Raw genomic sequence first — 224621 nt, 5'->3', positions numbered from 1 at the left:
GGCGAGGCGATCGCGGCGCGCGAGCCCGCCTCCCGCCCCGACGCGATCTTCGCCGTCAACGACCTGCTGGCCATCGGCCTCGAGCAGGTGCTGGTCCGCCGCGGGATCCGCGTGCCCGACGACATCGCCCTGATCGGCTACGACGACATCGAGTACGCGCAGGCCTCCCTGGTGCCGCTGAGCTCGATCCGCGCCCCGAAGGAGTCGTTCGGCGCCTCCGCCGTCGACCTGCTGCAGTCGGTGATCGGCGCGCCCGACGACGCCGTCGACCGCCGCCGCGTCTTCGCGCCGGAGCTCGTCGCGCGCGCGTCGACGCAGCCCCGCTGACCGCCGAGCCGCACCTCCGGCCGAGCACCTCTGGCCGAGCACCTCCGGCCGAGCACCTCCGGCCGAGCACCTCCGGCCGAGCACCTCCGGCTCGTGGAATCCGGTTCGGCTCGCTGAATCGGCGCTTTCTTGCGAGCCGAACGCGTTCCTGCGAGCCGGAGGTGGTCCGCACCGTCGCCCGCGCATCGACTCGGCACTCCGTCACCGACGGGCGTCAGCGCAGGCGCGGCTCCCGCGCGCGGGCGCTGGTCACCGTCCACACCACGAGCCCGGCCAGCGCCGAGAAGAGCAGCACGTGCAGCACCGTGATCGGCGAGCCCGCGGGCCGGTCGACGACCTCCCACTCGGCCACGAGGTCGCGCGCCACGTCGGCGCTGCCCAGCGCGGCGCCGGTCAGCGGGTCGGCGGGGTAGGAGGAGAAGGCGTCCAGCTCGCCGGTCTCGACGTCGAGCCACGCGAATCCGGAGTCGTTGCTGTCGTCGGCCGACGAGAGGTGCAGCAGAGCGGTCCGGTCGTCGCGCCAGCCGAGCATGCTGCTCCAGCGATCGGCCGGGAGCGGCAGGACGCGCTCCTCGACCCCCTCGCCGACGACGTCGATCACGCGGAGCGCCGCCGTGCCGACCGCCGCGAGGCGCGTGCCGTCGGGCGACCACGCGTCGCCGTCCAGGATCCCGGCCAGCGGCGCGAGCTCGTGGGTCGCCGAGCCGTCGACCGCATCGAGGATCAGGAGGGCGTCACCGGTCTGGGCGGCGATGCGGCGTCCGTCGGGCGAGACCGCTCCCGACTGCACGGCTGTCGGGCGGAACCCGGGTCGCGTCTCGAGCGGAAGGGTCCGCAGCTCGCCCGAGGCGAGGTCGAGGGTGGCGAGAGTGCCGTACAGCCGGAACTCCGCGTCGGTGTACCGGCTCATGTCGTCGTCGCTGGTGAGGAGCAGCACGGTCTCGCCCGCGGAGTCGATGCTGAGGGCGACCGCGCTGGCGGCACCGGTGATCGGCACGATGCGGCTCGAGAGAGTGCTCAGGTCGAGCAGCTCGACGCCCGCCTGCCGCCCGGGCGCGCTGATCACCACGAAGGTCCCGTCGGCCGAGAGGACGCTGTCGGCGGGGTCGCCCTGGTCGGCTGCGACCGAGCGCTCCTCCGCCGCCCCGAGCCGACGGTAGGTGGCTCCGTCGGCGCCGAGCACCACGGCCTGCGGGACGTCGAGGAACTCGACGCCGACGCCGTTCTGGTAGGTCATCGCCGCCGCCTCGATCTGCGCGGCGCCGAGCATCGGCGTCCACCACGAGTAGGTGCTGAGCTGCCGGGGGAAGGAGGGGGATCCTGCCGGAGCCCCGATCAGGGTGAGCGGCCACAGCAGCACTGCCACCGCGAGGGCCGCGATGACCGCGGGGAGGCGGCTCGGCCGCTCTGCTCTGCTGCTGCCCATGCGCGCTCCCCCCCGGCTCGGCACCGCCAGCATACGGAGGCGTCAGCGCCCCCTCCGAGGGTCGCCGCGAGTGTTCACCGGGTCGTCACCCGGTCGGGAGGGAGCACCTCCTCACCACTCCCGGCCGGCGTCGTGCGCTCGGCTCAGCGCTCGCCGCTCCTCGCCCGCGGAGCGAAGAGCCCCGCACCGTACGCGACCAGGATCACGGCCATCACGACTCCCGAGGCGACCGCAGCCCCTCGGGCCGCGCTCCCCGTCCCGATCAGCAGCCCCGCTCCGCCCAGCACGACGAGCGCGCCGCCGAGCACGACGAACATGCGCTCGGCGAACGCCCATGCGAACGGCAGGAAGTGCAGCCCGACGACCGCCGCGATCAGAGCGGGCCGCAGATCCGACCGCCCCTCCGCCTCGAGGAGCCTGCTCCCGACCGCGATGAGCGCGAACGCGACGGCGACGCAGCAGACGTAGACCACGATCCGCGACCGCCGCGGCGCCACGAACTCGCCCAGGAACCGCGGCCGAGCGAACAGCAGCCACAGCGCCGCGCCGATCGCCGCGACCGTGACGAGCCGCACCTCGATCGACAGCGGATCGGCGAACCCCGGCGTGTACGAGAACACGAAGACCGCTGCGCCGACCAGCCCGATGGCGGCGCCGATCCGCCGCGGATCGACGAACGGGGGAGGCGAACCTGTGCGAGCGCGATCGTCGGTCATGGTGGCAGCCTCGCAGACGGGCGGCCGGGGATCGGCGCTCGGACGTCGACCGATCGGAGCCGACGCGCTACCGGCCCGGGGGCCGAGGCGACAGCTCCCCTTCCGGTGCCAGGTGAAATCCCTGCGCAAGGGGGTGAAGTCCGTCCTCCCGAGCGTCGGCGACCGCCACCCTGAGCGAGCCGAGTCACCCGAGGGCGCGGCGCAACAGGTCGGGAGTCGTCGTGGCATTCATCGCACCCGGTGCGCGACCGCCGTTCGTGCGCAGCGCCGCACGGCACGACCAGGCCGCGTCCACCTGGCTCGGCGAGCTCGGGGTTCTGAGTCGACCCTCCGCCCCGCTGCGCATCGCGGCAGACGTTCTGCGACACGACGGGATCGAGACGCTGCGGATCCGGCACACCCCCGGACGCTTCTCGCGGCGTCCGGGGGCGGGCGACGGCATCCGGATGCTGATCCCCCTGGAGGGCGGCCTGTCGGTGCTGCCCGACCAGCCGGGGGCGCGCGAGGTCGGGATCGGGGAGGGCGACCTCGCGGTACTCCGCCGCGACACACCCTTCACTCTCGTCTCGGACGCGCCGACCACCCGCCTCGAGATCGAGCTGGAGCGCCCCCTGATCGGCACCTCGATCGACCGAGGAGCCCTGGCGACGACCGCCGACGCCGCGACCCGCCGCATCCTGGTGTCGACGATCAACGCGGTGTTCGCGGCCCGCCTGGACGCCCGCTCGCCGGCGCTGCCGCTCGTGGGGGCGGCGCTGGAGCAGCTGGCGGGGGCCGTCATCCTGGCGTCGCTGCCGCGGGACGAGAGCGCGGGCACCTACGCCGAGGCGCTCGCGCTCATCTCGGCGACGGCGGCTGACCCGGGTCTGTCGGTGCAGGCGCTCAGCGCGCGGACGGGGGTGCCCAGGCGCACCCTGCAGAGGGTCTTCGCGCGGCACGGGACGACGGTGTTCGGCGAGATCCGGCGTGCGCGGCTGGCGGCGGCGAGGGCGCTGCTCGGTGGAGAGGAGTCGGAGCCGCCTCCGGATCACGCACTCCTCGACTACGTGCGCTCGCGGCGGCTCCAGCGCGATCGCGCGCACCTCGAGGCACCGGGCGCCGACGGCTGAAGGCCGGCCGGTGGCGGCGGGGCGTGGATGGTCCGCGGTGTTCATGTCGGGGGCATTGCGTCGCGGTCGGTCGCGGCGCAGTCTGGGGGCATGCAGGGGATGCTGGAGAGCAAGGGTGAGATCGTCGGCGCGATCGTCGTGCTCGTGTCCGCGATCTGGCTGGTCATCGCAGCCTTCGCGGTCGGCGCGGGCGACATCTTCGCCTTCCTGGGGCTGATCACGGCGTTCGCGCTCGGGACGACGGGCGTCGGCATCCACGCCGCCAGCCGCGAGGCCCGCTTCCGCCGCGACAAGCGCTGACCGCGCCCGTTCCGCGCGCGGATCTCGCGATCCATCCGCCACAGACGCACCGTGCGGGTCAGGACGGATCGTCTTCGACGGACCGCTCGGCGACGGCGCGAGGGAGGCGCTCGTCGGCGCGCTACTACGACACCACACTGGGTCGCTTCACGCAGATGGACCCGAGCGGTCGCGAGGAGAAAATAAAAGCTATCCCAGAACACCGTCCCGCCTGACGCGTGCGATTTAGACTTCCGGTACGGTCTCGTCATGGAGCTGGGCTACGCACGGGTGTCGACCACGAAACAGGACCTCGATCGGCAGATCATCGCCCTCGAGGCGGCCGGGATCCCGTCCGGACGGATCTACGTCGACAAGAAGTCCGGCGCCACCACCAACCGGCCCGGGCTGCAGGCCGCGATCGAGTACGCCCGCGACGGCGACGTGATCGTCGTGCACACCCTCGACAGGCTCGGTCGCACCGTCCGCGACACCCTCAACCTCATCCACGACCTCGCCGAACAAGGCATCGGGATCCGCAACCTCGCCGACCCCATCAAGATCGACTCCTCCAACCCTGCCGACCCGATGGCGCAGCTCGCCGTCGTCCTGCTGGCGCTGTTCGGGCAGATGGAGCGCACCTACAGCCTGGAACGCGCCGCCGGCGCCCGCGCCGCCGCCGAAGCGAAAGGCCGGCGCACCGGCCGCCCCACTGTCGTCGATCCCGACAAGCTCGCCTACGCCGCACACCTGCGCAACACCGACCACACCATCGCCGAGATCGTCGCGAAGACCGGGATCACCAGGACGACCCTGTATCGCCACCTGCCCAAAGCGCCTGTCGAAGCCCACCTAGCCGATGCGCCAGACACCCTCTCGCGGGCGAACGCATCCACCGACCGACGCTAGGCGCCACGCAGGTGCCGAACACTGCCCTCGCCGAGGCGGGGAACCGGGCGACCGCTAGCGTGGCCCGCGTAATGGATCTGGGGGATCATGAGCCGCTGGGACAAAGGAAGTGCTTCTACCCGAGTTTTTCGATGGGTGTTCACACTTATTGCAATATTCTTTCTAGTCGCAACCATTCCTGTAATCGGTCCGAAAACGACACCGGAAAGCCAATGCAACGCTCGGCCTCACTCTGAGGTGTCGGCAGGCGAGACAATGGGTATCCGTGCAGAGTTCAGCGCATTCCCTCTCGGATTGCGCTGCTTCTACGAGCGCGATGACGATTCGGGGTGGATCGCCGTTGATCCTCCGTGGGTCTACACCGTCACGTTGTTTTCGAGCCTGGCCGCAGTGGCAGTGGGCATTACGTTCCCCCTCATCTTTCGCAACATTGAGATGAGGAAGAATGATGAGAAGAACACGAGCAATGTGGGCCACAGTTCTGGTCCTGGGGGTGGGGGCGTCTCTTTCGATAGCTCAACCGGCAACCGCTCAAGACGCGACATCGGCGGTGAAGACGCCTGAGGTCACTCGCGTCACGGTCCCCTTCAGCGGAGGGGTGGAACTGTCCTCTGCAGTGGAGATCGCGCAGTCAGCCGGGGTAACTCCGGTGGCGTTCCGATTCGAGAGCGACCAGATCGTCGGGGAGTACTCCACGGTTGTGGGCGACCCGGTTGACGAATTCATCGTGGAGTTCTCCAATCGCTTCGGCACGGTTCCTCGGGTAGTTGGAGCCGTGATCGAGACGCCGACGCCGTCGGCACCTGAGCGACGCTCAGTGAGCGCGCCTTCCCCGATCGACACCAAGCTGCCAGACTTCGTGCCCCCGGCAGTCCCGGCCGACAAGGCCGCGACGCTCGTCTCGAGCGACGGTTCTGGCGCTCGAGCAGCGTCGGCGACGTCGGCTCAGGCGGTTGCTGCCGCGGCCGGGTGGAGGCCTGAACACGTCCGGGTGACGGTGCAACGATCTGGGAGCTCGCAGTACATCACCAACAAGATCAATTGGGGCGGCGGTAACCCCCGAGCAATCCCCGGCCCCTGGGGCCTCGAAGTCGGCACGGATCTCTACAACAACGCAACCGGAACCCGCGGAAGCGTCATTCCCGGCCAGATCTGTGGACCCAACTTCCGCGATCAGTTCATCGCGAAAAACTACAGCTTCAAGTCCTGGACCACGTTCAATCCCGACGGCGGCATGGCCGCCACCCATCCATACGCCGACTACAACGACCTTCTGGACTCGTGTGGTCGGAACTCGATGACTATCGGCTTCCAAGATCCGCAGAAGATGGTGGGCCTGGAACTCACCACACAGATCGAGGCGAGACTAGGAGTCACCTCGTCCAGCAGACTCGGCGGAGGGCTTCAACTCGTGAACGGCTCAAGCTGCCCAAGCGACGGCTCTATCGCATTGACTGACTGCATGAAAATCCCCAACACTACAGCGCCGGGGATTCCCAACTCACGACTTACCCTCAGCACTTCGAAGAACTGGGTCGCGAATCCGAATAAATGTTGGCAATCCTCCGGATACGGCGACATCAGCGCCGTAGCGACGACTTGCATCCCCTAACCGGCCAATAGACCATCGGCTATCGGACACAGCGGGAAGGGCCGGCGAACTTGCGGTGCGTCGGCCCTTCCCGCTGTGTTCAGCGTCGCAAGGATCACTCCGTCGGCCGGCCTGGGGCTGCGTAGTCGGCAGGCCCATCATCGGTGCGGCGGGCGACGATTTCGGCTTCGGCTGGCTCGTCTTCAAGGAGTTCACCGAGCGAGAGCACCTTGAACGGCTTCTGCTGTGTGCTGTGCAAATCGTTGTCAATCGCTGCAAGCATTCGGGTGTCAGCGCGGTCGGATGCGGCGGCGCCGTCGCGGAGGATCAGAACCGTCGTCTCGCGTGCCTCGCACCAGGTGTTATTGCAGTACACGTCGACGCGGCCCGTGTCTGCCTCGACATCCGACTCGGAGAGCTTCGCGGTCATCTGCCCGCAGAAGTAGCACTGGGCGTATCCCGGGCTGTTCGCCGCCGGCCCGACGAGAGCGCTGCGCACCCAAGGGGTCTCTCCAACCTGCCAGCCGTGGTGTGCGTTGGTAGTGCTCATGCCTGCTCCTTCGCAGTAGAGGTGGTCTTCCGTCAGCAGTATGGCTGCACCGGGTGCGGACCCCTCGTGCTTCAGTCGTCATCAGAAGTAGGTCCCTCAGTTCGGGGGCCCCGAAGTGACGCGCGTACGACGTGCGGTCCTCCCGCGAGCCCATCAGTGCTCGGAAACGGTCGTTTCCGGAGACAACCAGACGTCGCAGCGGGGTCCGAGCAGCACGGGTCGTCTCCGACGGATCGACTGCGAGCGCTGCTCGCCGGGAGCGATCCGCAACCCCCTACGGGCAGGGGGTCCCGCCTCCGTAGGCTCGCCGGCATGCTGCTCATCTTCGGGACCCGCTCGGTCGAGGACCTCCTGCGCGTCGTCGTCCTCGTCTGCGGCTTCTGCGGGGTGCGCGACGAGCAGCGCGTCCTGCGCAGCCGCACGCGCCTCGCCCTCTTCTTCGTGCCGCTCCTCACGATCTCGACCCGCTACCTCCTCGAGTGCGCGAACTGCGGGACCGTGTCGAGCCTGAGCAAGGAGGAGGCGGAGGGTGGCCTCGCCGAGCAGTCCGCCCCTCCGTCGCAGCCGGCGCGCCCGCAGGACGCCCGGCCGGACGACGGCCGACCGCGCGACGCCTGAACGGCGACCATCAGTGCTCGGCGCGCCCCGAGTCCTCGATCAGGCGCACCTTCACGTTGACGGCGAACGGGCCCGAGAGCTCGGCCTCGAGCATCCCGCGCATCAGCTCGCCGACCGTCCGGAGCGTGTCGGGTGCCGGCAGCGCCGCGAGCGCCGAGATGTGCGCGCTGACGGTCGTGAATCCGGCGGAGCGGTGGATGTCGACAAGCACGTCGGGCTGCCGCAGTTCGAGCTTCACGGCGATGGCCTCGGCCGCCGCCTCGAGGATCGGCTGCGCCGGGTAGACCCCGGCCACTCCCTCGGTGTCGCGGATCGCGGCGGTCAGGCGCTGCGAGAGTTCGGTGTCGTCGGTCACGGTCGGTCCTCCCTGCGGGGGTAGACATCGTCGACGGTGACGTCGATGGCGCCCACGACGAGCTCGGTGTGGCGCTCGAGGGCGTAGCGGATGCGCTCGCGCAGGCGGTCGGTGACCTCCGCGATCGCCAGCCCGAACTCGAGGGCGAAGGTCACGTCCACGCGGATGACCGCACCCGGAGTCGCCACGTCGCCGTCGAGCGTGCAGCGCCCCATGATCACGCCGCCCATCGTGTCGCCGGCGCGGCGGATCATGCCGCGCACCGCCGCCTCCGTCAGCGCGAGACGGAGGCTGGGGTCGGGGTGGCGCACGGGAACGTCGCGGCCCGAGCGCACCTCGGTGCGGATCGCGTCGAGCAGCCCGGCGATCCAGACCTCGTCGCGGGCGGGCTCCCGCTCGGACTCGCGCCGCAGCGCCCGCGCCGACAGCTCGGTGAGCCGGGTGAGGTTGGCCAGGGCGAGGCGGCAGGCGGCCGAGTCCTCGATCGAGGGGTCGTAGGGCTGCCGTCCGCGGTCGAGGTAGTCGCTCAGCTCGTCGAGGGTGTGGCCGTCGAGGTCGTCGTCGGGCACGGAGTCGATCACGGAGTCACCGGGCAGGGAGTCGTCCAGCCCGCCGTCACCGGCCACGTCGTCCCGCGCGTCCTCGCGCGCCGAGTCGCCCACGGGCTCGCGCTCCCGGTGCACCGGGCCGCCCTCGGGCACAGCGTCGTCATCGAGTGTCATCGCCATGCCTCCAATTCGTGGAGCAGGAATCGCCGGGCCCGCGCGAGGAGTCCGCGGACCGTCGAGACGGGGATGTCGAGAGCGTCGGCGATCTCCTGGTAGCTGTAGCCGGCGGTCTCGCGGAGTAGCCAACAGCGTCGCTGATCGGCGGGCAATCGGTCCAGCGCCTCCCAGACGGCGTCCAGCTGGAGCCGGGCTTCGACGATCCGCTCGGGGGAGTACTCGGCGGGTGCCGGCGGGTCCCAGTCGTCGATGTCGTCGTGGCGGCGGCGGACGCGGATCCGGTCGATCGCCTTGTGCGACACGATGCGCATCAGCCAGTTGCGGATGTTCGCCGGGCTGTCGAGGTCCGAGAGTCGTCGCCAGCCGGTGAGGAACGCCTCCTGCACGACGTCGTCCGACTCGGCCGACGAGCCCAGCAGCTTGGCCGCGTAGACGCGCATCAGCGAGCCGTGCCGGCGCGCGAGCAGTTCGAAGGCCTGCACGTCGCCGTCCACCGCGCGGGCGGCGAGGGTCGCGTCGGAGGCCCCGTGGAGGGGATCACCGAGGAGGGGGTCGTCGTCGATGGTCACCTCCTCTCGCCCGCGGTCCGTCGATCCGCGTCGGTGGCGCACCGACGGCCACGTCCGCTCCGAATGCCTATCAGCCTGAGGAGGCGACCACCGGAGGCGATGGCCGCCGGGCGAGAAAGTCGCCCCTTCGAGGCACACGCTGTCACCCGAGTGAGGGTCGATTGGAAGGCGAATTCGTGACGAATCACTCTCTGGACTCGTCTGATCTGTAACCGCCCTCTTCAGAGGGCCACCCGGCCCCGAACGAAAGGGCCTTGACACGAGAGAAGACCGGTCATGAACTCCTTCCTCCTCCGACGGCTCGAGCGCCTGGCATGAGCGGGTCGACCTTCACGATGGGCAGCCCCTTCGCCTCCGCCGACGCGGTGCACGAGGGAGCCGAGCGGCGCTTCGAGGCCTCCGGTGAGAACCCCGACCAGGCCTCCGCCGTCTACGCCGACGCCTACGGCGGCGGCACGTTCCGCGTGGCCCCCGCGTCGCGCGACTTCTCGTTCCGCTACGCCTACCGCGGCAGCGAGCGCGTGACGCTGCGCACCTCCGACTGCGCGGGCGGGCTGATCGGCGAGGTCCCGCACCTGCGCGAGTACGTCGTCGGCTGGTTCCGCGCCGGCGGCGGAGTCCTGAACCTCCGCCCGTTCACCCGCACAGAGGCCTCCTCGGCGCCGTTCCTCTTCCCCGCCGAGCGGCAGTTCGGGCTCGACTTCCGGCCGCACCGCCAGAACCTGATCCACTTCGCGCCGGGCTTCCTCGAGGACGTCGCGACCGAGTCGCACGCCGGACCCCGGCAGCCCGTGTCGTTCGACCACGAGGCCGACCCCGATCCGACCGTGCTCGCCCGGTGGCGGGCCGCGGTGTCGGAGGCGAGCGCCGCGCTCGCGACGGCCGCCATCGCGCCGCTCGTCCGCTTCACCGCCGAGCTCAACCTCGCCCGCGCGCTGCTGCTGCTCTTCTCGTGGCGGGCGTGGGACGTGCCCGCGGTGCTCCGCCGCCCGTCCGCGTCGCGGACCCGGGTCGCCCTCGACTTCCTCCAGCACCACGCCCACGAGCCGATCACCCCCGCCGACGCCGCGCGCGCCGCAGGCCTGCACACCCGCACCCTGCAGCAGGCGACGCAGCGCCACCTCGGAGTCTCGCCCTCGGTCTACCTGCGCGACATCCGGCTCGACCGCGCGCGCAACGACCTCGTCGCGGGCGACCCGTGCTCGACCACCGTCGCCGCCGTCGCGCGCGAGTGGGGCTTCGGCAACCTCGGCCGCTTCGCCAGCTCGTACCAGGCGCGCTTCGCCGAGAAGCCGAGCCAGACGCTGCGCTCCTGACGGAGGCGCGGCGGCGGCCCGGCCGGGGCGAGCGGACGCCTGACGCTCGCAGGGAGGCGGGTCTCGATACGCCCCCTGCGGCGGCTACTCGACCAGCGGGCTTCCTGCGCGTGACCCCACTTTTGCTGATCGAGTAGCCCGCGCAGCGGGCGTATCGAGATCCACGTCCTTCAGAAGGCGCGATCTGCACCGCGATCTGCTGACGCCGGTGGGTCTCGATACGTCCCTGCGGGGCTGCGGGCCCGAGCAGCAGGGGGCGGCGGCGCCACGACGTGCTCGCCTTGGTGCTGTTCGCGCGTGCGACGTGACGGTCGCGGCGAGTGCGCGATCACGTCGACGCGGGGTCGGGCGTCACTCCGGGCGGGGGAGGACGACGGCGACCTGACGCCGGAGGTGGTCGAGCACCTCCGGCAGGGCATCGTGCAGGTGCAGGGTCGCCGTGGTGGTCACGTGGAGGACCGAGCTGATCACGCGTGCCAGCGTCGCGGCGTCGACGGGCGAGCGGTCTCGGGAGAGGGCGCGGGTCACGCCGTCCTCGAGCCGCAGCGACAGCGCGAGCCCCTCGGCGCGGTGGGGCTCGGCGGGGTCGCCGAAGACCAGCTCGTGCAGGTAGGTGCGGCCGTTCTCGGGCTGCTCGCGGAGGCACGTGACCGCGGGTGTCAGCAGGGCCAGCACCTCGCCGAGCACGGTCGACCGGGCGCCGAGGTCGGCCGCGGCGGCCAGGCCCTCGTCGAGGGCGGTCTCGAACTTCTCGTTCTGCACCATGATCAGCAGCTCCGCCTTCGTCGCGGCGTAGAGGAACAGGGTGCCGATCGCGACGTCGGCCCGATCGGCGATCTGCTGAGTGGTGACGCCGCCGACACCGTGCTCGGCGAACAGCGCCGTCGCCGCTGCGGTGATGCGGCGCCGCTTCTCCTCCTTGGCGCGCTCGCGTCGACCCGGTGGGCCCTGCTGTGTCGTCATCGACGCCTCCTTGACAAAGTAACTGAGTCTGCTCATGATTGAGTCTACTCGGGTAAGCGACCCGGGAGCGAGCGGGAGAGGCACTCATGGCGCCGAGATCGGATGACGCGAAGGCCGCCTCCGCCGTCGATGCACCGACGCGACGGGTGAGCGCCGCGGGGGCCGAGTTCGTCTACCGCGAGGTGGGCCGCGGCGACCTGCCGCCCCTCGTCGCGCTGACGCACCTCGGCGCGAACCTCGACGGCTGGGATCCGGAGGTCATCGATCCGCTCGCCGCCGAGCGTCGTGTGATCCTGCTCGGCTACCGCGGCGTCGGCGGCTCCACCGGGGTGGTGCGGCGGTCCTTCGACGAGGCGGCCGGCGATGCGATCGCCGTGCTGCGGGTGCTCGGTCTCGAGCGGGTCGACCTGTTCGGGCTGTCGATGGGAGGCATGGTCGCCCAGGCGATCCTCGAGCGCGCTCCGGAGCTGGTCGATCGGGTGATCCTCGCCGGCACCGGCCCCGAGAGCGGTGCCGGGCTCACGACGATGGCCGGAGTGATGCTGCGATCGATCCTGCGCGGCGGGCTCACGGGGACGGACCCGACTTCGCTGCTCTTCTTCACGCGATCCGACCTGGGCAGGAGGTCGGCGAAGGAGTACGCCGCGAGGCTGCAGCGGCGTCGGGCGGGCCGCGACGCCTCCGTCGGGCTCGGCGTCTTCCGCCCGCAGCTGCAGGCCGTCGCGGAGTGGGGGAGGCGGCCGGTGCCGGCCGGCCCGTTCGCGGCCCCCGCGCTGATCCTGCACGGCGACAGCGACCGGATGGTCCCGCCCGCGAACGTCGACCCGCTGCGGGCCCGGTTCGCCGACGCGCAGGTCCGGATCCTCCACGACTCCGGCCACGGGGTCGTGTCCCAGAACCGGCGCGCGGTCACCGAGGCCGCGCGCGACTTCCTCCGCCGCTGACCGCGGCACCCGAGACCACCAGGAGACGTCCCATGCGAGCCTTCGTGTTCGACGAGTACAAGCAGCCCCTCCACGAGGCCGACGTGCCCGAGCCCACCGTGGGCCCGCGCGACGTGCTCGTGAAGGTCGAGGCCGCGGGCCTCAACCAGCTCGACGAGAAGATCCGCGCGGGCGAGTTCAGGCCGATCCTGCCCTACCGGACTCCGCTGACCCTCGGCCATGACGTCGCCGGCACGGTCATCCGCACCGGCGCCGAGGTGCGCGGCGTGAAGCCGGGCGATCAGGTCTACGCCCGGCCCCGTGACTTCCGGATCGGCACGTTCGCCGAGCGAATCGCGATCGACGAGGCCGACGTGGCCCTCGCGCCGAGGTCGATCAGCGCGGCGGAGGCGGCGTCCCTGCCCCTCGTGGCGCTGACCGCCTGGCAGGCGCTCGTGGTGAGGGGGAACGTCCGGCCGGGCCAGAAGGTCCTCATCCACGCCGGCTCCGGAGGAGTCGGCACGATCGCGATCCAGCTCGCGAAGCACCTCGGTGCGGTCGTCGCCACCACGGCGTCCGCGGCGAACGCCGACTTCGTCCGAGAGCTCGGTGCGGACATCGTGATCGACTACACGGCGCAGGACTTCGAGGAGGAGCTCTCGGGCTACGACTTCGTGCTCGACTCGCTCGGCGGCGAGACCCTCGAGAAGTCGATGCGCGTCCTGAAGCGCGGCGGCACGGTCGTCGGCATCAACGGCGTCCCCGACCCGGCCTTCGCGGTGCAGGCAGGGCTGAACCCGGTGCTGCGCCTCGCGATCGCGGCGCTCAGCCGGAAGACCCGCGCCCGCGCGAAGAAGCTCGGTGTGAGCTACCGCTTCCTCTTCATGCAGGCCAGCGGATCGCAGCTGCGCGAGATCGCCGCTCTCGTCGACTCCGGAGTCCTCCGGGCCGTCGTCGGAGCGACGTTCCCCTTCCACGAGACACCGGAGGCGCTCGCCTCCCTCACGACGAGTCGCATCCGCGGCAGAGCCGTCGTCCTCGGTCTCTGACCGCCACCGATCCCCGAAGAAGGAATCAGCATCATGAGCGCACCCGTCATCACCTCCTACGCGAACGCACCGGCGAAGACGGTCACCACCGCCGGGAAGACCTTCGCCTACCGCGAGCTCGGCCCCGCGGAGGAGATCCCCGTCGTCTTCTTCGCCCACCTCGCGGCGACCCTCGACAACTGGGACCCGCGGATCGTCGACGCGATCGCCGCGAACCGGCACGTGATCACCTTCGATCAGCAGGGCGTCGGCGCCTCGGGCGGCACCTTCCCCCCGACTCTCGAGGAGGCCGCCGACGACGCCTACGACTTCATCCGCGGCCTCGGCCACACGAGGATCGACGTCTTCTCGTTCTCGATGGGCGGCATGATCGCGCAGGACCTCGTCGTGAAGCACCCGGCGCTCGTCCGCAGGCTCGTGCTCACCGGCACCGGCCCCCGCGGCGGGAAGGACATGGACAAGGTGGTCGGAGTCACCTACTACGACCTCGTGCGCTCGATCCTCACCCGCTTCGACATCAAGGAGTTCCTCTTCTTCAACCGCGACGCCGCCGGGAAGAAGGCCGCGAAGCAGTTCGTCGGCCGCCTGAAGGAGCGCACCGTCGACCGCGACGTGAAGATCGGCAACAAGGCGTTCACGACCCAGCTCAAGGCGATCCAGCGCTACGGCCGCTCCGCCCCGTCGGACCTCTCCGTCATCACCCAGCCGACCCTCATCGCGAACGGCGACCACGACCGGATGGTCCCCTCCGTCCTCTCCGAGGACCTGCACCGCCGCATCGAGGGCTCCGAGCTGATCATCTACCCGAACTCGGGCCACGGCGGGATCTTCCAGTACTGGGAGCAGTTCGCCCCCGTCGCCGCGGAGTTCCTCGCGGCCTGAGCTCGTCGCGTCGGCGTCAGCGGGGGAGGATCGCCGCGACCTGAGCGCGGACGGCGGCGACGATCTCGGCGACGCTCGTCCGCGGGTCGGCGCTGGTAGCCAGGGCGAGGAACATCGCGGCCGAGACGATGCCCGCCAGGGTGGCGGCCCGCGCGGCGTCGAGCTCCGCCCTCTGCACGAGGATCTCGGCGATGGTGCGGTCGGTCTCGGCCGCGATGGCCCGTGCCGCGGCGTGGTGGGGTTCGCTCGGGTCGCCGAAGGCCATCTCGCGGAGGTACGTGCGGCCGTTCTCGACCTGCACGCGGTTGCACTCCACGATCGGCTCGAGGGCCGCGAGCACGGCGTCGAGCGCGGTCGCGGCGGTCCCCGCCTCCCGCCGGCCGCGCTCGAGCGCCTCCTCGTAGTGCGCGTTCTGCACGAGCAGGAGGAGCTCGCCCTTGGTCTTCGCGTAGAGGAACAGCGTGCCGGTGCCGATGTCGGCGCGCTCGGCGATCTGCTGCGTGGTGACCTCGTCGATGCCGTGCTCGGCGAACAGCTCGCTCGCGGCCGCGGTGATGCGCTCGAGCTTCTGCTGCTTGTTGCGCTCGCGACGGCCGAGGGGAGTGGCGGCTGACGTGGTCATCGGGCCCTCCCGGGTCGGCGGATCGGATGCGCTCCGTCTCGAACCCCTCCATCCTCCCACCGGGAAGGGCGAGCGAGCCGCCGCTGAGTCCGTGCTCGCCCGCCGCTCCGGAGCGATGCTCCCCACCGGTCCGCCCCACCCTGTGGACACCGCTGGCCGCAGGACGAAGAGCCCCGCTATGCCCTCGGGAGGCGGTTGGCCGCCAAGCGCGTCGCCCCTCGATGTTCTCTGGATTTCGGCTGAGCCGGCAGGACGACGGCGGCCCTGGACACGTCTGATCCATGTGCCGCAACTGATCGGCACCGCGGAACCCGCGCCTCTCTCACGACATCGGAGAAGACCATGACCAACGTCACCCCGACCACTCCCGCCACCGGCTCCTCGGCCAAGCACGGCACCTCCACCTCGACCGGCAAGAACACGATCGCCGACGGCGTCGTCGAGAAGGTCGCCGGCATCGCCGCCCGCGAGGTCCCCGGCGTGCACGACCTCGGTGGCGGAGCCGCCCGTGCCATCGGCGCGATCCGCAACGCGATCAACGCGCAGGACCGCGGCCAGGGCATCTCGGTCGAGGTCGGCGAGAAGCAGGTCGCCGCCGACATCACCGTCGTCGCCGAGTACCCCGTCGCGCTGCAGAAGCTCGCCGACAGCATCCGCTCCGCCGTCTCCGAGGCCATCTCCTCGGTCGTCGGCATGGAGGTCACCGAGGTCAACGTGACCGTCGCCGACGTCTACATCCCCTCGGACGACAAGGACGAGGACACCGAGAGCCGCGTCAAGTGACTCCGTCCCGCAACGGACTGGTCCTCGGCGCCGTCCTCGCGTTCGCGGCCCTCGCCTTCGGCTTCTGGGCGATGATCTTCGTCGCCCTCGCCATGGCGATCGGCTTCGGTGTCGGCCGGGTCATCGAGGGCAAGCTCGATCTGCACTCGCTGGCCGACACCCTCCGCGGGCGGCGGACCTCGTGACCGCGGCGGTGATGGCCGACCAGGCCCGCCACGGCCGCACGACGATCACCTCGCGCGCCGTGCGCCGGATCGTGTCGGCCGTCACCGCGGAGGCGCTGAACGTCACAGCGTCCGACGTCTCCGTCGAGCTCGATGACGACGGAGGACAGCTCCACGTCACCGCGCGCGCTCCCATCCACGTCACGCCCCTCGGCGAGTCGGATCGGCGCTCCTCCGGGACGCTGCTCTCCCGCCTGAGCACGGCGCAGACCACCATCCGCTCCCAGTGCCTGGAGCTCACCGGCTCCACCATCGGCCGGGTCGACCTCCGCATCACGGGCGCCGACCTCCGAGAACGAAGGAGGGTGTCGTGACGACCCCCAGTTCCACCGCGCTCTATCCGCGCCTCGTGCGCCGCGAGACCCACTCGTCGCGCTCGGGCTCGGCGATCGTCCTCGCCGTCGTGCTGATCCTGCTCTTCGCCTGGCTCGGCACGGAGGCGGTGCTCGCCGCCCTCGGGCAGCCCGCGCTGCTCGTGGCCCCGCAGGACGGCGCGAGCGCTCTCCTCGGTGCGGCCGGCGCCCCCATCGCGCTGACCGCCGCGGCAGGAGCCGTCGCCGCCGTGATCGGGCTCGTCCTGCTCGTCGTGTCGTTCGCCCCCGGGCGTCGCGGACGCCGCAGCGCCGGCTCCGACCGCACCGCGGCCGTGGTCGACGACCGCGTGATCGCGCAGAGCATCGCGCGGACCGCCGCCTACGCCAGCGACGTCGACCCCGACCAGGTGTCGGTGTCGATCGGCAAGCGCACCGTCGGCGTCACCGTCGCCCGCACCTCGGGGCGCAGCACCGACGTCGGCAGCATCCGCGAGGCCGTCGACGCCGAGCTGGCCACCTACGACTACAGCCCCCGTCTGCGCGCTCGCGTGCGCCTGTCCGAGAAGGGGACGGTCCGCTGATGACCACCACGAATCGATTCCTCAACCGCGCTCTGCTGTTCGTCGTCGGGCTCGTGCTCTTCGTCGCCGGCGGAGCCGTCGCTGCCGGGTCGCTCCTGCCGGACGTCCAGCAGACCGTCTCGACGGCCGCCGAGGACGCGACCCAGCCGACCGCGGACGCCCTGTCGGCGCAGCCCTGGATCCTCTGGGTGACCGCCGCCGTCGCGCTCGTCCTGATCCTCCTGCTGGTGCGCTTCATCGTGCGCCAGGGCCGCGGCCGCACTTCGACGCTGCTGCGCGTCGGGTCCGGCGCCGCGAGCGCCGGGTCGGTGACCATCGAGGCCAAGGTCGCCGAGCAGGTCCTCGAGGAGGCGCTGTCGCACGACTCCGCCATCGTCTCCGTCGACGTCACCGCCTTCGAGATCCGTCGGCAGAACGTCCTCCGGGTCACCGCGCACACCCGCCGCGGTGTCTCGCCCGTGCAGGTGCGTCGCAGCATCGACACGGCGGTCCGCCGCTGGGACGCGCTCCTCGGAGAGGAGACCCCCGTCGTCATCCAGATCGTCGGCGGACTCCGCACCCGCGTCAGCGGCGCCGCCCGCGTGAGCTGACCGCACCACCGTCCGGCCCTCCTGTTCGGGAGGGCCGGAGAGCGCCTGCCACCGCGGGTCGAACTTTCTAGGAGCACTCCATGACCGATTCCGTCGTCGATCACTCGATCGACCTGAGCGGTGCAGACCGCAGCCATCCCGAGGGGGAGTCGACCGAGCGCCTCGTGGCGACCGCCGCGGCCGAGACCGCCGCCGGCGTCACCGGGGTCCACCACCTCGGCGGTACCGCCGCCCGCACTCTCGACCGCGCCGCGCGCGCCGTGCTGGGCACCAGCACGAGCCCCGGAGTCACGGTCAGCCGCGCCGACGGAGTCGTCACCGTCGACCTCGACCTCGTCGTCGAGTACCCGCACAAGGTCCGCGAGGTGATCGAAGCCACCCGCGAGCAGGTGTCGCGCGCCGCCGCGCAGGTCGCCGCCGGCCCCGTCGTCGTGAACGTCACCGTCACCGATGTGCACGGGCCGTTCGACCCGATCGAGGTCCCGGACGACGAGCGCGAGGACGGCGAGCCCCTCGTCGACAAGGCCCGCGACGCGGCCTCGAACGCCGCGGCCGCCGCCGGCGACGCGCTCGACTCGGCGCGCGGATCCGCCGGGGACGCGCTCGACTCCGCACGCGAGTCGGCCGGGAACGCGCTCGACGCGGCCCGCGACGCGGTCGACACCGCGCGCGCATCCACGGCGGACGCGCTCGACTCCGCGGCGGACGCCGTGGAGGAGGACCGCGAGGCCGCAGAGACCCGGGACGTCTCCGCCGAGCGCACTGTCGAGGTCGAGGCGCCCGTCGCCGCCGAGTTCGTCGTGCGCGTCGAGGTCGAGCCGGTCGACCCAGGCGCGGACGCCGCGCCGGCGCCGGTCTCGGTCGAGGTCGAGCCGGTCGAGAGCGAGTCCGTCGAGGCGGACTCGTCCGACACCCGCGCCTCGCACCGCGCCGGGCAGGAGTAGTCCGATGAGGACCCGCTCCTTCGGCGGTACGCGCCGCAAGCCGCGTGCCGCCTGGATCGCCTTCGCGACCGGCGTCGTCGTGAGCGCCCTCGTCGTCTTCGCCGTGCTGCTGCCCGTGCTCGGGCTGATCGGCGCGGCCGACGCCACGACCGTCGGCGTCCTCGACGTCCCGGTCGGCGCCATCACGCTCTCGATCGTGATCAGCTACCTGATCGGCCTCGCGGCCCTCGCCCTGGCCTTCGTCTCGCGCAACGCGGCCCTCGCCTGGGTGGCGGCCGTCGCCGCCGTCGTCGCCACCCTGATCGGCTCGGTCTGGCCCCTCGTCGCGACCGCCTTCGCCAGCGTCGACCAGGCCCAGGACGTCGTCCCCTTCATCCAGGACCTCATCGGCCAGGTCACCGGCGGCTGACCAGGCCGCTCGCCCCTCGGTCGATCCGTCACGAACGGCCCGTGTCCTCCGACTCGGCCGGGCCCTCCGTGACGGATCGATCGCGTCGGCTCCGTCGACTCGAGCGCGATAGGGCGAACCGCCTGTTGACCCCGCAGCGACAGCTGTGTATCTTCCAGTTATACGAATGACCGATCGTCACGAGGAGGTGGACATGGTTCGACGCACGGCCACGATGTGGCAGGTGGCGGAGCGTGCAGGCGTCTCGCAGGCGACCGTGTCCCTCGTGCTCAACAACGCTCCCGGCAACCGGGTGACCGAGGCGACGCGCGCCCGTGTCATGGAGGCCGTCGAGGCCCTCGGCTACCGCACCAACGCCTTCGCGAAATCGCTCCGCAGCGGTCAGTCGGGCATCATCGGCTTCGTCTCGGACGAGGTCGCCAGCGCTCCGTTCGCCGGCCGCCTCCTCCAGGGGGCGCAGAAGCAGGCGTGGGAGAGCGGGCACGTCATCCTCAGCGTCGACACCTTCGGCGAGAGGGCGCTCGAGTCCTCGGCGATCGACATGATGCTGTCCTACCGGGTGCTCGGCGTGATCTACGCCTCGATGTACCACCGAGTCGTCGAGGTTCCGGAGGCGCTCCACGACGTCCCGACGGTCGTCGCCAACGCGCAGGCCGCCGGCGGCCGCTTCTCGAGCGTCTTCCCCGACGAGGAGCGCGGCGGCTACATCGCGACCCGTCAGCTGACCGACGCCGGTCACGAGCGGATCGCCTACATCGACATCCAGCCGGACGGGAACGATCTCCCGGCCGGCGTCGGTCGCCTGGCGGGCTACCGCCGCGCGCTCGAGGAGGCCGGACTCGACGTCGATCCCCGCCTGCTGCGTCACGGCGAGGGCGGCACCGTCGAGGACGGCCTGGCCCTCACGGCCGAGCTCCTCGACGAGTCCGACCCTCCGACGGCGATCTTCTGCGGCAACGACCGCACGGCCTGGGGCGCTTACCGCACGCTCGAGTCGCGCGGCCTGAAGGTGCCCGACGACTGCTCGGTCGTCGGCTTCGACGACCAGGAGACCCTCGCCGCCTATCTCGACCCCGGTCTGACGACCATGGCGCTGCCCTACGAGCGGATGGCCCGCCAGGCCGTCTCGATCCTCCTCGCCGATCCGCGCGAGGACCCCCGACCCCATCCCATCGAATGCTCACCGGTCCTCCGAGGATCTGTGGCGAGTGCAAAGGTGCGCGCATGACGGCAACACACTCCACCACCGGGGTCGCGAGACCCCGGCGGATCCTGACACCGAGGCAGAGGCTCGGCGCGAACGTCAAGCGCGCCGCGCGGTCCTGGCAGTTATACGTACTACTGGCTCCCGCCGTCGTCTTCGTCGTCCTGTTCAAGTATTGGCCGATGTACGGCGCGCAGATCGCGTTCCGCGACTACAACCCGTCCGAGGGATTCTCGGGCAGCCCGTGGGTCGGCCTGGACAACTTCACGAGATTCGTCTCGTCGTTCCAGTTCGGTCGCCTGATCGAGAACACGCTGACGGTGAACGCTCTCGGGCTGCTGATCGCCTTCCCGGTGCCGATCGTCCTGGCGCTGATCGTGAACCAGCTCCAGAGCGAGCGCTTCAAGAAGTTCACGCAGACGGTGCTCTACTCGCCGTCGTTCATCTCGGTCGTCGTCGTGGTCGGCATGATCCACCTGCTCTTCTCGCCGCGCTCCGGGATCGTGAACAGCGCGATCGTGGCTCTCGGAGGCGAGCCGGTCTTCTTCATGGGGTCACCGGAGTGGTTCCGCCCCCTCTACATCGGCTCCGACATCTGGCAGAACGCCGGCTTCTCGATGATCGTCTACCTCGCGGCGCTCACCGCGATCGACCCCGCTCTCCACGAGGCGGCCAGGGTCGACGGCGCGAGCAAGTGGCAGCGGATCCGTCACATCGACATCCCCGGGATCATGCCGGTGATCACCATCCTGTTCATCCTCGCGATCGGCAACCTCTTCAACCTCGGATTCGAGAAGGTCCTGCTCATGCAGACCGACCTCAACCTGCCGACCTCCGAGGTGATCCAGACCTACGTCTACAAAGCGGGCCTGCAGCAAGCGCAGTTCAGCTACTCGGCCGCGATCGGCCTGTTCAACTCCCTGATCAACCTCGTCCTCCTGGCGACCTTCAACTGGGTCGCACGCCGGGCGGGCCAATCGAGCCTTTGGTGATGACGCCATGACCCAGACCATCCACCCCGAGTCCGCAGTCCGCCCGCGGCCCGCATCGTCCTCGCCCCGGCGCCCCGCCCCGCCGACCCGCGGACGGTTCGCCGACCCCGTCTTCAACACCGTCGCGATCACCGTGCTGGTCCTGGCGATCGTCGCGATCGTCTATCCGATGTACTTCATCGTGATCGCGTCGTTCAGCGAGCCGTCCCAGATCCTCAACGGGAACGTCTGGCTCTGGCCCGAGGGCTTCACGCTCGAGGGCTACGCCCGGATCTTCTCGGACGGCGCGATCTGGCAGGGCTTCGGCAACTCGGTGCTCTACACGGTCGTCGGCACCGCGATCAGCGTCGCCACCATCCTCTGCGCCGCCTACGCCCTGTCGCGGAAGGACCTCTACGGGAGGACCTTCTTCCTCCTCCTGTTCATCGTCACGATGTTCATCGACGGAGGCCTGATCGCCCGCTACCTCGTGGTGCGCGATCTCGGACTGCTCGACAGCATCTGGGCCGTGGTCCTGCCGGGAGCGGTCGGCGTCTGGAACCTGATCATCGCCCGCGCCTTCTTCGAGAACAACGTTCCCGGAGAGCTGCGCGACGCGGCCCAGATGGACGGCGCGAGCGACTTCCGCTTCTTCTTCAGCATCGTCCTGCCGCTGTCGAAGCCGCTGATCTTCCTGATGATCATGATCCACCTCGTGGCCAACTGGAACGCCTTCTTCGACGCGCTCATCTACCTCGACGACGAGAGCAAGTACCCGCTCCAGCTGGTGCTCCGCAACGTGCTCATCCAGTCCGAGGTCACCGCGGCCGGAGGCTCGGGAGCGATGGACTCCTACGCCGCCGCCCAGCGCCTGGGCGAGCTGATCAAGTACGGAATGATCGTCATCTCGACGATCCCCCTCCTGATCGTGCTGCCCTTCATGCAGAAGCACTTCACCAAGGGCGCCCTTCTCGGCGCCGTGAAGAGCTGACCGCTCCTCCCACTCCGCCAGGCGATCCCGCCACCCTTCCGGCTGCCCTGCAGCACCGTCCGGCGATCCCGCCGCACCATCACAGAGGAATCAGAACGATGAGACACCGCAGTTTCTTCACCACCACCGCGATCGGACTCTCCGGCGCGCTCCTGCTCGCCGGCTGCACCGGCGGCGGCTCGGACCCCGTCGAGGACCGCTCCTCCGAGGTCGGCTTCAACGAGACCGGCCTCCCGATCGTCGACGACACCCTGTCGCTCACCTTCGGCGGCACGAAGTCGGCGCTCGCGCCCGACTACTCCACGATGCAGCTCGTGCAGCAGTGGGAGCAGGACACCAACATCGCCATCGAGTGGAAGAACCTGCCCGAGCAGGTCTACGCCGAGAAGAAGAACCTCCTCCTCGCCAGCGACGACGTGCCGAACGTGCTCTTCAACTCCGGCCTCACCGACGCCGAGATCGTGCAGTACGGCGAGAACGGGACCCTCCTGCCCCTCGAAGACTTGATCGAGGAGCACGCGCCGACCCTCTCGGGCATCCTCGAGGAGCGGCCCGACATCCGCGCCGCGATGACCGCCTCGGACGGGCACATCTACACGCTGCCCTCGGTCGAGGAGCTCGGGATCCTGCAGTACCCCAACTTCCTCTTCATCAACACGGCCTGGCTCCAGAAGCTCGGCATCCCGATGCCGACGACCATCGAGGAGTACCGCGCAGCCCTCGAGGCGTTCAAGACCCAGGATCCGAACGGCAACGGCGAGGCCGACGAGATCCCGCTGTCGTTCCGCACCGACTCCTTCTGCGCGAACCCGAACGACCTGATCGCGGCCCTCGGCGGACAGCCCGAGAACAACGACCACCGCATCGTCGTCGACGGTGAGGTGCGGTTCACCGCGGACACCGACGGCTACAAGCAGGGCGTCGAGGCCCTCTCCGACTGGTACTCCGACGGTCTGATCGACCCGGAGTCGTTCTCGCAGGACGACGTCGCCTACCTCTCCAAGGGCAAGGCCGACACCGAGATCCTCGGCTCCTTCTTCTGGTGGGAGGCGAAGGAGATGATCGGCGAGGACCGCCTCGGCGACTACGCCGTGCTGGGTGTGCTCGAGGGCGTCGACGGTGAGAAGCGCGCCAGCGTCGCCAACAACCAGGAGATCAGCCGCGGCGCGATGGCCATCACGCGCTCGAACGAGTACCCGGCCGCCACGATGCGCTGGGCCGACCGCCTCTTCGACCCCGAGATGAGCGCCCAGACCAGCTGGGGGCCCCTCGGTGTGACGCTCGAGAAGGACGCCTCCGGGATGCTCGTGCAGATCCCCGCCGCAGCGGGCGAGGCGGAGGGTGAGCGCCGCCAGAAGGTCGCCCCCGGCGGCCCGAAGATCACCACGAAGGAGGACTTCGAGACGGTCGTCGCGCCCGAGCCCCGCGCCCAGGAGCGCCAGGACCTCGTGAACGAGTACTACCTCCCGTTCAAGGCGAACGACGCCTACCCGCCGGTGCTGCTCTCGAACGACGAGCTCGACCGCGTGTCGTACGCGCTCACCGACATCAACACGCTGGTCAAGGAGAAGTTCGCGACCTGGATCGTCGACGGCACGGTCGACGACGAGTGGGACTCCTACGTCTCGCAGCTCGAGTCGATGGGCGCGTCCGACGTCACCGCCACCTACCAGCAGGCCTACGACCGCTTCCAGAGCGGCGGCGAGTAGTTCCCGGGGGGCGCGGGCCGTCCCGCCCGCGCCCCCCGTCCGGCCGCACCGATCCCCTCACTCAGGAGCCCCTGTGACCACCATCACGACGACCGACGCCTGGCGTCCGGCCGCGCACTTCACCGCCGGATCGACCTGGCTGAACGACCCCAACGGGCTGCTCTTCCACAACGGTACGTACCATCTGTTCTTCCAGAACAACCCGAGCGGGAGCACCTGGGGCAACATGTCCTGGGGTCACGCGACCTCGACCGATCTCGTGTCGTGGACGGAGCAGCCGGTCGCGATCCCCGTCCTCGACGGGGAGATGGCCTTCTCGGGCAGCGCCGTGGCCGACGTCCGCAACACAGCCGGCTTCGCGGGCCCCGGAGAGACGGCCCTCGTCGCCGTCTACACCGCCGCCCGAGCGCCGCTCGCCGACGGCACCGGCGCCTCCCAGGCACAGGCCCTCGCGTTCAGTCTCGACGACGGCGCGACCTGGACCCGCTACGCGGGCAATCCCGTTCTCGACATCGGATCGGCGGAGTTCCGCGACCCGAAGGTCTTCTGGTTCGGCGGTGACGACGGCCACTGGGTGATGGTCGCCGTCGAGGCCGTCGAGCGCCGCGTCGTCGTCTACACCTCGGACGACCTGAAGACGTGGACCCGCCGCTCCGACTTCGGCCCGGCGCACGCCGTCGGCGGCGTCTGGGAGTGCCCCGATCTCTTCCCGCTGCGCATCCGGGGGAAGGAGGAGACCAAGTGGCTCCTCATCGTCAGCCTGAACCCGGGCGGCGTCGCCGGGGGATCCGGCAGCCAGTACTTCGTCGGGGACTTCGACGGCACGACCTTCACCGCCGATCGGATCAGCGACTCCACCGACCTCGCCGACTACGACTGGCTCGACTACGGCCGCGACTACTACGCCGCCGTCTCGTTCAACGACGCCCCCGACGAGCGCCGGCTCACGATCGCCTGGGCCAGCAACTGGGACTACGCCGACGCGACACCCACCGGGCCGTGGCGGTCGACGATGTCGCTCGTTCGCGAGCTCGACCTCGTCGCCGGAGTCGACGGGCGGCTCGCGCTCGCGCAGCGGCCCGTCCTCCCTGCGGGCGCGGCGGCGCGCGCCTGCACCGTCTTCGACGTCAGTGTGTCGTGCCTCCCCGGCGACCGGAGCGAGCTCCGCCTCCTCACCGACGAGACCGACGACGAGGTGGTCATCACCGTCGACGCGGGCGAGGGCGTCCTGACCTGCGACCGCACCCGCAGCGGCTCCGTCGACTTCGCTCCGTCGTTCCCCTCGGTGGACTGGGCGCCCCTGCCCGCGCCGGACGAGTCCGGCCGAGTGGCGATCCGCATCGTCATCGACGCCTCGGTCGTCGAGATCTTCCTCGGGGGAGGGCTCAGCACGCTGACGCAGCTGGTGTTCCCGACCGCTCCGTTCACCACCCTCCGCGTCCGGGAGGCGGCCGAGTGACGACGGGTGGCGTCCTCGTCGTCGGCGAGACCGTGATCGACGTCGTCGAGCAGGACGGGCACCGGCGGGAGCACGTCGGCGGCTCTCCCGCGATCGTCGCGCTGACGCTCGCCCGGCTCGGGCGACCGGTGGGCTTCGCGACCGACCTCGGCGACGACGCCCGCGGGGAGCGGGCGCGCGCGCACCTCGGCGCCTCCGGCGTGCGTGTCCGCGCGACGGGGCGGGGGAGCACCTCGAGCGCCGTCGCGCGCATCGGCGCCGACGGATCCGCTCGCTACGACTTCGACCTGTCGTGGGATCCGGATCCGGTGGATCCGGCCGGGGCCTCGCACGTCCACACAGGGTCGGCCGCCGTCTTCCTCGCTCCGGGGGCCGGCCGGGTGGCCGACCTGATCGGCCGCCTGCCCGAGGGGACGACGCTGAGTCTCGACCCCAACATCCGCGCCGATCTGCTGCCGTCCCGCCGCGACGTGCTCGGGATCGTCGAGCAGCTCCTCCCGCGGTGCGACACGGTGAAGCTCAGCGACGAGGACGCCCGGTGGCTGCACCCCGGGCGGTCGGTCGACGCCGTCCTCGACGCCCTCCTCGCCTCCGGAACCTCCCTCGCGGTCGTCACCCTCGGAGGCGACGGCCTGGTCCTCGCGTCGAAGGCCGGGCGCGTCCACGTTCCCGCCGAACGGGTCGAGGTCGTCGACACGGTCGGCGCCGGCGACTCCGCGATGGGTGCGCTGATCGACGCCCGCCTCGACGCTCCCGCGGCCGTGCTCGACGAGGACGAGCTCGCGCGGATCGGCCGGTGGGCGGCCCGTGTCGCGGCCGTCACCGCGTCTCGCGCCGGCGGCGACCCACCGCTGCGCAGCCACCTGGGCTGAGCGCTCGGGCGCGGTCAGTCGCGCAGCGGCGACCCGACGACGTCGAAGCGGAAGCCGCCGTACTCGCCGCTCAGCAGCGGGCGGGCGGCGGCGATCGCCGCCTGCACCTCGGGCAGCTCGAGCGACGCGCGGTGCGCCTCGGCGCTCGTCCACAGCTCGACGACGAACACCGTGTCGGGCGCCTCCTCCGAGACGCCCACCTCGTAGGCGAGGCAGCCGACGCGCTCGAGCGCGTCGTTGCGGGCGGTGAGCAGGGCGACGAGGTCGCCGCGGCGCCCGGGCAGGGCACCGAGGGTGCCGACATTCGCGAAGGTCATGCCCAGACCGTAGCGACGGGCACCGACATCGCGGTACCTCCCGTAGCGTGGGCGCGATGATCAGCGACTACCTCCGGGTCTACGACGACCAGCTCCGCACCGACGCCGAGACCCCGAGCGCCGTCTCGGTGACGCGAGTCGGCCCCCTCCGCCTGGTGACCTTCGCCGGCGGGCGCGGCTTCGTGACCTACCGCGATCTCGGCGGTGCGGAGGCGGAGGCGATCCGCGAGCTGGTCGCCGCTGCCCGCGCGCACTTCGAGGCCGACCCCGGCATCCGCAAGGTCGAGTGGAAGACCCGCGGTCACGACCGCGCTCCCGGGCTCCACGAGGCCCTGATCGAGCACGGCTTCGCCCCGGAGGAGACGGAGTCGATCATGATCGGCCCGCTCGAGGCGCTCACCCGCGACGCCCCCGTGCCGGACGGGGTGACCCTCCGCCGGGTCGTCGACGAGCCCGACGTGCGCGCCTTCAGCGCCATGATCGACGCCGCGTTCGGCGAGGAGGTCGACACCGGCATCGCCGACTCGCTGGTCGTCCGGCTCGCCCGTGCCGACGGCATGGAGCTCTGGGTCGCCGAGGTCGACGGCCGCATGGTCAGCGGCGGGCGCCTCGAGCCCGTGCCCTGCAGCGACGTCGTCGGCATCTGGGGCGGTGCGACGCTCGAGGAGTACCGAGGGCGCGGGATCTACCGCGCCCTCACCGCCTCTCGGGCCGGCTCGGCCCTGGACCTCGGCCGGACGCTCGTGCACAGCGACTCGACCGAGTACTCGCGCCCGATCCTCGAGCGCTCGGGCCTCGTGAAGGTGTCGACGACGACTCCGTACCTCTGGCGCCGCTGATCGCACGCCGCACAACGTCAGCTGAGAGGCCGTCGCAGCCACGATGGTGCGCGACGTCCCCTCTCAGCTGACGTTGTGCGATGAGAACCGAGTCGCTCAGCTCGCCGCGGAGATCTCGAGCGCGATGTTGTCGGGGTCGCGGAACTCGAGGATGCTCTGGCCGCCGGCGTCCTTGATCGGCTCGTGCGCGATGCCGAGCTCGTCGAGGACGGCCGCGGCCGCCTTCAGCTCGTCGGCGCTGCCCACCGCGAAGCTCAGGTGGTCGAGCCCGACGCGGTCCTCGTCGAAGCTGTCGCCGGCCTCGGCGACCGGGCGCAGGCCGAGGAGGCCGCCGGGGAACTGGTAGATCACGCCGCCGAACAGGAAGGCGAGCTTCTCCTTCTCCTCCGCGGGCGCGTCGGCGGGCGGCGCCTCGTAGGCGACGTCGAAGCCGAAGACGGAGTCGTAGAACGCGCGCGAGACGGCGATGTCCCGGACGGTCAGGCGGATGTGGGCGTAGTCGACGGCGGAGATCGGCACGGGGGTTCCTCTCAGGGCGGCGGGCGGAGTGCCCGCTCCCCATCATTCGGAGGCGCCACCCCGCTCCGATGGGGCTGGCGCCTCTCGCGAAGATCGGCTAGTCGAGCTCGGTCGGCCGCGCCGGCTCGGCGAGCAGCGCCCGCGCCGCCATCCCGATCACGGCGCTGTAGGTCGGGTACGCGAACCGCACGTTGGCGAGAGTCGCCACGTCGACTCCGGCCGCCATCGCCGTCGTGACCGACTGCACCACCTCGATCGCGTTCTCGCCGACGGCGTGCGCGCCGAGCAGCAGCTCGCGGCGGCGGTCGGCGATCAGAGTGAGGAACCCGCTCTCGCGATCGTCGATCACGGCGCGGTCCAGGCCCGAGAACGGCACCGACGCGACGACGCACTGCGCGTCGCGCTCGCGGGCCTGCTCGATCGTGAAGCCGACGCCCGCGTAGTCGGGATCCGTGAATCCGCCCGCCGGGAGCAGGTGCTGGGGGCTGCGGCGGTTGGCGCCGAGCACCGCGTTCTCGGCCGCCGCCTCCGCCTCGAACTGCGCCGCCTGCACGAGCATGTCGCGCCCGTTCGCGTCGCCGACCGCGAAGACGTGCGGCACGACGGTGCGGAAGTACTGATCGGCCGGGATCGCCGAGCGGACGACCTCGATGCCCGCGTTCTCGAGCCCGAGATCCTCGACGTCGGCGGGCCAGCCGGTCGCCATGATCACCGCGTCCATGCGCTCGGTGCGGGTCTCGCCGCCCTCGCGCCAGCGGATGTCGATCGCCCCGTCCTCGGCGCGGTCGAGCCGCTCGACGGTCTCGATGCCGGTGTGCACGTGCACGCCCTGGCGGACGAAGGCCGCGGCGACGTACTCCGAGATGCTCGCGTCGGAGGTGGTCAGGATGCGCGGCGCGAGATCGAGCAGCGTCACCTCCGAGCCGAAGGCGTTGAAGACCGTGACGAGCTGGGCGCCGGTGTTGCCACCGCCGATGACCGCGACCCGGCGGGGGAGCGAGGGCAGCGCCAGCACGTCCTCGGGGACCGTGGCCAGCTCGGCGCCGGGGATCGGGAGGCGGCGCGAGTGGCCGCCGACGCAGATCAGGATCGAGCGCGCGGTGAGGCGGCGGCCGCTGTCGAGCACGAGGGTGCTCTCGTCGACGAACCGCGCGCGGCCCTCGTGCACCAGCTCGACGCCCGCGTCGGCGAAGCGCTCGGCCTCGCGCTTGATCGAGCGCACCTTGTCGACGCGCTCGTGCACGTGCCGCACGGTCGCGGGCCAGTCGATCGCCGGGGTGCCGACGTCGACGCCGTAGTCGGAGGCGGTGCGCGCCTCGCGGATGATCCGCGCCGTCTTCGCGAGCACCCGGGTCGGCACGCAGCCGGTGTTGACGCAGGTGCCGCCGACGCGGGCGGCCTCGAGGACGACGACGCTCGCGCCGAGCTCGGCGGCGCGCAGGGCGGCGGCGGTGCCGGCGGGTCCGGCTCCGATCACGGCGACGTCGTAGTCGTGGGTCTGGGTGCTGGCGGGCACGGGGCCTCCCGGTCGAGTGGTGGTGGTGCCTGCATCCTGGCCCGCGCGCCCCGGCATCCGCTGTGCGCGCGCGTCGGAGGATGCCCGGTGCCCCCCGTCCGCCCCGCACCGGGCGTTTCGCATCCGAGCCTGGGAGACTGGAGGGCGGCGTCGGATCCTCCTGCGCGCAGAACGGCCGGCCGGCCGGAGGACGGAGCATCCCGTGGGAATGCTGAACTACCCCGGAGGCATCGAGGCCCCGTTCGAGGACCGCGTCCTCGCCCATCTCGAGATCGTCATCACCGCCAAGCTGCGGCGCGACGAGTCGTTCGCCTTCTCGTGGTCGCAGGGCCAGGAGCTGGGCGGCGGCCGGATGAAGATCTGGCTGCACCCGTCGGTGCCGATCTCGTACCGGTTCCACGGCGGCCGTCAGCCGGCGATCAACCGCGACTGGATCGAGGCGATGATGATCGCCGCCAGCTCGCAGAGCGGTCTCCAGCTCGTCCCGGAGCCGGCCGCCCCGCGCCAGGCCTGAGCGGGCGCCGGGCCCGAGGCCTCTAGCCCTCGGTCCCCGGCTCGGGCAGCACGCGCAGCCCGGCGGGGGTGGCCGCGGCGCGCAGCAGCAGGTCGATCCAGGCGCGGTTCAGCGGCTCGTTCGAGTACTCGTCGTAGCTGAAGTAGAGCGACGAGCTCTTCGAGACCCAGATGCTGCCGTGCTTACCGCGGTTCTCGATGGCGACGTCCTCGCCCACGTGCGGCTCGCCGTCCCAGTGGAACGAGAAGCTCTCGTTGCGGCGCAGCTTCGAGATGATGACCGCCTCAGCGTGGCGCAGTGCCCGGTCGTCGATCATGATCGCGGGAGCTATCCCGTAGATCAGCTGGCCCATCGGACATCCCTTTCGCCGTCGTCTGTCGATCATCTCACGCCAGCAGTGGGTGGCAGGGCGTCCCGGTCACGCTCGTTCGTTATGATCCGCGGATGTCCTCGCAGCACGAGCACGCCGCCGAGAGCACGCTGCTCGCCCGGATCCGCGCAGGGGCCAGTCAGCTGGGGCCGAGCGAGCGGCGCGTCGCGGCCGTGGTGCTCGCGTCTCCGCACGAGGTCGTCGAGTGGTCGACCTCCGAGCTCGCGACGGCCGCGCAGGCGTCGGCGGCCACCGTCATCCGCGCCTGCCAGAAGCTCGGCTTCCGGGGCTTCCAGCATCTGCGCCTCGAGCTCGCCCGCGCGACGCCCGCCGCCCAGCCCCAGGGCCGCGACGAGATCGGCTCCGTCTTCGAGGCAGCGGTGACGGCGCTGCGGATCGGGCAGGAGAGCCTCGATCGCGAGGCGGTCGATCGTGCGGTCGGCCTGATCGCCGGGGCGCGGAGGCTCGTGCTCGTCGGCAACGGCTTCTCGGGCCCGCCGCTCCAGGACGCGGCGATGCGGCTGAGCACCCTCGGCCGCTCGGTCGAGGCGCCGGGCGACGTGCTCGCGCAGCAGTTCGCCGCGCACTCCCTGCGGCCGGGCGACGTCTGCCTCGCGGTGAGCTACTCCGGAGCGAACGCGCACACCCTCACCGCCTGCCGCGCGGCCGCTGATCGGGGCGCCGACGTCGTCGCGGTGACCGGCTTCGGGCGCTCGCCGATCGTGCGCCTGTGCACCGTCGCGCTGGTCGCGGCGCCCGCGGGAGGGGAGGAGGGGGTCGATCCCTTCCTGAGCCGCCTGAACCAGTCGGTCGTCCTGCACGTGCTGCACGCCCTCCTCGCCCGGCGGATCGGCTCGGCCGGCGCAGAGATGCAGCAGGTCGTCGCGGGCGCCCTCGCCGACGAGCTCTGAGGGTTCGCGCCCCGTCCTCGTCCCCGTCACCCGTCGTTCACCAGCGACGCTCACCCTGGATCCGTAACGGGATTCCGCGGCGCGCGGAACGGCAGGAACGAAGAGGGGGCGGCATGGCGGGCATCGACGCGGCCCCGGGGGTGGGCGCGAGCACCGGAGCGGACGCGTGAGCACCGCGACCGGCCGCACCACCCTCGTGCACCTCAGCGACGTCCACGCGACCGACGGCGAGCTGCTCTACGGCACCGTCGACGGTCTCGAGCGGCTCGAGCGCGTCGGCGCCTACGTCGTCGACGCGGGCATCACTCCCGAGGCGATCGTCATCACCGGCGACCTCGTCCAGCGCGGCCACCGCGGCGCGTACCCCGCCCTCGCGCGGGCGCTCGGCCGGCTGCAGGAGGCGGTCGGCGTGCCGGTGCTCACCACGCTCGGCAACCACGACGATCCGGAGGCGGCGCGCGTGCTCCCGGGTCACGGGTCGGGCCACGACCGCGTCGTCGAGCTCGGCGGGCTCCGCCTCGTGCTGCTCGACTCGCACGACGGCGCGCTCGGCCCCTCGCGGCTCGCATGGCTCGCCGACAGCCTGGCGACTCCGGCTCGCCTCGGCAGCGTCGTCGCCCTGCACCATCCGCCGCTCCCGTCGCCCCTGCCGACGCTCGCCCAGCAGGGTCTGCGCGATGCGGAGGCGCTCCTCGACGTCCTGGCCGGGACCGACGTCCGCGTCCTCCTCGCCGGGCACTTCCACCACCCGCTCGGCGCGGTGGTGCGCTCGATCCCCGTCTCGGTCGGCCCCTCGCTCGCCTACCACCAGGTGATGAACGCCGGACCCGACCGCGTGAGCGGCCACGACTCGGCGATGTTCTCGCTCGTGCAGCTCGGCGACGACTCCGTGACCGGCACGACGATGAGCCTTCGCAGCCCCGAGCCCCTCTTCACCTCGGACGCGCGACGCGCGGCCGTCTGCGCCTGACCCGACAAGCGCCTGACCCGACAAGCGCCCGACCCGACCACAACCCGAAGGAACCCCCATGCCCCGCCTCCTCCGCACGGCCGCCGTCTCGGCGTTCGCCCTCTCGACCGCGCTCCTCGCCGGCTGCAGCGGCACCGCCTCCTCCGCCCCCGCCGCCGAGAGCGCCGACGCGCTCGAGCCCGCCACGATCACCCTCTACACCTCCGAGCCGCAGGAGAAGGCCGACGCCCTCGTCGCGGCCTTCAACGAGGTGCACCCCGAGGTCACCGTCGAGGTCTTCCGCGCCGGCACCGGCGACCTGACCGCCCGCATCGAGTCCGAGCGGACGGCCGGCGCCGTCCAGGCCGACGTGCTCCTCGCCGCCGACTCCGGCACCTTCGAGGACTACGCCGCCGAGGACCTGCTGCTGCAGTACAGCCCCGCCGACGTCGACGCGCTGAACCCCGACGTCGTCGACCCCGAGGGCTACTACACCGGCACCCGCATCATCCCGACGGTGATCGCCTACAACACGGGCATGATCGACGAGGCCGACGCCCCCACCTCGTGGCAGGACCTCACCGACTCCCAGTACGCCGACAAGCTCGTGATGCCCAACCCCGACGTCTCGGGTGCCGCCGCCTACAACGCGGCCGTCTGGCTCGACGAGCCGGCCCTGGGCGAGGAGTGGCTGACCGCCCTCGCCGCCAATCGCCCCGTGATCGCCGACAGCAACGGCCCCGTCTCGCAGGCCGTCGCCTCGGGGACCCAGCCGGTCGGCGTCGTCGTCGACTACCTGGTGCGCGAGCTCGCGGCGCAGGGCTCGCCGATCGCCGTCTCGTACCCGACCGAGGGCGTGCCCTACGTCTCGCAGCCGGCCGGCATCTTCGCCGACACCGACGCCCAGGAGGCGTCCGAGGCGTTCGTCGACTTCCTCGTGAGCGAGGCCGGGCAGACCCTCGCGGTCGAGCAGTCCTACCTCCCCGTCCGCTCCGACGTCGGCACCCCCGAGGGCGCGCCCTCGATGGACGAGATCACCGTGCTCTCGCCCGACCTGCAGACGATCCGCGACAGCCAGGACGCGGCCGTCGCGACCTTCACCGAGCTCTTCCAGTAGTGAGCGCGACCCCTCTGCCGACCCTCGCCGTCTCCCGACGGCGGGGGTCGCTGGGCGCGGTGCGGGTCGTCCTCTGGGCGCTCTGCGCCGCGCTCGTCCTCGTCCCGCTGGGCACCGTGCTCGTCCTGGCGGCCGGGGGCGACCACCTCGGGGTGCTGCTCGAGGGCGACGTGGTCGAGGCCGGAGTCAACAGCCTCGTCTCCTCCGCCGTGTCCGCGGTCCTCGCGGTCGCGGTCGGCACCCTGTTCGCGGTGCTGCTCGACCGCACAGATCTGCCGGGCCGCCGAGTCCTGCGGATGGTCGCCCTCAGCCCCCTTCTCGTGCCGCCGTTCGTCGGCGCCATCGCCTGGGTCGGGATCGCCGGCCCGACGAGTGCCGTCAACCTCTGGTGGCGCGGCCTCACCGGCGGCCCGCTCTGGAGCATCTACGGCGGTGACGGAGTGGTGTTCCTCCTCACCGTGCACAGCTATCCGATCGCGATGCTCATCGTCTCGGCCGCCCTGCGCCGGATCCCCGGAGACCTCGAGCTCGCGGCGCGGATCGGCGGCGCCTCGGCGCTCCGGGCGGTCGCGACGATCACCCTCCCGCTGCTGCGGCCGGCGATCGCGTCGGCGCTGCTGCTGATCGGCGTCTCGAACCTCGCCGACTTCGGCATCCCCTCGATCATCGGCCTGCCCGAGCGCTACGTCACCCTCTCGACGCTCGTCTACCGCTACATCCAGTCGGGCACGGTCGAGAACCCGCTCGAGGTCGTCGCCACCATCGGCGCGGTGCTGCTCGTGATCGCCGTCGCGGCCCTGGTCGTCGACGCGCTGCTCGCCCGGCGCCGGGTCGAGCTCGACTCCGCCGCGACGCCTCCGCAGCTGCTCGCCCTCGGCCCCGCCCGCGATGTCGCGGCGGCGGCCACCTGGACGATCGTGCTAGGGCTCACCCTCCTGCCGCTGCTCGCCCTGCTGTCGCAGGCGCTCCTGCCCGCGCCCGGCGTCCCGCTGACCCTCGAGAACCTGACCCTCGACAACATCACCCGCGCCGTGACCGCGAAGAACACGGCGACCGGCGCCCTCACCTCGGTGCTGCTGGCGCTCGGCGCGGGCGTGGTCTGCGGCGTCATCGGCCTGGCCGTCGGCACCGTGACCACCCGCACCAGGTCCCGCGACAACGCGGCACTCCGGGCCGTGGCCCTCCTCCCGCAGGCGATCCCCGGGCTCGTCATCGCCGTCGCCTGGCTGGTCCTCGCGCCGCGGATCGGGCTGTTCAACACGCCCTGGCTCATCCTCTGCGCCTACATCACCTCGTTCGTCGCGCTCGTGGTGCAGTCGGTGGCGGCCCCGCTCGCGGCGACTCCCCTCACCGCGGAGGAGGCGGCCCGCATCTCGGGCGCGAGCCGGCTCCGCGCCCTGGTCGACATCTCATGCCGGATGGCCGTGCCCGCGGCGATCGCCGGCTCCGTCCTCGTGGTGCTCACCGCGGTCCGCGAGCTGACGCTCTCGGTGCTGCTGCTCTCGCCCGGTGCGCAGACGCTCGGCGTCGCCATCTTCAACCTGCAGCAGGCCGGCTCGTACAACACCGCCGCTGCGCTCTCCCTCCTCGTCACCGTCGTCGGACTCGCGGGCCTCGGCCTCGCCGCCCGCTCGCCCCGCTGAAAGGTCACCGTGGCCTCCGTCACCCTCGACTCCCTCTCCCTCCGCTACCCCTCGGGGGCCATCGGCCTCGCCGACATCGACCTCCGGATCGCCGACGGCGAGTTCGTCGCGCTCGTGGGCCCGTCGGGCTCGGGCAAGACGACGCTGCTGCGCGCGGTCGCGGGCTTCCTCGCGCCGACCGCGGGCACCGTCCGCCTGGACGACACGGTGGTCTCGGGAGGCGGTGCGTTCGTGCCGCCGGAGGGTCGCGGGCTCGGCATGGTCTTCCAGCAGCACGCCGTCTGGCCGCACTGGTCGGTCGGGCGCAACGTCGACTACCCGCTGCGCCGCGGAGGCGTCCCGCGGCGCGAGCGCGACCGCCGCGTCGCCGAGATGCTCGAGCTCGTGGGCCTCGACGGCGCCGCGCGTCGCGACCCGGCCACGCTCTCGGGAGGGCAGCGCCAGCGCGTGGCCATCGCCAGGGCCCTGATCGCGGAGCCCCGCGTGCTGCTGCTCGACGAGGCGCTCTCGGCGCTCGACGAGCCGCTGCGCGACCACCTCCGGATCGAGCTGCAGTCGCTGACCCGGCGGATGGGGCTCACGGTGCTGCACGTGACGCACGACCGCGACGAGGCGCTCGCCCTGGCCGACCGCGTGGTCGTGCTCGACGGCGGCCGGATCCAGCAGGTCGCCCCGCCGGCCGAGGTCGTGGCCCGCCCCGCCTCCGCTCTCGTCGCCCGCTTCCTCTCGGACGCCACGACCGTGCGGGGCACCCTCGGCGTCGACGGCTTCACCGCGCACGAGCATCCGCTGCGCCTGGAGCGGTCGCGGATCGACGACGCGGTGCCCGGCGGGTGCGAGCTCGCGATCCTGCCCGACGACGTCGCGCTCGGCCCGGGGGAGGATGCGACGGTCGTCTCGTCCCTCTTCGGGCGCGCGGGCAACGACGTGGTCCTCGACTGGGCGGGGCTCCCGGTGCGCTGCCACAGCGAGTCACGGCCCGCGGTCGGGGCGCGGGTCGGCGTCACGGTCCGGCGGGCCCTCGCGTTCCCGGTCGCCGCGTGAGAGCCGCGTTCGTCCGCCACGGCCGGACGACCTGGAACGCCGAGCGGCGCCTGCAGGGCCGCAGCGACCTCCCGCTCGACGCCCGCGGCGTGCTGCAGGCCGAGGCCGCGGCCCGGGTGCTCGGCGGCTCGCGGCCCTGGAGCGGTGTCGTGAGCTCGCCGCTGCTGCGGGCACGGCAGACGGCGGCGGTGATCGCCCGCGCGCTCGAGCTGCCGGACGCAGCGGTCGACGACGGGCTCGTCGAGCGCGACTACGGCCTCGCCGAGGGGGTCGCTCTCGACGAGGCGCACCGGCGGTGGCCCGGCGGCGACTACCCGGAGGCGGAGTCGACCGAGGCGCTCGCCGCGCGCTCCGCCGCCGCCGTCCGCCGCCTCCTCGACGGCGACGGCGACGTGATCGTGGTCGGTCACGGTGCGTTCCTGCGCGCCGGGATCCGCGCGGTGACGGGGCGGGAGTTCCCACGCCTCCTGAACGGCGACGTCGTGCTGGCGAGCGGCTCGCCGCCGCGGTTCCAGGTGCACGCTCGATGACCGGGTGGCTGCTTAGGTAAGGCTCAACGGGCGGAATCGCCGAATTCTCGGCGGACAGTGGCGCTCAGCCTTCGTTGTGCGGGCGCACCTGCGGTCACGGACGCCTCAGCCCCCGGCTGCCGCCTCGCCGACCAGCTGGAATCCGCCCTCGATCGTCCCGTCGGGATTCAGCTGCACCCGCGTGAACACGGGCGAGTCCTCACCCCGCGCCGAGCCCGCCAGCCGCAGAGCGTTCCCGTCGAAGAAGTCGGCGAGCCCCGTGCACCCGACCGAGAAGGTGCCGTCGGGCCGCTGCAGCCCGAGGCACAGCATCGTTCCGTTGGGCGCGCTGAGCAGCAGCCGGTCGTCCTGCACGGTCTCGAAACCCGGGGTGTAGACGGTCGCACCGGTGGCGACCAGGTCGAAGCCGTCGGGCAGATCCGTCGTCGGCTCCCAGCCCTCGACGAGGTCCTCGAAGCGGTCGATCGGCCGCGCGGTCGGGGTGGGCGTCGCGGTGGCCTCGGCGCTCGGCCTGTCGAGGGCGACGGAGGCGGCGGCCGCGCCCAGAGCGAGTCCGGCCGCGAGGGCTCCCGCGGTGATCAGGGCCGCTCGGCGTCGAGGCCGGCGGGGTTCCTCGGGCGGGGGAGTGTCCGGGGGGATCGGCGCGACGGGGCGCTCGGACAGGAGTTCGGGAGCGCTCCCGGTCTGCGGGTCGGCAGCCGCGATCTCCGACTCGCTCCGGAGGCGCCGTGCGGCCTCGCGCCGGCGGGTCTCGGTCTCGGCGCTCCCGTCGGGCCGCGCGTAGAGCGCTCGTTCGAGATCCCGGCGCTCGTCCCGGCGCTCGCCACCGCGCTCGTCGTCGTGGCGCTCGTCGTCCTCGGCCTGCACGTCGCCAGTATGACGGGCGCCTCCCGCACCCGCCTCCGGAGGCTGTGCTCGCTCACAGTCCATCGCACAGAAAATGACGCAGGTTGACTCCGTTCCGAAGTATTGACGTCTTCTGAGCGTCTCCGCAGACTGGGAGCGCACACAGTTCAAAGGAGAACTCGCCACACCTCACCGGGGTGCGCCGCTCGCCGGCCCCCGCTCCGCGAGCGCCTCACGGCCTCGCCTCCGCCCCACCCGGGACCTCCTCCGCCGCACCCCCGTGCGCCGCGGCCGAGGCGGATCCGCTCCACGAAAGGACACCCATGTCTGCACGCACTCGGAGGAGAGGCGGCCTCGCGGCCGTCGCCGCCGTCTCGACGCTCCTCGGCTCGTTCGCCGGGGCGGCGACCGCCTCCGCCGCCTCCGGCGCTCCCCTCGACGGGCCGGTCGACGCCGGGATCTTCGTCGACCGCGTCGAGGGCCTCTCGCCCGACTTCATCAAGGGCGCCGACGTCTCGAGCCTCCTCTCGATCGAGGAGAGCGGAGTCGTCTTCCGCGACGCCGACGGACAGGTCGCCGACCTCTTCGACGTCCTCGCCGACGAGGGCGTCACCACGGTGCGCGTGCGGGTCTGGAACGACCCGTTCGACGCCGAGGGCGACGGCTACGGAGGCGGCGACGTCGACGTCGACCGCGCCGTCGAGATCGGCGAGCGCGCGACGGCCGCCGGGCTCGGCCTGCTCGTCGACTTCCACTACTCCGACTTCTGGGCCGATCCCGCCCGCCAGCTCTCGCCCAAGGCGTGGATCGGCCTGAGCGACGCCGACCGCACCACGGCCGTCCACGACTACACGGCCGAGTCGCTGCAGCGCTTCGAGGACGCCGGAGTCGACGTCGACATGGTGCAGATCGGCAACGAGACCAACAACGGCATGGCCGGCTACGCCCGCGCCGCGACCGACATGGACGCGACGCTCGCCGGGCTGTTCTCGGCCGGCAGCAGCGCCGTGCGCGAGGTGCTGCCCGACGCCCAGGTGGCGGTGCACTTCACCAACCCCGAGACTCCCGGCCGCTACGCCGCGATCGCAGCCGGCCTCGACGCGTTCGACGTCGACTACGACGTGTTCGCGAGCTCGTACTACCCGTACTGGCACGGCACCGTCGAGAACCTCACCGGCGCCCTGTCGCAGATCGCCGGGACCTACGGCAAGAAGGTCATGGTCGCCGAGACCTCCTGGGCGCACACCCTCGAGGACGGCGACGGCTACCCCAACGTGATCGACGCCACGACGGCGACCGACGAGTACCCGATCAGCGTGCAGGGTCAGGCCACGGCGCTCCGCGACGTCATCGCGGCGGTGCACGCGGTCGGCGACGCCGGCATCGGCGTCTTCTACTGGGAGCCGGCGTGGCTCCCCGTCGGCCCGCCGAGCGCACTCGAGCAGAACCGCCTGCTCTGGGAGCGCGACGGCTCCGGCTGGGCCAGCAGCGCCGCCGGCGACTACGACCCGGTGCACGTCGGCGAGGCCTACGGAGGCTCCGCCTGGGACAACCAGGCGCTCTTCGCCGCCGACGGGTCGCCGCTCGAGTCGCTCAGCACGTTCCGCTACGTCGACACCGGAGCCGTCGCTCCGCGCGCCGTCACGGGCGTCGACGCCGTCGAGCTCACCGTCGTCGACGGGGGAGCCGTGGAGCTGCCCGAGACCGTCGCCGTGAACTTCAACGACGGCTCCGTCGAGGACCGCCCCGTCACCTGGAGCGGCGCCGCCTCGTGGATCCGCGGCCCCGGCGAGTACACGGTCCCCGGCCGCACCGACTCGGGTCTCGAGGTGTCGGCGACGGTGACCGTGGTCGCGCCGAACCTCGTCGCGAACCCGGGCTTCGAGCTCGAGGACATGTCGGCCTGGACCCTCACGGGACCGGCCGCGCGGACCGAGACCGGTGACGCGTCCGAGGGCGGCTTCGCCGTCACCTTCTGGGGAGCCGACGCCTACTCGACCTCGGCGAGCCAGACCCTCACGGGGGTCGCGCCCGGCGCGTACACGCTCCAGGCGACGACGCAGGGCACCGGCGGCACCGCCTCCGACGTGCGCACTCTGAGTGCGACGACCTCCGCCGGCACGACCGCCGCGCCGCTCGAGATGACCACCTGGAGCTCGTTCTCGACCACGACCGTTCCCGTCGTGGTCGGCGCTGACGGAGTCGTCGAGATCGCGGCCGAGTTCGCGCTGGCCGGAGGCGCCTGGGGCGTCCTCGACGACGTGCGCCTCGTCGCCGACGCGGCCGAGTCGACCGTCGACACCGCAGCGCTCGAGTCGGCCCTCGCTGAGGCCGATGCGGTCGATCGCTCGACCGGCAGTACCGAGTCGCTCGCGCGCCTCGACGAGAGCCGCGCGATCGCCGCGGTCGTGCTCGCCGGGTCGACCGCGACGCAGGAGGAGGTGGACGCCGCCGAGCGCGGCCTCCGCGAGTCGATCGCCGGAGTCGCGAGCGACCTCGGCGTGACCCTCTCTGCGACCGTGAGCTGCGTGAGCGGAAAAGCCGTCCTCGCGGTGAAGGCCGCTAACGCGGGGACCGAGCGGGTCGCCCTCTCGGTCCGCACGCCGTACGGCAGTGTGACGCTGCCGGCGCTCGCCGCGGGCGCCTCGACGTCGCTGAAGGTCCCGACCCCGCTGAGCTCGGTGCCGGCGGTCTCGGTCACGGTGGACGCTCGCGGGGCCGGTGGCGCCTCCACGGAGCTGCCTGCGGTGACGAGCCCGGCCACGCGCTGCCGCTGACGCAGCCCGTGATCGAAGGGGGTCGGTTCGCGCGCGGAACCGACCCCCTCCCCCCGTCGGAGGGACCCGCCGTGACGCGGATCGTCGGGTAATGCGAGAGCGCGGCGCATCCTTAAGCCGAATAGCGAGTGGTTCTACTCAGTTCTGTCGCAGATCGACGGATGCGTGACCAGTTTGGGGTACTTTTCAGATCCACCCACCGTGGGTGTCCTGAGCCCGCGCATCCGTGGGCGGAAGCTGCGTCACCATGCTGCACAGCCCGACCTCCACTGCCCGATCCCGACGCTCGCGACGAAGGCGATTGGGGATCGGCGCCTCCGCCGGCGTCCTGATCCTCTCGGCGAGCTTCCTCTTCGCGAACTCCGCCCAGGCGGCGTCAGCGCCCGACCTCGGGCGCGCCGGCTCCTACTCGGTCCTCGGCGGCTCGACCGTCACCAACACCGGCGACACGATCCTGCCGGACGACCTCGGCGTCAGCCCCGGCACCGCGATCACCGGCTTCCCCCCGGGAGAGGTCCTCGGCACGATCCACGCCGCGGACGCCGAGGCGAACGGCGCCCAGTCCGACCTCGTGACGGCGTACGACCAGCTCGCGTCGCAGGCCGCGACGGCCACGGTCTCCGGCGACCTCGTCGGCCAGACCTTCCAGCCCGGCGTGTACAACTCCGCCGGCCCGATCGGCCTCACCGGCACGGTCACGCTCGACGCAGCGAACGACCCGGCGGCCGTCTTCGTCTTCCAGGCCGGCTCGACCCTGATCACCGGTTCGTCGAGCCGCGTCGACCTGATCAACGGCGCCCAGGCGTGCAACGTCTACTGGCAGGTCGGCAGCTCGGCCACGCTGGGCACCGACTCCTCCTTCGTCGGATCGATCCTCGCGCTCGCGTCGGTCACCGTCACGACCGACGTCGTCGTCGAGGGCCGTGCCCTCGCCCGCAACGGGGCCGTCACGCTCGACAGCAACCTCTTCACCACCCCGGACTGCACGCCGGTCCCGACCGAGGTGCCGACGGTGACTCCGACTGTGGAGCCCACGGTCGAGCCGACCGTCGAGCCGACTGTGGAGCCCACGGTGGAGCCGACCGTCGAGCCCACGGTGGAGCCGACCGTCGAGCCGACCGTCGAGCCGACCGTCGAGCCCACGGTGGAGCCGACCGTCGAGCCGACGGTCGAGCCCACGGTGGAGCCCACTGTCGAGCCCACGGTGGAGCCGACCGTGGAGCCCACTGTCGAGCCCACGGTGGAGCCCACGGTGGAGCCCACTGTCGAGCCGACCGTGGAGCCCACTGTCGAGCCGACCACGCCTCCGGTGATCCCGCCGGTGACTCCTCCGACCACGCCTCCGGTGATCCCGCCGGTCACGCCCCCGGTCATCCCGCCCGTGACGCCGCCCGTGATCCCGCCGGTCATTCCTCCGGTGATCCCGCCCGTGGTCCCGCCGGTCATTCCTCCGGTGATCCCGCCTGTCACGCCCCCCGTGATCCCGCCCGTGATCCCGCCGGTCATTCCTCCGGTGATCCCGCCGGTGACGCCTCCGGTGATCCCGCCCGTGATCCCGCCGGTCACGCCCCCGGTGACCCCGCCCGTGATCCCGCCGGTCACGCCCCCGGTGACCCCGCCCGTGACGCCTCCTGTCACTCCTCCCGTGATCCCGCCGGTCACGCCGACCATGACGCCGACGCCGACGGTCACCCCGACGCCGACGGTCACCCCGACCATGACGCCGACGCCCACGGTCACCCCGACCATGACGCCGACGCCGACCGTGACTCCCACGGTCACGCCGACGCCGACCGTGACGCCCACGCCCACGGTGAAGCCGACCGTGACGCCGACGCCGACCGTGAAGCCGACCGTGACGCCGACGCCGACCGTGAAGCCGACCGTGACGCCGACGCCCACGGTGAAGCCGACCGTGACGCCGACGCCGACCGTGAAGCCGACCGTGACGCCGACGCCGACCGTGAAGCCGACCGTGACGCCGACGCCCACGGTGAAGCCGACCGTGACGCCGACGCCGACCGTGAAGCCGACCGTGACGCCGACGCCGACCGTGACTCCGACGGTCACGCCGACGCCGACCGTGAAGCCGACCGTGACGCCGACGCCGACCGTGAAGCCGACCGTGACGCCCACGCCGACCGTGACTCCCACGGTCACGCCGACGCCGACCGTGAAGCCGACCGTGACGCCCGCGCCCACGGTGAAGCCGACCGTCACCCCGACGCCGACCGTGACGCCCACGGTCACGCCGACGCCCACCGTCACCCCGACGCCGACCGTGACGCCCACGCCGACCGCACCCGCAATCGTCCCCACCACCAGCCCCTCGCCCTCGTCCACCGCCCCCGCGGTGCTGCCGGGATCGAACGGGCCCAGTAGCGGAGGCCTCGCCTCCACCGGAGTCGACGGCATCGCCGTGGCCCTCGCCGGAGCCTTCGCGCTCCTCGGCGGCGGACTGCTGATGCTGCTCCACCGTCGCACCAGGCGACTGCGGAGCTGACCCACCCGGGGCGAGTGACGCGTCGACCCCCGCGTCACTCGCCCCCCCCACCTCCTCCACTCCCCCCGGTGGAGGAGCCGCTCCACCCCTCACCGAGACCCCGCGAGGAACTGCGCTCCTGCGCAGCCGACGTCCGCTCCGCGCATCATCGCGGCAGTGGGCGCCCTTCCCGCCCCCCGCTCCCGTCATCGCTCCCCGCGCCGACACCTCGACGACCGGTTCCCGACTCGGCCGCACCGCCCTCCTCCGAGGGCCCGCGCTCGACGGGTTCCCGCGTCACCGCGTCGACCTCGTCGACGACACCCCCTCGGTCAGGACAGCGGATGAGCCACCAGCACGCCGGAGCACAGAGCGGCACCCCCACCACCCACGACAACGCCCTGCGGCAGGCGGCCAGGAAGCTCTGGTCCCAGCTCCTCGACCCGCGGCCCCGCTCGGGCGCGACGCAGGACCCCGAGGGCCGGGCCTCCGTCCGCGGCATCCTGTTCGCCGTCGCCTTCTCGGCGCTCTTCTACGTCGTCGCGGCCGTGCTCCTCGTCCTCCTCCTCTGGCTGGGACCCCTCGCGCCGTGCCCCGTCGACGTGCAGACGTCCGACGGGGGAGTCGCGACGCAGCAGTGCCCCTGAGTGTCCGCCCCGCGCCCCGAGCGCGTGCGGAACCGAGGCTCAGGCCCCGATCTCCGCGGCCTGAGCGCCGACGGAGCCTCTCGTCCTCGGTTGTGCACCGAGTCCAGCCGAGAGGGTCCGCACCTGCGTCCGGCACTTCTCGCCCGCACCGGAGGCGCCGAGCGGCGGATCCCGTCGAACGGAGAAGCCGCACCGGAACCCCGGCCGGCCCGGACCCGGCGCGCCTCAGCCCGAGTGCGTCGTCACCAGCAGGTACCGCGCCGCCCCCGGAGCCTCCGCCGGCACCGACCAGCGGTGCGGCCGCCGCGTGTCGATCGTGATCGACTCCCCGGCCGTCACCGTGCGCTGCTGCCCGTCGGCGTAGCTCAGCACCGCCGTCCCCTCGATCATGAAGACGAACTCCTCGCCCGGGTGCGCGAAGTCGACGTCGTCGGAGTCGCCGGGCCACGAGGTGAAGAGGTACGCCTCGGTCGTCCGGCCGGGCCCGCCGACGACGAGCCGCGCGCGCGGAGCGTTCGGCGCGTCGCTGGCGCGCAGGTGCGCCTCCGGTGTCGTGTCGTCGGAGGAGGCGACGGTCGGGACCAGCTCGGCCGGCGGCACCTCGAGCGCGGCCGCGAGGGCGTAGAGGGTCGACAGGCTGGGCAGCAGCTTGCCGTTCTCGAGCTTCGACAGGAACGGCTGCGACACCCCGGCGGTTCCGGCGAGTGCGCGCATCGAGAGTCCGCGCGCCGTCCGCAGCCCGTGCACGAGAGCGCCGATGTCGGCGGCGAGGGCCGGGGGCTCGTCGTCGTGCGTCATCGCGCCTCCCGTGCCGCTTGCGGTCGCTGATTCCTGCTGGTTATCATCGTCGTGTTGATAACTCGAGGTTATCAGCCCTCCGATCGGGAGCGACCGATCGCTCAGTGCAGCGAAGGGCACCACCGTGACCAAGCAGATCTTCCTCGGCGCGTTCGAGGAGTTCACGCCGAACTTCATCAGCAACGCCTGGCACCACCCGCGCGGCGACACGAGTGGCTTCGCCACGCTCGAGTACTGGCAGGACCTCTCGCGCAGGCTCGAGGACGCCGGCTTCGACTTCCTCTTCCTCGCCGAGGCGCTCGGCTACCCGATGAGCGGCGACGACGTCCCCGAGGTCGTGATCCGCGAGGCCGTCCAGGTGCCCGTGCACGACCCGATGGCGCTCGTCAGCGGACTCGCCGCCACCGTCGACCGCCTCGGATTCGTCGTGACCGCCTCGACCACCGCGCAGCAGCCCTACCTCAATGCGCGCACCTTCACGACGCTCGACCACCTCACCAAGGGCCGCATCGCCTGGAACATCGTCACCTCCGACAACCAGGTCGCGCTCACCAAGCTGCTCGGACACGACGGAGTGACGCCCCACGACGAGCGCTACCGCCGCGCCGCCGAGTTCGTCGAGCTGTGCCTCACCCTCTGGGAGGGCGCGTGGGAGGACGACGCCGTCGTCTACGACAAGGCCACCCGCACCTTCGCGGACCCGGCGAAAGTGCACCGCATCACCCACCGCGGCGAGTACTTCTCGTACGACGGCTACTTCCCGGCCGTCCCCTCGGTGCAGCGCACGCCGCTCCTGCTGCAGGCGGGCGCCTCCTCGGCCGGCCGCGCCTTCGCCGGCCGCTACGCCGAGTGCGTCTTCATCCAGGACCGCGACCTCGACAAGGCGGCCGCCACCGTCGCCGATCTGCGCTCGAGAGCGGAGGCGAACGGCCGCGATCCCCGCGACATCACGGTGATCCCCTCCGTCGCGATCATCGTCGGCGAGACCGAGGAGGAGGCGCTGCGACTGCGCGCAGAGCTCGACGCGACTCCGTCCCGCGAGGCCGCAGCGGCCCTCTTCATGGGCTGGAGCGGTGTCGACCTGATGTCGTTCCCGCTCGACGCGACCCTCGCCGAGGTGACGACCGAGGTCGGCCAGACCATGCTCGCGATGTTCCAGCGGCCCGAGGGGAGCCCGACCGTCGCCGAGATCCTCGATGTGATCACCTCCTCCATCGGAGGCATGCGCGTCACCGGCACCGCCGAGTCGGTCGCCGACCAGCTGCAGGAGATCGTCGACCGCACCGACGTCGACGGCTTCCTGATCGAGTACACCTACGGCGGTTACGAGACCTATCGCGACTTCGTCGAGCAGGTGATGCCGCTCCTGCGCGAGCGCGGGATGCTGCCCGCCGAGCCGCGCACCGGCAGCATGCGCGAGCGGATCCTCGGCCACGACGTGCCGACCCTGCCAGCCACGCACCCCGGCTCGGCGCACCGCGTCGGCACCCCGCGCTGACGGCGGCCGGGGGACGACCGAGGGAACCGGCTCCCGTCCAGACGTCCCGCTGATTCGGGAGGTCTCGACGATAGCCGGTTCCCTCGGTGCCGTGCGACGAGCTCGAGGCTCAGCCGGACGGGTTCTCCACGGGGTCGCCCTCGGGGTCGGTGGCGGTCTCGGGGTCGACGGTCTCGGGATCGACGGGCTGCGGATCGACGGTCTCGGGAGTGCTCTTCTCGGCCATGTGATCCTCCTTCTCTGTCGTAGTGGATCGTGCGGTCGCCTGCCACGGTACGGGCCGCCGCCTCCCGTCCGCGCCCCGGTTGACGGGAGCGGGCGGAGGGTGGCAGCGCATCCCTGTGCCAGTCCCGGGCGGTGACCGCAAGGCCTGGGGCGGGTGTTGCCCGCTCCGTAGTCTGGACACTTCGACCCGAGGAGTAGGCACCGCATGATCCGCACCACTGTGACCATCGACGGAAAGACCTACGGGCTGTCGCAGGGGGAGGACATCGACGCGCTCAAGGAGTCGAGCTCCCACGCGGCGCAGGCCGGAGGAGGTCTCGTCGAGTTCGTCGTCGTCGGCAACCGCAGCGTCAGCGCCCTGGTCTCGCCCGGTGTCCCGGTGATCTTCGAGGAGATCGAGGTGCCCGACGACGATCGCGACACCGGCGACGTCCACGAGCCGTGGGACGATATCGAGTACCTCGACTGATCTTCCCGCGGGAGTCCTCCCGCGGGTACTGGACGCCTGAGGGGTGCCGCCGGCTCGACCCGGCGCCTCTCGGGCTCTTCTCAGTGCACCGGCCTACTCGGCCCCCTCCGCCTCCGTCAGCTCGCCCTCGACGAGGGTCGCGGCGGCGGAGGCGAGTGCCTCCCGCACCTGCTCCGGCTCGATCCGGAGGAGCGCGGCGATCGCATCGACGTCGTGGCGGCCCGTGTACCGGAGCAGCCAGCACTGGCGCTCGAGCGTCGGCAGCGCGTGCAGGCGCCGGTGGAAGCCGGTGCGGAGGAGGTCCTCCTCGCGCAGAGCCGAGGGGTCCGTCGTCACCGCCGGCTCCTGCCGCTCGACGCTGCGGCGTCCGATCTCGGTGCGGGCGACCTCGAGCGCCGACTGCTCGTCGAGCACGCGCGGCGCCCCGCTCCGGAGGGTGACGGCCGCGTGGCGCAGGGCTGCCGTGGCGGCGGCGTCCGACAGCGTGAGCCGGTAGGCGTAGGCGTACAGCCCGGCGCCGCGCGTCGAGAGCACGCGACCGGCGAGCAGCTCGCCCTGCTGCTGCGCCTGCGTCATTCCGACGGCCGCCACGGGCCCCTGGTACGCGTTCACGGTCACTCCTCGCTCCGGGCGATCCCGGCGGGCTCGCGTCGCAGCCGATCGTAGGGGTGCGAGAACGATCGTTCTACCCTTGACTTCTCAGCTTTCTCTTCGATACGTGCGCATCGACATCGCGGGTCAGTCGCGCGCCGAGAGGATGCAGAACTCGTTCCCCTCGGGGTCGGCGAGCACCACCCACGACTGCTCGCCCTGCCCGACGTCGATGCGGGAGGCGCCCAGCTCGACGAGGCGCGAGACTTCCGCGTCCTGATCGTCGGGCACGAAGTCGAGATGGAGGCGGTTCTTCAGGGTCTTCCGCTCCGGCACGTCGAGGAACAGCAGGCTCGGCCCGCGCCCCGACGGTGCCAGCAGCTCGATCCCGTCGTCGTCCTCGTCGACGACGTCCCAGCCCAGCGCCTCCTGCCACCAGTGGCCGAGGGCGCGGAAGTCGGTGCAGTCGACGATGATCTCTTCGAGTCGGAGTGCCATGCCCCCGACGCTAATCGGCGCGCCCCGTGTCGCGGAAGGCCCTGCGACAGGCGCTCCCCTGTCGCAGCCCGTGCCGCCCCCCTCGACTCCGCATGCTGTTCCAGCACGACCGCTGGCGCCCGCCCGCCGCCGCCCGCCATCCTCGATCAGACCCGTTCGGAGGACGCACCATGTCGACAGCACGTGAGCACTGGGAGGAGCGCTACGGCGACTCCGCCATCTGGTCGGGCCGCCCCAACGCGACCCTCGTCGACCTCGTCGGCGGCCTGCCGCCGGCCCGCGCGCTCGACCTCGGCGCGGGCGAGGGCGGCGACGCCCTCTGGCTCGCCTCCCTGGGCTGGAGTGTCACCGGCCTCGACCTCTCGGAGACCGCGCTCTCCCGCGCCCGCGCCGCGGCCGCCGAGCGCGGCCTCACCGTCGACCTCCGGCGGGCCGACCTCGCCGAGGAGTGGCCGGTCACCGGCCCCTTCGAGCTCGTGACCGCGTCGTTCCTGCACTCGATGGTCGAGTTCCCGCGGATCGAGGTTCTGCGCCGCGCCGCCGCACTCGTCACCGTCGGCGGACGCCTCGCCGTCGTCTCGCACGCCGCGCCGCCGCCGTGGTCGGGGCACCGCGGTCACCTCGCCGACGAGCTGCCCACCGCCGAGCAGGAGCTCGCCGAGCTCGCCCTCGACCCCGACGCATGGTCGCCGCTCGTCGTCGGCACCCGCGAGCACCTCGCGACAGGCCCCGACGGCCACGAGGCCCCGCTCATCGACAGTGTGCTCCTGCTGCAGCGCCGCTGACCGGAGGCGTCTCGCGCCCCCTCAGAGCGATGAGGGAGAAGTCGGCACCCGCTGCCCCCCATGCTGGTCGAGTAGCCGCCGCAGGCGGCGTATCGAGACCCACCAGCGTCAGCAGATCGGGCTTGAGCCCTGCGCTTCTGACGGACGTGGATCTCGATACGCCCGCTCCGCGGGCTGCGGACTCGATCAGCGAGGAAAAGGACCGCGCACAGGAGGTCATCCCTCCGAACAGACCCCCCCGGTCGCCAGGTCTCCTCGCCACCCCGCCGGTAGCGTGGTCGCCGTCCCCACCCCGCCAGGAGGCGCCGATGCCGCTCGACCCGTACCTCGCCGCCAGGCTCCCGCACCTCGACGGACTCGCCCACCCGCTCGACGCCGAGCAGGCAGCGCACCTGGCCGCCTTCGAGCAGGACCCGGCCCCCTGGTCGCTCCCCGCCGGCGTCCGCGTCTCCGACTCCTCGGCCGACGGCCCGCACGGCCCGATCCCCCTCCGCGTCTACGAATCCGCCCAGCAGACCGGACCCGCACTGCTCTGGGTGCACGGCGGCGGGTTCCAGGCCGGCGACCTCGACATGCGGGAGTCGCACGTCGTCTCTGCCGAGCTCGCCGCCCGGGCGGGCGCCCGCGTCGTCTCGGTCGGCTACCGCCTGGCGAGCGGGACCGTGCGCTACCCCGTCCCGATCGACGACGTCCACGCCGTCTGGCTGCAGCTGCGCGCCGAGACCCCGGAGGCGACTCCGGTCGCGATCGGCGGTGCCAGCGCGGGCGCCGCGCTCGCCCTCGCCGCGGCCCTCCGCCTGCGCGACACGGGTGCGCGGACGCCCGAGCACGTGCTGCTCGCCTACCCGTTCGCGCACTTCCCCAACCCGGCCGTCGGCGACGACGTGCTGCGCGAGCTGATGACCCTGCCCGCGATGCTCCGCTTCCCGCCCGCGAGCATCGAGGGGATGGTGCGCACCTACGTCGGCCGCCTCTCCGATCTGCCCGTCGACGCCCTCCCCGGCGCCGCGCCGCTCGCGGGGCTCCCTCCGGTCACCGTGATGGTGAACGAGTTCGACGAGCTGCGCGGGTCGGCCGAGCTCCTGCTGCGTCAGCTGGCGGAGGCGGGCGTCGCCGCGACCGGGTACCTCGCCGCAGGCATGCCCCACGGCCACCTCAACCGCACGCCCTCGCTGCCCGAGGTCGACCGCTCACTGGAGTTCTTCGCGGCGCAGCTGCGTGCGCTCGCTCAGGCGATGCCGCGCCGCTCCGGCGAGCGGAGCGGGAGGTCGATCGTCGACTGATCGTCGTCGTCCGATCACGACAGGGCGAGCCTGAACGGGCTCGCCGTTCGGCGCGCTCTGCCGCGGTGAGGTCCCCGAACCCGCCCTCGGCGATCCGGCCAGCACGTGGTGATGAGGTGTCCTGTCTGCGCGATCACCGGTCGTCGGTGCTGGGCTGTGAGTGAGGGCCGAAGCCGGTACGCTGCCCGCCGCGTGACAGAGGGCCGGATTGACCGCCGGCCCGACGGTGTGTGCTCGCTCCGAGTCGCCTACCGACTCACCGCTCCCGTCGTCAGCCCTGCAGATCGACCTCCCAGTTGGTGCGCTGGATCGAGGAGTCGAGCTCGCGGAGCTCGCGCGCCACCGCGTCGGCCTGCTCGCGCAGCTCCGTCACGGGCAGCGCCGAGAGGCGGCGCAGCTCGCTCCGCAGCTGGCGGTAGCCCCGCTCGCCCGAGGCGGCGTCGGCCGCGCGCACGAGGATGCTGTGCCGTCCGCGCAGCGACTCGCGCCGGGCGAGCGCCGCGGTCAGGGGGACGCCCTCGGGCGTCGTCGCCGTCGTGTTCGTCAGGTTCACGGCGGTGACGAGGCGCTCGAGCGTCTCGTGCGCGCGGAGGCACTCGCGCAGCAGCTCGGCCGGGTCCTCCGCGGGCTCCTCGCCCTCCTGGTAGGAGGCGTTCGCGACGATCCGGGACTGGAGGGCCTCGATCCGCTTCTGCAGATCGGCCCGCTCGAGCAGTGCTTCAGCGAGTCTCATGGAGACATCCGAGCACAGACGGCCGACAATCTCCTCCGGCGGGGCGTCGGGCCCCGTCTAGGCTGCGAGCGTGCCGCTGCAGAATCACCCCGGAGACGTCGAGTTCCCCGTGCGTCCCCGTCTGCGCTACGCGCGGATCGCCGACGCCCGGCGTCGCGGCCCCGGCGGGAGGATCGCGCGGCGGGCACTCCTGGTCACCGCGGTCGCCGCTCCGTTCGGGCTGGCAGGCTTCGCGATCGGGCTGAGCCGGGGGTCCGGCGTCATCGGTCTGCCGTTCTTCTATGCCGCGTTCGGCCTGGCGCTCGGGCTCCTCGTCGCCTCGATCGTCTTCCAGCAGTGGGATGCGCGGGCACCCCGCCGCGAGCAGCTGGCCTACCTCGCGGCCGCGGCGACGCCTCCGACGACACTGCGTCAGCAGCAGATGCTCGCGCTCGACGCCGTGAGCGACTTCTCGTTCGGCGGCTGGAACTCGTCGCTCGCGTTCCAGCCCACCTGGGCCGAGCTGCCGGAGTCGCTGCGCATCCGGTTCGCCGACGGCGCGAAGGGCTCGCCCTGGGAGCAGCTGCCGCTGTCGATGCTGAGCGAGCACCGGGTGGCGCTCGACCGCGACTTCAGGATCGCGGCGCGCGACGACGTCGAACTGCTGGTCGCCGACGCCCTCGCGCAGGGGCCGCTGTCGGCCCGGTTCGCCGAGGTGTCCGCGTCGGAGGAGGCGGAGCGGATGCGCGCCCGCGTCGCGGCGCTGACCGGCGGCAGCGAGTTCCACCTCCTCGAGCTCGCGCAGGCCCTCGACGGCCGGCCCCCGATCCTGCTGCTCGCGGGAGACGCCGAGCGCACGATCGGTGCGATCCGCTACTCGTACGTCGCGGGCTACCTGCCGGCGGAGCGGGCCTGGGAGCTGATCGCGGCCGTCGGCGACCGGGTCTTCGCCCGCTACTCCGGGTGGGACGCCTACTGGGCCGATGCCGCGACGGCGATCGCCTTCCGCACCGACTCCCTCGGCGCGGTGCAGCACCATCACCGCCTGCGCGCCGAGCTCGCCGCCTCGGGCTGGCCGGCCGCCTCCGTGGCGTATCCCGCCTCCTGAATCGCACCCGGGGCTGCGCCGCCGCCGCGTCGCGTCAGGCGCTGCGGCTGCGCTCGTCCGACCCCGTCCGCGACGAGTCGAGGTGCCGCAGGTCGCGCTGCAGCCGCTGCGAGCGGACGTAGCCGCTCAGCGCGTGGTCGGGGGCGGGCGGCGTGTCGGTGCTGCCGAGCAGGGCGCGGGCCGTCGTGAGCCGGGCGCGCCGGATCTCGTTGAACACCGTCGTCCCGTTCGTCGCGAAGACCCGCTGCAGCGTCCGCTTGGGCACGCCCAGCCGGAGGCAGATCTCGTGCACCGAGAGCTTCGGGTCGGCCGCCATTCCCGCGATCAGCGCGATCGCGCGCGTGAAGACGGTCTCGTTCGACTCGCGGGGGAGCGAGGCCGCGAGAAGTGCGTTGGCCAGCTGCTCGACGGCCGACCTGACCAGGGGGAAGGCCGCGGAGTCGGCGTCGAGCGACGCCCCGAAGAAGGCGTTGACCGTCGAGAGGAGGATTCCGCGGCTCGCCGCGTCGGCGGGGGTGACGAGGGGGCCCGTCTCCTGCGCGCCGGCCAGGCCCAGGAGGGGCCGCCCGAGCATGATCTCGAGCCTCGCGGACGGGGCGTCGGTGACGATCGTCGCTCCCCCCGAGCAGCGGAGGAAGGCCACGTCGCCCGGGCCCAGGGTCACCTCGTCGTCGGCGGGGTCGTCGGGCTGCACGACCAGCACGCCCTCGAGCGGCACCAGCAGGCGGAGACCCGCGCCCGGCCGACCGCTCCGCCGCAGCCGGGCGGCGGTGTGCCAGAGGCGGATCACCTCGAAGTCGTCGCCGCGGAACGCGTCCGCGACGACCCGGAACGCACCGCTGGGCCTCGCGTCGACGCCCACCCCGGCGAGCCAGGCGGCGGCGCCGGCCTCCCGCCGCGACACTCCGCGCTCGATCGTCGGACTCATTCCTGCTGCTGTGCTCACCACGAACTCCACATCCCCTCGGAACCCCTGCCCCGCCCTTCGGGAGGCGCGACAGCACAAGAGTGACGGATTCTCGGGTTACCGAGGGCGCTTTCACCCGAACTGGGCGCAGAAATCACCCCTCACCGAGGTGGGGAGGAGACCTGTGCGTCTCAGAGGGCCTGCGGGGCTCCGTCCTCGACGCGATCGGCAGCGGCGGAGGCGGCGCGCCTCCGCGGTCGAGTCGCTCCGAGCTGCAGGAGGCTGCAGACCGCGAGCACGCCGACGAGGGCGGCGGCCCAGCTGAGGTCGCGCAGCTCGAAGCGGGCCAGGTGCTCCGCGATGCCGCCGACTCCGAGCAGACCCTCGATCGCGGTGACGACGGCGACGGCGAGGAGGGCGGCGGCGCCCGCGAGGCGAGCGGCTCCGAGGTCGGAGTCGCGACCGAACGCGTCGAGCGCCGCCACGAGAGCCGCGACGCACAGGGCCACGGCGCCGAGCGCGGCGATCGTGAAGACCGCTCCGCTCGACACGAGCAGGACGACGCCCGTCGCGACCCGCAGCCACGGCAGCGCGGCGGCGGTCGCGCGGCCGTGCGCTCCGAGCGAGGCGGCACCACCGATGGTCAGCACCAGGCCGACCAGGAGCGGGAGGACGAGGGCGGTGACCGGGACGATCGTCTCTGTCGCGGCAGGGGACACGGCGATGCTCCTCTCGTCGGCACTCCGCTTCGGGCGGGCTCGGGCCACGTCGATGATCGCCTCCGGAGAGGGCGGCCGGGCGGCTGGGCGCGAATGTCGGGGCGGCGGGCGCGACCGGATCGTCGCGCGCCAGGCGGCGGCGGATTCCGTGCCAGCCCTCGCGCCGATCGGCGGGTGTCTCCAAAATGACAGAACCTCAGCTCATCGCTCGTCCTGCCGTACCCGAAACGGCGAGACCGTCGGAGCGCTCCTGGGGTCGACACCTTCGCGCCGACCCGACCGGCGGTGACCCTGGAATCGAAGGCGAGCGACACCATGAGGACCCGTGTGCCCACGTCCCCTGGGCCCCTGAACGCCGAACCCTGGAGAGATCGCGTGGCCACGACGAGCTCCGCTCTGATGACGACGAGCCCCCGATCGTGCGATCTCGGCGACCGGATCGACCACTCGCTCCGGCACCTGCACACGCTCCCCGGGCTGAACGCCCGCGTGATCGGGCGGGCCATCGGCGTCCCGCCCGCCCGCGTCGCGGTGACGCACTGGCTGCTCCGGCACACCACCGTGCGGGCCTCGGTCGCGCGCCTCCGGCTCGAGGCGGCGGAGCGGATCCTCCGGGAGCAGTCGCCGACGCTCCCGAAGGTCGTGATGCTCGAGCGCGCCGCCGAGTCGGCGGGCTTCCGCTCGACCGATGAGATGAACCGCGCCTTCCTCCGCTACCGCCACCGCTCGGGGATCGAGGTGCTGCTCTCGGGGCGCGTCGGCACCTCGCGAACCGCGGCCCGGCGCCTCCACTCCTACGCTCGAGGTCATGACCGATGAGCGGGTGGCGGAGGCGTACGGCGCCCGGGCGGCCGAGTACGCGGCACTGCTCGGCTCGGTCGAGGAGTTGGACGGCCGCGATCGCGCGCTGATCGCCTCCTGGGCCGCCTCGCTCGACGGCCCGGTCGTCGACGCCGGCTGCGGCCCCGGGCACTGGACGGCACTCCTGCACGAACTCGGCGTCGATGTGGTCGGTGTCGACCTCGTACCCGAGTTCCTCGAGCACGCGCGCGCGGCGTTCCCGGGGGTGCCGTTCCGACGAGGGTCCCTGCGTGATCCGGAGGCGCGCGACGCGTCGCTCGGCGGGATCCTGGCCTGGTACTCGCTGATCCACCTGCCCCCGGAGGAGCTGCCCGCGGTGCTCGAGGGCTTCGCCGCCCGCCTCGCTCCCGGAGGACGGCTGCTGGTCGGCTTCTTCGAGGGGCCGACCGTCGAGGCGTTCGACCACGCCGTGACGACGGCCTGGTTCCACCCGCTCGACGAGCTGGCGACGGCGGTCGAGGCCGCCGGCCTCGACGTCGTGCACCGCGCCCGCCGCAGCACGCCAGGGCTCCGCGATCACGGCGAGCTGCTCGCCGTGCGGCGCTGACCCGGCGGGCTACTCCCGGGCGCGCGCGCGGCGGCGAAGGAGGCGCGCGACGGCGACGCTCGCCAGCATCACGACCACGATCACGATGCCCCAGCGCGGGAGCATCGGCAGCCCGAGCACCCGGTCGAGGACCAGGTTAAGGGTGATCGCGAGCACCGCGAACGCGACCGACAGGCCGATGCCCGTCGCGCCGCTCCTCATGCCGGGTCTCCCGTCGGGACACGATCGCTGCGCCACTCCGTCGCGATCTCCTCGCCGCGGGCGAACGCCGCCTCCTCGCGCTCGCGCAGCTCGACGCGGCGGATCTTGCCCGAGATCGTCTTGGGCAGCGGGTGGAACTCGAGTCGCCGCACCCGCTCGAAGGCCGACAGCAGGGTGCGGGTGTGCGCGAAGATCGCGGCCGCGGTCTCCTCGGTGGGCTCCCAGCCCTCCGCGAGCTCGACGTAGGCCTTGACGACGCTGTGCCGGGTCGCGTCGGGGGCCGGCACGACGGCCGACTCGGCGACGGCGGGGTGCTGGAGCAGCACGCTCTCGACCTCGAACGGCGAGATCTTGAAGTCGGACGACTTGAAGATGTCGTCGGTGCGGCCGACGAAGGTGATGGTGCCGTCGACGGCCCGCACGGCGACGTCTCCGGTGTGGAAGTAGCCGTCGGCGCGGGCGCGATCGGTGCGCTCGTCGTCGCCGAGGTAGCCCGACATCAGGTTGACGGGCTCGACCGACAGGTCGAGGCAGATCTCGCCGGTCGAGGCCTGCTCGCCGGTGACGGGGTCGACCAGCGCGATCGCGACGCCGGGAAGCGGGCGCCCCATCGCTCCGGGCACGATCTCGGCGCCGGGCGGGTTCGCGATGATCGCCGTGGTCTCGGTCTGGCCGTAGCCGTCGCGGATGGTGAGGCCCCACTCGCGCTCGATGGTGGCGATCACCTCGGGGTTCAGCGGCTCGCCCGCCGAGAGGATCTCGGTGAGGCCGCGCGGCTTCGTTCCGAGCTCCGACTGGATGAGCATCCGCCAGACCGTCGGCGGCGCGCAGAACGTGGTGACGCCGGCCCGGTCGAGCTGGTGACGGAGCGCCGCGGGAGCGAACCGGCTGTAGTTGTAGACGAAGACCGTCGCCTCGGCGTTCCACGGCGCGAAGAAGCAGCTCCAGGCGTGCTTGCCCCAGCCGGGCGAGCTGATCGCCATGTGCACGTCGTCGGGGCGCACGCCGAGCCAGTACATGGTGCTGAGGTGGCCGACCGGGTACGACTCCTGGGTGTGCACGACCATCTTGGGCTTCGAGGTGGTGCCCGAGGTGAAGTAGATGAGGCAGGGGTCGTCGGTGTCGACGACGACGGTCGGGCTGATCCCGACGGCCTCGACCGAGTCGGCCCAGTCGAGCCAGCCGTCGACCGCCCCGCCGACCGCGATGCGGCCGAAGTCGCCGGTCAGTCCGTCGAACTTGGCGGTCTCGGAGGCGTCAGCGATCACGTGCGCGACCTCGCCGCGCTCGAGGCGATCGGCCAGGTCGGCGCTCGAGAGGAGCGTGGTGGTGGGCAGGATGACCGCACCCAGCTTCATGATCGCGAGCATCGCCTCCCACAGCTCGAGCCGGTTGCCGAGCATGAGCATCACGTGATCGCCCTGCTGGACTCCCGTGGAGTGCAGCCAGGCGGCGACCTCGTCGGAGCGCCAGCGCATCCGGTCGAACGAGACCTTCTGCTCCGAGCCGTCCTCCTCGACGATCCAGAGCGCCGTCTTCTCGTTGCCGATGGCGATCTCGTCGAACCAGTCGACGGCCCAGTTGAAGTGCGCGCCGACGTCGGGCCACTCGAAGGCGGCGGTGGCGGCCGTCGCGTCGTCGCGGTGCTGGAGCAGGGTGTCGCGGGCGGCGCGGAAGCTGCCGGTGGGGTTCATGTCCCCCATTCTCCCGCCCTTCCGCGCCGAGACGCCCCGCGGCTCAGTACTGGATCGACTGGCCGCCGTCGATCGGGAGGACGACCGCGTTGATGTAGGACGCGTCGTCGGACAGCAGGAACGCGACGACCGAGGCGATCTCGGCGGCCTCTCCGTAGCGCTTGGTCGGGTTGACCTGGATGAACTCCTCCGCCGCCCTGCGCGGGTTCTCGGCGTCGAGCTGCTTCATCGAGTTCTCGACCATCGGCGTCCAGATCGCCCCGGGAGCGATGGCGTTGATGCGGATGCCGTACCGGCCGTACTCGATTCCGGAGTTGCGGGTCAGGCCGACGACGCCGTGCTTCGCGGCCGCGTAGCCCGACTGGTTGCCGATGCCGGTGATGCCGCCGACGCTCGCGGTGTTGACGACCATGCCCGAGCCCTGCTCGCGCATCACCTCGAGCACCTTCTCGAGGCCGAGGAACACTCCGCGCAGGTTGATGGCGACGACCTTGTCGAACTCCTCGGCGGTGAAGTCCTCGGTGCGGTTCTGGCGGCCCTCGATGCCGGCGTTGTTGAAGAAGCCGTCGATGCGGCCGAAGCGCTCGAGGGTCTGCGCGACGTAGGAGTCGACGTCGGCCTCCTTCGAGACGTCGGCGATCACCGTGATCGCCTCGGTGCCCTCGGGCAGGGCCTCCACGGTCGCGGCGAGTCCCGTCTCCGAGACGTCGACGAGGGCGAGCCTGGCGCCCTCCTCGGCGAGGCGGACGGCGCTGGCGCGGCCGAGTCCGGAGCCGCCTCCGGTGATGAGGACGACGCGGTCGTCGAAGCGACTGTTCGTTCGGGTGCTGGTGCTCATGGTGAACCTCCTGCTCGTGACGGAAGGGCTCGGGGGCCGTGTGCTCGGCGAGTCCGCGTCCATGTGATCGCATGAACTCCGTCCACCGTATACCTAGTGATAGTCGGTTTTCTGGGTGCGCGGTCAGGGTGTCGCCGACCCTGGCAACCGCCGCAGAGTGCACGTCGCGGCGCCCGCGGGTCGGGTAGACCGGAGGGACCGAAGCGAAACGGGGGACCCGGGATGCGCACGAGACGACTGCTGACGACCGGCGCTGCGGCGCTGCTGGCGGGACTGGCCCTGAGCGGGTGCACGGCGCCGCAGGAGGGCGCGGCGGAGGCGACTCCGACTGCTCTGCCGACGACGACTCCGACCGCCTCGCCGACTCCGGCCGAGCGACCGCTCGGACCCGTCACGGTGCCCGAGGGCGCCACCGCGGCTGTGCGATGGACCGACCAGATCGGCGCGCCGGAGCCGCAGACCGTGCGGCTGACCGGCGAGCCGCTGACCCTCACGATCTCGGTCGCGTGCGACACGGCCGACGCCGCGGTCACGGTCGAGATCGACGGACTGATGACCAGCGGATCGACGTGCTACTACAGCCCGAGCACGACGCGGGGCAGTGGTGGAGGCGGCAACGGAGCCAGCATGGACGTCGCCGTCGATCAGGACGCGCTGATCACGGTGACGACCGAGCCGGCGGACGCCCGCTGGTCGGGCGCGGTGTCGACCGGTCCGGCGGCGGCGGGCTGAGCTCGGAGCGTCAGCCCAGCGGCACCCCGAGCGCCTCCATGAACGGCACGGCGTCGACCGCCTCGCCGTCGACGCGGGTCTCGAAGTGCAGGTGGCAGCCGGTGGAGGCGCCGGTCGAGCCGCGGGTCGCGATCTGCTGGCCCGCGGCCACGTAGTCGCCCACGTCGACGAGCAGGTCGGTGTTGTGCGCGTAGCCGGTCTCGATGCCGCCGCCGTTGTCGAGCAGGATCCAGTTGCCGTAGCTGCCGGAGTACATCGACTCCTCGACCGTGCCGCTCGCCGCGGCGAGCACGGGAGTGCCGCACGCGCCGGCGAGGTCGGTGCCCTTGTGGAAGAGGTTCACGCCGGCGACGGGAGCGTCGGGTCGTGGGCCGTAGCCGCTGCTGATGTGCCCCGAGATCGGGAGGACCCAGGTGCCCGAGACGCCCGCGGCGGCGTCGGTCGACTCGCCGGCGGTCGCGGTGATCGAGTCGAGGGACGCGGTGGGCACGAGGACCTCGGGCTTCGCCTCCGCCGCGAAGGCGTCGCGGGTGACGCTCTGCTGCACGACTCCGGCGGCGACGAAGCTCTGCGGGCGGGCGGCGGCCACGGCGTTCGCGGAGTCGCGCTCGAGCGCGGAGTCGGCCGTGCCGCCCACCGCGAAGGCAGGCGTCGAGGTGATCGCGAGGCCGACCACGAGGCCCATCGCGGCGATGGCGGAGGCGCGGGGACGCGACGGTCGTCTGGCGGCGGCGGTGCGCTGGGCGCGCAGGGACCGGCGGGTCGGGAGGGCGGTCTGCTCGATTCCCTCGGGGGCGGGAGTCGACGCGCGAACGGCATGGTGCATGGGGTGAGGCGTTTTCCGGATCGTCCGCCGCCCGTGGGGGCGGGTGGCGGGGTGGGGCTGTGGGGCGGGGGTCTCGTCCTCGGGCGGACTCGACCCTCCAACCTACCCGCGATCCTCGGAATCGCACCTGAGAAGATGCTCCGCAGTCAAGGGGGTGACGGTCACGGATCCGCGACGATCCGGGTCGGCGGCCCTTCACCTGCTGGTCGAGCCTGCAGCCCCGCAGGGGCGTATCGAGGGGCGAAGGCGCTTCGCGTCTCGATGGTGGGGGAAAAAGGGAGCCCGGCCCCAGCCTGCTGGTCGAGTAGCCCCGCAGGGGCGTATCGAGACCCACCAGCTTCAGCGGAGCGGGCTACGGACCGGGCCTTCCGACGGACGTGGATCTCGATACGCCCGTTGCGCGGGCCACTCGATCAACGAGGGGCGGGGCCACATGCGTGAGGCGACTTCCCCTGAGAGGCACCGCACCGTGGGAGCGGCCTTCGAGTCAGCGGTTCGCGGTGAAGACCAGGAGGGCGACGAGGCCCGCGACGGTCGCCGCGACTCCGGAGCCGAGTCGCCACCACATCCAGCGGTCGCGCCGAGGGCCGCGCATCGGCCGGCGCTGCGCGGCCTTGCCGAGGAAGCCGTTGGTCGGGGGGATCAGGGCCATGCCTTCCAGCGTGCCGAGGATCCGACCGCGGCGCGACCTCTCGCCCACGATTCCCAGACCGGCGCGCGGTCGCGGAGGGGGCTCAGGCGCTCCACTCGCTGTCGTCGCGCCAGGGCGCCAGGTCGAGCTCGTTGCCCTCGGGGTCGGCGATCGTCCACCACTCCGGCGCGTTGTCGTCGTTCACGAGGCGTCCGCCGGCGGCCAGTGCGGCGTCGAGGCGGGCCTCGACCTGATCACGGGGGAGGTAGAGGTCGAGGTGGATGGTGTTGCGCTCGGTCCTCGACTCGTCGATCCGCTGGATCCAGATGTTCGGGCCGAGGCCGCGGGGGTCGGCCAGATCGGCGTCCTCGACGGGGGAGCAGTCGAGCGCCGCCTGCCAGAAGCGGCGGACGGCGGCGACATCGACGGCGTCGATCGCGATCTGCAGGCTCTGCACGCGCGAGGGATCAGCGGCGATCCCGAGCGCGCGGGCCGCGGCCGAGATGCGCAGGGCGAGTGCCACGTCGCGCTCGCTGATGTCGCCGACGTCGTGGCTGATCAGGCGGACACCGACCCCGCCGTAGCGGAGGTCGACGTCGGGATGGTGGCCCGCCTTCTCGGCGACGGAGGCGATGGCCGCCACGAGCGCGGCGCCGACGTCGAACGAGCCGGTCGCGAACCAGGCGCGGGCGCCGTCGCCGACGACCCGCCAGTCCTCGGTACCGGCGATCGCGCGGAAGGCGCGGGGGGAGATCGAATCGGTCATGACGCAGTTCTACGCCCCTGGGCGCGCCCCCACCACCCAGGCCGTTATCGGTGGCCGTCGATACGGTGGGGGCGGCCGACCAGGCCGACGAGCGGAGGATCCCCATGGCATCGAAGAACGACGGCAAGGCAGCGCAGAAGCGCGCGAAGAAGGCGCTCGCGAAGGCCGAGAAGTCGGTCCGCGCGGCGCACGAGGCCGTGCGCGACTCGAGCAAGAAGCTGCGCAAGAAGGCCAGGAAGCTCGCCGAGCGCACCGAGAAGCTGAAGGCGAAGCAGGCGAAGGCCGCTCGCCGTCTCGGAGTCGCCGAGGCGACCGCGAGCGTCGGCCGTCACGTGACGCCCGATCTCACCCCGCCGCTGCCCGGCGTCGCGCCGACTCCCGAGCCCGTGGTCGACGCCGACCCGGAGCACGTGCCCGACCTGACGCCCCCGCTGCCGCACGCCGAGCGCTGAGACGGCCGCTCGCCTGAGAAACCCCACAGGGTAGTCGAGGGCGAGCGAGGGCAAGATGAATAGTCGGTGAATGCGTCTCGCGACCGTCCCACGGAGCGGCTCGAGGGCGGAGTATCTCCTCCGTGGATCCCTTCATCCTTCTCGTCCTCGTGATCGTCACCGCTCTGGCGTTCGACTTCACCAACGGCTTCCATGACACGGCCAACGCCATGGCGACCTCGATCGCGACCGGGGCCCTCAAGCCCAAGGTCGCCGTCGCACTGTCCGCGTCACTCAACCTCGTGGGTGCGTTCCTCAGCATCGAGGTCGCCCTGACCGTGACCAACGCGGTCGTCAAGATCCAGGACTCGTCCGGCGCACCCGATCCGGCGCTGCTCGAGGGCGGGGGATCCGCTCTGCTGCTGATCGTGCTCGCCGGCCTCATCGGCGGCATCATCTGGAACCTGCTCACCTGGCTGCTCGGCCTGCCCTCGAGCTCGTCGCACGCGCTCTTCGGCGGCCTGATCGGGTCGGCGCTCGCCGGACTCGGTGTCAACGGCGTCAACTGGGCGGGCGACGGATCCAAGCTCGACGGCGTGGTCGGCAAGGTGATCCTGCCGGCGCTGATGTCGCCGGTGCTCGCCGGCGCCGTCGCCGCGATCGGCACCTGGCTCGTCTTCCGCGTGATCGGCAACATCGCCGAGAAGAAGCTGCACCACGGGTTCCGGATCGGCCAGATCGGCAGCGCCTCCCTGGTCTCGCTCGCCCACGGCACCAACGACGCGCAGAAGACGATGGGCGTCATCACGCTCGCCCTGATCGCCGCGGGCGGCTGGGACGACACCGAGTCGGTGCCGTTCTGGGTCAAGCTCGCCTGCGCGCTCGCCATCTCGCTCGGCACCTACATCGGCGGCTGGCGGATCATCCGCACCGTCGGCAAGGGCCTCGTCGAGATCAACACGCCCCAGGGCATGGCGGCCGAGAGCTCGTCCGCCGCCGTGATCCTCGCCTCCAGCCACCTCGGCTTCGCCCTCTCGACCACCCACGTCGCGACCGGCTCGATCCTCGGCTCGGGCGTCGGACGCCCCGGCGCCCAGGTGCGCTGGCGTGTCGCCCTGCGGATGGTGATCGCCTGGGTCATCACCCTCCCGGCCGCCGCGCTCGTCGGCGCCGTCATGTGGTGGCTCGGCAACCTCGTCGGGGGCGCCGGGGGCGGCCTGCTCATGGCCGCGATCCTCGTCGCGGTCGCCGTGTACATCTACCTCCGCTCGCGCCGCGACAGCATCGGCGCCCACAACGTCAACGACGAGTGGGAGGACGCGAAGGCGCCCGCCCGCTCGACCGCCGACTCCCGCACCTCGTAGACAGGATCGCCGCCGTGTTCTCACTCTTCCTCGCCGCAGCCGGTCAGGTGGCGCTCGTCGCCGTGATCCTCGGAGCCGGCCTGCCCGCGCTCTTCGCCGTCGGCGTCCGCTCGTTCGCCGTCGCCGGCGACTCCGCCCTCGCAGAACGCTCGCTCCCGGCGCCGCTGCTGCGCGTCATCGGAGTCGTCTGCTTCGTCCTCGTGATCGCGGCGGTCGCCATCGGCCTCAGCATCATCATCGCCACCGGGCTCGGGCAGACCGTCAGCTTCGAGAACGTCTTCCCGACCTTCCAGCCCAAGGACTGAGCGTGGCCGCCCTCGAGCCCGGCACGACCGACGGACTGGTCGCGCGCGTGGTCGCCTGGCTCCGCGCCGGCTACCCGATGGGAGTGCCTGAGCAGGACTACGTGCCGCTGCTCGGCATCCTGCGGCGCAGTCTCACCGCCGACGAGCTGGAGCAGGTCGTCGGGCAGCTGCTCTCCGAGGCCGCTCGGGCGGACGCGGCGGGGCAGGAGCTCGACCCCGAGCGGCTGCGCGAGCGCGTCGAGCAGATGCTGCTCGGGCCCGCGATGCCGGACGACCTCCTGCGCGTCTCGGCGCGTCTGGCCAGCGCGGGCTGGCCGCTCGGCGACCCGAAGGAGCTCGCCGAGCCGGCTTCCGAGGAGCGCGACGGCCTCGTGACCCGCGTGGTCCGCTGGCTGCGCGCCGGCTACCCGACCGGGCTCCCCGAGCAGGACTTCGTCCCGCTCGTCGCGCTGCTCCGCCGCCGCCTGACCGACGCGGAGGTGACGGAGGTGGGATCGCGCCTCTCGACGGACGCGAGCCGCGTCGACGTGGGCGCCGCGATCGCCCGCGTGACCTCGGAGCTCCCCTCCGACGAGGACATCGAGCGCGTGCGCCGCTACCTCGCCGCGCACGGCTGGCCGGAGGACTTCGCGGTCTGACGCTCCGGCGAGCCATCACCTGCTGGTCGAGTAGCCCCGCAGGGGCGTATCGAGACCGACCCGCTTCAACAGATCAGGCATCTGCCCTGGCCTTCTGACGGACGTGGATCTCGATACGCCCGCTCCGCGTGCTACTCGATCAGCATGCTCTGCGGCGACTGCAGGCAGCGGCTGTGAGGGGTGTGAGCGGGGCCGCGGGCCATCCCCTGCTGGTCGAGTAGCCCCGCAGGGGCGTATCGAGACCGACCCGCTTCAACAGATCAGGCATCTGCCCTGGCTTTCTGACGGACGTGGATCTCGATACGCCCGCTCCGCGTGCTACTCGATCAGCATGCTCTGCGGCGACTGCAGGCAGCGTCAGCATGCTCTGCGCCGACCGCGGGCGGCGGCAGCATGCTCGGGCTCGACTGCAGGCGGTGGCTGTGAGGCGAGCAGACGGGGCTGCAGGCAATTGCATGCTGGTCGAGTAGCCCCGCAGGGGCGTATCGAGACCGACCGGCTTCAGCAGACGAGGCTTCTGCCCTCGGCTTCTGGCGGACGTGGATCTCGATACGCCCGCTGCGCGGGCTGCTCGATCAGCAGGGGGCGGCGGCGACTGCGGGCGTGGGCAGCATGCTCGGGCTCGACTGCAGGCGGCGGCAGCGTGCTCGGCGCGGCCCGCGGCCCTCAGGGCAGCAGCACGCGCGACGGGTAGACGTCGTGGCTAAAGCAGAGGGTGAGGCCGGCGGCCTCGAGGCGCTCGAGCGACGCGGCGGTGGCGTGGTGCGCCTCCGGGTCGTCGCTGATCAGGCGGGGCAGGGGGCGGAGGCGGTCGGACCACGTCAGCACGTCGCGACCCCAGGCGGCGTCGCCGGCGAGCAGCAGGCGGCCCTCGACGAGCGCGCCGAGGTGCCCGAGAGCGTGGCCGGGGAGGGGCGTGACCACGAAGCGGCCGTCGCCGAAGACGTCGAAGCCCGTCACTCCCGCCACCGTCACCGACGGCTGCTCGTCGACCACCAGCGTCGGCGCCGACGCGACCCACGGCGGGAGGAGCGCGTCGAAGATCCCGTCGGTGATGCCGTGGCGACGCATCCGTCTCTGCTGCCCCGCCGAGAGCACCAGGGTCGCGTCGGGGAAGTAGCGCAGCCCGCCGATGTGGTCGGGGTGCAGGTGCGACAGCACGACGAGGTCGATGTCGCCCGGCGTGAGGCCCTCGCGCCGCAGCTGGGCGTCGATCGTCTCGCCGGCAGTGATGCGCGGGGGCAGGATGCGGCGGTACAGCGCCCCGATCGGTCCCGCGCCGCGCAGGGTCGGCGGGTAGCCCGTGTCGAAGAGCACGCGTCGCCCGCTCGGGTGCGTGTAGAGGAACACGTTCGAGGGGAACGTGCGGCTCGGCAGCCGGTCGCCGCGGAACACCTGCGACAGCGGGAAGGTCGTGTCGCCGCACGCGAAGACCAGCAGCGAGCCCGCCCGCTCAGCCACGGGTGTCCCGGTAGTGCTCGCCGACGCGGCGGATCCCCTCGGCCAGCGGCACCGTCGGCTCGTAGCCGAGCTCGGCGCGCGCCCGCGAGATGTCGAGGGTCTGGGCGTAGGCGAGGGTCGCGACGGTGTACCGCGTGAACGGAGGCTCGGTGCCGCGCGGCAGCAGCGCGTAGACCTTCTCGAGCACCACGGCGAGGGCGCTCAGGATGCGGAGGTCGACGGTGAGGTAGCGCGGCGTCTCGCCCATCGCGTCGAAGAACCGGTCGAGCAGGACGCCGAAGGGCTGCGGCTCGCCGTTGGTGATGTTGTAGACGCTCCCGGGGGCGACCGGCGCGGAGGCGGCCAGCAGCAGGGCGTGCGCCGCGTTCTCGACGCAGGTGACGTCGACGATGTTGCGTCCGCCGTCGAAGAGCGGGATGCCGCGTCGCCGCGAGGCCGCGACGAAGCGCGGGATGAGGCTCGGGTCGCCCACTCCGATCAGCCCGCGCGGGCGGAGGATCACCAGCTCCTCGAGGCGGCCCGACGCGAGCGCCGCCTGCAGCAGGCGCTCGGCCTCGATCTTGCTGCGGATGTAGAGGCTCATCCGGCTGTCGGGGTCGAAGTCGTCCTCCCGCACCGCGAACTGGTGCCGCCGGGCCGAGTAGATGCTGGGCGACGAGACGAACACCAGGCGGCGGATCCGCGAGCTCTGCGCGAGGTCGATCATCGCCTCCGTGCCCGCCACGTTGGCCTCGTGGAACTCGCTCCAGCGGCCCCACGGGCTCGAGAGGGCTGCGGAGTGGACCAGCACGTCGGCGCGCACCGGCATCGCGGCGAGCTGCGCGAGGTCGGCCTCGATCGTCTCGGCGCCCTCGGAGCGGAGCCTCTCGAGGGCGGCGGGGTTGCGGCCGGCCGCGATCACCTCGTCGCCCGCCGCCAGGAACTCCCGGACCGCGTAGCCGCCGAGGAACCCGGTCGCGCCGGTGATCAGCACGCGCCGTCGCTCAGCGGACATCGACGACCGCCGTGGTCTTCTTGCGGTCCCAGTACCAGAGCAGGATCCCCAGGTAGCCGAGCGCCTTGCCCTTGCGGATCGACATGCGGACCACGGCGTGACGGTCCAGCCGCGCCTGCTCCCGCGGGATCACCTGGCACACCTTGAGGTGCAGCTCGAGATCCTCGTCGGTGTCGTCGATGCTCGAGCGGGGGAACCCGTCGACCTCGAGGTACAGCGCGGCGTCGATCGCCATGTTCGAGCCGGCGGCCATGAAGAGCGGGTAGCGCTGCCCCGGTCGCCGGTAGAAGACGGCGGGCGCCCGCTCCAGCAGCCGGATCATCGCGGTGCCGATGACGCCGTCGTACCAGCGGTAGATCGGCTCGTCGGTGCGCGGATTCAGGCGCCCGCCGACGAATCGCGCTCCGCTCGCGACGTCGGCCTTCAGCCGCGCGACCCACTCGGCTCCGGGGAGACAGTCGGCGTCCGTCCGCGCGATGACCGCGGCACCGTGCTCGATCGCGTAGCGGAACCCGGTGTCGGAGGCGGCTCCCGTGCCCTTCTGCCCCTCGGTGATCGTCATCACCTGCCGCCCCGGATGCCGGGCCGCGAAGGCGTCGATCACCGCGCGGGAGCCGTCGGTGCTCGCGTTGTCGACGAGGAGGAGGGTGAAGTCGGGATCGGTCTGGGCGGCGAGCGCCTCGAGGGCCCCGTCGAGCAGCTTCTCCTCGTTGTACAGCGGCACCACGACCCAGAAGGGGGTGGTGGCGCCCGAGGGCGTGCTGGGACCGGAGTGCTGCTCGCTCATCCGCTCCCCCTCCGCCGCTCGACCCGGCGACCCGCACCGGGTCACCGCCGCCGAACGCGGGGAGGCCCCGTCCATAGTGTCCGCGGAGCAGGGGGCCGTCAATCCGCGCCCGGCCTCGCCGCGCCGACATCGAGCTCGCATCGGCGGTATACAGAGAACGCTCGGATCGACCGTCGATCCGGAGCAGGAGGAACGCCACAGTGCCCGACACTCTGCCCATCCGCATCCTCGGCACCGGGGAGGCGCTTCCGGAGCGGGTCGTCGGCACCGCCGAGGTCGCCGCGCTCTGCGGCATCGACCCCGAGGAGGCGGCGCGGCGCAGCGGAGTGCTCACGCGGCACTGGCTCGCCGATGACGAAGACCCGCTCGAGCTCGGGCTGACGGCGGCGCGGCGCGCCCTGGACGCGGCCGGGATCGACGCGAGCGACGTGGACGTCGTGCTGAACGCCTCCGGGACGCAGCTGCAGGCCATCCCGGACGGCGGAGCCCTGCTGGCCGCCGGCCTCGGCCTCGACGACGTCTCGGCCTACAGCCTCAACGCGACCTGCCTGTCGTTCCTCTTCGCGCTGCAGGAGGCGGGGTTCCTGATCGCGACGGGCCGCGCCGAGCGGGTGCTCATCGTCTCGACCGAGGGCGGCAGCCGCGGCATCGACCTCGCCCAGCCCGAGAGCGCCCTCCTCTTCGGCGACGCCGCGGCGGCCGTCGTGGTCGGGCGCGCGGTGACTCCGGAGCAGGGCATCGTGGCCTCGAAGTTCCTGACCCGGCCCAGCGGAGTGCGGCACGCCGAGATCCGCGGGTTCGGCTCGCGGATCCGCATCGAGGAGGCGGCCGACCGGCTCTCCGACTTCCGCTTCGACATGCACGGAGGCGCGCTGCTGGTCGACGCGCTGCGGCACTTCCCGGCGTTCCTCGACACCGTCCGGCTCGGGCTCTCGAGCGGCACGCCCGGCATCGACCGCATCGTCCCGCACCAGACGAGCAAAGCCGGGCTCGAGGGCATGGCGCGTCTCTGGGGCCGGCAGAAGATGGTCGTGACGCTGGCCGACGTGGGCAACACGATCGGCGCGGCGATCCCGCTGGCCCTGCACCGGGCGCGGATCGAGCCGGGGGAGTCGGTGCTGCTCGTCGGGACGGGCGCGGGGACGCACTACGGGGCAGTGATCCTGCAGGCGTGAGGGCCGCTCCGCCTGGCAACGCAGAACGGGCCGGCACCTCCGGAGTGGAGGGCCGGCCCGTCGGCGGAGGGAGGCGCTACCTCAGCGTCACCGACACGGGCGAGCTCACGCGGATGTTCCCCGCTGCATCGGTCGCTCGGGCGGTGAGCGGGAAGGTCCCGCGCATGCCCGTCGTGCTCGTGGTCAGCGACCACGTGGACGCGCCGGTCTGGGTCGCGTCGCCGACCTTGAGGCTGCCGAGGTAGAAGACGACGCCGGTCACAGCGGTGTCGTCAGTGGCCGTGACGGTGGCGGTCGTCGTGCCGCTGAGCACGGCACCGGGGAGCGGCGAGGTGATCGCGACCGACGGGGCGGTGGTGTCGGTGACCGGCACCTGGGGCTCGTTCGGCGCCTCGGAGTCCGGCGCGGTCGGCGGCGCGGTCGGCGTCGAGGTCGGGGTGGCGGTCGGCGTCGAGGTCGGGGTCGGAGTGGCGGTGGGGGTCGCGGTCGGCGTCGGCGTCGCGGTGGGCGTCGCCGTCGGAGTGGCCGTGGCGGTCGGGGTGGGCGTCGGCGTGGGTTCCGGCGTGCTCGGGATGGTCACCTCGTCCCAGCTGGCGACGAGGTGGGCGGTGGTCGGCCGCGTGCTCATCTCGTCGAGGTCGGCGGACGTCATCGAGGTCAGCGTGTTGTCGACCGTGAAGCCGCCGGTCCTCGCCGTCCGGTTGGTGAGGTTGGTGCGGGTGTTGTAGACGGCGTCCCAGGTCGGCTGGAGGGAGCCGATGAGGATCGAGTCGGACGCGTCGATGTTGCCGCCTCCGTTGCCCTGGATGGCGCTGAGGCTGCCCGCGCCGTTGATGGCTCCGGGGTAGCCGGCGCCGCCGGCGAGGAACGGGTAGCGCTTGGCGGTGACGGTGCCGCCCACGATCAGCGACTGCTCGAACGCGACGTTCTTGACGCCTCCGACGATGACGGCGCTGTTGTTCGAGCCGAACACGACGGTGTCCCTGACGGTGATCTGGCCGGTGACTCCCGAGCCCTCGATCTGGAGGCTGTCGGTGTGCGGCCGTGCCGGGTTGGAGCCGCCGTAGACCGCGTCGAGGTAGTACGACGGGGCGATGTAGCCGCCCTCGACCAGCACGTCGCTCATCACGTTCGGCGCGAACGCCTTGATCTGAGCCGAGTCGGCGCTCCTCAGGCGCGAGTCGGGCTCGACGACCTCGATGAGCTCCACGTCGCGCACCGGGGCGCCGGCCGAGGCGGCGAGGCCGACCCAGTTCTCGTTGACCCGGAGCCAGGCGAACGACGAGTGCGTCGCGCCCTTCACGTCGATCGAGTCGATGTCGAAGCGCATCAGGGTGATGCCCGTCACCGACTTCAGCGCCCAGTCGCCGCCGGTCACCGACCGGAAGCCGTCGCGCGCCGTGATCAGCACCTTGGTGCTTCCCGCGTTCTTGTAGCCGTTGAGGGCCGACAGGTCGGCGATGTAGCCGGGTGCCACCGCGATGACGGCCCCCGCCGCGATCTGGGCCTTCGTCAGGGCGTCGAGCGCCTTGCGGATCGCCGAGCCCGACGCCGCGACCTCCACGACCGTGTAGTCGGAGCCGGCGGAGCGGATGTCGGGGGTGTCCGACGGGTAGTGCGTGCCGTCGGGTCCGTAGGTCGACTCGGCGGCCGAGGCGGTCGGCGCGTCCAGGATCGAGACCGTCGACACGGCGATCCCCACCGCGGCCGTGATCGCGAGGATCCGGAGGAGGTCCTTCCTCGGTCGCCGGACCGCTCCGCCCAGTCCCTGTAGCTGCCGCGGACGCGACTCGGCTGCGGCGCCCGCAGGCAGGGGCGGTGAGGTGGGGGAGGGGGTGGCTCGTGCCATGGGGTGTCTTCCGATCGTCTCGTGCTGGGGGAGGGTAACGACCGGAACACGTCGTGGCGGAAGCCTCGAGGCGCTCGTAGGGCCGGGACTCCTCCGACGGGGGAGGAGCCGGCTGCACGCGTCACTGCGTTCCGGGCGGATGGTGCGGGGAAGGGCCGCCGAACGGTGCCTGGTGCGCTGCTGCGTGGTGGAGCGGCAGTGCGGCGGGCGGTCGGGCGGTCGGCTCGTGACGGTCAGGGGGAGCTGGGGCGCCGATTCCGGCGCACCGGAGGGGTGGAACGGTCTGCGCCGTTCTTCAGAGTAGGCACAGCTACAGGTCGTTAATGTGCCTCGCACGGGGGCCAGTGCGAGGAGAAAGACTCAGGTCACGAAGGATTGACAGCACGAGGCCGAGGGAACTCCTGTGCGTAGGTAGAAACGCTCAGTCCGGCCGTCCGCGGAAGGTGGCGAGGGGGGAGACCTCCGACCAGCCGAGGCTGTCGTAGAGTCTCCGACCGCTGACGCTGGCCATCAGGATCCCCGTCGTCGCACCGTGGTCCGCAGCCCAGGCGCTGAGACCCGTCACGACGAGGCGTCCGAGGCCGCGGCGACAGAACTCGGTAGTCGTCTCGACGCGGTCGAACACGCAATCCCCGGCGCGCACCGCCGCCTGTCCGCGGGCCGCGAGCTCGCCGTCCACCTCGATGCGGGCGTGGGCGACCGGGCCGTCCGCCTCGAGGAGCACCCGCTCCGGTGCGGGGGTGGGCAGGAGGGCCGCCGTCATCATGCTCTCGTCGCTGGTGACGCGGTCGAGCGGAGCCAGCGCCTCGAGGCTCCGCGCATCGAGGTCTCCGACGAGTGTCAGCCACGCGTCCGGCCCGCTCGTCGCGGCCACGAGTCGGTCGAGCTCGGCGAGCGACGGCGTCGCGCTGATGCGCTCCCGCGCCCGGGTGTCGGCGTCGACCTCGACGAGCCAGCCCTCGCCGTCGGGCCGGCCGACCATCCGGCGGGAGAGCATCCACCCCTGGACCCAGTGGTCGAGGAGGGCGCTGATCTCGGTCATCGGCACACGGTAGCCGGACGCGCCCGTCGTGGATGGAGGCTGGCCCTGGGACCGGTCCCTCGCGGAGGGTCCTACTGCGAGAGCTCCAGGTCGAGCCGGTCCAGGAGTGCTTCCAGAGAGATCTCGAACTCCTCGTCACTCCGGTCCTCGCTGAGCAGGTCGCGCAGGCGCAGGACCTCCGGCGCGACGTCGAGCGACATCGTGCCGTCGCCCTGCGGCAGAGCAGCGTCTCCCTCGTCGAGCGGCTCTTCGACGGGTGACGTCTCGGCTCCGTGGATCGTGGCCTGCAGCAGCAGCTGACCGAGCAGGAAGCTGCTGAACGCGCGGTAGGCGCCGACGGCCCGCTCGTCCGAGAACCCGTGCGACGTCAGCGCACTGAGGAACGTGTTGACGACCTCGACGCTCCGCAGCGGCGGTCGCAGCCAGGGGGCGGCGGGGTGTCGCGTCGCGACCAGGGGGAATGCTCGTGGGTGGTCTGTCGCGATTCGACGGACCTCGTGGGCCACGACCTGCAGGAATCCCTGCCAGTGCTCCGCCTCCGACTCGTCGAGATGGGAGTTGAGATCTCGCATCAGCATCGAGATGACGCCCTCGAGCAGGTCCTCCTTGCCATGCACGTACCGGTAGAGCGACATCGCCTCGACGCCCAGTTCCTGCGCGAGGGAGCGCATCGACAGGCTCTGGCTCCCCGATCTGTCGATCTGCGTCAGGGCGGTCGTGACGATCAGCTCCCTGCTGAGCCTCGGCGCAGTCGATCCGCCCCTGTTCGTCTTCGTGTTCCCAGTGATGGCGGGCCTCCCGTAGCGATCCTCACACCCCGCTACCAGCGTCGCGCGTGAAAAACAACCGGGTGGAGCTCCCCACCCTAATCAGACTTACTTTGTAAGCTCCACTTTGGCTTACACCGTAAGTGTCCCGCTTCCTGTGCGAGGACCACCGCGATGCGAGCAGTGGCTGCTCCCCCCCCCCGAGACCACCCATCACCGAGCTCCGGAGCCATCGCTCCGGAGGAAGAGAGTGCACTGTGATCGACAGCACCACCATCGACAACCTCATCGGCGCCGACGTGCGCGGCAGCGACGACGCCAAGATCGGCACCGTCGGCCAGGTCTACGTCGCCGACGACTCGCAGACCCCCACCTGGGTCACCATCCGCACCGGACTGTTCGGCTCCTCCGAGTCGTTCGCACCCCTGCAGGACGCGACCTACGAGGGCGGCGTCCTGCGCGTGCCCTACGAGAAGTCCTTCGTCAAGGACGCCCCGCGCGTCGACGACGACGGCGCCCTCAACGCCGACGAGGAGCAGACGCTCTACTCCTACTACGGCCGGGGCGACAGCTACTCCGCACCGACCGAGGCGCCCCTCTACGACCAGGACGCCGACCGCACCGCCGGCAACACTGCCGGCACCGAGGGCTACGACACCTCCGGCCCCACGACCGATGACGCGATGACCCGCTCCGAGGAGCGCCTCCGCGTCGGCACCGAGAAGGTCGAGGCGGGCCGCGCGCGCCTCCGCAAGCACGTGGTCACCGAGCAGGTCACGAAGACCGTCCCCGTCAGCCACGAGGAGGTCCGCGTCACCCGCGAGCCGATCACTGACGCGAACGCCGACAACGCCCTCTCCGGTCCGGAGCTCAGCGAGGAGGAGCACGAAGTGATCCTCACCGGCGAGCGTGTCGTCACCGCGAAGGAGACGGTCCCCGTCGAGCGTGTGTCGCTCGGCACCGAGACCGTCACCGAGCAGCAGACGGTGACCGAGGACGTCGCCCACGAGGAGATCGAGGTCCTCGAGCCCACCACCCGCTCCACCGCGACCGACGACACCGTCGTCGACCGCGGCAACCGCTCCTAAGCGGCACCGGCGGCGGCCGCCCCGGCACCCTCCGGTCGGCCGCCGCCACCCGGCACCACCTCCCGCACCACCCGAAACCGTCCCCCCGGGGACCCATGCCTGGAAGGCACACCCCATGGATTTCCCCGCCGCACTTCAGAACGGACTCGCCGCGGTCATCGCGTTCGTCCCGCTCGCACTGCTGTTCCTGCTCATCCTCATCGTCGGCCTCATCGTCGCGAAGCTCATCGAGAAGGGCCTCTCCCGGCTCCTCACGAAGGTCGGCTTCGACCGCGCCGTCGAGCGCGGCGGTATCAAGAAGGCCCTCGCGAACTCGAAGCTCGACGCCTCCGACATCGTGTCGAAGATCATCTACTACACGCTGGTGCTGTTCGTTCTCCAGTTCGCCTTCGGTGTCTTCGGGCAGAACCCGGTCAGCGACCTGCTCCAGGGCATCATCGGGTTCCTCCCGAAGATCATCGTGGCGATCATCATCATCGTCATCGCCGCGGCGATCGCCGCCGGCGCCAAGGGGCTCATTCAGAACACGCTCGGCGGTCTCTCCTACGGCAAGGTCCTCGGGAACATCGTCGCCGTCTTCATCCTGTTCCTCGGAGCGACCGCTGCGCTGAACCAGATCGAGGTCGCCACGACCGTCACCACGCCGATCCTCATCGCGGTCCTCGCCATCATCGCCGGCGTCATCATCGTGGGTGCGGGCGGCGGGCTCATCAAGCCGATGCAGCAGCGCTGGGAGACGATCCTCACCAAGGCCGAGGACGAGGCTCCGAAGATCCAGCAGCACGCTCAGAACGCGCCGAGCGTGAAGGAGCAGGCCGAGCAGGCCGCGCGCAAGGCGCAGCAGGCCGCGCCGACGACGACCACTCGCCGTTCGAGCTGACGCGCCCGACAGGACCGGCCCCGCTCCTCTCTGAGCGGGGCCGGTCCTGTTCCCACCCCCCGCACCAGCGTTCGCGCTCGCCTGATCGGAGATCCCATGACTGCTCGACCCACCTCTCGGATCTCGACACCGGACGACCCGGCCGTCGAGATGATCCGGCACGAGGAGCAGCTGAGCGTCACCACGCGGCGATACGCGACCGAGCGAGTCCGGCTCGAGCGCGTCATCGTCACCGAGCAGCGCACCCTCACCGTCGACGTCCGGCGCGAGGAGATCCGCCTCACCCGCGAATCCCTTCCCGAAGGAGGCCCGCTTCCTCGCGACCTCGACGCGCGCACTCCTCAGCCTGTCGTCGTCATCCTGCACGAGGAGCGGATCGGCATCGTCAAGACCGTCGTCCCCACCGAGCGCGTCACCCTGAGCACGCACTCCGTCACCGAGGAGCGACTGCTCTCCGAGGCGCTCGGTCGAGAAGTACTCGACGTGAGCTGAGCAGAGCCGCAGAGGAGTCGCCGTCGGGAGCGGAGACCGCGGGCGTCTTCGGCAGCGAGGGCGAGTCGGGCGGAACGCCGCTGCCCTGTCGTCTCGACGGCACTTCGCGGTCGGGCGCGACTCAGCTGTGCGTCGTGTTCTCCCGGATCTCCTCGAGGCTGATCTCCGGCGCGCCGCCGGCCGCCGCCTCGGGGTCCATCCAGACGAAGTCCCAGTGGTGGCCGTCGAGGTCGTCGAAGCTCTTCGAGTACATGAAGCCGTGGTCCTGGGTGCCGGCGTCCGCCGCGCCCGCTGCGAGTGCCTTCTCGTGGACGGTGTCGACCTCCTCCTTGCTCTCGGCGCTGAGGGCGAGCTGCACCTCGGTCGAGGTGGTGGCGTCGATGATCGGCTTGCTGGTGAACTCGGCGAAGAACTCCCGCGTGAGCAGCATCGCGGTGATCGTGTCGCTGATCACCACGCTGACGGCGTGCTCGTCGCTGAAGCCCTCGTTGATGGAGTAGCCGAGCGACTCGAAGAACGCACGGGATCGTGCGAGATCGCTGACGGCCAGGTTGACGAAGATCGTGGTGGGCATCGGTGCGCCGTTCCTTCCGAGGTGCCGGTGGCCCGCCGCCTCCGGTCGTCACTGCCGATGATGGTGAGCGCTCGGTGACGGTGTCAAGCGATCGGGAGCGGGCCGGCGGTTGTGCTCGTCCGCCGCTCGCTTGCACACTGTCGGCATGAGCAGCGACAGCGACGTGCGCCGCCTCGCCCTCGAACTGCCAGGGGTCGAGGAGCGCTCCGCCTACGGCACCCCGGCCTTCTACGCCGGGTCGAGGATGTTCGCCCGATTGCACGAGCAGCCCGGAGTGCTCGTCTGCTGGCGAGCGGATCTCGGCGAGCGGGAGGCGCTGCTGCAGGACGACCCCGACACGTACTTCACCTCCGATCACTACGACGGCCACCCGAGCGTGCTCGTGCGTCTCGCGAGAGTCCCGCCCGCCCGCCTCGGCGAGCTGCTGCGCGAGGCGTGGGAGGCGCGGGCCCCGAAGCGGCTGCGCGACGCCGCGCCTCCGGAGTGAGCGCCGGCACTCCGGTCGCGCGCGCCCGCCTCCTCGCCGCCTGCGGAGGGGCACTGTCGTGACGAGCGGGGCGGTCCGTCCGACGGGACGAGGTCAGCGCTGACCGCCGGAGGCGACCCTGTCGATGATCAGGTCGATCCGATGCCGCCGGTCGTCGGCATCGCGCACGGGCCAGGCGGGAGAGTCGCCCTCGGTGACGCCCCAGGGCACGAGCACGTCGAAGTCGAGGTCTCGGATCAGCCTCAGGCTGTCGAGATAGTCGGCGCGGAGCGCGGGGTCGAGGACGACGGCCTTCCACTCGCCGTTCTCGATCCAGAGGAAGTCGCCGGTGAAGAGGAAGCGGTTCGTGCCGTTGTCCCACAGGTATGAGCAGGTTCCGGGCGTGTGGCCGGGCGTCGGGATGACCTCGAGGTCGTGGTCGATCCACTCGCGCCGATCGAAGGTTCCCGCGATCTCGAGCGAGGCGCCGACCTCGGAGCGATCGGCGTGATGCATCCAGACCGCGACGTCCAGCTCGGGCTGCCCGTACATCGCCTCGTGCGCGTGGTTCACGAGCAGCCGCGAGGGCGGACCGAGCTGCCGGATCGCCGTCGCCGCTTCGCTCACACCGGGGGAGTTGTAGACGACGACGGTGCCTTCGGGGCGTTGCAGCACGAAGGAGCGGAGCTGGACGTCGTGCTGGTACGGGAGGCGCGAGGAGGGCGTCGCGAGGAGGCCCTCGAAGGGCGAGTGGAGGAGATCGTTCGTGCTCGGTGCCATGGTCAGGACCTTTCGCGATGCGGATCGCGGTCGATGTTCCGTGAGGTGGCGATCACCCGGCGTCGGTCGAGGGCGACCGGCGGGCGGGCAGCGCGACCGGGGAGCACGGGTCGCACCGTCGTGACGACGCTATCGGGGTGGCCTCTCTGCGGGGTGTGAGTCGATGGGCCCGATCAGCCGGGGAGTGGGCGAGCGCGCGATCCGCTCCTCCGATCGGCGTCTGTCAACCGCGTGGTGCACCGTGCGGTGCGGAGCCTAGGTTCGACGGAACGTGTCCCTGACCCCGATGCGCCTCACCGGCACCGCTCCATCAGCAGAGGACGTTCCCATGAAGACCCTGTTCCACACCGGCGGCTTCGTCGATCTCGAGGACGAGACCGCGGCGGCGGTCCTCCGCTACTCCCTGACGCTCGCGCGGCACCGCGAGATGGGCACGGTCACGCTCGACGATGCCAGCAGGCCGGAGACGCGCTCGCAGGTGCTGATCGTCGTCGGTCTCGGTGTGCCGCTGTCGGTCCACGGGATCCGCAGTCCGGACGAGACGCAGCAGGTCGGCGACACGGTCGCCGAGATCGACACTCGCACCGAGAGACTCGACACCCCTCAGCTCGTCGCCTTCGAGAACGACCCCGAGGACACCTCGTACGAGGTCGACTTCGATTTCGACCTGCTCTGACACTCCGGGCCGACTCGGAGCGGCACCCTCGACGCCCGTCAGCGGTCCGGAGGCGAGTCCAGGGGGCTGCCGGTCGTCCCGGGTCACGGCGCGAGGGCTCTCCCGGACAGGTGGTGGCAGGGATCGCTGTTCTCGGGTTTCACAGCTGACCGGAGTACGTCCGAGCTCGCGAGGGAGCTCACTGACGCGGCCCCCGGAGGTCCTGCTTGAGGGCGGCCCCCTGGGGTTGCAGGAGGGAGACCGGTCGGCTGCGGTCGAGGTGGTCTCGCAGACCACTGTTCATCCCGTCCTTCCTCCACGACCGGTCAGCGGCTTGACTCGATCCGACGAAGGAAAGAGGTCGACATGACATCAGCGACGTTCACCCTGAACAACGGAGTCGAGATCCCGGCGCTCGGCCTCGGGGTCCTCCAGAGCGAGGGTGACGAGGCGGCCTCGGCCGTCGAGAACGCGCTGCGCTCGGGATACCGCCTGATCGACACCGCCGCCGCGTACTTCAACGAGCGCGAGGTCGGCCTCGGCATTCGCGAGTCCGGAGTGCCCCGCGAGGACGTCTTCCTCACGACCAAGCTCTGGATGACCGACTACGGCTTCGACAGCGCCCTGCGCGGCTTCGACACCAGCGCCGCCAAGCTCGGCGTCGACCACGTCGACCTCTTTTTGCTGCACTGGCCGTGGGCGGCTGACCGTGATCGCACGATCGCTGCGTACAAGGCCGCCGAGCGCCTCCTGAGCGAGGGGCGCGTGCGCGCTATCGGAGTCGCGAACTTCTCGGCCGACGACCTCCAGGCGCTCGCGCGCGCGACCGACGTCGTCCCGGCGGTGAATCAGATCGAGGTGCACCCCAACTTCCAGCAGCCCGAGCTGGTCGCGGTGAACCGCGGTCTCGGGATCCTCACCCAGGCCTGGTCGCCGATCGGCGGCGTGTACGGCTGGGCGGGCGAGAACGGCGCTGTGCCGCCGCTGCAGAACGACGCGATCCGCGCGATCGCCGAGGCGCACGCGAAGTCGTCGGCGCAGGTGATCCTCCGCTGGCAATTGCAGGAGGGTCGCAGCGCGATCCCCAAGTCGGTGACCCCGGCACGCATCGCCGAGAACCTCGACGTGTTCGACTTCGAGCTCTCCGCCGATGAGATGCAGACGATCCGCTCGCTCGACACCGGCGTGCGCGGAGCGGTCGACCCTGCGGTCGTCACCCCCGAGGTCATCGACCTCACGATCGACGCGGCCTGAGATGACCGATCGCGAGGAGATCACGGGCTTCCTGACGTCCCGGCGCGCCCGCATCACTCCTGAGCAGGCGGGACTGCCGCACTACGGGGGGCGGCGGCGGGTGCCCGGGCTCCGGCGCGAGGAGGTGGCTCAGCTCGCGGGGGTCAGCACCGACTACTACGCGAAGCTGGAGCGCGGGAACACGCCGGGCGCCTCGCGGGAGGTCCTCGAGGCGATCGGCAGGGCCCTGCAGCTCGACGAGACCGAGCTGCAGCACCTGATGGATCTCGTCCAGGTGACCGCAGCACCGCTGCGACGTCGAGCGCGTCCGCGCGGCCGAGGAGTCGCCGCCGGGACTCAGGCGGTGCTCGACGCCCTCACTGTCCCGGCGATCGTGCAGAACCCGCGGCTCGACGTGGTCGCGACGAACGCTCTCGGCGCGGCCCTGTACGGGCTGGCGCCCGCAGACATCGGCGAGTTCAACGGAGCCCGGTTCCCATTCCTCGATGCTCGCGCCGACGACTTCTACGTCGACTCCGCGCAGGTCAAGCGGAACGTCGTCGCACTGCTGCATCAGGCGGCGGGGCGCGACCCGTTCGACGAGGACCTCGTCCGGCTCGTCGGTCTGCTCTCGACCCGGAGCGCGGAGTTCCGTGCGCTCTGGGCGTCCCACGACGTGATCCGCTTCCAGCGAGGTGCGAAGCACTACCGGCATCCGCTCGTCGGCGACCTCGAGTTCGGCTACGAGTCGTTCGAGCTGACCACGGATCCCGGACTCACCCTGCTCGTCTACACGATCGAACCGCTGTCGGCCACCGCCGAGCGCGTCACACTGCTCGCCTCCTGGCAGAGCACCCCCGCCGCGCGCTCGTCGCGCGCGACGTCCTGATCCACGACCCCCTCTGAAGGACCGATGAACGACTTCCTCACCCTCAACAACGGTGTCCACCTGCCTTCCATCGGCTTCGGCGTGTTCCAGAGCGCGCCGGAGGAGACCACCGCGGCCGTCGAGTCCGCTCTCGCCGCCGGCTACCGCCACATCGACACCGCGGCGGGTTACGGCAACGAGCGCGAGGTCGGCGACGCCGTCCGCCGCTCCGGCCTCGACCGCGACGACGTGGTGCTCGAGACCAAGGTGTGGGTCAGCGACTACGGCTACGACCAGACGCTGCACGCCTTCGAGAAGAGTGCCGCGAAGCTCGGCGTCGATCGGATCGACGTGCTGATCCTGCACCAGCCGATGCCGCAGCACTTCGAGCGCACGGTCCAGGCCTACCGCGCCCTCGAGACCCTCCTCGCGGACGGCCGCGTCCGGGCGATCGGCGTGAGCAACTTCCTGCCGCATCACATCACGGCTCTGCGCGAGCAGACCGAGATCGTCCCCGCCGTCAACCAGGTCGAGCTGCACCCCTACTTCACTCAGCCGGCGGTGCAGGAGGCGAACGCCGAGCTCGGGATCCTCACGCAGGCCTGGTCGCCCATCGGCGGCATCACCTTCTACCCCGGCTACGGCGAGGACCGCCGCAGTGTCCTCGAGGACGATCTGCTGGGCCGCCTCGCCAGCGAGCACGGCGTCACCCCCGCGCAGGTCATGCTGCGCTGGCACGTCCAGGAGGGACGCTCGGCTATCCCCAAGTCGACGAATCCCGAGCGCATCGCGCAGAATCTCGCGGTATCGGGCTTCGCGCTCAGCGACGACGAGCTGCGCGAGATCGCCGCGCTCGACCGCGGCGTCCGCGGTGGCCCGGATCCCGACCAGGTCGACCCGTCGACCTGGGGGCTCGAGATCCCTGAAGCGTGACGCTGCGGCACTCGGGAGCAGGACGACCACTGTGAAGAGCTCCGGACGGCCGGCGGTGCGGAGTGAGCGGGGGCCTCGCGCCGGCCGCGAGGAGGACGCCCCCTCCGGGATGACGGATGCCTCGGGCGGGCGCACTCGACGGTAGCGCCGCTCGCCGAGCACGGACGCGTGACGAGGGAGTGCCGCAAGGGCCGGACGCCCCTCCTGCTACGGTCGCCCCGGTGCGCATCGCATCACGCGGGGGCGGCGGAGGGAAGCGCGATGGCGGACACGAACAGGGGCGCGGGAGCGGCCGCCGTGACAGCCGCCGTGCTGTGGCTCGGCACCGGCGCGATCGCGGCCGCACTGCAGTGGAACTCGCTCAGCATCGGCGGGCAGGAGGCGGTGCTGCCGCTCACGGTCCCCGGCTACGTCTGGGCGCAGCCGATGCCCTGGTCGCTGCTCGTGGGGCTGGTCGGTGCGATCGTCGTGGCCGTCGTGCACCTGCTGGTGAGCCGGCTCGTCGGCGGATCCGGTCGGGCCGCCTTCGTGGCCGTCTGGTTCGCGGCCGTGGTCGCGGGAGGGGTCGCGGGCCTCGCTCAGGACGCGGCCGTCGTCGCGGGCGCGCTCCCGCCGATGCGGCTCCGGATGCTCTTCTCGGGGCTGGGCGCGCAGGCCGCGGTCGGCGCCTACTGGGGGCTCGTGCAGGGCTGGCTGCCCGCGCTGCTGGTCGTGCTGCTGGGTCGTCGCGCGAGCGCGGCTCCCGCGCGCCCGTCGCGTCTCGGACCCGTCGCACTGGCGGGCGTCTCCGTGGTCGTCGCGGCCGCGCTCGTGGTCGCGGGGGTCGCCGGGCAGCGGGAGGCCCAGCGCAGCGCCGCAGCCGCGGAGGCGATCGCGAACGGCTATGACGAGGAGACGGGAGCGCTCCCCGATCCGTACGCCGAGGGCACGCCTCCGCCGACCAGCGCGCCCGCCGAGGGCCCCGTCGCCGCAGACGCCTGCACCCCCGAGGTCGCGACACCCCTGCTCGGCGGCATGGACGCGGCCACCGGGCACCGGATGCTCACGATCGAGCTGCTCAACTTCTCCGAGGAGCCGTGCGTGATCGAGGGCTACCCCGATCTGGCCTTCGCCGACCAGAACGGCAACGCGCTCTACGTCGACCTCGTGCGCGGAGGCTCGTTCATGACCGAGGACGCGGGGCCGGTGCGCACCGAGATCCCCGCCGGCGGCTCCGCGGTCGCACGCCTCGGCTGGGACGCCGGCGCCACCCAGGGTGCCCTCGTGGCGAGCACTCTCTACTGCGCGCAGATCCCCGGCGGCGTGCGCGGATCCTGGCCCGTGCAGACCGACATCGTGGCGGGCGCCGAGGTGGCGGTGACCGCCTGGGCGCTGCGCTCGGCGGCGGAGGGCACGACGCCCTGATCGCGAGCGCTGATCCCGCTCCGCAGCGGTTCAGAACAGACGGACCGTATCGGCCGGCTCCTCCAGGTGGCGCACGAGCGCCGGGATCCGCTTCTTGAAGGGGAAGAACCCGCGCGATGCCGAGGGCCACGCGGTGCTGTCCCACCGGCGGCGCACGGTGACGAGCGCGACGCCTTCGTCCGCCAGGGCGGAGCGGAGTCGGTCCAGCCGCTCGCGAACGGGGCCGACCGGCGCGTAGGGGACCACCACGGTGTCGAGCCGCTCGGACGTCGCCCAGTCGACGACGGTCGCGGGTCGCGCGTCGGCCAGCACCCGCGCCGGCCCGCCCGGCGCGCGTACCGCGGCGTCGGCGACGGCTGCTGCCGTGAAGGCGTGCACCGCATCGGAGACGGCGAAGGGGGAGCGCTCGCTCGCGTCGGCGTGGACGGCGCTCGACACGAGCACCTCCGCCAGGCCGGGCTGCTCGGCGAGGAGGCTGCCCGGGTCGAGATCCTCCTCGTGCAGCAGGAGGCCGGCGCGCGCACCGACGGTCCCGACGACGTCGTCCGGCTCGAGGGAGTCCCGGGGCGGGAAGGGCTCCTCGCTGAGCGCGGGGGCCGTGGTGGCGAGGCCGCGGGGAGAGAAGCGTCCCTCGGTGTACTTGGCGATGTTCGACGCGGAGGCGAGGTACGTCTTCCCCGCGGTCTGCAGGCCGGCGACCCACCGCCACGACAGGGTGTTGGACGCGGCGTCGCCGTCGAGCAGGTGCCGGTAGAAGAAGTCGGCGCCGAGCTGCCACGGCAGGCCGAGCGTGAAGATCCAGATGCTCGCGAACCACATGCGCGTGTGATTGTGCAGGTAGCCGGTCTCGACGAGCTCGCGCACCCACGCGTCCATCGCCTCGATGCCGCTCCGCCCGCCGATCGCGTCGCGGTACTCCGAGGGGAGCTCGCCTGCGGCGAAGGCGTCCACCTCGCGGCGGTAGCGGCGCCACACCTCCGGGTTCTGCTCGAGCCAGCCCTTCCAGTAGGTGCGCCAGAACACCTCCTGGACGAATTTCTCCGACGCGGAGAGGGAGTGACGCGCGAGGACCGCGGCGACGACCTCCCGCTCGGTCACGAGTCGATGGCGGAGGTACGGGGAGAGCCCGGACACGTTGTCGCGAGAGGGTCCGAGGTCGTGATTGCGGTCGCGCGCATAGGCGGAGCCGGCGCGGGCGACGAAGTCGTCGAGCGCCTCGAGACCGGCGGCTCTGGTCGGGATGAACATCGACCCATCATCCGTCTCGAGGCGGTGCGAACACTGACAGCGTGCGACTGCGGAGGGGGACACGTTGGGCTCGTCGGAACGCGTTCGGCTCGCCGGAACGGCCCGGATCGACGAGCCGAACCGGATCTCACGAGCCGAACGTCTCGCCGGCCGGCACCCCCGAGAGGGTGCCGGCCGGCGGTGGTGCGATGACCGGGAGGGTCAGCGCTGTGCGAGCGGGATCGCGATATCGGTGACGCCGGCGCCGACCCTGCCGAGCGCGGTGGCCGTGCCGTCGAGCAGGCCGATCTCGTAGAGCGACCCGTTGACGACGGCGAGGCCGATCGATCCGACGGAGCTGCCGTTGCGGAGGAGCGAGAAGACGTCGAAGCCGGTGGCGCCCGCGGCGTCGATGCCGAGCTTCCCGGTCGGCGCCAGCGAGCCCGCGTTGGCGGGGGACTGGATGGCGACCTGGTCGAGAGCCGTGTCGAGGACGAAGAGAGTGGTCGCCGTGTCCGCGTCGAGATCGTTGTTGGTGTACGCCGCGCCGTTGACTCCGGTGGCCGTGGCGGGCGCCGCATAGCTCAGCGCGCCGTCGGACACCGTCGCCGCACCCGGGGTGGCGAACGGCTGACGGAGGTTCTGGCCGGCGTCGCTGACCACGCGGAGTGCGTTGGCGGCGGGGTTGAAGTCGACGCCGAAGGTGGTGCCGCTCAGCGCGACGGTGAGCCGGGTGACCTGGGTGGCCACTCCGGTGCTCGCGTCGATGGAGTAGACGCCGGCGCTCGCCGCGTTGTTGCCGACCCCGTAGAGGTTGCCGTCCTGGACCCGGTAGTCGATGCCGATCAGCTTGGTGTCGCCGCCGGTCAGGCCGCTCACGGCGACGCTGCCCGTGATCGTGCCGGGCTTGACGGGGTTGAACTGCACGAGCTTCGCGCCACCGTCGGCCAGGCCGACGACGCGCAGGTTGCCCGCCACCGAGCGGGCGGCGCTGATCAGCTTCGCGGCGGCGGCGTTGACGGAGGCGTTGCCGGAAGCGCTGGTCGCCGCGGCGGGAGCAACGCTGCTCGCACCGGCCACCACGGGTGCCACGGCCATGACACCGGCTACGGCAACAGCGGCGATACCGAGTCTGAAGGTCCTGCTCATCGTGAACTCCTTGGAACTGTCGGTCGCCGGAGGTCGGCGACTCGAAGGGTGTACGCCCGGGCAGGGGCGGGCGTTCATTCGGGAGGCGAGATTCTTCGGGACGATCTGCGATCGGGCTCGGTGACCAGATCGCGCGCAACGGATCAGGCTTTGCTGCGCATCATCTTCTCCGCCGTGCGCAGCCCGAATCGCTTCGTGAACACCCGCGTCGACAGGAGGGCGAGGACGGCGTTCATCCGACCGTCCACCACGGACGGCGCCCGGGTGGGCATGGCCCTCCACGCGGTGTCGACGACGTCGCGGGCCCGGCGCTTGTTCTTCCCCGGGCCGGGGTTCATCGGGGTGTCGGTGTCGCCGGGCGCGACGGAGAAGATCCTCAGGCCGTGCGGGCGGTGCTCCTCCGACAGTGCTTCGGTGAGGCTGAGGACGTAGGCCTTCGATGCGGCGTAGGCCGAGAAGTGCGGAAGCGGCTGGTACCCGGCGCCACTGGCGATGTTGATGATCGTGCCGCGTCCGGCCTCGCGCATCCGGATGACGGCAGCCCTGGTCAGGAGCGTCAGCGCGGTCACGTTGATGTCGACCATCCGGCGGAGCTCGTCCGGATCCATCCGATCGAGGTCCCCCTCCGGAGCCGTGCCGGCGCTGTTGACGACGTGGTCGAGGCGCGGCAGCAGGCTCGTGACGACCTCGACCAGCTGCGAGACGTGAGTCGGGTTCGAGAGATCGGCGGGATGAACGGAGGCGGTGATGCCGTGCCGGTCGGAGAGCTCGTCGGCCAGGGCGTGCAGCGCGCCCTCCGATCGGGCGACGAGGAGGAGGTCGAAGCCCTCGCGGGCGTAGCGGCGGGCGAACTCGGCGCCGATGCCGGAGCTGGCTCCGGTGACGAGGGCGAGGGGGCGGTCCAGGGTGGCCATGATGTCCTTTCGGTTGCCCCGAGTGTAAACGGATTATCTATCCGTTCGGAACACTCATCCGATCGGACACTCGTTCCGGTACGGTGGGGGAATGGATGGACTCCGCCGCGACGCTGCACGCAACCGCGATCGCATCCTCGCCGCCGCTCGCGAGGCGGCCGGGCGGGGGGAGGCCCTGACGATGAACGCCGTCGCCCGTGCCGCCGACGTCGGAGTGGGCACCGTGTACCGGCACTTCGCCGGCGTCGAGGAGCTCGAAGAGGCCGTGGTCTGGAATCGCTTCGACGAGCTGGATCAGGTGCTCAGCGGCGAAGGTCCGGATCGGTTCGAGCGGACGCTCTCCGCACACGTCGCGCTCCTGGTCGAGGATCCGCTCTTCGAGGCGGTCACCGCGCGTCCGCACCCCGTGCTGCCCGAGACGGCATCGAAGCGCGATGCGCTGATCGCACGCCTCGCCTCGGTGCTCGACGAGGCCCGGGCCGAGGGAAGCGTGCGGGCGGGTGTCGACGCCGCAGCGGTGCTGCTGCTCGCCTGCGGGATAGCGCACTCGATCCGCAGCGCGGGTCTGACGGCGGACAGCGATCGTGCGCAGGTGCTGCTCGAGGTCGTCCTCCGCGGATTCCGTCCTGACGTCGCAGCACCGGCGGCCCGGTAGCGGCGACGGCGCACCGAATCGCCTTGCTAGGGTCGCGGCCTATGGACGAGCCCCGAGAGCGCGGACGCCTCTTCTCGATCGCAGGAGTGACGATCGTGGCGGTGACCGTGCTGTTCGCGCTCGTGTACTACTTCAGATCGGCGGTGTTCGCGACGGAGGGGGACGTGCCGGCGGCCTCGGCCATCTCTCTTCCCGAGGGGAGCGAAGTAGTCGATGAGAGTGTCGAGTGTGCTTCCGGTGGTTGCTGGGCACTGCTCTCGGTGTGTCCGCCCGAGGTGATGACCCCCGAGGAGTTGTCGAGCGAGCTGGGGACGACGCCGCAAGCGCGCATCCCGGGAACGCTCTGGGACCCGCGAACCATCACGGTGAGTTCGAGAGTCGATGGACCTCTGTTGATCGTCCGCGCCGACTTCTGGTCGCGAGAAGTGACTCCTTAGGCCTGCATGCGAAGCCGCCCCGGCGTTCGCCGGCGGCGGCACCTCCGCTGCGTCGCTCAGGGGAAGAGCGACAGTCGGGTCAGGAGGGGCCACCTCGTCCCTGTCTCCTGCTTCACGTCACGGCGTCGTCCTCTGTCGCGGCCCGAGGAGAGTCCGGAGTCGAGTGCGCGCTCGCTGATGGCGGCCGCGGGCAGTCGTCTCGCTGATCCCGAGGATCCTCGCGGCTTCGGGGAGAGTGAAGCCGTCCCAGGAGATGAGCCGGACGAGCTCGGCCTGGTCTGCCGGAAGGGCATCGAGCGCGGCGCGGACGTCGAGCGTGTCCGTGTCGACGGGTTCGGCCGACTGAGTGTCGAGGTGCTGCCGAAGCTTGTGGGCCAGGTCGTGGTGGCGGATCGTACCTCGCGCGTTGTTCGCGAGGACTCGGCGCGCGACTCCGAACAGCCACATGCGCGCCTGCACCGGGTCGTCCGGCAGCTCCCTGATCTTCCGCCACGCGACGATGAACGTCTCGCTGAGCAGGTCGGCTGCGTCAGGCGGCACGGGAACCCTCCGGCCGAAGTAGCTGAGGAGGTCGGCGGCATTGGCGTCGTGGAGTCTCTCGAGGGTCGTCTCCTGCTCGGAGCGGCGCCTCCGCGTCATCACTGGGCTGCTCCGGGGGACTCGGCTTCGCACTGGCCGGCCATCTCGATCGAGGTGCTGGTGGTGAGGTAGCCGGCCTCATCGAAGACTCGGGAGATCTCATCGCCCATGAGGGAGCTCGCGACCACGCCCCGTGTCGCAGCAGGAATGTCCGCCGGGCGACCCGCGGCGGCCGCTGCCGCGTTCGCCTCGTCCCTTCCTGCCTGCTCCGCGGTCAGAGCCGCCTCGATGTCGTCGGCGGTGACGCGTGCGATCTCCGGACCCCAGTCGTGCTCCGCGAGGAAGTCGCGCGCCCGCTCGGTCAGATCGTCGGTCTCCTCATCGGAGAGCCCGCCTCCGTAGACCGGCAGGACGCGGGCGACGACGGAGCACCGCCCGACGTCGTTGCCGCCACTGAGCTCGAACGTGCGCTGCACTGACGCGTCCGGCGCCCAGCCCACCCAGCTCAGCAGGGCCGGTCCCGCAACAGCGGCCGTTGTCCCGAACCCCACCAGCGCGATCCCGATGACTGCTGCTCCCATCCCGGAGCGCAACAGGAAGCGCCGCGGACGGCGGCTCGTCACCACTGCCTGCGCGATTGCTCGCGCCTCCGCGGCACTCGTCGCATCTGCACCCAGCGGGAGTGGCGCCGCGCGTCGCACCACGTCATCCAGATCGTCCATGTCGTCCCCCTCAGCGATCGTCGTTCACTGTGAACATGTCCGGACGGGTCTCATTCTTAACGCGAGACGAGCGCACTCTCGAGCTGTCTGTGCGGCGTACCCGGCGACGCCGAGGGCAATGGCGTTCAACGGGCCATGGCCGGGGAGCGCCGAGACCTCATCTGGCGAGTGGCCGCGGGCCGCAGGGGGTCTGCCTCCTCGATATTGAGAGGCCGCGCATCCAGCCGCCGTGCTAGCGAGCGCCGGTCAGCGGAGGGCGGTGTCCTCGTCGTCGGCGGGCTCCACTCGGACGAGAGCGGGTGCGGGCTTTCGCGTCCTGGCCGTCGCGAGCGTGACGACTCCCAGCAGTGCGACTGCGGCCGAAGCGGTGAAGGCGACCGTCGCGTCGGAGTTGTAGTGGTTCACCGTCACGCTCCGGGAGCCGTCCTCGTACGTGCACGAGAGCCCGAGCGGATACCAGATCCGTTCGCCCGACACGTTGCCGCCCTCGAGAGGCATTCCCGGCGGGTGATCGCTGCGCTGGCACTGCACCACGGGGACCTCCCAGCCCTCCTGGATCCAGCCGATTCCGAAGGTCACGAGGGCGATCGGCGAGCCGAGGATCACTGCGACGGCTCCGAGAGTCCTCCTCGTGAATGCGTCCATCTCGTCAGGTTAGAGGCGAGCGGTCACGGGGGGAGGCTGTCGAGGCAGAGGGAGTGGACCGTGCAGATCCACATCGACGAGGCCGCGCCGGGGGAGGCCACCGGCAACGGTTGGACCTAGCTCGACAAGAACCTGTCGGTACTCGGGGGCCGACCGCCGGACTCCCTGCGAGCTTCGAACTGCAGGGTGCGACGTGACCGGAGTGCCCGGGCCGCCGAATCTCTCGAGCGGTGCTCCGCCCTGTTTCGCGGTCGGACGTCGACCCCTGCGAATCGCAGTACCAGGAACGGTTCGCCGGCGTTCCTGAGTCCTCGAAGGTCCTGGACACCGACGAGGACGACTCCCCGCTGTTCACCGAGCGCTTCTACCGTTGTCCTCATGGGACTCACCGGGCGGAAGGCGTCGATCCTCCTCACCGTGCTCTCGGTGGTGGCCGGGCTCCTGCTGCTGGGGCACGCGGCGGTGCAGGGGATCGGGGCGGCGACGTTCTGGCGGCCCTGCTGGTCGGAGGGGTACGAGAGCGCTGCCTGCTCCATCCTGCAGTACGAGGCGCCGTCGCCCGCGTGGCTCGCTCCTCTGTGGGTCTGGTTCGCGGAGGTGCTGCTCGCCCTGGTCGTCATCGGCGCTTCGGTCGCGGCGGGGAGACGCCTCGGTACCGCCGGTCTCGCGCTCGTCGCGGTGCTGGCGTCGAGCATCCTGATCGACCTCGTCTTCACTCCGGCGATCAACGGCGGCTACACCTCGGCCGACAACCCACCGGGGCTCGGCCTGATCGGCGCGGTGTTCCTGGCGATCGGAGGAGTGCTGATGCTGCGGGTCGCGGCGCCGTACCGCCGCGCCGCAGGCTGAGCCGACGAGCTCCCGCGCGGATCTTCGCTCAGCAGCACCAGAACGGGGTGGAGTCCGAGCGCGTCCAGGGGCACCGAGCTCGGCGATCAGGTCGCGCTCAGCGCCTCCTCCTCTGCCGCGATGTTCTTCTGCACCGCGAACTGCGTCCGGTGCAGCTCCTCGTACCGACCGGCCGCCGCCAGCAGCTCGTCGTGCGTGCCGCGCTCCACGATCGAGCCGTCCTCGACCACGAGGATGAGATCCGCGCTCCGGATGGTCGAGAGGCGGTGCGCGATCACCATCGCCGTCCGTCCCTCGAGCGCCTCGCTGAGCGCCGCCTGCACAGCGGCCTCCGAGGTCGAGTCGAGCGCCGCCGTCGCCTCGTCGAGGATGACGACGCGCGGCTGGGCGAGCAGGAGCCGCGCGATGGTCATCCGCTGGCGCTCGCCGCCGGACAGCCGGTAGCCGCGCTCCCCGACCATGGTGTCCAGCTGGTCGGGCAGCGACCGGATGAGCGGCTCGAGCCGCGCACGGCGGATGGCGTCCCACACCTCGTCGTCGGTCGCCTCCGGCCTCGCGAGGCGCAGGTTGCTGAGGATGGTCTCGTGGAAGAGGTGGCCGTCCTGGGTCACCATGCCCAGGCTGTGCCGCATCGAGGCGAAGGTCACGTCGCGGACATCCGTCCCCGCGAGGCGCACGGCGCCGCTGTCGACGTCGTACAGGCGCGAGAGCAGCTGCGCGATCGTGGACTTGCCCGCTCCGGACGTCCCGACGAGAGCGACGGTCTGACCCGGCTCGATCCTGAAGGACACGCCGTGCAGCACCTCCTCGCCGCCGCGGGTGTCGAGCGTCGAGACCTCCTCGAGGGAGGCGAGCGACACCTTGTCAGCGGACGGGTACGCGAAGCGGACGTCGTCGAACTCGACGGACACCGGGCCGTCGGGGACGGTGACGGCGTCGGGCTTCTCCTGGATCAGCGGTTCGAGATCGAGCACCTCGAAGACGCGCTCGAAGCTGACGACCGCGCTCATGATCTCGACGCGGGCGTTCGCGAGGCCGGTCAGCGGTGCGTAGAGGCGGGTGAGGAGGAGCGCCAGCGTCACCACGTCGCCGGTGTCGAGCTGGCCGCCGAGTGCGAGAGCGCCGCCGAGCCCGTACACGAGCGCGAGGGCGAGAGCGGAGACGAGCGTCAGTGCGGTGACGAACACGAACTGCAGCAGTGCTGTGCGCACCCCGATGTCGCGGACGCGGGCGGCGCGGACGCGGAACTCCTCCGCCTCCTCGTCGGGTCGGCCGAACAGCTTGACGAGCGTGGCGCCGGGCGCCGAGAAGCGCTCGGTCATCTGGGTGCTCATGGCGGAGTTGTGGTCGGCGGCCTCGCGGCGCAGCGCGGCCAGGCGGCTGCCCATCCGGCGCGCGGGCACCAGGAAGACGGGGAGCATGACCACGGCGAGGACCGTCACGAGCCAGGACGTGCTGAGCATGACGAACAGGGTGAGGATCAGCGCCACGAGGTTCGTGACGACGCCGGACAGCGTGCCGCTGAAGGCCTGCTGAGCACCGATGACGTCGTTGTTGAGGCGGCTCACGAGCGCACCCGTGCGCGTGCGGGTGAAGAACGCGATCGGCATCTTCTGGACGTGATTGAAGACGGCGGTGCGGAGGTCGAGGATCACGCCCTCGCCGATCCGCGCCGAGTACCAGCGCGTCACGAGCGACACGGCGGCGTCGGCCACGGCCACGACGGCGATGACGACGGCGAGCCACACGATCGTGGAGACCGCGCCCCGAGCGACGATGACGTCGACGACCTGGCCGGCGAGGACGGGCGTCGCGACCGCGAGGAACGCTCCCACGACGGAGAGGGCGATGAAGATCAGCAGCTTCGACCGGTAGGGCACCGCGAACGTCATGATCCGCCGCACCGACTCGCGGGAGATGCCGTGCTTCCCGTCCCTGACGGTCGAGATCTTGTACAGCGAGCTCCAGGCCGCGCCTTCCATGCTCATTGCGGTTCCTTCCGTGGGCACCAGTCCCAACTTAGGGGGCGGGAGCGGCCGGGAACTTCCCACCGGGAATGAGCCGGGGGTGTCCCAGGAACGGCTCGGCCGCCGGTCCGTGCGCGCGGGAGGGGGCGTCGTCGCTCTGGCCGGATGACGGACGGCCCCGTTGTCCGCGACGGGCGGCGCCCGTCGCCACCCCTGCTGGTCGAGTAGCCCCGCAGGGGCGTATCGAGACCCACCGGCTTCAGCAGAGGAGGCCCTCGATCCGGCCTTCTGACGCTGGTGGATCTCGATACGCCCGCTGCGCGGGCTACTCGATCAGCATGCTGGGCGAGCTCAGGATGCGGAGGCGACGCCGGCCTCGCGCCGCATCCCGCGGGCCGCGAGTGCCGTGCACAGAGCGCACGCGGCCGCCGTCACGCCGAGGAGGATCCACATCGGCGCGAACGGGGTCAGCGCCGCGAGGATCGCGGGCAGGAGGAACCCCAGGTACGTCAGCGAGTAGTACGCCGCCGTGATGCCCGCGAGCTCGTGGGGTGCCGCCAGGGCCTGGGCGGTGGAGAGTCCGGAGACCATCGCGAGCCCGTAGCCGGCTCCGAAGACGGGCGCGGCGACGAGCACGATCCACACCTGGTGCGTGGAGGCGGCGGGGATCAGCAGGAGTGCGCCCAGGGCGATGAGGGATCCGCCCACCAGCCGCATGCGCCCGCGCAGGTACTTCGCGAGGTGGCCCGAGAAGAACTGGGTGACCCAGCCGACGCCGAGAGTGATGACCGTCACGAGGGTGGCGAAGCCGACGGTGAGGCCGGGGATGCGGTCGCTCACCAGGCTCGGACCCACGGCGAACGACAGAGCCGGTGCTGCGAACACCCAGGGCGCGAGCGGGAGGACGACCCGGAGGAAGGTCGATCGCGCCGGTCGCGGAACGCGGAGGTCGCCGAGCAGCCTCGTCGCGCCGGAGTCGAATCGTCGGGTCTCGGTCGCCCGCAGCAGGACGATCAGGGCGACCGCGCACGCGGAGATCTGCACGAGGTAGGGCAGCACCGCGGGCCACGGACCCCACTGGGCCAGGGCCCCGCCGATGCCGGCACCACCTCCGAAGCCGATGGTGAGCATGCCCGCCGCGCGCCGGGCGCCCGCCGTCGACCGTCCCTCCGCGATCGAGAGCTCCTTGATCCAGGAGGTGCCGACGACCATCCCGGCCGCCACACTGAGGCCGCAGACGAACCGGCCGACGCAGAGCCCGGCGAAGCTCGTGCTGGAACTCGCGAGCACGACGCTCCCGAGGATGCCGAGGACGAGACCCGCGATCAGCACCGGTCGCCGTCCGTACCGGTCCGACCACGCCCCCGACAGAGCGAATCCGGGGACGATTCCGAAGACGTAGGCTCCGAGCAGGATGTTCACCTGCACCTGCGAGAAGCCCTCCACCAGCCGGTAGTACTGCATCAGCGGCAGGAAGTGGTTGCCACCCCAGCCGAGGACGATGAGCGAGGGGGCGACGAGGAGCCAGGAGCGGGTGCGCGTGGCGGTCGACGGGGAACTACTCATTCACGTCGGGCTGGTAGACCTTCCGGAAAGCGTCCTTGCGAGCGATCTTCCCTCCGCGGAACTCGTAGATGTCGCAGCCTCGCGTGACCAGGACCGTTCCGTCGGGTCCGGTGCCCGTGAAGGACCAGGTGCCCGCACCGCGGGACCCGGCGATGAGGGGCCCCTCGTCCTCGTGCCGCTCCTGACCCGTGTCGAAGGCGAGCATGAGCGCGAAGCCCTCGCGGACCTGCTCCTTCCCGGTCCAGGTCCGGCCGGGCTCGGGGCCGACGGACGCGCTGTAGACGCAGTCGTCGGTGACGTGGCTCATCAGCGCCTCGAGGTCGTGGCGGCTCCAGGCGTCGCTGAACGCGGCCAGCACTTCGGGCGTCATCTCGCTCGTGTCGTGCTCGGTCGAAGAGGAATCATTCATCAGTGAACCGCGGTCCTTCGAGTCGGCGGACCGTCGTCGGTCGCTCTGCGACCGTGGCAGGTGTCCGGTCGCGGTCGCAAGAGCCTGTAGCGGTCATGTCCGGAAGCGGCCGATCGGTGGTCGGGATCGCGGTACGGACGGCAGCGCTCGCTGTCGCAGCTCGGCCTCCTCAGGTCGCCGCCGCCGCCTCCGCCGCGCCGAGTCGCACGGCCAGCTCCATCGCGCGCCGGCGGGCCGGGGAGAAGTCGTAGGGCATGCTCCGGATGATCTCCGCCGCGCTCCTCGCCCGGGAGCCCTGCGTGTCGGGGTCGGGCGCCGGGGCGGCGTCCCCGGGCGGGTGCGCCTCGTCCCAGGCGTCGAAGAGAGCGTCGTCCTCCTCCTGCTGACCGGACGCCTCGATGACGCGCATCAGCGCCGTCTCGAAGGCGTGCCTCTCGGCCGCCACCTGCGCCACCCGGGGGTCGTCGACGGCGACCGTGTCGTCGAGCGCCTCCTCGGCGGCATCGACGCGGTCGGACTCCGCTCGCAGTGCCGGATCGGCGGCCAGGGCGACGAAGCGCCCGGCCTGGACGGCGGCGCCGAGCGGACCGAAGATCCGCTCGGTCACCAGCAGGACGTCCAGGTCGTCCTGGCGCAGCGAGCCCTCGGGCGCGCCCTCGAGGCGGCCCGAGACGAGATCGTCGAGCAGTCCCAGCCGGCTGCCGAGGGCCAGCATGCGCTGCACCGAGGCCCGCTTCCGCTGCAGCTCCTCCTCCTGAGCGGCGAGGGTGTCCTCCAGTCGTGCGAGGACGCCTGCGATCTCGTCCTCGCCGTCGGCGCCGCCCGGTGCGGCTCCGTCGAAGGCGTCGCGGATGTCGTCGAGGGCGATCCCGGCGTCGGCCATCCGCCGGATCCAGAGCAGCCGGATGATCTCCGGATAGCCGTACCGGCGGCGGCCGTCGCTGCCCCGCTCGCGCTCGGGGAGCAGGCCGACCTGGTGGTAGTGGCGGATCGCTCGAGGAGTGACGCCGACGAACGCCGCGGCGTCGCCGATCGGGACCTGACGGGGCGGGGTCGGGAACGGGTGCATGGCGGACCTCTCGGAGCGGGACGGGACGTGCTTCGAGCAGACCACATGACGCTGCGGCAGGTGCAAGCTGCTGGTTCGATGACTCCATGACCGAGACCACCGAGCAGAAGTGGGCGAACCCCGAGCCGGAGATCCACCGAGCGCTCGCGCGGTGGGCCGCCGACTGTGCAGAACGAGCCCTTCCCGTGTTCGAGGAGTGGGATCCGATCGACACCCGCCCACGACACGCGCTCGATGTCCTCCGAGCCTGGGAGCGGGGAGAGGTGCCCATGACGGAGTGCCGTTCCGCTGCGTTCGCGGCTCATGCCGCCGCACGGTCCGCCACTCAGGCCGGCGCCACCGCAGCGACCGCCGCCGCGAGAGCAGCCGGGCAGGCCGCGGCCGTCGCCCACATGGCCGATCACGCGCCTCATGCCGCGACGTACGCGGCCAAGGCGATCGCGCTGCACGGATCGGGCGACGGCGACCGGGAAGCCGAACGGCGACGCCAGTGGGAGATGCTCGACCCCGACCTCCGTCCGATCAGCTTCTCGAAGGGGCTCCCGACCGTCTCGTAGGGGGATGGATCGGCGGTCGCGTCTCACGTCGCCATGCCTGCCCTGAAGAGGGATCAGCGCGCCCGTCTCGGCCAGGCCTCCCACACTCGGCTCCACGGCGGGGACAGCTGCCGGCCGTCGTGGTCGCTCACCGGGTGCCGGCCCTCGGTAGTGCTGTATCCGCTCGTCAGGCCGAGCTCGTCGGAGCCGCCGATGCGGTAGCCGACGGTGAGACTGTCGTCACCGGCGGTGACGCTCTCCTCGTAGCGGCCCGCGACGACGTCGAGGATCGCGCGCTCGAGGTCGTCCGCGAGGGCGGTCCAGTCGTCGTCGCAGGCGTCGCATCCGCAGACGGGGTACTCGAACCGGTGCAGTGCTCCGGCGTGCAGGAGGATGCCGGGGAAGACGGTGTACACGATCGTCAGCGGTGCGGCCTCGGCAGACGCGGGGGTCAGACGGACGGCGCGGGTGGCCCAGGAGATCTCGGCTTCGTCCCTGGACGCCAGGGCCGGGTCGTCCTCGATCGTGACGTCGCAGGTTCGCACGAGGTGCTCGATCAGAGCGTCGGCGATCGTGTGGAGGGGGCGGAAGCGCTCGGTGTCGCTCGTGACGGAGTAGCTCTCGTCGGGAGGTGATCCTCCTCCCCAGCGAGTGCCGTAGGGGATGGGCCGCCCGTCCTCGTCGGTGAAGACGCGGTCCTCGACAGCGGGTCGGGCGTAGTCCGTCATGGAGGAGAGAGTACGAGTCGTCGAATCATCGGACCAGCGGCGTTCCGTGAGGGGGACGGGTCCTGTGCCGCCCGGCTCACGTCCGCGGCCTCGGTCGGCGGGCGCACACGACGTCGACCGGCATCTCAGCGGTCGCGTCGCTCCGGGGCCGCTCCTCAGGGACGCTCCCGTCCGGTGCGGTGCCTCGGAAGTGCGACCATGGCTCCGTGTCCACGACCCGAACCATCGCCGCACTGGGAAGCTCGTTCGCCGCCGGCCCGGGGATCGAGCCGATCGTCGACGCTGCCGCCCTGCGGTCCGGGCGGAACTACGCGCATCAGCTCGCGGAGCGCCTGGACGCGGAGCTCGTCGACCTGACGGTGTCGGGCGCCACGACGGCCAACGTCCTCGACGCGCCCCAGGCCGTGGGCGACGGGACGGAGCGTCCCCCGCAGGTGGAGGGGGTGCCCGAGACGGCCGCCGTCGTCACGATCACGGCGGGCGGCAACGACCTCCAGTTCATCGGCGCGATGGCGTACGTCGCCTGGCACCGCCTCGAGCCGGAGTCGCCCATGCTGGCGCTCTTCGGGGACGCGTTCGCCGACGGGATCCCCGAGCCGACCGCGGATGCCGTCGAAGGGGCGACGGCGGGTCTGGTGCGGGTCGTCGAGCGGGTCCGCGCGCGGGCGCCGCGCTGCCGGGTGCTGCTCGTGGACTACCTCACCGTGCTGGATCGGGCGTCGCTCGGCCGCACGCCCTTCACCGCAGAGGAGCTGGAGCGGCTCCTCGACATCCAGGACGCCATCGGCACGGTGTTCCGTGACGCCGCCGCGCGCACAGGCGCCGATCTGATCCTGGCGTCCGAGCTGAGCGAGGGGCACGCGCTCGGCTCCGCCGACCCGTGGGTGCAGCCTTTCCACCGGGAGATGTCGCGCGCGGCGGGATCGTTCCACCCGAACGAACGGGGCATGACCGCCATCGCGGAGGAGCTGGAGCGTGTGCTCCGCGCGTAGGGGTCGCCCTTCACGCCGCCCGGGAGCGGCCAGCGCGTTCGCGGCATCGCTTGTCGAGGTGCCCGCCGCAGTCATCGCCGCGCGGACACCCCGACCTCTCGTCAGGCCCGTGCGGCTCGGCGGCGTCCGATCAGGAGTGCGGCACCGGTAGCGAGCAGGACGCCGGCGCCGAGGAGCGGTGCGGACGCATCCGCTCCGGTCCGGGCGAGGCGCGCGCCGGACGTCGTCGCGGCCGGGTGGGCCGTCGGGGTGGTGGCTGCCGGCGCGGGTGGCACGACGAAGGAGGCGGGGTTCCCGTCGACGTAGTGGACATAGAAGGAGTGCTCGAGGTCGGGCTCGCCCTCGGCGCGGGCGATGTACTCGGCGAAGACGAAGTAGCTGCCGGCGGGGACGGCGAGCGGGATGTCGCCTCCGTCGACGAACTCGGCGAGGTCGTACCAGCGTGAGGTCGGCGGCGTGTAGTCGCCGTCGTTGTCGAGCGTCGCGGTCGCGACCACTCGGATCTCTCCGGAGACGACGCAGTCGCGGAGAGTCAGGGGCTCGAGGTGCACGACGAGGCCGCCGGGCGCGGCTTCGGTCGTCCCGACCGGCTCGGTCGTGGCGGCGCTGGGGCTGAGCCCGACGACATCGAAGCAGGTGTCATCGACCGGTGCCGGCGTGGCTGCCGGCGCGGGTGGCACGACGAAGGAGGCGGGGTTCCCGTCGACGTAGTGGACGTAGAAGGAGTGCTCGAGGTCGGGCTCGCCCTCGGCGCGGGCGATGTACTCGGCGAAGACGAAGTAGCTGCCGGCGGGGACGGCGAGCGGGATGTCGCCTCCGTCGACGAACTCGGCGAGGTCGTACCAGCGTGAGGTCGGCGGCGTGTAGTCGCCGTCGTTGTCGAGCGTCGCGGTCGCGACCACTCGGATCTCTCCGGAGACGACGCAGTCGCGGAGAGTCAGGGGCTCGAGGTGCACGACGAGGCCGCCGGGCGCGGCTTCGGTCGTCCCGACGGGCTCGGTCGTGGTGGCGCTGGGGCTGGGCTCGACGACATCGAAGCAGGTGTCATCGACCGGATCGGGAGCAGCTGTGGGCGTCGGAGTCGGGACAGGAGCCGCCGTGGGTGCCGCTGAGGCCGTGGGCGTCGCAGTCGGAGTAGGAATAAGCGAGGCGTTCGCCGACGGCGCGGCGATCAGCACTCCTCCCAGAGCGAGGCTCGAGGCTGCCAGCCCGAGGAGGAAGGAACGCGCCGAGCGGGCGCGGAGAGAGGGAGCGGGCACAATGATGTCTTTCGCTGAGAGGATGGTCGTCGATCGAGACGCACCATCGTTTCCCCCGGGCGTTCATGAGATTTCTATCAGTCCATGGGCGGCGGACACAGTGGCCGAGGGCGGCCGAGCGTCTCCTTTGCATAACGGGGTGAAGTGATGCCGAGCGCATCCCTCCGGCTGTGAGGAAGACGCTGAATGCACCGGAAGGATCGCGTCGCGAAGGACGGCCCGTTTCGAGACGCCCGCCGGTCCGAGGAGCGCGATGCCGGCGACTCCATCGGTGATGCGTTGTCGGTCGGGCGTTCAGCCCCTCGTTGCAGGCCGGCTGGTGAAGTGCCGCACGCCGTAGATCGCGAGGAGGAGGATCCCGCTCAGCTGCAGCGCCAGCGAGAGGCCGGAGGAGAACTCCTCCGTTGGCCACAGCAGCCCCGGAATGTCTCGCCGGGCGTCGATCACCGGACGCGGAGGTCGTCCCCCGATTCGACCTCCGCCAGCCGGAAGGGCCCGGGGAAGAGCGGGCCGGTGCTCCACATGGCGATGGTCGCCCAGCCGAGGTCGGCGTGAGCGGCGGAGCCCTCCGGGATCGCGCGAGTGAACAGCGCGTAGTCGGTGCCGTCGAGGGTGAGTGGTTCGACGCTCCACCCGTCGCGGTCCTCGGCGAGAGCGGTGGATCGCATTCCGGCGGCGTCCATCGCGGCGATCGCCTCGCGTCGTTCGAGCCCCTCCGGGACCGCATCGAGGAGGAGGCAGTTGACAGCGAGGGAGGCGGTCGCCACCGCGTCGGTGACCTGCCCGTGCACGGAGGATCGCGGCCCGATCCGCAGTCCGGTGCGCAGCATCGTCCGGATCGAGCAGCGGCCTGCCTGCGGTCCGCGGTCGAGGGCGATCGTCAGCCCGTCGGTCGGTCCGTCGTTCGTGCTGCCCGCACCGGTGATGGACCAGCGCTCGTGTTCCGCGAGGGGGAGGAGTGTCCGCATGTGCTCATCCAACTCGTCGCCCGGTGCTCCGTCGAGCCAGGGGCGCGACGCGGGAGTCCCGGGCGAGGTCTTCGCAGTGAGGAGGGGCAGGGCGGCGGCCGGACCGTCGGCGAACGCCACGGCGGCGGCCCGGTCGAGCGCGACCGCACGGGTCCCACACCGCGCTCGAGACGACGAGCATCCTGCTGCCGGATCGACAGCCGGGCGGAGATCTTCTTCCAGCTTCTCCCGCGCCGCCGCCGTGCCGGCGTCCGCTCTGCGTGCTGAAGTGCACTCGAGCGGACCCTCGCTCAGTTCCCGTGCGGATCGAGTCCGTTGACCGCCGCCACGGTCTCGTCGTAGTCGCCTCGGGCCTCGCCGTAGCGGAGGAACTTCACCCGCTCGACCTGGATCTCGCGCGCGTCGGGCTCGGCCTCGATGAGCGCGACGACCTCGCCGATGAAGTCGTCCAGCGGCATCGCGAAGGAGCTGTCCCGCTGACCGGGCATCAGATCGGTCGCCACCGACGGGGGTTCGAGCTCGGTCACCGTCACGGTGGTGCCGGCCAGCTGCAGGCGCAGCGTCTCGCTCAGCATGTGGATCGCGGCCTTGGTCGCGTTGTAGCTCGGCGTGACCTTCAACGGAGTGAAGGCGAGCCCGGAGGACACGGTCATGATCGTCGCGTCGGGGCGCGTCCGGAGGTGGTCGATGAATGCGGCGATGAGCCGGATCGTGCCGAGCAGGTTCGTCGTCACCGTCTCCTCGGCACTGGTGAGGAACCCGTCGGGGGTGGTCCAGTCCTCGATGCGCATGACTCCCGCCATCGTGACGACGACATCGACCTCGGGGTGATCGGCGATCACCCGGGTCGCCGCCCGCCGGATGCTGTCGGGGCTGGTGATGTCGATCTCGACGGCGTGGATGCCGGGGTGCTCGGCCGTGATCCGGTCGAGCAGCTCGGTGCGGCGGCCTCCGATGACGACCTGGTTGCCCTTGGCCTGGAGTGCGAGCGCGAGCGCCAGGCCGATTCCGCTGGTCGCGCCGGGGATGAAGACAGTGTTTCCGCTGATGTGCATGCGTCCACCCTGCGACCGGTGCGCGGCGGCTGCCAGAGAGCGGTCATCCAGGGAGAGCGGGTCCCTGGTTCCGCGTCCGCTGCGCACCGATACTGGGGCAGATGGACCCCGACGCTCTCGCCCAGTTCCTGACTCGTCACCGGGACGGTCTGCACCCCTCCGACGTCGGCCTGCCCGAGGGACCCCGTCGCCGCACAGCCGGCCTGCGGCGCGAGGAGGTGGCGCAGCTCGCGGGCATGTCCACCGACTACTACACCCGCCTCGAGCAGCGCCGCAGCACCCGGCCGAGCGTGCAGATCCTCGGCTCGCTGGCCCGCGCCCTCCGCCTCACGCCCGACGAGCGCGACTACCTGTTCCGCGTCGCGGGCCTCGACGCGCCCGATCGCCACAGCAGCGGCGACTACATCGCCCCCGGGCTGCTCCGCGTCCTCGACCGCCTCGCCGACACTCCGGCGATGATCCTGTCGCCCCTCGGCGAAGCCCTCGTGCAGAACGAACCGGCCAAGGCGCTCTTCGGGGATCTCAGCCGCTTCACCGGCCTCGAACGCAGCGAGATCCACCGCTGGTTCCTCCGCCCCGAGACGGAGCGCCGCCGGTACCCGGAGGCCGACCACGACCGGCAGAGCCGGTCCCAGGTCGCCTCGCTGCGGGCGGCCCTGGGCGTGATGGGGCCGAACTCCCGAGCCGCGGAGCTGGTCCGGGAACTCAGCCGGCAGAGCACCGAGTTCGCGGCCCTGTGGGATCAGCACGAGGTGGGCCGCCGTTTCGCCGACCACAAGACCCTCCTCCACCCCGACCTCGGACCGATCGAGGTCGACTGCCAGGTCCTCTTCACCGAGGACGACTCGCAGGCGCTCCTCGTGCTCACCGCGCCGCCGCGCAGCGAGGCCGCCGGCAGGCTCGAGCTCCTCGCCGTCCTCGGCAGCCAGCAGTTCGCCAGTCGTCGGGAGGACGCCGGGACGGGTCGCTGAGGGACCGACTCGCGGTCGACTCCGGCAGGGGAGAGGCGCCCGCGTCGGCCCTCGCGTCCACAGGCGACCGCGCCCGTAGGTGACCGGTCAGGTGCGGGCTGCGGCCAGTGTCGAGAAGGCCAGCCGGACGAGGACGGACTCGACCGTCGCGAGCTCGGCGCCGACGCGGTCGATCAGGGGATCCCGCTCGGCGGAGTCGATCCACGCCGCATAGCCGTCGTAGTACGCGCGGACCCCGGCATCCGCGAGCACGCCCGCCTGGCGTGCATCGCCGAGTCGTGCGGTCAGGGCGGCACCGAGAGCGTCCGTGATCGCGGAACGCTTGAACGCCGCACGTTCTCGCAGCTCGGGGCTCGCGGGGATGATGACAGCGAGCAGCTGGCGGACCTGCCGCCGGTCGTCGGTGTGGACGGCGCAGAGGGGCAGGACCCCCGCCCGGAGGATCTCGAACGGCGTGCCGCCCGGTGTCGCGCCCTCCACGCCCTCGACGGCGAGGGCGACCAGCTCGTCCTGTCCCTGGAAGAGGATCTCCCGCTTGTCGGCGAAGTGCCGGAACAGCGTGGTGCGGGTCACGCCGGCCCGGTCGGCGATCTGCGCCGCCGTCGTGTCGTCGTAGCCGTGCTCGGCGAAGAGCTCCACCGCGGCGTGGAGCAGTCGTCCCCGCGTATCCGGTTCCCATCGAGCCATGCCACGAGTCTAGTGATGCTATCGGGTTGCATCGAAGCGAAAGGGCACCCCTCGGCCACCGCCTGTTTTCGGCGGAGATATCGGTCTGGTGATGCGACAGAGTTGCATCAGGTGTAGCGTCATGTGCCTGAGTCACATCACCGAAGGGACTCGGGCCGCCGCAGAGCGCGGCGACCCGTCAAGGACAGGAGCGATCACATGCGCGTATTCGTCACCGGAGCATCCGGCTGGATCGGAACGGCCCTCACCACCGAGCTCGTCGCGGCGGGACACGAGGTCCGCGGACTCGTTCGATCGGAGGCCTCGTCCGAGAAGGTGCGTCGCGCCGGCGTCACGCCCGTGAGGGGCGACATGGGCGATCACGATCTGCTGGTCGCGGAGGCCCTGGACGCGGATGCCACCGCGCATCTCGCCTTCACCCTCGACTTCGCCGCATTCGACGCCGCCGTGGACAATGAGGTGCGCCTCCTCGAGCGGATCGGGTCGGCGCTGGACAGCACCGGGAAGGCCTTCTTCGCCGCGTCGGGCACTCCGACGAGCCTCGGGCGGCTCGCCACCGAGGAGGACGAGCTCGATCCCGCCGGGCCGGCGGGGGCGCGTGCCCGCACGGCGAGTGCCGTGCTGGCGCTGTCGAGCCGCGGAATCCGCTCCGGTCTCGTGCGGATGCCCCGCACGGTCCACGGAGAAGGGGACCGCAACGGCCTCATCGCCGCGCTCGTCGGGCTCGACCGACAGCTCGGCACCGCCGCCTACGTCGGCGACGGATCGAACCGATGGCCCGCGGTGCACATCAGCGACGCCGGCCGGCTGTTCCGCATCGCGCTCGAGACGGCGCCCGCCGGAGCCGTGCTGCACGCCGTCGGTGAGGAGGGGGTGGTGATGCGCGACGTCGCCGGGGCCATCGCCCGGAAGACCGGCCTGACGGCCTCGGCCGTCGACCCGGAGCAGCTCGGCGTGTTCGGCGCCCTGCTCGGAGGCGACCAGCCCGCCTCGAACGCCGTCACCCGGGACCTCGTCGCGTGGGAGCCGAGCGGCCCGACGCTGCTCGAGGACCTCGAGGCCGGCTACTACACGTCCTGAGCCGGAGAAGCAGCGGCCCTCGACCCGTGGTTCAGCCCTTCTCGGCGCCCGCGGTGAGGCCGCCCGTGAGGAGGCGCTCGGATGCGAAGAACAGCACGATGATGGGCAGCGTGAGGATCACGGATCCCGCCATCAGCACGGTCGTGGGCACTTCGATGCTGCCCCCCAGCTGCGAGAGGCCGAGAGACACCGTCCAGGTGTCGCGGCGCTCGACGAGGAAGAGCAGGGCGAACAGGAACTCGTTCCAGGCGATCATGAAGATGAAGAGCCCGTTGGAGACGATCGCGGGCATCGCGAGCGGGAGGCTGATCCGTCTCATCACCTGCAGGCGGGAGGCGCCGTCGATCGCCGCCGCCTCCTCGAGTGACACGGGGATGGTCGCGAAGTAGTTGCGCAGCGTGTAGATCGAGACGGCGACCACCTGCGACACGTAGACGATCAGCAGTCCGAGGAGCGAACCCCGGAGTCCGATCTGCGTGAAGAAGACGAAGAGCGGGACGGCGAGCAGGATCGACGGGAAGAAGTACACGGCGAGGAACAGCGCCGACACCTGCCGCCTCCCGAAGAACGCGAGCCGGCTGACCGCGTAGGACCCGGGGATCGCGACCAGCAGTGTGAGGACGACGGTGCCGAGCGCGACGAGGAACGAGTTGCGCAGGAAGACGACGAATCCCTGGCCGCCGCTGTCCACCGGGGAGAGGACGTCGATGTACGTCGAGAGGTCGACCTCGCTCGGTGCGATCCAGATGGAGCCCGGGTTCTGCAGGAGCGAGTCGAGGCTGCGGAAGCTCAGGAGCACCATGTAGTAGAAGGGGAACACCGCGACGACGAGCAGCGCGACGATGATGAGCGGGCGCAGGACGCGGATGGCCGCGTTCTCGAAGCGGTCGCGGGCCACGCCTCGTCGATGGCCGGCGTCGGCGCTGCGGGGCCGGGTCTCCGTGGTCATGACACCTCCTCCTCTCGGCCGAAGAGCCGCAGATAGACGGTGACGAGCACCGCGAGGATCGCCGCGAGGACGAGCGCCTGGGCGGAGGCGGCTCCGATGTCGCCGCGCGCCGTGAGGTAGTCGAAGACCCGGACGGAGACGACCTCGGTCCCGGCGCCTCCGCCGGTGAGCAGGTAGATGTCGTCGAAGTTGTTGAACGTCCAGATGAACCGCAGCACGCTGAGCACCGCGATCGTGGGGAGGAGCTGCGGCAGGAGGATGTGGCGGAAGCGCTGCGAGGGCGTGGCGCCGTCGATCCGGGCCGCCTCGTCGAGCACCTCCGGTACTGCGGCGAGTCGCGCGGTGAGGAAGAGGAACGCGAACGGGAAGGAGCGCCAGGCCTCGAAGAGGATGACGGTCAGGAGGGCGATCGGCAGCTGCACCTCCACCCCGAGCACCATCACCGGAAGCGAGCGCTGGGAGAGGAAGGCGACCGGGTCGTCCCACCCGAGGAGGTTCGTGCCGACCCAGTTGACGACTCCGAACTGCGGGTTGAGCATCGTCGACCACACGAAGGTCGCCGCGACGACCGGAGCCACGTACGGGAGCAGGAGCGCGGCACGGACGAGACTGCGCCCGCGGAACGGCCGACGGAGAGCGAGGGCCGCGACGAGGCCGATGCCGATCGCCAGCGCGGTTCCGCCCACCGAGTAGACGACCGTCGTCCTCAGCGCGGCGAAGAACCCGGGCGAGGTCAGCACATCGGCGAAGTTCTCCAGGGTGTACTCGCCGAAGAAGCCGGCACCTCTGATGTTGAGCAGACGGATGGGCTGGAACGCCAGTGCGACCGCCCAGAGGATGGGCACGACCACCGCGACGAGGACGATGACGAGGGTCGGGGCGAGGAGGAGGAGGCCGGTCCGGTTCTCCTCGCGATCCCGGCGGGAGCGCCGTCGGCCGCGGCCCGGACCGCGTCCGTCCGACGAGGGTCCGAGGTCGGCTGCGGGGGCGGGTCCGGTCGGGCCCGTTCCCCCCGCGAGCTGCGTCACTGAAGTGACTCCTGCACGCTCCGCACGGCTTCGGCGGCCGTCTCGGCCGCGTCACCCGGGTCGCCGCCCTGGCTGACGTCGTTGACCGCGGTCGAGACGGGCAGCTCGCCCTGCAGCGCTCCGAGGAGATCGCCCTGGCCCTGCGTGATGCCCCAGCGGGCGAGGTCCTGCGGGCCGGCGGCGACCGCGTCGAGCACCTCGGGGGCATAGAAGTCGGAGAGCGGAGCCTTGGTGTCCACGCCGGCCGGCAGGGTCGCCCACGCATCGGAGAACCGTGTCGGCTCCTCCGCGGTGCCGGTGCGGACCGGCACCTTGCCCTCCGGGGCGATGCCGATCCACTGCTCGTAGCCGTCGCCCATCATGTACTCGATGAAGGCCTGCGAGTCGCCCGTGTTCGCACCGGCGGTGATCGTCCAGGAGGTGATCTCCCCGAACTGCGCGGGACCGTCGGCCTCGGGTCCGGTGAGAGCGGTCACGACTCCCGTGTTCTGGGCCAGGAACGCCGGGTCGGCGGCGCACTCGGGGCAGGAGGGCTTGGCGTCCTCCCGGAGCCCTGCCATCTCGTCGAGGACGAAGCTCGACCAGATGAACATGGCGGCGTCACCGGCGAAGTAGGTGGCACGGGTCGTGTCGACGTCCTGCGCTCCGGGCACGGAGTACTCGGTCGTGAGGTCGCCGTAGAAGCTCAGCGCCTCGACGCAGGCGTCGGAGTCGATCGCCACGTCTCCGCCGTCATCCACGAGCTGGCAGTCGTTGCCGAGGGCGATCTGCTCGAACGTCTGCTCGGTGAACGCGTCGCCGGGGGCCGTGGCTCCCACGAACCCGGCGATGTCGTCGCTGTCCAGCGTTCGAGCGGCCTCGAGGATCGCGTCGTACGAGTCGGGAGCTTCGAGGCCCGCGGCCTCGAAGAGGTCGGTGCGGTAGAAGAGCAGCTGCGTCCACGACTCGCTCGGCACCGCGAGGCGGGTGCCGTCGTCGGAGGTGAGCTCGAGGGCGCGCTCCGAGAAGGTGGCGGTGTCGAGGCTCTCGATCGTCGTGCCGACGGCCTCGGTGTCGATCAGCTCGTTCGAGGAGAGGGTGCGCACCTGGGGGAGCGAGATCCCGCCGATGACGTCGGGCAGGTCTCCGGCGGCAGCGGACGAGGTGATGAGCTGGCTGAACTGGTCCTCCGCGACGGAGACGAGCTCGACCTGCACGCCGGTCTCCTCGGTGAAGGCGTCGACGATCGCCTGGGCCGCGGCCACCCGGTCGGGGAGATCCTCCTGCACCCAGAACGTGATCCCGTCCTCCGGGGTCTCCTCTGCGGTCGACGTGCACCCGGTCAGCGCGAGGGCCACCGCGGCGGCCACCGCCATCGACAGTCGCCGTGGGGTCGAGATCTTCACTGTGCGCCTCCTTGCGCCCGCCATCGGGCCTGGATGCGCCGGCCGACGCACGAGTCAGAGAAACAAATCCCGTTGCTCGTGTCTACCCGTCGACCACGATCGGCCGGGGCACTAGGGAATGCCGGAACGGGTGCCGGCACGCGGGTGACGCAGGGGCCGTCCCGCGGGCGAGCATGGGAGGGCGCCGACTCCTCGCGGACGAGAACCGGTACCCCGTTACCGCTGACGACGAGGAGGCTCACCCTCCACGGTCCGGGACCTCCTGAGCAGGAGGACACCCAGCCCGATGAAGACGACGAGGGTGACGGCGATCGCCGGATCGGCCAGCGGCCGCAGCGACAGGATCGTCGTGAAGTCGGCCGCGGCGTGCAGGAGGATCAGCGGGAGGACCCAGCGGTAGCGGTACTGGAACGCGGCGAGTGCGAACCCGTAGCACCCGGACACCAGCACGTTCAGGGCGATGTCGTCCGCGGTGCGGTCCGTGGTCGCGAAGGCGGAGAGGTGCTGCAACCCGAACAGCGCGGCGGTGATCGTCACGGCGAGGGGCGCAGCGAACGAGGACCGCAGTCGCTCGAGCACGACGACCCGGCTGATCAGCTCCTCGTTGATGCCGACGAGCAGCAGGGTGAGCGCCCACAGGCCGAAGCCCGGAGGACGGTCCTCGAGCCCGCCGGTTGTCCACGCGAGCACCTCGAGCAGGAGCGGCACGAGGAGGAGCAGCGCGGTCCGGCCGCGCCGGACGACGAGGATCCCGCTCGCGTGCCACAGTCGCCGCCAGGTCACGAGCAGTGCCGCGAACGCGACGCACGCGAGGTTCGCGGTCAGGCCCAGGTACCAGCCAGGCACCCCGATCGCGGCCGCCGCCGCGAGCGTGCCCGTGATGACGCCGAACCGTGCGAGGTGGACGGCGACTCCGAAGAGGACGGCCCGCGACCGATCATCTGACACGTGGCGCACGCTAGCAGCGCTCGGCCCGACCGACCAGAGTCGGTGGGCGGGCGGCGCTCGTCCGGCAGCAGAGGTCGGGTCGAGCGGACGAAGCGGCACCGAGTCCCGCAACGGAATGGTCGCTCGTCACGTCGAGAAGTGGAGGGGCTCCCGGAGGGCGGCGTCCGATCGGGTCGAATGCCGCCCTGTCGGCACCAGGACATGCGATCGGTCTTCGGAGCGGCCGGCGTAACGGATGGTCGTGCCGCAGAGAAGTCCCCGACCGCCGCACTCAGAACGAGAGAGCACCTCCTATCGGAGCTGCACCAGCGCCGATCGCCGTGATCCACCGCGGTGGCGGCGGCGAGTACCCCCGACGCAGCGACGCGGAGGCGGCGGGCGCGACTCCGTCGAAGAGCGATGCGGGTGGGCCGGACACCCCCCGCACCGCTCCTCCTGCTCGGACCGCCGAACTCCGCCTCGGCGGCGTCAGCCCCGGATGAACGCGAGGATGTCGGGGTTGATGACGTCGGCGTGGGTCGTCAGCATCCCGTGCGGGTAGCCCTCGTAGATCTTCAGGGTCGCGTCGCTGAGAAGCTCGGCCTGTTTCACGGCGGCGTCCCGATAGGGCACGACCTGGTCGTCGTCGCCCTGGAGGACGAGGACGGGCACGGTGATGGCGCGCAGGTCCTCGGTCTGGTCGGTCTCCGAGAACGCCCTGATGCCTTCGTAGTGCGCGAGGGCGCTGCCCGTCATCCCTTGCCGCCACCAGTTGTCGATCACCGGCTCCGAGATCGTGGCGCCGGGGCGATTGAAGCCGTAGAACGGCCCGGAGGCGACCGCCCGGAAGAACCCGGCGCGGTTCGCGGCCAGCGCTTCGCGGAACCCGTCGAAGACCGAGATGTCGGTGCCCTCGGGATTCGCCTCCGTCTTCACCATCAGCGGCGGGACGGCCGACACCAGGACAGCCTTCGTCACCCGATCCTGCGGCTGGCCGAACCGGGCGACGTACCGGGCGACCTGGCCGCCTCCGGTGGAGTGGCCGATGTGGACCGCGTCGCGCAGGTCGAGGTGCTCGACGACGGCGGACACGTCACTGGCGTAGTGGTCCATGTCGTGGCCGGTGCCGATCTGCGACGAGCGCCCGTGGCCCCGCCGGTCGGTCGCGATCACGCGGTAGCCCTCGGCCAGGAAGTAGAGCATCTGCGCGTCCCAGTCGTCCGAGGACAGCGGCCAGCCGTGGTGGAACACGATGGGCTGCGCGTCGTGGCTTCCCCAGTCCTTGAAGTAGATCTCTGCACCGTCGTCGGTGGTCACGTATCCCATGGTCGCCCTCCTGAGGCTGTTCGTCGGTGGTCTGGTGCCGGCTTCGGGGTCAGCCGAGTTCGGCGACGGCGTCGGTGATGAACGAGGCGACCTCGGTGGGGTGCGTCTGCATCACCAGGTGAGGTCCGTCGATCTCGATCACCCTGCGGACCCCGGCGCGCTTGTAGCCGAAGCGTTCGACATCGGGGTTGATGGTGCGGTCGGCGCTCGAGACGATGCCCCAGGACGGCGTGGTCCTCCACGCGGCCGCGGATGCGGGCTCGCCGAACGCGACGGCGGACAACGGACGTTGCGAGACCGCGAGGACCTTCGCCTTCTCGAGTTCGAGCCCGTCCGCGAACACGGCGGGGAAGGCGTCGATCGCGACGGAGACGTCGGTTCCGGGCTCGGCGCCGTCGACGGGGTAGGGCGCGTACACGAGGTTCGCGGCGAGGTCGCTGTCGGGGAACCCTCCCTGGAGGGCGCCGAGGCTCTCGCCCTCCTCGAGTGCGTAGGCGGCGACGAACACCAGTCCGACGACGTTCTCGGCGACGCCGGCGACGGTGAGGATCGCGCCGCCGTAGGAGTGCCCGGCGAGGAGGACCGGCCCGTCGATCTGCTCGACGAAGGACCTGATGTAGGCCGCATCCCCGGACAGGCTGCGGTTGAACACCGGCGGAACGAAGACCTTGTGGCCCTGGTCCAGGAGGAGCTTCGTGACGGGCGCCCAGCTGGCGGCGTCAGCGAACGCTCCGTGGACGAGGACGATGGTGGGGGAGTCGGGCATGGCGATGTCCTTCCTGATCCGCACCGGTGGCGCAGGACTGTGCCGGTAGCGGAGGTGCGTGATTCCGCTCGTGACGGTACGGCCGCGCGTTGCGGCGGCGCATCGGTCACGATGACCGAGATCCGGCGCCGGGTGACTTAGTCGTCCGCGGACGGACTCAGAGTGCCGTCGGTCGTCAGGGCCATCGGCAGCTGCTGCCGGCTCGAGATCCCGAGCTTCTGGAAGGCCGCGTACAGGTGCGCACCGACCGTCCGGGGCGAGACGAAGAGGCGCTCACCGATGGCACGGTTGCTCATCCCTCGCGCCGCGAGCGTGCAGACACGGAGCTCCTGCGGTGTGAGCAGTTCGAGGCCCCGCCGCCCGGAGACCGGCGATCGCTCGCCCGTGGCCCGGAGGGCGTCTCGCACACGCTCCTCCCAGGCCGGTGCCGGCATCGCCCCGAAGAGGTCGAGGGCGGCGTGCAGAGCGGAGCGGGCGGCGTCGTTCCGGCCCGCCCGGTGAAGACGCCGGCCCAGTCGGAGGAGCGCGCGGGCCTGGAAGTACGGGATCGGCCAGCGTTCGTGCCGCAGTGCCGCCCACGCCGGCTCGAGCTGGTCGTCGGGTAGGAGCGCGAGCCGGGCGTAGTCGACGGCCGTCCGCACCATGGGTGCGTGCCAGCGCGCGTGGAGCAGCTCGAGGCCCGCCAGCCGCTGCTCGGCGTCCGTGCGCTTGCCGGACTCCAGCGCGGCGTCGACGAAGTCGTGCGAGGTCACGACGGCGAACCACGGGTGATAGGCGTCGTGGCCCGGGTCGAGCAGGCAGCGGAGGCGCTCGAGCGCCTCCGCCGCTCGGCCGGAGACGAGATGCGCGGCCCCGGCCGCCCCGAGGACGGTCGCCCGCATCGCGCTGGAGCGGAGGACCTGTCGGCCCGCGTCCGTCGCTGCCGCGATCCGCTCGACGTCCGGCTGCTCCCCCTCGAGGGCGTCGAACCAGGCGAGTGCGCACCGTGCCGCGGTCGAGAACCCCGGGTCTCCCAGGTCGTGGCCGAGCGTGAGGCCCTGCTCTGCGAGGACACGGGCTCCCGCGGCGTCGCCGGCGAGGTAGGTGGTCATGGAGCTCCCCATCAGCGCCTGAGGGAACGTCCGCAGGTCCCCCCTCGCCCGCATGCTCGCGAGGGCCCGGTCGAGCAGGACGCGGGCCGTGTCGATCTCGCCGACGAGGTTGAGGGCGTACCCGAGGAGCCATGCCGACTCCTCGTCCAGGGCCGTCGGGGCCGAGGCGAGTGCGCGTTCCAGCACACTGTCGCCGCGTGCCACGGGCTCGGTCCGGGCTGCCAGGAGGATCGACCGCGGATCGTCCTCCGGGAGCGCGAGGGAGTCGACGACGACGAGCATCGGGTCGCCCGGGTTCGCCTCGGAGGTGTGATCCCAGGCGATCGCGGCCAGGTGCAGCAGAGCGGCCGCAGCGAGTCCGCTCCCGCCGGCCGCCTGCATCTCGGAGACGGCGTGCAGCGCAGGGGCGAGGTCGCCGGCGGCGAGCCTGTTCGTGCCGGTGGGCAGGGTCTCGGCGACCCACTTCGCGCGCGCCGCGAGCAGCCGATCGGGCGCCTCGTCGCGTGCTCGCTGCACCAGGAGCGACGCTTCGGAGATCCTCCCGGACAATCCGGCGAGCTCCGCTGCGATGACGCGCCGCTCGACTCGGCCGGCGACGTCGGATGTCAGTTCAGCCGCGCGCTCGTAGGCGCGGCTCGCAGCGAACGGGTCGGACATCGCCGCGCTGCCGTCGCCGAGCGCTGCGATCTCCTCGGCGAGCGGATCGTCGTAGCCGGTCGCCAGCTCGGCACGCCACCAGATCGTCCGCGCCGGATCGTGCTCGTGCTCGAGCACGAGCGACCGCAGGACCGCGGCCCGCTCGGTCGGCGACGCCGCTGCCAGCACGGCCGACTGGACGAGCGGGTGGCGGAAGCGGATCGCGCGCGGAGCGACCCACTCGAGGAGTGAGGACGCCGACGCCTGCTCCGTCCAGGTCGGCGCGGGGAACCGCCCGATGGTGCGTGCGGCCACGCGCGCCGCTTCCTCCGCACTGGTGCCCTCGGACAGCGCCACGGCGAGGACGGCCAGCCTGATCGACGGGTCCAGCTTCGCGTATCGACCGGCGAACTCCTGCTCGACTCTGCCCGCGGTAGGTCGATCCCGCGTCCGGCCCGCCGACGCCGAGCGGCCGAGTTCGCGCAGCGCCAGCGGATTGCCCTCGGCTCTAAGCAGGAGGTCGCGTCGAGCCCGACCCCGGGGAGCCTCCGGAATCCCCTCGAGCAGTTCGTCGGCAGCCGCCTCGTCCAGCGGGGCGAGATGCAGGCGTCGAAGCCCCGCCTCCACCGCCGTGTCCGTGTTCCGTGTGGTCATGACCATGACGATCGGATCCTCAGCGACACGCCGCGCCATCATCCGCAGTGCCCATTCGGACGGCGCGTCGATCCAGTGCAGGTCCTCGGCGACGACCAGGAGAGGATGCTCGGCGACGGCGTCGGAGAGCAGGGTCAGCGCCGCGAGTCCTGCGAGCAGCGGCGAGGGCTGGACACCTGTCTCGACCCCGAACGCGACGTCCAGTGCGTGTCGCTGCGGTGCCGGAAGCGACGGGATGCCGCCGCGCAACGGGTACAGGAGCATGTGCAGCGCGGCGTACGGCTCGGTCGACTCGGCCAGGGTGCCGGTGGTCGTCAGGATCCGCGCGCCGCGGCCGGTCGCGTACTCGATCACGTCCGCGACCAGCGACGTCTTGCCGATGCCCGCTTCACCGTCGATCACGAACGCGGAACCGCCGCTCTCGACGTCGCGGACAGCGTCTCGGAGGGCCTCGGACTCCCGCTCGCGTCCGATGACGGGCTTCGCCATCGTCATTCGGCCAGTATGTCAGCGGCGCTCGTCCTCGCCAGTGCGGCGCAGTACCGTCAGCGAATGTTCTTCCACTCGAGCAAGCGTGATTCGTCGCAATTGCGTCCTGAACTCGAGCGGTTCCGCGAGGCTCTCGCTGAGGCATCATTCGAGGGTGAGCTAGCGGGCTACTTCTCGGTGCAGGTCGGCGCTCACCTCGCGGCCAGTGGCCGGTGGTGGAGACGGGAGCTGAGCGATCCGCGTTGGGGGATCGCGTGGACGTTCTTCTACGAGCCTGCCTTCGACGAATCCCATCCGCGCGTGGGCCCCGCCTACGAGGACGGTTTCGAGCTGGGGGATGAGTCGCTCTTCGAGGAACTTCTCGAAGCCTCGGTCGACGTCCGAGGGCGCGTGTACTCGTTGCGCTGGATCGACCGCGCGAGCGAGCCGGAGCTATGGGCGGACAAATACGGGTACATGCCAGCGAAGCGCCGAGTCGGGATCCCTGTACGCGTGTCGAGAGCGCGTCGTCGAGACCGTTGAGCAGGATCTCTCGTCGGCACGCGGTCCCCCTATGGGGATGGTTCTTCGGGACTGCGATTGTCGACCGGGCTACTGCTTCACCTCTCCGTGAAGGTCGGCTCTCTACCTTTTCTTCAAGTCCACCGTGCGGTCGGTTTCCGCCGGTGTGGTGAAGAGGGAGCCGAGCAGCAGGAGTGCGTCGTGGTCGGGGGAGCCGGGCTCCGCGGTGAGCACGGTGAGCTGGATCGCGGGGTGACCGACGAGGTCGAGGCCGTCGAAGTGGAGCGTCATCGTGCCGACGGCGGAGTGGTGGTAGCGCTTGGTGCCGGAGTCGTGCTGCCAGACGTCGTGCTGGGCCCAGAGGTGCCGGAAGTGGTCGCTGCGGGTGGAGAGCTCGCCGACGAGGTCGTGCAGCTCCTTGCTGTGCGGGTCGCGCCCGGCCTCGGTGCGCAGCTGGGCGACATTCATGCGCGCGGCGGCGTCCCAGTCCGGGTAGAAGAGGCGGGAGGCGGGCTCGAGGAAGAGGAACCTGGCGAAGTTCGGCGGCTGTGTCGTCGCGGTGGCGATCAGGTCCGACATCAGCGCGCGGCCGAGGCGGTTCCCGGCGAGCAGATCGGTGCGGCCGTTCCCGATGAGGGCGGCGGCGGTGCCGACGGAGTCGAGCATCCACCGGACGCTGGGGGAGGGGGCCCACGCGGGCGCCGCCCTGTTCCGGCTGCGGGCCGACGGTCCGTCTCCTGCACCGCGAGCGAGTCTGCCGAGGTGCTCGCGCTCGGCGGCGTCCATGCGCAGGGCGCGGGCGAGTCCGTCGAGGACCGCGTCGGAGGCGCCGCCGATCGCGCCCCGCTCGAGCCGGGCGTAGTACTCGACGCTGACGCCGGCCAGCGCGGCGGCCTCGCCTCGGCGCAGGCCCGGCACCCGCCGGTCCGTCCCGCGCGGGAGGCCGACCTGCTCGGGTTCGACGCGGGCGCGGCGCGACACCAGGAACTCGCGGATCTCGGATCGATCGACCATGCGGCAACAGTAGGTCGACCCTCGGCCGGAGTGGGGCGCCCTGAGAGGGCGCGTCAGCGACGGGACTCCCACGGGCACTCGCCGAGCGGTTCGCTGAGTCGTACCACAGAGGCAGCACTGGTCGACCGCCGCGGTCACCGTTTCGATTCGACCACGGAGGCGCAGATGAGACTCCCCCTGAGCGCGACCGACGACCGCGAGACCGACGGCGCCCCGATCGTCCGCACGACGGCCGCGTCGTCGCGTCGCCGTCTGGGAGCCCTCCTCGGTGCTCTCGCCCAGGCAGGACTCATCGCGCTGCTCGCTCCAGCTCTCGCGTTCCCCGTTCCCGTCCCGCTCTCCTCCGCCGACGTGACCGCGATCACCATCGAGTTCGAGAACTCACCCGCCGCGCGCTCGATCGCGACCGGGCTCCCCGCCTCCCTCGTGTTCGAGGACCGTATGGGCGCCGCGCTCGTCGCCGAGGACGTCACCGTGTCGGGGGCCCTCGCCTCGGCGGAGGCGGTCGCCCACTACCGAGCGGGAGACGTCGTCTGGTCGCCGACCCACCGCGAGCTCGTCGTCTTCACGCACGACGGCTCGGGAGTGGGTGACGCCGCGCTCGTCCGGGTGGGCACGGTCCGGTCGGGACTCGCAGACCTGGAGGACTGTGTCCTCGACTGCGAACTCAAGGTGTCGTCTGTCGAGTCCGAGTCCCGATAGGGGATCGTCGAGCGCTCACCGCGGGCTGATCGTTCTCGTCGGCGTTCGGGGAGACGGATCCCGCGCGTCAGCGCAGGTAGCGCACGTGCGTCGCCAAGGGCGAGTGCAGTACCTCGACCGGTCGGCGGCAGCCGGAGCCTGACGCACGGTGGACGCTCCGCCGGCGACGCGCACACCCTGGCCGTCGGCTGCTTCGACGGCTCGGGCGTGAGCGGTGGCAGAGCCTTCTGTGACGAAGTGGAAGGTCGTCCCGCTCGCCATCTCGATCGGGTCGTGAGGTGATGCGTCAACACGAAGACGGGTGCGTGATACGTCGGTTCGTCGCCCCACCAGCCGCGCCATTCCTCGTCCCGGCGACCTCGGACCGGGCCGAACCTGTTGCGGCCCATCACGTACGCCCCGCGAGGGCGCATCAACCAGTCAGCGGCCTGCGCGTCCGCTTGAGTAGCGCGCGGATCGCCGATGTGCCAGGCGTGCAGCTCGATGCCGCGTATTCGAAGAGGTTCCTCCGACTCTGATCCGGGCCGGCGACGGAACCGTCGAGCGAGAGAGGCAGGTGTGCGGTCGTGTCCGGCATGAGCCGCCTCCGAGCTCGGTCCGTCGGCATGTTGGTCGAACGTAGCCGGGAGCGTCGCTGTTCAGCTGTCGCATTGAGCATCCCGTGAGGGGATCGGCGTCCGGGACGCTAGGAGGGGTGTTCCGCGGAGGGGCGTACAACGTGGGCGTCCCTCGCGTCGACGGGGGAACGTAGCGTCGAAGCCGTGGACATCAACGAGAACAGCTTCGGGGCGTTCCTCTCCTCGCGGAGGGCGCGCCTCAGCCCTGAGCAGGCGGGGCTCCCTTCGGGTGGGACTCGTCGGGTGGCGGGGCTTCGGCGCAGCGAGGTCGCGATGCTGGCCGGCGTCAGCGTCGAGTACCTCGCCCGCCTCGAACGCGGTGCGGCCGGGGGAGTGTCGGAGGCGGTGCTCGATGCGCTCGCTCGTGCGCTGCAGCTGGACGAGGTGGAGCGTGAGCACCTGATCCACCTCGCGCAGGTTCTCGGGGCCGGAGCTGTCCCGCGTCAGCGGCCTGTTCGCAGGCCGGTGATCCGCGCGAGCATGCAGCTCGTGCTCGACAGCGTGTCGAGCGTCCCGGCGGTGATCCGCAACGGCAGGGGCGACATCCTCACCGCGAACGAGCTGGGACGCGCGCTCTACTCGGAGATGTACGTGCAACCGGCCCGACCGGTGAACCACGCCCGCTTCGTGTTCCTGGATGCGCGCGCTCGACGGTTCTATCCCGAGTGGGACCGGTCCGCGGACGACATGGTGGCGCTGCTGCGCGCCGAGGCCGGCCGTGACCCGTACGACAAGGCCCTCACCGGTCTCGTCGGGGACCTCTCCACCCGAAGCAGTGAGTTCCGCAGCAGGTGGGCGGCGCAGAACGTCACCCGTCACGTGTCCGGTGAGAAGCACTTCCACCACCCCGTCGTCGGGGATCTGCGGCTGAACTACGAGGCCCTGATTCTCGGCCCGGACGAGGGCCTGACGATGCTCGTCTACCCGCCCACTCCCGGCACCCCCTACGAGGACGCGATCCGCCTCCTCGCCCTCTGGCAGGCGACCTCCGAGGGGGTTCCCGCCGACACCATCCCCTGACTGAGGAAGGCCTCACCCATGAACATCGAACCCGCCGTTCCCACCACCGTCGTGCCCGCCGCGCAGTTCGCCGGCGACGTGTGGATGGATCCCATCGCGCAGCCCCACGAGCCCGACCAGCACATGGTCGTCGTCACCGTCCGCTTCGCTCCCGGCGCCCGCACCGCTTGGCACTCCCACGAGCACGGCCAGTACCTCCGCGTCACGCAGGGCATCGGCCGCTTCGGCACCCGCGACGGCCGGATCATCGAGGTCCACCCCGGGCAGACGCTCTACACCCCGCCCGGACAGGAGCACTGGCACGCCTCGGCGCCCGGCGTGTTCATGGAGCACCTCGCGATGGTCGAGAACGGCGAGGACCCCGCGACCACGAACACCTGGCTCGAGCACATCACCGACGACGACTACAACGGCACCGCGAACACCGCGGCCGCGTAACCCGACCCCACCCCCTGAAGGAGCAACCATGACCGACGCGACCCAGCCCTCCGCGACCCAGTCCTCCGCGACCCAGCAGATGATCGGAGACTTCGCCCCGAAGCTCGTCTCCCTCACCGATGACGTCCTCTTCGCAGACGTCTGGGCGCGCCCGGAGCTCTCGCCCCGTGATCGCAGCCTGGTGACCATCACCGCGCTCATCACCGGCGGCAACGCCGCGCAGCTGCCGTACCACCTGAACTACGGCAAGGAGAACGGCCTCACCGAGACCGAGATCATCGAGGCGATCACCCACGTCGCCTTCTACGCCGGCTGGCCCAAGGCCATGTCCGCGATCACCGTCGCCAAGCAGGTCTTCTCCGCCTGACCACCTCGAAGAGCCCCGGACACCGACACGTCGGTGTCCGGGGCTCTTCTGCGTTCCGATAGGGGATCGCTCACCGGTACACGCAGAAGCGACACCGAGTGCCACGAAAATTCGTGGATGTTCGCGCTCGTTGGCGGTGAATTTGGCAGCGCTTGATGGCGTGGGTTTTGACGAACGCGACGAGTCCCGTGGGCTGGCTACACGGACACTCTCAGCGCGGGCCGCATTCCGACGAGTAGGACAGCAGAGGCGGCAACGAACACGAGTCCGGTGAGTGGGGTCGCGGAAACACTCCAGGCGGCGACGGCGACTCCACCTACGGTGGCTCCGAGGGCGATTCCGAACTGCATCACCAGGACCGAGACGCTGGTGACTGTTTCGGGGGCTCGCTGGCCTGCGACGAGGACGGCTTGCTGGTTGAACAGGACGGCGGCGGCGAAGCCGGCGCCCCAGGTGATGAGAACGGCCACGACGAGCGATGTCGACAGGGGCGCGATCGCCAGCACCCCGAACGCGACAACGATCAGGGCCGGCGAGACGAGGAGTCCTGCGAGCAGCGCTCGTCGGGGGACGCGGCCGGCGAGGGTGACGCCGAGGATTCCGGCGACGCCGAGAACGAAGAGGGAGCCGCTGACGGCGGCTCCGCCGAGGCCTGCGTCTTCGAGGTACGGGGCGATGTATGTGAACACGGCGAAGTGGCCGAGGAGCATCAGGGCCCAGCCGACCGAGACCCGCAGAGCGCCAGGGAGGCGAGCGGCTTGAAGAAAAGGCATGTGCTCGTGCTGCTGCATCTTGATGGGCGGGACGACCCGGAGCAGTACCGCCGCGGTGGCGAGCCCTGCGGCGGCGATGACGACGAAGGCCATGCGCCATCCGACCGCTCCGCCGAGGAGGGCGCTGAGGGGTGCGCCGGCGGCGAGTCCGAGGCTGTTGCCGGTGAAGACGATCGCCATGGCCCGGCCGGCGTGGGCGGGGTTGGCGATGCGACCGATGACGGGTGGTAGTACCGCCCAGAGGAGCCCGTGCGAGGCGCCGCCGAGGAACCGGCCGACGAGCGCCACGGGCAGGTTCGGGGCGAGGGCGACGACGATGTTGCTGGCGACGAACAGGAGGACCGTGCCGACGAGGACCCGGCGGCGGGTCATCGTCAGGGTGAGCCTGGTCAGGGGCAGCACGGTCAGGACGATGCCGAGCGCGTAGACGGAGGTCATGGTGCCCGTCACTGAGACCGACGCCCCGAGTGCGGGCGCGATCTCGGTGAGGAGCCCTGAGGGCATCAGTTCCGTGGTGACGCTGACGAACCCGGCGAAGGCCAGCACGAGCACGGAAAGCAGCGGAAATCTGCCAGCGCCGGCCGTAGTAGACGAGGCGCGGGCCGCGTCGTGGGCGGTCACGCGGTGCCGCTCATACGGCTCGAGTCGGTGGCGGGCTCGGTGGGGCGTGCCGGCTGCTCGGTGGCGATCCAGCTCGCGAGGAGCCCGAGTGCGCCGGCCGAGGGCGAGCCGGGCTCGGCGGTGTAGGTGAGGAGGATCTGGCCGTCATCAGCGGCGACATCGAACGACTCGAACGCGACGGTGAGGTCCCCAGCGATCGGGTGGTGGAAGCTCTTGCTGCCGGCGGAGTGGATGCGGACGTCGTGCTGGGCCCACCACTGGCGGAACGGCTGACTGTGGACCGAGAGGTCCCCGATCAGATCGGCCAGAGCCTTGTCCTCAGGGTGCCTGCCGGCGTGCAGGTGCAGCATCGCCACCGAGTCCGCGGCAGCTCGAGCCCAGTCAACGTAGAACTCGGGGGCCCGGGGGTCGAGGAACACGAACCGGGCGAAGTTCGCAGGCCGCTCCGGCGTCGCCCCGAACCCGAGGTAGAGGGCGTCCCCGAGGGCGTTGCTGGCGAGGATGTCCATCCGGCCGTTCTGAATCATCGCTGGGACGTCACCCATCGAATCGAGGAGCAGCCGCACGCCGGGACGGACTTGCTGATGGGCCGGGGCGCGCAGTGCGCGGCGTCCGCGCGTGGACGGAGTGGCCACCAGGTCGCGAAGATGTGCTCGTTCAGCGTCATCGAGGCGCAGGGCCCGGGCGATGGACTCGAGAACGGTGTCGGAGACGCCGGCGATCTTCCCCGTCTCGAACCGGGTGTAGTAGTCGACGCTCACCCCCGCGAGCTGAGCAACTTCCTCACGGCGGAGCCCGGGGACGCGGCGCACGCCCCCGTAGGAGACGATGCCTGCTTCGTCGGGGGTGAGGTTCGCACGGCGCGACGTCAAGAACTCGCGCCGCTCTGCCTTCTGGTCCATGCCTTCCACGGTAGATCGCGCCGGGACCGATAGAGGGGGGTCAATCCGACCCCGGGCAACTCATGCCCCGGGCGAACCTCGGCCACGTTCCCCCGCTCAGACGGTGGTGTCGTGGAGATCACGAGCACGCGAGCCGCGCTCTCGGCCCACAGGCCCAACTGACAGAAGGAGAACACCATGACTGAGCAGCAGACCTGGTTCATCACCGGCGCGAACCGCGGCATCGGCGCATCCATCGCGAAGGCCGCCCTGGCCGCCGGCCACAACGTCGTCGCGACCGCCCGCCGCGCCGAGACGGTCACCGACGCCCTCGGCGCCTCCGACGCCCTCCTCGCCGAAGCCCTCGACATCACCTCTGCCGAGCGGATCACCGCGGCCGTCGCGGTGGCCGAGGCGAAGTTCGGTCGTATCGACGTCCTCGTGAACAACGCCGGCTACGGCCAGCTCGGCCTGTTCGAGGAGACCAGCTTCGACCTCGTGAAGAAGCAGATCGACACCAACCTCTACGGGACGATGGAGGTCACCCGCGCCGTTCTGCCCCTCATGCGCCGACAGGGCAGCGGCCACGTCATCACCATCTCCTCCATCGCCGGCACGTTCGGCGTCACCGGCAGCAGCGTCTACAGCGCCTCGAAGTTCGCCCTCGAGGGGTGGATGGAGGGACTGAAGAAGGAGCTCGCTCCCCTAGGGATCGAAGCGACCATCGTCGAGCCCGGGTTCTTCAAGACCGACTTCCTCGACAGCAGCTCCGTCGTCTACGGCGACATCACCATCGAGGACTACGCCGAGGAATCCGCCGCGTTCCGCAAGTCCCAGGACGACATGAATCACCAGCAGGTCGGAGACCCCGACAAGCTCGCCCAGGCCACCCTCGACCTCGTGGCCGCCGACCGGCCGCCCCTGCGGTTCGCGGCCGGCGAGGACGCAGTGAGCGTCGTCGAGACGATCCTCGATCAGCGACGCGACGACCTCGACACCTGGCGCACCACCTCGACCTCCCTCGGACTCTGACCCGGACAACGATGACGGCGGGCACGCGGACGTACGTCCGCGTGCCCGCCGCTCTGTTGTGAGGCCCTCTCGGGGTACGCCTGACGTTCCGATAGGAGATCGCCGAGCGGGCAGCTCAGGGGATGAGCTGCTGGGTGATCGAGGCGGCTTCTCCGTCCAGCACGACGTCGGCGAGTGCTCCGTTGACGAGAGGCATCTGCGGAGGCTGGTGTCCGGTGTCGAAGTCGAGGATCACGGGGATGTCGAGACCGCCGAGGGCGCGTCGTATCGAGTCGTCCTGGCTCAGTCCGGGAACGGTGCTACCGCCGGTCCGTCCGATCAGGACGCCCTTCGCGTGGTCGAACCAGCCGGCGAGGCGGAGGGAGGTGAGCATTCTGAGGACGGTGGGCGCGGTCGACTCGGCCGCCTCCAGGTAGACGATCGTGCCCTCCGGTGCGTGGCGCCGGGCGAAGCCCGGGACGTCACCGTACGGCGTGCCGGCCAGAGGGGAGACGGTCTCGAGGCAGCCGCCGATGAGCCGTCCCCGGATCGCGACGGCGGCGGTCCCGTCGAGGGGTCGCCAGCGGGTCGGAGCCTCGTAGGCCCGATCGCGGTCGAGAGGTTCGTCCTCCCACGCTCCCCAGGGGCGGCTGCGGCGCCGCGGTGCGGCCCGCTGCGTGAAAGTGCTTCCCGCGGGGAGGGCGGCGACGTCCGTCCAGCGCTCGAACTCGACAGGCAGCTCCCACGGCTCGTCCATCAGGTTCGCGCCGTGCATCGTCGCGAGCCCGGTGAGGGTCGTCAGTGGCAGGAGCAGGGTCGAGATGTCGGACCAGCCGACGAACCAGGAGCGGGCGTCCGCCAGGGCTCGCCAGTCGATCGTGTCGAGCAGCTCGATGGCCAGCTCCCCGCCCCAGGGCGGGAGGACCGTGTCACCGCTCCGGAAGGCGTCGTGGAGATCGGCGACGCGCTCGGCGACGGACGGCGGAACGAGGCCGCCGATCATCACGTGCGGCCTGATGCGGACATCGAAGCCGCGCGAAGCGAGCTGGCGGACGGCAGAGTGCAGTCGCTCGTGCAGGTGCTCAGGTACTCCCATCGACGGTGCGGGCACTTCGACCCGACCGCCGGTAGGAAGCTGCTTCGGGTAGGAGATGCTCGCCATCCCTCGACGCTAGCAACGCGATGGGCGGTGCAGCTCATGAGGGTCGTCGACCGCCACGCTCGGACGAGGACACACCTCGCGGACCACTGCGGGGCGTTCCGTGCCGTATGAGCCGCCCGCTCATGCGCCCGGTGACGGGGCGCCGATCGGGACACGATCCCGGTCTGCAGAAGACCCCGAGGTCCCGACCGCGCGCGCCCCGCCCCCGTCACCACGTCGACACGACCGTCCGGGTGATCACCCACGCCCCGTCGAGCTCGACGAGGCGGCTCGTCAGCTGCAGGCGCCAGGTGGCGTGGAGGCCGCCCATGGTGGCCTCGGTGAGGGTGCGCGAGGTCAGCACCGGGTGCGCCGCGCCTCCGGAGACCGCGCTCTCGACGTGGTCGATCGCGTGGTAGGACTTGCGGTCCTCGTCGAGATCGGCCAGCCACTCCGCCCGCGACTGCACGAGGCCGGTCGGGTGCTCGATGACGAAGCGCTCGTCGAGGAGGGTCTCGAGGGCGGGCAGGTCGGTCAGCTCCAGCGCGTCGAAGAGCTCGTCGTGCACGGCGCGCACGTCGTCGGCGCTCACAGGGGCGGTGCCGTCGTGGCGCGGCGCACGAGCTGCGTCGGGAGCTGGACGTGCATCGAGCGCGGGGTCTCGCCCGCCATCAGCGCGATCAGCATCTCGGCCGCGGTGGCGCCGAGGGTCTGCATCGGCTGGCGGACGGTCGTGAGCGGCGGGTCGAAACGGGCGGCCTCCGGGACGTCGTCGAAGCCGACCACCGAGAGGTCGCGCGGCACGTCGAGGCCGAGGTGGGCGGCGGTCTCGATGATGGCGATGGCCGAGACGTCGTTCGCGGCGAACACCGCGGTCGGCCGGTCGGGCTGCGACAGCATCGTCGACGCGGGCCGGCGCGCGGTGTCGTGGTCGTAGCTGCCGATGCGGAGGAGGCGCTCGTCGAAGGCGATCCCCGCCTCCGACAGTGCCGCGCGGTAGCCGGCCTCGCGCAGGCGCGCCGAGCGGAGGTCGACGCGGCCCGCCACGAAGCCGATGCGGCGGTGACCGAGCGCGATCAGGTGCCGGGTGGCCTGCAGCGCCCCGCCGAAGCTGTCGGACTCGACGGTGGGCAGGTCGGCCCGCCCGGTGTGCGGGTCGACGGCGACGAGCGGGATGTCGGACGGTGCGCTGACGACCGTGGGCGTGACCATGATCGCTCCGTCGATGAGGGTGCCGCTCAGGCGGCTGAGCGAGCGCCGCTCCCAGCCCTCCTGCTCGCCCTCGTGCGAGCCGCTGTAGGCGAGCAGGTCGAAGCGCGACTGGCGGAGCACGGAGCCGACGCCCTTGAGGATCTCGGCGCTGAACGGCTCGAAGCCCGCGACGAGGACGCCGACGACCCCCGTCCTCCGGGAGCGCATGCTGCTCGCGACGAGGCTCGACTCGTAGCCGAGCTGGCGCACGATCTCGAGCACGCGCGAGGCCGTGGCGGGGGCCACTCCGTAGCGGCCGTTGACCGCCTTGGACACGGTGGCGACCGAGACGCCGGCGGCGGCGGCGACGTCGTGGATCGAGGGGCGCAGTGGCATGCGACCGACTATAACGCCGGTCGTCGAAAATGATTTCGAAAACGTTTGTCGATCGCCGGGCCTCAACTGAGACTGAGCGTGCCCGCCTCGGTGGGCGCACCTCCGGCGCCGCTCTCCCTGGCGGCGCCTTCTCAGCGAAGAGAACGGTTCGAACGATGAAGTTCAGAAAGCTCGCAGTGGCCACAGTCGCCCTGCTCGGCGCCGCGGCGGCCCTCAGCGGCTGCTCGGCCCAGGACGCGGGGTCCTCCGACGGCTCCGTCTCGATGACCCTCTGGCAGAACTCGACCACCGGCCCCGGCCAGGAGTTCTGGGAGAAGACCATCGCCGACTTCGAGGCGGCCAACCCCGGCGTCACGATCGACGCGCAGGCCATCCAGAACGAGGACCTGGACGGCAAGCTCCAGACGGCGCTCAACTCCGGTGACGCGCCCGACCTCTTCCTCCAGCGCGGAGGCGGCAAGCTCCAGGCGATGGTGGCCGGCGGCCAGGTCAAGGACCTCACCGGCAGCATCTCGGATGAGGCCCGCAGCGAGATCCCCGAGGGCTCGTTCTCGGCGAACACGATCGACGACAAGGTCTACGCCATGCCCGTCGCCGTGCTGCCCGGCGGTGTCTTCTACAGCCAGGACCTCTTCACCGCGGCCGGCATCACCGAGACCCCGAAGACGATCGACGAGCTCGACTCGGCGGTGACCGCTCTGAAGGCGAGCGGGACCCAGGCCGTCGCGCTCGGCGGCAAGGACGCCTGGCCCGCCGCGCACTGGTTCTACTTCTTCGCGCTGCGCGAGTGCAGCGCCGACACCATGGCCGAGGCGGCCGACTCGAAGGACTTCTCGGACGAGTGCTGGCTGAAGGCCGGCGAGGACCTGCAGTCCTTCGCCGAGACCGAGCCGTTCAACGAGGGCTTCCTGACCACCGCCGCCCAGCAGGGCGCCGGCAGCTCGGCGGGTCTGCTCGCCAACCACCAGGCCTCGATGGAGCTCATGGGCGCCTGGAACCCGGGCGTCATCGCCTCCCTCACCCCCGACGAGCAGCCGCTGCCCGACCTCGGCTGGTTCCCCTTCCCCGAGATCGACGGCGGAGAGGGCGAGCCCGGCTCGATCATGGGCGGTGTCGACGGCTACTCCTGCTCGGTCGACGCTCCCGATGAGTGCGTCGACTTCCTGAACTACCTCGCCACCTCGGACGTGCAGAAGGAGTACTACGCCGCCTTCAACGCCCCGCCGGTGAACACCGTCGCCCAGGAGGCCGTCACCGAGCCCTACCTGCAGGACATCCTCGCCGCGTACAACTCGGCGCCGTACGTCTCGCAGTGGCTCGACACCGTCTACGGCCTCAACGTCGGCAACGCGCTGAACGTCGGAGTCGTCGACCTGCTCGCCGGCAAGAGCAGCCCCGAGCAGCTCGTCGAGGCCGTCAACGCCGCAGCGGCCAAGGCCTAGACCGTGGCGCTCCGCGAGAGCCCGCTCCTCGGAGCGGAACCGCCGCGCGAGCGTCCGAGTACCGGGGGCACCACTGCGGTGCCCCCGGTGCGCCGGCGCCGCCGGGGACTCGGCTGGTCGGGACGCCTCGAGGTCGCGATCCTCGTCGGCCCGGCCCTGATCGTGTTCCTCGCCTTCGTGATCTTCCCGGTCGTGATGGCCGCCTACTACGGCTTCTTCAGCTGGCAGGGCTACGGGGTCCCGACCGACTTCGTGGGCTTCAAGAACTACCTCACGATCCTCCAGGACCCGACCTTCCACGAGGCGCTCAGCCACAACGGCACGATCGTGATCCTGTCGCTCGTGCTCCAGGGGCCGGTGGCGATCCTCATCGCGCTGCTGCTGAACCGCAAGCTGCGCGGGCAGTCGATCATCCGCGTGCTGATCTTCGTGCCCTACGTGATCTCGGAGGTCGTGGTCGGCACCGGCTGGAGCCTGATGCTCCAGACCAGCGGTGCGGTCAACGGCTTCCTCGAGAACGTCGGCCTCGGCGCTCTGAAGCAGGACTGGCTGTCGGATCCCGCCATCGCCATCTGGACCCTGATGCTGATCATCACGTGGAAGTACGTCGGCTTCGCCGTCATCCTCTTCCTCGCCGGGCTCCAGGGCATCCCCGAGGAGCTGTCCGAGGCGGCGGCCATCGACGGTGCGACGTACTGGCAGGTCCAGCGGAGGATCACCCTCCCGCTGCTCGCTCCGACGCTGCGCATCTGGGCGTTCCTGTCGATCATCGGCGCCCTGCAGCTGTTCGACCTCGTCTACATCATCTGGGGCCAGTACGTGTCCTCGACCGCCGGCACCTCGACCATGGCGACGTACCTCGTCACCAACGGACGCAACGCCGGCAACTACGGCTACGGCAACGCCGTCGCCGTCGTCCTCTTCCTCGTCTCGCTCATCGTCGCGCTGCTCTACCAGCGCTTCGTGCTGCGGCGCGACACCGACGGCGCACTCACGGGAGACAAGCGATGAGCACTCTGACAGCCGTACCGCCCGGCACCGCATCGCCGATCACGGTGAACAGGCAGAAGCCGCGCAAGCGCCCGCTCGGTCGCGGCACGCTCATCGCCTACGCGGTGGCGATCGTCGTGATCGCGCTGATGCTCGCCCCGGTGGCGTACATCATCATCGGCGGGTTCCGGACGAACGCGCAGATCACCACCGACCCGGCGGGCTTCCCCTCGCCGTGGAACGTGCAGAACTACATCGACGTCATCACCGGAGGCATCTTCTGGCGCGAGGTGGGCAACTCCGCCATCGCCGCGCTCGCGACGACGCTGGGCGTCGTGGTGCTGGGGCTGATGGCGAGCTACGTGCTCGCCCGCTACTCCTTCAGCGGTCGCGGCGTGTTCTACGCGCTCTTCGCGGCCGGCCTGATGTTCCCGATGACCGTCGCGATCACTCCGCTCTACCTGGTGATCAAGAGCCTCGGCCTGATGAACTCGCTCGCCGGAGTGGTGCTGCCGCAGATCGCGTTCGGCCTGCCCACGACGATCATCATCCTTGTGCCGTTCCTGCGCGCGATCCCCGACGAGATCCAGGAGGCGGCCTTCATCGACGGCTGCAGCCGCATCGGCTTCTTCTGGCGCATGGTCGTGCGCCTGGCGATGCCCGGTGTCATCACGACGGGCATCCTCGCGTTCATCGCGAGCTGGAACAGCTACCTGCTGCCGCTGTTCATCCTCAACGACGAGAGCACGTTCACCCTGCCGCTGGGCGTGCAGGCGTTCTCGTCGCAGTACTCCGTCGACACGGCGAAGGTGCTCGCCTTCGTGTCGCTGTCGATGATCCCGGCGCTGATCTTCTTCAGCGTCTTCGAGCGCCGCATCGTCGGCGGTCTCACCGGGGCCGTGAAGGGATGACGCTCGACGTCACCCGCTCCGCCGAGACCGGCCGTTCCAGCGAGACCGGAGGCTCCGCAGAGGATCACCGCGCCCCTGAGGACCGCCGCTCCACCGAGAACCGAGAGGATCGCACTGTGACCGCATCGCAGGCACCGTCCGCCCGCGTCACCGACCTCCTCGGCCGCATGACGCTCGAGGAGAAGCTGACGCAGCTCGTCGGCTACTGGGTCGACCAGGGCGGCGAGGTCGTCGCTCCGCTCGCGGGCGAGATGGCCACGTCGACCCGCTACGAGGACGCGACGCGGGAGGGGATCGGCCAGCTCACCCGGGTGTACGGCACCCGCCCCGTCGATCCGATCGAGCGCGCGCACTGGCTCTGGGCCGAGCAGCGGCGCCTCGTCGCGGAGACCCGGCTGGGCATCCCCGCGATCGTGCACGAGGAGTGCCTGACGGGGCTGGCGGCGTGGAAGGCCGCGACGTTCCCGACTCCGCTCGCCTGGGGCGCCTCCTTCGACCCCGCGCTCGTCGAGGAGATGGCCGCCGTGATCGGCGGCTCGATGCGCGAGCTCGGGATCCACCAGGGCCTCGCTCCGGTGCTCGACGTCATCCGCGACCCGCGCTGGGGGCGGGTGGACGAGTGCATCGCCGAGGACCCGTACGTGGTCGGCACGATCGGCACCGCCTACGTGAAGGGTCTGCAGTCGGCCGGAGTCGACGCGACGCTCAAGCACTTCATCGGCTACTCGGCCTCCCGCGGCGGGCGCAACCACGCCCCCGTGCACGCCGGCCCGCGCGAGATCGCGGACGTGCTGCTGCCTCCGTTCGAGATGGCGATCCGCGACGGCGGCGCGCGCTCGGTGATGAACTCGTACGCCGAGATCGACGGCGACCCCGTCGGCGCCACCCCGGCCTACCTGACCGGGGTGCTCCGCGAGCGCTGGGGCTTCGACGGAGTCGTCGTCGCCGACTACTTCGCGGTCGCCTTCCTGCACCTCATGCACGCCGTCGCGGCCGACCTCGGGGAGGCGGCGCAGCTCGCCCTCGAGGCAGGCATCGACGTGGAGCTGCCGACCGGCGACGCGTTCCTCGCGCCGCTGGCCGAGCGCATCCGCTCGGGGGAGGCCGACATCGCTCTGGTCGACCGCGCGCTGCTGCGGGTCCTCGCGCAGAAGGAGCGGCTCGGCCTGCTCGACGCGCGCTTCGACGACGCACCGGAGTCGATCGACCTCGACTCTCCGGCGCACCGCGACATCGCGCGCAGGCTGGCCGAGGAGTCGATCGTGCTCCTCACGAACGACGGCGTGCTGCCGCTCGCCTCGCCGCACCGGATCGCGCTGATCGGACCCAACTCCGACAGCGCCCCGGCCCTGATGGGCTGCTACTCCTTCGCCAACCACGTGCTCGCGCACCACGAGGGCGTGCCGCTCGGCTTCGAGATCCCGACCGTGAAGGAGGCGCTCGCCGCCGAGTTCCCGGACGGCACCTTCGTGCTCGCCGAGGGCTGCGCGGTCGAGGGTGACGACGCGTCGGGGATTACGGCGGCGGTGTCCGCTGCTCAGGGTGCCGATGTCGCCGTCGTCGTGGTCGGCGACCGCGCCGGGCTGTTCGGCCGCGGCACCGTCGGCGAGGGCAACGACGTCGAGAGCCTCGAGCTGCCGGGTCGGCAGCGCGAGCTCGTCGAGGCGGTCGTGGCGACGGGGACCCCGGTCGTGCTCGTGCTGCTGACCGGCCGGCCGTACGCGGTGGGCTGGGCGCTCGAGGGACCGGCGGCCGTCGTGCAGGCGTTCTTCCCGGGCGAGGAGGGGGCCGGCGCGATCGCGGGCGTCGTCTCGGGGCGCGTGACCCCCTCCGGTCACCTGCCCGTGTCGCTGCCGCGCTCGGCGGGCGCGCAGCCGTTCTCGTACCTGCACCCGATCCTCGGCGGGCCGTCGGACGTGACGAGCGCCGACAGCACTCCGGTGCTGCCGTTCGGGCACGGGCTGTCGTACACGACGTTCACGCACGAGGGACTCTCGCTCGAGTCGGGCGAGGCGCCGACATCGGGAGCCTTCACGGTCTCGGTGCGCGTGCGGAACACCGGGGAGCGGACCGGGGTCGACGTGGTGCAGCTGTACGCGCGCGACGTCTACGCGTCGGTCACCCGGCCCGTCGCGCAGCTGCTCGGCTACGCCCGGGTCGAGCTCGCGGCGGGCGAGGAGGCCGAGGTGCGCTTCGACGTGCCGTCGGCCCGCCTCGCCTTCACCGACCGGAGCGGCGTGCGCGCCGTCGAGGCGGGCACCGTCGAGCTGTGGGTCGGGCCGAGCTGCGCCGAGAAGGAGACGACCGCCGCGGTCGAGCTCGTCGGCGCCTCCGCCCCGGTCAGCGCCTCGTCACGCCGCCTCGTCGGCGTCGAGGTGCTGCCGCGGGTGCCGGTCGCCGGCTGACCCGCTGCACCGAGGGAACCCCGGACCGTCGAGGGAGCCCGCCTTTCGAGGCGGCCTCGACGGTCCGGGGTTCCCTCGTGGGCGTCCGGCTGGCCACACTGGGCCCATGACCGAGCAGAAGACCCTGCCGACCGAGGCGAGCGTCGACGAGTTCCTCGACGCCGTCACTCCCGAGCGCCGGCGCCTCGACGGGCTGCGGCTCGCCGAGGTCTTCCGCGAGGTGACGGGCGTCGATCCCGTGCTCTGGGGGCCGACGATGATCGGCTACGGCAGCTACCGCTACGTCTCGCCCTCCGATCCGCGGCGCACCGGAGTCTGGCCGAGGACCGCCTTCTCGCCGCGGAAGGCGCGGCACTCGCTCTACGGGCTGAAGGACCTGCCCGAGGGCGCGGAGCTGCTGCCGTCCCTCGGCGGATTCACCGAGGGAGCCGGCTGCGTCTACGTCACCCGGCTCGACGCGATCGACCTCGATGTGCTGCGGCGCCTCATCGCGATCGCCTGATCGCGACCCGACTGACCCGCCCGCGACGCCGCTTCACCTCTCACTCGAGCAGTGGCGGAGAAGCGGGTGCACGTCACACCCCCCCCCCCATGCTGGTCGAGTAGCCCCGCAGGGGCGTATCGAGACCCACGAGCGTCAGCAGATGAGTCCTCAGATCCTGCCTTCTCACGCTGGTGGATCTCGATACGCCCGCTGTGCGGGCTACTCGATCAGCGAGGGGGAGGCGGCCGGTTGCCCGCGAATGCGCCGGTCAGCCCGCGGCGCGCGTCACCAGCGAGGGAGAGGCGGCCGCTCACCCGCGCTGACACCACTCACCCCGCCGCGCGCCTCACCAGCTCGGTGAGCCGCGCCGCGCCCGCGTCGTCGAGGTGGTCGAGCGCGTACGAGGTCGGCCAGAGTCCGCCCGGCTCGTCGAGCTGCGCGTCGACGCTGAAGCCGAACGTGGAGTAGCGCGCCTTGTCGACCAGCCCGCTGCGGAAGAACACGACGATCTTCCCGTCCTTCGCCCAGCCGGGCTGCCCGTAGTAGAGCTTCGGGAGCAGCGCGGGCGCTGCCTCCGTCACGAGCTCGTGCAGGCGCTCGGCCAGCGCCCGGTCGGGCTGGGGCATCTCGGCGATCTTCTCGAACATCGTCGCGCGGTCGGCCGCCGCCTTGTCAGCCGCCTTGCCGCGCCGCGCCTCCGCCTTCAGCTCGGCCGCGCGGGCCTTCATCGCGGCCTTCTCCTCGGCGGAGAATCCGCCCGTCCCGTCGGTGCTCATGTCGTCCTCTCGTCGTGCCCCTCACGGTAGAGGCACGGCGTGCGGTCCGCTTCTCCGATTCTGCTCGGCGCGCAGCCGTGGCGCCGGGCGCTCGGGCGGGCCAGGCTGGGGCGATGACGAGCCCCGACCTCAACGATCCGAAGCAGACCCTCCTCCGCTACCTGCAGGAGGGGCGCGACGCGCTCCTCCGCAAGCTCGACGGCCTGTCGGAGTACGACGTGCGGCGGCCGCTCGTGCCGACGGGCACCAACCTGCTCGGCCTGGTCAAGCACGTCTCGGGTACCGAGGCCGGCTACCTCGGCGCCACGTTCGGCCGCCCCTTCCCCGAGCCGATGCCGTGGATGGAGGACGAGTCGGAGCCCAACGCCGACATGTGGGCGACCGCCGAGGAGTCGCGCGAGCACGTGATCGCGCAGTACCGGCGGGTCTGGGCGCACTCCGACGCGACCGTCGCCGCCCTGCCGCTCGACGCCACCGGCCTCGTGCCGTGGTGGACGAACCGCGACGTCACGCTGCACCGCATCCTGGTGCACATCACCGTCGAGACCCACCGGCACGCGGGCCACGCCGACATCGTCCGCGAGCTGATCGACGGCGCCGTGGGCCTCCGCTCCGACGGCGACAATCTGCCGCCCGTTCCCGCCGAGTGGTGGCCGGGCCACGTCGCCCGCCTGGAGGAGGTGGCTCGGACCGCCGGCTAGAGCGCCGCCTCGAGCCCGGCGGGCACCCACCGCACCGCGGCGATCGGAGCGGCGAGCAGGAGGGTCGCCCCCATCGTCACTCCGATCGCGAAGCTCGGGGCCCGAACCAGGCCATGAGGAAGAGCCCGTCTCGCAGGTACTCGGTCGTCATCCGTCATCCCCCCGATGCGCGGGGCGACGATGCCCCCGCTCCGAGGGTAGGCGCCTAGGCTGACGCGCATGCGGGGGCGTGCGGTGATCCTGGCCGGGGTGTGCGGAGTCGGACTGGCGATGCTCGGCTGCGCGCGCGCCGAGTCGCCCGCGCGGCCGACTCCGCCGGCGACGTTCGGCGCGCTGGAGCCCGCTCCCGAGGGGGCCGTCTACCGTTCCTTCTACCGGGGTGCCGTGAAGGCGTACATGGAGAGCCGTGCGCGCTGGCTCGAGGACGGGACGGGGTTCGAGCTGACCATCACCGGCAGCGGGAACTGCCCCACGGTGCCGGCGGCGCTCGAGGTGCTCGCCGCCGACCACGTGCGCATCGAGACGGAGCTGCTGCAGTGGTCGGGTGGCGGTGGCTGCCAGGAGGACGCCGCTCTCTGGAGCTTCGTGTTCGACACCCCGAGCGGCGTCGATCCCGAGGTACCCGTCCGCGTGGACATCGTGCTCGAGCGGGGGACGGCCACCGAGGAGCTCGAGCCGGTCGCGGCTCGGCGCGAACGCCTGCTCAAGTGAGGCCGAGACGCCGGAATGCTCGGATCCGTCGCGGAATCCGCCCCTGAGCCTTATCTGTCAGGCTCGGCCGGCTACGAGTCGAGCGTCGTGCTCGGCCGCTCGCCGAACCGGTGCGCGTACGAGGCCGAGAAGCGGCCGAGGTGCGCGAACCCCCAGCGGCGCGCGACCTCCGAGACGGTGACCGCCCCGGGGTCACCGGCGCGCAGCTCCTTGCGCACGGCGTCGAGGCGGATGCGGCGCAGGTAGTCGACCGCGGTGAAGCCGAACTCGCGGCGGAACTCGCTCTGCAGGGTGCGCAGGCTCACGCCCGCCTGCTCGGCGATCGTCTCGGTGCGCAGCGGCAGGTGCGCGTTCGCGTACATGTACTCGACGGCCTGGCGCAGGCGCCCGCTCCGCGGCACGAGCAGGTCGCTGGGCGCGCCGAGCGCCTCGTGCGGGAAGGCGTCGAGGAGCGCGACCGCGACGGTGCGGTTCGCCTCCTGGCGCAGCAGAGCGGAGCTGTCGGCGTCGTAGATGACGCGGGCGACCGTCGCGACCGTGGCCGACCACCGGCGCAGGGCCTCGCCCTCGGGGCGCGCGGTGGTGTCGAAGAGCAGGGGACCGCCTCCGGTGCCCTCGACCTCGTCGGCGAGGCTCTCGAGGTAGGCGCCGTCGAAGTGGATCAGGTTCTGGCGGTAGTCGTGCACCTCGAAGGCACTGGGGCGGTCGTTCGCGAACATCGCCGGCCGCCCGTAGAGCATCTGCATCGGGTCGCCGTCGAGATCGGTGGCGCCCTCGCCTGCGGTGAGCCAGGCGACGACGTACTCGCCCTCGGTCTGGATCCGGCCCTTCACCGAGCCGGCGAAGTGGCTGCCGCGCAGAGTGACGTCGGCATCGCCGACCGAGGTGTAGCGGTACGAGAAGTCGGCGCTCGGCTCGACGGTGAAGCGGTGGCCGTTGTAGACGTCCTCGAAGAGGGCGCGCGCCTCATCGATGTCCCGCCCGCCGATCTCGGAGCGGATGACCCCGCCGCTCTCCTCGTCCATCGCCGATCAGGCTCCCACGCCAAGGGGCGCGAGGTCGATGGGCCGGAGCGGGAATTCGTTAAGCGGATAAACCATCCAGGGGCGTGCGCGGCCCGAACGCCCGGGTCATGGCGTGCACGGTCGCGCCGCGGAACTCGGACAGCAGCACGAGGGTGTGCCGCGCGCCCGTCTCGACGGCGAGCGAGAAGGTGGCGCCGCCGCCGGAGGAGGTGTCCCACCAGCCGAGCACGTCGCGGGCGCGGAAGCTCATCGTCGAACCGACCTGGCTGAGCACCAGCCGGCCGTCGCCGACGCGCGCACCGTCACTGACGCGCAGACCTCCGGTGACGCCTCCGCGGGTCGTCGAGCACTCGAAGCCTGCGGCGTCGTGGTCGTCTCCGCCGAGCTGCAGGAAGTCGGGGGCCCACAGGCCCTCGCTCCGCTGCCGTTCCTCCGTGCGCGTCATGGTGTCCCCCTCCGACTCGCCGGCCTCCCGATGACGTGCACCGGGAGGATCGCGGTCACGCGGCCGTCGTGAGTCCGGCGCTCGCCGGCTGCTGCGCGGGCTCGGGCAGGATGCGCAGTCCGCGGCCGCTGTTGGCCTCGTCCATCAGCGCGCGGACCCACTCGGGGTTGATCGCCGGCATGCGGCTGCCGTTGAACGAGAACTGCAGCGGAATGGACGGGTGGAGCCAGATCGTCTGGCGACCCGTGCCGTGCGCGCTCGAGGCGTCGAGCTGGAAGGCGAAGGCCTCGTTGCGACGGAACTTGTTGACCATGACGATCTGCAGGTGCGCGAGAGCGCGGTCGTCGATGTCGTGCGAGGTGGCAGGAGTGCCGTAGAGGAGTGCGCCCATGTGCGGAGCCGCCGATCTGTGCTGGCGCCGCGGGGGTGGTCTGCCGCGGCTGGTCGAGGAGCGCCGGCGGATGCCGGTCGGAAGTCTGAGGGAGTCGGCCTTGCCGACAGCGGGGGAGTGCCCGGGCGACGATGCGTCGGAGCGGGATGGTCGTCCGGCCCTGGGGAGAACGTATGCTCCCCTGCTCGGGGGTCGACGAAAGCTATCCGGTTTGCGAAGGCGGCTGAAGGGAGGCTGAGCGGCGGGCGAGGATGGACGGATGGGAGAGACCGCCGACTGGTACCGCCGCGCCGCCGTCGAGCTGGCGCAGACCTCGGAGCTGCAGGTGCAGTGGGCGCTCTCGATCGCCGCCGACGACGCGACGGTCGCGCTGATCGACGAGCTGCCGCGCGCGCACCGGCAGCCGTCGCTCGTCTTCTCGGTGGCGAGGCTGCTCGGGGCGCCGGCCTCGCCGGACATCGTCGAGTGGCTGCGGGAGGCGTGGCCGCGCGTCGCGCCGGTCGCGGCCGAGCGGCTCACCCAGACGAACGAGGCGCTGCGGTGCGCGCCGCTCGTCGCCGCGCTCGAGCGCGTCACCGCGCCCGACGAGCCGGTCGCGCTGATCGAGGTGGGCGCCTCCGCCGGGCTGTGCCTCGCGCCGGAGCGGTACTCCTACGCGTTCTCGGCGGAGGGGGTCGAGACGCGGCTGGGGCGCGGCGGGCCGCTGCTGCGCTGCGAGGTGACGGGCGGAGGCGCTCCGACGCGCCTCCCGAACGTCGCCTGGCGCCGCGGAGTGGACCTGCGGCCGCTCGACGTGCGCTCGGCGGAGGACCGCGCATGGCTGGAGGCGCTGCTGCCGCCGGACCGGCCCGAGCGGACAGCGCGGCTGCAGGAGGCCGTCGGGGTGCTACAGGAGGATCCTCCCGAGATCGTCGCGGGCGACGCTGCGGACGCGCTGCCGCGCCTGCTCGACGCGGTGCCGCGCGGGCTGCGGGCGGTCGTGGTGTCGCTCGGGACGCTCGTCTACCTGCCGCGCGCCGCGCGCGAGCGGGTGCTGGCGGCGGTCGACGCGGGCGGGGCGAGCCTCGTCACGCTCGAGGCCGAGGGGCTGCTGCCGCAGGTCGCGGCCGCGCGGGCAGGCTTGTCGGCGCCGGCCCCGACTCCGTTCGTGCTCGCCGCCGACGGCGTGCCGCTCGCCTGCGCCACCCCGCACGGCGGTGCGCTCTCCTGGCTGACGTGACGCCCCCGGTCTTGCGCCCCGGCGATCCCTCAGAAGTTGCGGTAGTCGCGGTCGACTACCGCAACTTTCGAGTAGTCGAGGCCGCCGGACGTGATCGCGGCAGGAGCCGGGCGCGCGGCTACAGCGCGTCGACGAAGAGCTGGGTCGCCTGCGGGACGTAGGACGCGTTCGTCGACGGGTCCCAGCCGACCAGCGCGATCACGTCGCCGCCGACGCGCGCGGTGATCCCGACGAGCGTGAACGGCGCACCGCCGACGTCGCCGGTGACCGTCCAGCCGAGCGCGTCGTCGGTGCCCGTGAGCGTCGGCTGCGTCTGCTCTACCGTCGTCTGCACCGGCACGCCCTGCATCGCGAACAGCTCGGAGCCGTCGGCGCAGCGCTCGAGCGCGTCCTCGGCGTCGCCCACCAGGGCGGAGGCGGTGTCGGCGTCGCCGGTGCTCGCCACCACCGAGGTCATCGAGCGGTCGGTGCTGGTGCCGTAGGTGACGGCGGAGTCGCCGAGCGTGTCGTCCGTGTCCCAGCCGGCACCGAACGGCGCCAGGCACGAGGCGTCCGAGACGGTGAGTCCCGGGTAGATCGACTCGAGCATCGCGGCGGTGCTCGCGTACTGGTCGGGGACGAACTGGATGTCGTCGAAGATCGTGGTGAGCTCGGCGGCGGTGTGCTGCGGCAGCGCCTCCGACGTGGGCTCCGGCTCCGCGGCCGTGCAGCCGGTGAGCGCCAGCAGCATCGCCCCCGCGAGTGCCGCCCCTGCGCGCGTCGTCGTCGTCCTCGTCATGTCGTCCCCCTCCGCCCCGCGGCGCCTCGCCGCGAGCCGATCGAGGCTAGCAGGGCCGGGAGCGTGCACGACCGAGGTCAGGAGGCGCCGTCGGCCCCGATCCGGACCCGTCGAGCACTCCCGACCTCGGTTCTGCACGCCGAGCGCCCGTCACACCTCCGTGTGACCGAGCTCCGCCCCCGCGAGCAGCCGGATCTCCGGCTCCGCGATCGACTCGAGCTCGAGCACGACGACCTCGTTGCGGCCCGCGCGGGTCACCGGCGCCGGCACGATGAGCGTCCGCTGCGGTCCGCGGCGCCAGTACCGGCCGAGCAGGAAGCCGTTCACCCAGACGAGTCCCTTGCCCCAGTGCAGCGTGTCGACGTAGAGGTCGGCGGGCTCGTCGAGCTCGAACGCTCCGGAGGCGAGCCCCGGGCCCGCGGCGAAGGCGGAGGCGGTGGCCGCGATCTCGGGCACGCACTCGAGCGCGAGCGGCCGGGCCGTCCAGCCCGTGAGCTCGACGCCGTCGAGCTGCACGCCGCCGATCAGACCCTTGTGCTCGCCGATCCGCGTGCCGTAGTTCACCCGGCCCTGGTTCTCGACCAGGATCGCGAGCGCGCCGTGCCCGCGCGGCAGCGTCAGGGCGCGCTCGTGGTCGTCGCGGGCGAGCACGCCGACCGGGGCGCCGTCGAGCAGCACCCAGGCGCGGTCGCGCACCTCCTCGCCGACGACGAGGCGGGTCGGCCCTGAGCCCCCGGACAGCGTCGTCTGGAACAGCACGAACCCGTCGTCGTGGTCGAGCTCGTCGAAGCTCGCCATCCCCTCGAGGCGCGCGGCGGGCCCGAAGGCCGCGTCGAGCTCGAGCAGCGGCGGCCCGGGAGTCAGGGGAGCGGTCAGCACCGGAGCGGGCGGTCGCACGACCGGAACCTCGGCGGGCACGGGCGCATAGCGCGCGATGACCTCGCGGAACGCCCAGAACTTGGCCGTCGGGTCGCCGCCCTCGTCGAGCGGTGCGTCGTAGTCGTAGCTCGTCGTGATCGCGGCGTAGCGGCCCTTGTCGTTGGCGCCGCTGGTGAGGCCGAAGTTGGTGCCTCCGTGGAACATGTAGACGTTCACCGAGCCGCCCACCGCGAGCAGTGCGTCGAGCTCGCGGGCGGAGGCGGCCGCGTCGGTCGTGTGGTGCTGCGTGCCCCAGTCGTCGAACCAGCCGCACCAGAACTCCATGCACATCAGCGGACCGGTCGGCTGGAACTCGCGGAGGGTCGCGAGGCGCTCGGGGGTGCGCGATCCGAACGAGCCGGTCAGGTGCAGACCCGGGAGGCTGCCGTCGGCGAGCATCTGCGGCGTCGGCTGGTCGATGGTCGTCAGCGGCACGGTGATGCCGGCGTCGCGCGTCACGCGGACCAGCTCGGCGAGGTACTCCTTGTCGGAGCCGTAGGCCCCGTACTCGTTCTCGATCTGGACCAGCACGACCGGCCCGCCCACGTCGATCTGCCGCGGCGCGACGATCGCGTAGACCCGGCGGAGGTACTCGCTGACGGCCGCGAGGTAGTGCGGCTCCGAGCGGCGGACGCCCACCTCGGGGTCGCGGAACAGCCATGCGGGGAGTCCGCCGTTGTCCCACTCGGCGCAGATGTACGGGCCGGGACGCACGACGGCGTGCATGCCCTCGGCGGCGACGAGGTCGAGGAACCGGCCGAGGTCGAGCCCGTCGTCGGCGCGCCAGGCGCCGCGCTGCGGCTCGTGCGCGTTCCAGGCGACGTAGGTCTCGATGGTGTTGAGCCCCATCAGGCGCGCCTTGTGGATGCGGTCGGCCCAGAGGTCCGGGTGGATGCGGAAGTAGTGCAGCGCCCCCGAGAGGATCCGGTGCGGGCGGCCGTCGAGCTCGAAATCGGTGGTGCCGATGGCGAAGCGGGAGGTGGTCATGCGGGATCCCCCTCAGGATCGGAAGCGCCCGGCGAAGCAGGGCGGTGGGAACGGGACGAGGCCGGCCGGAGCGATCCGACCGGCCTCGTGCGCCGCGCGAGCTACTCGGAGACCGTGAAGCCCTGAGCGTTGCCGTACTCGACGAGCTGGCTCTGCCAGGCCGTGAGGCCGTCGTCGAGGCTGGTCTTGTTGGCGTAGGCCTGGCCGACCGTATCGCCGAACACGCTGTTCGCGTAGACCTGGAAGGGCAGGTACGACCAGCCCGGGCGGACGTCCTCCGACGCCTGCGTCAGCACCTCGTTGATCTTCTGGCCGCCGAAGTACTCGGACTCGGCGCCGGTGAAGTCGGGGTCGCTCAGGTCGGCCGAGGTCGCCGGGAATCCGCCGCTCTCGAGGAACACGTCGACCGAGGCCTGGTCGCTGTTCAGCCAGCGCAGGAACGCAGCGGCCAGCGCCGGGTTCTCGCTCTGCTTCGTGACCGACTGGCCGCCTCCGCCGTTCTCGGCGCTGACGGCGGTGCCGTCGTAGGTCGGGATGGGCGCGACGGCCCAGTCGCCGCTGGCGTCGGGGACGCTGGACTCGAGCACGCCGGGCATCCACGCACCGGTGATCAGCGACGCGATCGAACCGTCACCGAGGCCCTTGTACCACTCGTCGCCCCAGCCGGGGGTGTCGGAGAGGAGGCCGCCCTCGACGAGCTGGTTCCAGACTCCGGTCCACTTCTTCGTGCCCTCGTCCTCGAGGTTCACGGTGACGTCGGTGCCGTCGGTGGCGAACGGCTCGCCGCCCGCCTGCCAGATCATGCTGGTCGCGAAGCCGGCGTCGCCGGTGTCGGCGGTGATGTACTTCGACGGGTCGGCGGCGTGCAGCTTCTCGGCGGCGGCGACGTACTCGTCCCACGTGGCGGGGACCGCGATGCCGTACTGGTCGAAGACGGTCTTGTTGTAGAACAGCGCCATGGGCCCCGAGTCCTGCGGGAGGCCCACGAGCTTGCCGTCGATGTTGACGCTGCCCCAGGTGGAGGCGGAGTACTTGTCCTCGAGGTCGCCCATCCCGTACTGCGAGAGGTCGAGCAGCGAGTCCGACAGCGCGAACTGCGGCATGGCGTAGTACTCGATCTGGACGACGTCGGGGGCACCGGAGCCGGCCTTGAGCGCGTTCTCGAGCTTGGTGTACTCGTCCTTGTTGGTGCCGGCGTTGACGAGCTCGACGTCGACCTCCGGGTACGCCTCCTCGAACGCGGCGACCTGGGCCTCGGCGCTCGGCGTCCAGCTCCAGTAGGTGATCTTCCCGCCGGCTTCGAGGGCGGCGTCGAGGTCGGCCGCGGTGCCGGAGCCGGCTGCGGCACCGCCTCCGGAGTCGGAGGAGCAGGCGGCGAGCGAGCCGGCGGCGAGTGCCGCGGCCGCCACGACCGTCAGGGTCCGCCGGAGGGCGGAACGGGCGTTCTTCATGGTGTTTCCCTTCACTTCTTCGTGCTGTGGGGTGGTGCGGGGCAGGACGCTCCGACTCGGGGGAAGAGGGCCTCAGCCCTTGACGCTTCCGGCGCTCAGCCCGGACTGCCAGAAGCGCTGGAGTCCGAGGAAGGCGACGACGATGGGGATGATCGTGAGCAGCGAGCCCGTGATCACCAGGTTGTAGATCGGCTGCGCGCTGACACCGGTGGCCTGCGCGTTCCACTGGTTGAGTCCGACGGTCAGCGGGTACCAGGAGGGGTCGCTCAGCATAATCAGCGGCAGGAAGTAGTTGTTCCAGGTCGCGACGACCGAGAACAGCAGCACGGTCACGATGCCGGGGGCCAGCAGGCGGATCGAGATCGTGAAGAAGGTGCGGAACTCTCCCGCGCCGTCCATCCGCGCCGCCTCGAGCAGCTCGGTGGGCACCGACTCGACCGCGTACACCCAGACCAGGTACAGCCCGAAGGGGCTGATCAGACTGGGGATGATGATCGCCCACGGGGTGTTGGTGAGGCCGAGCTGGCTGAACATCAGGAACGTCGGGACGGCGAGCGCGGTGCCGGGGACGGCGATCGCGCCGAGCACGACGGCGAAGACCGCCTTGCGACCGGCGAAGCGGAACTTCGCGAGGCCGTAGCCGGCGAGCGTCGCGAGGAGCGTCGCTCCTCCGGCCCCGACCACGACGTAGAGCAGCGTGTTGCCGAGCCAGCGGAGGAAGATGCCGTCGCGGTAGCCGAGCGTCTCGGCGATGTTCTGGAAGAGGACGAAGTCGCCGTCGAACCAGAGCCCGAAGCTCGAGAACAGCCCGGCCTGGGTCTTCGTCGCGTTGATGACGAGCCAGGCGAGCGGCACGAGGCTGTAGAGGATGAACGCCGACATCAGCAAGGTGAAGGCGATCGACTTCCTCGGCTGGACCGAGGAGCCGCGGCGGGGCGTGCGCTTCGGGGCGGAGGTGCGGGGTGCGGTCGCGAGGGCCATCAGTTCTCCTTCCGCGCGCCGCGGAGCTGGACGACGTAGGCGATCACGGCGGTGATCACTCCCATGACGATCGCGACCGTGGCCGACGCGTTGTACTGCTGACCCGCGAAGGACAGGTTGTAGGCGTACATGTTCGGCGTGAAGTAGGTGGTGATGATGTTCGGCGCCAGCGTCCGGAGGATGTTGGGCTCGTTGAACAGCTGGAAGCTGCCGATGATCGAGAAGATCGAGGCGATGACGATCGCGCCGCGCAGAGCGGGCAGCTTGATCGAGGTGATGACGCGCATCGCTCCCGCGCCGTCGATCTCGGCGGCCTCGTAGAGCTCGCCGGGGATCGTCTTCAGCGCGGAGTAGAAGATGAGCATGTTGTAGCCCACGAACTCCCACGTGACGATGTTGCCGATGGAGGCGAGGATCCAGTCGCGCGAGAACGGCTGGACGACGTCGGAGCCGAGCAGGTCGTTGACGTTAGCCGCGAGGCCGAAGTTGTCGCCGTAGATGAAGCCCCACATCAGCACGGCCACGACGGCGGGGACCGCGTAGGGGAGGAAGACGACGATGCGGAAGAAGCCGGTGCCGTGCAGGCGTCCGCTGTCGATCGCGAGAGCCGCGACCAGCGCGAGGACGAGCATGATCGGGACCTGGACGACCAGGAAGAGCAGGACGCGTCCGAAGCCCTCCCAGAAGTTCGGGTCGCCGAACAGAGTGATGTAGTTCTCGAGCCCCACGAAGGAGTTGCCGCCGATGAGCTGCTGGCGGAAGAGGCTGAGGTAGATCGAGTAGACGACCGGCGCGATGAAGACGAGCAGGAACACCACGAGGAAGGGCGCCACGAAGGCGAGGCCCTTCCACTCGCTCCTCGCCCGGGAGCGCGGCACGCCGAGGGGGTCGGTCGGAGGGGTGACCTCGCGCAGCGGCACGGGTGGAGACGTCGTCGTCATCTGGGGATTCCGTTCGGGAGGGGGCGCATGTTCACGTCAACATGGCAGAGCCACACCGTAGCATGATGACGTCAACACCCGCGACTGCCGCTCGATTCCGCGACCTGTCCGTTATGTTGTGCAACGCGCTATCAAGGGGGTGTCATGGTCGTCGAGACGAACGCCGCAGCCGCCTCCGCTCCACGCCGTCGCGGTGTGTCGATGGCCGATGTCGCACGACGCGCCAACGTCTCGGGCCAGACGGTCTCGCGCGTGTCGAACGGAAAGCAGAACGTCGACACCGAGACCCGCGAGCGCGTGCTCGAGGCCATGCGCGATCTCGGCTACCGGCCCAACAGCGCCGCGCGGGCCCTGCGCACCGGCCGCTTCCACAGCATCGGCGTGATCATGTTCACGCTGTCGTCGTTCGGCAACATGCGCACCCTCGACGCGATCGCGATCGCCGCAGCGGATGCCGGCTACTCCATCACCCTCATCCCCGTCTCGCACCCGACCCAGGGCGAGGTGTCTGTCGCGTTCCACCGCCTGAGCGAGGAGGCGGTCGACGGCGTGATCATCATCGTCGAGGCGCACCTGCTCGACGAGACCGACATCGTGCTGCCCCCCGAGCTGCCGGTCGTCGTCGTCGACTCGGCCGGAGGCGACAGGTACCCGGTCGTCGACACCGACCAGGTCTCGGGCGCGCGCCAGGCCGTCGAGCACCTGCTCGAGCTGGGGCACCGCACCGTCTGGCACATCGCCGGGCCCGAGCGCTCCTACTCGGCCGAGCGGCGCCGCGAGACGTGGGAGTCGACGCTGCGGGCGGCGGGGGCCCCCGTCCCCGAGGTGCTCGTCGGCGACTGGTCGAGCGCCTCCGGCTACCGCATCGGGCGCACGCTGGCGGCGGATCCGTCGGTGACCGCGATCTTCGCGGCGAACGACCAGATGGCGCTCGGCGTGCTGCGGGCGCTGCACGAGTCGGGGCGCGCGGTGCCCGGCGAGGTGAGCGTCGTCGGCTTCGACGACATGGAGGAGTCGGCGAGCTTCTGGCCGCCGCTGACCACGGTGCGCCAGTTCTTCGGCGACACCGGGCGGCGCTCGGTCGACATCCTGCTGCGCGAGCTCGAGTCGGGCGAGCGCTCGGGCGTCTCGCTCATCCCGACAGGGCTCGTCGTGCGCGAGAGCACGGGGCCGGCGCGCGGCTGAGGCGCTGTGCCGGCGCTGGTGCGGCTGCGGGTGCGGTGCCTCAGCGCTCCAGGTGGGAGTAGTCGGGCAGGTCGATCGCCTCGGCCGGCGGAGTCGCGAAGCGCGCGGCCAGGCGCGAGCCGAGCGGAGAGGCTCCGAGCCTCACCGCCAGACCGAAGGCGGTGACTCCGGCCCGCGACCTCGGGTGGGCCAGGCGCGGGGTGCCCGGCGGCAGCTTCTGCGCCTGGTCGGCGTACGGGCGCATGCGGCGCTCGTAGCCCGCGAGTGCGTCGCGGTGGTCGACGTGCGCCGCGAGCTCGCCGGCGAGGACGTAGGCGCCGGCGATCGAGAGGCTCGTGCCCATCCCGCTGACCGGCGAGGCGCAGTAGGCCGCATCGCCCACGAGCGCCACGCGTCCGCTCGACCAGCGCGGCGCGTGCACCTGGCCGATCGACTCGAAGTAGAGGTCGTCGGAGTCGTCGATGCCCGCGAGCACGCGCTCCGCCTCCCAACCGGCGTCGGCGAAGACCTCGCGCAGTCGCACCCGCTGCTCGTCGACGGAGCGGCGCTCGGCGCTGCGCTCGGTCAGGTACGAGAGTGCGACGCGCAGGGTGCCGTGCGAGTCGGGACGGAGGGTGATGCTGCGACCGCGCGCCGCGGTGTACCAGCGCCACCAGTCGTCGTCCTCGGCGGTGCGGGGCAGGGTCGCGTACGAGGTCTCGAGGCCGAGCGAGCGGATCTCGGGCTCGTCGCCGAAGACGAGGCGGCGGGTGCTCGATCCGATGCCGTCGGCGGCGATCACGAGGTCGAAGCGCTCGTCGGGGGCGGTCTCGAAGGAGGCGGTGACGGCGTCGCCGTCGTCGTCGAGCGCAGTGATGCGGTCGCCGAAGCGGTACTCGGTGGTCTCGGCGGTGCGGTCGACGAGGAGCCGGGCGAGATCGCCGCGCAGGATCTCGAGCTCGGCGGTCGCGCCTCCGGAGTCGGAGGTGCCGGCCGGGAACTCGGCGAGAGTCTGCCCGCGGGGGCCGATGAAGCGGGTGCCGACCTCGCCGGTCGTGGCGGAGCGGATGTCGTCCTCGAGACCCATGCGGCGGGCCACCTCCCGGCCGGCACCGCGGACGTCGACGTTCTGCCCGCCGAGGCGGAGCTCGGGTGCGCGCTCGACGATCGTCGTCTCGCAGCCGTAGCGGTGCAGCCAGAACGCGAGGGCGGGTCCGGCGATGCTGGCGCCGGAGATCAGGATGCGCGGCATTGTTGCCTCCGTTGATAATCAATGAGATTGGCAATATACACGAGTACTCTGGCGGGATGACCGACTCCGCCCCCTCCGCCGACCACGGCATCCGCACGCGGGTGCGCCAGGTGACGGAGCGGCAGCGCGACTTCGAGCGCTCGCTCTCGCGGACCCTCGCGGTCGACCCGGTCGGGCTCGGAGCGATGACGCACCTGCTCGGGGCGGGTCCGCTGACCCCGACCGAGCTCGCGCGCCGGCTCGACATCTCGACGGCTGCGACGACGCTGGTGCTCAACCGGCTGGAGGCGGCGGGCCACGTGCGGCGCGACCGCCACCCGTCCGACGGGCGGAAGCTCGTCGTCACCGCGTCGGAGAGCTCGGCCGCGCTGGCGCAGGAGCGGGTGGCGCCGCTGATCGAGGGCGTCGAGGGACTGGTCGCGAGCCTCGACGAGGGCGAGCGGGCGACGGTGCTGGCGTTCCTCGATCGGCTGCTCGAGGTGTACGACGCGGCGACGGAGTGACGGGCCGCCTGTCTGCCCTCTTGCTGATCGAGCCCGCAGCCCGCGCAGCGGGCGTATCGAGATCCCTGCATGCCTGCAGCGGTGGGTCTGCACTCCTCGCCTGCTGGACATGGTGGGTCTCGGTACGCCCCTGCGGGGCTGCTCGACCAGCAGGCACACGGCCCCGACGCCTCTGCGGCGCCGACGCCACCCGCGCCCGCGATACTGTGAGCCCTCTCACCCGCATCCATCCAAGGAGACGCACATGTCGGTCGGCCTGCTCGCGGTTGTCGATGACATCCTCACCGCCGCTCTGAAGGCGAGCGCCAAGACGGCGGGTGTCGTCATCGACGACGCGGCCGTCACTCCGCAGTACGTGCAGGGGCTGACCCCCGCGCGGGAGCTGCCGGTGGTGTGGAAGATCGCGCTCGGCAGCCTCTTCAACAAGTTCGTCATCATCATCCCGCTGGCGCTGCTGCTGTCGTCGTTCGCGCCCTGGGTCCTGCCGTACCTGCTGATCATCGGCGGCGCGTTCCTCTGCTTCGAGGGCGCCGAGAAGGTCATGGAGTGGTTCGGCGTGCACCACCAGGCCGGCGAGACGGAGTCGCGGGACGAGAAGAAGCTCGTCTTCGGCGCCATCCGCACCGACCTCATCCTGAGCACCGAGATCATGCTGATCGCGCTCGACGGCCTCGACACCGAGCTCGGCTTCGGCGGGATCCTCGGCGCGCTCGCCGTCGTCGGCCTCGGGATGACGCTGCTGGTCTACGGCGCCGTCGCGCTGCTGGTGAAGATCGACGACGTGGGCCTGCGCCTGATGAAGAACGCCGCCCGCGGAGTCCGCCGCACCGGCGCGCGCATCGTCGCATCGATGCCGGCGGTCTTCCGCGGGATCAGCATCATCGGCACGCTCGCCATGCTCTGGGTCGGTGGGCACCTCGTGATCTCGAACCTCGCCGAGACGTTCTGGCACGCGCCGGAGGACGTCGTGCACGTCGTGACGCACGCGGTGGAGGGTGCCGGCCCGGTCGTCGTGTGGCTCGCGGACACCGCCGTGTCGATGGTGTTCGGGCTCGTGCTCGGGCTGATCGTCGTCGCCGTGATCACGGGCGTCTCGCGCCTGCTCAAGCGCGGCCGGCCTGCCGAGGCGCACTGACGCGAGGGCTTTCATCGGATCGACCCGCACAACGAAGGCTGGATGGCCGGATCCCTCGGATTCTCGAGGATTCCGGCCATCCAGCCTTGGTTGTGCGGCGATCGACGCCGTGACCGCCCCCGACCCGGAGGGCGGAGGCGGTCACGGCGGGTGGCGTCGCGTCAGCTGCAGCTGCGCGCGGCGTACGCGGCGGGGACCACCGTGGTGACGGCCTTGCCGTCGACGGTCCCGGTCGCGGTGACGGTCGCCTCGCCGGCGGGCACCGAGGCGGCGCGCGTCGAGAAGGCGGCGCTGGCGTTCTTGCCGGGGGCGACTCCAGTGAACTCCTTCGAGCCGTAGGCCGAGGCCACGGTCATCGACACCGGGACGCCGGCGTTGTTCAGCGCCGTGACCGTGAGCGTCACCTTGCCGGCGATGCAGCGGGTCGTCGCGGTCACTGCGACGGCGAGGGCGGCGGGCTGCTTCAGCGTCACCGTCACCGTCGTCGTGGTGGTCGACGTCCCGTCGGCCGAGGTCACGGCGACGGAGGCGACTCCGCCGTTCGCGCTGGTCGGCTGAGTGACGCCCACCCGGGCCGCCGAGTCGGTGGCCACCGCGGTGATCACCGGCATCGTCGTGCCCTCGACGGTCACCGCGTAGGAGGTGCGGGCCGGGTCGAAGCCGGCGACGCCGACTCCGTTCACGCGCAGCGCCCCGAGGGTGCTGACCGCGGCGGGCGACGCGACCGACTCGAACAGCTTCACCTCGGACACGATGAGGTGCGTGTTCGCGTTGGCGTTCATCACGATGCGGAACGCGGTCGCGGTGACCGGCGCGAAGCTCGCGACGAGCGTGGGCGCGGTGCCGTCGGCGGGGGAGGCGACGGGCTGCGCCGTCTCCCAGCCGGGGACCGAGGTCCACGTGCCGTCCGCGGCGCGGTACTGGAGCTGCGCGCTCTGCGCCCAGCTGTTCGTGCCATCGCGGAAGAACTGCACCGACGCCTGCTGCACCTGGCGGGCAGCGGGGAAGGTGTAGGTCAGGGTGCTCTGCGCGGCCTTGGTGCCGCTGACCCAGTTCGACCAGCCCTTGTCGCCGTCGACTCCGTTGCGGGTGCGCTCCGGTCCGTAGCCCGACTCGGCCGACGTCGCCGTGGCGACGATGCCAGCATCCGGGTTGAAGTTCCGGAGCGTGCCCGCGGTGACGAGCACCGTGAGGGTGGCCGGCAGCGTGGCGCCGTCGGCGGTCGCGGTCCCCGTGATCGTCACGGAGCCGGGCTGGGCGAGGGAGGCCGTGGTGAGCGGCGTCCAGTCCCAGGTGACCGGCACCGCGAAGGTGCTGGTCGAGGCGCCGACGCGAGCGGGCACGGTGGTGGGTGCGGCGGCCCTCACTCCGGCGACACCGGCTCCGGAGGCGACGGTCACCGAGACCGGGTCGGTCGCGGTGAGTCCGCCCACGTCGACGAGCGCGGTGACGGGGATCGACTGGCCGAACAGGTCGGTCGCGGTGCCCTTCACCTCGACGCGGCCGGCGGTGCCGTAGGCCGAGTCAGCCGGGCGCTGCCAGGTGACGGCGACCGGCGAGCCGGCGCCCCACGAGTACTGCGGGGTGACGCTTGCGGGCAGGGTCGGAGCGACGCCCACGGTCGTGCGGACCGCGACCGTCTGCGTCGCGGCCGGGGCGAGGTCGCGGAGGGTCCACGACTGGTTCGCTCCGCCGTTCGAGCCGTAGACGCCCACCGCGGTGTTCTCGGTGCTCGACTGGCCGTTGACGTCGAGCGACTGGGCGATCGACTCGTTGACGAGCGTGAAGTTCACTCCGTCGGTCGAGTTGACGATCCAGCGCGTCGCAGCCGTGGTCTTTGCGGAGTCGACCGAGACGGAGCGGAGGTCGGTCCCGGCGGTCGTCGCGCCGAGGACGCGTCCGTCGGTCGTCTGGAGGACGACGCGGCGGGTGGCCTCGCGCTCGCCGGCGGGCACCTCGTGCACCGTCCAGTTCTGCTTCGCGGCGGCGGCGGAGTCGGTGGCGAGCGTCGTGATCGTGGTCGCGGCTCCGGTCGTCGTCGCGGTCAGGGCCTTGCCGCTCTGCGTGCCGACCAGCTGGTAGTGGTGGCCGTCGCGCAGGGCGGGGGCGGAGTCGGCGACTCCCGACACTCCGTCGATCGCGAAGGTGGTGACCGACTTGGCGGGCACAGTGACCGTCGCGGTGCGCGACTCCCGGTCGACGACGACCGCGGTCTTCTGCACGAGCGCGTTGCCGGTGGGCGCGGCGGCCGAGGAGGCCTGGGTCGTGACGTAGGGGGTGACCTTCGCGCCGTCGGCGATCGTGCCGAAGCGGGAGAGGTCGAGCGTGATGGTCTGCGAGGCGGTGGCGGTGTTGCTGTGCACGATGGTCGCGCCCGTGCCGTCGGCGCGGACGGCGGCGGTGCTGGCGGTGTCGTTCACCGACATCAGGCGGTCGCCCTCGGAGATGAACTTGGTGAAGTTGCGGATCGTGTTGAACTTCGAGTTGGTCTCGACTCCGCAGACCGGGGCCTTCGTCGAGTCGCCCCCGGCATCGGCGACGCGGCGGGCCGACTTCCAGACCTCGCCGCCCGCCTCCTGGTACGGCTGGCAGTCGAGGTCGATGAAGATCGAGCCCCAGTTGAGGTTCTCGCCCTTCGGGCTCATGTTGTAGAGGTCCTCGACCGGCTGCCAGAGCACCCAGGCCTTCGGCTCGAGCTCGCGCAGGTCGTCGTGGATGCGGCCCGCGATGCCGAGGCCGTTCTCGATGTTGACGGGGTTGTAGCCCTGGACCCAGTTGCCCTCGATCTCGCTCATCCACAGGTCGGTGTCGGCCTGCTTCGAGAGGTCGCGAACGGCGAGGCGGTCGGAGGTGCCGTAGGTGTGCACGTTCATCCGGTCGACCTGGGCGCGGATCTCGGGCGAGTAGGCGGCCCAGTTGGTCTTGAAGATGCTGGGGTTGGTCTCGTCCATCGCGGCGAGCCCGGCCTCGGTGGTGGAGCCGTCGAGGGCGGCGACGACGTCGGGGATCAGGTCGGTCTGGCGGGTCGGGCCCATGTGCATGCCCTCCTGCCGTCCGCCGGTGGGGACGCCGTTGGTGAGCTGAGTGCCCCAGTAGTTGGTGTTGGGCTCGTTGAAGGGGTCGAGGGTGTCGAACTCGATGCCGTACTCGTCCTCGACGTGCTCGGTGACGTTCACGAGGTACTTGGCGAACTGCTGCTCGGCGGCCGGCTTCAGCTGCTCGCTCGACGCGTTGAAGCCTCCCGAGACGTAGCCGCTCTCGGTCATGAAGTACGGGGCGGAGTTGGCGAACGCCTCCCAGTGCGAGATCTGCTGCTCCTCGGCGAGCTTCTCGACCCACCAGCGCTGCGTCTCGTCGGCGGTCCAGTCGTACGAGGCGGGGTCGTCGGCGTTCCACTTGGCGAGCAGGGCCGCGCGGTCGGCGTAGTTCGTCGTGGTGCCGCCGTACGCGGCTCCCGTGGTGTCGGGCTTCCACCAGCCCTCGACGGCGCCGCCGGGGCGCAGGTAGTCCTTCACGTCGGAGGCGTTGCCGCCGCCGATGTTGTAGCGGGCGATGTTGAGGTCGAGGCCGTCCTCGCCGAACACCTTCTGGTAGAGGTCCTCGCGGAGGGCCTCGGGGTAGTCCCCGGTCGCGTTGGCGAACCAGACGAGGCTCGTGCCCCAGCCCTCGTAGGCCTCACCCGCCGTGGCGGGGTTGGGGGTGATCCGGAACGCGTCGGCCGCTTGCGCGGGGGCGGCGGCCGGCACTGCGAGCAGTGCTCCGGCGGCCAGGGCGGCGCTCGTGGCGAGCGCGGCGAGTCTTCTCGCGGACATCGACATTGATGCGGTCTCTCTTTCGCCTGTGAAAGTCGAGCGTGTTCACGTGAACACGCTCAGAGGGCCGACCTTACATGTTCACGTCAACAAGCGGAAGGCGCGCGAGAGGCGCGGGTGGGGGCCGCCGGGCCGCCGCGATTCCGCAGAAGTTGCGGTAGTGGCGTGCGACTACCGCAACTTTCGCTGAATCGAGCGCGCCTTCCGAGGGTCCGCCACGCGAGTGCTCAGGAGTTGTCGTGCTGGGCGATCGAGTACGACGGCTTCTGCGGAGTCGGAGGGTCAGGGGTGCGCGGGCGGGTCGCACGCCTCCGGGGCCGCAGGGTCGGAGGGGGACGGCGCGGCGACGGTGTGCACGAGCACGGTGTGGCCGACGTGCGCGAGGCCGAGCTCGAGGAAGTCGCGGACGTGCTCGTCGGCGAGGGCGTACTCGGCGGTGCGGCCCTCGCGATGCGCCTCCACGACGCGGTGCGAGCGGAGGAGGCGCAGGGCGTGCGAGGTCGCGGAGGGGCTGAGTCCGCTGCGGTCCGAGAGCTCGTTCACCCGCAGCGGTCCGCCGAGCAGCGCGAGCAGGATCCGCATCCGCCCCGGGTCGCCGAGCAGCCCGAAGACGTCGGCCAGGTCGGCGATCGCGGCGTCGGAGGGCAGCCCGGCGCGCGCCTCGTCGCCGTGCGGGCGGGGGGTGTCGGCTGGCATGTCGGCTCCGGTGGCGAGGGGTGGCGGGGGGGTGGCGAGTGGGATGGCGGGGGCGGACGCGGGTGGTCCGCTCAGACCCGGTGCGTCTGCTCCGGGAACTCCTCCGGCTCGCACTGGATCGTCGCGTGGTCGATGCCATGATCCTCCCGCAGAACCGTCAGCACCGCGCTGAGCGCCGTGCGGTAGTCGGCGTCGGGCGCGACCACGATGTGGCCGCTCGCGCTCTCCATGCCGGAGGTGATCGTCCAGACGTGCAGGTCGTGCAGCGCGAGCACGCCGGGCACCGCGCAGACGTCGCGCTCGACCGCGTCGAGGTCGATGTGCGGCGGCGCCGACTCCATCAGGATGCCCAGCGCCTGGCGGGTGAGCGACCAGGTGCGCGGCAGGATCAGCAGCCCGATCAGCACGCCCACGATCGGGTCGGCCCACGCCCAGCCGGTCGTGAGGAGCAGGATCGCCGCGACGATGACGCCGACCGAGCCGAGGGCGTCGCCGAGGACCTCGAGGGAGGCTCCGCGGAGGGTGATGCTCTCCTTCGCGCCGGCCGAGAGCAGGCGGAAGCTGACGAGGTTGATCAGCAGACCGATGATCGCGGTGATCAGGAGGGGGAGTCCGGGGACCGCGGGCGGCTCGGCGAAGCGGCGCACCGCCTCCACGATCACGAATCCTGCTACGGCGAAGAGCAGGAGCCCGTTGGCGAGCGCGGCGAGCACCTCGAGGCGGTAGGAGCCGTAGGTGCGGCCCTTCGCGGCGGGGCGGGCGGCGAGCGAGATCGCGGCGAGCGACATCCCGAGGGCGATGACGTCGGTGCCCATGTGCGCGGCGTCCGAGATGAGGGCGAGGGAGCCGGTGCTGAAGCCGACGACGAACTCGACGATCATGTACGCCGCGGTGAGGGCGAACGCGATGACGAGGGGCCGCCGGTGGCGCGACGCGGCGGATCCGGCGTGACCGCCGACTCCGTGCGAGTGTCCTGCACCCATGGCTACCGCTCCTCTGAACACTTGTTCATATGAACAGTCTTGCACACGATGGCGCTCGCCACCCCTCGAAAGTTGCGGTAGTCGGACGCGACTACCGCAACTTCTGAGGAATGGGCGGGCCTCGCGGCCGCACGCGCGTCCAGTGCGCAGGAGTTGTCGTACTCGGCGCTCGAGTCCGACGACTCTCGCGGACTGGGCGTCGCGGGGCGAGCGCTGACGACGGCCCGGCCGGCGAGTACGCAGAAGCTGTCGTACTCGGTGGCCGATTACCGCAACTTTCGCGGAGTGGGCGTCGGAGGGAGGGCCCGCGCGGTCAGGGCACCGGGTCGGAGTGCGGCGCGTCCGAGTCCCAGATCGTCTGCAGCGGGTCCTCGGTGTCGTCGCCGACGAGGTGCACGCCCCGGCGGCGCGCGGCCTCGGCGGCGGTGATCTCGCCCAGGTGCTCGGAGGCGCGGATCGCGGCGGACGCGCCTCCGTCGCGGGTGAGGAACGGGTCGGAGGGCGTCGCGAAGCGGAAGCCGTCGCGCGGATCGAACGGGTGCGCGACGACGCCCGTGACATCGGGTGACGAGGCGAGCAGAGCCATCGTGACGCGATCGGCGGCGCGCCAGGCGGTGACGGAGGAGCGGCGCTCGACGCCTATCGATCCGTGCGGAGTCGACACGGTCAGCCGCTCGATCTCGGGGAGGAGGCGGAGGATCCTCACGGCCGCCTCGAGCGTCTCGGGCAGCACCCGCTCGAACGCCCCCTAGAAGACGGGGACCCATTCCTCCACCGGGAGGCGACTGCGCCACTGATCCATCGTGGGTCCTCTTCTCGGGTGGCTCGCTCATCGGGGCGCCGGCACCGGGGTCAAGGGTGGGTCAGTGGGAGTGACTGCTGCCAGATTACCGCTCGTGCCCGGCGGATGGGGAGTCTGCGTCGGCCGATTCCCGAACGTCGATCGGCGATGACCGCTCCTCCGGGCGACCTGTCGAGAAGTGCGGGCGAAGAGCTGCGCGGAGCGCGGGCGGTCGCCTGCGGCGTGATGCCTGGTCGGTCTGCGTGCCCCGGGGTGACCCCGGAGAGGACGGTGCGGCTCGCGCCCCGTCCGCCTCGCCCGGAGGGGCGATCGGCCTCAGCCTAGGCTGGACGGCGTCCGAGGGGTGGGGAGGGCGCCGTGCGGGGTCGGGACGTGCTCGTCGAGACGCTCGCGCACGCGTTCCTCGGGGCGGAGTGGACGCGCGACTCGCTGCGCGCCGCCGCCGCCGACTCCCTCGGCGCTCGCCGCCGCTGGCTCGGGCCGCTGATCACCGGGGTGCTCGTCGCGTTCCCGCATCCGCCGGTCGACGCGCCCCGCGAGCTCGCCCGCTGCATCGCCGGCCTGCTGCCGGAGCGCGCGCAGCCGGTGGTCGTCCACCTCGCGCCGGTCTCGGCGCGGGCGGTCGCGGGAGCCTCTCCGGTGCCGCTGATCGACGGGCGGAACGACCTCGCGCGGCTCCTCGGGATCGCTCCGGCGCAGCTCGACGGCTTCGCCGACCTCGGCGGCTGGAACCGGCGCGCCCCCGACGGCGCCCTGCAGCACTACGACCACGTCTGGCGGGTTCGTCCGGGGCGCGCGCCGCGGCTGCTGGAGGTGCCGAGGTCGCGGCTGAAGGCGGTGCAGCGCAGCGTGCTCGACGGGATCGTCGGTCTGGCGCCCGTGCACCCGGCGGCCCACGGCTTCGTGCCCGGGCGAAGCGCCGTCAGCGGGGCGCAGGTGCACGCGGGCTCGGCGATGGTCGTGACCCTCGATCTGCAGCGCTTCTTCGCGCAGGTGACGGCGCCGCGGATCTTCGGGCTGCTCCGCGGCGAGGGGATGACGGAGGCGGTCGCGTACGCGCTCACCGGGCTGTGCACGCACGCGGTGCCGATCGCGGTGCTGCGGAGGATGCCCGGCGGCGGAGACGTCGACGAGCGCGCGGCGCTGCGCCGGTCGCTGACGCTGCCGCACCTCCCGCAGGGCGCGCCGACGTCGCCGGCGCTGGCGAACCTCGCGCTCCGGCGGCTCGACGCGCGGCTCACCGGCTACGCCGAGGCCGCGGGCGCCCGCTACACGCGCTACGCCGACGACCTCGCGTTCAGCGGTGGGGAGCGCTTCGCGCGGCGGGCGGAGGCGTTCGCCCGCGGCGCCGAGCGGATCGTCGCCGACTCGGGCTACGCGGTGAACCCGCGCAAGACGCGCCTCCGCTCGGCGTCGGTGCGGCAGAGCGTCACTGGAGTCGTGGTCAACGCGCGCCCGAACGTGCGGCGCGCCGACGTCGACCGGCTGCACGCGATCCTGCACAACTGCGTCGTGCACGGGCCGGCGGGCCAGAACCGCGCGGGCGTGCCCGACTTCGGCGCGCACCTGCTCGGGCGGATCGCCTGGGTGGCGTCGGTGAACCCGGCGCGGGGCGCGACGCTGCGGGCGCTGTTCGACGCGGTCGACTGGTCGCGGGGGTGAGCGGAGTAGTCATGCTGGTCGAGTAGCCCCGCAGGGGCGTATCGAGACCTACCAGCTTCAGCAGACCAGGCTTCAGCCCTGCCCTTCTGACGGACGTGGATCTCGATACGCCCGCTGCGCGGGCTACTCGATCAGCATGAAGGGCGGCCGGCCCCGCAGGTCCCCTCGCGCAGGCCGGCCGGCGGAGGAGGATGAGGGGATGAGGCGGGCGGGCGCAGGAGCGGCGGTGGCGGGGGTGCTGCTGCTCAGCGGCTGTGCGGCGCCCGCGGCCTGCACGGCCGTCGGCTGGAGCACCTCGCTGGCGATCACGGTCTCGGGCCCGGGGCGCACCTCCGTCGCCGATGTGCGGATCTGCGCTGGCGGCGTGTGCTCGCGCCCGAGCGACCTCGCCTCCGACGGCGCACTGTCCTTCCCCGTGCTGCACAGCAGCGACGACCGATGGGTGTTCGACCTCGGGATGGAGTCGCCCGACCCGATCGCGGTCACCCTGCTCGACCGGCAGGGCGAGGTGCTGCTCACCCGCGAGCAGCTGATCGACTGGACGTTCGTCGACGAGCCGAACGGGCCGGGCTGCGGGCGGCGGGCCGAGTCGAAGGAGCTCTCGATCCAGGCGCCGGAGCCGCGCGGCTCGGTGTTCGGGACGCGCTGACCCGCGCCGCCGCCGACCCCGCTGCGGGCGCGCCCCACCTCCGACCGACCGGCTGCTAGGGTCGCGGCGATCCTGCCGACAGGCATCGGGGCGCACTCCGCCCGCACTCCCGTACCGACGCGAAGGCCACACCATGCCCGTGACGCTCCCCGCCCCGAGAACGATCGACCCCTCCTCCGTGCCCGTGCTGCGCTGGGGGATCATCGGCACCGGCATCGCCGACCAGTTCGTGGGTGCCCTGCACGTCCGCTCGACGCAGCGCGCGGTCGCCGTGACCGCCCGCGACGCCGAGAAGACCCGCGAGTTCGCCGAGCGGCACGGGATCCCGACGATCCACGACTCGGTCGAGGCGCTCGTCTCCGATCCCGGCGTCGACGTCGTCTACGTCTCGACTCCGCACCCGCTGCACCGCAGCCAGGCGCTCGCCGCGATCGCGGCCGGCAAGCACGTGCTGATCGAGAAGCCGATCGCGATGTCGGCCGAGGAGGCGCGCGAGATCACCGAGGCGGGTCGCGCCGCCGGGGTCCTGGTGATGGAGGCGATGTGGGCGCGCTACCTGCCGCAGGCCGACGTCATCCGCCAGGTCGTCGAGAGCGGGGTGCTCGGCGAGCTGCGCCTGGTGCGCGCCGACTTCGGCTTCTCGATCCCGTTCGACCCCGAGAGCCGGCTCTGGAACGCCTCCCTCGGCGGCGGCGCCCTGCTCGACGCGGGCGTCTACCCGATCTCGTTCGCCTCGTCGGTGATCGGCGCCCCCTCGCGGGTGAGCGCGGCCGGCGCGACGCATCCCGAAACCGGCGTCGACTCGCGGGCCGACCTCCTCCTCAGCACCGAGGCGGGCCCGCAGGCCCTGCTGTCGACCTCGCTCGAGACCTCGCTGCCGGTCGAGGCGATGATCCTCGGCTCCGAGGGTCGCCTCGCAGTGCACAGCCCCTTCTTCGGCCCGAGCGGGCTGACGCTGACCCTCGGCAGCCTGAGCTCGGCGCAGGAGTCGGACACCTGGATCGACGACGGACCCTGGCCGTACGGCAACCTGGCGTTCCAGGCGACGGCGTTCGCGTCGTACGTCGCGCAGGGGCTGCTCGAGTCGCCGCTGCACCCGCACCACGAGGTGGTGTCGGTGATGGAGACGATCGACGAGGCTCGGCGCCAGATCGCCGGGGCCTCGGGTGCGGTGCAGCACACCGTCGCGTTCTCGCTCGTGCACGAGACGGGGTCGGCGGCGGAGGCGGAGTTCCTCTCCCACGCGCGGCGGACGCTGTCGGCGATCCCCGGGGTGACCGACTTCACCGTCAATCGGCAGGTCAGCGCGAAGAGCGCGCTCGACTGGCAGTTCTCGATGGTGTTCGCCGACCGGGCGGCGTTCGCGGCGTACGACGCGCACCCCGACCACGTCGAGTTCGTGCAGTCGCGCTGGGTGCCCGAGGTGGCCGAGTTCCAGGAGAACGACTTCGAGGTGCTGCCGGGCTGACGTCGGGGGCACGTTCGGCTCGTGGAATCGGCTCGGGCTCGCGGAATCCGTCGATTCCTGCGAGCCCGACGCGGTTTCACGAGCCGAGGGTCGGCCGGAGGTGCCTTCGGCTCGTGGAATCCGGTTCGGCTCGTGGGATCCGGTTCGGCTCGTGGGATCCGGTTCGGCTCGTCGACTACGGTTCGGCTCGTCGAATCCGGCCTTTTCCGCGAGCCGAACGTGGTTCTGCGAGCCGAACGTGGTCTCGCGAGCCGGAGGTGCTGCGGAGGCGCGCGGGAGGGGCATCGCGGCGCGGGTTCGAGGGCGTTCGGCTGCACAACTAAGGCTGAATCGGGCGTCCTCTCGGATTTTGGGCAGTTCGGCGGATTCAGCCTTAGTTGTGCGCACCTTCGACGCCGGACGGGCGCCGCGGCGGCCGTGCGGGCTGGGCGCGGCACCTCCGGCTCGCGGAACGGACGCCCGGCTCGCAGAACGCGCCGATCCCTGGGAGCCTGGGCTGACCCCGCACGGCGCGGGCACCCGACTCCGAAGGCCCAGCGATGCGCATCCTCACCTGCCTGCACACCATGGAGGTCGGCGGCAGCCAGATCAACGGCATCGAGCTCGCCGGACGGATGGCGGCGCTCGGCCACGAGGCCGTGGTCTACGGTCCGCGCGGCGACCTGACGCCGCTCGTCGCCGAGCTCGGGCTCGACTGGGAGGAGGCGCCCGAGAAGGGGCCGCACGTGTCGGCGCGCAGCATGGCGCGCCTCCGCCGCATCGTGCGGGAGCGCGGCATCGACCTCATCCACGCCTACGAGTGGGCGCCGACCCTCGACTCGGCCTTCGGGCCGTACCTGATCGACGGGGTGCCGGTGGTCACCACGGTGCTGTCGCCCGAGGTGCCCGACTTCGTGCCGACCGTGTTCCCGATGATCGTCGGAGTCGTCGAGCTGCTCGAGGAGGAGCGCGCGCGGCGCACGGACCTGCACCTGATCGAGCCGCCCGTCGACACCGAGCTGAACGCACCGGTGGCGGACGTGACGGAACTCCGAGCGCGGTTCGACATCGCACCCGACGAGATCGCGGTGGTGACCGTCGCGCGACTGGTCGCCGACCTCAAACGGGAGGGGATCCTCGCCGCGATCGAGGCGGTCGGGCGGATCGGCGACGAGCACCGCCTCCGTCTCGTGATCGTCGGCGACGGAGCGGTGCGCGGCGAGCTGCAGGCGGCGGCCGACCGGGTGAACGCGGGGCGCTCGCGCCGGCTGGTCACCCTCACCGGGCAGATGCTCGACCCGCGCGACGCCTACGCCGCGGCCGACATCGTGCTCGGCATGGGCAGCAGCGCGCTGCGGGGGATGGCGTTCGCGAAGCCGCTCGTGGTGCAGGGCGAGAAGGCGTTCTGGCGGCTGCTGACTCCGGAGTCGCTGCCCTTCTTCCTCGAGGGCGGCTGGTACTCGCTCGGCGACGGGGTCGACGGGGCGGGGCGGCTGGCCGGGATCCTGGGGCCGCTCGCGGGCGACGCAGAGCTGCGGCGGAGTCTCGGTGAGCTCGGGCGCGAGGTGGTCGTCGAGCGGTTCAGCCTCGCGGCGGCGGCGCTCCGGCAGGCGGCGATCTACGAGCAGGCGGTGGCGGGGCGGGTGCCGGTGCGCGTGCGGGCTCGGGCGCTGGCGCGGCCGGCGGTGCGGTACGCGGCGTATCGCGCGTATCTGCTGCGGGAGCGGGTGCGGAGGCTCGTGCGGCGCTGACAGCCGTGGACTGGCGATGGTCGACGGCTGTGGGGACGTGATGTCTCGTTCTGAGAAGGCGACGTCTCGCGCCATTAGTATCTGACTGCGCTGGCCGGATTCGGAGCGGATCCACAGGTTGGGGCCGCGAACCAGGGAGCGCGGGTCTGCGTGCACCGGGGCCACTTCTGGCTCGGGCCTGTGCCCTCGGACGAAAGACCAACGATGTTCGCTCTCTGGAGCCGCTCCACCCGACTCGCCGCGACCGCTCTCACCGCGCTCGTCCTCGTCACCAGCGTCGGCCTCGCGCCGAGCGCGATGGCGGAGACGGTGCAGGCATCGGCGCTCGCGCCGAACGAGACGCTCGTGCTCACTCCGAGCTACGGCACGGAGGAGTCGGAGGAGGGGGCGCTGCCCGGCTCCTACTTCCAGAACGACATGCAGGTCCAGGTGAGGACCGAGGGAGGAGCGTACGTCGAGGGTGCGCCCGTGACCTTCGAGGTGGTCAAGGGTGGAGCGGTCTTCGAGTACCCGGAGTCGGCCGCCGGCCCCGCGTCCTCCTCCTCGACGGTCTCGACGGTCACCAACGCGCAGGGCGAGGCGTCGCCCTACCTGTACACCGGCACCGGGCCGCGGCTGAGGCTCGCCGACCCCGACTACTACGGGCCGGTCGAGATCCAGGTGTCGACGCCCCAGGCCGAGTCGTACGTCTTCACGAACTTCCGAGCGACGCGGGTGGCACGCCTGGAGCGCATCGGCGACCCGTTCATCAGGCTCGCCAATCCCGGTGTACCGCAGCGGATCCCGCTGCAGCAGAAAGTGGTCGGCGCTGATGGTGCGGGGCTCGCTGGAGTCGAGGTGGTCTTCGCGCTCGAGTGGGACTCGGGGTACTTCGTCGGTAGCGGGACGTCGCTCATAGCCACGACCGATGAAGAGGGGATCGCGACGACGATCCCGAGCGACCAACCGGACTCGGACACGACCGGCTGGTTCGTCAGCGATAGCGAGGGGCTCGAGGACTCGATTATCGACGTCCGGGCGGAAGGCGTCGGCGGCTTCGGGACCGTCATCCAGTTCGACCGCGTGACCGCCCTGACAAGCGTGACGGGTGATCGGCAGTACGCGCAGCCCGGCGACACCTACAGCGAGGTCACCGTTCGAGCGGCGAACAGCTCCGGAGTCTCTCTGCAGGGCCGTAGAGCCTACTTCCAGGTCTTCGGTCCGGCTAGCCTCGTCTGCGGTGAGCGGTCGTCGGGCTATGACTCCGTCACCGACGCGAGCGGCCTGGCGACCCTCCCCGAAGACTGTGTGCGGGTGGATCCCGGTGCTACAGCTGCCGATGGTGTCGTCACGATTCGCGCATCCGCGGGATCTGCGCGCACGGAACTGACGATGCTGATCGGCGATCGCGTGCGCGCGTGGAAGATCGTGGCGGTCAGTGGCGGCGGACAGAGCACGGCTGTCGGGACCGACTTCGCTGCTCCAATGGTCGTCCGAGCGACTGACGAGCGAGGGATCGCCGCCAGCTTCGCTCCCCTCACCTTCCGGGTGGCTCCCGCCGGCTCGGCCTCCTTCGTCGTGCAGCCCGGTGAGGACGCGAACACCGTCCGGGTCGTCGCGGATCAGAACGGCATGGCGACAAGCCCTCTGCTGCGAGCGGGCCCGGAGAGCGGCCCGGCAACCGTCTTCGTCAGCAGCGAGGACTCCCTCGAGGACCTCTACTACGACTTCTGGATCACCGGGGGAACGGCCCGGATCGAGGTGCACTCGCCTGCGGCGAACTCCTCTGTACTGCCTGGCGGGTACTGGCTCAACAGCTCGGTGGGTGTCTTCGATGCGGATGCCAACGCGGTGGAGAACGAGACGGTGACCTTCACCGTCGAGAGCGGTCCCATCGGCTTCACCCCATCTGGCGGGGACGATGGACAAGGCCGGACGGTGACGTCGACGACAGGTCCAGGAGGCTCCGCACGCGCGGGCGTCCTCTACGCGAGCCCGACTCGGTCGGGACCGGCCGTACTGCTCGTCGAGACCGCCTCCGGGGTGTCGACACGCGTGCCGGTGACGGTCGAGGCGTTCGGGCCACCGGTGCAGCTCATCGATCGAGGCGGTTCGGGATGGAGCGTCCCGACCGGCGGTCAGCCGCCGATGCTCCAGGGACGTGCATCGGCCGCAGACGGCGGGCCGGCCGGCCTGGCTCCGATCACGGTGAGGATCGACGGAGGCACGGGTACGACGTTCGCCGACGGTTCCACCGAGACGACCGCGACCACGGACATCCGCGGCGACTTCTCCGTCGCCCTCGGAGCCGCCGGGCCTGTACCGGGCGACGTGACAGTGACGGCGTCGAGCCCGGCAGCTTCCGACCTCGTCTGGACGGGACGTGTGACCGGCGTCGCCCAGGGCCTCGCCGTCGCCGGGGGTGACCAGCGGGTCCACCCCGACGAGCCTCTCGCTCCGCTCAGCGTGCGCGTGACCGATTCCGAAGGGGAGCCGGTCGCCGGCCAGGTGGTGACGTTCACCTACCCCGGCGTGCCCACCTACTATTCCTACCCCTGCACCGCCAACCCCGAGACGTCGTCGACGCGGACCGGACCGGACGGGATCGCGACCCTCTGCGGCCTCCGCGCCCCGGCGGGCCGTGACGCGGTCGGCCGACTCCTGATCGCCGCCTCCCTCCCCGGCTCGGGTCAGGTCGACTTCGACGTCGAGGTCATCCCCTACCCCGCCCCCGACGCAGTCGTCGACGACGGCGGTGGGGAGCGCTCGGCGTCGGCCGGCTCCGAGTTCACCGGAAGCCCGAGCGTCCGAGCGACCGCCTCCGGAGAGAGCGCCGGTTACGCCGACGTGCGCTTCCGCATCGACGGCGGCACGGGTTCCGGCTTCCGGACGGCGGCCGGAGTCGAGACCGAGGTCGTCGTGCGCTCGACGTCCCAGGGATACGCGACCGCGCCGGTGATCGTCGCGGGCACGACCCCCGGCGCCTTCACACTCACTGCGACGTCGGAGGAGTCCCCGGGGATCGCGCCGATCACCTGGGCGTACACGGTCACCGGGCTGGCGACCGCCATCAGAATCGTCGAGGGAGGTGATCAGAAGGTCTACGTCGGCGGTGCCACCGCGCCCATCGTCGTGCAGGCGCTCGACGACGAGGGCCGGCCGGCCGTCGGCCAGCTCGTCACGTTCACGCTCTCGGACGCAGGACCGCACGTCTTCTCGGGCGGCGATCGCCGGTCGGACAGGATCACCGACGCCGAGGGCCTCGCGCGCCTCGAAGCGTCGGCGATCTCGGTGGGCGACGTCCCCGGCCCGTTCACCGTGGGAGTCGAGATCGACGGTGTCGAGCAGGGATCGATCGCCCTCGAAGCGCTCGCCTACCCGATCGCCGACCGGATCGTGGCCAGTGGCGGCGGCGGGCAGACCGCCGCTCCGGGCACCGCCTTCGGTTCACCACTGACCGCCCTCGTCTCGAACGCGGCGTCGGCGACCGTCGTGCCGAAGGTCCCGGTCACGTACACCGTCACTGCGGGTGACGCGTACTTCGTCGACGCTGCGGGGCAGCACGTCCCCTCGGCCGTCGTCCCCTCCTCCACCACCGGAGTCGCCATCTCCCCTCGGCTCTTCGCCGGGAGCCAGGGCGGATCCGTCCTCGTCTCGGCCACCGCCCCGGACGCGTCCGCCGCCGCCCTCTTCGACATGACCGTCTCGAGCACCGCCACCAGGCTCACCCTCGTCTCCGGGGACGATCAACGGGTCCGGGTCGGCTCGCTGTTCGCGCCTCTCGCGGTCCGCGTGACGGCGGCCGACGGCTCGCCCGTCGCGAACCAGTCGGTGCGATTCACGTCCAGCTCGATCGGAGTCGCCGCCTTCTCTGGTCAGACCCGCAGCTACGCCTACACCGATGCTGAGGGCATCGCCTCGGTGCAGCCCGGCGCCGGTACGACCGCCGGTTCGGCGACGGTCACCGCGAGCACGGGGTCGCTGGTTCCCGTCCAGTTCCGGGTGAGCACCACGGCGCTCCCCGTGGCCACGGCGCTGGTCGACCCGATCGGTGACGGCCAGATCGCGAATCCGGGTCAGACCTTCGGTGCACCGCTCGCCGTCAGCGCCGTCGACGGAGAGGGTGTCGGTGCACCCGAGACCCGCGTCACGTTCGCGATCACCGGAGATGCCGCGTTCAGCACGGGGGGGACCTCGGCGGTCGTGGTCGCGAACGGTCTCGGGAGGGCGGTCTCGCCGTCGATCGTGGCGGGTGCGTCGACCGGTGCGGTGACCGTGACGGCCACTGCACCCGGAGTCGCCGCCGTGCCGTTCGCACTGAGTGTCACGCCGCCCAACCGCGCGCCCGAGATCACCTTCAGCACCGACGCGAGCATCGTCGAGATCGACGCGCCGGTGGCGATGGTCCTCGGGGGGTCCGATCCCGACGGCGACGCGCTCCGGTTCCGCTTCGACTTCGGGGACGGCACCGCTGAGCGCGCAGGAGCCTGGCCGGCATCGGGAGTCACCCACCGCTACTCCGAGGCAGGCACCTATCTGCTCCGGGCGATCGTCAGCGACGGCACGACCGAGACGGTCCGGACCACTCGCGTCAGCGTGATCCTCCCCGAGCCTCTCGTCGCCGTCGCGGGCGACGACCGCTTGGTCGTAGCGGGAGCCGATGTGCGCTTCACCGGCGCGGGATCGCGACCCGCGGGACTGATCAGGACGGCGACCTGGGACTTCGGAGACGGATCCTCGGCGACCGGACTGGTCGCCGACCACCGCTACTCCGCGGCGGGGACCTACACCGTGCGCCTCACCGTCGCGAACGGCACCGAGACCGCGACGTCGACCCTCGTCGTGTCGGTTACGCCGGCCCCCGTCGTCCCGGGGCTGACCGTGACCGTGCGGACCGGCGGAGCTCTGCTCAGCGGCGCGACGGTCAGCACCACCCTGCCGAGCGGTCAGCGCATCTCCTCAGTCAGCAACGGCGCCGGCGTCGCGACCCTCGACGGGATGCCCGATGGCTCGTCGAGCGTCTTCGTCACCGCACCGGGCTACCTCCCGCTGGCGGCGACGGCCGTGCTGAGAGACAGCAGTGGCTCCCTCGAGGCGAACCTCGCCAGCGGCGAGGTCGGAGCAACGGCGCTCGAGACGCGTCAGCTGACCTACGACGAGATCGTCGACCGGGGCATCGACCCGGCCGCACCCGAGAACACCAGCGTCTTCGAGGCCGAGGTGCACCTGGCTGTGGCCGGTGAGGCGGTCGATCTGCCCGTCGCTCTGACGTGGAACCCCTCGGGAGTGGTCGCGGTGAGCGAGACGGGTGGCGGCGGCGGTGGCGGGGGGACCTCCGACTGCGGCTGCGTCGTGCAGGGCGGTTACAGCTACACGCCGACCGTCGTCCACGCCGAGGGCCGACCGGCCGTGCAGTGGATGGTCGTCCCCATCGGCGGCAGCTACCTCAAGGAGTTCTTCGAGGCGCGGATGATCGTGCAGAACCTCGCTGCGGAGCCCTTCCGCTTCACCGACGGCCTCGCCTCGCTCAGCCTGCCGGCCGGCATCAGTCTCGCTCCGACGGCTGCACAGCAGTCGCTCGCAGTGGCGGTACCCGAGGTTCCCGCCGGTGGCAGCCAGACGGTCTCGTGGACGCTGCGCGGCGACGTCGAGGGAGAGTACCCGCTGACGGCCGACTACACCGCGGTCATGCAGCCGACAGGTGATCCGATCCGCCTGGTGGCAGCGACGCAGGCACCGCTGAAGGTCTGGGGCGGGTCGGCGCTGTCGATGACCGTGAGCGTGGACCCGACGACGAACGCGTACGACCCCTTCCGAGTGACCGTGAAGCTGAAGAACGTGACGCCCGAACGCGCCGGCACGATCGTCTACAACCCCGCGGTCCAGGTGCGACAGGGCTCGAACATGCTCCTCGCTCCCGACACCGAGTACACGAGGTCGGTTCCCTCGCTGCGACCCGGCGAATCCCTCACCGCGGAGTTCGTCTTCTACACGCTGGTCGGCGGCAGGACGCTCATCGACGACTCGTCGTTCCTCGGGCTCTTCTCGACCTCGACCGGAGGCGCCGTGGACGTCGACAGGGCGCCGCTCGTGCTCGAGCCGAGACCGACGGAGGTCCTCGATGTCGAATCGGAGTGGGTCGACATCGACGAGAGCACCATGGCGCTCGCCGTGGCGTGGGAGGTCGTTCCGGATGCGGTCGGGTACTCGGTCTGGGGGCGTGACGACGTGCTCCCCGGATCGAGCGACTGGGAGCGGATCACCGAGACTCTCAACCCGGACCGTACCGACATGATCCTCCTGCCGGAGAGGAGCGAGCAGCTCCATCCCTTCTACGCGGTCGTGGCCCAGTACGCGGACGGCACCACGCGGGTGCTGCACAGCCTCGTGCCGAAGACCGTCACTGCTCCGGAGGAGTCCGAGGGTCCGGTCGGCATCGACATCGGGGTGACGAGCTCGAGTGAGGCACCGGCGTGCGTCGACGTGCTCCACATCGCGGCGGCCGGTTCCGGCGAGGTCGGCACCATCGGGCGGCCCCTGGGGGTCCTGAATCTCGAGCTGCACGACGTGGTCGCGCCGCATCGTGACTTCGCCGCGGTGTACCTCGACTACCCGGCGAGGAAGGTGCCGCTCCTCCTCAACGGCGACGTCGACTTCACCGGCTACTACGACAGCATCGAGACGGGCGTCGCGAACATGACGACCTTCCTCCGCAGCCGGATGGAGTCGTGCGAGAACGAGACGTACATCCTGTCCGGATACTCCCAGGGCGCCGTCGTGATGAGCCGTGTGCTCGACGACCAGCCGGATCTCTCGTCCGTGGGGGCCACCGGACGCTCGCGCATCGAGGGGCTCTACCTGGTCGCGAACCCGAGCCAGAACGAGGACATCGGCGGCCGGATGGAGGGCAGCGGCTCCTGGACGACGGGAGTGAGCGCGCTGGTCTGGAACGAGACGATCCCCTCGACCATCGAGGACCGGACGACGTCGCTCTGCGCGTACCCCGATGTGGTCTGCGGCCTCGTCGACATCGCGGACATCAGCCTCCGCGCAGGCAAGGTCTTCCCTCCGCTCGGCGTAGCGGTGGCGTCCTTGCAGCTCGTCCAGGGGTACGACAACCACGTGAACTACTGGAAGCGCGACGCACCCACGCTTCGCCGCTACGCGCAGGAGGCCGGGTGGCGCGCCCTCGGCGTGCCGGTCCTCACGAGCCCGGAGCTCGCGACCGACGTCGCTGGGGACCAGAGGTTCATCGACGCGACTCCCTCCAACTCGATCAAGACGGTCTTCTCGCCGACGGGCGAGAGAGTGCAGCCGCAGTGGCGGATCGAGAGCAGTGGGAGCCCGGCGGTCTCGCTGTCGCCGGGCGGCCTGCTCTCGGGAACGCTCGCTGGGGGAACCTATGCTTTCGGGCTCTCGGTGTCCGGAGCCAGGCCCGACCAGAAGCGCACGGTGGGCCTCACGATCAAGGCCGGCTGGGCTGCGGAGGTGGCCGAGGTGCGGCCCGTCTCGACGGCTCCGACGGGATACGTGCTGAAGCCTCTCGCCGTGCAGGTTCTGGACGCGAGCGGCCGACCGGTCATCGGGGCCGAGGTGATCTTCCGCGTCGACGGACCCGCTGCGTTCGCGGGTGGCTCGCAGCAGCAGACGGTGCGGACGGATCAGCAGGGGTACGCCGTCTCGACGACGCCTGTCCCGACAGGCGCTGCGGGCGCACTGCGCACCAGCGCCGAGGTGTCGGGGCAGTCCTCGGTCGATCTCGGAGACCAGGTCGTGCCCGCCATGGACGGACTCCCCGCAGGAGTCACCGCCGTTCAGACTCCGATCGTCGTGAACGGCAAGGTCGTCCTGCAGGTCGTCGTCGCGAACGGCTCGCCCGAGACGGTGGCCGTCACGGTCGCCACTCGCTTCGGCACCAAGAAGATCCCGGCCCTCGTCGCAGGGGAGAGCGGGACGCTCCTCTTCTCGACCGGCCTCAAGAAGATCGCCGCCGGCGAGATGACGATCACCGCGGCGACTCCGACCGTCTCGGGCAGTCGCACGCTCCGTTACGACGCCTGGGATCCGCAGACGGTGCTGGTGCTGACCGATTTGAGCGCGTCCGCGACAGCGCTGGCCGGTGGGGCCCTGCCGCCCTACACGGTGAGGCTGATGCGGGCGGACGGCACAGCGGTGGTCGGAGCCGAAGTCGCATTCACGGTGACCGGAGCGGCGGCCTTCGGCAGCGGTGCGTCCGCCTCGCCGACCAATCGTGCCGTCACAGACGCCTCCGGCTTCGCGGTGTCGTCCACGCCGCTCGTCGCCGGCACGAGTGCGGGCGCGGTCACTGCGACGGCGGCCGCCGCCGGGGCTCCGGTCCTCGCCCTGATCGCGCGGTCGGTGACGGCCCCCGACGTGGCGCTCACTTCTCGTGCCGACGTCTACGTGGGTGCTGCCGGCGGTCGGGTGGTGCTCACCGTCGAGGCGGTGAACACCTCGACCGTCCCCGTCGACATGACACTCTCGACCCGGTTCGGCTCGAAGAAGGTCCTGGGCGTGCAGCCGGGTGCGACGGCCTCGGCGGAGTTCCCGACCGGACTTGCCGCGGTGGGCGCGGGTACTGTGACTGTCCGTCTCCAGGCCGGCGCCGCGGTGAACGAGGTCCGGGCCTCGCATCCCGCGGCAGGGCCTGGGAAGCCGGCCGTACTCTCCCCGGGCGGAACGGCGCAGACGGTGTGGACGGGTGATCCGCTCGCGCGGCCGACGGTGAAGGTCCTCGACACGACGGGCGTCCCCGTCGCGGGGGTGTCCGTGACGTTCGAGATCGCCGGTCCGGCCGCCTTCGCGGGCGGTGCGACCGCCGTCGCGGTATCGGACAGCGCGGGCTGGGCGGTGGCCCCTCCGGCCACCGCGGCGTCGACGCCGGGAACGGCGAGCATCACTGCGCGCGTCTCCGGTCCACGTCCGGCTGCCCTCCCCGCGGTCACCGTGGCGTCACGGCCGGCGCCGACCGAGCTGGTGACAGGGTCCGCCGCCACGAGGACGGAGGCCGGACGCGTCGTCCTCGACGTGGTGGTGACCAACACCTTCAGTGCGCCCGTCGATGTGGCGATCACGAGCCGCTACGGCAAGAAGTCGATCGTCGCCCTTGCGCCGGGTGCGACCGCCACGACGACCATCAAGACGGGGCTGGCCTCCGTGGCCGCCGGCACGGTGAGCGTCGTCGCCACGGCCGGAGCCTCCCAGCAGACCCTCGTCCTGCCCTACGCCGCCCGATGACCTGTCTCCCACCATCCCCCACCCGAGAGGACCAGAAGATGAATCACGACAACGAAGACCCCACCATCCGCGGAGGCTCGGCCTCCCCCTCCCGCCGCAACGTCGTCGCGGCGGCCTGGGCCGCGCCGGTCGTGCTGGCGGCCGTCGCAGCACCGATGGCCGCCGCGTCGATGACTCGGAGTCTCGTCCTGCAGAGCGACGCGACCGAGACCGTCGCGTCCGGGGAGTCGTTCTCGCCGATCACCGTTCTGCTCCAGCAGGGGACCGCTCCGGTCGGGGAGGGAGAGGCTGTCGTCTTCGAGGTGATCTCGGGAGATGCTGCGTTCGAGGATCTCGGTGCGGTGTTCCCGACGACCACCTACGAAGACGGGTCGGCGACGGCGTTCGGACTGACAGCCGGCACGAGCTCGGGGCCTGTCACGGTGCGCATCTCGGCGCTCGGTGCGACCTCCCTCCTCCAGGTCCTCCTGATCTCGTGAGGCCTTCGACCGCCGCCGCCGTGGTCTTCGCCGCAGTCGCCGTGCTCTGCGGCTGTACTGCGCCGTCGGCGGTCGACGGCCCGACCCTCGCCTCTCCTCCGAGATCAGCGGACGCGGTCCTCGCGGTCATCGGAGACGTCCCCGAGCCCGTCGCGCCCGGATCCGCCTTCGACGCGGCGAACGTGCTCGTCAGCAGGGACGGGTCGCCGGTCCCGGACGTGACGGTCACGTTCCACGTCGCTTCCGGTCCCGCCGCCTTCGAGGGCGAGGTCCTGGCCGTCCAGACCGACGCCGATGGGATCGCGACGGCTGCCGATCTGGTGGCGACGGAGGGAACAGGGGATGTGGAGCTCATCGCTTCGGCGGGAGACGCTTCGCTGACGGTGCGACTCGAGGTCGAGTGAGCCGAGGATCGAGCTGCGTCGTCGGTGACGCTGGAGGCGTCGCGACGCGCGCTCGTCTCGCGGCCCCCTCCGGGACTGCCAGGCGGACCGGCGCGCTCGGCGCGGGTGCCTCAGGGTCTCACGTCCCGACGACTCGCCCTCCTGGCCGTGAAGCGCGCCCCCTCGAGCACCCCCGTGGGAGACGCCTGAGAGCGCTTGCAGAAGACGCCCCGGGAGTCAACGCCCTCCTCCAACCGACTCCTGTCGATTTACAGTCCAGGTATCCGGTCGGAAACCCCGCTCAGGGAGCCCTTCCGCCGGTGGAGCGAGGGAGTGGAGATGTCGAGAGAAGACGTGACGCCGGGTCGGTTCGCCCGCTTCGTGAAGTGGGTGCCGAGGGCCGACGGCTGGGAGCCGGAGTACCTCCGCGGGCGCGTGCTCGCCAAGGGCGACGGCGAGTGGATCGTCGAGGTGCTGGGCGAGGAGAAGCGCGTCGAGAAGGCCGAGTGGAGCGTGTACCGCTGACGATCAGCGGTGCTGACCGGGCCGCTGCACGCCGGTCACGGTGATGCTCAGCGAGCCCGTGCTGCCCTGCGCACCGGTCGGCGCCGACTCCGGCAGCCGCACTGTGAGGCGCAGGTTGTCGGTCGCACCGACCGCCAGGGCGGGGGACGCCGGGAGGTCGATGCGCGCCGTCGCGGGGCGGTCGGCGGCGACGGTGGTCACCGTTCCGGCGCAGGTCGCTCCGTCGGTCGACCAGGGCTGAGAGCAGCGGTCGATCGCGAGCTGCAGCCCGTCCGACGACGAGGCGCCGACGACGGGGGCAGCGGTCTCGAGCTGCAGCGCCGACATGGTGAGGGTGCCGATGTTGGTGAGGTCGAGGAGGCGGACGGCGGTCGCGCCGGGGGTGAGCCCCGTCACCGGGACGGAGGCGGTCGTGCGGCCCGTGGCGTCGAACTCGGCGATCACGACGCCACCGCTCACCCCGGCGCCGGCGCTCGCCCGGTCGGTGAAGACCGCGACCGCGCCTCCCGCGGCCCCGAGGAGCAGCAGGCCCGCGGTGGCCAGGGCGAACGAGGTCCGCTTCCCGCCGCGGAGCCGGCGGACGACCTCCCGGTGGGCCCCGCCCGCCCGGTGCGCCCCGCGGCTCACGAGCGCACCTCGGCCGGCCGCCGCCAGATCACGAGCAGCACCGCGCCCACCACGGCCGCGCCGCCGACGGCGAAGAACGCGAACCGCGCCTCCGGCTGCGCGAGCGCGATGCTCGGCCAGCCCAGCAGCGGCACGGAGGTCTGCTCGCGCCAGATGCGCTGATCGGCGATGGTCACGATCCACGGGTCGGCGGTCGGATTGTTGTCGCCCTTCGTCGTGAGGGCGAGCTCTCCGGGTTCGCGGCCGCGCAGCAGCGCCGCCTCCTCCTCGGGGTAGACGAAGGTGATGCGGTGGATGACGCGGCGCTCCGGCACATCCGGATCGGTGAAGACGATGACGTCGCCCGCGCGGATCTCGGTCGGGGCAGCCGGGAGGGTGATCGCGAGCGAGCCGACGGGCATGTCGGGCGCCATCGAGTTCGAGAGCACGGGGACGAGGCGCACGACGCCGAGCGCCGAGAGCACGAAGACGGCGACGCCGACGAGGGCGACGAGGCCGACGGCGATGCCGAGGACGGAGCGGAGGAGTCTCATGCGCGCTCCTCCCCGTCGCGTCGTCGCCGGGCGGCCCCGGCGAGCAGGGCGCCCGCGCCGAGCGCGAGCAGTCCGCCGAGGAGCGCCGCGCCGACGTCGCGCCCTGTGACCGCGAGGCCGCCCGGGAGCGGGAGGGCGATCGGCCCGGAGCCGGGGCCGACCGGGACGCCATCGGCCTCCGTCACGACGACGCGCAGGCCGGCGTCGGTGTCCTCGAGCTCGTCGCCCGCGGTCGACGGGAACGCCACCCGCACCCGCACTCCGATCGTGGCGCCGCGGGCGACCGGGCGGGACCCCTCGAGACGGCCGAGGACCGCGGCGGGGCCGGACCCGAGCGGGACGACCTCGTCGGGGCAGACGTAGCGCTCGATGTCGCGACCGTCGGCGAGGCGGCGGTCGACGACCGTGAAGGCGGAGGGGCAGAGGTCGACGACCAGCTGCAGGCCGTCGCGGGGGTCGGTGGCGAGGTCGTCCGGTCCGTCGACCACGAAGGCCACCGAGAGGTCGTGCGGCGAGGTGCCGATGTTGGTCACCTCGGCCGCCCACTCGGCGGTGTCGCCGGGAGCGAGGCCCGACAGCGCGGAGGGGGCGCTGAGCTCCTGCACATCGATGACGCTCTGCGGAGCGGCGCTCGCCGACGGCGCGAGGAGGACGGGCGCGAGGAGGGCCGCCGCGAGGGCGGCGCCGATCGCGCGAACGTGGTGCATGGGGCTCCGGGGGAAGAAGGGGTCCCCGCTCGGGGCGGGGGAGGGGCCCGCTCCGCCCGAGGTGCCGGGCGGAGCGGGAGCGGGCTACTTCTGGATGCCCGCGCGCTGGATGGCGGCTGCCGTGAAGGTGATCTGCGCGGTGGCGTTCTCGTAGTCGTTGTCGGCCGCGGTCGGCAGGACGAGCTCGATCAGCGTGTAGAGCGACACGTCACCGAGGTCCGACGGGAAGGTGCCGGTCGCGGTGGGGGTGATGCCGAAGTTCGCCGGGGTGAAGTTCGCCGCGTTGGCGACTCCGCCGATGGTCGACAGCTTGCCCGAGCCGGTGGGGGTGCTGGTTCCGGCGCAGGTGTAGGGGCCGTTCGTCGCGGGGGCGGTGGCCGCCGTGGTCCACGGGACGGTGCAGGTGAGGAGGCGGTAGTTGAGTCCGTCGGTGCCCGTGACGAGCGACTCGCCGGGGCCGGTGAGCGCAGGGTCGTCGGTGCCCGCGGTCTCGGAGGTGACGTCCTGGTAGAAGCGCACCGTCGAGACGAGGTCGCCGTCGTTGGTCGCGTTGGGCAGCACGAGGGTCAGCGGGCGCTGGATCGTGTCGCCGGGCGCGATGTCTTGGACGGTGAAGCCTCCGGTCACGTTGATGTCGGTCTGGCCGGCGTCGACGTTGCCGACCGCGGTTCCGGAGTCGGTGAAGACGGCGAACGCGCCGGCGCCGGCGAGGGCTCCCGCCGCCAGGAGGACACCGCCGGTGAGGGCGATCTTCTTCCACGGGGCGCGGCGCTTCGGGCTGGATTCGGGTGCTGTGATGGTCATGAGACCGGTCCTCTCTGGTGGGTGCCCGGGTCGGGCGTGGTCTTCCCGGCACGGAGGTGTGCGGGTCGAGTCGTGGGCGGGAGCCGCATCAGCAGCCCCTCGCGGTGGTGACGGCCGGCTGGGCGACCGCGGTCGAGGCGGCCGAGGCGACTCCGAGCCAGCGCTGCAGGTCGGGTCGCACCCGCCACTGGTAGCTGCGGCCCTCGCCGAGTCGGTCGTCGGTGAAGCTCGTGGCCGCGGCGGCGGGAGTCGCCACCACCGTCCACGCGCCGGGGGTCGCGCCGGCGAGGCGGCGCTCGAGCGTCCAGCCCGTGGCGCCGGGCGCGGCGGCCCAGCTCACGAGGGTGCTCGGGCGGTTCGCCGTGCAGCTCGCCACCGGGGTCGCGACGACGGAGGAGCGGGTCCAGGTGCCGAGGCCGATCGAGCCGCCGGTCGTGTCGGTGCCGGTGAAGCCGCGGCGGGTGAGCGGAGCGGGGTCGACGAACACCGTGATCGTGCTGCTCGCCGTGAGCGCGCCGTCGGACACCGTGTACGCGATCGGGAACGAGCCGGTCGCCGCCCCGGGCGTGTAGGTGCAGGTCGCTCCGGCGCAGCCGAACGTGCCGCTGCCGACGGAGCCGACGGAGGAGAGGGTCAGCGTGGTGCCCGCGTCCTCGTCGGTGTCGTTGGCGAGCGGCGAGACGGTGACGGAGGCGCCTCCCGCGGTGGCGACCGCGCGGTCGGGTCGGGCGACGGGCGCCTTGTTGAGGGCGGTCACCGTGACGGTGACGCGCACGTTCCAGGTGCCGTAGGTGCCCGAGAGCGCGTAGTCGAAGACGTCGGTGCCGACGTAGGCCGCGATGGGCCGGTAGGTGCACTGGCCCCGGGTCGCGCCGCTGTCGACGCAGGTGACCGATCCCATGATCGGGGCGGCCGGCGCGGGCGACGCGGCGCCTCCGATGACCTTGGGCGTCGCCGAGAGCTGCGCCCGCGAGAACGTCGCGCCGGTGGCAGCCGCGCCGTCGTTGGCGAGCACGTCGATGACGACCGAGCCGCCCTGCACCACCGTGGCCGAGTCGACCTGCGGGTCGGGGATCGCGGCGACGGTGACGGAGGCGGTGCGCGTGATCACGGCGCCGGTGGGCGGGGTCGCGGTGGCGGTCGCGGTGTTCGCGATCGAGCCGGCCGTCACGTCGGCGGCGGTCGTCGTGTAGGTGGCGGTCGCGGTGACGACCTGCCCGGGGGTGAGCCGGCCGGCCGTACCCGGCCAGGTGAAGGCGAGGGCCGAGAGCCCGGTCTTGGGGTCGGTGATGCCCACGCTCGTCAGGGTCGTGTTGCCCGTGTTCGTCGCGCGGAACGTGTAGGTGATCACGGTGCCGGCGGTGCTGATGAAGGCCGGGTTCGCCGTCTTGGTGAAGGCGAGGTCGTTCGCGCGGGTGAGGGTGGTGGTGCGGGTGGCGGTAGCGGTGACGTTCGCGCCGGTGGGCGGCTTGCCCGTCACCGTGGCCGTGTTGACGACCGAGCCCGCGTCGACGTCGGCCTGGGTGAGCGTGTAGGTCGCGGAGGCGGAGACCGACTGTCCGATGCCGAGCTCGCCGGTCGCGCCGGGCCAGGCGCCGTAGACGACCGTGACCTTCGGGTCGGTGATCGCGACTCCGGTGAGCGGCACGTTGCCGCTGTTGGTGGCCGTGAACGTGTAGGCGATGGTCGAGCCGACCGTGGAGCCCGCGGTGAGGGCGCCGTTCTTGACGAGGCTGATCGCGGGGGCGTAGCGGATGGGCGTGTTGGCGGTCGAGGAGGCGCTGACCGTCGTCGGGGTGGCCGCGAGCGTGCGACCGCTGACCGTCGCCGTGTTGGTGAAGGAGGCTCCGGTGTTGATGTCGGCCTGCGTCACTGTGTACGGCGCGGAGGTGAAGGTCGCCGTCGTCTGCGGGGCCAAGGTCGTGCTCAGCGGCGTGATGCCGGCGACCTTCGGGTCGGAGACGGCGACGTTCTGGAGGGTGACGTTGCCGGTGTTGCGGGCGGCGAAGCTGTAGGTGATGGTCTCGCCCGCGTCGGCGAGCGTGTTGGCGTTGGTGTCGGCGAGCGCGCCGGTCTTGGCGAGCGAGATCGCCGGGGCGGGGGTGGTGATGGGGGCGGTGACGGTGGCGGTCTTGCTGGTGACGCCGACCGTGGCCTGACCGGGAGTGGTCTTGGTCGCGGAGGCTGTCGCCGTGTTGACGAGGTTGCCCGCGACCGCCTCCGCGGCGGTGACGGTGTGCGTGCCCGTACAGGTGACCGTGGCGAGCGGAGCGAGTGTCGTCGTCGGACAGGTCACCGTCGGGACCTTCGGGTCCGAGACCGCGACTCCGCTGAGCGTGCCGTTGACAGAGCCGTTGGTCACGACGAACTGGTAGGGGATGACCGAGCCCTCGGAGTAGGTCGCGGGCTGCGTCGTGGTGCGGTCGATCTGCTTGACCAGCGTGATGTCGTCGAGGTTGTTGATGGAGGAGACCGAGACGTTGCGGATCAGGTGCGTATCGCTCGAGCCGCCGGTGGAGGCGGTGAAGCCGAGCTTGAAGGTGGGCGGCGCGTTCGTCGCCATCGTGAACTGCATCACCTGGGTCAGGCTGGAGGCGGGCAGGCCCGCCGAGCTGCCGTAGTACACGGTCACGACGGGCTTGGCGTCGGGCGAGACGGTCACGCGGATGGTACGGCCGACGTCCGTGCCCGGCGTGCCTGTGTTGGCGAGGTTGAGGGTGGGGCGGAGGGAGATCGCGTTGCTGCGGGCGATGTAGCAGTAGTTGGCCGTGCCCTGCCCGGGGCCGCGAGCGACGATGCGGTTCTGCACCCGGGCGCCCGCTGCGGCGTTGGTAGGACAGCCGGCTCCCAGCCCACCGTCGTCGAACGAGAAGTTGCCGTACACGTCGAGGCCGATGCCGAGGTAGCCGCCGTTGACGCCGGGGACGGCTGTCGACTGCCCGTAGCCGAGCGACCCTCCCGGGGCACCCGCCGCGGTGAGGCTGCGCGACCCGTCGGATAGGAAGAAGCCGATGCCGTCAGCTCCCTGCAGCCCGAGGAGCGCCTGGTACTGGTACTGGTCGAACTGCACGTCGAGCCCGCCGGTCGCGGGGATCGGCCGGTTGAAGACGGCGCCGCCCTTCGCGTTGTTGCGGGTGTCGGTCAGCTGGAGGAACCCTGTCGCGAAGTCGGCGCGAGGAGCCTGCTCGCGGTTGGCGCAGACTCCGAGGTTCGAGGCCCCGGTCGGCGGAGCCGCGGTGGCACGGGTGATGCAGGCACTGTCGAGCGCCTGCCAGGCCGGGTCCGGCACGCTCGTGCCGCCGAAGCTCTCCTGGAGGAGCACCGTCGCGGCCTCGGCCTTCGTCGCCGGCAGTACGACCAGCACCGCCGCGAGCAGCGCGAGCACGAGGGTCAGCGCGATCGACCGGCGATCGGCTGGGCGGGTCCGTCCTCGCGGAGTCTGCCGGTGGCGCCCGAGCGCGCGCACTTCCGACATGTCTCGCTCCCCCAGATCCCGCTGGGCCGGATGGTCCCGGTCGAGCAGGCATCAAGATACGTCCGGCCGGGGGACAAAAAGTCCCCCTAACTGGGCACACGGAGGACCAATCCGATGTCCGCCTTTCGGGGGGTGCCCAGGAGGGGGTCGGGGCGTGCCCATGCGAGGCTCACAGAATTTTCAGACTCGGCGTTCGGGTGGGGAGGCTTCCGCCTCGCCGCTGCGGTGCCGGTGCCCTAGGGATCCGCGTCTTTCCGCGGGAGGAGACCCTCGGCAGCGCGTGAACGGCGGTGATTCGATGCCGCCCTCGCTCCGCGGCCATCGGCGCCGAAGCGTCAGAGGCAAGCGTTCTCCCGCCCGCGGCGCTGGCGCGGAATGCCGCCGAGATGACGCAGGTGCACCCAGGATGGCGGCGGTCCTCGAGCCTCGGGGGCGCCTCCACGGGCCCGGCGGCTGTCGTGGCAGCATGCCGGGATGAAGCTCCTGATCCTCGGCGGCACGGCATGGCTCGGTCGACGGCTCGCGACGGAGGCGCTCGAGCGCGGCCACGACCTCACGACGACGGAGTCGCCGATGTCGCGCAAGGGCAGGCCGCGCTTGAGGGGTTCGGAACGTCGCAGGCTCTCATCGTGCGGGCCGGGCTGCTCGCCGCGTCCCGGGGTCCGACCGGGCGCGGCTCCACTTGTCGTGGCGCTTCGCGAATCCCGCAGCCGCATCCGCTCGATGCTGTCTGTTGTGCCCTAGTCGTGGGCGCTCGGTCCTCGCAGAAGCCAGACGGCACCCCAGACGTGCAGGGCGAGCGACATGATGGCGAGACCGATGAATCCGGCGAAGAGGAAAGTCGGGTCGGTATCTGCTGATGCAGGATTGGCCAGTGTCCATGCCACTTCTGGTAGAGCGTAAGCGGCCATCATGGACAGCCCGAAGGTCAGTACTAGTGGCAGGACTACGGCGATTCTTCTCATCGAGAGGCTCCCTTTCTCGAGGTGCAGGACCAGGTGATCTCCTGTGTCGACCGCTGGCGGGAGGCACGGTAACAGTATGTGAAGAAAGCTCGCATGAGGACAGTTTCAGAACGGGGGGTAGGCGTGGATGTGGACCGCACTGGCGCAGCCGTGGCGGTAACTGCGAAGGTGCACCGTCTCCGCCGTCGCGTCCGTCGGGATCCAGGCCGACCGACCCGATAGCGCTCACGAAAGTCCAGTGCGGCAGCGGGACGACTCACGTGCAATGGGTGCTGCCAGATGCAGCGGTAGGCCGCCAGGACTCGAGCCGCCCAATCGCCGTCGCGGGCCCGGCGGCTGTCGTGGCAGCATGCCGGGATGAAGCTCCTGATCCTCGGCGGCACGGCATGGCTCGGTCGACAGCTCGCGACGGAGGCGCTCGAGCGCGGCCACGACGTCACTTGCGTCGCTCGCGGCACGGACGTTCCCCTCGGTGCCCGGCTGGTGCGCGCCGACCGCGACAGCGACGACGCGCTGGCCGGCGTCGCCGCCGAGCGCTGGGACGCCGTACTCGACGTCGCCCGGCAGCCCGGCCACGTGCGGCGGGCGGTGCGCGACCTCGCGCCGGTCGCCGAGCGATACCTCTTCGTCTCGACCGGCAACGTCTACGCGTCCCAGGCCTTCGTCGGGGCGGATGAGGACGCTGAGCTGTTGTCGGCGCTCGCCGCCGACTCCTACGTCGATGCCGATGACTACGGATCCGCGAAGGTCGCGTGCGAGCAGGCCGTGCTCGAGGGCTTCGGGGAGTCGCGGTCGCTGATCGCGCGGGCCGGGTTGCTCGGCGGGCCGGGGGATCCGACGGGGCGCAGCACGTACTGGCCGTGGCGGTTCGCGCACCCGGCGGTGGAGGGGGCGGTGCTGGTGCCGGATGCGCCGGAGCTGCCGGCCGCGGTGCTGGATGTGCGGGACCTCGCGGCGTGGCTGGTGCGGTGCGCCGCTCTCGGTACCGCGGGCGTCTTCAACGCGGCCGGAGTAGCGGTTCCGCTGCCCGCGTTCCTCGCAGCGGCCGCTGCCGGCTCCTCAGCGGAGCCGGTGCGCGCTCCCGAGCAGTGGCTGAAGGATCACGGCGTGAACGAGTGGGCGGGGCCGCGCTCGCTGCCGCTCTGGCTGGCGGATCGGTCCTGGTACGGGATGAACGCGCGATCGACGGCGCGTGCGGAGGCGGCGGGGCTGGTGCGGCGGCCGTTGGAGGAGACGCTGCGGGACGGGGCGGCGGCGGGGTTCGTGGGTGGGGTGGGGCTCCCCGATACCGACGAGCGCGAATTGATCGGGTCGCTTCGCCCCTAGTGTCTGGCGACGAATGCCACGCCCTCGTTGTAAGGGGTAGGGGCTGCCGCCAGCTGGAAATCTGGCCGAGAGATCACGCGCGCAGGCAGCAAAGGGCCTGCGCGACTCGAGACGCGCTTGCAAGCATGTTGGTCGAGTAGCCGCCGAAGGCGGCGTATCGAGACCCACCTCCCTTGGAATGCTACGAGTCTGACCTTTGTCCAGCAGGTTCGGTCGGTTGGCCGTCAATCGCTCCATCGTCTGCATTCGGGTCGAGCATGGTCTGGTCCGCGATCACGGCAAGAGTCACTGCCTCGACGTCGATCGGATCCACTGCAACCGTGTCGTCGGGTATCGACTCTGCCTCGTCGACCCCCCCCAGCATGGTCCGCCCACTCATCGAAGGACACGTCGTACTTGTCAGAGAGGTATCGAGCGCGATAGATCCGTGTTGTCTCCTACAGAGTCCGGATCGGCATGTCGTTGCTCAGGCCCGCAGGGACGATCCCGCCGACAACGGGCACCAAGTGCGTGAGGTGCTTCTGGTTTAGCTTGACATCGATTCGATTAAAGACAACCCGAATCACTTTCGCGACGATCTCTTTCTCTAGTTCCTCACTTTTTGTTATCAAAGCAGTGGCCTGGATTGAGGGAGAGGTAGCATATACCAATCAAGTGCATGCGTGCCTACGCATGCACTTTCTACTAGAAAGTCGACTATTCTGGTATGCGTTCTCGAAAATCTTGTCAGGGTTTTTGTTGCGCTTGGATGGCATCGACGATCTCCGTCTCGAGATCGGTTACGTAATCTCTCTCGCCGGTGATCGACATTCGACTTCTATTCAGCGCATCGCGGACTTCGCGCTGAATACGTAACTCGTCGTAACCTGCGAATCGGTCGCGCGTCTCCTTAGCTATAGTAATTAATTCGACCGGTACATCTTCGAACATGCGGATACTGGTAGTAAGAGGCATCGTGGAAATATCGCGCACTCCTGACTTTCGGCGGAGCGGGCCGAGTCTTAGTATTGCGGTTCGGATGGCCGTTACACAATCGTTATCTCTTGCAACCACCTATCACCGACTGCGGCTCCCGTTGCGATTCTCTCGGGGAAACACCTGGTCAAGAGTCATTTCTGCTCTCAGAAGATTAAAGTCGAGGCCGCCTCGACTCTGTGCTAGGTTCTGAGCCCTGGGGGGAAGTTGAGGAATCAATGACTACGCAACAAAGCCTCCGGATTCATCAAAAATCTGCCAACCCACATATATGGGCTGCACAGAATGGGGAAAATTATGAATTGGAAGAAGTTGGGCGTTTCTGTTGCCATCATCGCGGGCAGCATCGCCGGAGTGGGCGCTGTGGCGACTTCGGCAGCGGCCGATGGGATCGAGTACCCGGCGGGGGGTACTTGGTACTACGGCGCTGGTGGTAAAACGGTCTACTCGCACTACTACAACAACGGTCGAACTCACAAGGCGACGGCATGCGGCGCGTACGACGCATCCGGGGCGTGCGAGTACACCGGCTGGAAGTCGCCAGGCACCCCGGCCCTCGCGAACCAGCCGGTGAAGCTCTCCGGCAACACGGCCTACTGGGACGTGCTGTAGCCGGCGGAAAGGCAACCAGTGGTCGCGGCGCACATCTGCCGCGACCACTGGACTGAGGAAGGTATCATCAGTTTGATGCATCGTCGTGAGGGAACAATGAACCGACTCACTAGAACAGGACTCGCTGCACTCTGTGTGAGTCTCGTGCTCACCATAACTTCATGTGCGTCCGACCCTCAGCAGTCAGAACAGTCAGAGACGGGCTCTGATCCGATGGCTTCCGTCAGCTCCGAAGGTTTTAGTGGTCCGTACGCAACAGAGTTTGCGTACAATTCATCCATTGCGCCCACCGAAGAAGTACGGCAGATCCTCTCTGACAGCGAAATTACCGAGGCAGAATTCAGTACGGTTCTCACTGCTTTCAAGCGCTGCGCCAGCGACCTCGGCTATGAAATCCGAGACTACAAGTTCGACGGCTCTTACGGCGTTGATTTCAAGGACGGCGAAGACACGGCGCTTGTGAATTCACGCATCAACGACTGTTCGAAGTCGACAGGCGAAGCGCAAGTCGGGTCGCTGTACAGCTGGATCAATCGCAACCCTGAACGCCTCAACGAATCCGAGATCGTTGCGGAATGCCTCGTGAAGAGTGGTGCTGTCGATAACGGCTTCACTGCAGCGGACTACGACTCAAGCGTGATGAACAATGATGTTCCGTTCTTGGATCCGGCCACGGGGGGCGACACTCTCGAGAAGTGCCAGGTCGATCCGCTCGGTATCGGCGGTTGAGGGGCGGTCGTCGCGCCAGTGCTCGAGTGAAGCGGACCACTGGCGCGTGGACTACCTTCCTGCTTGTGACCGTATCGGTTGCTTCGGGGTCTCTCGCGGTCGGAATCGCTCTGTCGCCGGATAAGCTTCCCGCCAGCTCGACCGTGGATCCCGCAGCGAGTTCCGAACAGGTTGCGATCACGTCAACGACGATAGCGGACCCCCGCACCGTGGCGCTGATCGTCAATTCCGGCGATCCAACTGAATTGCTCGCGCCGAAGTCGGGAATCATCACCGGATCGAATTGTGTGGTGGGCGGTAGCGCGCAGAGCGGTCAATCGGTTTTCGAGATCGACGGCCGCCCTGTCCTCAACCTCTACACATCCACGCCACTTTGGAGGGATCTGACGGTTGGAGATAAAGGCGATGATGTGGCTGCCCTGCAGGCGGCGCTGAACGACCTGGGATTCGGAACCCTTAGTGACGGCGTTCTTGGAACCTCCGCTGTTCGCGCAGTACAGAAGTTGCTGGGAACACCTGGGGCAGCTGCCGGAACCATCAGCACGATCACGCGCGCAGACATCTTGTGGATGCCGACCCCCACTCTGCCGATCGGGTCGTGCGACGCCATCCTCGGTGCCACGATCTCCGCGGGCGACCCATTGCTCTCGAGCGCGGAGAGCATTGCTTCCGCCCGTCTGGGCAACGTTCCCACGGACTTGGTTCCCGGTGACCGGATTCTGGCTTTAGGCGGCCAATCGATACCAGTCGGACCTGACGGATTCTCTCCCGATGCGCTCGCACAACTCAACCAGGTCCCTCAGGTAGTAGACGCACTCGCCGCGGCGAAAGCCGCACCAGCTTCGGGCGGCCCTGTCGGGGCAGCTCAGCTCGATGTGACGTACCAGCTCGCTGCACCGAAGGATGCCTGGGGCGTCCCGGCAACAGCACTCACAGGACTCGAGGCCTCGGAGGGGTGTGTGTGGTCGGGGACCGTCGGATACCCTGTGAACATCGTCGTATCGCAACTGGGGAAGGTGTTCGTCTCCTTTGCTGCAGATGTAGGAAAAGCGCCTCCCGCAGTCGACTTGTCGCCTGACGAGGCGAAATCATGTCGGTAGGGGCGGAGTCAGAGGTTCTCGTCCGCCTTTCAGCCGTGACGCATAAATTCAGCAAAGAGGGCCCCCTTTTTCGCCCTATTTCCCTCGATCTTCGAAGCGGCACCGTGTATGCACTTCTCGGGCCATCCGGGTCCGGTAAGTCAACGCTGCTCGGTATCCTCGCAGGCCAGATCCGACCCAGTGATGGAATGGTCAAACGAAACGCGGAGCTTTCCGTAGGCTGGGTCTTTCAGAATCCGGTCGGGTCGGCGCGGCGTACTGCGTTGGATCATGTTGCGCTCCCTTTGCTTGGGAAAGGGCTCTCGCGGAATGAGGCAAACCAACACGCGGTGAGGATATTAGCGCGCTTTGGGTTGAGCGCTCAGAAGCGAACAGACTTCCGCCATCTCTCCGGAGGGGAAGCCCAGCGATTGCTACTGGCCAGAGCTGTCGCATTCTCGCCAGACATCTTGTTAGTCGACGAGCCGACGGCGCAGCTGGATCTGCGTGCAGCACGTAAGGTGAATGATGTTCTCGCGGAGATCGGAATGAAGGGGAGTGTAGTGGTTGTCGCGACCCACGACCCGCTCACCGCTGAGCGGTGCGACGTCAGAATCGAACTAGCGCTTCCGTGACGATGCGTAGGCGCGAAATCGTCGTAGAAGCCATCCGCAACGTGCGGTCGCGTGCGAGTCGTCCACTTTCGTTGTTCGCTTGTCTCGTAGTGCTCGTGGGGCTCCTTGCTGCCCTCGACGGCGCGAACGTTGTCAGCCTTATGGACGCGTATCGGAACTTCGTCAGCTCCGGGGCAACAATCATGACCGCCTCCGGGAAGGGGCTGCTGGATGCCCGGGAATGTGAGAGCTACGCAGGTGTGGGCCCGGTCTCATCATCAGGCGCAGCCCGAGATCATGGATCCATCCAGTTCGATCTAATGCCTTCGAACCCGGTTCCACTCTGGGAAGTCACACCCGGATTCGCCCGCATCCTGCTCCGATCGACATCGACACCAGGGCCCGGAATCGTCCTGTCAGATCAGGTTGCAGAAGCGATCGGGCGGACCACTGGCGATTCGGTTGGAACCGACCTCGGCAGCCAGACCGTCTCTGCGGTGTACGACTACCCCGACGACGGAAGAGTTCCAGGGTTCGGGTGGGCTGCGCTTTCGGTCGTGTCTCCGTCAGGGTCCTTCGATCAGTGCTGGGTGGACGTTCCGTCGTCTGACGAGACTCTCGCCATGTTGCCTCTCGCTTCGGCGACGTCGGGGAGCGCCGGAAACGTCATGCTCGGCCAGCTGAACTCCACGCTCGGTGCGCATTTCGATATTGCTGGTTCCATCGAGAGCCGCCCAAGTCGCCTTGCATCGGTAGCCTCTTTTCTGCTCTGCTTCCTCATTGCTGGAGCGTTTGTGCGCTCGCGGCGCGTCGAGCTCGCGTCGGCCCTACATATTGGAGTCCCCAAGACTGATCTCGTCGCACAGGTGTTGCTGGAGTACCTCTGCATCGCGCTTCCGGCCTTGTTCGTCTTGGCATCCGGCTGCGTGATCTTCTCTGTGCGTCTCAGTCAAGACGAGCCGCTTGTGCTCTTGACACCACTTCTCAAGATCGTCGTGTCGTCACTGTGTGGTGTCGTGCTGGGCGTGATCGTTCTTTCGGCCTCGGTTCGTGAACGTCTCCTTTACCGCAGTTTCAGAGATCGCGGGTAGGGCCGAAGCAGGACGGCTGTGTGGTGTTCTCAACGAGTCTGATCGTCTTGCGTTGCCCAGCCGAGTCGTCTCCTCTCTGCCCGCCCAAAGGGGCTCATCGCAATCGAGGGTGTAGTCGGGGTCTGAAGCGGCCGGTTTCCAGGAGTGATTTCGCGATGTAGTCGGTGAGGTTGCGGAAGCCGAGGGCGGAGCCGCGGAGGTGTTCGAGTCGGCCGTTGATCGCTTCGGTGGGACCGTTGGAGGTCCCGGGTCGGTCGAAGTAGGCGAGGATGTCGGCGGCCCGGGCCTTCATCGTGCGACCGAGCGTGACCAGCTCCATCAGGGCTCGTGGAACGGCGCTGCTGATCGACGCGATCAGTGCTTCCATCGCGGTCTTCCCGGCGGTGCGGTCGGGGTCGCGGTAGGCGGCGATCATGCGTTGCTAGATGTCCCAGGTCGCTTCGATCTCGACATGCTCGTCGACCGCGAACAAGGCCTCGAGGCGCGCTTGCTGCTTGTCGGTGAGCAGGTTCGAGCCGGTGTGCAGGGTCCGGCGTGCCGAGTAGAGCGGGTCCCCGGAACGCTCGCGGTGTCCCATCGTCTGTTGTTGAACGCGTTGCCGGCAGCGGTCCAGGGCGTCGCCGGCGAGGCGGACGAGGGCCGCAGTCATGGCAGTCTGGCCAGACACCGAACTCTTTTGGGGGACACCGCATGTCGAAGCACGCGATCGATGACGTCGAGATCGACGATGACGCCGCTCGGGCGACCGTCGAGGAGGAGAGAGGGGAGCTGCGGGACTTCGTCGCCGGATTGAGCGTGGAGGACATCAAGTCTGGGAACTGGTTCGAGCATCTGCTTGCCAACGCCTTGAAGTCGTACACCCAGAAGGTCGATGGAGAGTACTTCCGAGAGAAGTACAAGGGCGTCCCGGCAGACGGCATCGTCGATCGACGGATCAAGCTCGCTGCTCGCTATGCGGCGTTGGAAGGCGGAGCCTCGGCCGGTGCTTACACGGCTGCCGTCGCTGCGACGTTCGGGAGCGCCGGCGTTGCGGGCGCTCTCACGGTTCCCGCCGCGGTCGGGACGATCATGGTCGACGTCGCGTTCACTACTCAGTTGCAGGTCCGCCTCGCCTACGACATCGCCGTTCTCTACGGTCTCAAGCTCGATCCGTCCGATCCCGAGGACCTCTGGAAGCTCATCCGTGTGGCCTTCACGATCAAGGGCGGCGAGGTGGCACGCGAGGGAGTTCTGAAGGCGGTCCCCGTGATGATGCGGCCTCTCATCAAGAAGTTCTACTCCGGCCCCGCCCTCGCCGCGGCGAAAGGGCTGCCGATCGTCGGCAAGCACCTTCTTCAGCGCAATGTGATCAAGATCGCGATCCCCGCGGTGGGCGTCCCCCTCGCTATCGGGCTCAACCACTGGACGACGCTCATAGCAGGCCGTCACGCCCAGGCCGTCTTCCGGAACGAAGCGAGGGTCATCGAGCTCGCGAAGGCGCTGAGCGGCCGGAGTCGGCACCCGCAGCTGATGCTGTGGGTAGCTTGGCTCGTCATCAACGCCGACCGCACGATCTCCGATGACGAGACCTTGCTCTTCCAGCACCTGGTCGTTCAGGTGAGAGAAGACCACCTCGTCCGCGATGAGCAACTTTCCAGGGTCGTCGACATCGATGCCGCCGACGTCTTCCGTCGGCTCGAGGCGGAGTCTGGCGACCTGACTGACCTGATCGATGCTGCAGAACGAGTCGCGTCTGTTGACGGCGACATGAACGCGGGGGAGAAGAGCGTCATCGCTGAGCTCCGTCGTCGGAGTGCATCGGTCTGACCCTGCCGGAGCGCGTCTCGAGGCGATCTAAGTCTCGAAAGCGCGATCCTGCCCTCACTCGGTGCAGAGTGAGCGTTCCCTCCACCTCGTTCCTGAAAGGACTCACCGCCATACGGATTCGCCTAGTCGTCCCCGTTATCGTGCTTTCCACCGCCCTGCTGTCCGGATGTGCGGCGGGAGGGGACCCCGAAGAGAGTCCCGCGCTCGAATCCACATCGGCGAGCAACGAAGCGGCCTCGCCTCCGGAAACGGCTGCACCCGAGCCGACCGAGGCCGCGAAGACCGGCGCGACACTCGCGGATACCGCGACGAAGCTCAACTGCACCGATTACGCACTGGCGGCCACGGTGGCGCCCGGCGCCGCCGAGTACGGAACCTGCCAGCTCGACGGAGTGCGGGTTCAGCTCTACCGATTCGCGAACCTCGACGACAAGCAGATCTTCCTCGACCAGGTGAAGGCCTACGGCGTGGTCGAGTCGCAGCTCGCAGTCACGGATGACGGCTCGATTGCGGCGGCGCCGGCCGACCAGAGGCTGCTCGTTCAGCTGCAGGACGCACTCCGGGAGTGACTCAGGTGAGGGGCAGTCCGGACTTCCGCCGTCCGTCCCCTCCCAGCCGCACGCCCATCGCCTCGACCTCCTGCCACGTCCCAGTCTCCCGCTCCTCCGCGGTTGCCTCGCGCAGCATTGCCGCGACCCGCTCCCGCAGCCGCAGCTCCGCCGGAGTCAGCGCGCTCTCGTGTCCGTCGGCGAGCAGATAGGTGTGCGCATCCGTCGCGAAGGCGCCCAGCGCATCGAGGAAGCTCTCGAGGAGCCGGCGGCCTCGCCGACGCGCGCGTAATCGTGCGGGACAAGGAGTGGTTGCTCCTGTGACCAGGAGGCCGCCGCTGACGAAGTGACCGCTCAGCGGAAGTCGTAGTCTTCGTCTTTACCGCTGGACTCCCAGATCTCCTCTGCACCCGCGAACGACGTCGCGGCGTCTGTCTCGGGCTCGTCTTCGCCGGGCCACGGACCCTCGACGTGGTCCTCGCCGATCATGCACCGGCACGGGGTGGCTTCTTGAGTGAATTCGCCGCTGACGATGCTGTTGACGACGTGATCGTGCAAGGGTCCCGTGGGCATAGGACGAGGTTAGTGCGCTCGGTTCGACCTGAGCAGATGGGCAGTGAATGCCTCAGACAAGTGACGCGCGCGACACCGGGACCTGGCGAGGCGGCGGTTCACGTCGCGAAAGCTGCCGGACAGCGAGGGCCAGGAGGCGCTGCAGATCGCGACGCAGTGGGCCTGACGGCGGCGGAGATGTGTTTCTTGGGCTTTCTACCGCCGTCTACGAAATTTCCTGGACGACGTTAGAAAGCTCTAGAAACGCAGCACCCCCCAACGCAGAATCGCAGGGTCCGCCCCTCTGAGAGGGCGTTCCCGGGCGATCCCGTCTACCGGATCAGCGGCAGGCCGTCAGGTTCGCGACTCCCTCCGACAGCGTGTTCGTGCCGCCCAGCAGCACGACCTTCGTGGCGCCGAGGGTCTTGATGTCGTCGAGCACGGGCTGCGGGACGCAGTCGGGCTTCACGGTGTAGAGCGGGTTCTTCGTGAAGCCGGCAGCGGCCGCTCCGGAGAGCGCGTCGGGGTAGTTCTCGCCGGTGGCGAGGTAGACCGTCGACGCGGCCGTGAAGGCGGCGCGGTTGAGCTTCACCGACGTGTCGTAGCGGTCGACGCCTCCGATGCGGGTGGGCGTGATGTTGAACGACGTCTCGATACCGGTGCTCACCGAGAGGGGGTCGCCGGCGATCGTCAGCTTCTTGACGCCGAGGCCCTGCACGAGCGACCGGGTGGTGGGGTCGACGGTGCTGAGTCCGCCGTTGATCAGGAGGACGGGCGCTCGGACCGAGCCGGCCGCGGCGGCGGCGGCGAGGGCGTCGGGGAACTTCTCGCCGGTGGCGAGCCAGGCCTGCGAGGAGCCCTTCGGGAAGGCGGCCTCGACGAGCTTGGCGGCGGTGTCGTAGCGGTCGACGCCTCCGATGCGCTGGACCTCACCGGTCTTCGCGTAGGCGGCGAGCTCGGTCGCGAGGCGCTCGCTGACGCTCAGGTCGGAGCCGACGACGACGATCTTGCTCGGCTTGAGGCGGCGCAGCTCGTCGCGGACCGGCTGCGACATGGAGTCGCGGTCGACCAGCAGCAGCGGTCCGTTCTGCTTCGCGGCGGCGGGGCCGGCGGCGAGAGCGTCGGGGAAGTTGCCGCCGGTGGCGATGAAGACGACGGGCACGTTCGCGGCGAACGTCGCGGCCGAGACCTTCGCGGCGGTGTCCTGGCGGTCGACTCCGGCGATGCGCGTGACGGTCACGGGGCCCCCGGGAGTCGGGGTGGGCGTCGCGGTCGGGGTCACCGTCGGAGTCGCGGTCGGCGTGGCCGTCGGAGTCGCCGTGGGCGTCGCGGTCGCGGTCGGAGTCGCGGTGGGCGTCGGCGTGGCGGTGCCCGTCGCGGTCGGAGTCGGCGTGGGCGTGCCCCCGCACGACTGCGGGCCGACGCGGTAGGTGTACTGGATGTTCGCGGAGCTCGCGGCCCAGACCTGCAGGGTGTCACCCGTCGTGACGGGCACCGGAGCGAAGGTGAACGCGCCACCGGACGCGGGGACGGTCTTCTGCTCGACGGTGGTGGCGTTGCGAGCGAGGCCGATGTTGACGGGCTCGGCCGTGGGGTCCGTGGTGCCGGAGACGACCGCGCTGACCGGGACGCCGGCCTCGCAGGTGACGACGGTCGACGCGGTGGAGGCGGCGGCGGCGCTGAGCGCGGGGGTGAGGCCCGCGGTGCCGGCGATCAGCGCGACAGCGAGCAGGGCGAGCCGTGAGCGGCGCGGGGCCTTCACAGTGCCACCACCGGGGAGGGGAGCAGGCAGGAGAGGTGGAGCGATGACGACATCGTGTCGCTTTCTCGAGAGGGCGGATCGGACCGTCGCCCCCCTCCAGAGCGGGCCCGACGCTCTGCCACGACGCGGCGATGCGACGGGGAGACCGGGGGCCGACACAGGGTGGGAACGGTGCTCGAAAGCTAGCGTCACGCTCCGCGCCTCGGCAATGGGATGCGACGCTGTGTCCCCAAAGGGGGGTGCCGACCGAGGTGACGCGCTGCACGTCAGGCGGGCGGCGGTGGCGCTCCCGCCGACCGCCGACACGCGGAGTCGCCCGAGAGCGCCCCTCTGACAGGGCCCCCTCGGGCGACTCGGACTACCGGGTCAGCTGCAGGCCGTCAGCTTCGCGACTCCCTCCGAGAGCGTGGTCGGGCCGCCGAGCAGGACGACCTTCGAGGCGCCGAGGCGCTCGATGTCGTCGAGCACGGGCTGGGGCACGCAGGTGGGCTGCACCGTGTAGAGCGGGCTCTTGGTGAAGCCGGCGCTGGTGGCTCCGGCGAGGGCGTCGGGGAAGTTCTCGCCGGTGGCGAGGTAGACCGTCGACGCGGACGAGAACGCGGCGCGGTTGAGCTGCACCGACGTGTCGTAGCGGTCGATGCCTCCGATGCGGGTCGCAGTCACGGGGAGCGACGCGGCGATGCCGTCGCTGACCGAGAGGTTGCTGCCGGCGATCGTCAGCTTCTTGACGCCGAGTCCCGAGATGAGGCCGTTCGTGGTGGCGTCGGCGGTACCGAGGCCGCCGTTCACCAGGAGGACGGGCGCCCTGACGGATCCGGCCGCGGCGGCGGCGGCGAGAGCGTCGGGGAACTTCTCACCGGTGGCGAGCCACGCCTGAGCGGAGCCCTTCGGGAAGGCGGCCTCGACGAGCTTCGCGGCGGTGTCGTAGCGGTCGACGCCTCCGATGCGCCGGATGTCACCGTTCTTCGTGTACTGGGCGAGGTCGTTCTTGAGGCTCTCGCTGATGCTCAGCTCCGAACCGACGACGATGATCTTGGTCGGCTTGAGGCGGATCAGCTCGTCGCGGACCGGCTGCGACATGGAGTCGCGGTCGACCAGCAGCAGCGGTCCGCTCTGCTTCGCGGCGGCGGGCCCCGCGCTCAGCGCGTCGGGGAAGTTGGCGCCGGTGGCGACGAAGACGACGGGCACGTTCGTGCCGAACGTCGCCGCCGAGAGCTTCGCGGCGGTGTCCTGACGGTCGACTCCGGCGATGCGCGAGACGGTCACGGGCCCCGCGGTGGCGGTCGGGGTCGGGGTCGGCGTGGGCGTGGCCGTCGGCGTCGCGGTGGGCGTGGGCGTCGCGGTGGGCGTCGGAGTCGCGGTGGGTGTGGGCGTCGCGGTGGGCGTGGGCGTCGCGGTCGGGCTGACGGTCGGCGTCGGCGTGGACGTCGGAGTCGCGGTGGGGGTCGACGTGGGAGTCGGCGTGGAGGTCTCCGTCGGAGTCGGAGTCGGAGTGGGCGCCTCGTCGCACGACGCGTCCGAGACCGTGTACGCGTAACCGACCACCGGCGGGTCGCCGACGACGACCTCGAGTTCGTCACCGGTCTTGACGGGCACCGGGTCGAAGGCGAAGTTCCCGTCGGTGTCGGTCGGGTTCGCCTGCTCGCCGAGGACGCCGTTGACGACGAGGCCGAGGATCACCGGGTCCTCGAGGTCGTTGCCGCCCTCGACGGTCCCGGAGACGACCGCGGTGGTCGGGCTGCCGTCGACACAGGTGACATCGGTCGAGGCGAAGTCCTCGGCGGCGGCGGCGCTGAGCACAGGAGTGAGTCCCGCGGTGCCGGCGATGAGCGCGGCGGCGAGCAGGGCGAGCCGTGAGCGGCGCGGGGCCCTCACAGCGTCACCGCCGGAGTGGGGAGCGGGCAGGGGACGTGGAGCGATGACGACATCGTGTCGCTTTCTCGAGAGGGCGGATCGGGCCGTCGGCCTCCTCGTCGGCCGGGGCCGTCGCTCGCGAGGCGCCACGGTGGGCCGGCATGCCGGGAACAGAGAAGGAAGAGGACGGTGCTCGAAAGCTAGTGACCCGCTCCGACCCCGGCAACAAGCAGCGACACCGTGTCGCAACCGTCCAGGGGAGGCGATCGACGCTTCCTCGTGAGAGCGCAGGCGAGTCCCGCTCTTCGGGAAGACGTCTCGGGAACCGACGAGCCGACCGGCGAGCTCGACGAGGCGTCGACGGTCGACGTGCTGGAGGCGCTGCGCGGCATCAACCGCCAGCGCGGGGTGACGACGGTGATCGTCACGCACGACGCCGGGGTGTCGGAGCACGTGAGCCGCACGGTGCGGATCCGCGACGGCCGCACCTCGACCGAGACGCTGCGGCGCGTGTCGGAGGGCGACGCGGTGCACTCGGCCGAGGAGTTCGCGGTGCTCGACCGCTTCGGGCGGCTCCAGCTGCCGGAGGAGTTCACCGGCGCGCTGGGGCTGCGCGACCGGGTGCGGCTCGGGCTGGAGGCGGACCACATCCGCGTGCAGTCGGGCGTCGCGGCGCCTGCCGCTGCGGCTCCTCCGGCTCTCCCCGAAGCGGACTCGCCCGGCCCTGCCTCTCTCCCTGAAGCGGACTCGCCCGAGCTCGCTGAAGCGGTCCCGCCGACCCCTGCTGGTCGAGTAGCCGCCGAAGGCGGCGTATCGAGACCCACCTCCCTACGACCCTCCCGTTCCACCCCCGATCCCACCCCGCCCCGCCGCCGCGGCCGCCACTCCCTCGGAGACGACTCGTGACCCCCGTGCTCGACGCCGTCGACCTGCACCGCGTCTTCGCCACACCGGCCGGCGACGTCGTCGGCTGCGCGGGAGTCTCGCTCTCGGTCGCCGCGGGCGAGCTCGTGGTGGTGCGCGGCGCCTCCGGAGCGGGCAAGTCGACGCTGCTCTCGATGCTGGCGACGGTCGACCGGCCGACGAGCGGGCAGGTGCTGATCGACGGTGCCGACGCCGCCGGGCTCGACGAGCGCCGGCGGGCGGAGCTGCGGCGGAGCGCCCTGGGCATCGTCTTCCAGGACTTCGCACTGCTCGAGGACCTCACCGCGCGCGAGAACGTCGAGCTGCCGCTGCGCCTCCTCCGCACCGACCCCGCCGAGCGCGACGAGCGGGTGACGGAGGCGCTCGCCGCGGTCGCGCTCGACGAGCAGGGCGACCAGCGGCCCGACCAGCTCTCGGGCGGGCAGCGTCAGCGGGTCGCGATCGCCCGCGCACTCATCGGCCGCCCGCGCCTGCTGATCGCCGACGAGCCGACGGCGCAGCTCGACAGCGTCACGGCGACACGCGTGAGCGACCTGCTGGTCGCCTCCGTGCGCGAGGGCCGTCTCGCCGCGGTCGTCGCGACCCACGACCCGGCGTTCGCCGACCGCGCCGACCGCGTGCTCACGCTGCGCGACGGGCGGGCGCGCTGAGAGTCACCCCGCGGCGACCCACGAGATCAGCCGACGCAGGATCTCGCGGTGCTCGGGCGAGTCGAACGACCGCGCGTCGTGGCCCAGAGCGTCGTAGGCGGCCCGGCCGCGGCCGTCGGCGGCCTCGCGCAGCCAGACGAGCGGATGCCGTACCCCGTCGTGCTCGTGGGTGACCAGCACCTGCACATCAGCGGCCACGCGGAGGAACGAGTACCGCTCGTCGTTCAGCGAGAAGTCCGCCAGATCGGCGACGAGCGGATGCTCCTCGACCGTCACGACGGTGTCGCCCTGCTCGGGGTGCATCGAGACGCCCTCGACCCACCGCCCGCCGAGGGTGCGCTCCCACTCGTCCGACTCGGTGAAGCTCGTCGCGGAGGAGTGCAGCGCGAGCAGCGGCCGGCCGCTGCGGAGGTAGCGTGTCAGTCCGGCCGCGGGTGACGGCTCCCCGTCGCGGGGCTGCCCGACGTTGACGACGAGGAGATCGGGCAGGTGCTCGAGCGCGGCGAGAGCGTCGTCGACGTCGGGCGCGATCTCGACGTCGTAGCCCGCCTCCTCGACGATCCCGGCGAGGGCCCTCGAGGTCTCGGCGAACGGGTGCCACGGATCGGCGTACCGACCGACGCCTGAGAGGAGGAGGGCTGATCGGCGTCGAGTCATGGCCTCATCCTGTCGCACGATATTGCGGGATCCTGGGCGAAGCGTGCCACGCTGGCCGGATGGATCTCGAGGTGCGGCCGGACCTGGTCATCCCCGCGCCCGAGCTGCAGTGGAGGTTCTCGCGCTCCTCCGGCCCGGGCGGGCAGCACGTCAACACCTCCGACAGCCGGGTGCAGCTCACCTGGAACGTCATGGAGTCGACGGCTCTCACCGACGAGCAGCGGATGCGCGTCCTCCAGCACCTCGCTCAGCGCCTCGTCGCGGGTGCGGTGACGGTGACGGTGCAGAGGGAGCGGTCGCAGCTGCGCAACCGCGAGATCGCCCTCGACCGTCTCCGGGAGCTCGTGAGCGCCGCGCTGGCGCCTCCGGGCCCGACGCGCCGCCCGACCCGCCCGACCCGAGGCTCGGGCCGCCGCCACCTCGCGGCCAAGCAGCAGCGCTCGGCGACGAAGCAGCAGCGGAGGCGCCCGACGGCGGAGTAGCGGGCGGGAACGGACACGCGGTGCCTCCGGCGCCGGCGCAGAGCGGGGAAGAGGCCGACGTTCGCAGGGAGGCGGGTCTCGATACGCCCCTGCGGGGCTGCCGGCTCGACCAGCCTGCTTGCGGGTGTCTCTTCCCAGTAGACCCACCAGCGTCAGAAGAACAGGTCGGAAGTCACCCTGCAGGTGTGGCGGCACGCTGTTGATCGAGTAGCCCGCGCAGCGGGCGTATCGAGATCCACCGATGTCAGAAGTCCAGGTCGGAAGCCTGATCGACTGGCGGACGCGGGTCTCGATACGCCCCTCCGGGGCTGCGGGCTCGACCAGCATGCAGGGCGGCCGGACCTAGTCAGCGCAGCGGCTTCCGCATCCGGAAGTTCGTCAGTGCGACGCCCGCTCGCACCGGATGCTGCTCGGTGACCACGGTGAACCCGCGGCTCTCGAAGAACGGGCGCGCCGTGATGCTGACGTCGGCCGACAGCTCGGCGGCGTCCGACTGCCGGGCGAGGGACTCGGCGTGCTCGAGGAGGCGGGTCGCCACTCCCCGCCGGAGGAACCGCGGCGAGACGAACATCATGTCGATGCAGCCGGAGGGGGCGACGTCCGAGAAGCCGGCGACGGCGCCTCCGCTCTCGATCACGAAGGCGCGGCGGGCCTGCATCGCCGTGTGCCAGGCCGAGACGTCGCGGTCGTCGGCGCGCGCCCACGCGCGGATCTGCTCGGGCGAGTAGTCGGCGGCGGCGGTCTCGGTCACCGCCGCGAGGAACACCTCGAGCGTCGCGGCGGCGTCGGACGCCCGGTACTCGCGCAGGATCTCCACCGGCTCATCCTCGCAGCGTGCGTTCCGCCTCTGGGATCGGGGATGGGCGCTGTGGGGCTGGCGCTGTGGCGAAGAGCGGCGCACCGACGAGAAAACCCGGCCCCAGAGGGGCCGGGTGGTATGTCTCGATGCTAGCCGGTGCGCCCCTCCCTGGGGCGCGATGGCGCCTACCACCCCTCCGGTCGCGACAACCGGGCGACGCGTTCGGGCATCTGGGAGGTCGCGATCTCCGCCTCGGTGAGCTGATGCCACCAGTGACCACCCACCCCCTCGTCCGCCACGCCGGCGAGTGCTCCGGCACGGTACGCCGGGGTCGGATTGACCAGGCCGACAGGCACACGTCTGCGGGCTTCCCGCACCGGCAACTCGAGGTCGCTGTCGTTGCTGACGACGATCGCGGCATCGACGGCGCCTTCGAGTACGTCGATGAGGAGATGCGAAGCCACATTGACGTCGGACCCCTTCTCCTCCCGGCGCGCGATCGAGGCCATGAAGGTCGCGTTCGGGATGCTCTCGCCGTGCGCGTCTCGAACCATCAAAGGCCAGGAGGCCGTGCTGAGCAGCGGCCTTCCCCGTTTGCCAGGAGTCGCGAGAGGCGCGGTCGCCACGCGGGAGACGTACCTGCCCATGGCGAGGACGTCGATCGACCTGTGGTGGTGCAGCGCGCGCAAGTAGGTGTCCTGGTCTCGCTGGCCGCTTGCGTTGTCGGCACCGCTCACTCTCGCAGTGCAGAAGACCACACGGACACTCGACGGGCTGCCCCATCGTGCTCCGGGCCCCTCGAGGAGGTTGATCGAGAGCGCGCGGAGGTCGAGCCAGCGCCACCCGGGCGCACCGCGTCCGCAGATCCTCCGAGCGCCGTAGTAGAGGTTGAATCCGTCGATGTACACGCCGATTCTCACGTGCGGAAATTACCCCGTTGACCGTCCCACGCTCACTCCAGGCGCGGGGTGAAGCATGCTACGGTGCTCGATCCGGACGCCCGGTACTCGCGCAGGATCTCCACGGGCTCATCCTCGCAGCGTGCACAACCGAGGGTGAGACGGCGGACAGGCCCCTCCAGGAGCACGTTCCGGCGTCTCACCCTCGGTCGTGCACGCCGAGGGCCGTCGACAGGAGCGCCCGTCGTCACGATCGTGACGACGGGCGCTCCTCGACTCTGCTGCGGGTCAGGCTCTGCTGCGGGTCAGAGCGTCTGCGCGAACGGGTCGAAGTCGACCGGCACGGCAGGCACGGTCGGCACCGTGCTGTCGAGAGCGACGAACTCGCCGCTCTCGGCCGACTCCTGAGCCGAGAGCATGACGTCGAGCACGTGGTAGGCGAGCTCGCCCGTGGCCACGTGCGGACGGTCCTCCGCGATGGCGCGGACCATGTCGAGCAGGCCGAGGCCGCGGCCGACGACCGTGCCCTTCTGCTCGATCTCGGTCCACTCCTGCTCGCCCCAGGCGCCGTCGGCGATCGCGGTGGGCGCCTTCACGAACGCGGTGCGCCCCTCGAACTGGTTCGGGTCGGGGATGACGATCGACCCTTCCGTGCCGTGGATCTCGAAGACGCCGTGGCGCTCGAGGGCGGAGTCGAAGCTCAGCAGGCTCGACGCCTGCTGACCCGCGGCGAACGAGGTGAGCACCTGCAGCGAGGTGGGGACCTCCACCGGGAACGTCGTCCCGGCATCCGGCCCGGAGCGGATGACGCGCTCCTCGAGCTTCTTGCGCCCGAGGGCCGCGACCCGCTGGACCGGTCCGAAGAGGCTGACGAGCCCGGTGAAGTAGTACGGACCCATGTCGAGCAGCGGGCCGGCGCCCTGGGCGAAGAGGAACGCCGGGCTCGGGTGCCACAGGTCGGGGCCGACGGTCTGGAAGGTGGTGGACGCGAACATCGGCTCGCCGATGACACCCTCCGCGATGGCGCGCTTGGCGGTCTGGAAGCCCGGGCCGAGGACCGTGTCGGGCGCGTTGCCCACGCGGAGCCCCTTCGCGGCGGCGTCCTCGAGCAGCTTCGCCGCTCCGGCGCGATCGAGGCCGAGCGGCTTCTCGCTCCAGACGTGCTTGCCCGCGGCGATCGCGGCGGCCGAGACCTCGATGTGCGCAGCGGGGATCGTCAGGTTGACGACGACCTGCACGTCGGGGTGGGCGAGGACGTCCTCGGCGGAGCCCCAGGCGGGGACGCCGTGCTTCTCGGCCTGGCTCTTCGCCCGGTCGAGCAGCAGGTCGCCGACGACGAGGACCTCGACGTCGGGGAAGGACTTGAGGTTCTCGAGGTAGGTGTCGCTGATGACGCCGACGCCGATGACGCCGATTCCGATGGGGCCGCTCACGCTGCGTACCCGCCCTTCACGAGGAAGTCGTAGCTCGCCCGGATGTCCTCGAAGACGTCGCCGGGGGCGTTGTCGTACTCGATGACGGCGTACTCGATCGCGCCCTCGCCGGCCTGGAGCGCGGCGACCAGCGGCACGTCGCCCTCGCCGGGGCGGCGCTGGTCGAGGGTGTCGGAGCCGAACGCGGCGGCGCCCGGGGCGAAGGGGTTCTCGGCCGGAGCGACGCCGTCCTTGACGTGCACGGCGACGAGGCGCTTGCCGAGTCGCGAGACGAGAGCTGTGGCGTCCTGGCCGCCGGTGAGCGCCCAGAACAGGTCGAGCTCGATCTGGACGCGCTCGTCGGTGAGCGCGATGAAGCGCTCGTAGGCGGTCTGCCCGTCGAAGGAGGCGATGAACTCCTGCGCGTGGTTGTGGTACCCGACCGTGAGGCCGAAGGTCGCGGCGACCTCGGCGGCCTTGTTGAGTCGGTCGGCGATGTCGGCGACCCCGTCCTCGGTCAGCCAGCGCTCGGCCGGGACCATGGGATCGATGACGAGGGTGATGCCGATCTGCGCGGCGGCCTCGAAGACGACCTCCGGAGCGGGCGTCGGGATGGAGCCGTCGGGAGTCCAGAGCGAGTCCGAGAGCAGGGGAGCGTGGCCGGTCGGCGAGGCCAGACCGCTCGCGTCGAGAGCGGCGCGGATCTCGGCGGGGCGGCGGACGAAGTCGAACGCCTCGACGTTCTTGAGGCCGATGGCCGCGAGCTTGTCGAGCGACCCGTTCGGGTCGTCGGTGAATTCTTTCGCCAGCGTGTAGAGCTGGACGGAGGCGGCGGGAAGAGCCATGGTCTGTGTCGCTTTCGATCGGTGGAGAGAGGGAGAGAGCGGGAGTCGGATCGGCCCATGCCCTCGCACGTGCCGACCCCGGGCCGGAGTCCGACCTGTCTGGTCTACCGGACTTTCGTGACCGAACCCGGTCTATCGGACTTTCTTGATGGGGAAGATGACCAGTGCTCCCACGATCGCGGCTATCGCGCAGACCGAGAACCACAGGGCGTAGTTGTTGCCGGTCGGGTCGCTGACGTAGACGAGGATGCCGCCGATGAGCGGAGCGATGGTCTGGGGGAGGGCGTTGGCGATGTTGAAGACGCCGAGGTCCTTGCCCGAGTTCTCGGGGTCGGGCAGCACGTCGACGACGAGCGCGAGGTCGACGCCGACGTAGATGCCGTAGGCGATGCCGAGGATCGCCTCGAGGATGTAGAAGGCGCCGATGTCCTGGACGAAGATCAGCGCGAAGGTGCCGATGGCGAAGAGCGCGGTCGAGCTCCAGACGAAGACCTTGCGGCGGCCGATCTTGTCGGACAGCCAGCCGGCGAAGTAGCTCGCACCGACGAGGCCGATCGTGTAGATCAGCACGCTCATCGAGATGACGCCCGGGATGTCCGCCTCGGGGACCTCGATGTGGTTGAGCAGGTAGAAGAAGCGGAACGTGGTGAAGCCGAAGCTCGCGAAGGTGATGAGGAAGCGCGACCACCAGGCGAGCGCGTAGTCGGGGTGCTTGACCGGGCTCACCCAGAAGGTCTCGGCCCACTCGCGCAGCGTCGCCCGCGGCGGCCGGGTGGGCAGGCGGCGGTCGGGGAGCACGATGGCGAAGACGACCATGACGATGATGGCGAGGACGGCCGGGCCGACGAACATGATGAGCAGCTGGTCGGCGAACGCCTCCGCGACGTAGGTGCCGCCGAGGATGCCGACGTTCTGTGCGATGCCGATGGCGGCGGTGATCTTGCCGCGCTGGAACCTCGGCACCTGGTCGGCGATCGTGGCGATGAACGGCGCGAGCGCCATGTTGGCGCCGAGCTGGGCCAGCGACCAGCCCACGGTGGCGATCATGAGGGTCGGGGCGAGCGCCATGATCGCGAAGGCGACGGTCATGATCACCGTGCCGGCGACGATCCAGATGCGGCGGCGGCCGAGGCGGCTCGTGGTGCGGTCGGAGAGGCGGCCGAACACGACATTGGCCAGCGTGGCGAAGAGGGCGCCGAATCCGCCGAGCACCGCCGCCGCGCCGGTGGCGCCGTTCTGCGCGATCTCGCCCGCGTCGACCAGGGCCTGGATCTTGATGCCGATGCCGACGATCGCGGGGCCCAGCAGGGCGATGAAGAAGACCAGCTGCGCGGCGAGGAGCCAGAAGATGTACGACTTCTTGGCCGGCTCGGTCGGTTCGGGGAACTGCTGGTCCCGTCGCACCGTCGCCGTCGATGTCGTCATGCCCGAGGGCATTCCCGCGGCTGATCCACTCGCTGTCGTCATGGCCGAGTCCTCTCGTCGTTGAGCTTCGAGACACGATCTGAAAACCGATCGCTGTTCGGGATCGAGTATGCACCGGCCCTGGGAGGTCGGCAATACTTGAGCCGCAAAAACCCTAGCGATGTATGGTTTTCAGAGTCGAGGCAGGGACGCCCGACAGATCGGAGCGCACCCATGACCCACGCCGACCAGCTCGACGCCCTCACGCTCGAGGAGAAGGCCTCGCTCACCAGCGGCGGCAGCTTCTGGGCCACGAAGCCCGTCGACCGCCTCGGGATCCCCTCGGTCGTGCTGACCGACGGCCCGCACGGTGTGCGACTCCAGCGGCAGGGCGGCGACCACCTCGGGCTCGCCGACAGCGTGCCCGCGACCTGCTTCCCTCCGGCCGTCGCGCTCGGATCGAGCTGGGACGTCGATCTCGTCCGCCGCGTCGGCGTCGCCCTCGGCGAGGAGGCGAAGGCGGAGGGAGTCGGCGTGCTGCTCGGCCCCGGCATCAATATCAAGCGCTCCCCGCTCTGCGGCCGCAACTTCGAGTACTTCTCCGAGGATCCGCTGGTCAGCGGTGTGATGGGCTCGGCCCTCGTCGGCGGCCTGCAGAGCCAGGGCGTCGGAGCGTCGCTCAAGCACTTCGCCGCCAACAACCAGGAGACCGACCGCCTCCGCGTCAGCGCGGACGTCGACGAGCGGCCGCTGCGCGAGATCTACCTTCGCGCTTTCCAGCGGGTCGTCACCGAGCAGCAGCCGTGGACGCTCATGTGCTCGTACAACCGGCTGAACGGGGTCTACACCTCCGAGGATCCGTGGCTGCTCACCACGGTCCTCCGCGACGAGTGGGGCTTCGACGGCCTCGTGATGTCGGACTGGGGCGCCGTGAACGACCGGATCGCCGGTGTCGCCGCGGGCCTCGACCTCGAGATGCCCTCGAGCGGAGGCCGGACCGACGCGCAGCTCGTCGCCGCCGTCCGCGCGGGCGAGCTCGACGAGGCGCACGTGACGACCGCCGCGCGCCGCTCCCTCGAGCTGCTCGACCGGATCGCGGAGCAGGCCGACCCCGACGCGACCTACGACGCCGACGCGCACCACGCCCTGGCCCGCGAGGCCGCCTCCCGCAGCATCGTGCTGCTGCAGAACGAGGGCGGCCTGCTGCCGCTCGACTCCTCCGTCGACATCGCCGTGATCGGCGAGTTCGCCCGGACTCCGCGCTACCAGGGCGCGGGCAGCTCGCTGATCAACCCGACGCGGCTCGACAACGCCCTCGACGAGCTGCGGCGCACGGTCGACGCGAGCTTCGCCTCCGGATTCACGCTCGACGGCTCCGGCGACGCGCAGGCGCTGCGCGACGAGGCCGTCGCCGCCGCGCGGGCCGCCGCTGTCGCCGTGCTGTTCCTCGGCCTCCCCGCGTCGGAGGAGTCGGAGGGCTTCGACCGCGAGCACCTCGAGCTGCCCGCCGAGCAGACGCTCCTGCTCGACGCCGTCATCGCCGCGAACCCGAACGTGGTCGTCGTGCTCTCGAACGGCGGAGTCGTCCGCACCTCGGGCTGGCAGGACCGGGTCCCCGCGATCGTCGAGGGCTGGCTGCTCGGCCAGGCCGGCGGAGGCGCGATCGCCGACGTCCTGCTCGGCGTGGTGAACCCCTCCGGCCGCCTCACCGAGACGATCCCGCTGCGGCTCGAGGACAGCCCGTCGCACCCCGGCTTCCCGGGGGCCTTCGGGCACGTCCGCTACGGCGAGGACGTCTTCGTCGGCTACCGCGGGTTCGACGCCCGCGGCACCGAGGTCGCCTTCCCGTTCGGGCACGGACTCTCGTACACCGACTTCGCGTACTCCGGGCTCTCGGTCGAGGAGGTCGACGGCGGACTCCGGGTGCGGGTCGACGTCGCGAACACGGGCGAGCGCGACGGGCGCGAGGTCGTCCAGGTCTACACGGGCCTGCCGGGCTCGGCGGTCCCGCGCGCGGTCAGGGCGCTGACCGCGTTCGCGGTCGTCGAGGTCGCGGCCGGAGAGACGGCGACGGTCACCCTCGACGTCCCGCGCGACGACCTGGCCTACTTCCACCCCGCGGCCGGTGCCTGGACCGTCGAGGGCGGCGACTACCTGGTCGAGGTCGGCGCCTCCAGCCGCGACCTCCGCGTCTCGGCGACCGTCTCCGTCACCGGCGACGTGCTCGACCTCGCGCTGACCGAGGAGTCGACCGTCGCGGAGTGGCTCGACCACCCGCGCGCCGGATCGCTGCTGCGCGACGCGTTCTCCTCCGGAGACGGCACGTTCTCGTCGATGTTCGCGGACCCCGAGATGCTGCGCATGCTCGGCTCGATGCCGCTCGGCCGCATCGCCGTGTTCCCCGGCAGCCCCCTCGACGACGCGTCCCTCGCCGGCCTGGTCGAGGCGGCGCGCGCCTGACGCCCCTCAGCGAGCTCCCGTTCCGGTGAGGCTCCTCCTCTTCCTCGCTGATCGAGTAGCCCGCGGAGCGGGCGTATCGAGATCCACCAGCGTCAGAAGGCCGAGGCAGAAGCCCGATCTGCTGACGGTGGTCGGTCTCGATACGCCCCTACGGGGCTACTCGACCAGCAGGGGGTGGCGATGCGTGAAGCGGGTTCGCCGGTCGATTCTCCGAGGGGAAGGCCCGTCCTCGCTGATCGAGCCCGCAGCCCGCGCAGCGGGCGTATCGAGATCCACGTCCGTCAGGAGACCGGGTCTGAGGACCGATCTGCTGAAGCCGGTGGATCTCGATACGCCGCCTGCGGCGGCTACTCGACCAGCAGGGGATGGCGAGACGCGAAGCGGGTTCGCCGGTCGATTCTCCGAGGGGAAGGCCCCGTCCTCGCTGATCGAGCCCGCAGCCCGCGCAGCGGGCGTATCGAGATCCACCAGCGTCAGAAGGCGAGGGCAGAAGCCAGATCTATTGAAGCCGGTGGGTCTCGATACGCCCCTGCGGGGCTACTCGACCAGCATGGATGGTTCGACCAGCGGGCTGCTCGCGAGGGAGGATCAGCCCTCCAGCACGGAGGCGTACACAGCGAGGTAGTCGTCGACCATCCGCTCGACGGCGAAGCGCCGGCGCGCCGTCGACCGCACGACGGCGCGGTCGAGGAGGGCTGCGCGCGTCACCGCGGCGACCGCCTCCTCGCGGGACCCGACCGCGAAGCCGGTGACGCCCTCGTCGATGACCTCGGGCATCGAGCCGCGCCGGTACGCGATCACCGGGGTGCCGCACGCCATCGCCTCGACGACCGACAGCCCGAACGGCTCGTCGAAGCCGATCGGGTGCAGCAGCGCGAGCGCCGAGCCGAGCACCCGCGCGCGCTCGACCGGGCCGACCGAGCCGAGGTGCACGACGCTCGTGCCGTCGACGAGCGGCTCGACCTCGTCGCGCCAGTAGCGCTCGTCCTGCACGATGCCGCAGATCACGAGCCGGCGGCCGGCCTCGGCGGCGATGCGGATCGCCTCCGCGGTGCCCTTGTCGGGGTGGATGCGGCCGAGGATCACGAGGTCGTCGCCTCCGGGGCCGGCCGGGAACTCGTCGATGTCGATGCCGTGGTGCACCGTCGCCGCGTACTCGAGCTCGGGCGAGCGGTCGCTCGACGAGATCGACACCAGGTGGGCGGTCAGCGGATGCCGCAGCGCCTCGCGGTAGGCGGGCAGGATCTCGGGCCCAGAGAAGCCGTGCACCGTCGTCACCAGCGGCACCGGCCACTGCGCGGCGAGGGCGAGCGGCAGCCAGTCGAGGTGGTTGTGCACGAGGTCGAAGTCCCGGGCGCGATCGAGCACGGCGGCGATGTGCAGCGCCTCCCAGACCCGCCCGTCGCGGCCCGACTCGGCGTAGCCCGTCGGGGCCACCGACTCCAGCGTCGCGGTGGTCACGGAGTCGCCGGTGGCGAACAGCGTGACGTCGACGCCGCGCCGCACCAGGCCCTCGGCCAGGAGGCTCGCGACCTGCTCCCACGGGCCGTAGTGGCGCGGCGGAGTGCGCCACGCGATCGGCGCGAGCATCGCGATCCGCAGACCGGTCACGCGGGAGTCATCGCGTCCAGCAGGTCGTCCACCTCGATCGAGGCCACCCCGATCCGCACGTCGCCGATCCCGAACGGGATCCACACCACGCCCTCGTGCAGCACCGAGCCGCAGCTGTAGACCACGTTGGGCACGTAGCCGTCCTGCCGCTCGCCGTCGGGCTCGAGCAGCGGAGTCGTCAGCGACGCGAGGACGACGCGGGGATCCTCGAGGTCGAGCAGCATCGCGCCCAGACTGTAGCGGCGGAGTGGTCCGACTCCGTGCGTGACGACCAGCCAGCCGCGGTCGGTCTCGATCGGCGGTCCGCAGTTGCCTCGCTGCACCGCGTCCCAGAGGTGGCGCGGAGGCTCGAGCTCGGCGATGTCGTCCCAGTGCCGCCCGTCCTCGGAGCGCGCGAGCGTGTTGGTGTCGCCGTCGGTGCGGCTCAGCGCGTAGAGCACGCCGCCGATCGCCCGCGGGAACAGGGCCATGCCCTTGTTGCCGGCGGGCTCGCCCGTGAGCTGGTGGGTGTCGAACGTCTGCAGATCGCGCGAGACCAGGAGGCGCGACGAGATCGTCGAGCCGTCGTACGCCGTGTAGGTGGCTCGGTACTCGCCCGAGACGTCGAGGGTGAAGCGGGCGTCCTCCATGCCGTGCGACTCCTGGGCGGCGGAGGGGATCAGCGTGCGCTGGGCGAGCGCCTCGCCGAGCGGGAACGACGCGCGGTAGGCCGAGCGGGCGGTGCCGCGCAGGGCGGCGAAGGCGGCGGGCGCGTCGTGGCGGCGGGTGAGCGGAGCGGGCAGCGCGGCGATCACGGGGTCGAGGTCGTCGGCCGTGAAGGTCTCGGGCAGCGCGCGCAGCACGGCGAGCGCGACCTCGCCGGGGTTCGGGCCGAGGGCGGCACGCAGGTGCGCGACCGTCCACGTGCCGGGGGAGATCTCGGCGGCGGCGGGGGCGCCTCCGCGATCGTCGAAGGCCCAGGTGCGGCCGGGCCCGATGACGGCCGAGGCGAAGCCGATCGAGGAGCGGTGCCCCTCGCCGATCTGGCGGACCGAGAGGGCGACGCGCAGCTGCCCCTCCCCGAGCCCCGACTGGTCGGGGTGCGGCATCGCGCTCGGGTTGCAGAGCGCCGCGCCCTCGAGCGCGTACTCGGCGGTGAACGCCGCTCCGATCACGAGCACGCGCGGGTCGTCGGCCGCGACTCCCTCGACCGCGGCGTGCTCGCGGAGGGTCGTCTCGCCGTCGGCGGCGCGGGCCGCGGACATCGCCCGCACGTCGCGGAGGGCGTCGGCGAGCTCGGCGTCGGTGAGCGCGCGGATCCGCTCGAGGATCTCGCTGACCCGCGACCGGGTCTCGGTGGGCGCGGAGCCCGGCAGGTAGAGCTGCCAGAGCACGCGCGAGGCGTCGGAGTCGAGGGTCGCGTCGTGCACGCGCAGTCCGGGGGTCATCCCGACACCGCCGCGATGCTCGTCAGTGTCGCGAGCCGGTCGCCGGCGCGGGTCGGCATGAGCGCCGCGCGACGCACGACCAGCGAGGTGTGCAGGGCGGCGATGGTCGACTCCGCGCCCCTGTTCTCGTTGCGGCCGTCCCGCTCGAGGCCGTCGAAGCCGGCGCCGGTGGCGAGGTCGACCATGGCGGTCCCGGAGTCGTTCACGCCGTGGAACCAGGCCCAGCACGAGGCCAGGCCCTCGCGCCAGAGCGGATCCTCCTCGAGGGTCAGCGCGCGGGCGCAGGCCGCCGCGATGGCCGCGACCTCGATCGGCTGCTGGTCGAAGAGGGGGCTGCCGCGCTCGTCGGGGTCGCGCCCCGACCAGCCGGTCACCGAGAGGTGGCCGTCGAGCGACTCGATCTCGAGCAGGAACGCCAGCGTCTCGACGCCGCGCTCGAGCAGCACCGGGTCCTCCAGCGCCTCGCCCGCGGCCAGCAGGGCCTCGGGGAGGCAGCCGTTCGCGTAGCGCAGGCGCGGCTCGGGCCACGGCCAGGCCGGGTCGGAGCCGCCGAGCAGCGCGGGGGCGGCGTCGCGCAGGAGCTGGGCGGCGGACGCGGAGTGCGGACGCACCGCCATCACCTCGGCGGCACCGAGCGCGGCGAAGGCCATCGAGCGCAGGTGCGGCGAGCGCTGCTCGGCGAGGTGCAGGAAGAGCTTCATCGCGCGGCGCCGGGTCAGCGGGAGCTCGGCGCTCGCGGCGACGACTCCGGCGGCCCAGACGCTGCGGCCCCACCAGTCGCCGACGCCTGAGTCGTCGGTCCACTCGCCCTCGGGCGACATGCGGTTGTGGACGGTGCCGTCCGCCTCCACCGCGCCCTCGAGGAAGCGGAGGTACTGCTCGGTGAGGCGCCGGGTGCGGTGCGACTGCTCCGGCTCCTGGGCCACGACGAGGAGCGCCCGCGCCGCGTCGTCGACGCAGTAGCCGTGCTCGCGGCGGGGCGCATCGAGCTGCGCGTGCTCGAAGAGGCCGAGCTCGTCGGTGAGCGCGTCGAGGTGCGCGTAGGGCAGGCGCGCGGGGGAGAGGCGCGCGGGGCCGGTCACGCGGCACGCTCCAGGCGGAGGCGCTCGGCCAGCGCGAGGAAGCGGCCGGCCGCCTCGGGCCAGGACAGCACCGACGAGTCGGGGGTCGGCGCGATGTCGGCGGGGGCCGCGGCGGCCTCGCGCAGCACGTCGCGCAGGGCGAGCGCCATCGCGGCGGGATCCTGATGAGCGACGGCGCGGCCCTGCGGCCCGCCGAGCAGCTCGAGCGCGTGCGGGAACGAGGTCGCGACGACCGGGCGACCCGCCGCGAGCGCCTCCACGAGCACGCCCGAGGTGACCTGGTTGCGCGAGTCGTAGGGCAGCAGCACCGCATCCGCTCCCGACACCGCGCCGGCGAGCTGGCCCGCGTCGAGATAGCGGCCGTCGAGCACGACATCGTCCTCGAGCCCGAGCTCGGCGATCAGCGCGGCGAGCGAGTCGCGGTACGCCTCGCCCTGCGACGCGACGACCTTGGGGTGGGTCTGGCCGTAGACGGTGTAGCGGGCGCGCACTCCGAGCCCGCGCAGCTCGGCCATCGCGCGGATGCCCCACTCGATGCCCTTGCCCGGGCCGATCAGGCCCCAGGTGATGATCTGCGGGGCGCCGGTCCCCGTGGCGCGGCCGCCGGTCCAGACGGGGACGCCGTGCGCGATCAGCCCGACCTTGCGGCTCTCGACCGAGTAGCAGCGCTCGAGGATCTCGGCGGCGACCTCGGTCATCACGACGACGGCGTCGGCGAGGGCGGCGACGCGCTCGAGGACGAGGCGCTGGTTGTCGCTGGGCGTCTCGAGGACGGTGTGCAGGACGACGATCGCCGGGACGACCAGCTCCTCCATGACGGCGAGGACCTCGTCGCCGTCGCGACCGCCGAAGATGCCGTACTCGTGCTGGATCACGGCGACCTCGGCGCGGTTGAGCTCGGCGGCGGCGCGCTCGATGCTCGCCCGGTCGCCGGCGACGAGCTCGGCCACGACCTCGACGCCGGGCATCGGCGGGGTGGAGCCGGGGACGGCGAGCTCGTCCATCACGCGCACGGTGCGGATCGACGCGCCGTGGTCGGCGACGAGGGCGCCGGCGAGCGCCTCCGAGAAAGTGGCGAGGCCGCAGCGGGTGGGCGGGAACGTCGAGAGGAGACCGACGGAGGGCCCGGTCTGAGCGGCGCGGGACGAGAGGGGGAGGGGGTGCTCCATGCGGACTCCAGTCGTGGGTGCGGAGCGCTCCTCTTGTCGAGGGGTTCCGCGAGCGGTCGGGACGTCTGCCGGTCGGCACCTCCCGAGGGATCGCAGCGCGGATCCGGTCCACGGCGGACCTGCTGGCCGTGAGTAGCGTCACCCTAGTAGGGGTATCCGAACGGACGGGGTCGCGTCGCGTTTTTCGGACAGCGCCGCGGAGGCGGATCAGCGGGTGCGGGCCACCGTCAGGGTCACCAGGGCCGCGCAGATCAGGGCGAGCGCGACCAGCACGCCGCCGACGCCGAGCGGGCCCGCGAGCAGCGGAGTCGCGAGAGCGGCGACCGCGCCCGGCAGCACCAGTCGCGCGGGCATCGGCTGCTCCGCGCCGAGCGGGGAGTGCACCGCCCAGAGCAGCAGCAGGTAGGCGGCGACCGGCACCGCCACCGCCGCTCCGATCACCGCGTTCGCCGCCTCGAGGTGCCCGGCGGTCGCCGCGACCGCCGCCTCGAGCCCCGAGCCCAGCGCGCCCAGCGCCGCGAAGATCACGAAGTGCGCGTAGCCCCAGAGGTACGAGAGGGTGCGCCGGCGCTCCAGCAGCTCGCCCGACGGATGCAGGTAGTACAGCCACCAGAGCGCGAAGACGATCACCAGCGCGCACGCCGAGACGAGGACGAGCGAGGGGCTGACGCCTCCCTCCGACAGCGCGCGCTGCACCCCCGAGACCGCGGCGAGCACGCTCTCGCCGAGCAGGATGATCGTGAACAGCCCGTACCGCTCGGCGATGTGGTGCGGATGCCAGCTCGGCTCGCCCGCCCGCGCCGACCACAGCGGCACGCAGATCTCGAGCAGGGCGAGCACGACGAAGCTCGCGACGGCGAGCTCGGGCGGCAGCAGGAGCCGCAGCAGCCAGCCGACCTGCACGAGCGAGAAGCCGACGGCGCTGCGCAGGGCCGAGGTGCGATGCTCCGGAGTCGACACCGCGACGCGGATCCACTGACTCACCAGCGCGAATCGCATGATCGCGTAGCCGATCGTGATCGCCGTGAAGTCCCCCTCCTCGAACGCGGTCGGCACGCCCGCGGCGAGGACCAGCACGCCTCCCATCTGCGCCAGCGTCAGCAGGCGGTAGGGCACGTCGTCGGTGTCGTAGCCGGAGGCGAACCAGGTGAAGTTCATCCACGCCCACCAGATCGCGAAGAACACCATCGCGAACGGGCCGACGGTCTCGCCGAGGTGCCCCTCCTCGACGGCGTGCGCGAGCTGGACGACGATCTGCGCGATCGCGACGACGAACGTGAGGTCGACGAGCAGCTCGAGCGGCGACGAGACCCGGTGCGGCTCGTCGATCGCGCGCGGCCGCATGCTCACGCGGAGGGGGTGCGCGGGAGTTCCGGTGGCGTCCATGCGCTCATCCTGCCGCGCGCGCCGGTCCCTCCTCCCGCGCGGCACCCCCGACCCTCCAGAAGTTGTCGTACTCGGGCGTCGAACACGACGACTCGTGCGGACTCGACCGTCCGGGTGCCCGATCCGCCCCTCCACTCCTCAGAAGTTGCGGTAGTGGCGCGCGATTACCGCAACTTCCGCGGAGTCGCGGGGGTCGCCCGTGGCCGGTGCGTCAGGAGTCGCGCCCCTTGCGACGACGTCGGCGCGTGCGCTCCGTGTAGCGTCGCAGCCATGCCCTGGGGACGCGCGTACTTCGCCGCGCAGGCCCTCGGCGGCGCCGTCTGGTGGGTCGCCGTGGCTCTCTCGCCGCTCGTCCGCACCGCGACCCTCGGCTCGCTCGACCCCGTCCCGATCGCCGCGCTCGACCTCCCGCTGTTCGTCGGCGCCTCCGCCCTGGCCGCCGCCGGCCTGCGCTGGGCGGCGGTGCTCGCGACGGCCTGGACCCTCGTCGTCGCCTCCTCCCTCGCCGTGTACGCGACCGTCACCACGGAGGCGGGCTGGGGCGTCCTCGCGATGCTCGCGGCGTCCGGCGGCTCGGTCGCCGCGCTCTGCCTCCTGACGCTCGGCCGCATCCCGACCCGCTGGATCGCGTCAGGACCCTTCGCGTTCCGGCTCGCCTCCTCCGGTCGCCGCCCGCTCGCGCACCTCGCCGCGACGCTCGGGCAGATCGTCGTGTTCTGGGGTGGCGCGCTCGCGGTCGTCCCCGTCGTGATCGCGGCACTGGAGGCGCGCTGGGCCGTCGCGCTCCCGTTCCCGCCGGTCGCGTGGCCGGCCGGTCTCGCGCTGCTCGTGCTGGCCAGCGCCCTCGGACTCTGGTCGGCGCTCTCGATGTCGCTGCTCGGCGACGGCACGCCCCTGCCGATCGCGATGCCGAACCGGCTCGTGATCGCCGGCCCGTACCGGTGGGTGCGCAACCCGATGGCCGTGGCGGGCATCAGCCAGGGCGTCGCCGTGGGGCTGCTGCTGTCGTCGTGGCTCGTCGTGGTCTACGCGCTGCTCGGCTCGCTGCTCTGGAACTACGCCGTCCGCCCCCTCGAGGAGGCCGATCTCGAGGCCCGCTTCGGCGACTCCTTCCGCCGCTACTGCTCACGTGTGCGCTGCTGGCTCCCGCGCTGGCCGCCGGTCCCGCGCGGGTAGACCTCCGGCTCGCAGGATCGAGTTCGGCTCGCAGGATCCGGCCTTTCCTGCGAGCCGAACGTCATTCCGCGAGCCGGAGGTGCCCAGCGGGCCGGGCCGCGCCGAGGCTGCCCCGCAACGCGCCACCCGCGCCGAGCGAGCACCGCCCCCCTGCGACTCAGCCGCTAAGCCGCTGCCGGCTCCCGCCGCGCCCGCGCCTCGATGACGAGGCTCACCACGAGCCCGACCGCCACGAGCACGATGGCCACCCACGGCAGCACCTCGAGCCCCGCCGCGTCGATCGCCACACCGCCGACGATCGCGCCGCCGCCGATGCCGATGTTGAACGCCGTCGTCTGCAGCGCCGCCGCCAGACTCCGCAGCTGGAACGACGACGTCCGCAGCATGCGCGTCTGCAGCATCACCGGGATCCCGCCGAACGCGATGTTCCAGATCACGGCGGCGGCGACCACCGCGGCCGCCGCTCCGGACGAGGCGGCGGCGGCCAGCCCCGCCAGCGCGAGCAGCACACCGATCGCGGCGATGATGAAGCCCGAGCGGGGGAGACGGTCGGTCGCGAAGCCGGCGAGCACGAGGCCGACGGCCCCCGCGCCTCCGAAGGCGAACAGCACCAGCGGGATGCTGTCGGGCGAGAACGACGCGTTCTCGAGCCACGGCGTGATGTAGGTCGAGAGCGTGTTCTGGCCGATCAGCACCAGGAGGATCACCAGGCACACGCCGAGGATGCGCGGCAGCGTGCGGTCCTTGCGCGCAGGCAGCCGGATCTCCCCGGTCCTCACCGGCACGCGGTGGTCGACCGCGGGCAGGAACTTCACCACGACCAGCGCGAGGACGAGCACGATCCCGCCGAGGATGGCGAAGGTCGGCCGCCAGCCGAACGCGTGACCGAGCGCCGTTCCGACCGGAACGCCCAGGACGAACGCGGCGGAGCCTCCGCCCGCCGTGATCGCGGTCGCGCGGCCCAGCTGCTCGGGCGAGACGAGGTGGGCGGAGTAGGCGGCGACCACCGACCAGAACAGGCCGTGCGCGAGTCCGCCGACGATGCGCGCGCCGACGAGCAGCTCGAACGTGGGCGCGAGGGCGGCGAGCACGTTGGCCACCGCGATGGTGCACAGCGCCACCAGCACGAGGCCCTTCCGCGAGAAGCGCTGCGTCACGAGCGTCAGCGGAGTCGTGGCGACCACGACGGTCGCCGCGAAGATCGTCACGAGCTGGCCGGTCAGCGAGATGCTGACGCCGAGATCGCGCGACATGTCGGGGATCAGCCCGGTCGGCAGGAACTCGCTCGTGACCGAGACGAAGATGGCGCCGGCCAGGGTGAGCAGGCCGATCCAGGGGAACGGAGGAGTGTTGGTGGCGGTCGGCGAGGCGGTGTTCTGAGGGGTGTTCACAGTGTCCTGAGGAAGGGGTGCGGGAAGCGACCATCAAGCCTCGCACGCCCGCGCCGCGAACGGGCGCCTCCCGTCGAGCGGGACCGCGGCCGACCCCGACTGTTCACTCCCGCCACTCGCTAGCACCTCCGCCACCGTCGAGGAACCGGGTGACGGGACCCGCGCGGGAGGCGTTCGCTGGAGTCGAGCGGCAGCAGCCGCACGACGGAGGACCCATGCCCGACCAGCCCGTGCCCGACCAGACAGCGCCCGACCAGCCCATGCCCGACCAGCCCATGCCCGACCAGACCGCGCCCGACCAGACCGCGCCCGATCAGTACACGTTCACGAACCCCGCGACGCAGTACCCGAACGTCACCCCGCCCGTCCAGCAGCAGCCCGAGCCCGGCCTCCAGTCGCGGATGACCCCAGTCCCCGACCTCGGCGAGCACAGCTACCGCGGCACCGGGCGCCTCGCCGGCCGACGTGCTCTGATCACGGGCGCCGACTCCGGCATCGGCGCCGCGGTCGCCATCGCCTTCGCGCGAGAGGGCGCCGACATCGCCCTCTCCTACCTCCCCGACGAGGAGGCCGACGCGCAGCACGTCGTCGAGCTCATCCGGGCGGCGGGCCGCACCGCGATCCCGATCCCCGGCGACCTCACCGACGCGCAGTACTGCTCCGACCTCGTCGCGCAGGCCGTCGAGGGCCTCGGCGGACTCGACGCCGTCGTCAACATCGCCGGCAAGCAGATCTGGCAGGACGACATGCTCGAGCTCACCGACGAGCAGTTCGAGACGACCTTCGCGGTCAACGTGTTCGCGCCGTTCCGCATCATCCGCGCCGCCCTCCCGCACCTGCCCGCGGGGTCCACGATCATCAACACGGCGTCGGCGGAGGCGCACACGCCCGCCCCCGACCGCCTCGACTACGCGATGACCAAGGGCGCGATCAACAACCTCTCGAAGGGCATGGCGCAGCAGCTGGCCGCGAAGGGCATCCGCGTGAACGTCGTCGCTCCGGGCCCGACCTGGACCGTGCTGCAGGTCACCGGCGGAGTCGACCCCGAGTCCCTGCCCGACTTCGGCTCGAGCGAGGCCCCGATGGGCCGCGCCGCGCAGCCCGCCGAGCAGGCCCCCGCCTACGTGTTCCTCGCCTCCGCCGAGTCGAGCTACGTGATCGGCGAGACCCTGAACGTGAACGGCGGCATGGTCTCGCCGTGAGTGCGGCCGGAGCCGCGTTCGGCTCGCGAGAACACGTTCGGCTCGTCAGAACCACTGGATTCCGCGAGCCGAACGTGATTCTGCGAGCCGAACGTGGTTCCGCGAGCCCGCGGTGGTCGATCCGACAGCGAGTCGACACCTGCGACTCGCCACGAACGGGGCCCTAGAGCTCGCGTGCGCCCCCTCACCCGTCCACTGGCGCTTCGCAGTCCCGTCGAGTGGGCTCGAAACGGCCCCTCGCCCTCACCCACGGCCCGCTCCGCGTCGACTCGCGCGAAGAGGCACCGCCCGGCCCGCCGCCGGCGAGCGGTCACGCAGTGCGTCCTCGGCGCGACTCGGCCGTGGCCGCCTCCGTCGTCAGCACGCCCGACACCTCGCCACGGGACGTGCCGGAGCAGTGGGTGCGACCGGTGGCCGCACCCACTGCGGATCTAGCTCGGCTTGACCGCTGCGCTGGCCTTGACGAGCGTCGTGTAGCCCGTCTTCGTGCCGGTCACCTTGACGGTGATCGACGCCGCCTTGTCGGCGGTGACGAGCTTGTAGGTCGACGCGGTCGCGCCCGAGATCGCCGTGGTGCCACGGAACCACTGGTAGGTCAGCGCGACCGGCGCGGGCGTCCACGTGCCGGGCGTGGCGGTGAGGACCTGTCCGACCCTGGCCGTGCCGGAGATCGTGGGCGTCGCTCCGACGAGCGTGCCGTTGGCGACGGCCGCGGTGGTGGCGCTCGTCTTGGTGGCGGGGGAGTAGCCGGGCTTGGTCGAGGTGACCGAGACCGTCAGGGTCGCGCCGGCGTCGGAGCCCTTGAGGACGTAGGTCTTCGACGTGGCGCCCGAGATGTAGACGCCGTTGTTCTTCTTCCACTGGTAGCTGAGCGTGGTTCCCGCGTCCCAGGTGCCCGCATTCGCGGTGAGGGTGGAGCCGACCTTGAGCGTGCCGGTGATGGTCGGCGTGGGCATGAGGGTCTGCAGCGCGGCCTTGACGGTCGTCGCAGCGCTCGTCTTCGTGACCGCGGTGTACCCGGTCTTGGTGCCCGTGACGCTCACGGTGATCGCGGCGCCGGCGTCGGCCGTGGCCAGCGTGTAGGTGGAGGCGGTGGCTCCGCTGATCGCGACGCCTCCGCGCTTCCACTGGTACGCGAGAGTGACGGGGGCGGGGGTCCAGGTGCCGGGCACGGCGGTCAGCTTCTGGCCGACCGTCGCGGTCCCGGTGATCGTCGGCGTCGGGCCGGTGATGACGGCAGCGCTCGTGACGGCCGCCGTGGTCGCCGACGTCTTGGTGGCGGGGGAGTAGCCGGGCTTGGTGCCGGTGACGCTGACGGTGAGCGTCGCTCCGGCGTCGGCCGCCTTCAGGACGTACGTCTTCGCGGTCGCGCCGGAGATGTACGTGCCGCCGTTCTTCTTCCACTGGTAGGTCAGCGTCACGCCCGTATCCCACGTGCCGGGATTCGCCGTCAGCGTCGATCCGACGGTCGTCGACCCCGAGATGGTGGGCGTCGGCATCAGCGTCTGCAGCGGCAGCCCGACCTGGACGGCGGAGCTGGTGCGGGTGGCGGGGGTGTAGCCGGTCTTGGTGCCGGTGACGCTGACGGTGAGCGAGGTGCCCGCGTCGGCGGAGGCGACGACGTACGTGTTCGAGGTCGCGCCGGCGATCGCGGTGCCGTTGCGCTTCCACTGGTAGGCGAGGCTGACGGGCGCCGGGCCCCAGTTGCCGGGGTTCGCCGTGAGGGTGCCGCCGACGGCGGAGGAGCCGGTGACGGTCGGGACGGAGTTGGTGAGCGAGCCGGTGGTGATGGGGACGGCCGCGCTGGTCCGGGTCGCCTTCGCATAGCCGGCCTTCGTGCCGGTGACCTGCACGCTGATGGCTCGACCGGCGTCATAGGTGGACACGACGTACTGAGACGCGGTCGCACCCTCGATCGGGTAGCCGTCGACCAGCCACTGGTAGCCGAGCGTCACCGGCTGCGGACCCCAGGTGCCCGGAACCGCGGTCAGCGTGTCGCCGACGGCGCCCGAGCCGGTGATCGTCGGGGTCGGGGCGGTGAGGGTGCCGACGTTGGTGAGCTTCAGGACGAAGTCGCCCTCGTAGAAATCGAAGCTGGACACCTGGAGGAAGTAGGTCTTCCCGGCTTGCACCGCGAAGCTCGCGTTGGCTCGCTCGAAGGAGTAGTCGGTCTCACCCGTGCTTCCCGTCTCGGTGTACTGGTACGGGCACGCGAGCATTGCACCAGGAGTGACGCCATCGGAGTCGTAGACCCCGAGGTTCACGGGCGAGAAGCTTTCACCGAGGTCCGCCTTAACACTTCCGTTGGCGGGTGCGCGGTACTTGTACCAGACGGATCCCATGAAGGGGTTGTAGTCGCACCCCGCGTAAGGCTCGTACCAGTTGCTGTCGATCTTCGCCGTCGAACCCTGGACCGTCGCCGGAATGGTCGAGATCGTCGATGCCGACGCATAGGTGGTGTTCGGGACGGCGGCGCTGCCGGAGAGGAAGAAGTCGACGGGTGAGGTCGCGTACTCACCGAAACTGGCTTGGAAGTAGTAGGTCTTCCCGGCTTCCGCTTGAACGAAGTTCTGACCCCGGTATCCGACCTCGGTGCAGCTGATCCGAGTGGCGTCCGTCGTCGGGCCATCGGCGAAGGCGCTGATGATGGGCGCCGAGCCGCTGAACGTCAGCGTCTGTCGCTTGGTGGAGACGTACTTGAACCAGATGGATCCGGTGCCATAAGTGAAGAATTCGGAGTAGTCCGGATCCGTCGTCCGGCAGGTCGAGTCCTCGCCCGCCGAGAGGGTCGCGCCGTCGTACTGCGCGCCGTAAGCCGAGAACGGCAGGCTCGTCACGACCGTCGCGTTCTCGCGCAGGTCGTTCGCCGGAGGCGCGACAGCGGCGAGGCCCTGGGGCGCCGCCTCGGGTGCGGCCTGGCGAGCGGCGGGCTCGTCGGTGTGCCACTCGCCGGCGGTCGTCGAGACGGGCTCGGCCGCGACGGCGGCGGCCGCCGGGGCGACGAGGAGGCCGAAGCCGACCGCGAGGGCTGTGGCGAGGGCGAGGACCCGCGAGCGGGCAGGGCGGTACAGCGGCATGGCGGGACTCCAGGGAGCGTGCGACGGATCGGGTGGCGGTGCTGCACCTGCAGAATCCGATCGCGGGACGTTCCGCGCCTATCGGGGGAGGGCAGCTCAGCATGGTGCCTTTCACAGGAGGCGCATAGGACCCTTTCGGGGGCGCCGACCGTCACGTTCTCGGTGACACAGCCCGGGTCGCACTGCGCTCGCGGGGATGGCGAGCCGTCCGCCGCCCTGCCCGCACTCCTCCCGCCAGTAGAACTACGCGCCTTCGGGGCTCTGCCTCGCGGTCCGGAGGCACGACACCGTCGGACGCGGACCGGCCCCTGGCGCTGGCGCGCACCCCGTTCCGCGCCCACTCGCGCTCTGCCTTACTCGCGAATGGACGAGAACGGGTCTCTCGAGCGCGCGCTCACCCCACTCCGCGTCCACTGGAGGCTCGTCCTGCGACGGAGCCCGAGTCGGGACGCCGCCTCGCGCACCTCCTGGTCGAGGACCCGAGCGTCACCGCGGTCTTCTGCGGCAACGACGAGATCGCGATGGGCGTGATCAAGGGCATCACGGAGGCGGGCAGGCGGGTCCCCGAGGACATCAGCGTCGTCGGCTTCGACGACCACCCGCTCGCGCGCATGTGGACGCCCGGCCTGACGACCGTGCGCCAGGACTTCGCGGGCCTCGGTCGCCGCGGCTTCCGCCTGCTGCTGCGGGCGATGGACGGCGAGACCGGCGCGATCTTCTCGACCGAGCGCCCCGAGCTCGTCGTGCGCGAGAGCTCGGCGCCGCCGCCCGCGCGGGGCTGACGCGACCCGCCTCAGCTCCCCTCCGGGAACACGACCCCCTTCTGCAGCACGAAGCAGCCCCAGGGCGCCGGATCGAGCACGTGCACCACCGCGAACGCCGCCCTGGCCCGGGCGTAGAACTCGAGTCGGGGGATCACGCCCCACTGCAGCGGCTCGGGATGCGACGCCCGCGCCAGCTCGAGCACGGCGTCCTGCTCCGGAGTCGTCCGCGACGGATCCCCGTCCACCTCCATCCGCTCGAGCGGCGTCGGCACGAAGACGTCGAGCGGGAACACGCTGAGCACGGCGCCCATCGCGCGGCTCATCGTCGCCTCGCCCAGGCGCACCACCGGCCGGCCGGTCGCCACGGCGGGGAAGTTGCGGTCGACGAGCAGCAGCTGGTCGCCGTGGCCCATGTCGTCGAGGAGGTGCAGCAGCGCGCCCGGGAGGAGGGGGTCGATGCCCTTCAGCATCGCCGCGCTCCGGCGGATCGGGCGGGGGGCGGGAGAGCGGTCATCGGTCGTCCTTCTCGTCATCGAGCGGCTGAACGGTCGCAAATTGGCGAACCGGTTGACACGCTACCGCGGCGCGTGGCACCGTGACGAGCGACAGGACCCCGCCGGTGCCCCGGATCGGGGGCCGAGCATCCGCCGCCCGTTCACCGCCGAACACCGCTTTGGAGCGACAACGATGTCCCGATCCTCCCGACGATCCCTGCGACCCTGGATGGTCATCGCCGCGCTGGCGCTCGTCGTCCTCGTGGGGGCGGCGTTCAACGTCAAGGTCGTCAGCACGTCCGACGCCGACGCGGCCGAGACCCAGGGCCAGCTCGATCCGGCCGCCTACGCCGCCGACCGGTTCGACGACATCGTCGCCCAGGTCGAGGAGGAGGCCGTCCCGCTCCCCGAGCTGCTCACTCAGCTCGCCGGCGGCGCGGACGAGGCCGACTTCGGCAACACGTCCGGCGCCAGCAGCGCCTACGCGTTCCCGGTCACCTTCACCGCGGTCGCGGGAGCGGCGACGCCGCCGATCCTCCCGGTGACCGTCGAGGGCGTCCCCGCCGAGACGACCGTGCAGGTGCAGGTCGGGCCGGCGCTGAACGGCACGGCGCTCCGCGACGTCACGGGCGAGATCTCGTTCAACGAGTTCACCAACCAGCTCGAGTACCAGAACGTCTCGACCCAGCTGAACGACCTCGTTCGCTCGGACGTCCTCGCCGACTTCGATGCCGCGGCGGCCGCGGGTCGGACGATCGAGGTCACCGGGGCCTTCCTCCGGGTGAACCCGAACCTCGTCTCGATCGTCCCCGTCTCGATCGAGGTCGTCGGATGACCGGGTCGCAGCCCCAGGTCGGCACCGTCGTCATGCGCGCGGTCGGCATCACCAAGACCTACGGCGCCACGCGAGCCCTCAAGGGGGTCGACTTCGAGATCCGCAGCGGGTCGGTGACCGTCCTGTTCGGCGAGAACGGCGCCGGCAAGTCGACGCTGATGAAGATCCTGAGCGGAGTCGAGACCCCCACGTCGGGCACGCTCGAGCTCGACGGGCGGCCTCTGCAGCTGCGCAACACGGTCGACGCGGTCGAGCAGGGCATCGCGATCATCCACCAGGAGCTGAGCCTCGCGCCGAATCTCAGCATCCAGGACAACATCTTCATGGGCCGCGAGATCGCCCGCGGGGGCCTGATCATCGACCGGCGCAGGCAGTCGACCGTGACCGCAGAGCTGCTCGAGCGCCTCCAGGAGCCGCTCGACCCCAAGACGCTGGTCGCCGACCTGAGGCTCGGGCAGCAGCAGCTCGTCGAGATCGCGCGCGCCCTGGCGGGCGACGCGCGAGTCCTCATCATGGACGAGCCGACCTCCGCCCTGAGCGGCAGTGAGGTGGAGGTGCTCTTCGACGTGATCCACGACCTCACCTCCCGCGGTGTCGCGATCGTCTACATCTCGCACCACCTCGAGGAGGCCCTCGAGATCGCGGATCACGCGGTCGTGTTCCGCGACGGCGACCTCGTCGCCCGGGGCGACCGTGACGAGATCGACATCAACTGGGTGATCTCGAACATGGTCGGCCGCAGTGCCGACGACCTCGACCCCGACCTGCTCGAGACGTTCGGCGAGCCCGTCCTCGAGATCGACGGAGTCAGCGTCGCCGACCCGTCGAACCCCCGCCGCCTGAGCGTCGACCGGCTCGACCTCACGGTGCGCGCGGGCGAGATCGTCTGCCTCTACGGCCTGATGGGCGCCGGTCGCACCGAGCTGCTCGAGGCCGTCGCCGGCCGTCTCGCGATCCGCACCGGAGACGTCCGGCTCAAGGGCGTCTCCGTGAAGGGGCTCGATGTGCGCGGGCGGATCGGGCGCGGTCTCGCGCTGGTCCCCGAGGATCGGCAGCGCGACGGGCTGGTGCAGACCATGTCGGTGGGCGAGAACCTGTCGCTCGCCTCGCTGCTCGACTTCGTGCGCGGCGGCTTCCTCCGCCGCGGACCCGAGAAGGCGTCGGTCGAGGCCGGTGTCCGCGACGTCCGTGTGAAGACCGCGGGTCCGAAGGCCTCGATCACCTCGCTCTCCGGAGGCAACCAGCAGAAGGTCGTCATCGGCAAGGTGCTGATGACGCAGCCCGACGTGCTGCTGCTCGACGAGCCGACCCGCGGCATCGACGTCGGCGCCAAGGCCGAGATCTTCGCGCTGATGGCGCGGGAGGCGCGGCGCGGCCTGGGCGTGCTCTTCGCGACGAGCGAGATCGGCGAGGCGCTCGGCGCCGCCAACCGCATCGTCGTCATGTCGAAGGGCCGCATCGTGCGCGAGTTCGACCCCCGTACCGCCCAGCGCGACGACGTCATGGTCGCGAGCGGCGAGACCCACCACGACCCCGACGAAGAGGCGGCACAGCGATGACCAGCACCACGACGGCTCCGAAGCGCGAGTTCGACCTCGGCGCCCTGCTGCTCGAGGGCCGGGCGTTCATCGCCCTGATCGTCCTGATCATCATCTTCTCGCTGATCTCGGACGCCTATCTGACCCTCCCGAACCTGATCACCATGACCCGGCACGTGGCGATGAACGCGATCCTCGCCCTCGGCATGCTGTTCGTGATCCTCAAGGGCGGGATCGACCTCTCGGTCGGCTCGACCGTGGGCCTCTCGGGAGTCGTGGCCGGCGTCCTGCTCCAGGGTCTGCGGATCGACAGCCTCGACGTGGTCCTGTACCCGGCGGTCTGGGTCGTCGTCCTCTGCTCGCTGCTCGTCGGCTCGCTCGTCGGCCTCGTCAACGGGCTGCTCGTGACCCGCTTCAACGTCGCTCCGTTCATCGCGACCCTCGGCATGCTCTACATCGCCCGGGGCGCGGCGCTCCTGATCTCGAACGGATCGACGTACCCGCGACTCCAGGGCGAGGAGGCCCTCGGCAACACCGGCTTCAACCTGATCGGCGGCGGCCGGATCCTCGGCATCCCGATGGCGATCTGGATCATGATCGTCTTCGCGGTGATCGCCCTGATCGTGCTGCGCAAGACTCCGTTCGGCCGCTGGGTCTACGCCACCGGAGGCAACGAGCGGGCTGCCGAGCTCGCCGGAGTGCCGACCAAGCGGGTCAAGATGAGCGTCTACGTCATCAGCGGCGTGTGCGCCGCGACGGCCGGGCTGATCATCTCGTCCGAGTTGACCGCGGCCGCCCCGCAGACGGGCGAGAGCTTCGAGCTCAACGCGATCGCGGCGGTCGTCATCGGCGGAGCCGCGCTGACCGGCGGCCGGGGCAACGTGCGCGGGGTGCTCCTCGGCGCCTTCGTGATCGGCTTCCTCAGCGACGGCCTCGTCATCGTCGGCGTCTCGACCTTCTGGCAGATCGCGATCAAGGGCGCCGTCATCATCCTGGCGGTCATGCTCGACCAGACCCAGCAGAAGGTCTCGCGCAACAAGAACGCGGCGCTCGCGTCGTCGAAGGCCTCCCCTCCGGAGTCGACCGCGACGACGGCCCACGAATCAGAGGCGAGCGGCGCCCAGTCGCCCGCCGGCAGGTCCTGACCGGCAACGGCGTCGGTCAGCCAAGAGAAACGAAAGGTACCGGACACATGATGCGACGCAAGATCTTCCTCGCCACCGCGACCGTGGCGGTCGCCGCCCTGACGCTCGTCGGCTGCTCCTCGGGCGGAGGAGCCTCCGACACGTCGAGCAGCGCGGCGGGCGAGTCCAGTGGAGGGGAGGCGGGCGGCCTCATCGCCATCATCACGCCTCCTCTCGAGAACCCGTTCTTCAAGGCCGAGGCCGACGCCGCCCAGGCAGAGGCGGAGAAGCTCGGCTACGAGACCTCCGTGGCGTCGCACGACGACGACCCCAACCGCCAGAGCGAGCTCATCGACTCCGCGATCAGCCAGAACGCGAAGGCGATCATCCTCGACAACGCGGGCGCCGACGCCTCCATCGGCCCCATCCAGAAGGCCGAGGACGCCGGAGTCGCGGTGTTCCTGGTCGACCGCGAGATCAACGCGACCGGCATCGCCAAGTCGCAGATCGTGGCGAACAACGCCCAGGGCGCTGCCGCGGTCGCCGAGGAGTTCGTGGCGGCGCTGCCCGAGGGCGGCAACTACATCGAGCTGACCGGCAAGGAGTCGGACACCAACGCCGGCGTCCGCTCCGAGGCCTTCGCGAGCGTCGTCTCGCAGTACCCCGCGCTCGTCCAGACCGCCAAGGAGACCGCGAACTGGAGCCAGGACGAGGCCTTCTCGAAGGTCGAGACCCTGCTCCAGCGCGACCCGAACGTGCAGGGCATCATCGCCGGCAACGACACGATGGCCCTCGGTGCCGTCGCCGCGGTCGAGGCCGCGGGTCTGCTCGACCAGATCAAGATCGTCGGCTTCGACGGCAGCCCCGACGCGGTCGAGGCGATCAAGGCGGGCAAGCTCGTCGCGACGGGACTGCAGCCGGCCGTGCTGATCTCGCAGCTCGCGGTGCAGCAGGCCGACGCGTACATCCAGAACGGCGAGACGGGCGAGGACGAGAAGCAGTCGATCGACTGCGTCGTCATCAACGCCGGGAACGCCGAGCAGTACACGCTGTTCGCCCTCGAGTAGAGGGTTCTGCGCAGCGGAAGCGACGGAGCGGGGGTGCCGGAGGGCGCCCCCGCTCCGTCGTCTCTTCTCTCGGCTCGACCGGCCCCACCTCCGGCTCGTCGAATCACGTTCGGCTCGTCAAACCGGGCGGATCCTGCGAGCCGAACAGTGTTTCGCGAGCCGGAGGTGCGCCCAGGCGTGGCGGAGGCCGGCACGGAGGTCGTAGTCCTCCGCAGGGCTCTCTCGGGGTCGAGTCGTCCGGTTCGATGTCCGTGGTCTGGTGGAGCGCTCGATCCGGGCGGAGCTGGCGCTCGCGTCGGGGGTGTCGGAGCGTGATGGCGTGTCATGGGGCGTTCGACCCGGACGCCGCGTCACCACACGACCGACCGCCCTCCCCGGCCGACCACCCGATCCTCGTCCCACCCCGCGATTCGACGACGCACCACCGCCCTTCTGACGCGCCCTCGCGCCTCCAGCGGCCGAGCCGGCCTGTCACCCCAGTGGCCACCGGCCTCAGCAGATCGGCATCCCGACCCGGCCTTCCCGGGGCGTCCGGCGAGGCTCCGGGTCTCGCGCAGCAGCACGGCGCAGACGCCCCTCCGGCTCGCGCCCACGCGCCCGCGTTTCGCGCAACCGCGTCACAGCGGAGCGGCGCCCCTGTCTCTCAGGCATGGCTCCCCTCCGCAGCACCCTCGTCGCGTTCGACGCCCGCGTGGCCGGCGCGCTCTTCACCCGTTCGGGGCCGTCGAGCCGTCGGCACGACGTGCTCGCGATCGCCACCGCGGCCCTGGTCAACGAGCGCTACCTCGATCGCCGCTTCACGATCGCCGGCCTCAGCCGCGAGCTGCGTGTCTCCGCCCTCGTGCTGCGCCTGCGCTTCCGCCGCTTCTACGCGCTGCCCCTCGAGGAGCATCTCGCATCGCGCCGACTCGAGCTCGCGAGCATCCTCATGGCGAGGACGCCGCACCGCCCCGGCGCGCTCGAGGACATCGCCCGCCACGCCGGCTACCGCAGCGCCGCCGACCTCGATCGCGACTTCGTCCGCTACCGCCGCACCCCGGCTCTCGCCGCCTGGTTCCGGATGGGCGTCAGCCGCACGACTCCGGTCGACGAGTTCTCGTGACGTGGGCGGCGATGGCCGCCGGTCGCTACAGCCCGCGACCTCTGCCGGGCGCGAAGGTCATCAGGCACCCGCCCGGCAGCGGAACGAACGAGTACCCGCTCTCGGGCTCGTCGCTCTCGTACGGGTCGAGCTCGGCGTACTCCTCCGGGGTCGGGTAGCCGTAGAGCTCGCGCCGCGTCGGCAGCGGTGGCACGGCCGGCGGAGTGGTGCTCGGCAGCCGGGTGCGGACGGCCGCGCGCAGCGGCTCCCCGACGGGCACCTCGGCGCCGCAGGTCGCGCAGACGCGCCCGCCCTGGTTGACGCCCTCGCAGACGCGGCACCGCCAGACGCTCACGGTCGGCGCCTGTCGGTGAGCCTGCCGAGGAGCTTGCCGACGAGCCTCCCGGCCGAGGCCGCCGCCGCGGGCGCCTCCGCCCGCGCTCGACCGACGAGCGTGCCCCGCAGTCCGCTCGAGGGCGCAGGAGCGGTCTCGCCGGGCGGCCGCACGCCCATCAGCGTCGCGTGCACCGCGGCGATCGTCGGGCGAGCTGTGGGGTCGGCGAGCAGCATCCGGTCGACGAGATCCGCGAGCACCGGCAGGAGGCGGTCCCGCGGGATCCTGAGCACCTCGCCCGAGCGGACGGCCACCGCGGGCTCGTGGAAGGTCGCCGCGTCGAAGGGCGGGACCGCGCCGTTGAGGAACTCGGTGTAGATGAGGCCGAGCGCGAAGACATCAGAGGCGACCCCGAGCTCCTCCGGTGTCACCCCGGCCTCCTGGATGTAGCCGAGCAGCTCGGGGGAGTAGTAGTTGATGGTCCCCACGATCTGCTCGGGCGCGGGCGGGCGACCGGCGATGTAGGAGCTGTCGAAGTCGATCAGCTTGCTGGTGAATCCGAGCTCGGTCCGCTTGACGAGGATGTTGCTCGGCTTCAGGTCGCCGTGCACGATGCGCAGGTCGTGCAGGATCTTGAGGCTGTGCGCGACCGACTTCATCAGCACGAGCTGCCGGCGCAGATCGAGCGCGGCGACTCCGCCGGGTCCGAGATCCACGGCCTCGACCTTCTCGGTCACCTTGTAGTACTTCGCCCCGTCCCGGAAGAAGTCGAGCGTCACGATCAGGTTCCCGCCGTAGGCCGAGAGCGGCGCGAGGGCCGTCTGCATGCCGCGGTGCTGCGCCTCGAACACGGCGCAGCGCTCGCGCTTGCGCGCCTTGGTCTTCTCGCTGCCGGGCGCGGCGTCATCGGGGTAGGTCGGACTGAGGAACTCCTTGATGAAGTACTCGCGACCGGCACGCTCGGCGAAGGTCCACTTGCTCAGGCCGGCGCCGACCACGCTGAAGTCGCGCAGGATGCGGTAGCCGTTGACGACGTCGCCGGCCTTCACAGGGCGGCCTCCTTCTCATCGGGCTCGTCCACGGGGGCGACGGGCTCGTCCACGGAAGCGACCGGCTCGTCCTCGCGCTCGGGCAGCGCCTCCTCCTGGTCGACCTCGGGCTCGGCCGCGGGAGCACGCAGGTGCTGCTCGTACCCCTCCTGATACGCGCCCCACAGCGTGGCGGTCACCTCGATCTGCCGACGCCGCAGGGTCTCGAGCTCCTGCTCGGCCCGGCGGACCTCCGCCGAGACGTCGTCGAACGGAGCGATCCGCTCCTCCTGCAGCTCGGCGAGGCGCGGTGCGAGCAGCGCCTTCACCGCCGAGAGATCGGCGCCGACCCCCATCGCCGACAGGGCCGCGTCGTCACCGGTCACCGCGATGATCCGCTCCTGGAGCGCGGAGGACCACGCCTCGCTCGAGCGCGCGTCGGCGAGCGTGGCGAGGAGGAGGTGCTCGAAGTGCATGGGCGTCGGCAGGTAGCCGAAGCACCCGTCCGTCGCCGTCATCAGGACGAACGGCGCGTCCAGCTCCACCCGGCGGTAGTTCACGTGGAACTCGGTGTCGGCCGACATCGCATTGCTGACGGGGGAGTCCTGGTGCAGGTTCGACATGGCGTCACCGGGCTCGCGCAGGTCGTCGGTGCTCAGCTGGTGGAGGCCGGTCGCGTCGAGGGCGTACGCCCGCGAGTCGCCGGCCCAGAAGACGTGGCACGCCCACCGAGAGCCGCCGCGCCGCGCGCGCTGCAGCGCGATCAGCGCCATCGTCGTCGGCAGCGCGCGCAGCAGGCGCGAGCGGAGGCGGCTGGCCGGCGCCTTCAGCCCGGCGAGGTGCTCCTGAAGCGCGGTCTGCACCGAGCGGCGCAGGTCCTCCGCGGCGGCCTCGCCCTTGAGGTTCCAGTTCGGCTCGAGCAGATCGAGCATGCGCCCCTCGACGACGTCGCGCGCGATCCGGGAGGCGAGATAGGCGCCGGAGCGAGGGCCGTCCGGTGTCTCGTAGACGGTTCCGCCCGCGCCTCCCATCCCGTCGAACACGGCGACGAGACCGAGGTCGGGACCGTCGCGGAGGAGGGGGTCGGCGTCCTCGCCGTGATCCGGGATCTTGCCCAGATTGAAGCCGAACGAGAACGTCGGGCCGCCCCCCGCATCGGCGACGCGGGGGAGGGCGTCGCTCATACCGAGTTGCCGATGGAGTCGATGATGGTGCCGTAGTCGACCTCGGACAGGCCGCCGCCGGCCTGCGAGGGGTTGTGCACGACGTTCGCCCACACGGCCGAGATGTCGCTCCAGCCGGGTCCGTCGGGGGCGAAGAGGATGAGCCGCTTCGAGCTGGAGCCCATCAGGCCCTGCTCGTCCTCCCACTGGTCGGTCAGCGCGCTGAAGTCGGCGGGCACCCGCGAGGCGAGGTCGGCGGGCACGAGCGAGGCGTCGAGCGGGTGGGCGGGCTGGTCCGTCCACACCACGATGACCTGGCGTCGGCGGTCGCCGATGCTCGTCCACGGCGACGAGATCGCGAGGGCGACGGCCTCGAGCCCGGACTCGGGGGCGTCGCCTCCGCCCTGCGCGATGAGGCCGTTGACGAACTCGGAGAACCCGCCGCGCTCGTCCGGCAGGGCGTAGAACGGCGACTCCTCGAGGGCGGCGTCGCCGTCGGCCGCGAAGTCGCGGAAGGCGATCACGCGGACCCTCAGCTGGGCGACGTTCTTGCCCTTCTCGGTCAGGTTGGTCTGCACGTCGTCGTAGAAGCCGAGCGCGTTGGCCTTCACCGCGTCGAGGATCGGAGTCATGCTGCCGGTCACGTCGATGCAGAAGACGATGTCGACGGCGTAGCTGAGCCCGCGCGGAGCCGAGAGGCTCGACTGCGGGACGTCCACGGGCCGGCCGGTCTCGACCGGCGGGGGCGTGGGGGTCCCGAACGTGGCGGGCGAGGGTGCGGGTGCGGGGGTGGCGGGCACCGGGGCGGCCGGGACGGGGGCGGGCACGGGGGCTTCTGAGCCGTCGGTGGTCGAGCTGTCAGTCATGGAGACTCCTCTTGCGTCGATGGCGGCGGCCGAGGACACCCCGACCGCGGACCTCTCCGTAGGCGTCCCCCGGCAGCACTCGACACGGCGTTGACAAAGCGCGAACGACCAGAAATCCACCTCAGCGCGCCAGCGCCGCCAGCTCGGCCCGGTTGCGGGCTCCCGCCTTGCGCAGCAGGTTCGAGACATGGAACTTCGCGTCGGCGAGCACTCAGCTCGACCCCCTCGAAGCCGTCGGGCTGAGCGGGCAGGTCGAGGTGCGGATCGACAGCGGCGCTGTACAGACGTCCGTCGAGATGATCTTGGGAGCGCCGTCGACGTAAAGTTCGGTGCGAGGGAAATTGGGATCGTTCGCACTAGTTGACGGCTATTCTGGATTCTATGCAGGAAAAAGGGCGCCCAGTTTACATACTCGGAGCGGGATTCTCTAGAGCTATCAGCTCAGAAATGCCAGTGACAGATCAATTGGGGCGTGAGATCGAGCGGCGGCTCGAAGGCGAGGTTGCCTTCGATCTGCGAGACGATCAAACGTTCGAAGAATGGCTCACTCTACAGTTGACGCCTCTTCCTTTCCTGCCTTCTTATGTCAATGCGCATCGTGCTGCTAGTGCGACGCGTGTGATCAGCGAGATAGCGAGCGTCCTGGACGCTCGAAGCGATGCAGCAGCCGCCGCGGAAATCCCTGCTTGGCTGAATGCGCTGGTGCAGCTCTGGAGCGCGGAGGGCGCGCTGGTGATCACCTTCAACTACGATCTACTGGTCGAGCGCGCGGCCACTCATGCACAGATGACGTCTCGTGCTGGACACGTAATCCACTACGGCGAAGAGTTAGTGTTTCCGGCCCCGCCCGTCACGACTGCGCAATATGCTGGCGACACGGGCCTTGATCACACATCTGGTTCCTTCCAACTCCTCAAGATGCATGGGTCGCTAAATTGGTTCGGATCCGGCTCGACTTCGGGATCCGCTGATCTACTACGCTCACGCGATAAGCGCGGATTTGCCGGGAGGACGGCGATGATCGCCGACGTCGACTATTCGGGATTGCGCCAGCTTGACCGCTATCTGATTCCGCCTATGACATCGAAGGATGGCTATTACAGTTCATCATTGATGACTAGTATTTGGCGAGAAGCTGGAGTTGCTATCGCCGAAGCGAGTGAGCTCTTTATTCTGGGATACTCGTTACCTAGAGAAGATCGCGTTGTTGGGGAGCTGGTTGCTGGATTGTCCTCCGATGTCACTGTTCAGGTAGTGGATTTGGATCCCGGCTCGGTCGAAAGAAGTAGCGGGATAATTGGGCGACTAAATCTTTTGCAAGTACCAGCTGCGCCGCTCGCAGCTGGCGCAAACGCGATTAGTAATTTTGCGGAGACGAGATATCGCGACCTGTCGACCAGATTTATTGAGGCACTGAAGTCGGTTCCAGGAGAATCGGATAAGTTTCCGGTCTTCGTGTATCGAAACGAGTCCGGGGTTAGCGGTCGCTCGTCTGAGAAGTATGGATTGACCATGGATGAAGAAGGCGACCTCCGCGCTGATAACAAAATGCCACCAGTGTATGCGCGATCTGGTGAGACGTCCGCGCTCTCCGTTGGACGGATGCGAGAGATGAGCCTTAATTGCTCGAATTTGAGCTTGCGCTTCGGCGACGAGAGCAATGCAATGCTGGTCGTCGGTCTGGAGATAACAGGTGGAGAGGCGATAATAATCTGCGCGCCCTCACCAGAGGCTTTGTAGTTGCGGGGCGGGCGGCGAAGTGGATGCGCAGTCCGGGCGCTAAATCAGTAGAGCACGTTCGCATCTCCCTCTAGATCCCGTCCTCTCGCTGCAAGCGACGGCCACCTCAGCCGCATCCGTCTTGAGGAGGCCCCTCAGCGCGCCAGCGCCGCCAGCTCGGCCCGGTTGCGGGCTCCCGCCTTGCGCAGCAGGTTCGAGACGTGGAACTTCGCCGTGTTCTCGCTGATCCCGAGGTCGTCGGCGATGCGGTGGTTGGAGGCGCCCAGGGTGATCAGGTGCAGCACCTCGCGTTCGCGCGCGCTCAGCTCGACCACGTCGAGGCCGTCGGGCTGAGCGGGAGGGTCGAGGGGGAGGCGGATCGACAGCGTCGAGCCCCAGCCGGCCGTCGAGGTGAGCTCGAGCTCGCCGTCGAGGCCGCTCACCCGCTCGGCGATCGGGCGCAGCGCCTCGTCGCGGGCGGTGAGCTCACCGCGTCCGTCGTCGCGGATCTCGATCAGCAGGTTGAGACCGTCGCAGTCCCACTGGATGCGCACGCGGCGGGTCTCCTCCGACTCGACCGAGGCGAGCACGGCGCTGCGCACGATCGCCCGGGCGGCGTGGGCCACCTCGCCGGGCAGTGCCCGCCCGGTCGCGGGCGGCTCGACGAACTGCACGTCGAGGTCGCCGAAGCGCACCAGCGGGCGCAGGTCGCTGCGGAGTCGCGCGAAGGCTCCCACGACGGGCTCGAGCATCGCGCTGCGCTGCTCGTCGGTCGCGGTGCGCAGCTCGACCAGGGCGTTCGTCGCGATCTCCACCGCCTCCGCGCGGGCGGTCCGGTCGTCGAGCCGCGGCGCGCGCAGGGCCGCGAGCACCGACTCGAGAGCGACGGCGTGGCGGTCGGCCTGCTCGGCGACGAGGCGGGCGTGCTCGAGCAGCACCGAGCGGGAGGCGGGGGTCGACGTCATGGTCCGAACCTACCCGCCCCTCCTACCCGCGGGCCGCAGAACCACCCGTTCGGGTAGGCACTCCTGCTCGGTCAGGGGGCGGCCTCGCCGGCGAGGGAGGCGCACGCTGAGGAGATGCCCGACACCGCGACCCCCGCCGATCCGACCGCTGACCCCACCACCGATCCGGCCCGCGCGCTCGCCGCGATCGTCGCCGAGATCACCGCGGCCGCCGGTGCGCTCGAGGGCCTCGAGCAGGTCGCGGCGCTGCTGGGCGACGCCGAGCGCGTCTTCGTCCACGGTGCGGGCCGCTCCGGACTCGCCCTGCAGATGACCGCGATGCGGCTGATGCACCTGGGGCTGCGCGTGCACGTCGTCGGCGACGCGACGACTCCGGCGATCGCCCCGGGCGACGTGCTGCTGACCGCGAGCGGATCGGGGACCACCGGCGGCATCGTCCGCGCGGCGCAGTCGGCGGTCGACGCCGGTGCGCGCGTGGCCGCGCTGACCACCGCCGGCGACTCGCCTCTCGCGGGGCTCGCCTCCGCCGTGATCGTCGTGCCCGCCGCCGACAAGCTCGACCGCTCGGGAGCCGCCTCGGCGCAGTACTCCGGCGGGCTCTTCGAGCAGGTCGTGGTGCTCACGGGCGACGCGCTGTTCCACGCGCTGTGGAAGCGCGGCGGTGCCAGTGCCGACGAGCTCTGGCCGCGCCACTCCAACCTCGAATGACTCCCACCCCCACTACAGGAAGCAGAACCCTATGAAGCTCCAGTTCGCCATGGACACCCTCAGCACCGACGCCGCCCTCGAGCTCGCCGCCGCGGCCGCCCCGCACGTCGACATCCTCGAGCTCGGCACCCCGCTCATCAAGAGCGAGGGCCTCTCGGCCATCACCGCGATCAAGAAGGCGCACCCCGACAAGATCGTCTTCGCCGACCTCAAGACCATGGACGCCGGCGAGCTCGAGGCCGACATGGCCTTCAAGGCCGGAGCCGACCTCGTCACCGTCCTCGGCGTCGCGGGCGACAGCACCATCACCGGAGCCGTCACCGCGGCGAAGAAGCACGGCAAGGGCGTCGTCGTCGACCTCATCGGGGTCCCCGACAAGGCGGCCCGTGCCCAGCAGGTCGTCGCCCTCGGCGCCGAGTTCGTCGAGATGCACGCCGGTCTCGACGAGCAGGCCGAGGACGGCTACACGCTCGACTCGCTGCTCAGCGACGGCGAGTCCTCCGGAGTGCCGTTCTCGGTGGCCGGCGGAGTGAGCACCGCGACCATCGAGGCAGTCCAGCGCTCGGGCGCGCAGGTCGCCGTCGCCGGCGGCGCCATCTACGGAGCCCCCGACGTGGGCGAGGCCGCCAAGGCCCTGCGCGCCGCGATCTCCTGACCCGCGACTCCCCGGAGTGACCTCCGGCTCGTGCTGCACCTCCGGCTCGTGCTGCACCTCCGGCTCGTCAAAGCACGTTCGGCTCGTCGAATCCCTCGGATTCCGCGAGCCGAACGTGTTTCTGCGAGCCGGAGGGGGCCACGGAACGCCCGCCCCGTCAACCCTCTGGAGGGCCGGCGCCGTCCGGCGTTCCCTGGAAGCTCCCCCACCGAAAGAGGCTCCACCCGATGACCACCCCGCACATCGCACCGATCGAGACCTACTCCGACGAGCACGGCTGGCACAACCGCGTCGCCGAGGCCAATGTCCCGCTGACCCACCACGGCGACTCCCGCGAGGAGGCCGAGGAGCTCGGCGCCGAGATGGCGTGGCAGCGCGGAGGCGGCCACATCGTCTCCGACTGAGCGCTCGTAGCGCTCCCGCCGCCGCCCGGTCAACCGTCTGCCCGCCGAGCGGGGCCGCTGCCTATCGTTGCCGGTCGCGCGAATCCTGCGCGAGGACGAGAGGACGCCCATGGACCCCGCGACGACGACGACCCCCGCGGCGAGCGGCGAGCAGCCCTCGCTCAAGCGCCGCATCACCGGGCCGCTCCTCTACTTCTTCATCCTCGGCGACGTGCTCGGCGCGGGGATCTACGCCCTCATGGGCACGCTCTCGGCCGAGGTGGGCGGCGCCGTCTGGATGCCGCTGCTCCTCTCGCTCGGCCTCGCGCTGCTGACGGCCGGTTCCTACGCCGAGCTGGTCACCAAGTACCCGAAGGCGGGAGGCGCGGCCGTCTTCGCGCAGCGAGCCTTCCGCCGTCCGCTGGTCTCGTTCCTCGTGGGCTTCGCGATGCTCGCGGCGGGAGTCACCAGCGCCGCCGGCCTCTCGCTCGCCTTCGCCGGCGACTACCTCGGCACCTTCCTCGACGTGCCGCCGGTGCCGACCGCGATCGTCTTCCTCGTGCTCGTGGCGCTGCTCAACGCCCGCGGGGTGGCGGAGTCGCTGCTCAGCAACACGGTGATGACGATCATCGAGGTCGGCGGCCTCCTGATCGTGATCGCCTGCGTCGCGCTGCTCGTGGCGGGCGGCGGCGGCGACCTCGGCCGGACGGTCGAGCTCAGCTCCGAGCAGGCCCCGGCGCTCGCCGTCCTCGGCGCGGCGATCATCGCGTACTACTCGTTCGTCGGCTTCGAGACCTCGGCCAACGTCGCCGAGGAGGTGCGCGACCCGAGCCGCGTCTACCCGCGCGCGCTGTTCGGCGCGCTGCTGACCGCCGGCGGCGTCTACCTCCTGGTCGGTCTCGCGAGCTCGATCGCTCTGCCGTCCGACGAGCTGGCCGACTCCTCCGCGCCGCTGCTCGACGTCGTGACCGCGTCCGGAGTCGGCGTACCCGCGTGGCTGTTCAGCCTGATCGCGCTGGTCGCCGTCGCGAACGGCGCCCTGCTCACGATGATCATGGCCAGCCGGGTCACCTACGGCATGGCGAAGGAGGGGCTCCTGCCCGCCGTGCTCGGCCGCGTGCTGCCGAAGCGCCGGACGCCGTGGGTCGCGATCGCCGTGACGACGCTCGCCGCGGCGCTGCTGACGCTGGTCGGCGACCTGGCGACGCTCGCCGAGACCGTGGTGCTGCTCCTCCTGCTCGTCTTCATCAGCACGAACGTCGCGGTGCTGGTGCTGCGCCGCGACCGCGTCGAGCACGACCACTTCCGCGTCTGGACGGCGATCCCGGTGCTCGGAGTCGCGTCATGCGTGCTCCTGCTCACGCAGCAGGACCCCGAGGTGTGGCTGTACGCGGCGATCCTGCTCGCGGTCGGCGTCGTGGTGCACCTCGTGACCCGGCGGGCCTCGCGCGCCTCCTGACCGCAGGTCCGCCCAGGCCGTGCACA

The 224621-nt window shown here is 71.2% G+C and carries 219 protein-coding genes and 1 pseudogene (1 of these 220 running past the window's edge); 115 read left to right on the top strand and 105 right to left on the bottom strand.

Features of this window, described 5'->3' with window-relative positions:
• Positions 1-327, top strand: the 3' portion of a protein-coding gene (locus GRS96_RS02080) for a LacI family DNA-binding transcriptional regulator (RefSeq protein WP_159987594.1). The gene continues 684 nt to the left of window position 1, outside the view; the window shows 327 of its 1011 coding nt (coding positions 685-1011); the start codon falls outside the window, past its left edge; the stop codon is at positions 325-327.
• 214 nt (positions 328-541) lie between these two features.
• Here GRS96_RS02080 and GRS96_RS02075 read toward each other — a convergent pair whose 3' ends face one another.
• Complete coding sequence (locus GRS96_RS02075) at positions 542-1753, bottom strand: hypothetical protein (RefSeq protein ID WP_159854938.1); 1212 nt, start codon at positions 1751-1753, stop codon at positions 542-544.
• Positions 1754-1896: 143 nt separating this feature from the next.
• Positions 1897-2469, bottom strand: coding sequence for a hypothetical protein (locus GRS96_RS02070; RefSeq protein ID WP_159987593.1), 573 nt, complete (start codon positions 2467-2469; stop codon positions 1897-1899).
• 221 nt (positions 2470-2690) lie between these two features.
• On the opposite strand from GRS96_RS02070, the gene GRS96_RS02065 reads away from it, so the two are divergent.
• From GRS96_RS02065 to GRS96_RS02045, 5 genes are all read left to right on the top strand, one after another.
• On the top strand, positions 2691-3578 hold the full coding sequence (locus GRS96_RS02065; RefSeq protein ID WP_159987592.1) for a hypothetical protein: 888 nt from the start codon (positions 2691-2693) through the stop codon (positions 3576-3578).
• A gap of 90 nt (positions 3579-3668) precedes the next feature.
• Entirely contained in the window at positions 3669-3878 is a 210-nt protein-coding gene (locus tag GRS96_RS02060) for a hypothetical protein (protein ID WP_159854944.1), read from the top strand.
• 249 nt (positions 3879-4127) lie between these two features.
• Positions 4128-4766 (top strand): recombinase family protein, encoded by a 639-nt coding sequence (locus GRS96_RS02055; protein WP_159854946.1) that lies wholly within the window; start codon positions 4128-4130, stop codon positions 4764-4766.
• Positions 4767-4853: 87 nt separating this feature from the next.
• Positions 4854-5330, top strand: coding sequence for a hypothetical protein (locus GRS96_RS02050; protein ID WP_159987591.1), 477 nt, complete (start codon positions 4854-4856; stop codon positions 5328-5330).
• Between the two features lie 34 nt (positions 5331-5364).
• Positions 5365-6378, top strand: a complete 1014-nt coding sequence (locus tag GRS96_RS02045; protein WP_159987590.1) for a hypothetical protein — start codon at positions 5365-5367, stop codon at positions 6376-6378.
• A gap of 94 nt (positions 6379-6472) precedes the next feature.
• Here GRS96_RS02045 and GRS96_RS02040 read toward each other — a convergent pair whose 3' ends face one another.
• Positions 6473-6907: a hypothetical protein gene (locus GRS96_RS02040; protein ID WP_159987589.1), complete on the bottom strand. Its 435-nt coding sequence runs from the start codon at positions 6905-6907 to the stop codon at positions 6473-6475.
• 312 nt (positions 6908-7219) lie between these two features.
• Here GRS96_RS02040 and GRS96_RS02035 point away from each other — a divergent pair, with 312 nt between their 5' ends.
• The gene (locus tag GRS96_RS02035; RefSeq protein ID WP_159854952.1) at positions 7220-7525 is read left to right on the top strand and encodes a zinc-ribbon domain-containing protein; all 306 of its coding nucleotides are present in this window, start codon (positions 7220-7222) and stop codon (positions 7523-7525) included.
• A 10-nt stretch (positions 7526-7535) separates the two neighbouring features.
• Here GRS96_RS02035 and GRS96_RS02030 read toward each other — a convergent pair whose 3' ends face one another.
• The 3 genes from GRS96_RS02030 to GRS96_RS02020 are packed head-to-tail and all read right to left on the bottom strand — an operon-like array spanning position 7536 to position 9174.
• Positions 7536-7880 carry a hypothetical protein gene (locus GRS96_RS02030; RefSeq protein ID WP_159854954.1) on the bottom strand — a complete coding sequence of 115 codons (345 nt, stop codon included), beginning with the start codon at positions 7878-7880 and terminating at the stop codon, positions 7536-7538.
• Entirely contained in the window at positions 7877-8602 is a 726-nt protein-coding gene (locus GRS96_RS02025) for an Asp23/Gls24 family envelope stress response protein (protein WP_159987588.1), read from the bottom strand. The genes GRS96_RS02030 and GRS96_RS02025 overlap by 4 nt, the downstream gene beginning before the upstream one ends.
• Entirely contained in the window at positions 8599-9174 is a 576-nt protein-coding gene (locus tag GRS96_RS02020) for an RNA polymerase sigma factor (protein WP_236553542.1), read from the bottom strand. The genes GRS96_RS02025 and GRS96_RS02020 overlap by 4 nt, the downstream gene beginning before the upstream one ends.
• A 314-nt stretch (positions 9175-9488) precedes the next feature.
• Between GRS96_RS02020 and GRS96_RS02015 the strand changes: the two genes are divergently transcribed.
• On the top strand, positions 9489-10490 hold the full coding sequence (locus GRS96_RS02015; RefSeq protein ID WP_159987587.1) for a helix-turn-helix transcriptional regulator: 1002 nt from the start codon (positions 9489-9491) through the stop codon (positions 10488-10490).
• 351 nt (positions 10491-10841) lie between these two features.
• Here GRS96_RS02015 and GRS96_RS02010 read toward each other — a convergent pair whose 3' ends face one another.
• Entirely contained in the window at positions 10842-11453 is a 612-nt protein-coding gene (locus GRS96_RS02010; protein ID WP_159987586.1) for a TetR/AcrR family transcriptional regulator, read from the bottom strand.
• An 86-nt stretch (positions 11454-11539) separates the two neighbouring features.
• Between GRS96_RS02010 and GRS96_RS02005 the strand changes: the two genes are divergently transcribed.
• The 3 genes from GRS96_RS02005 to GRS96_RS01995 are packed head-to-tail and all read left to right on the top strand — an operon-like array spanning position 11540 to position 14307.
• Entirely contained in the window at positions 11540-12397 is an 858-nt protein-coding gene (locus tag GRS96_RS02005) for an alpha/beta fold hydrolase (protein ID WP_159987585.1), read from the top strand.
• 32 nt (positions 12398-12429) lie between these two features.
• On the top strand, positions 12430-13425 hold the full coding sequence (locus GRS96_RS02000; RefSeq protein ID WP_159987584.1) for an NADP-dependent oxidoreductase: 996 nt from the start codon (positions 12430-12432) through the stop codon (positions 13423-13425).
• A gap of 33 nt (positions 13426-13458) precedes the next feature.
• Positions 13459-14307, top strand: coding sequence for an alpha/beta fold hydrolase (locus GRS96_RS01995; protein ID WP_159987583.1), 849 nt, complete (start codon positions 13459-13461; stop codon positions 14305-14307).
• 16 nt (positions 14308-14323) lie between these two features.
• On the opposite strand, the gene GRS96_RS01990 is transcribed toward GRS96_RS01995, so the two are convergent.
• Positions 14324-14929 (bottom strand): TetR/AcrR family transcriptional regulator, encoded by a 606-nt coding sequence (locus GRS96_RS01990; protein WP_159987582.1) that lies wholly within the window; start codon positions 14927-14929, stop codon positions 14324-14326.
• Positions 14930-15271: 342 nt separating this feature from the next.
• On the opposite strand from GRS96_RS01990, the gene GRS96_RS01985 reads away from it, so the two are divergent.
• The 13 genes from GRS96_RS01985 (at position 15272) to GRS96_RS01925 (ending at position 25980) form a co-directional block, all read left to right on the top strand.
• Complete coding sequence (locus tag GRS96_RS01985) at positions 15272-15712, top strand: Asp23/Gls24 family envelope stress response protein (protein WP_159854966.1); 441 nt, start codon at positions 15272-15274, stop codon at positions 15710-15712.
• Positions 15709-15897 carry a DUF2273 domain-containing protein gene (locus GRS96_RS01980; protein WP_159854968.1) on the top strand — a complete coding sequence of 63 codons (189 nt, stop codon included), beginning with the start codon at positions 15709-15711 and terminating at the stop codon, positions 15895-15897. The genes GRS96_RS01985 and GRS96_RS01980 overlap by 4 nt, the downstream gene beginning before the upstream one ends.
• Positions 15894-16250: a hypothetical protein gene (locus tag GRS96_RS01975; RefSeq protein ID WP_235021881.1), complete on the top strand. Its 357-nt coding sequence runs from the start codon at positions 15894-15896 to the stop codon at positions 16248-16250. The genes GRS96_RS01980 and GRS96_RS01975 overlap by 4 nt, the downstream gene beginning before the upstream one ends.
• Positions 16247-16831, top strand: a complete 585-nt coding sequence (locus tag GRS96_RS01970) for a DUF6286 domain-containing protein (protein ID WP_159854970.1) — start codon at positions 16247-16249, stop codon at positions 16829-16831. Before GRS96_RS01975 ends, GRS96_RS01970 begins: the two co-directional genes overlap by 4 nt.
• Positions 16831-17421: a hypothetical protein gene (locus GRS96_RS01965; protein ID WP_159987581.1), complete on the top strand. Its 591-nt coding sequence runs from the start codon at positions 16831-16833 to the stop codon at positions 17419-17421. The genes GRS96_RS01970 and GRS96_RS01965 overlap by 1 nt, the downstream gene beginning before the upstream one ends.
• 80 nt (positions 17422-17501) lie before the next feature.
• The gene (locus tag GRS96_RS01960) at positions 17502-18365 is read left to right on the top strand and encodes an Asp23/Gls24 family envelope stress response protein (protein ID WP_159987580.1); all 864 of its coding nucleotides are present in this window, start codon (positions 17502-17504) and stop codon (positions 18363-18365) included.
• Between the two features lie 4 nt (positions 18366-18369).
• The gene (locus tag GRS96_RS01955; protein ID WP_159854976.1) at positions 18370-18774 is read left to right on the top strand and encodes a hypothetical protein; all 405 of its coding nucleotides are present in this window, start codon (positions 18370-18372) and stop codon (positions 18772-18774) included.
• Positions 18775-18967: 193 nt separating this feature from the next.
• A complete protein-coding gene (locus tag GRS96_RS01950) occupies positions 18968-20002 on the top strand; it encodes a LacI family DNA-binding transcriptional regulator (protein ID WP_159854978.1) in 1035 nt (344 codons plus the stop codon).
• Positions 19999-20970, top strand: coding sequence for an ABC transporter permease (locus tag GRS96_RS01945; RefSeq protein ID WP_159854979.1), 972 nt, complete (start codon positions 19999-20001; stop codon positions 20968-20970). Before GRS96_RS01950 ends, GRS96_RS01945 begins: the two co-directional genes overlap by 4 nt.
• Positions 20971-20977: 7 nt before the next feature.
• Positions 20978-21940 (top strand): carbohydrate ABC transporter permease, encoded by a 963-nt coding sequence (locus tag GRS96_RS01940; RefSeq protein WP_159987579.1) that lies wholly within the window; start codon positions 20978-20980, stop codon positions 21938-21940.
• 98 nt (positions 21941-22038) lie between these two features.
• Positions 22039-23649, top strand: a complete 1611-nt coding sequence (locus GRS96_RS01935; protein ID WP_159987578.1) for an ABC transporter substrate-binding protein — start codon at positions 22039-22041, stop codon at positions 23647-23649.
• Between the two features lie 73 nt (positions 23650-23722).
• Complete coding sequence (locus tag GRS96_RS01930) at positions 23723-25108, top strand: glycoside hydrolase family 32 protein (protein ID WP_159987577.1); 1386 nt, start codon at positions 23723-23725, stop codon at positions 25106-25108.
• A complete protein-coding gene (locus tag GRS96_RS01925; RefSeq protein WP_159987576.1) occupies positions 25105-25980 on the top strand; it encodes a carbohydrate kinase family protein in 876 nt (291 codons plus the stop codon). Before GRS96_RS01930 ends, GRS96_RS01925 begins: the two co-directional genes overlap by 4 nt.
• Positions 25981-25994: 14 nt before the next feature.
• Here GRS96_RS01925 and GRS96_RS01920 read toward each other — a convergent pair whose 3' ends face one another.
• Positions 25995-26297 carry a putative quinol monooxygenase gene (locus tag GRS96_RS01920; protein WP_159854988.1) on the bottom strand — a complete coding sequence of 101 codons (303 nt, stop codon included), beginning with the start codon at positions 26295-26297 and terminating at the stop codon, positions 25995-25997.
• Between the two features lie 56 nt (positions 26298-26353).
• Here GRS96_RS01920 and GRS96_RS01915 point away from each other — a divergent pair, with 56 nt between their 5' ends.
• Positions 26354-27136 (top strand): GNAT family N-acetyltransferase, encoded by a 783-nt coding sequence (locus GRS96_RS01915; RefSeq protein WP_159987575.1) that lies wholly within the window; start codon positions 26354-26356, stop codon positions 27134-27136.
• A 96-nt stretch (positions 27137-27232) separates the two neighbouring features.
• On the opposite strand, the gene GRS96_RS01910 is transcribed toward GRS96_RS01915, so the two are convergent.
• Positions 27233-27655, bottom strand: a complete 423-nt coding sequence (locus GRS96_RS01910) for a VOC family protein (protein ID WP_159854992.1) — start codon at positions 27653-27655, stop codon at positions 27233-27235.
• A 97-nt stretch (positions 27656-27752) separates the two neighbouring features.
• On the bottom strand, positions 27753-29171 hold the full coding sequence (locus tag GRS96_RS20560) for a dihydrolipoyl dehydrogenase family protein (protein WP_268817140.1): 1419 nt from the start codon (positions 29169-29171) through the stop codon (positions 27753-27755).
• A gap of 208 nt (positions 29172-29379) precedes the next feature.
• On the opposite strand from GRS96_RS20560, the gene GRS96_RS01900 reads away from it, so the two are divergent.
• Positions 29380-29685 carry a DUF7882 family protein gene (locus GRS96_RS01900; RefSeq protein WP_204162120.1) on the top strand — a complete coding sequence of 102 codons (306 nt, stop codon included), beginning with the start codon at positions 29380-29382 and terminating at the stop codon, positions 29683-29685.
• 22 nt (positions 29686-29707) lie between these two features.
• On the opposite strand, the gene GRS96_RS01895 is transcribed toward GRS96_RS01900, so the two are convergent.
• The gene (locus GRS96_RS01895; RefSeq protein ID WP_159854998.1) at positions 29708-30037 is read right to left on the bottom strand and encodes a DUF7882 family protein; all 330 of its coding nucleotides are present in this window, start codon (positions 30035-30037) and stop codon (positions 29708-29710) included.
• 92 nt (positions 30038-30129) lie between these two features.
• On the opposite strand from GRS96_RS01895, the gene GRS96_RS01890 reads away from it, so the two are divergent.
• The 6 genes from GRS96_RS01890 to GRS96_RS01865 all read left to right on the top strand — a co-directional run bounded on the left by GRS96_RS01890 (position 30130) and on the right by GRS96_RS01865 (position 36249).
• The gene (locus GRS96_RS01890; RefSeq protein ID WP_159987574.1) at positions 30130-30966 is read left to right on the top strand and encodes a MurR/RpiR family transcriptional regulator; all 837 of its coding nucleotides are present in this window, start codon (positions 30130-30132) and stop codon (positions 30964-30966) included.
• A gap of 166 nt (positions 30967-31132) precedes the next feature.
• Positions 31133-31936 (top strand): metallophosphoesterase, encoded by an 804-nt coding sequence (locus GRS96_RS01885; RefSeq protein ID WP_159987573.1) that lies wholly within the window; start codon positions 31133-31135, stop codon positions 31934-31936.
• A 58-nt stretch (positions 31937-31994) separates the two neighbouring features.
• The gene (locus tag GRS96_RS01880) at positions 31995-33032 is read left to right on the top strand and encodes an ABC transporter substrate-binding protein (protein ID WP_159987572.1); all 1038 of its coding nucleotides are present in this window, start codon (positions 31995-31997) and stop codon (positions 33030-33032) included.
• Positions 33032-34675, top strand: coding sequence for an ABC transporter permease (locus tag GRS96_RS01875; RefSeq protein WP_235021882.1), 1644 nt, complete (start codon positions 33032-33034; stop codon positions 34673-34675). The genes GRS96_RS01880 and GRS96_RS01875 overlap by 1 nt, the downstream gene beginning before the upstream one ends.
• Before the next feature lie 9 nt (positions 34676-34684).
• Positions 34685-35719, top strand: a complete 1035-nt coding sequence (locus tag GRS96_RS01870; RefSeq protein WP_159987571.1) for an ABC transporter ATP-binding protein — start codon at positions 34685-34687, stop codon at positions 35717-35719.
• A complete protein-coding gene (locus GRS96_RS01865; RefSeq protein ID WP_159855008.1) occupies positions 35716-36249 on the top strand; it encodes a histidine phosphatase family protein in 534 nt (177 codons plus the stop codon). The genes GRS96_RS01870 and GRS96_RS01865 overlap by 4 nt, the downstream gene beginning before the upstream one ends.
• Positions 36250-36354: 105 nt before the next feature.
• Here GRS96_RS01865 and GRS96_RS01860 read toward each other — a convergent pair whose 3' ends face one another.
• On the bottom strand, positions 36355-37116 hold the full coding sequence (locus tag GRS96_RS01860) for a hypothetical protein (RefSeq protein ID WP_159855010.1): 762 nt from the start codon (positions 37114-37116) through the stop codon (positions 36355-36357).
• Between the two features lie 302 nt (positions 37117-37418).
• Here GRS96_RS01860 and GRS96_RS01855 point away from each other — a divergent pair, with 302 nt between their 5' ends.
• From GRS96_RS01855 to GRS96_RS01845, 3 genes are all read left to right on the top strand, one after another.
• The gene (locus GRS96_RS01855) at positions 37419-39872 is read left to right on the top strand and encodes a glycosyl hydrolase 53 family protein (protein WP_159855012.1); all 2454 of its coding nucleotides are present in this window, start codon (positions 37419-37421) and stop codon (positions 39870-39872) included.
• Between the two features lie 301 nt (positions 39873-40173).
• Positions 40174-42375, top strand: coding sequence for an ice-binding family protein (locus GRS96_RS20555; protein ID WP_236553541.1), 2202 nt, complete (start codon positions 40174-40176; stop codon positions 42373-42375).
• A 323-nt stretch (positions 42376-42698) separates the two neighbouring features.
• On the top strand, positions 42699-43001 hold the full coding sequence (locus tag GRS96_RS01845) for a hypothetical protein (protein WP_159855014.1): 303 nt from the start codon (positions 42699-42701) through the stop codon (positions 42999-43001).
• 225 nt (positions 43002-43226) lie between these two features.
• Here GRS96_RS01845 and GRS96_RS01840 read toward each other — a convergent pair whose 3' ends face one another.
• Positions 43227-43799, bottom strand: a complete 573-nt coding sequence (locus GRS96_RS01840; RefSeq protein ID WP_159987569.1) for a helix-turn-helix domain-containing protein — start codon at positions 43797-43799, stop codon at positions 43227-43229.
• 124 nt (positions 43800-43923) lie between these two features.
• Between GRS96_RS01840 and GRS96_RS01835 the strand changes: the two genes are divergently transcribed.
• Together GRS96_RS01835 and GRS96_RS01830 are read left to right on the top strand one after the other, a co-directional pair.
• Entirely contained in the window at positions 43924-45297 is a 1374-nt protein-coding gene (locus GRS96_RS01835; protein WP_159855018.1) for an NtaA/DmoA family FMN-dependent monooxygenase, read from the top strand.
• A gap of 430 nt (positions 45298-45727) precedes the next feature.
• Positions 45728-45991, top strand: coding sequence for a hypothetical protein (locus GRS96_RS01830; RefSeq protein ID WP_159855020.1), 264 nt, complete (start codon positions 45728-45730; stop codon positions 45989-45991).
• Between the two features lie 93 nt (positions 45992-46084).
• Here GRS96_RS01830 and GRS96_RS01825 read toward each other — a convergent pair whose 3' ends face one another.
• Positions 46085-46603: a hypothetical protein gene (locus GRS96_RS01825; RefSeq protein ID WP_159987568.1), complete on the bottom strand. Its 519-nt coding sequence runs from the start codon at positions 46601-46603 to the stop codon at positions 46085-46087.
• Between the two features lie 126 nt (positions 46604-46729).
• Positions 46730-47080, bottom strand: a complete 351-nt coding sequence (locus tag GRS96_RS01820) for a VOC family protein (protein WP_159855024.1) — start codon at positions 47078-47080, stop codon at positions 46730-46732.
• Between the two features lie 170 nt (positions 47081-47250).
• Here GRS96_RS01820 and GRS96_RS01815 point away from each other — a divergent pair, with 170 nt between their 5' ends.
• Together GRS96_RS01815 and GRS96_RS01810 are read left to right on the top strand one after the other, a co-directional pair.
• The gene (locus tag GRS96_RS01815) at positions 47251-47865 is read left to right on the top strand and encodes a class I SAM-dependent methyltransferase (protein WP_159987567.1); all 615 of its coding nucleotides are present in this window, start codon (positions 47251-47253) and stop codon (positions 47863-47865) included.
• A 308-nt stretch (positions 47866-48173) separates the two neighbouring features.
• Positions 48174-49148, top strand: coding sequence for an alpha/beta hydrolase fold domain-containing protein (locus tag GRS96_RS01810; RefSeq protein ID WP_159855028.1), 975 nt, complete (start codon positions 48174-48176; stop codon positions 49146-49148).
• A 271-nt stretch (positions 49149-49419) separates the two neighbouring features.
• On the opposite strand, the gene GRS96_RS01805 is transcribed toward GRS96_RS01810, so the two are convergent.
• Positions 49420-49881, bottom strand: a complete 462-nt coding sequence (locus tag GRS96_RS01805; RefSeq protein ID WP_159855030.1) for a DIP1984 family protein — start codon at positions 49879-49881, stop codon at positions 49420-49422.
• Positions 49882-49951: 70 nt separating this feature from the next.
• Here GRS96_RS01805 and GRS96_RS01800 point away from each other — a divergent pair, with 70 nt between their 5' ends.
• A complete protein-coding gene (locus GRS96_RS01800; RefSeq protein ID WP_159855032.1) occupies positions 49952-50968 on the top strand; it encodes a DUF1266 domain-containing protein in 1017 nt (338 codons plus the stop codon).
• A 34-nt stretch (positions 50969-51002) separates the two neighbouring features.
• On the opposite strand, the gene GRS96_RS01795 is transcribed toward GRS96_RS01800, so the two are convergent.
• Positions 51003-51896 (bottom strand): hypothetical protein, encoded by an 894-nt coding sequence (locus GRS96_RS01795; RefSeq protein WP_159987566.1) that lies wholly within the window; start codon positions 51894-51896, stop codon positions 51003-51005.
• A gap of 170 nt (positions 51897-52066) precedes the next feature.
• Positions 52067-52594: a hypothetical protein gene (locus GRS96_RS01790; protein WP_159987565.1), complete on the bottom strand. Its 528-nt coding sequence runs from the start codon at positions 52592-52594 to the stop codon at positions 52067-52069.
• 375 nt (positions 52595-52969) lie between these two features.
• Between GRS96_RS01790 and GRS96_RS01785 the strand changes: the two genes are divergently transcribed.
• Positions 52970-53413, top strand: a complete 444-nt coding sequence (locus GRS96_RS01785; RefSeq protein WP_159987564.1) for a hypothetical protein — start codon at positions 52970-52972, stop codon at positions 53411-53413.
• Positions 53403-54002, top strand: coding sequence for a class I SAM-dependent methyltransferase (locus GRS96_RS01780; protein WP_159987563.1), 600 nt, complete (start codon positions 53403-53405; stop codon positions 54000-54002). The genes GRS96_RS01785 and GRS96_RS01780 overlap by 11 nt, the downstream gene beginning before the upstream one ends.
• A gap of 9 nt (positions 54003-54011) precedes the next feature.
• On the opposite strand, the gene GRS96_RS01775 is transcribed toward GRS96_RS01780, so the two are convergent.
• The 3 genes from GRS96_RS01775 to GRS96_RS01765 are packed head-to-tail and all read right to left on the bottom strand — an operon-like array spanning position 54012 to position 56735.
• The gene (locus GRS96_RS01775) at positions 54012-54203 is read right to left on the bottom strand and encodes a hypothetical protein (RefSeq protein ID WP_159855042.1); all 192 of its coding nucleotides are present in this window, start codon (positions 54201-54203) and stop codon (positions 54012-54014) included.
• Positions 54200-55897, bottom strand: coding sequence for an AMP-binding protein (locus tag GRS96_RS01770; protein WP_159855044.1), 1698 nt, complete (start codon positions 55895-55897; stop codon positions 54200-54202). Before GRS96_RS01770 ends, GRS96_RS01775 begins: the two co-directional genes overlap by 4 nt.
• A gap of 43 nt (positions 55898-55940) precedes the next feature.
• Positions 55941-56735 (bottom strand): glucose 1-dehydrogenase, encoded by a 795-nt coding sequence (locus tag GRS96_RS01765; RefSeq protein WP_159855046.1) that lies wholly within the window; start codon positions 56733-56735, stop codon positions 55941-55943.
• 222 nt (positions 56736-56957) lie between these two features.
• Between GRS96_RS01765 and GRS96_RS01760 the strand changes: the two genes are divergently transcribed.
• On the top strand, positions 56958-57467 hold the full coding sequence (locus GRS96_RS01760; RefSeq protein WP_159855048.1) for a hypothetical protein: 510 nt from the start codon (positions 56958-56960) through the stop codon (positions 57465-57467).
• Positions 57468-57477: 10 nt separating this feature from the next.
• On the opposite strand, the gene GRS96_RS01755 is transcribed toward GRS96_RS01760, so the two are convergent.
• The 3 genes from GRS96_RS01755 to GRS96_RS01745 form a co-directional block, all read right to left on the bottom strand.
• Positions 57478-58293, bottom strand: coding sequence for a M23 family metallopeptidase (locus GRS96_RS01755; RefSeq protein WP_159987562.1), 816 nt, complete (start codon positions 58291-58293; stop codon positions 57478-57480).
• A 487-nt stretch (positions 58294-58780) separates the two neighbouring features.
• The gene (locus GRS96_RS01750) at positions 58781-58945 is read right to left on the bottom strand and encodes a hypothetical protein (protein WP_159855052.1); all 165 of its coding nucleotides are present in this window, start codon (positions 58943-58945) and stop codon (positions 58781-58783) included.
• Positions 58946-59027: 82 nt separating this feature from the next.
• Positions 59028-59690, bottom strand: coding sequence for a VOC family protein (locus GRS96_RS01745; RefSeq protein ID WP_159855054.1), 663 nt, complete (start codon positions 59688-59690; stop codon positions 59028-59030).
• 104 nt (positions 59691-59794) lie between these two features.
• On the opposite strand from GRS96_RS01745, the gene GRS96_RS01740 reads away from it, so the two are divergent.
• The 4 genes from GRS96_RS01740 to GRS96_RS01725 all read left to right on the top strand — a co-directional run bounded on the left by GRS96_RS01740 (position 59795) and on the right by GRS96_RS01725 (position 62428).
• Positions 59795-60142 (top strand): hypothetical protein, encoded by a 348-nt coding sequence (locus GRS96_RS01740; RefSeq protein ID WP_159855056.1) that lies wholly within the window; start codon positions 59795-59797, stop codon positions 60140-60142.
• A 122-nt stretch (positions 60143-60264) separates the two neighbouring features.
• Complete coding sequence (locus GRS96_RS01735; RefSeq protein WP_159855058.1) at positions 60265-61485, top strand: inorganic phosphate transporter; 1221 nt, start codon at positions 60265-60267, stop codon at positions 61483-61485.
• Between the two features lie 14 nt (positions 61486-61499).
• On the top strand, positions 61500-61790 hold the full coding sequence (locus GRS96_RS01730; protein ID WP_159855060.1) for a hypothetical protein: 291 nt from the start codon (positions 61500-61502) through the stop codon (positions 61788-61790).
• Positions 61791-61792: 2 nt separating this feature from the next.
• Entirely contained in the window at positions 61793-62428 is a 636-nt protein-coding gene (locus tag GRS96_RS01725; protein ID WP_236553540.1) for a DUF3349 domain-containing protein, read from the top strand.
• A 666-nt stretch (positions 62429-63094) separates the two neighbouring features.
• Here the strand turns inward: GRS96_RS01725 and GRS96_RS01720 are convergent.
• Genes GRS96_RS01720 through GRS96_RS01710 form a run of 3 tightly spaced genes read right to left on the bottom strand, consistent with a single transcriptional unit; the run spans position 63095 to position 65670 of the window.
• A complete protein-coding gene (locus GRS96_RS01720) occupies positions 63095-63889 on the bottom strand; it encodes an MBL fold metallo-hydrolase (protein WP_159987561.1) in 795 nt (264 codons plus the stop codon).
• Complete coding sequence (locus GRS96_RS01715) at positions 63882-64883, bottom strand: NAD-dependent epimerase/dehydratase family protein (RefSeq protein WP_159855064.1); 1002 nt, start codon at positions 64881-64883, stop codon at positions 63882-63884. Before GRS96_RS01715 ends, GRS96_RS01720 begins: the two co-directional genes overlap by 8 nt.
• The gene (locus tag GRS96_RS01710; protein WP_159987560.1) at positions 64873-65670 is read right to left on the bottom strand and encodes a glycosyltransferase family 2 protein; all 798 of its coding nucleotides are present in this window, start codon (positions 65668-65670) and stop codon (positions 64873-64875) included. The genes GRS96_RS01715 and GRS96_RS01710 overlap by 11 nt, the downstream gene beginning before the upstream one ends.
• A gap of 200 nt (positions 65671-65870) precedes the next feature.
• Between GRS96_RS01710 and GRS96_RS01705 the strand changes: the two genes are divergently transcribed.
• Positions 65871-66845: a 3-oxoacyl-ACP synthase III family protein gene (locus tag GRS96_RS01705; protein ID WP_159987559.1), complete on the top strand. Its 975-nt coding sequence runs from the start codon at positions 65871-65873 to the stop codon at positions 66843-66845.
• 76 nt (positions 66846-66921) lie between these two features.
• Here GRS96_RS01705 and GRS96_RS01700 read toward each other — a convergent pair whose 3' ends face one another.
• The 3 genes from GRS96_RS01700 to GRS96_RS01690 all read right to left on the bottom strand — a co-directional run bounded on the left by GRS96_RS01700 (position 66922) and on the right by GRS96_RS01690 (position 70461).
• Complete coding sequence (locus tag GRS96_RS01700; RefSeq protein ID WP_159987558.1) at positions 66922-68694, bottom strand: Ig-like domain-containing protein; 1773 nt, start codon at positions 68692-68694, stop codon at positions 66922-66924.
• A gap of 421 nt (positions 68695-69115) precedes the next feature.
• Entirely contained in the window at positions 69116-69736 is a 621-nt protein-coding gene (locus tag GRS96_RS01695) for a GNAT family N-acetyltransferase (RefSeq protein WP_159855072.1), read from the bottom strand.
• Positions 69737-69807: 71 nt separating this feature from the next.
• The gene (locus GRS96_RS01690) at positions 69808-70461 is read right to left on the bottom strand and encodes a TetR/AcrR family transcriptional regulator C-terminal domain-containing protein (RefSeq protein ID WP_268893232.1); all 654 of its coding nucleotides are present in this window, start codon (positions 70459-70461) and stop codon (positions 69808-69810) included.
• A gap of 299 nt (positions 70462-70760) precedes the next feature.
• Here GRS96_RS01690 and GRS96_RS01685 point away from each other — a divergent pair, with 299 nt between their 5' ends.
• The 3 genes from GRS96_RS01685 (at position 70761) to GRS96_RS01675 (ending at position 72963) form a co-directional block, all read left to right on the top strand.
• Positions 70761-71591, top strand: a complete 831-nt coding sequence (locus GRS96_RS01685; RefSeq protein WP_159855073.1) for a DUF2382 domain-containing protein — start codon at positions 70761-70763, stop codon at positions 71589-71591.
• A gap of 115 nt (positions 71592-71706) precedes the next feature.
• Positions 71707-72471: a mechanosensitive ion channel family protein gene (locus GRS96_RS01680; RefSeq protein WP_159855075.1), complete on the top strand. Its 765-nt coding sequence runs from the start codon at positions 71707-71709 to the stop codon at positions 72469-72471.
• A gap of 96 nt (positions 72472-72567) precedes the next feature.
• Entirely contained in the window at positions 72568-72963 is a 396-nt protein-coding gene (locus tag GRS96_RS01675) for a YsnF/AvaK domain-containing protein (protein ID WP_159855077.1), read from the top strand.
• 121 nt (positions 72964-73084) lie between these two features.
• Here the strand turns inward: GRS96_RS01675 and GRS96_RS01670 are convergent, their stop codons facing one another.
• Complete coding sequence (locus GRS96_RS01670) at positions 73085-73537, bottom strand: VOC family protein (protein ID WP_159855079.1); 453 nt, start codon at positions 73535-73537, stop codon at positions 73085-73087.
• Positions 73538-73682: 145 nt separating this feature from the next.
• On the opposite strand from GRS96_RS01670, the gene GRS96_RS01665 reads away from it, so the two are divergent.
• A complete protein-coding gene (locus GRS96_RS01665) occupies positions 73683-74024 on the top strand; it encodes an MmcQ/YjbR family DNA-binding protein (protein WP_159987557.1) in 342 nt (113 codons plus the stop codon).
• Between the two features lie 93 nt (positions 74025-74117).
• Here GRS96_RS01665 and GRS96_RS01660 read toward each other — a convergent pair whose 3' ends face one another.
• Positions 74118-74783 (bottom strand): MBL fold metallo-hydrolase, encoded by a 666-nt coding sequence (locus tag GRS96_RS01660; RefSeq protein ID WP_159987556.1) that lies wholly within the window; start codon positions 74781-74783, stop codon positions 74118-74120.
• A gap of 328 nt (positions 74784-75111) precedes the next feature.
• On the opposite strand from GRS96_RS01660, the gene GRS96_RS01655 reads away from it, so the two are divergent.
• From GRS96_RS01655 to GRS96_RS01635, 5 genes are all read left to right on the top strand, one after another.
• Positions 75112-75459: a hypothetical protein gene (locus GRS96_RS01655; RefSeq protein WP_159855085.1), complete on the top strand. Its 348-nt coding sequence runs from the start codon at positions 75112-75114 to the stop codon at positions 75457-75459.
• Between the two features lie 345 nt (positions 75460-75804).
• Entirely contained in the window at positions 75805-76692 is an 888-nt protein-coding gene (locus GRS96_RS01650) for an aldo/keto reductase (protein WP_159987555.1), read from the top strand.
• A gap of 1 nt (position 76693) precedes the next feature.
• Complete coding sequence (locus GRS96_RS01645) at positions 76694-77560, top strand: helix-turn-helix transcriptional regulator (protein WP_159855089.1); 867 nt, start codon at positions 76694-76696, stop codon at positions 77558-77560.
• 24 nt (positions 77561-77584) lie between these two features.
• The gene (locus GRS96_RS01640; RefSeq protein ID WP_159987554.1) at positions 77585-78472 is read left to right on the top strand and encodes an aldo/keto reductase; all 888 of its coding nucleotides are present in this window, start codon (positions 77585-77587) and stop codon (positions 78470-78472) included.
• A gap of 261 nt (positions 78473-78733) precedes the next feature.
• Positions 78734-79876 (top strand): DUF4232 domain-containing protein, encoded by a 1143-nt coding sequence (locus GRS96_RS01635; RefSeq protein WP_159987553.1) that lies wholly within the window; start codon positions 78734-78736, stop codon positions 79874-79876.
• Positions 79877-79906: 30 nt separating this feature from the next.
• Here GRS96_RS01635 and GRS96_RS01630 read toward each other — a convergent pair whose 3' ends face one another.
• The 3 genes from GRS96_RS01630 to GRS96_RS01620 all read right to left on the bottom strand — a co-directional run bounded on the left by GRS96_RS01630 (position 79907) and on the right by GRS96_RS01620 (position 83166).
• Complete coding sequence (locus GRS96_RS01630) at positions 79907-81124, bottom strand: FAD-binding domain-containing protein (RefSeq protein ID WP_159987552.1); 1218 nt, start codon at positions 81122-81124, stop codon at positions 79907-79909.
• A gap of 201 nt (positions 81125-81325) precedes the next feature.
• Entirely contained in the window at positions 81326-82252 is a 927-nt protein-coding gene (locus GRS96_RS01625; protein WP_204162016.1) for a DUF4394 domain-containing protein, read from the bottom strand.
• Positions 82253-82395: 143 nt separating this feature from the next.
• Positions 82396-83166 (bottom strand): SDR family NAD(P)-dependent oxidoreductase, encoded by a 771-nt coding sequence (locus GRS96_RS01620; protein ID WP_159987551.1) that lies wholly within the window; start codon positions 83164-83166, stop codon positions 82396-82398.
• Between the two features lie 91 nt (positions 83167-83257).
• Here GRS96_RS01620 and GRS96_RS01615 point away from each other — a divergent pair, with 91 nt between their 5' ends.
• Both GRS96_RS01615 and GRS96_RS01610 read left to right on the top strand, forming a co-directional pair.
• Complete coding sequence (locus GRS96_RS01615) at positions 83258-83821, top strand: TetR/AcrR family transcriptional regulator (protein WP_159987550.1); 564 nt, start codon at positions 83258-83260, stop codon at positions 83819-83821.
• A 41-nt stretch (positions 83822-83862) separates the two neighbouring features.
• Complete coding sequence (locus GRS96_RS01610) at positions 83863-84258, top strand: hypothetical protein (protein WP_159987549.1); 396 nt, start codon at positions 83863-83865, stop codon at positions 84256-84258.
• 117 nt (positions 84259-84375) lie between these two features.
• Here GRS96_RS01610 and GRS96_RS01605 read toward each other — a convergent pair whose 3' ends face one another.
• The 3 genes from GRS96_RS01605 to GRS96_RS01595 form a co-directional block, all read right to left on the bottom strand.
• A complete protein-coding gene (locus tag GRS96_RS01605; RefSeq protein WP_159987548.1) occupies positions 84376-84897 on the bottom strand; it encodes an RNA polymerase sigma factor in 522 nt (173 codons plus the stop codon).
• A complete protein-coding gene (locus tag GRS96_RS01600) occupies positions 84897-85559 on the bottom strand; it encodes a hypothetical protein (RefSeq protein WP_159987547.1) in 663 nt (220 codons plus the stop codon). The genes GRS96_RS01605 and GRS96_RS01600 overlap by 1 nt, the downstream gene beginning before the upstream one ends.
• Before the next feature lie 246 nt (positions 85560-85805).
• Positions 85806-86204 (bottom strand): hypothetical protein, encoded by a 399-nt coding sequence (locus GRS96_RS01595; protein ID WP_159987546.1) that lies wholly within the window; start codon positions 86202-86204, stop codon positions 85806-85808.
• Between the two features lie 378 nt (positions 86205-86582).
• Between GRS96_RS01595 and GRS96_RS01590 the strand changes: the two genes are divergently transcribed.
• Positions 86583-87053, top strand: a complete 471-nt coding sequence (locus GRS96_RS01590; protein ID WP_159855118.1) for a hypothetical protein — start codon at positions 86583-86585, stop codon at positions 87051-87053.
• An 86-nt stretch (positions 87054-87139) separates the two neighbouring features.
• Here GRS96_RS01590 and GRS96_RS01585 read toward each other — a convergent pair whose 3' ends face one another.
• The 4 genes from GRS96_RS01585 to GRS96_RS01570 all read right to left on the bottom strand — a co-directional run bounded on the left by GRS96_RS01585 (position 87140) and on the right by GRS96_RS01570 (position 92064).
• Entirely contained in the window at positions 87140-89041 is a 1902-nt protein-coding gene (locus GRS96_RS01585) for an ABC transporter ATP-binding protein (RefSeq protein ID WP_159987545.1), read from the bottom strand.
• Positions 89042-89371: 330 nt separating this feature from the next.
• Positions 89372-90586 (bottom strand): MFS transporter, encoded by a 1215-nt coding sequence (locus GRS96_RS01580; protein ID WP_159987544.1) that lies wholly within the window; start codon positions 90584-90586, stop codon positions 89372-89374.
• Positions 90579-90995, bottom strand: coding sequence for a nuclear transport factor 2 family protein (locus GRS96_RS01575; RefSeq protein ID WP_159855126.1), 417 nt, complete (start codon positions 90993-90995; stop codon positions 90579-90581). The genes GRS96_RS01580 and GRS96_RS01575 overlap by 8 nt, the downstream gene beginning before the upstream one ends.
• 169 nt (positions 90996-91164) lie before the next feature.
• A complete protein-coding gene (locus tag GRS96_RS01570; RefSeq protein ID WP_159987543.1) occupies positions 91165-92064 on the bottom strand; it encodes a MerR family transcriptional regulator in 900 nt (299 codons plus the stop codon).
• A gap of 86 nt (positions 92065-92150) precedes the next feature.
• Between GRS96_RS01570 and GRS96_RS01565 the strand changes: the two genes are divergently transcribed.
• Positions 92151-92621, top strand: coding sequence for a putative immunity protein (locus tag GRS96_RS01565; RefSeq protein ID WP_159855130.1), 471 nt, complete (start codon positions 92151-92153; stop codon positions 92619-92621).
• Positions 92622-92674: 53 nt separating this feature from the next.
• Here the strand turns inward: GRS96_RS01565 and GRS96_RS01560 are convergent, their stop codons facing one another.
• Positions 92675-93328: a DUF6226 family protein gene (locus GRS96_RS01560; RefSeq protein ID WP_159987542.1), complete on the bottom strand. Its 654-nt coding sequence runs from the start codon at positions 93326-93328 to the stop codon at positions 92675-92677.
• A 206-nt stretch (positions 93329-93534) separates the two neighbouring features.
• Here GRS96_RS01560 and GRS96_RS01555 point away from each other — a divergent pair, with 206 nt between their 5' ends.
• On the top strand, positions 93535-94320 hold the full coding sequence (locus GRS96_RS01555) for an SGNH/GDSL hydrolase family protein (RefSeq protein WP_159987541.1): 786 nt from the start codon (positions 93535-93537) through the stop codon (positions 94318-94320).
• Between the two features lie 101 nt (positions 94321-94421).
• Here the strand turns inward: GRS96_RS01555 and GRS96_RS01550 are convergent, their stop codons facing one another.
• From GRS96_RS01550 to GRS96_RS01540, 3 genes are all read right to left on the bottom strand, one after another.
• A complete protein-coding gene (locus tag GRS96_RS01550; protein WP_159987540.1) occupies positions 94422-95579 on the bottom strand; it encodes an LPXTG cell wall anchor domain-containing protein in 1158 nt (385 codons plus the stop codon).
• A 443-nt stretch (positions 95580-96022) separates the two neighbouring features.
• Positions 96023-96667, bottom strand: a complete 645-nt coding sequence (locus tag GRS96_RS01545) for a hypothetical protein (RefSeq protein ID WP_159987539.1) — start codon at positions 96665-96667, stop codon at positions 96023-96025.
• A gap of 170 nt (positions 96668-96837) precedes the next feature.
• Positions 96838-97602, bottom strand: a complete 765-nt coding sequence (locus GRS96_RS01540) for an SDR family oxidoreductase (protein WP_159855154.1) — start codon at positions 97600-97602, stop codon at positions 96838-96840.
• Between the two features lie 101 nt (positions 97603-97703).
• On the opposite strand from GRS96_RS01540, the gene GRS96_RS01535 reads away from it, so the two are divergent.
• Entirely contained in the window at positions 97704-98573 is an 870-nt protein-coding gene (locus tag GRS96_RS01535; RefSeq protein WP_159987538.1) for a helix-turn-helix transcriptional regulator, read from the top strand.
• A gap of 87 nt (positions 98574-98660) precedes the next feature.
• Here GRS96_RS01535 and GRS96_RS01530 read toward each other — a convergent pair whose 3' ends face one another.
• The gene (locus tag GRS96_RS01530; protein WP_159855158.1) at positions 98661-99260 is read right to left on the bottom strand and encodes a TetR/AcrR family transcriptional regulator; all 600 of its coding nucleotides are present in this window, start codon (positions 99258-99260) and stop codon (positions 98661-98663) included.
• A 198-nt stretch (positions 99261-99458) separates the two neighbouring features.
• Here GRS96_RS01530 and GRS96_RS01525 point away from each other — a divergent pair, with 198 nt between their 5' ends.
• Positions 99459-100340: an NAD-dependent epimerase/dehydratase family protein gene (locus GRS96_RS01525; protein WP_159987537.1), complete on the top strand. Its 882-nt coding sequence runs from the start codon at positions 99459-99461 to the stop codon at positions 100338-100340.
• A gap of 31 nt (positions 100341-100371) precedes the next feature.
• Here the strand turns inward: GRS96_RS01525 and GRS96_RS01520 are convergent, their stop codons facing one another.
• The 7 genes from GRS96_RS01520 to GRS96_RS01490 form a co-directional block, all read right to left on the bottom strand.
• On the bottom strand, positions 100372-101289 hold the full coding sequence (locus GRS96_RS01520) for a carbohydrate ABC transporter permease (RefSeq protein ID WP_159855162.1): 918 nt from the start codon (positions 101287-101289) through the stop codon (positions 100372-100374).
• Positions 101286-102317 carry a carbohydrate ABC transporter permease gene (locus tag GRS96_RS01515; protein ID WP_159855164.1) on the bottom strand — a complete coding sequence of 344 codons (1032 nt, stop codon included), beginning with the start codon at positions 102315-102317 and terminating at the stop codon, positions 101286-101288. The genes GRS96_RS01520 and GRS96_RS01515 overlap by 4 nt, the downstream gene beginning before the upstream one ends.
• On the bottom strand, positions 102314-103702 hold the full coding sequence (locus tag GRS96_RS01510) for an ABC transporter substrate-binding protein (RefSeq protein ID WP_236553538.1): 1389 nt from the start codon (positions 103700-103702) through the stop codon (positions 102314-102316). The genes GRS96_RS01515 and GRS96_RS01510 overlap by 4 nt, the downstream gene beginning before the upstream one ends.
• A gap of 216 nt (positions 103703-103918) precedes the next feature.
• Positions 103919-104650: a CPBP family intramembrane glutamic endopeptidase gene (locus GRS96_RS01505; RefSeq protein WP_159987535.1), complete on the bottom strand. Its 732-nt coding sequence runs from the start codon at positions 104648-104650 to the stop codon at positions 103919-103921.
• Positions 104651-105118: 468 nt separating this feature from the next.
• Positions 105119-105955 carry an alpha/beta fold hydrolase gene (locus tag GRS96_RS01500; protein ID WP_159987534.1) on the bottom strand — a complete coding sequence of 279 codons (837 nt, stop codon included), beginning with the start codon at positions 105953-105955 and terminating at the stop codon, positions 105119-105121.
• 49 nt (positions 105956-106004) lie between these two features.
• Positions 106005-106721 (bottom strand): alpha/beta fold hydrolase, encoded by a 717-nt coding sequence (locus GRS96_RS01495; protein ID WP_159987533.1) that lies wholly within the window; start codon positions 106719-106721, stop codon positions 106005-106007.
• A 137-nt stretch (positions 106722-106858) separates the two neighbouring features.
• Complete coding sequence (locus tag GRS96_RS01490; protein WP_159987532.1) at positions 106859-109597, bottom strand: AAA family ATPase; 2739 nt, start codon at positions 109595-109597, stop codon at positions 106859-106861.
• 57 nt (positions 109598-109654) lie between these two features.
• Between GRS96_RS01490 and GRS96_RS01485 the strand changes: the two genes are divergently transcribed.
• Positions 109655-110113 carry a hypothetical protein gene (locus GRS96_RS01485; RefSeq protein WP_159987531.1) on the top strand — a complete coding sequence of 153 codons (459 nt, stop codon included), beginning with the start codon at positions 109655-109657 and terminating at the stop codon, positions 110111-110113.
• Positions 110114-110215: 102 nt separating this feature from the next.
• Here GRS96_RS01485 and GRS96_RS01480 read toward each other — a convergent pair whose 3' ends face one another.
• A complete protein-coding gene (locus tag GRS96_RS01480) occupies positions 110216-111106 on the bottom strand; it encodes a helix-turn-helix transcriptional regulator (RefSeq protein ID WP_159987530.1) in 891 nt (296 codons plus the stop codon).
• A gap of 165 nt (positions 111107-111271) precedes the next feature.
• On the opposite strand from GRS96_RS01480, the gene GRS96_RS01475 reads away from it, so the two are divergent.
• The 4 genes from GRS96_RS01475 (at position 111272) to GRS96_RS01455 (ending at position 114250) form a co-directional block, all read left to right on the top strand.
• Positions 111272-111808, top strand: coding sequence for a cyclophilin-like fold protein (locus GRS96_RS01475; protein WP_159987529.1), 537 nt, complete (start codon positions 111272-111274; stop codon positions 111806-111808).
• Between the two features lie 761 nt (positions 111809-112569).
• The gene (locus GRS96_RS01465) at positions 112570-113445 is read left to right on the top strand and encodes a helix-turn-helix transcriptional regulator (protein ID WP_236553537.1); all 876 of its coding nucleotides are present in this window, start codon (positions 112570-112572) and stop codon (positions 113443-113445) included.
• An 18-nt stretch (positions 113446-113463) separates the two neighbouring features.
• Positions 113464-113883, top strand: coding sequence for a cupin domain-containing protein (locus tag GRS96_RS01460; RefSeq protein ID WP_159987528.1), 420 nt, complete (start codon positions 113464-113466; stop codon positions 113881-113883).
• A gap of 28 nt (positions 113884-113911) precedes the next feature.
• Complete coding sequence (locus GRS96_RS01455; RefSeq protein WP_159987527.1) at positions 113912-114250, top strand: carboxymuconolactone decarboxylase family protein; 339 nt, start codon at positions 113912-113914, stop codon at positions 114248-114250.
• 197 nt (positions 114251-114447) lie between these two features.
• Here the strand turns inward: GRS96_RS01455 and GRS96_RS01450 are convergent, their stop codons facing one another.
• On the bottom strand, positions 114448-115575 hold the full coding sequence (locus GRS96_RS01450) for an MFS transporter (RefSeq protein WP_159987526.1): 1128 nt from the start codon (positions 115573-115575) through the stop codon (positions 114448-114450).
• Between the two features lie 65 nt (positions 115576-115640).
• The gene (locus GRS96_RS01445) at positions 115641-116546 is read right to left on the bottom strand and encodes a helix-turn-helix transcriptional regulator (protein ID WP_159987525.1); all 906 of its coding nucleotides are present in this window, start codon (positions 116544-116546) and stop codon (positions 115641-115643) included.
• Between the two features lie 177 nt (positions 116547-116723).
• On the opposite strand from GRS96_RS01445, the gene GRS96_RS01440 reads away from it, so the two are divergent.
• Positions 116724-117557 (top strand): SDR family NAD(P)-dependent oxidoreductase, encoded by an 834-nt coding sequence (locus tag GRS96_RS01440; RefSeq protein WP_159987524.1) that lies wholly within the window; start codon positions 116724-116726, stop codon positions 117555-117557.
• A gap of 115 nt (positions 117558-117672) precedes the next feature.
• On the opposite strand, the gene GRS96_RS01435 is transcribed toward GRS96_RS01440, so the two are convergent.
• From GRS96_RS01435 to GRS96_RS01425, 3 genes are all read right to left on the bottom strand, one after another.
• Positions 117673-118698, bottom strand: a complete 1026-nt coding sequence (locus tag GRS96_RS01435) for a S66 family peptidase (RefSeq protein ID WP_159987523.1) — start codon at positions 118696-118698, stop codon at positions 117673-117675.
• Positions 118699-118906: 208 nt separating this feature from the next.
• Positions 118907-119269, bottom strand: coding sequence for a nuclear transport factor 2 family protein (locus tag GRS96_RS01430; protein ID WP_159855194.1), 363 nt, complete (start codon positions 119267-119269; stop codon positions 118907-118909).
• The gene (locus tag GRS96_RS01425; RefSeq protein ID WP_159855196.1) at positions 119266-120264 is read right to left on the bottom strand and encodes a LacI family DNA-binding transcriptional regulator; all 999 of its coding nucleotides are present in this window, start codon (positions 120262-120264) and stop codon (positions 119266-119268) included. Before GRS96_RS01425 ends, GRS96_RS01430 begins: the two co-directional genes overlap by 4 nt.
• Before the next feature lie 155 nt (positions 120265-120419).
• Here GRS96_RS01425 and GRS96_RS01420 point away from each other — a divergent pair, with 155 nt between their 5' ends.
• From GRS96_RS01420 to GRS96_RS01400, 5 genes are all read left to right on the top strand, one after another.
• The gene (locus GRS96_RS01420; protein WP_159855198.1) at positions 120420-121706 is read left to right on the top strand and encodes an ABC transporter substrate-binding protein; all 1287 of its coding nucleotides are present in this window, start codon (positions 120420-120422) and stop codon (positions 121704-121706) included.
• Positions 121707-121709: 3 nt separating this feature from the next.
• Positions 121710-122717, top strand: coding sequence for a carbohydrate ABC transporter permease (locus GRS96_RS01415; protein WP_159987522.1), 1008 nt, complete (start codon positions 121710-121712; stop codon positions 122715-122717).
• The gene (locus GRS96_RS01410) at positions 122714-123607 is read left to right on the top strand and encodes a carbohydrate ABC transporter permease (RefSeq protein ID WP_159855202.1); all 894 of its coding nucleotides are present in this window, start codon (positions 122714-122716) and stop codon (positions 123605-123607) included. The genes GRS96_RS01415 and GRS96_RS01410 overlap by 4 nt, the downstream gene beginning before the upstream one ends.
• Before the next feature lie 167 nt (positions 123608-123774).
• The gene (locus tag GRS96_RS01405; protein WP_236553672.1) at positions 123775-126012 is read left to right on the top strand and encodes a beta-glucosidase; all 2238 of its coding nucleotides are present in this window, start codon (positions 123775-123777) and stop codon (positions 126010-126012) included.
• A 106-nt stretch (positions 126013-126118) separates the two neighbouring features.
• Positions 126119-126514: a DUF1801 domain-containing protein gene (locus GRS96_RS01400; protein WP_159987520.1), complete on the top strand. Its 396-nt coding sequence runs from the start codon at positions 126119-126121 to the stop codon at positions 126512-126514.
• Between the two features lie 311 nt (positions 126515-126825).
• On the opposite strand, the gene GRS96_RS01395 is transcribed toward GRS96_RS01400, so the two are convergent.
• Complete coding sequence (locus GRS96_RS01395; RefSeq protein WP_159855208.1) at positions 126826-127272, bottom strand: DUF1801 domain-containing protein; 447 nt, start codon at positions 127270-127272, stop codon at positions 126826-126828.
• 113 nt (positions 127273-127385) lie between these two features.
• On the opposite strand from GRS96_RS01395, the gene GRS96_RS01390 reads away from it, so the two are divergent.
• Complete coding sequence (locus tag GRS96_RS01390; protein WP_159855210.1) at positions 127386-127973, top strand: DinB family protein; 588 nt, start codon at positions 127386-127388, stop codon at positions 127971-127973.
• A gap of 219 nt (positions 127974-128192) precedes the next feature.
• Positions 128193-128684, top strand: coding sequence for a hypothetical protein (locus tag GRS96_RS01385; RefSeq protein ID WP_159987519.1), 492 nt, complete (start codon positions 128193-128195; stop codon positions 128682-128684).
• A 71-nt stretch (positions 128685-128755) separates the two neighbouring features.
• Here the strand turns inward: GRS96_RS01385 and GRS96_RS01380 are convergent, their stop codons facing one another.
• Genes GRS96_RS01380 through GRS96_RS01370 form a run of 3 tightly spaced genes read right to left on the bottom strand, consistent with a single transcriptional unit; the run spans position 128756 to position 130545 of the window.
• Positions 128756-129709: a helix-turn-helix transcriptional regulator gene (locus GRS96_RS01380; protein ID WP_159987518.1), complete on the bottom strand. Its 954-nt coding sequence runs from the start codon at positions 129707-129709 to the stop codon at positions 128756-128758.
• Between the two features lie 58 nt (positions 129710-129767).
• Positions 129768-130154, bottom strand: coding sequence for a hypothetical protein (locus GRS96_RS01375; protein WP_159987517.1), 387 nt, complete (start codon positions 130152-130154; stop codon positions 129768-129770).
• A 55-nt stretch (positions 130155-130209) separates the two neighbouring features.
• On the bottom strand, positions 130210-130545 hold the full coding sequence (locus GRS96_RS01370; protein WP_159855220.1) for a DUF7882 family protein: 336 nt from the start codon (positions 130543-130545) through the stop codon (positions 130210-130212).
• A 259-nt stretch (positions 130546-130804) separates the two neighbouring features.
• On the opposite strand from GRS96_RS01370, the gene GRS96_RS01365 reads away from it, so the two are divergent.
• The gene (locus GRS96_RS01365) at positions 130805-131764 is read left to right on the top strand and encodes a DUF2332 domain-containing protein (protein WP_159987516.1); all 960 of its coding nucleotides are present in this window, start codon (positions 130805-130807) and stop codon (positions 131762-131764) included.
• Positions 131765-131882: 118 nt separating this feature from the next.
• Here GRS96_RS01365 and GRS96_RS01360 read toward each other — a convergent pair whose 3' ends face one another.
• From GRS96_RS01360 to GRS96_RS01340, 5 genes are all read right to left on the bottom strand, one after another.
• The gene (locus GRS96_RS01360; RefSeq protein ID WP_159855224.1) at positions 131883-132542 is read right to left on the bottom strand and encodes a hypothetical protein; all 660 of its coding nucleotides are present in this window, start codon (positions 132540-132542) and stop codon (positions 131883-131885) included.
• A 150-nt stretch (positions 132543-132692) separates the two neighbouring features.
• Positions 132693-134447 (bottom strand): glycoside hydrolase family 35 protein, encoded by a 1755-nt coding sequence (locus GRS96_RS01355; RefSeq protein WP_159987515.1) that lies wholly within the window; start codon positions 134445-134447, stop codon positions 132693-132695.
• Between the two features lie 101 nt (positions 134448-134548).
• Positions 134549-135898 carry an ABC transporter substrate-binding protein gene (locus tag GRS96_RS01350; protein ID WP_159855228.1) on the bottom strand — a complete coding sequence of 450 codons (1350 nt, stop codon included), beginning with the start codon at positions 135896-135898 and terminating at the stop codon, positions 134549-134551.
• A gap of 72 nt (positions 135899-135970) precedes the next feature.
• Positions 135971-136879: a carbohydrate ABC transporter permease gene (locus tag GRS96_RS01345; protein WP_159855230.1), complete on the bottom strand. Its 909-nt coding sequence runs from the start codon at positions 136877-136879 to the stop codon at positions 135971-135973.
• On the bottom strand, positions 136879-137820 hold the full coding sequence (locus GRS96_RS01340; protein WP_159987514.1) for a carbohydrate ABC transporter permease: 942 nt from the start codon (positions 137818-137820) through the stop codon (positions 136879-136881). The genes GRS96_RS01345 and GRS96_RS01340 overlap by 1 nt, the downstream gene beginning before the upstream one ends.
• Positions 137821-137964: 144 nt before the next feature.
• On the opposite strand from GRS96_RS01340, the gene GRS96_RS01335 reads away from it, so the two are divergent.
• Complete coding sequence (locus GRS96_RS01335; protein ID WP_236553536.1) at positions 137965-139005, top strand: LacI family DNA-binding transcriptional regulator; 1041 nt, start codon at positions 137965-137967, stop codon at positions 139003-139005.
• 40 nt (positions 139006-139045) lie between these two features.
• Here the strand turns inward: GRS96_RS01335 and GRS96_RS01330 are convergent, their stop codons facing one another.
• Positions 139046-140236, bottom strand: coding sequence for an FAD-dependent monooxygenase (locus GRS96_RS01330; protein WP_159987513.1), 1191 nt, complete (start codon positions 140234-140236; stop codon positions 139046-139048).
• A gap of 56 nt (positions 140237-140292) precedes the next feature.
• Between GRS96_RS01330 and GRS96_RS01325 the strand changes: the two genes are divergently transcribed.
• Both GRS96_RS01325 and GRS96_RS01320 read left to right on the top strand, forming a co-directional pair.
• Complete coding sequence (locus GRS96_RS01325; protein ID WP_159987512.1) at positions 140293-140739, top strand: MarR family winged helix-turn-helix transcriptional regulator; 447 nt, start codon at positions 140293-140295, stop codon at positions 140737-140739.
• Positions 140740-140983: 244 nt separating this feature from the next.
• On the top strand, positions 140984-141874 hold the full coding sequence (locus GRS96_RS01320) for a DUF808 domain-containing protein (RefSeq protein ID WP_159987511.1): 891 nt from the start codon (positions 140984-140986) through the stop codon (positions 141872-141874).
• 161 nt (positions 141875-142035) lie between these two features.
• On the opposite strand, the gene GRS96_RS01315 is transcribed toward GRS96_RS01320, so the two are convergent.
• The 4 genes from GRS96_RS01315 to GRS96_RS01300 form a co-directional block, all read right to left on the bottom strand.
• Positions 142036-145686 (bottom strand): glycoside hydrolase, encoded by a 3651-nt coding sequence (locus GRS96_RS01315; protein ID WP_159987510.1) that lies wholly within the window; start codon positions 145684-145686, stop codon positions 142036-142038.
• Between the two features lie 282 nt (positions 145687-145968).
• On the bottom strand, positions 145969-146382 hold the full coding sequence (locus GRS96_RS01310) for an ArsR/SmtB family transcription factor (protein ID WP_204162015.1): 414 nt from the start codon (positions 146380-146382) through the stop codon (positions 145969-145971).
• A gap of 71 nt (positions 146383-146453) precedes the next feature.
• Complete coding sequence (locus tag GRS96_RS01305) at positions 146454-147365, bottom strand: cation diffusion facilitator family transporter (RefSeq protein WP_159855244.1); 912 nt, start codon at positions 147363-147365, stop codon at positions 146454-146456.
• Positions 147366-147678: 313 nt separating this feature from the next.
• Positions 147679-148071 carry a hypothetical protein gene (locus GRS96_RS01300; RefSeq protein ID WP_159987509.1) on the bottom strand — a complete coding sequence of 131 codons (393 nt, stop codon included), beginning with the start codon at positions 148069-148071 and terminating at the stop codon, positions 147679-147681.
• 453 nt (positions 148072-148524) lie between these two features.
• On the opposite strand from GRS96_RS01300, the gene GRS96_RS01295 reads away from it, so the two are divergent.
• The 8 genes from GRS96_RS01295 to GRS96_RS01260 all read left to right on the top strand — a co-directional run bounded on the left by GRS96_RS01295 (position 148525) and on the right by GRS96_RS01260 (position 164300).
• Complete coding sequence (locus GRS96_RS01295; protein WP_159987508.1) at positions 148525-149829, top strand: reverse transcriptase family protein; 1305 nt, start codon at positions 148525-148527, stop codon at positions 149827-149829.
• 199 nt (positions 149830-150028) lie between these two features.
• Entirely contained in the window at positions 150029-150478 is a 450-nt protein-coding gene (locus GRS96_RS01290; RefSeq protein ID WP_159855250.1) for a hypothetical protein, read from the top strand.
• Between the two features lie 133 nt (positions 150479-150611).
• Positions 150612-151946, top strand: a complete 1335-nt coding sequence (locus tag GRS96_RS01285; protein ID WP_159987507.1) for a Gfo/Idh/MocA family oxidoreductase — start codon at positions 150612-150614, stop codon at positions 151944-151946.
• A 539-nt stretch (positions 151947-152485) separates the two neighbouring features.
• Positions 152486-153676 (top strand): glycosyltransferase family 4 protein, encoded by a 1191-nt coding sequence (locus GRS96_RS01280; RefSeq protein ID WP_159987506.1) that lies wholly within the window; start codon positions 152486-152488, stop codon positions 153674-153676.
• Positions 153677-153880: 204 nt separating this feature from the next.
• Positions 153881-162913 carry a PKD domain-containing protein gene (locus GRS96_RS01275; RefSeq protein ID WP_159987505.1) on the top strand — a complete coding sequence of 3011 codons (9033 nt, stop codon included), beginning with the start codon at positions 153881-153883 and terminating at the stop codon, positions 162911-162913.
• A gap of 38 nt (positions 162914-162951) precedes the next feature.
• Positions 162952-163392 carry a hypothetical protein gene (locus tag GRS96_RS01270; protein ID WP_159987504.1) on the top strand — a complete coding sequence of 147 codons (441 nt, stop codon included), beginning with the start codon at positions 162952-162954 and terminating at the stop codon, positions 163390-163392.
• Positions 163389-163796 (top strand): hypothetical protein, encoded by a 408-nt coding sequence (locus GRS96_RS01265; RefSeq protein ID WP_159987503.1) that lies wholly within the window; start codon positions 163389-163391, stop codon positions 163794-163796. The genes GRS96_RS01270 and GRS96_RS01265 overlap by 4 nt, the downstream gene beginning before the upstream one ends.
• Positions 163797-164114: 318 nt before the next feature.
• The gene (locus tag GRS96_RS01260; protein ID WP_159987502.1) at positions 164115-164300 is read left to right on the top strand and encodes a hypothetical protein; all 186 of its coding nucleotides are present in this window, start codon (positions 164115-164117) and stop codon (positions 164298-164300) included.
• Between the two features lie 3 nt (positions 164301-164303).
• On the opposite strand, the gene GRS96_RS01255 is transcribed toward GRS96_RS01260, so the two are convergent.
• The 5 genes from GRS96_RS01255 to GRS96_RS01235 form a co-directional block, all read right to left on the bottom strand.
• The gene (locus tag GRS96_RS01255; RefSeq protein WP_159987501.1) at positions 164304-164927 is read right to left on the bottom strand and encodes a TasA family protein; all 624 of its coding nucleotides are present in this window, start codon (positions 164925-164927) and stop codon (positions 164304-164306) included.
• The gene (locus GRS96_RS01250) at positions 164924-165460 is read right to left on the bottom strand and encodes a signal peptidase I (protein WP_159987500.1); all 537 of its coding nucleotides are present in this window, start codon (positions 165458-165460) and stop codon (positions 164924-164926) included. Before GRS96_RS01250 ends, GRS96_RS01255 begins: the two co-directional genes overlap by 4 nt.
• Positions 165457-166167 carry a hypothetical protein gene (locus tag GRS96_RS01245; protein WP_159987499.1) on the bottom strand — a complete coding sequence of 237 codons (711 nt, stop codon included), beginning with the start codon at positions 166165-166167 and terminating at the stop codon, positions 165457-165459. Before GRS96_RS01245 ends, GRS96_RS01250 begins: the two co-directional genes overlap by 4 nt.
• Before the next feature lie 84 nt (positions 166168-166251).
• Positions 166252-166971 (bottom strand): TasA family protein, encoded by a 720-nt coding sequence (locus GRS96_RS01240; protein ID WP_159987498.1) that lies wholly within the window; start codon positions 166969-166971, stop codon positions 166252-166254.
• An 88-nt stretch (positions 166972-167059) separates the two neighbouring features.
• A complete protein-coding gene (locus tag GRS96_RS01235; RefSeq protein ID WP_159987497.1) occupies positions 167060-170446 on the bottom strand; it encodes a DUF7507 domain-containing protein in 3387 nt (1128 codons plus the stop codon).
• Between the two features lie 474 nt (positions 170447-170920).
• On the opposite strand from GRS96_RS01235, the gene GRS96_RS01230 reads away from it, so the two are divergent.
• Entirely contained in the window at positions 170921-171190 is a 270-nt protein-coding gene (locus GRS96_RS01230; RefSeq protein ID WP_159987496.1) for a hypothetical protein, read from the top strand.
• Here GRS96_RS01230 and GRS96_RS01225 read toward each other — a convergent pair.
• A complete protein-coding gene (locus GRS96_RS01225) occupies positions 171187-171411 on the bottom strand; it encodes a hypothetical protein (RefSeq protein ID WP_159855274.1) in 225 nt (74 codons plus the stop codon). The genes GRS96_RS01230 and GRS96_RS01225 overlap by 4 nt on opposite strands.
• Before the next feature lie 357 nt (positions 171412-171768).
• Between GRS96_RS01225 and GRS96_RS01220 the strand changes: the two genes are divergently transcribed.
• Complete coding sequence (locus tag GRS96_RS01220) at positions 171769-172737, top strand: NAD-dependent epimerase/dehydratase family protein (RefSeq protein WP_159855276.1); 969 nt, start codon at positions 171769-171771, stop codon at positions 172735-172737.
• 726 nt (positions 172738-173463) lie between these two features.
• Here the strand turns inward: GRS96_RS01220 and GRS96_RS01215 are convergent.
• Positions 173464-173667 carry a hypothetical protein gene (locus tag GRS96_RS01215; protein ID WP_159855278.1) on the bottom strand — a complete coding sequence of 68 codons (204 nt, stop codon included), beginning with the start codon at positions 173665-173667 and terminating at the stop codon, positions 173464-173466.
• Between the two features lie 357 nt (positions 173668-174024).
• Between GRS96_RS01215 and GRS96_RS01210 the strand changes: the two genes are divergently transcribed.
• From GRS96_RS01210 to GRS96_RS01190, 5 genes are all read left to right on the top strand, one after another.
• The gene (locus GRS96_RS01210; RefSeq protein ID WP_159987495.1) at positions 174025-174324 is read left to right on the top strand and encodes a lactococcin 972 family bacteriocin; all 300 of its coding nucleotides are present in this window, start codon (positions 174025-174027) and stop codon (positions 174322-174324) included.
• 213 nt (positions 174325-174537) lie between these two features.
• Positions 174538-175053 (top strand): hypothetical protein, encoded by a 516-nt coding sequence (locus GRS96_RS01205; protein WP_159987494.1) that lies wholly within the window; start codon positions 174538-174540, stop codon positions 175051-175053.
• 209 nt (positions 175054-175262) lie between these two features.
• A complete protein-coding gene (locus GRS96_RS01200) occupies positions 175263-176153 on the top strand; it encodes a peptidoglycan-binding domain-containing protein (RefSeq protein WP_159987493.1) in 891 nt (296 codons plus the stop codon).
• Entirely contained in the window at positions 176144-176767 is a 624-nt protein-coding gene (locus tag GRS96_RS01195; protein ID WP_159855286.1) for an ABC transporter ATP-binding protein, read from the top strand. Before GRS96_RS01200 ends, GRS96_RS01195 begins: the two co-directional genes overlap by 10 nt.
• 95 nt (positions 176768-176862) lie before the next feature.
• A complete protein-coding gene (locus GRS96_RS01190; protein ID WP_159987492.1) occupies positions 176863-177837 on the top strand; it encodes an FtsX-like permease family protein in 975 nt (324 codons plus the stop codon).
• A 94-nt stretch (positions 177838-177931) separates the two neighbouring features.
• Here the strand turns inward: GRS96_RS01190 and GRS96_RS01185 are convergent.
• A pseudogene (locus GRS96_RS01185) lies at positions 177932-178474 on the bottom strand (transposase); the annotation flags it as partial.
• Between the two features lie 53 nt (positions 178475-178527).
• Between GRS96_RS01185 and GRS96_RS01180 the strand changes: the two are divergent.
• A complete protein-coding gene (locus GRS96_RS01180) occupies positions 178528-179643 on the top strand; it encodes a hypothetical protein (protein WP_159855290.1) in 1116 nt (371 codons plus the stop codon).
• 68 nt (positions 179644-179711) lie between these two features.
• Positions 179712-180212 (top strand): hypothetical protein, encoded by a 501-nt coding sequence (locus GRS96_RS01175; RefSeq protein WP_159987491.1) that lies wholly within the window; start codon positions 179712-179714, stop codon positions 180210-180212.
• Between the two features lie 333 nt (positions 180213-180545).
• Here the strand turns inward: GRS96_RS01175 and GRS96_RS01170 are convergent, their stop codons facing one another.
• The 3 genes from GRS96_RS01170 to GRS96_RS01160 all read right to left on the bottom strand — a co-directional run bounded on the left by GRS96_RS01170 (position 180546) and on the right by GRS96_RS01160 (position 184380).
• The gene (locus GRS96_RS01170; protein ID WP_159855294.1) at positions 180546-180764 is read right to left on the bottom strand and encodes a hypothetical protein; all 219 of its coding nucleotides are present in this window, start codon (positions 180762-180764) and stop codon (positions 180546-180548) included.
• 319 nt (positions 180765-181083) lie between these two features.
• The gene (locus tag GRS96_RS01165) at positions 181084-182505 is read right to left on the bottom strand and encodes a cell wall-binding repeat-containing protein (protein ID WP_159987490.1); all 1422 of its coding nucleotides are present in this window, start codon (positions 182503-182505) and stop codon (positions 181084-181086) included.
• Positions 182506-182871: 366 nt separating this feature from the next.
• Positions 182872-184380 carry a cell wall-binding repeat-containing protein gene (locus tag GRS96_RS01160; protein WP_159987489.1) on the bottom strand — a complete coding sequence of 503 codons (1509 nt, stop codon included), beginning with the start codon at positions 184378-184380 and terminating at the stop codon, positions 182872-182874.
• Positions 184381-184638: 258 nt separating this feature from the next.
• Between GRS96_RS01160 and GRS96_RS20875 the strand changes: the two genes are divergently transcribed.
• Together GRS96_RS20875 and GRS96_RS01150 are read left to right on the top strand one after the other, a co-directional pair.
• Positions 184639-185265 carry a hypothetical protein gene (locus GRS96_RS20875; RefSeq protein WP_204162014.1) on the top strand — a complete coding sequence of 209 codons (627 nt, stop codon included), beginning with the start codon at positions 184639-184641 and terminating at the stop codon, positions 185263-185265.
• Positions 185262-185933, top strand: a complete 672-nt coding sequence (locus tag GRS96_RS01150) for an ABC transporter ATP-binding protein (RefSeq protein ID WP_159987488.1) — start codon at positions 185262-185264, stop codon at positions 185931-185933. The genes GRS96_RS20875 and GRS96_RS01150 overlap by 4 nt, the downstream gene beginning before the upstream one ends.
• Positions 185934-185936: 3 nt before the next feature.
• On the opposite strand, the gene GRS96_RS01145 is transcribed toward GRS96_RS01150, so the two are convergent.
• A complete protein-coding gene (locus tag GRS96_RS01145) occupies positions 185937-186590 on the bottom strand; it encodes a ThuA domain-containing protein (RefSeq protein WP_159987487.1) in 654 nt (217 codons plus the stop codon).
• 59 nt (positions 186591-186649) lie between these two features.
• On the opposite strand from GRS96_RS01145, the gene arfB reads away from it, so the two are divergent.
• On the top strand, positions 186650-187072 hold the full coding sequence (arfB, locus tag GRS96_RS01140) for an alternative ribosome rescue aminoacyl-tRNA hydrolase ArfB (protein WP_159855304.1): 423 nt from the start codon (positions 186650-186652) through the stop codon (positions 187070-187072).
• A gap of 346 nt (positions 187073-187418) precedes the next feature.
• Here the strand turns inward: arfB and GRS96_RS01135 are convergent, their stop codons facing one another.
• The 5 genes from GRS96_RS01135 to GRS96_RS01115 all read right to left on the bottom strand — a co-directional run bounded on the left by GRS96_RS01135 (position 187419) and on the right by GRS96_RS01115 (position 192494).
• Complete coding sequence (locus tag GRS96_RS01135) at positions 187419-187889, bottom strand: GNAT family N-acetyltransferase (RefSeq protein WP_159987486.1); 471 nt, start codon at positions 187887-187889, stop codon at positions 187419-187421.
• A 167-nt stretch (positions 187890-188056) separates the two neighbouring features.
• On the bottom strand, positions 188057-188608 hold the full coding sequence (locus tag GRS96_RS01130) for an NYN domain-containing protein (RefSeq protein WP_328612387.1): 552 nt from the start codon (positions 188606-188608) through the stop codon (positions 188057-188059).
• A 467-nt stretch (positions 188609-189075) separates the two neighbouring features.
• Complete coding sequence (locus tag GRS96_RS01125; RefSeq protein WP_159855308.1) at positions 189076-190203, bottom strand: Gfo/Idh/MocA family protein; 1128 nt, start codon at positions 190201-190203, stop codon at positions 189076-189078.
• Positions 190200-191027, bottom strand: coding sequence for a sugar phosphate isomerase/epimerase family protein (locus GRS96_RS01120; RefSeq protein ID WP_159855310.1), 828 nt, complete (start codon positions 191025-191027; stop codon positions 190200-190202). Before GRS96_RS01120 ends, GRS96_RS01125 begins: the two co-directional genes overlap by 4 nt.
• Before the next feature lie 132 nt (positions 191028-191159).
• Positions 191160-192494: an MFS transporter gene (locus GRS96_RS01115; RefSeq protein ID WP_204162013.1), complete on the bottom strand. Its 1335-nt coding sequence runs from the start codon at positions 192492-192494 to the stop codon at positions 191160-191162.
• A gap of 171 nt (positions 192495-192665) precedes the next feature.
• Between GRS96_RS01115 and GRS96_RS01110 the strand changes: the two genes are divergently transcribed.
• Positions 192666-194891: a glycoside hydrolase family 3 C-terminal domain-containing protein gene (locus tag GRS96_RS01110; RefSeq protein WP_159987484.1), complete on the top strand. Its 2226-nt coding sequence runs from the start codon at positions 192666-192668 to the stop codon at positions 194889-194891.
• 588 nt (positions 194892-195479) lie between these two features.
• On the opposite strand, the gene GRS96_RS01105 is transcribed toward GRS96_RS01110, so the two are convergent.
• From GRS96_RS01105 to GRS96_RS01085, 5 genes are all read right to left on the bottom strand, one after another.
• Positions 195480-196502: a glycosyltransferase family 4 protein gene (locus tag GRS96_RS01105; RefSeq protein ID WP_236553535.1), complete on the bottom strand. Its 1023-nt coding sequence runs from the start codon at positions 196500-196502 to the stop codon at positions 195480-195482.
• Positions 196499-197929, bottom strand: a complete 1431-nt coding sequence (locus tag GRS96_RS01100; RefSeq protein ID WP_159987483.1) for a glycosylase — start codon at positions 197927-197929, stop codon at positions 196499-196501. Before GRS96_RS01100 ends, GRS96_RS01105 begins: the two co-directional genes overlap by 4 nt.
• Positions 197926-199011, bottom strand: coding sequence for a glycosyltransferase (locus GRS96_RS01095; protein WP_159987482.1), 1086 nt, complete (start codon positions 199009-199011; stop codon positions 197926-197928). The genes GRS96_RS01100 and GRS96_RS01095 overlap by 4 nt, the downstream gene beginning before the upstream one ends.
• Complete coding sequence (locus GRS96_RS01090) at positions 199008-200180, bottom strand: glycosyltransferase (RefSeq protein WP_159855318.1); 1173 nt, start codon at positions 200178-200180, stop codon at positions 199008-199010. Before GRS96_RS01090 ends, GRS96_RS01095 begins: the two co-directional genes overlap by 4 nt.
• A gap of 207 nt (positions 200181-200387) precedes the next feature.
• The gene (locus tag GRS96_RS01085; RefSeq protein WP_204162012.1) at positions 200388-201566 is read right to left on the bottom strand and encodes a low temperature requirement protein A; all 1179 of its coding nucleotides are present in this window, start codon (positions 201564-201566) and stop codon (positions 200388-200390) included.
• A 270-nt stretch (positions 201567-201836) separates the two neighbouring features.
• Between GRS96_RS01085 and GRS96_RS01080 the strand changes: the two genes are divergently transcribed.
• Positions 201837-202742: a methyltransferase family protein gene (locus tag GRS96_RS01080; RefSeq protein WP_159987481.1), complete on the top strand. Its 906-nt coding sequence runs from the start codon at positions 201837-201839 to the stop codon at positions 202740-202742.
• A gap of 164 nt (positions 202743-202906) precedes the next feature.
• Here the strand turns inward: GRS96_RS01080 and GRS96_RS01075 are convergent, their stop codons facing one another.
• Positions 202907-204133: an MFS transporter gene (locus GRS96_RS01075; RefSeq protein ID WP_159987480.1), complete on the bottom strand. Its 1227-nt coding sequence runs from the start codon at positions 204131-204133 to the stop codon at positions 202907-202909.
• Positions 204134-204408: 275 nt separating this feature from the next.
• On the opposite strand from GRS96_RS01075, the gene GRS96_RS01070 reads away from it, so the two are divergent.
• Complete coding sequence (locus GRS96_RS01070) at positions 204409-205335, top strand: SDR family oxidoreductase (RefSeq protein ID WP_159989202.1); 927 nt, start codon at positions 204409-204411, stop codon at positions 205333-205335.
• Positions 205336-205766: 431 nt separating this feature from the next.
• Here GRS96_RS01070 and GRS96_RS01065 read toward each other — a convergent pair whose 3' ends face one another.
• Positions 205767-208412 carry a hypothetical protein gene (locus GRS96_RS01065; protein ID WP_159987479.1) on the bottom strand — a complete coding sequence of 882 codons (2646 nt, stop codon included), beginning with the start codon at positions 208410-208412 and terminating at the stop codon, positions 205767-205769.
• A 182-nt stretch (positions 208413-208594) separates the two neighbouring features.
• Between GRS96_RS01065 and GRS96_RS20545 the strand changes: the two genes are divergently transcribed.
• On the top strand, positions 208595-209194 hold the full coding sequence (locus GRS96_RS20545) for a substrate-binding domain-containing protein (protein WP_159855603.1): 600 nt from the start codon (positions 208595-208597) through the stop codon (positions 209192-209194).
• A gap of 11 nt (positions 209195-209205) precedes the next feature.
• On the opposite strand, the gene GRS96_RS01055 is transcribed toward GRS96_RS20545, so the two are convergent.
• Complete coding sequence (locus GRS96_RS01055) at positions 209206-209646, bottom strand: RbsD/FucU family protein (protein ID WP_159855326.1); 441 nt, start codon at positions 209644-209646, stop codon at positions 209206-209208.
• 217 nt (positions 209647-209863) lie between these two features.
• Between GRS96_RS01055 and GRS96_RS01050 the strand changes: the two genes are divergently transcribed.
• From GRS96_RS01050 to GRS96_RS01030, 5 genes are all read left to right on the top strand, one after another.
• A complete protein-coding gene (locus GRS96_RS01050; RefSeq protein WP_159987478.1) occupies positions 209864-210505 on the top strand; it encodes a DUF2291 family protein in 642 nt (213 codons plus the stop codon).
• Positions 210502-212064, top strand: coding sequence for a sugar ABC transporter ATP-binding protein (locus GRS96_RS01045; RefSeq protein ID WP_159855330.1), 1563 nt, complete (start codon positions 210502-210504; stop codon positions 212062-212064). Before GRS96_RS01050 ends, GRS96_RS01045 begins: the two co-directional genes overlap by 4 nt.
• Positions 212061-213188: an ABC transporter permease gene (locus GRS96_RS01040; protein WP_159855332.1), complete on the top strand. Its 1128-nt coding sequence runs from the start codon at positions 212061-212063 to the stop codon at positions 213186-213188. Before GRS96_RS01045 ends, GRS96_RS01040 begins: the two co-directional genes overlap by 4 nt.
• A 47-nt stretch (positions 213189-213235) precedes the next feature.
• Complete coding sequence (locus GRS96_RS01035; RefSeq protein ID WP_159987477.1) at positions 213236-214234, top strand: D-ribose ABC transporter substrate-binding protein; 999 nt, start codon at positions 213236-213238, stop codon at positions 214232-214234.
• A 649-nt stretch (positions 214235-214883) separates the two neighbouring features.
• Positions 214884-215336 carry a hypothetical protein gene (locus GRS96_RS01030; protein WP_159855336.1) on the top strand — a complete coding sequence of 151 codons (453 nt, stop codon included), beginning with the start codon at positions 214884-214886 and terminating at the stop codon, positions 215334-215336.
• Between the two features lie 25 nt (positions 215337-215361).
• Here the strand turns inward: GRS96_RS01030 and GRS96_RS01025 are convergent, their stop codons facing one another.
• Genes GRS96_RS01025 through GRS96_RS01010 form a run of 4 tightly spaced genes read right to left on the bottom strand, consistent with a single transcriptional unit; the run spans position 215362 to position 218706 of the window.
• Positions 215362-215670: a hypothetical protein gene (locus GRS96_RS01025; protein WP_159855338.1), complete on the bottom strand. Its 309-nt coding sequence runs from the start codon at positions 215668-215670 to the stop codon at positions 215362-215364.
• On the bottom strand, positions 215667-216698 hold the full coding sequence (locus GRS96_RS01020; protein WP_159987476.1) for a protein kinase domain-containing protein: 1032 nt from the start codon (positions 216696-216698) through the stop codon (positions 215667-215669). Before GRS96_RS01020 ends, GRS96_RS01025 begins: the two co-directional genes overlap by 4 nt.
• A complete protein-coding gene (locus GRS96_RS01015; RefSeq protein ID WP_159987475.1) occupies positions 216695-217861 on the bottom strand; it encodes a PP2C family protein-serine/threonine phosphatase in 1167 nt (388 codons plus the stop codon). Before GRS96_RS01015 ends, GRS96_RS01020 begins: the two co-directional genes overlap by 4 nt.
• The gene (locus GRS96_RS01010) at positions 217858-218706 is read right to left on the bottom strand and encodes a vWA domain-containing protein (protein WP_204162179.1); all 849 of its coding nucleotides are present in this window, start codon (positions 218704-218706) and stop codon (positions 217858-217860) included. Before GRS96_RS01010 ends, GRS96_RS01015 begins: the two co-directional genes overlap by 4 nt.
• A 447-nt stretch (positions 218707-219153) precedes the next feature.
• Between GRS96_RS01010 and GRS96_RS01005 the strand changes: the two genes are divergently transcribed.
• Positions 219154-220446 (top strand): SIR2 family protein, encoded by a 1293-nt coding sequence (locus GRS96_RS01005; protein WP_159987474.1) that lies wholly within the window; start codon positions 219154-219156, stop codon positions 220444-220446.
• Positions 220447-220580: 134 nt separating this feature from the next.
• On the opposite strand, the gene GRS96_RS01000 is transcribed toward GRS96_RS01005, so the two are convergent.
• On the bottom strand, positions 220581-221390 hold the full coding sequence (locus GRS96_RS01000; RefSeq protein WP_159987473.1) for a LuxR C-terminal-related transcriptional regulator: 810 nt from the start codon (positions 221388-221390) through the stop codon (positions 220581-220583).
• A gap of 114 nt (positions 221391-221504) precedes the next feature.
• Here GRS96_RS01000 and hxlB point away from each other — a divergent pair, with 114 nt between their 5' ends.
• The 4 genes from hxlB (at position 221505) to GRS96_RS00980 (ending at position 224595) form a co-directional block, all read left to right on the top strand.
• Positions 221505-222098, top strand: coding sequence for a 6-phospho-3-hexuloisomerase (gene hxlB, locus GRS96_RS00995; RefSeq protein ID WP_159987472.1), 594 nt, complete (start codon positions 221505-221507; stop codon positions 222096-222098).
• A 31-nt stretch (positions 222099-222129) separates the two neighbouring features.
• The gene (hxlA, locus tag GRS96_RS00990) at positions 222130-222753 is read left to right on the top strand and encodes a 3-hexulose-6-phosphate synthase (protein WP_159855346.1); all 624 of its coding nucleotides are present in this window, start codon (positions 222130-222132) and stop codon (positions 222751-222753) included.
• Positions 222754-222980: 227 nt separating this feature from the next.
• The gene (locus GRS96_RS00985) at positions 222981-223157 is read left to right on the top strand and encodes a hypothetical protein (protein ID WP_159987471.1); all 177 of its coding nucleotides are present in this window, start codon (positions 222981-222983) and stop codon (positions 223155-223157) included.
• 109 nt (positions 223158-223266) lie between these two features.
• The gene (locus GRS96_RS00980; protein ID WP_159987470.1) at positions 223267-224595 is read left to right on the top strand and encodes an APC family permease; all 1329 of its coding nucleotides are present in this window, start codon (positions 223267-223269) and stop codon (positions 224593-224595) included.
• Positions 224596-224621: the final 26 nt, after the last annotated feature.

It is taken from the genome of Rathayibacter sp. VKM Ac-2803, assembly GCF_009807175.1.
GTDB lineage: Bacteria > Actinomycetota > Actinomycetes > Actinomycetales > Microbacteriaceae > Rathayibacter.
This window is presented reverse-complemented; position numbering and strand designations above follow the sequence as displayed.

Coding starts and splice junctions, on each gene's coding strand:
- GRS96_RS01750 (WP_159855052.1), bottom strand. CDS start 58,945: ATGGCCCTGATCCCCCCGACCAACGGCTTCCTCGGCAAGGCCGCGCAG.
- GRS96_RS01810 (WP_159855028.1), top strand. CDS start 48,174: ATGCCGCTCGACCCGTACCTCGCCGCCAGGCTCCCGCACCTCGACGGA.
- GRS96_RS01360 (WP_159855224.1), bottom strand. CDS start 132,542: ATGACGAGGACGACGACGACGCGCGCAGGGGCGGCACTCGCGGGGGCG.
- GRS96_RS01950 (WP_159854978.1), top strand. CDS start 18,968: ATGGTTCGACGCACGGCCACGATGTGGCAGGTGGCGGAGCGTGCAGGC.
- GRS96_RS01010 (WP_204162179.1), bottom strand. CDS start 218,706: ATGACTGACAGCTCGACCACCGACGGCTCAGAAGCCCCCGTGCCCGCC.
- GRS96_RS01570 (WP_159987543.1), bottom strand. CDS start 92,064: ATGCACCCGTTCCCGACCCCGCCCCGTCAGGTCCCGATCGGCGACGCC.
- GRS96_RS01700 (WP_159987558.1), bottom strand. CDS start 68,694: ATGGCACGAGCCACCCCCTCCCCCACCTCACCGCCCCTGCCTGCGGGC.
- GRS96_RS01625 (WP_204162016.1), bottom strand. CDS start 82,252: ATGAGCAGGACCTTCAGACTCGGTATCGCCGCTGTTGCCGTAGCCGGT.
- GRS96_RS01215 (WP_159855278.1), bottom strand. CDS start 173,667: ATGTTCGAAGATGTACCGGTCGAATTAATTACTATAGCTAAGGAGACG.
- GRS96_RS01285 (WP_159987507.1), top strand. CDS start 150,612: ATGCCCGTGACGCTCCCCGCCCCGAGAACGATCGACCCCTCCTCCGTG.
- GRS96_RS01065 (WP_159987479.1), bottom strand. CDS start 208,412: ATGCCGCTGTACCGCCCTGCCCGCTCGCGGGTCCTCGCCCTCGCCACA.
- GRS96_RS01845 (WP_159855014.1), top strand. CDS start 42,699: ATGAGCCACCAGCACGCCGGAGCACAGAGCGGCACCCCCACCACCCAC.
- GRS96_RS01595 (WP_159987546.1), bottom strand. CDS start 86,204: ATGGACGCATTCACGAGGAGGACTCTCGGAGCCGTCGCAGTGATCCTC.
- GRS96_RS01330 (WP_159987513.1), bottom strand. CDS start 140,236: ATGCCGCGCATCCTGATCTCCGGCGCCAGCATCGCCGGACCCGCCCTC.
- GRS96_RS01920 (WP_159854988.1), bottom strand. CDS start 26,297: ATGACCTTCGCGAATGTCGGCACCCTCGGTGCCCTGCCCGGGCGCCGC.
- GRS96_RS01655 (WP_159855085.1), top strand. CDS start 75,112: ATGAAGACCCTGTTCCACACCGGCGGCTTCGTCGATCTCGAGGACGAG.
- GRS96_RS01760 (WP_159855048.1), top strand. CDS start 56,958: ATGCGCACGAGACGACTGCTGACGACCGGCGCTGCGGCGCTGCTGGCG.
- GRS96_RS01895 (WP_159854998.1), bottom strand. CDS start 30,037: ATGGGCCAGCTGATCTACGGGATAGCTCCCGCGATCATGATCGACGAC.
- GRS96_RS01145 (WP_159987487.1), bottom strand. CDS start 186,590: ATGACTCGACGCCGATCAGCCCTCCTCCTCTCAGGCGTCGGTCGGTAC.
- GRS96_RS01615 (WP_159987550.1), top strand. CDS start 83,258: ATGGATGGACTCCGCCGCGACGCTGCACGCAACCGCGATCGCATCCTC.
- GRS96_RS01490 (WP_159987532.1), bottom strand. CDS start 109,597: ATGACGATGGCGAAGCCCGTCATCGGACGCGAGCGGGAGTCCGAGGCC.
- GRS96_RS01525 (WP_159987537.1), top strand. CDS start 99,459: ATGCGCGTATTCGTCACCGGAGCATCCGGCTGGATCGGAACGGCCCTC.
- GRS96_RS01195 (WP_159855286.1), top strand. CDS start 176,144: ATGTCGGTAGGGGCGGAGTCAGAGGTTCTCGTCCGCCTTTCAGCCGTG.
- GRS96_RS01945 (WP_159854979.1), top strand. CDS start 19,999: ATGACGGCAACACACTCCACCACCGGGGTCGCGAGACCCCGGCGGATC.
- GRS96_RS01385 (WP_159987519.1), top strand. CDS start 128,193: ATGCGGGGGCGTGCGGTGATCCTGGCCGGGGTGTGCGGAGTCGGACTG.
- GRS96_RS01205 (WP_159987494.1), top strand. CDS start 174,538: ATGGCTTCCGTCAGCTCCGAAGGTTTTAGTGGTCCGTACGCAACAGAG.
- GRS96_RS01100 (WP_159987483.1), bottom strand. CDS start 197,929: ATGACCCCCGGACTGCGCGTGCACGACGCGACCCTCGACTCCGACGCC.
- GRS96_RS01260 (WP_159987502.1), top strand. CDS start 164,115: ATGTCGAGAGAAGACGTGACGCCGGGTCGGTTCGCCCGCTTCGTGAAG.
- GRS96_RS01035 (WP_159987477.1), top strand. CDS start 213,236: ATGATGCGACGCAAGATCTTCCTCGCCACCGCGACCGTGGCGGTCGCC.
- GRS96_RS01420 (WP_159855198.1), top strand. CDS start 120,420: ATGAAGTTCAGAAAGCTCGCAGTGGCCACAGTCGCCCTGCTCGGCGCC.
- GRS96_RS01485 (WP_159987531.1), top strand. CDS start 109,655: ATGTTCTTCCACTCGAGCAAGCGTGATTCGTCGCAATTGCGTCCTGAA.
- GRS96_RS01605 (WP_159987548.1), bottom strand. CDS start 84,897: ATGACGCGGAGGCGCCGCTCCGAGCAGGAGACGACCCTCGAGAGACTC.
- GRS96_RS01755 (WP_159987562.1), bottom strand. CDS start 58,293: ATGCACCATGCCGTTCGCGCGTCGACTCCCGCCCCCGAGGGAATCGAG.
- GRS96_RS01085 (WP_204162012.1), bottom strand. CDS start 201,566: ATGGACGCCACCGGAACTCCCGCGCACCCCCTCCGCGTGAGCATGCGG.
- GRS96_RS00985 (WP_159987471.1), top strand. CDS start 222,981: ATGACCACCCCGCACATCGCACCGATCGAGACCTACTCCGACGAGCAC.
- GRS96_RS01695 (WP_159855072.1), bottom strand. CDS start 69,736: ATGACCGAGATCAGCGCCCTCCTCGACCACTGGGTCCAGGGGTGGATG.
- GRS96_RS02055 (WP_159854946.1), top strand. CDS start 4,128: ATGGAGCTGGGCTACGCACGGGTGTCGACCACGAAACAGGACCTCGAT.
- GRS96_RS01055 (WP_159855326.1), bottom strand. CDS start 209,646: ATGCTGAAGGGCATCGACCCCCTCCTCCCGGGCGCGCTGCTGCACCTC.
- GRS96_RS01275 (WP_159987505.1), top strand. CDS start 153,881: ATGTTCGCTCTCTGGAGCCGCTCCACCCGACTCGCCGCGACCGCTCTC.
- GRS96_RS01015 (WP_159987475.1), bottom strand. CDS start 217,861: ATGAGCGACGCCCTCCCCCGCGTCGCCGATGCGGGGGGCGGCCCGACG.
- GRS96_RS01995 (WP_159987583.1), top strand. CDS start 13,459: ATGAGCGCACCCGTCATCACCTCCTACGCGAACGCACCGGCGAAGACG.
- GRS96_RS02070 (WP_159987593.1), bottom strand. CDS start 2,469: ATGACCGACGATCGCGCTCGCACAGGTTCGCCTCCCCCGTTCGTCGAT.
- GRS96_RS02075 (WP_159854938.1), bottom strand. CDS start 1,753: ATGGGCAGCAGCAGAGCAGAGCGGCCGAGCCGCCTCCCCGCGGTCATC.
- GRS96_RS01225 (WP_159855274.1), bottom strand. CDS start 171,411: ATGAGAAGAATCGCCGTAGTCCTGCCACTAGTACTGACCTTCGGGCTG.
- GRS96_RS01670 (WP_159855079.1), bottom strand. CDS start 73,537: ATGCCCACCACGATCTTCGTCAACCTGGCCGTCAGCGATCTCGCACGA.
- GRS96_RS01240 (WP_159987498.1), bottom strand. CDS start 166,971: ATGACCATCACAGCACCCGAATCCAGCCCGAAGCGCCGCGCCCCGTGG.
- GRS96_RS01610 (WP_159987549.1), top strand. CDS start 83,863: ATGGACGAGCCCCGAGAGCGCGGACGCCTCTTCTCGATCGCAGGAGTG.
- GRS96_RS01005 (WP_159987474.1), top strand. CDS start 219,154: ATGCCAGTGACAGATCAATTGGGGCGTGAGATCGAGCGGCGGCTCGAA.
- GRS96_RS01745 (WP_159855054.1), bottom strand. CDS start 59,690: ATGACCGATTCGATCTCCCCCCGCGCCTTCCGCGCGATCGCCGGTACC.
- GRS96_RS01710 (WP_159987560.1), bottom strand. CDS start 65,670: ATGAGCGAGCAGCACTCCGGTCCCAGCACGCCCTCGGGCGCCACCACC.
- GRS96_RS01590 (WP_159855118.1), top strand. CDS start 86,583: ATGGGACTCACCGGGCGGAAGGCGTCGATCCTCCTCACCGTGCTCTCG.
- GRS96_RS01335 (WP_236553536.1), top strand. CDS start 137,965: ATGGTCGTCGAGACGAACGCCGCAGCCGCCTCCGCTCCACGCCGTCGC.
- GRS96_RS01840 (WP_159987569.1), bottom strand. CDS start 43,799: ATGACGCACGACGACGAGCCCCCGGCCCTCGCCGCCGACATCGGCGCT.
- GRS96_RS01390 (WP_159855210.1), top strand. CDS start 127,386: ATGACGAGCCCCGACCTCAACGATCCGAAGCAGACCCTCCTCCGCTAC.
- GRS96_RS01715 (WP_159855064.1), bottom strand. CDS start 64,883: ATGTCCGCTGAGCGACGGCGCGTGCTGATCACCGGCGCGACCGGGTTC.
- GRS96_RS01635 (WP_159987553.1), top strand. CDS start 78,734: ATGGCGGACACGAACAGGGGCGCGGGAGCGGCCGCCGTGACAGCCGCC.
- GRS96_RS01120 (WP_159855310.1), bottom strand. CDS start 191,027: ATGGCTCTTCCCGCCGCCTCCGTCCAGCTCTACACGCTGGCGAAAGAA.
- GRS96_RS02035 (WP_159854952.1), top strand. CDS start 7,220: ATGCTGCTCATCTTCGGGACCCGCTCGGTCGAGGACCTCCTGCGCGTC.
- GRS96_RS02010 (WP_159987586.1), bottom strand. CDS start 11,453: ATGACGACACAGCAGGGCCCACCGGGTCGACGCGAGCGCGCCAAGGAG.
- GRS96_RS01455 (WP_159987527.1), top strand. CDS start 113,912: ATGACCGACGCGACCCAGCCCTCCGCGACCCAGTCCTCCGCGACCCAG.
- GRS96_RS01050 (WP_159987478.1), top strand. CDS start 209,864: ATGTCCCGATCCTCCCGACGATCCCTGCGACCCTGGATGGTCATCGCC.
- GRS96_RS01765 (WP_159855046.1), bottom strand. CDS start 56,735: ATGAGCACCAGCACCCGAACGAACAGTCGCTTCGACGACCGCGTCGTC.
- GRS96_RS01410 (WP_159855202.1), top strand. CDS start 122,714: ATGAGCACTCTGACAGCCGTACCGCCCGGCACCGCATCGCCGATCACG.
- GRS96_RS01540 (WP_159855154.1), bottom strand. CDS start 97,602: ATGCACATCAGCGGAAACACTGTCTTCATCCCCGGCGCGACCAGCGGA.
- GRS96_RS01855 (WP_159855012.1), top strand. CDS start 37,419: ATGTCTGCACGCACTCGGAGGAGAGGCGGCCTCGCGGCCGTCGCCGCC.
- GRS96_RS01480 (WP_159987530.1), bottom strand. CDS start 111,106: ATGGTCGATCGATCCGAGATCCGCGAGTTCCTGGTGTCGCGCCGCGCC.
- GRS96_RS01070 (WP_159989202.1), top strand. CDS start 204,409: ATGCCCGACCAGACCGCGCCCGACCAGACCGCGCCCGATCAGTACACG.
- GRS96_RS01345 (WP_159855230.1), bottom strand. CDS start 136,879: ATGGCCCTCGCGACCGCACCCCGCACCTCCGCCCCGAAGCGCACGCCC.
- GRS96_RS01660 (WP_159987556.1), bottom strand. CDS start 74,783: ATGGCACCGAGCACGAACGATCTCCTCCACTCGCCCTTCGAGGGCCTC.
- GRS96_RS01520 (WP_159855162.1), bottom strand. CDS start 101,289: ATGACCACGGAGACCCGGCCCCGCAGCGCCGACGCCGGCCATCGACGA.
- GRS96_RS01665 (WP_159987557.1), top strand. CDS start 73,683: ATGAGCAGCGACAGCGACGTGCGCCGCCTCGCCCTCGAACTGCCAGGG.
- GRS96_RS01080 (WP_159987481.1), top strand. CDS start 201,837: ATGCCCTGGGGACGCGCGTACTTCGCCGCGCAGGCCCTCGGCGGCGCC.
- GRS96_RS01630 (WP_159987552.1), bottom strand. CDS start 81,124: ATGTTCATCCCGACCAGAGCCGCCGGTCTCGAGGCGCTCGACGACTTC.
- GRS96_RS02040 (WP_159987589.1), bottom strand. CDS start 6,907: ATGAGCACTACCAACGCACACCACGGCTGGCAGGTTGGAGAGACCCCT.
- GRS96_RS01620 (WP_159987551.1), bottom strand. CDS start 83,166: ATGGCCACCCTGGACCGCCCCCTCGCCCTCGTCACCGGAGCCAGCTCC.
- GRS96_RS02000 (WP_159987584.1), top strand. CDS start 12,430: ATGCGAGCCTTCGTGTTCGACGAGTACAAGCAGCCCCTCCACGAGGCC.
- GRS96_RS01320 (WP_159987511.1), top strand. CDS start 140,984: ATGTCGGTCGGCCTGCTCGCGGTTGTCGATGACATCCTCACCGCCGCT.
- GRS96_RS01915 (WP_159987575.1), top strand. CDS start 26,354: ATGATCAGCGACTACCTCCGGGTCTACGACGACCAGCTCCGCACCGAC.
- GRS96_RS02025 (WP_159987588.1), bottom strand. CDS start 8,602: ATGACACTCGATGACGACGCTGTGCCCGAGGGCGGCCCGGTGCACCGG.
- GRS96_RS01290 (WP_159855250.1), top strand. CDS start 150,029: ATGAGGCGGGCGGGCGCAGGAGCGGCGGTGGCGGGGGTGCTGCTGCTC.
- GRS96_RS01375 (WP_159987517.1), bottom strand. CDS start 130,154: ATGACGCGCACGGAGGAACGGCAGCGGAGCGAGGGCCTGTGGGCCCCC.
- GRS96_RS01565 (WP_159855130.1), top strand. CDS start 92,151: ATGACCGAGACCACCGAGCAGAAGTGGGCGAACCCCGAGCCGGAGATC.
- GRS96_RS01985 (WP_159854966.1), top strand. CDS start 15,272: ATGACCAACGTCACCCCGACCACTCCCGCCACCGGCTCCTCGGCCAAG.
- GRS96_RS01440 (WP_159987524.1), top strand. CDS start 116,724: ATGACTGAGCAGCAGACCTGGTTCATCACCGGCGCGAACCGCGGCATC.
- GRS96_RS01460 (WP_159987528.1), top strand. CDS start 113,464: ATGAACATCGAACCCGCCGTTCCCACCACCGTCGTGCCCGCCGCGCAG.
- GRS96_RS01435 (WP_159987523.1), bottom strand. CDS start 118,698: ATGGCGAGCATCTCCTACCCGAAGCAGCTTCCTACCGGCGGTCGGGTC.
- GRS96_RS01495 (WP_159987533.1), bottom strand. CDS start 106,721: ATGCCCGACTCCCCCACCATCGTCCTCGTCCACGGAGCGTTCGCTGAC.
- GRS96_RS01940 (WP_159987579.1), top strand. CDS start 20,978: ATGACCCAGACCATCCACCCCGAGTCCGCAGTCCGCCCGCGGCCCGCA.
- hxlB (WP_159987472.1), top strand. CDS start 221,505: ATGCCCGACACCGCGACCCCCGCCGATCCGACCGCTGACCCCACCACC.
- GRS96_RS01115 (WP_204162013.1), bottom strand. CDS start 192,494: ATGACGACAGCGAGTGGATCAGCCGCGGGAATGCCCTCGGGCATGACG.
- GRS96_RS01500 (WP_159987534.1), bottom strand. CDS start 105,955: ATGGGATACGTGACCACCGACGACGGTGCAGAGATCTACTTCAAGGAC.
- GRS96_RS01830 (WP_159855020.1), top strand. CDS start 45,728: ATGATCCGCACCACTGTGACCATCGACGGAAAGACCTACGGGCTGTCG.
- GRS96_RS01230 (WP_159987496.1), top strand. CDS start 170,921: ATGAAGCTCCTGATCCTCGGCGGCACGGCATGGCTCGGTCGACGGCTC.
- GRS96_RS01475 (WP_159987529.1), top strand. CDS start 111,272: ATGAGACTCCCCCTGAGCGCGACCGACGACCGCGAGACCGACGGCGCC.
- hxlA (WP_159855346.1), top strand. CDS start 222,130: ATGAAGCTCCAGTTCGCCATGGACACCCTCAGCACCGACGCCGCCCTC.
- GRS96_RS01955 (WP_159854976.1), top strand. CDS start 18,370: ATGAGGACCCGCTCCTTCGGCGGTACGCGCCGCAAGCCGCGTGCCGCC.
- GRS96_RS01775 (WP_159855042.1), bottom strand. CDS start 54,203: ATGAGGAGCGGCGCGACGGGCATCGGCCTGTCGGTCGCGTTCGCGGTG.
- GRS96_RS02015 (WP_159987587.1), top strand. CDS start 9,489: ATGAGCGGGTCGACCTTCACGATGGGCAGCCCCTTCGCCTCCGCCGAC.
- GRS96_RS01040 (WP_159855332.1), top strand. CDS start 212,061: ATGACCAGCACCACGACGGCTCCGAAGCGCGAGTTCGACCTCGGCGCC.
- GRS96_RS01305 (WP_159855244.1), bottom strand. CDS start 147,365: ATGGGTGCAGGACACTCGCACGGAGTCGGCGGTCACGCCGGATCCGCC.
- GRS96_RS01370 (WP_159855220.1), bottom strand. CDS start 130,545: ATGGGCGCACTCCTCTACGGCACTCCTGCCACCTCGCACGACATCGAC.
- GRS96_RS01560 (WP_159987542.1), bottom strand. CDS start 93,328: ATGACGGACTACGCCCGACCCGCTGTCGAGGACCGCGTCTTCACCGAC.
- GRS96_RS01880 (WP_159987572.1), top strand. CDS start 31,995: ATGCCCCGCCTCCTCCGCACGGCCGCCGTCTCGGCGTTCGCCCTCTCG.
- GRS96_RS01780 (WP_159987563.1), top strand. CDS start 53,403: ATGACCGATGAGCGGGTGGCGGAGGCGTACGGCGCCCGGGCGGCCGAG.
- GRS96_RS01270 (WP_159987504.1), top strand. CDS start 162,952: ATGAATCACGACAACGAAGACCCCACCATCCGCGGAGGCTCGGCCTCC.
- GRS96_RS01675 (WP_159855077.1), top strand. CDS start 72,568: ATGACTGCTCGACCCACCTCTCGGATCTCGACACCGGACGACCCGGCC.
- GRS96_RS01325 (WP_159987512.1), top strand. CDS start 140,293: ATGACCGACTCCGCCCCCTCCGCCGACCACGGCATCCGCACGCGGGTG.
- GRS96_RS01000 (WP_159987473.1), bottom strand. CDS start 221,390: ATGACGTCGACCCCCGCCTCCCGCTCGGTGCTGCTCGAGCACGCCCGC.
- GRS96_RS01350 (WP_159855228.1), bottom strand. CDS start 135,898: ATGAAGAACGCCCGTTCCGCCCTCCGGCGGACCCTGACGGTCGTGGCG.
- GRS96_RS01380 (WP_159987518.1), bottom strand. CDS start 129,709: ATGGACGAGGAGAGCGGCGGGGTCATCCGCTCCGAGATCGGCGGGCGG.
- GRS96_RS00980 (WP_159987470.1), top strand. CDS start 223,267: ATGGACCCCGCGACGACGACGACCCCCGCGGCGAGCGGCGAGCAGCCC.
- GRS96_RS01405 (WP_236553672.1), top strand. CDS start 123,775: ATGACGCTCGAGGAGAAGCTGACGCAGCTCGTCGGCTACTGGGTCGAC.
- GRS96_RS02005 (WP_159987585.1), top strand. CDS start 11,540: ATGGCGCCGAGATCGGATGACGCGAAGGCCGCCTCCGCCGTCGATGCA.
- GRS96_RS02050 (WP_159987591.1), top strand. CDS start 4,854: ATGAGCCGCTGGGACAAAGGAAGTGCTTCTACCCGAGTTTTTCGATGG.
- GRS96_RS01355 (WP_159987515.1), bottom strand. CDS start 134,447: ATGACCACCTCCCGCTTCGCCATCGGCACCACCGATTTCGAGCTCGAC.
- GRS96_RS01180 (WP_159855290.1), top strand. CDS start 178,528: ATGTCGAAGCACGCGATCGATGACGTCGAGATCGACGATGACGCCGCT.
- GRS96_RS01220 (WP_159855276.1), top strand. CDS start 171,769: ATGAAGCTCCTGATCCTCGGCGGCACGGCATGGCTCGGTCGACAGCTC.
- GRS96_RS01315 (WP_159987510.1), bottom strand. CDS start 145,686: ATGTCCGCGAGAAGACTCGCCGCGCTCGCCACGAGCGCCGCCCTGGCC.
- GRS96_RS01900 (WP_204162120.1), top strand. CDS start 29,380: ATGCTGAACTACCCCGGAGGCATCGAGGCCCCGTTCGAGGACCGCGTC.
- GRS96_RS01990 (WP_159987582.1), bottom strand. CDS start 14,929: ATGACCACGTCAGCCGCCACTCCCCTCGGCCGTCGCGAGCGCAACAAG.
- GRS96_RS01535 (WP_159987538.1), top strand. CDS start 97,704: ATGGACCCCGACGCTCTCGCCCAGTTCCTGACTCGTCACCGGGACGGT.
- GRS96_RS01575 (WP_159855126.1), bottom strand. CDS start 90,995: ATGAATGATTCCTCTTCGACCGAGCACGACACGAGCGAGATGACGCCC.
- GRS96_RS01815 (WP_159987567.1), top strand. CDS start 47,251: ATGTCGACAGCACGTGAGCACTGGGAGGAGCGCTACGGCGACTCCGCC.
- GRS96_RS01110 (WP_159987484.1), top strand. CDS start 192,666: ATGACCCACGCCGACCAGCTCGACGCCCTCACGCTCGAGGAGAAGGCC.
- GRS96_RS01170 (WP_159855294.1), bottom strand. CDS start 180,764: ATGCCCACGGGACCCTTGCACGATCACGTCGTCAACAGCATCGTCAGC.
- GRS96_RS01395 (WP_159855208.1), bottom strand. CDS start 127,272: ATGAGCACCGACGGGACGGGCGGATTCTCCGCCGAGGAGAAGGCCGCG.
- GRS96_RS01280 (WP_159987506.1), top strand. CDS start 152,486: ATGCGCATCCTCACCTGCCTGCACACCATGGAGGTCGGCGGCAGCCAG.
- GRS96_RS01890 (WP_159987574.1), top strand. CDS start 30,130: ATGTCCTCGCAGCACGAGCACGCCGCCGAGAGCACGCTGCTCGCCCGG.
- GRS96_RS01650 (WP_159987555.1), top strand. CDS start 75,805: ATGACATCAGCGACGTTCACCCTGAACAACGGAGTCGAGATCCCGGCG.
- GRS96_RS01580 (WP_159987544.1), bottom strand. CDS start 90,586: ATGAGTAGTTCCCCGTCGACCGCCACGCGCACCCGCTCCTGGCTCCTC.
- GRS96_RS02060 (WP_159854944.1), top strand. CDS start 3,669: ATGCAGGGGATGCTGGAGAGCAAGGGTGAGATCGTCGGCGCGATCGTC.
- GRS96_RS01530 (WP_159855158.1), bottom strand. CDS start 99,260: ATGGCTCGATGGGAACCGGATACGCGGGGACGACTGCTCCACGCCGCG.
- GRS96_RS01245 (WP_159987499.1), bottom strand. CDS start 166,167: ATGCACCACGTTCGCGCGATCGGCGCCGCCCTCGCGGCGGCCCTCCTC.
- GRS96_RS01425 (WP_159855196.1), bottom strand. CDS start 120,264: ATGCCACTGCGCCCCTCGATCCACGACGTCGCCGCCGCCGCCGGCGTC.
- GRS96_RS01365 (WP_159987516.1), top strand. CDS start 130,805: ATGGGAGAGACCGCCGACTGGTACCGCCGCGCCGCCGTCGAGCTGGCG.
- GRS96_RS01645 (WP_159855089.1), top strand. CDS start 76,694: ATGACCGATCGCGAGGAGATCACGGGCTTCCTGACGTCCCGGCGCGCC.
- GRS96_RS01235 (WP_159987497.1), bottom strand. CDS start 170,446: ATGTCGGAAGTGCGCGCGCTCGGGCGCCACCGGCAGACTCCGCGAGGA.
- GRS96_RS01310 (WP_204162015.1), bottom strand. CDS start 146,382: ATGCCAGCCGACACCCCCCGCCCGCACGGCGACGAGGCGCGCGCCGGG.
- GRS96_RS01965 (WP_159987581.1), top strand. CDS start 16,831: ATGACCACCACGAATCGATTCCTCAACCGCGCTCTGCTGTTCGTCGTC.
- GRS96_RS01680 (WP_159855075.1), top strand. CDS start 71,707: ATGGATTTCCCCGCCGCACTTCAGAACGGACTCGCCGCGGTCATCGCG.
- GRS96_RS01770 (WP_159855044.1), bottom strand. CDS start 55,897: ATGAACCCCACCGGCAGCTTCCGCGCCGCCCGCGACACCCTGCTCCAG.
- GRS96_RS01340 (WP_159987514.1), bottom strand. CDS start 137,820: ATGACGACGACGTCTCCACCCGTGCCGCTGCGCGAGGTCACCCCTCCG.
- GRS96_RS01640 (WP_159987554.1), top strand. CDS start 77,585: ATGAACGACTTCCTCACCCTCAACAACGGTGTCCACCTGCCTTCCATC.
- GRS96_RS01445 (WP_159987525.1), bottom strand. CDS start 116,546: ATGGACCAGAAGGCAGAGCGGCGCGAGTTCTTGACGTCGCGCCGTGCG.
- GRS96_RS01045 (WP_159855330.1), top strand. CDS start 210,502: ATGACCGGGTCGCAGCCCCAGGTCGGCACCGTCGTCATGCGCGCGGTC.
- GRS96_RS01250 (WP_159987500.1), bottom strand. CDS start 165,460: ATGAGACTCCTCCGCTCCGTCCTCGGCATCGCCGTCGGCCTCGTCGCC.
- GRS96_RS01935 (WP_159987578.1), top strand. CDS start 22,039: ATGAGACACCGCAGTTTCTTCACCACCACCGCGATCGGACTCTCCGGC.
- GRS96_RS01740 (WP_159855056.1), top strand. CDS start 59,795: ATGGCATCGAAGAACGACGGCAAGGCAGCGCAGAAGCGCGCGAAGAAG.
- GRS96_RS01030 (WP_159855336.1), top strand. CDS start 214,884: ATGGCTCCCCTCCGCAGCACCCTCGTCGCGTTCGACGCCCGCGTGGCC.
- GRS96_RS01400 (WP_159987520.1), top strand. CDS start 126,119: ATGACCGAGCAGAAGACCCTGCCGACCGAGGCGAGCGTCGACGAGTTC.
- GRS96_RS01585 (WP_159987545.1), bottom strand. CDS start 89,041: ATGAGCATGGAAGGCGCGGCCTGGAGCTCGCTGTACAAGATCTCGACC.
- GRS96_RS01795 (WP_159987566.1), bottom strand. CDS start 51,896: ATGAGTCCGACGATCGAGCGCGGAGTGTCGCGGCGGGAGGCCGGCGCC.
- GRS96_RS01805 (WP_159855030.1), bottom strand. CDS start 49,881: ATGAGACTCGCTGAAGCACTGCTCGAGCGGGCCGATCTGCAGAAGCGG.
- GRS96_RS01090 (WP_159855318.1), bottom strand. CDS start 200,180: ATGGAGCACCCCCTCCCCCTCTCGTCCCGCGCCGCTCAGACCGGGCCC.
- arfB (WP_159855304.1), top strand. CDS start 186,650: ATGGATCTCGAGGTGCGGCCGGACCTGGTCATCCCCGCGCCCGAGCTG.
- GRS96_RS01600 (WP_159987547.1), bottom strand. CDS start 85,559: ATGGACGATCTGGATGACGTGGTGCGACGCGCGGCGCCACTCCCGCTG.
- GRS96_RS01820 (WP_159855024.1), bottom strand. CDS start 47,080: ATGGCACTCCGACTCGAAGAGATCATCGTCGACTGCACCGACTTCCGC.
- GRS96_RS01960 (WP_159987580.1), top strand. CDS start 17,502: ATGACCGATTCCGTCGTCGATCACTCGATCGACCTGAGCGGTGCAGAC.